At 74.2% G+C, this 228562-nt stretch carries 198 protein-coding genes and 8 tRNA genes (1 of these 206 cut by a window edge); 111 read left to right on the top strand and 95 right to left on the bottom strand.

The genetic code is table 11. The features are described 5' to 3' along the window. The 3 genes from ACFQBR_RS11990 to ACFQBR_RS11980 all read right to left on the bottom strand — a co-directional run. Positions 1-1363, bottom strand: partial view of a CHAT domain-containing protein gene (locus ACFQBR_RS11990; protein ID WP_378553242.1) — the 5' portion only. It extends 746 nt beyond the left edge of the window; only the first 1363 of its 2109 coding nucleotides appear in the window; it begins with the start codon at positions 1361-1363; its stop codon lies off the left edge, out of view. A gap of 299 nt (positions 1364-1662) precedes the next feature. Beyond that, positions 1663-2097, bottom strand: coding sequence for a hypothetical protein (locus ACFQBR_RS11985; RefSeq protein WP_267948687.1), 435 nt, complete (start codon positions 2095-2097; stop codon positions 1663-1665). Further along, a complete protein-coding gene (locus ACFQBR_RS11980; protein ID WP_344183185.1) occupies positions 2094-2705 on the bottom strand; it encodes an RNA polymerase sigma factor in 612 nt (203 codons plus the stop codon). The genes ACFQBR_RS11985 and ACFQBR_RS11980 overlap by 4 nt, the downstream gene beginning before the upstream one ends. Before the next feature lie 478 nt (positions 2706-3183). Between ACFQBR_RS11980 and ACFQBR_RS11975 the strand changes: the two genes are divergently transcribed. After that, the gene (locus ACFQBR_RS11975) at positions 3184-3678 is read left to right on the top strand and encodes a DUF3145 domain-containing protein (protein WP_267948689.1); all 495 of its coding nucleotides are present in this window, start codon (positions 3184-3186) and stop codon (positions 3676-3678) included. 94 nt (positions 3679-3772) lie between these two features. On the opposite strand, the gene ACFQBR_RS11970 is transcribed toward ACFQBR_RS11975, so the two are convergent. The 4 genes from ACFQBR_RS11970 to ACFQBR_RS11955 form a co-directional block, all read right to left on the bottom strand. Next, complete coding sequence (locus ACFQBR_RS11970) at positions 3773-4243, bottom strand: DUF1707 SHOCT-like domain-containing protein (protein ID WP_344183183.1); 471 nt, start codon at positions 4241-4243, stop codon at positions 3773-3775. Between the two features lie 114 nt (positions 4244-4357). Continuing rightward, positions 4358-5164: an inositol monophosphatase family protein gene (locus ACFQBR_RS11965; protein ID WP_344183181.1), complete on the bottom strand. Its 807-nt coding sequence runs from the start codon at positions 5162-5164 to the stop codon at positions 4358-4360. Then, the gene (locus tag ACFQBR_RS11960) at positions 5161-6270 is read right to left on the bottom strand and encodes an ATP-grasp domain-containing protein (protein WP_344183179.1); all 1110 of its coding nucleotides are present in this window, start codon (positions 6268-6270) and stop codon (positions 5161-5163) included. The genes ACFQBR_RS11965 and ACFQBR_RS11960 overlap by 4 nt, the downstream gene beginning before the upstream one ends. A 224-nt stretch (positions 6271-6494) precedes the next feature. Beyond that, positions 6495-7025: a YbhB/YbcL family Raf kinase inhibitor-like protein gene (locus tag ACFQBR_RS11955; protein WP_267948693.1), complete on the bottom strand. Its 531-nt coding sequence runs from the start codon at positions 7023-7025 to the stop codon at positions 6495-6497. A 284-nt stretch (positions 7026-7309) separates the two neighbouring features. Here ACFQBR_RS11955 and ACFQBR_RS11950 point away from each other — a divergent pair, with 284 nt between their 5' ends. After that, positions 7310-8275 (top strand): LLM class F420-dependent oxidoreductase, encoded by a 966-nt coding sequence (locus tag ACFQBR_RS11950; protein ID WP_344183177.1) that lies wholly within the window; start codon positions 7310-7312, stop codon positions 8273-8275. A gap of 25 nt (positions 8276-8300) precedes the next feature. Here the strand turns inward: ACFQBR_RS11950 and ACFQBR_RS11945 are convergent, their stop codons facing one another. Then, the gene (locus ACFQBR_RS11945) at positions 8301-9524 is read right to left on the bottom strand and encodes a PucR family transcriptional regulator (protein WP_344183175.1); all 1224 of its coding nucleotides are present in this window, start codon (positions 9522-9524) and stop codon (positions 8301-8303) included. 450 nt (positions 9525-9974) lie between these two features. Here ACFQBR_RS11945 and ACFQBR_RS11940 point away from each other — a divergent pair, with 450 nt between their 5' ends. Further along, positions 9975-10475: a hypothetical protein gene (locus ACFQBR_RS11940; RefSeq protein ID WP_344183173.1), complete on the top strand. Its 501-nt coding sequence runs from the start codon at positions 9975-9977 to the stop codon at positions 10473-10475. A gap of 186 nt (positions 10476-10661) precedes the next feature. On the opposite strand, the gene ACFQBR_RS11935 is transcribed toward ACFQBR_RS11940, so the two are convergent. Together ACFQBR_RS11935 and ACFQBR_RS11930 are read right to left on the bottom strand one after the other, a co-directional pair. Then, positions 10662-11678: an SRPBCC family protein gene (locus tag ACFQBR_RS11935; RefSeq protein WP_378553233.1), complete on the bottom strand. Its 1017-nt coding sequence runs from the start codon at positions 11676-11678 to the stop codon at positions 10662-10664. Between the two features lie 205 nt (positions 11679-11883). After that, complete coding sequence (locus ACFQBR_RS11930) at positions 11884-12588, bottom strand: IclR family transcriptional regulator (protein WP_267948698.1); 705 nt, start codon at positions 12586-12588, stop codon at positions 11884-11886. 118 nt (positions 12589-12706) lie between these two features. On the opposite strand from ACFQBR_RS11930, the gene ACFQBR_RS11925 reads away from it, so the two are divergent. The 6 genes from ACFQBR_RS11925 (at position 12707) to ACFQBR_RS11900 (ending at position 18268) form a co-directional block, all read left to right on the top strand. Further along, on the top strand, positions 12707-13120 hold the full coding sequence (locus ACFQBR_RS11925) for a nuclear transport factor 2 family protein (RefSeq protein WP_344183168.1): 414 nt from the start codon (positions 12707-12709) through the stop codon (positions 13118-13120). Positions 13121-13177: 57 nt separating this feature from the next. Beyond that, on the top strand, positions 13178-14011 hold the full coding sequence (locus ACFQBR_RS11920; RefSeq protein WP_267948700.1) for an SDR family NAD(P)-dependent oxidoreductase: 834 nt from the start codon (positions 13178-13180) through the stop codon (positions 14009-14011). Further along, positions 14004-15434, top strand: coding sequence for an FAD-dependent oxidoreductase (locus tag ACFQBR_RS11915; RefSeq protein ID WP_344183166.1), 1431 nt, complete (start codon positions 14004-14006; stop codon positions 15432-15434). Before ACFQBR_RS11920 ends, ACFQBR_RS11915 begins: the two co-directional genes overlap by 8 nt. A gap of 90 nt (positions 15435-15524) precedes the next feature. Then, positions 15525-16850, top strand: coding sequence for an MFS transporter (locus tag ACFQBR_RS11910; RefSeq protein ID WP_344183164.1), 1326 nt, complete (start codon positions 15525-15527; stop codon positions 16848-16850). Between the two features lie 29 nt (positions 16851-16879). After that, positions 16880-17674, top strand: a complete 795-nt coding sequence (locus ACFQBR_RS11905; RefSeq protein ID WP_344183162.1) for an SDR family NAD(P)-dependent oxidoreductase — start codon at positions 16880-16882, stop codon at positions 17672-17674. A gap of 183 nt (positions 17675-17857) precedes the next feature. Then, positions 17858-18268, top strand: coding sequence for a spore-associated protein A (locus ACFQBR_RS11900; protein ID WP_344183160.1), 411 nt, complete (start codon positions 17858-17860; stop codon positions 18266-18268). 69 nt (positions 18269-18337) lie between these two features. Here ACFQBR_RS11900 and ACFQBR_RS11895 read toward each other — a convergent pair whose 3' ends face one another. Continuing rightward, on the bottom strand, positions 18338-19549 hold the full coding sequence (locus ACFQBR_RS11895) for an FAD-dependent monooxygenase (RefSeq protein WP_344183158.1): 1212 nt from the start codon (positions 19547-19549) through the stop codon (positions 18338-18340). Between the two features lie 478 nt (positions 19550-20027). Between ACFQBR_RS11895 and ACFQBR_RS11890 the strand changes: the two genes are divergently transcribed. The 16 genes from ACFQBR_RS11890 (at position 20028) to ACFQBR_RS11815 (ending at position 37353) form a co-directional block, all read left to right on the top strand. Next, positions 20028-20336: a hypothetical protein gene (locus tag ACFQBR_RS11890; RefSeq protein WP_344183156.1), complete on the top strand. Its 309-nt coding sequence runs from the start codon at positions 20028-20030 to the stop codon at positions 20334-20336. Positions 20337-20568: 232 nt separating this feature from the next. After that, complete coding sequence (locus tag ACFQBR_RS11885) at positions 20569-21585, top strand: Gfo/Idh/MocA family oxidoreductase (RefSeq protein ID WP_267948706.1); 1017 nt, start codon at positions 20569-20571, stop codon at positions 21583-21585. Then, a complete protein-coding gene (locus ACFQBR_RS11880; protein WP_344183154.1) occupies positions 21569-22447 on the top strand; it encodes a sugar phosphate isomerase/epimerase family protein in 879 nt (292 codons plus the stop codon). Before ACFQBR_RS11885 ends, ACFQBR_RS11880 begins: the two co-directional genes overlap by 17 nt. Then, a complete protein-coding gene (locus ACFQBR_RS11875; RefSeq protein ID WP_344183152.1) occupies positions 22444-23724 on the top strand; it encodes a M20/M25/M40 family metallo-hydrolase in 1281 nt (426 codons plus the stop codon). The genes ACFQBR_RS11880 and ACFQBR_RS11875 overlap by 4 nt, the downstream gene beginning before the upstream one ends. 44 nt (positions 23725-23768) lie before the next feature. After that, positions 23769-24857, top strand: a complete 1089-nt coding sequence (locus ACFQBR_RS11870) for an Ldh family oxidoreductase (RefSeq protein ID WP_344183150.1) — start codon at positions 23769-23771, stop codon at positions 24855-24857. Beyond that, entirely contained in the window at positions 24854-25777 is a 924-nt protein-coding gene (locus ACFQBR_RS11865) for a Gfo/Idh/MocA family protein (protein ID WP_344183148.1), read from the top strand. The genes ACFQBR_RS11870 and ACFQBR_RS11865 overlap by 4 nt, the downstream gene beginning before the upstream one ends. Then, entirely contained in the window at positions 25774-26244 is a 471-nt protein-coding gene (locus ACFQBR_RS11860) for a DUF6917 domain-containing protein (RefSeq protein ID WP_344183146.1), read from the top strand. The genes ACFQBR_RS11865 and ACFQBR_RS11860 overlap by 4 nt, the downstream gene beginning before the upstream one ends. Before the next feature lie 159 nt (positions 26245-26403). Continuing rightward, on the top strand, positions 26404-26934 hold the full coding sequence (locus ACFQBR_RS11855) for an EF-hand domain-containing protein (protein WP_344183145.1): 531 nt from the start codon (positions 26404-26406) through the stop codon (positions 26932-26934). 88 nt (positions 26935-27022) lie between these two features. After that, positions 27023-28228 carry a DegT/DnrJ/EryC1/StrS family aminotransferase gene (locus tag ACFQBR_RS11850; RefSeq protein WP_344183143.1) on the top strand — a complete coding sequence of 402 codons (1206 nt, stop codon included), beginning with the start codon at positions 27023-27025 and terminating at the stop codon, positions 28226-28228. Beyond that, positions 28225-29370 carry a DegT/DnrJ/EryC1/StrS family aminotransferase gene (locus ACFQBR_RS11845; RefSeq protein WP_267948714.1) on the top strand — a complete coding sequence of 382 codons (1146 nt, stop codon included), beginning with the start codon at positions 28225-28227 and terminating at the stop codon, positions 29368-29370. Before ACFQBR_RS11850 ends, ACFQBR_RS11845 begins: the two co-directional genes overlap by 4 nt. Then, positions 29367-30350 (top strand): UbiA family prenyltransferase, encoded by a 984-nt coding sequence (locus tag ACFQBR_RS11840; RefSeq protein ID WP_344183141.1) that lies wholly within the window; start codon positions 29367-29369, stop codon positions 30348-30350. Before ACFQBR_RS11845 ends, ACFQBR_RS11840 begins: the two co-directional genes overlap by 4 nt. Further along, positions 30347-31696, top strand: a complete 1350-nt coding sequence (locus ACFQBR_RS11835) for a protoporphyrinogen/coproporphyrinogen oxidase (protein ID WP_344183139.1) — start codon at positions 30347-30349, stop codon at positions 31694-31696. Before ACFQBR_RS11840 ends, ACFQBR_RS11835 begins: the two co-directional genes overlap by 4 nt. Beyond that, positions 31693-33300, top strand: coding sequence for a class I adenylate-forming enzyme family protein (locus ACFQBR_RS11830; protein ID WP_344183137.1), 1608 nt, complete (start codon positions 31693-31695; stop codon positions 33298-33300). The genes ACFQBR_RS11835 and ACFQBR_RS11830 overlap by 4 nt, the downstream gene beginning before the upstream one ends. Next, positions 33297-34940: a CoA transferase gene (locus ACFQBR_RS11825; RefSeq protein WP_378553217.1), complete on the top strand. Its 1644-nt coding sequence runs from the start codon at positions 33297-33299 to the stop codon at positions 34938-34940. The genes ACFQBR_RS11830 and ACFQBR_RS11825 overlap by 4 nt, the downstream gene beginning before the upstream one ends. Further along, a complete protein-coding gene (locus ACFQBR_RS11820; protein ID WP_344183133.1) occupies positions 34937-36553 on the top strand; it encodes a class I adenylate-forming enzyme family protein in 1617 nt (538 codons plus the stop codon). Before ACFQBR_RS11825 ends, ACFQBR_RS11820 begins: the two co-directional genes overlap by 4 nt. Continuing rightward, positions 36550-37353 (top strand): methyltransferase domain-containing protein, encoded by an 804-nt coding sequence (locus ACFQBR_RS11815; protein ID WP_267948720.1) that lies wholly within the window; start codon positions 36550-36552, stop codon positions 37351-37353. Before ACFQBR_RS11820 ends, ACFQBR_RS11815 begins: the two co-directional genes overlap by 4 nt. A 120-nt stretch (positions 37354-37473) precedes the next feature. Here ACFQBR_RS11815 and ACFQBR_RS11810 read toward each other — a convergent pair whose 3' ends face one another. The 9 genes from ACFQBR_RS11810 to ACFQBR_RS11770 form a co-directional block, all read right to left on the bottom strand. After that, positions 37474-39408 carry an IucA/IucC family protein gene (locus tag ACFQBR_RS11810; RefSeq protein ID WP_344184345.1) on the bottom strand — a complete coding sequence of 645 codons (1935 nt, stop codon included), beginning with the start codon at positions 39406-39408 and terminating at the stop codon, positions 37474-37476. After that, on the bottom strand, positions 39405-40025 hold the full coding sequence (locus ACFQBR_RS11805; protein ID WP_344184346.1) for a GNAT family N-acetyltransferase: 621 nt from the start codon (positions 40023-40025) through the stop codon (positions 39405-39407). The genes ACFQBR_RS11810 and ACFQBR_RS11805 overlap by 4 nt, the downstream gene beginning before the upstream one ends. Beyond that, positions 40022-41470 carry a lysine N(6)-hydroxylase/L-ornithine N(5)-oxygenase family protein gene (locus ACFQBR_RS11800; RefSeq protein WP_344184347.1) on the bottom strand — a complete coding sequence of 483 codons (1449 nt, stop codon included), beginning with the start codon at positions 41468-41470 and terminating at the stop codon, positions 40022-40024. The genes ACFQBR_RS11805 and ACFQBR_RS11800 overlap by 4 nt, the downstream gene beginning before the upstream one ends. Continuing rightward, a complete protein-coding gene (locus tag ACFQBR_RS11795) occupies positions 41467-43110 on the bottom strand; it encodes a pyridoxal phosphate-dependent decarboxylase family protein (RefSeq protein ID WP_344184348.1) in 1644 nt (547 codons plus the stop codon). The genes ACFQBR_RS11800 and ACFQBR_RS11795 overlap by 4 nt, the downstream gene beginning before the upstream one ends. A 592-nt stretch (positions 43111-43702) precedes the next feature. Continuing rightward, positions 43703-44146, bottom strand: coding sequence for a GNAT family N-acetyltransferase (locus ACFQBR_RS11790; RefSeq protein WP_267948725.1), 444 nt, complete (start codon positions 44144-44146; stop codon positions 43703-43705). 363 nt (positions 44147-44509) lie between these two features. Continuing rightward, positions 44510-45037 (bottom strand): lytic polysaccharide monooxygenase auxiliary activity family 9 protein, encoded by a 528-nt coding sequence (locus ACFQBR_RS11785; RefSeq protein WP_267948726.1) that lies wholly within the window; start codon positions 45035-45037, stop codon positions 44510-44512. Between the two features lie 675 nt (positions 45038-45712). Next, positions 45713-45789 (bottom strand) — tRNA-Val (locus tag ACFQBR_RS11780). 15 nt (positions 45790-45804) lie between these two features. Beyond that, positions 45805-45875, bottom strand: a tRNA-Cys gene (locus tag ACFQBR_RS11775). 41 nt (positions 45876-45916) lie between these two features. After that, positions 45917-45989 (bottom strand) — tRNA-Gly (locus ACFQBR_RS11770). 246 nt (positions 45990-46235) lie between these two features. Here ACFQBR_RS11770 and ACFQBR_RS11765 point away from each other — a divergent pair. Further along, positions 46236-47492 (top strand): molybdopterin molybdotransferase MoeA, encoded by a 1257-nt coding sequence (locus ACFQBR_RS11765; protein WP_344184349.1) that lies wholly within the window; start codon positions 46236-46238, stop codon positions 47490-47492. A 208-nt stretch (positions 47493-47700) separates the two neighbouring features. Here ACFQBR_RS11765 and ACFQBR_RS11760 read toward each other — a convergent pair whose 3' ends face one another. Continuing rightward, complete coding sequence (locus ACFQBR_RS11760; protein WP_344184350.1) at positions 47701-49434, bottom strand: MFS transporter; 1734 nt, start codon at positions 49432-49434, stop codon at positions 47701-47703. 180 nt (positions 49435-49614) lie between these two features. Here ACFQBR_RS11760 and ACFQBR_RS11755 point away from each other — a divergent pair, with 180 nt between their 5' ends. After that, the gene (locus ACFQBR_RS11755) at positions 49615-50166 is read left to right on the top strand and encodes a TetR/AcrR family transcriptional regulator (RefSeq protein WP_330156561.1); all 552 of its coding nucleotides are present in this window, start codon (positions 49615-49617) and stop codon (positions 50164-50166) included. Between the two features lie 70 nt (positions 50167-50236). Here ACFQBR_RS11755 and ACFQBR_RS11750 read toward each other — a convergent pair whose 3' ends face one another. Beyond that, positions 50237-50734, bottom strand: coding sequence for a GNAT family N-acetyltransferase (locus ACFQBR_RS11750; RefSeq protein ID WP_344184351.1), 498 nt, complete (start codon positions 50732-50734; stop codon positions 50237-50239). Between the two features lie 359 nt (positions 50735-51093). Between ACFQBR_RS11750 and manA the strand changes: the two genes are divergently transcribed. Both manA and ACFQBR_RS11740 read left to right on the top strand, forming a co-directional pair. After that, entirely contained in the window at positions 51094-52278 is a 1185-nt protein-coding gene (manA, locus tag ACFQBR_RS11745; protein ID WP_344184352.1) for a mannose-6-phosphate isomerase, class I, read from the top strand. 120 nt (positions 52279-52398) lie between these two features. After that, positions 52399-52773: an FKBP-type peptidyl-prolyl cis-trans isomerase gene (locus ACFQBR_RS11740; RefSeq protein WP_267948732.1), complete on the top strand. Its 375-nt coding sequence runs from the start codon at positions 52399-52401 to the stop codon at positions 52771-52773. Positions 52774-52866: 93 nt separating this feature from the next. On the opposite strand, the gene ACFQBR_RS11735 is transcribed toward ACFQBR_RS11740, so the two are convergent. Then, the gene (locus ACFQBR_RS11735; RefSeq protein ID WP_344184353.1) at positions 52867-54042 is read right to left on the bottom strand and encodes an acyl-CoA dehydrogenase family protein; all 1176 of its coding nucleotides are present in this window, start codon (positions 54040-54042) and stop codon (positions 52867-52869) included. 254 nt (positions 54043-54296) lie between these two features. Between ACFQBR_RS11735 and ACFQBR_RS11730 the strand changes: the two genes are divergently transcribed. Further along, complete coding sequence (locus ACFQBR_RS11730; protein WP_344184354.1) at positions 54297-54938, top strand: TetR/AcrR family transcriptional regulator; 642 nt, start codon at positions 54297-54299, stop codon at positions 54936-54938. An 80-nt stretch (positions 54939-55018) separates the two neighbouring features. On the opposite strand, the gene ACFQBR_RS11725 is transcribed toward ACFQBR_RS11730, so the two are convergent. Both ACFQBR_RS11725 and ACFQBR_RS11720 read right to left on the bottom strand, forming a co-directional pair. Further along, on the bottom strand, positions 55019-56689 hold the full coding sequence (locus tag ACFQBR_RS11725) for a hypothetical protein (RefSeq protein WP_344184355.1): 1671 nt from the start codon (positions 56687-56689) through the stop codon (positions 55019-55021). Then, on the bottom strand, positions 56674-57447 hold the full coding sequence (locus ACFQBR_RS11720; protein WP_344184356.1) for an ABC transporter ATP-binding protein: 774 nt from the start codon (positions 57445-57447) through the stop codon (positions 56674-56676). The genes ACFQBR_RS11725 and ACFQBR_RS11720 overlap by 16 nt, the downstream gene beginning before the upstream one ends. 150 nt (positions 57448-57597) lie before the next feature. On the opposite strand from ACFQBR_RS11720, the gene ACFQBR_RS11715 reads away from it, so the two are divergent. After that, entirely contained in the window at positions 57598-58899 is a 1302-nt protein-coding gene (locus tag ACFQBR_RS11715) for a sensor histidine kinase (RefSeq protein WP_344184357.1), read from the top strand. Then, entirely contained in the window at positions 58899-59606 is a 708-nt protein-coding gene (locus ACFQBR_RS11710; RefSeq protein ID WP_344184358.1) for a response regulator transcription factor, read from the top strand. Before ACFQBR_RS11715 ends, ACFQBR_RS11710 begins: the two co-directional genes overlap by 1 nt. A gap of 307 nt (positions 59607-59913) precedes the next feature. Here the strand turns inward: ACFQBR_RS11710 and ACFQBR_RS11705 are convergent, their stop codons facing one another. Next, the gene (locus ACFQBR_RS11705) at positions 59914-60501 is read right to left on the bottom strand and encodes a TetR/AcrR family transcriptional regulator (RefSeq protein ID WP_344185479.1); all 588 of its coding nucleotides are present in this window, start codon (positions 60499-60501) and stop codon (positions 59914-59916) included. Between the two features lie 120 nt (positions 60502-60621). Between ACFQBR_RS11705 and ACFQBR_RS11700 the strand changes: the two genes are divergently transcribed. From ACFQBR_RS11700 to ACFQBR_RS11690, 3 genes are all read left to right on the top strand, one after another. After that, the gene (locus ACFQBR_RS11700) at positions 60622-62115 is read left to right on the top strand and encodes an FAD-dependent monooxygenase (RefSeq protein WP_344185477.1); all 1494 of its coding nucleotides are present in this window, start codon (positions 60622-60624) and stop codon (positions 62113-62115) included. Between the two features lie 587 nt (positions 62116-62702). Continuing rightward, positions 62703-63149 carry a carboxymuconolactone decarboxylase family protein gene (locus tag ACFQBR_RS11695; protein WP_267948740.1) on the top strand — a complete coding sequence of 149 codons (447 nt, stop codon included), beginning with the start codon at positions 62703-62705 and terminating at the stop codon, positions 63147-63149. Between the two features lie 268 nt (positions 63150-63417). After that, a complete protein-coding gene (locus tag ACFQBR_RS11690; protein ID WP_344185476.1) occupies positions 63418-65238 on the top strand; it encodes an AMP-dependent synthetase/ligase in 1821 nt (606 codons plus the stop codon). A gap of 202 nt (positions 65239-65440) precedes the next feature. Here ACFQBR_RS11690 and ACFQBR_RS11685 read toward each other — a convergent pair whose 3' ends face one another. After that, positions 65441-65950 carry a DUF7144 family membrane protein gene (locus ACFQBR_RS11685; protein WP_344185475.1) on the bottom strand — a complete coding sequence of 170 codons (510 nt, stop codon included), beginning with the start codon at positions 65948-65950 and terminating at the stop codon, positions 65441-65443. Between the two features lie 256 nt (positions 65951-66206). Between ACFQBR_RS11685 and ACFQBR_RS11680 the strand changes: the two genes are divergently transcribed. From ACFQBR_RS11680 to ACFQBR_RS11660, 5 genes are all read left to right on the top strand, one after another. Beyond that, the gene (locus ACFQBR_RS11680) at positions 66207-66740 is read left to right on the top strand and encodes an ArsR/SmtB family transcription factor (protein WP_344185480.1); all 534 of its coding nucleotides are present in this window, start codon (positions 66207-66209) and stop codon (positions 66738-66740) included. Between the two features lie 56 nt (positions 66741-66796). Next, positions 66797-67828, top strand: coding sequence for a serine hydrolase domain-containing protein (locus ACFQBR_RS11675; RefSeq protein ID WP_344185473.1), 1032 nt, complete (start codon positions 66797-66799; stop codon positions 67826-67828). Further along, a complete protein-coding gene (locus tag ACFQBR_RS11670; protein ID WP_344185472.1) occupies positions 67825-68202 on the top strand; it encodes a hypothetical protein in 378 nt (125 codons plus the stop codon). The genes ACFQBR_RS11675 and ACFQBR_RS11670 overlap by 4 nt, the downstream gene beginning before the upstream one ends. A gap of 122 nt (positions 68203-68324) precedes the next feature. Beyond that, complete coding sequence (locus ACFQBR_RS11665) at positions 68325-68906, top strand: PadR family transcriptional regulator (protein ID WP_344185471.1); 582 nt, start codon at positions 68325-68327, stop codon at positions 68904-68906. 109 nt (positions 68907-69015) lie between these two features. After that, positions 69016-70008: an alpha/beta fold hydrolase gene (locus ACFQBR_RS11660; protein ID WP_344185470.1), complete on the top strand. Its 993-nt coding sequence runs from the start codon at positions 69016-69018 to the stop codon at positions 70006-70008. 110 nt (positions 70009-70118) lie between these two features. On the opposite strand, the gene ACFQBR_RS11655 is transcribed toward ACFQBR_RS11660, so the two are convergent. The 13 genes from ACFQBR_RS11655 to ACFQBR_RS11595 form a co-directional block, all read right to left on the bottom strand. Further along, positions 70119-70964, bottom strand: coding sequence for an NAD-dependent protein deacetylase (locus ACFQBR_RS11655; protein WP_352983435.1), 846 nt, complete (start codon positions 70962-70964; stop codon positions 70119-70121). Between the two features lie 186 nt (positions 70965-71150). Then, entirely contained in the window at positions 71151-74525 is a 3375-nt protein-coding gene (locus tag ACFQBR_RS11650) for a pyruvate carboxylase (protein WP_267948748.1), read from the bottom strand. 202 nt (positions 74526-74727) lie between these two features. Further along, positions 74728-75090 (bottom strand): UBP-type zinc finger domain-containing protein, encoded by a 363-nt coding sequence (locus ACFQBR_RS11645; protein ID WP_344186289.1) that lies wholly within the window; start codon positions 75088-75090, stop codon positions 74728-74730. A gap of 10 nt (positions 75091-75100) precedes the next feature. Then, positions 75101-76804 carry an ABC-F family ATP-binding cassette domain-containing protein gene (locus ACFQBR_RS11640; protein WP_344186288.1) on the bottom strand — a complete coding sequence of 568 codons (1704 nt, stop codon included), beginning with the start codon at positions 76802-76804 and terminating at the stop codon, positions 75101-75103. Positions 76805-77175: 371 nt separating this feature from the next. Continuing rightward, complete coding sequence (locus ACFQBR_RS11635) at positions 77176-77346, bottom strand: hypothetical protein (RefSeq protein ID WP_267948751.1); 171 nt, start codon at positions 77344-77346, stop codon at positions 77176-77178. Between the two features lie 176 nt (positions 77347-77522). Next, positions 77523-77927 carry a twin-arginine translocase TatA/TatE family subunit gene (locus ACFQBR_RS11630; protein ID WP_352983430.1) on the bottom strand — a complete coding sequence of 135 codons (405 nt, stop codon included), beginning with the start codon at positions 77925-77927 and terminating at the stop codon, positions 77523-77525. 54 nt (positions 77928-77981) lie between these two features. Beyond that, positions 77982-78695, bottom strand: a complete 714-nt coding sequence (locus tag ACFQBR_RS11625; RefSeq protein ID WP_344186286.1) for a response regulator — start codon at positions 78693-78695, stop codon at positions 77982-77984. Between the two features lie 342 nt (positions 78696-79037). Continuing rightward, a complete protein-coding gene (locus tag ACFQBR_RS11620; RefSeq protein WP_344186942.1) occupies positions 79038-79562 on the bottom strand; it encodes a nuclear transport factor 2 family protein in 525 nt (174 codons plus the stop codon). Continuing rightward, entirely contained in the window at positions 79559-80302 is a 744-nt protein-coding gene (locus tag ACFQBR_RS11615; RefSeq protein WP_267948754.1) for an SDR family oxidoreductase, read from the bottom strand. The genes ACFQBR_RS11620 and ACFQBR_RS11615 overlap by 4 nt, the downstream gene beginning before the upstream one ends. 358 nt (positions 80303-80660) lie before the next feature. Further along, a complete protein-coding gene (locus ACFQBR_RS11610; protein WP_344184916.1) occupies positions 80661-81113 on the bottom strand; it encodes a thioesterase family protein in 453 nt (150 codons plus the stop codon). After that, a complete protein-coding gene (locus ACFQBR_RS11605) occupies positions 81110-82099 on the bottom strand; it encodes a 3-hydroxyacyl-CoA dehydrogenase NAD-binding domain-containing protein (RefSeq protein ID WP_344184917.1) in 990 nt (329 codons plus the stop codon). The genes ACFQBR_RS11610 and ACFQBR_RS11605 overlap by 4 nt, the downstream gene beginning before the upstream one ends. 52 nt (positions 82100-82151) lie before the next feature. Continuing rightward, positions 82152-83051, bottom strand: coding sequence for a beta-keto acid cleavage family enzyme (locus ACFQBR_RS11600; protein WP_267948757.1), 900 nt, complete (start codon positions 83049-83051; stop codon positions 82152-82154). A 115-nt stretch (positions 83052-83166) separates the two neighbouring features. Beyond that, complete coding sequence (locus ACFQBR_RS11595; RefSeq protein WP_344184918.1) at positions 83167-84051, bottom strand: TetR/AcrR family transcriptional regulator; 885 nt, start codon at positions 84049-84051, stop codon at positions 83167-83169. A gap of 235 nt (positions 84052-84286) precedes the next feature. On the opposite strand from ACFQBR_RS11595, the gene ACFQBR_RS11590 reads away from it, so the two are divergent. Next, positions 84287-85864, top strand: coding sequence for a BCCT family transporter (locus ACFQBR_RS11590; RefSeq protein WP_344184919.1), 1578 nt, complete (start codon positions 84287-84289; stop codon positions 85862-85864). A gap of 288 nt (positions 85865-86152) precedes the next feature. Here ACFQBR_RS11590 and ACFQBR_RS11585 read toward each other — a convergent pair. The 5 genes from ACFQBR_RS11585 to ACFQBR_RS11565 all read right to left on the bottom strand — a co-directional run bounded on the left by ACFQBR_RS11585 (position 86153) and on the right by ACFQBR_RS11565 (position 87199). After that, a tRNA-Val gene (locus ACFQBR_RS11585) sits at positions 86153-86226 on the bottom strand. Positions 86227-86256: 30 nt separating this feature from the next. Next, positions 86257-86328, bottom strand: a tRNA-Cys gene (locus tag ACFQBR_RS11580). 48 nt (positions 86329-86376) lie between these two features. After that, a tRNA-Gly gene (locus tag ACFQBR_RS11575) sits at positions 86377-86449 on the bottom strand. Positions 86450-86522: 73 nt separating this feature from the next. Then, positions 86523-86595 (bottom strand) — tRNA-Gly (locus tag ACFQBR_RS11570). A gap of 172 nt (positions 86596-86767) precedes the next feature. Beyond that, complete coding sequence (locus ACFQBR_RS11565; protein WP_267948760.1) at positions 86768-87199, bottom strand: roadblock/LC7 domain-containing protein; 432 nt, start codon at positions 87197-87199, stop codon at positions 86768-86770. A gap of 381 nt (positions 87200-87580) precedes the next feature. Here ACFQBR_RS11565 and ACFQBR_RS11560 point away from each other — a divergent pair, with 381 nt between their 5' ends. Then, positions 87581-88423 (top strand): aminotransferase class IV, encoded by an 843-nt coding sequence (locus tag ACFQBR_RS11560; RefSeq protein ID WP_344184920.1) that lies wholly within the window; start codon positions 87581-87583, stop codon positions 88421-88423. A gap of 135 nt (positions 88424-88558) precedes the next feature. Here ACFQBR_RS11560 and ACFQBR_RS11555 read toward each other — a convergent pair whose 3' ends face one another. Continuing rightward, the gene (locus tag ACFQBR_RS11555) at positions 88559-88981 is read right to left on the bottom strand and encodes an SsgA family sporulation/cell division regulator (protein ID WP_267948762.1); all 423 of its coding nucleotides are present in this window, start codon (positions 88979-88981) and stop codon (positions 88559-88561) included. A gap of 475 nt (positions 88982-89456) precedes the next feature. On the opposite strand from ACFQBR_RS11555, the gene ACFQBR_RS11550 reads away from it, so the two are divergent. Beyond that, a tRNA-Val gene (locus tag ACFQBR_RS11550) sits at positions 89457-89530 on the top strand. Between the two features lie 107 nt (positions 89531-89637). On the opposite strand, the gene ACFQBR_RS11545 is transcribed toward ACFQBR_RS11550, so the two are convergent. Further along, positions 89638-89946: a PGPGW domain-containing protein gene (locus tag ACFQBR_RS11545; RefSeq protein WP_344184921.1), complete on the bottom strand. Its 309-nt coding sequence runs from the start codon at positions 89944-89946 to the stop codon at positions 89638-89640. A gap of 580 nt (positions 89947-90526) precedes the next feature. On the opposite strand from ACFQBR_RS11545, the gene thrS reads away from it, so the two are divergent. Then, complete coding sequence (gene thrS / locus ACFQBR_RS11540) at positions 90527-92500, top strand: threonine--tRNA ligase (protein ID WP_267948764.1); 1974 nt, start codon at positions 90527-90529, stop codon at positions 92498-92500. Between the two features lie 117 nt (positions 92501-92617). Here the strand turns inward: thrS and ACFQBR_RS11535 are convergent, their stop codons facing one another. After that, a complete protein-coding gene (locus ACFQBR_RS11535; protein ID WP_267948765.1) occupies positions 92618-92779 on the bottom strand; it encodes a hypothetical protein in 162 nt (53 codons plus the stop codon). Positions 92780-92882: 103 nt separating this feature from the next. After that, entirely contained in the window at positions 92883-93524 is a 642-nt protein-coding gene (locus tag ACFQBR_RS11530; RefSeq protein ID WP_267948766.1) for a type III secretion system chaperone family protein, read from the bottom strand. Positions 93525-94294: 770 nt separating this feature from the next. Between ACFQBR_RS11530 and ACFQBR_RS11525 the strand changes: the two genes are divergently transcribed. Beyond that, positions 94295-99781 carry an ATP-binding protein gene (locus ACFQBR_RS11525; RefSeq protein ID WP_378553188.1) on the top strand — a complete coding sequence of 1829 codons (5487 nt, stop codon included), beginning with the start codon at positions 94295-94297 and terminating at the stop codon, positions 99779-99781. Positions 99782-99844: 63 nt separating this feature from the next. Here the strand turns inward: ACFQBR_RS11525 and fxlM are convergent, their stop codons facing one another. Both fxlM and ACFQBR_RS11515 read right to left on the bottom strand, forming a co-directional pair. Continuing rightward, complete coding sequence (gene fxlM, locus ACFQBR_RS11520; RefSeq protein ID WP_344185395.1) at positions 99845-101110, bottom strand: methyltransferase, FxLD system; 1266 nt, start codon at positions 101108-101110, stop codon at positions 99845-99847. 108 nt (positions 101111-101218) lie between these two features. Then, positions 101219-102031, bottom strand: a complete 813-nt coding sequence (locus tag ACFQBR_RS11515; RefSeq protein ID WP_378553184.1) for an AfsR/SARP family transcriptional regulator — start codon at positions 102029-102031, stop codon at positions 101219-101221. Between the two features lie 327 nt (positions 102032-102358). Here ACFQBR_RS11515 and ACFQBR_RS11510 point away from each other — a divergent pair, with 327 nt between their 5' ends. The 5 genes from ACFQBR_RS11510 (at position 102359) to ACFQBR_RS11490 (ending at position 106082) form a co-directional block, all read left to right on the top strand. Further along, positions 102359-102562 (top strand): hypothetical protein, encoded by a 204-nt coding sequence (locus ACFQBR_RS11510; protein ID WP_267948770.1) that lies wholly within the window; start codon positions 102359-102361, stop codon positions 102560-102562. Between the two features lie 84 nt (positions 102563-102646). Beyond that, positions 102647-103201, top strand: a complete 555-nt coding sequence (locus ACFQBR_RS11505) for a TlpA family protein disulfide reductase (RefSeq protein WP_344185397.1) — start codon at positions 102647-102649, stop codon at positions 103199-103201. Between the two features lie 3 nt (positions 103202-103204). Beyond that, entirely contained in the window at positions 103205-105079 is a 1875-nt protein-coding gene (locus ACFQBR_RS11500) for an ABC transporter ATP-binding protein (RefSeq protein ID WP_378553180.1), read from the top strand. Further along, the gene (locus ACFQBR_RS11495; protein WP_267948773.1) at positions 105073-105528 is read left to right on the top strand and encodes a S26 family signal peptidase; all 456 of its coding nucleotides are present in this window, start codon (positions 105073-105075) and stop codon (positions 105526-105528) included. Before ACFQBR_RS11500 ends, ACFQBR_RS11495 begins: the two co-directional genes overlap by 7 nt. Before the next feature lie 5 nt (positions 105529-105533). Then, positions 105534-106082, top strand: a complete 549-nt coding sequence (locus tag ACFQBR_RS11490) for a MauE/DoxX family redox-associated membrane protein (RefSeq protein WP_378553178.1) — start codon at positions 105534-105536, stop codon at positions 106080-106082. 44 nt (positions 106083-106126) lie between these two features. On the opposite strand, the gene ACFQBR_RS11485 is transcribed toward ACFQBR_RS11490, so the two are convergent. The 3 genes from ACFQBR_RS11485 to ACFQBR_RS11475 are packed head-to-tail and all read right to left on the bottom strand — an operon-like array spanning position 106127 to position 111025. Next, positions 106127-107284 (bottom strand): acyl-CoA dehydrogenase family protein, encoded by a 1158-nt coding sequence (locus tag ACFQBR_RS11485; RefSeq protein ID WP_267948775.1) that lies wholly within the window; start codon positions 107282-107284, stop codon positions 106127-106129. Then, positions 107281-109407 (bottom strand): acetyl/propionyl/methylcrotonyl-CoA carboxylase subunit alpha, encoded by a 2127-nt coding sequence (locus ACFQBR_RS11480; RefSeq protein WP_344186638.1) that lies wholly within the window; start codon positions 109405-109407, stop codon positions 107281-107283. Before ACFQBR_RS11480 ends, ACFQBR_RS11485 begins: the two co-directional genes overlap by 4 nt. A gap of 7 nt (positions 109408-109414) precedes the next feature. Next, entirely contained in the window at positions 109415-111025 is a 1611-nt protein-coding gene (locus ACFQBR_RS11475; protein WP_267950294.1) for a carboxyl transferase domain-containing protein, read from the bottom strand. 146 nt (positions 111026-111171) lie between these two features. Between ACFQBR_RS11475 and ACFQBR_RS11470 the strand changes: the two genes are divergently transcribed. The 4 genes from ACFQBR_RS11470 to ACFQBR_RS11455 all read left to right on the top strand — a co-directional run bounded on the left by ACFQBR_RS11470 (position 111172) and on the right by ACFQBR_RS11455 (position 113553). Then, complete coding sequence (locus ACFQBR_RS11470) at positions 111172-111762, top strand: SACE_7040 family transcriptional regulator (protein ID WP_330156607.1); 591 nt, start codon at positions 111172-111174, stop codon at positions 111760-111762. A 191-nt stretch (positions 111763-111953) separates the two neighbouring features. Beyond that, positions 111954-112553 carry a sulfite oxidase-like oxidoreductase gene (locus ACFQBR_RS11465; RefSeq protein WP_267948778.1) on the top strand — a complete coding sequence of 200 codons (600 nt, stop codon included), beginning with the start codon at positions 111954-111956 and terminating at the stop codon, positions 112551-112553. Continuing rightward, complete coding sequence (locus tag ACFQBR_RS11460) at positions 112553-113287, top strand: FAD-binding oxidoreductase (RefSeq protein ID WP_344179857.1); 735 nt, start codon at positions 112553-112555, stop codon at positions 113285-113287. Before ACFQBR_RS11465 ends, ACFQBR_RS11460 begins: the two co-directional genes overlap by 1 nt. Further along, positions 113284-113553, top strand: a complete 270-nt coding sequence (locus ACFQBR_RS11455) for a DUF6510 family protein (RefSeq protein ID WP_267948780.1) — start codon at positions 113284-113286, stop codon at positions 113551-113553. Before ACFQBR_RS11460 ends, ACFQBR_RS11455 begins: the two co-directional genes overlap by 4 nt. Before the next feature lie 179 nt (positions 113554-113732). Here the strand turns inward: ACFQBR_RS11455 and ACFQBR_RS11450 are convergent, their stop codons facing one another. Next, positions 113733-114320 (bottom strand): hypothetical protein, encoded by a 588-nt coding sequence (locus tag ACFQBR_RS11450; RefSeq protein WP_378553169.1) that lies wholly within the window; start codon positions 114318-114320, stop codon positions 113733-113735. Positions 114321-114621: 301 nt separating this feature from the next. Between ACFQBR_RS11450 and ACFQBR_RS11445 the strand changes: the two genes are divergently transcribed. Continuing rightward, positions 114622-115998 carry an NAD(P)/FAD-dependent oxidoreductase gene (locus ACFQBR_RS11445; protein ID WP_267948782.1) on the top strand — a complete coding sequence of 459 codons (1377 nt, stop codon included), beginning with the start codon at positions 114622-114624 and terminating at the stop codon, positions 115996-115998. A 113-nt stretch (positions 115999-116111) separates the two neighbouring features. Here the strand turns inward: ACFQBR_RS11445 and ACFQBR_RS11440 are convergent, their stop codons facing one another. Continuing rightward, complete coding sequence (locus tag ACFQBR_RS11440; protein ID WP_267948783.1) at positions 116112-116402, bottom strand: metal-sensitive transcriptional regulator; 291 nt, start codon at positions 116400-116402, stop codon at positions 116112-116114. A gap of 254 nt (positions 116403-116656) precedes the next feature. Between ACFQBR_RS11440 and ACFQBR_RS11435 the strand changes: the two genes are divergently transcribed. From ACFQBR_RS11435 to ACFQBR_RS11420, 4 genes are all read left to right on the top strand, one after another. Continuing rightward, positions 116657-116902, top strand: a complete 246-nt coding sequence (locus ACFQBR_RS11435) for a DUF2630 family protein (RefSeq protein WP_267948784.1) — start codon at positions 116657-116659, stop codon at positions 116900-116902. A 129-nt stretch (positions 116903-117031) separates the two neighbouring features. After that, positions 117032-117682, top strand: a complete 651-nt coding sequence (locus tag ACFQBR_RS11430) for a DUF4126 domain-containing protein (protein ID WP_267948785.1) — start codon at positions 117032-117034, stop codon at positions 117680-117682. Between the two features lie 53 nt (positions 117683-117735). Then, positions 117736-118410 (top strand): HAD family hydrolase, encoded by a 675-nt coding sequence (locus ACFQBR_RS11425; RefSeq protein WP_344179853.1) that lies wholly within the window; start codon positions 117736-117738, stop codon positions 118408-118410. Positions 118411-118647: 237 nt separating this feature from the next. Continuing rightward, positions 118648-120642: an acetoacetate--CoA ligase gene (locus ACFQBR_RS11420; RefSeq protein ID WP_344179851.1), complete on the top strand. Its 1995-nt coding sequence runs from the start codon at positions 118648-118650 to the stop codon at positions 120640-120642. Positions 120643-120753: 111 nt separating this feature from the next. On the opposite strand, the gene ACFQBR_RS11415 is transcribed toward ACFQBR_RS11420, so the two are convergent. Beyond that, positions 120754-121689 (bottom strand): alpha/beta fold hydrolase, encoded by a 936-nt coding sequence (locus ACFQBR_RS11415; RefSeq protein WP_344179849.1) that lies wholly within the window; start codon positions 121687-121689, stop codon positions 120754-120756. Positions 121690-121835: 146 nt separating this feature from the next. Between ACFQBR_RS11415 and ACFQBR_RS11410 the strand changes: the two genes are divergently transcribed. Together ACFQBR_RS11410 and ACFQBR_RS11405 are read left to right on the top strand one after the other, a co-directional pair. Further along, a complete protein-coding gene (locus tag ACFQBR_RS11410; RefSeq protein ID WP_344179847.1) occupies positions 121836-122153 on the top strand; it encodes an ArsR/SmtB family transcription factor in 318 nt (105 codons plus the stop codon). Between the two features lie 108 nt (positions 122154-122261). Continuing rightward, positions 122262-123533 carry a heparan-alpha-glucosaminide N-acetyltransferase domain-containing protein gene (locus ACFQBR_RS11405; protein WP_267948790.1) on the top strand — a complete coding sequence of 424 codons (1272 nt, stop codon included), beginning with the start codon at positions 122262-122264 and terminating at the stop codon, positions 123531-123533. Here the strand turns inward: ACFQBR_RS11405 and ACFQBR_RS11400 are convergent. Together ACFQBR_RS11400 and ACFQBR_RS11395 are read right to left on the bottom strand one after the other, a co-directional pair. Next, entirely contained in the window at positions 123508-124197 is a 690-nt protein-coding gene (locus ACFQBR_RS11400) for a hypothetical protein (RefSeq protein WP_344179845.1), read from the bottom strand. The two genes, ACFQBR_RS11405 and ACFQBR_RS11400, sit on opposite strands and share 26 nt — an antisense overlap. A 34-nt stretch (positions 124198-124231) precedes the next feature. Next, the gene (locus tag ACFQBR_RS11395; protein WP_344179843.1) at positions 124232-124912 is read right to left on the bottom strand and encodes a GNAT family N-acetyltransferase; all 681 of its coding nucleotides are present in this window, start codon (positions 124910-124912) and stop codon (positions 124232-124234) included. 416 nt (positions 124913-125328) lie between these two features. On the opposite strand from ACFQBR_RS11395, the gene deoC reads away from it, so the two are divergent. The 5 genes from deoC to ACFQBR_RS11370 all read left to right on the top strand — a co-directional run bounded on the left by deoC (position 125329) and on the right by ACFQBR_RS11370 (position 131326). Beyond that, positions 125329-126276 carry a deoxyribose-phosphate aldolase gene (gene deoC / locus ACFQBR_RS11390; protein ID WP_267948792.1) on the top strand — a complete coding sequence of 316 codons (948 nt, stop codon included), beginning with the start codon at positions 125329-125331 and terminating at the stop codon, positions 126274-126276. 4 nt (positions 126277-126280) lie between these two features. After that, the gene (locus ACFQBR_RS11385) at positions 126281-127711 is read left to right on the top strand and encodes an aldehyde dehydrogenase family protein (protein ID WP_267948793.1); all 1431 of its coding nucleotides are present in this window, start codon (positions 126281-126283) and stop codon (positions 127709-127711) included. Next, on the top strand, positions 127704-128672 hold the full coding sequence (locus ACFQBR_RS11380) for an aldehyde dehydrogenase family protein (protein WP_378553156.1): 969 nt from the start codon (positions 127704-127706) through the stop codon (positions 128670-128672). Before ACFQBR_RS11385 ends, ACFQBR_RS11380 begins: the two co-directional genes overlap by 8 nt. Before the next feature lie 163 nt (positions 128673-128835). Further along, on the top strand, positions 128836-129633 hold the full coding sequence (locus ACFQBR_RS11375; RefSeq protein WP_267948795.1) for a purine-nucleoside phosphorylase: 798 nt from the start codon (positions 128836-128838) through the stop codon (positions 129631-129633). 13 nt (positions 129634-129646) lie between these two features. Next, positions 129647-131326 carry a phospho-sugar mutase gene (locus tag ACFQBR_RS11370; RefSeq protein WP_344179837.1) on the top strand — a complete coding sequence of 560 codons (1680 nt, stop codon included), beginning with the start codon at positions 129647-129649 and terminating at the stop codon, positions 131324-131326. A gap of 6 nt (positions 131327-131332) precedes the next feature. Here ACFQBR_RS11370 and ACFQBR_RS11365 read toward each other — a convergent pair whose 3' ends face one another. Continuing rightward, positions 131333-131824: an Lrp/AsnC family transcriptional regulator gene (locus ACFQBR_RS11365; RefSeq protein WP_267948797.1), complete on the bottom strand. Its 492-nt coding sequence runs from the start codon at positions 131822-131824 to the stop codon at positions 131333-131335. 924 nt (positions 131825-132748) lie between these two features. Between ACFQBR_RS11365 and ACFQBR_RS11360 the strand changes: the two genes are divergently transcribed. From ACFQBR_RS11360 to ACFQBR_RS11315, 10 genes are all read left to right on the top strand, one after another. Continuing rightward, positions 132749-133705: a thiamine pyrophosphate-dependent dehydrogenase E1 component subunit alpha gene (locus ACFQBR_RS11360; RefSeq protein ID WP_344179876.1), complete on the top strand. Its 957-nt coding sequence runs from the start codon at positions 132749-132751 to the stop codon at positions 133703-133705. Beyond that, complete coding sequence (locus tag ACFQBR_RS11355; RefSeq protein WP_267948799.1) at positions 133702-134730, top strand: alpha-ketoacid dehydrogenase subunit beta; 1029 nt, start codon at positions 133702-133704, stop codon at positions 134728-134730. Before ACFQBR_RS11360 ends, ACFQBR_RS11355 begins: the two co-directional genes overlap by 4 nt. A gap of 7 nt (positions 134731-134737) precedes the next feature. After that, complete coding sequence (locus tag ACFQBR_RS11350; protein ID WP_267948800.1) at positions 134738-135082, top strand: biotin/lipoyl-containing protein; 345 nt, start codon at positions 134738-134740, stop codon at positions 135080-135082. Between the two features lie 148 nt (positions 135083-135230). Next, the gene (locus ACFQBR_RS11345) at positions 135231-135962 is read left to right on the top strand and encodes an alpha/beta fold hydrolase (protein WP_344179835.1); all 732 of its coding nucleotides are present in this window, start codon (positions 135231-135233) and stop codon (positions 135960-135962) included. A 318-nt stretch (positions 135963-136280) separates the two neighbouring features. Then, positions 136281-137336, top strand: coding sequence for a BMP family lipoprotein (locus tag ACFQBR_RS11340; RefSeq protein WP_267948802.1), 1056 nt, complete (start codon positions 136281-136283; stop codon positions 137334-137336). 244 nt (positions 137337-137580) lie between these two features. Beyond that, the gene (locus ACFQBR_RS11335; RefSeq protein ID WP_344179833.1) at positions 137581-139188 is read left to right on the top strand and encodes an ABC transporter ATP-binding protein; all 1608 of its coding nucleotides are present in this window, start codon (positions 137581-137583) and stop codon (positions 139186-139188) included. Beyond that, the gene (locus ACFQBR_RS11330; protein WP_344179832.1) at positions 139185-140768 is read left to right on the top strand and encodes an ABC transporter permease; all 1584 of its coding nucleotides are present in this window, start codon (positions 139185-139187) and stop codon (positions 140766-140768) included. Before ACFQBR_RS11335 ends, ACFQBR_RS11330 begins: the two co-directional genes overlap by 4 nt. Then, positions 140765-142024 carry an ABC transporter permease gene (locus tag ACFQBR_RS11325; protein WP_267948805.1) on the top strand — a complete coding sequence of 420 codons (1260 nt, stop codon included), beginning with the start codon at positions 140765-140767 and terminating at the stop codon, positions 142022-142024. Before ACFQBR_RS11330 ends, ACFQBR_RS11325 begins: the two co-directional genes overlap by 4 nt. Beyond that, positions 142003-142443 carry a cytidine deaminase gene (locus ACFQBR_RS11320; protein ID WP_378553147.1) on the top strand — a complete coding sequence of 147 codons (441 nt, stop codon included), beginning with the start codon at positions 142003-142005 and terminating at the stop codon, positions 142441-142443. The genes ACFQBR_RS11325 and ACFQBR_RS11320 overlap by 22 nt, the downstream gene beginning before the upstream one ends. A gap of 94 nt (positions 142444-142537) precedes the next feature. Further along, positions 142538-143827: a thymidine phosphorylase gene (locus tag ACFQBR_RS11315; protein ID WP_344179825.1), complete on the top strand. Its 1290-nt coding sequence runs from the start codon at positions 142538-142540 to the stop codon at positions 143825-143827. Positions 143828-143964: 137 nt separating this feature from the next. On the opposite strand, the gene ACFQBR_RS11310 is transcribed toward ACFQBR_RS11315, so the two are convergent. The 4 genes from ACFQBR_RS11310 to ACFQBR_RS11295 all read right to left on the bottom strand — a co-directional run bounded on the left by ACFQBR_RS11310 (position 143965) and on the right by ACFQBR_RS11295 (position 147365). Then, positions 143965-145332 carry an MFS transporter gene (locus ACFQBR_RS11310; protein ID WP_344179874.1) on the bottom strand — a complete coding sequence of 456 codons (1368 nt, stop codon included), beginning with the start codon at positions 145330-145332 and terminating at the stop codon, positions 143965-143967. Between the two features lie 142 nt (positions 145333-145474). Continuing rightward, a complete protein-coding gene (locus ACFQBR_RS11305; RefSeq protein ID WP_267948809.1) occupies positions 145475-145924 on the bottom strand; it encodes an Rrf2 family transcriptional regulator in 450 nt (149 codons plus the stop codon). A gap of 184 nt (positions 145925-146108) precedes the next feature. Further along, on the bottom strand, positions 146109-146690 hold the full coding sequence (locus tag ACFQBR_RS11300; protein WP_344179822.1) for a hypothetical protein: 582 nt from the start codon (positions 146688-146690) through the stop codon (positions 146109-146111). A gap of 198 nt (positions 146691-146888) precedes the next feature. Further along, positions 146889-147365, bottom strand: coding sequence for a hypothetical protein (locus ACFQBR_RS11295; RefSeq protein WP_267948811.1), 477 nt, complete (start codon positions 147363-147365; stop codon positions 146889-146891). A 149-nt stretch (positions 147366-147514) separates the two neighbouring features. Here ACFQBR_RS11295 and ACFQBR_RS11290 point away from each other — a divergent pair, with 149 nt between their 5' ends. The 6 genes from ACFQBR_RS11290 (at position 147515) to ACFQBR_RS11265 (ending at position 155609) form a co-directional block, all read left to right on the top strand. Further along, the gene (locus ACFQBR_RS11290; protein ID WP_344179818.1) at positions 147515-149251 is read left to right on the top strand and encodes an acyclic terpene utilization AtuA family protein; all 1737 of its coding nucleotides are present in this window, start codon (positions 147515-147517) and stop codon (positions 149249-149251) included. Positions 149252-149318: 67 nt separating this feature from the next. Continuing rightward, complete coding sequence (locus ACFQBR_RS11285; RefSeq protein ID WP_267948813.1) at positions 149319-150917, top strand: acyl-CoA carboxylase subunit beta; 1599 nt, start codon at positions 149319-149321, stop codon at positions 150915-150917. A 10-nt stretch (positions 150918-150927) separates the two neighbouring features. Then, positions 150928-153018 (top strand): acetyl/propionyl/methylcrotonyl-CoA carboxylase subunit alpha, encoded by a 2091-nt coding sequence (locus tag ACFQBR_RS11280; RefSeq protein WP_344179814.1) that lies wholly within the window; start codon positions 150928-150930, stop codon positions 153016-153018. Continuing rightward, a complete protein-coding gene (locus ACFQBR_RS11275) occupies positions 153015-154187 on the top strand; it encodes an acyl-CoA dehydrogenase family protein (protein WP_344179812.1) in 1173 nt (390 codons plus the stop codon). The genes ACFQBR_RS11280 and ACFQBR_RS11275 overlap by 4 nt, the downstream gene beginning before the upstream one ends. 113 nt (positions 154188-154300) lie before the next feature. Beyond that, positions 154301-154915 carry a TetR/AcrR family transcriptional regulator gene (locus tag ACFQBR_RS11270; RefSeq protein ID WP_344179810.1) on the top strand — a complete coding sequence of 205 codons (615 nt, stop codon included), beginning with the start codon at positions 154301-154303 and terminating at the stop codon, positions 154913-154915. A gap of 130 nt (positions 154916-155045) precedes the next feature. After that, a complete protein-coding gene (locus ACFQBR_RS11265) occupies positions 155046-155609 on the top strand; it encodes a hypothetical protein (protein ID WP_344179808.1) in 564 nt (187 codons plus the stop codon). A gap of 184 nt (positions 155610-155793) precedes the next feature. On the opposite strand, the gene ACFQBR_RS11260 is transcribed toward ACFQBR_RS11265, so the two are convergent. Together ACFQBR_RS11260 and ACFQBR_RS11255 are read right to left on the bottom strand one after the other, a co-directional pair. Then, entirely contained in the window at positions 155794-157119 is a 1326-nt protein-coding gene (locus ACFQBR_RS11260) for a GH1 family beta-glucosidase (protein ID WP_344179805.1), read from the bottom strand. A 71-nt stretch (positions 157120-157190) separates the two neighbouring features. After that, positions 157191-158480: an MFS transporter gene (locus ACFQBR_RS11255; RefSeq protein WP_344179803.1), complete on the bottom strand. Its 1290-nt coding sequence runs from the start codon at positions 158478-158480 to the stop codon at positions 157191-157193. A 179-nt stretch (positions 158481-158659) separates the two neighbouring features. Here ACFQBR_RS11255 and ACFQBR_RS11250 point away from each other — a divergent pair, with 179 nt between their 5' ends. From ACFQBR_RS11250 to ACFQBR_RS11240, 3 genes are all read left to right on the top strand, one after another. Continuing rightward, positions 158660-159451 carry a VOC family protein gene (locus tag ACFQBR_RS11250; RefSeq protein ID WP_344179800.1) on the top strand — a complete coding sequence of 264 codons (792 nt, stop codon included), beginning with the start codon at positions 158660-158662 and terminating at the stop codon, positions 159449-159451. A gap of 156 nt (positions 159452-159607) precedes the next feature. Continuing rightward, the gene (locus ACFQBR_RS11245; protein WP_344179797.1) at positions 159608-160627 is read left to right on the top strand and encodes an ATP-binding cassette domain-containing protein; all 1020 of its coding nucleotides are present in this window, start codon (positions 159608-159610) and stop codon (positions 160625-160627) included. Beyond that, positions 160624-161472, top strand: a complete 849-nt coding sequence (locus ACFQBR_RS11240; RefSeq protein ID WP_344179795.1) for an ABC transporter permease — start codon at positions 160624-160626, stop codon at positions 161470-161472. The genes ACFQBR_RS11245 and ACFQBR_RS11240 overlap by 4 nt, the downstream gene beginning before the upstream one ends. Before the next feature lie 89 nt (positions 161473-161561). Here the strand turns inward: ACFQBR_RS11240 and ACFQBR_RS11235 are convergent, their stop codons facing one another. The 7 genes from ACFQBR_RS11235 to map all read right to left on the bottom strand — a co-directional run bounded on the left by ACFQBR_RS11235 (position 161562) and on the right by map (position 169451). Continuing rightward, a complete protein-coding gene (locus ACFQBR_RS11235; RefSeq protein WP_344179793.1) occupies positions 161562-162200 on the bottom strand; it encodes a PadR family transcriptional regulator in 639 nt (212 codons plus the stop codon). A 160-nt stretch (positions 162201-162360) separates the two neighbouring features. Further along, entirely contained in the window at positions 162361-164331 is a 1971-nt protein-coding gene (locus ACFQBR_RS11230; protein ID WP_267948825.1) for an acyl-CoA dehydrogenase family protein, read from the bottom strand. A gap of 120 nt (positions 164332-164451) precedes the next feature. Further along, the gene (locus tag ACFQBR_RS11225) at positions 164452-164742 is read right to left on the bottom strand and encodes a helix-turn-helix domain-containing protein (RefSeq protein WP_267948826.1); all 291 of its coding nucleotides are present in this window, start codon (positions 164740-164742) and stop codon (positions 164452-164454) included. A gap of 155 nt (positions 164743-164897) precedes the next feature. After that, complete coding sequence (locus tag ACFQBR_RS11220; protein ID WP_344179872.1) at positions 164898-165827, bottom strand: S66 peptidase family protein; 930 nt, start codon at positions 165825-165827, stop codon at positions 164898-164900. 273 nt (positions 165828-166100) lie between these two features. Next, positions 166101-167486 carry a M20/M25/M40 family metallo-hydrolase gene (locus tag ACFQBR_RS11215; protein ID WP_344179870.1) on the bottom strand — a complete coding sequence of 462 codons (1386 nt, stop codon included), beginning with the start codon at positions 167484-167486 and terminating at the stop codon, positions 166101-166103. Positions 167487-167562: 76 nt separating this feature from the next. Next, positions 167563-168396, bottom strand: a complete 834-nt coding sequence (locus tag ACFQBR_RS11210; protein WP_344179790.1) for a M55 family metallopeptidase — start codon at positions 168394-168396, stop codon at positions 167563-167565. Between the two features lie 203 nt (positions 168397-168599). Continuing rightward, entirely contained in the window at positions 168600-169451 is an 852-nt protein-coding gene (gene map / locus ACFQBR_RS11205; RefSeq protein ID WP_344179787.1) for a type I methionyl aminopeptidase, read from the bottom strand. 124 nt (positions 169452-169575) lie between these two features. Here map and ACFQBR_RS11200 point away from each other — a divergent pair, with 124 nt between their 5' ends. Beyond that, positions 169576-169773, top strand: a complete 198-nt coding sequence (locus tag ACFQBR_RS11200; protein WP_344179785.1) for a hypothetical protein — start codon at positions 169576-169578, stop codon at positions 169771-169773. A 45-nt stretch (positions 169774-169818) separates the two neighbouring features. After that, positions 169819-170514, top strand: coding sequence for an NADPH-dependent F420 reductase (gene npdG / locus ACFQBR_RS11195; protein WP_344179782.1), 696 nt, complete (start codon positions 169819-169821; stop codon positions 170512-170514). Positions 170515-170577: 63 nt separating this feature from the next. On the opposite strand, the gene ACFQBR_RS11190 is transcribed toward npdG, so the two are convergent. The 3 genes from ACFQBR_RS11190 to panB all read right to left on the bottom strand — a co-directional run bounded on the left by ACFQBR_RS11190 (position 170578) and on the right by panB (position 173761). Continuing rightward, positions 170578-171618, bottom strand: a complete 1041-nt coding sequence (locus ACFQBR_RS11190) for an LLM class F420-dependent oxidoreductase (RefSeq protein ID WP_267948831.1) — start codon at positions 171616-171618, stop codon at positions 170578-170580. Between the two features lie 188 nt (positions 171619-171806). After that, positions 171807-172688, bottom strand: coding sequence for a sulfurtransferase (locus ACFQBR_RS11185; RefSeq protein ID WP_344179779.1), 882 nt, complete (start codon positions 172686-172688; stop codon positions 171807-171809). A gap of 218 nt (positions 172689-172906) precedes the next feature. Further along, the gene (gene panB, locus ACFQBR_RS11180) at positions 172907-173761 is read right to left on the bottom strand and encodes a 3-methyl-2-oxobutanoate hydroxymethyltransferase (protein WP_267948833.1); all 855 of its coding nucleotides are present in this window, start codon (positions 173759-173761) and stop codon (positions 172907-172909) included. A 411-nt stretch (positions 173762-174172) separates the two neighbouring features. On the opposite strand from panB, the gene ACFQBR_RS11175 reads away from it, so the two are divergent. The 4 genes from ACFQBR_RS11175 (at position 174173) to ACFQBR_RS11160 (ending at position 181095) form a co-directional block, all read left to right on the top strand. Further along, on the top strand, positions 174173-175759 hold the full coding sequence (locus ACFQBR_RS11175; protein ID WP_344179776.1) for an MFS transporter: 1587 nt from the start codon (positions 174173-174175) through the stop codon (positions 175757-175759). A gap of 100 nt (positions 175760-175859) precedes the next feature. Then, positions 175860-176315, top strand: coding sequence for an RrF2 family transcriptional regulator (locus ACFQBR_RS11170; RefSeq protein ID WP_267948835.1), 456 nt, complete (start codon positions 175860-175862; stop codon positions 176313-176315). 481 nt (positions 176316-176796) lie between these two features. After that, positions 176797-177969 (top strand): globin domain-containing protein, encoded by a 1173-nt coding sequence (locus tag ACFQBR_RS11165; RefSeq protein ID WP_344179774.1) that lies wholly within the window; start codon positions 176797-176799, stop codon positions 177967-177969. A 117-nt stretch (positions 177970-178086) separates the two neighbouring features. Continuing rightward, positions 178087-181095, top strand: coding sequence for a helix-turn-helix transcriptional regulator (locus tag ACFQBR_RS11160; RefSeq protein WP_378553126.1), 3009 nt, complete (start codon positions 178087-178089; stop codon positions 181093-181095). Between the two features lie 230 nt (positions 181096-181325). Here ACFQBR_RS11160 and ACFQBR_RS11155 read toward each other — a convergent pair whose 3' ends face one another. From ACFQBR_RS11155 to ACFQBR_RS11145, 3 genes are all read right to left on the bottom strand, one after another. Next, positions 181326-182687, bottom strand: a complete 1362-nt coding sequence (locus ACFQBR_RS11155) for a glutamine synthetase family protein (protein WP_267948838.1) — start codon at positions 182685-182687, stop codon at positions 181326-181328. Positions 182688-182991: 304 nt separating this feature from the next. Then, on the bottom strand, positions 182992-186009 hold the full coding sequence (locus ACFQBR_RS11150) for a helix-turn-helix transcriptional regulator (protein WP_344186015.1): 3018 nt from the start codon (positions 186007-186009) through the stop codon (positions 182992-182994). Positions 186010-186221: 212 nt separating this feature from the next. Next, on the bottom strand, positions 186222-186401 hold the full coding sequence (locus ACFQBR_RS11145) for a hypothetical protein (protein ID WP_267948840.1): 180 nt from the start codon (positions 186399-186401) through the stop codon (positions 186222-186224). 264 nt (positions 186402-186665) lie between these two features. On the opposite strand from ACFQBR_RS11145, the gene ACFQBR_RS11140 reads away from it, so the two are divergent. The 3 genes from ACFQBR_RS11140 (at position 186666) to ACFQBR_RS11130 (ending at position 189956) form a co-directional block, all read left to right on the top strand. Continuing rightward, positions 186666-187319 (top strand): hypothetical protein, encoded by a 654-nt coding sequence (locus ACFQBR_RS11140; RefSeq protein WP_344186014.1) that lies wholly within the window; start codon positions 186666-186668, stop codon positions 187317-187319. 88 nt (positions 187320-187407) lie between these two features. Then, positions 187408-187746 carry a hypothetical protein gene (locus ACFQBR_RS11135; RefSeq protein ID WP_344186013.1) on the top strand — a complete coding sequence of 113 codons (339 nt, stop codon included), beginning with the start codon at positions 187408-187410 and terminating at the stop codon, positions 187744-187746. 413 nt (positions 187747-188159) lie between these two features. After that, positions 188160-189956: a carbohydrate-binding module family 20 domain-containing protein gene (locus ACFQBR_RS11130; RefSeq protein ID WP_344186012.1), complete on the top strand. Its 1797-nt coding sequence runs from the start codon at positions 188160-188162 to the stop codon at positions 189954-189956. A 172-nt stretch (positions 189957-190128) separates the two neighbouring features. Here the strand turns inward: ACFQBR_RS11130 and ACFQBR_RS11125 are convergent, their stop codons facing one another. Continuing rightward, complete coding sequence (locus tag ACFQBR_RS11125) at positions 190129-190743, bottom strand: M15 family metallopeptidase (protein WP_344184191.1); 615 nt, start codon at positions 190741-190743, stop codon at positions 190129-190131. Between the two features lie 168 nt (positions 190744-190911). Between ACFQBR_RS11125 and ACFQBR_RS11120 the strand changes: the two genes are divergently transcribed. Then, the gene (locus tag ACFQBR_RS11120) at positions 190912-191586 is read left to right on the top strand and encodes a response regulator transcription factor (RefSeq protein WP_344184192.1); all 675 of its coding nucleotides are present in this window, start codon (positions 190912-190914) and stop codon (positions 191584-191586) included. Beyond that, a complete protein-coding gene (locus ACFQBR_RS11115) occupies positions 191583-192722 on the top strand; it encodes a sensor histidine kinase (protein WP_344184193.1) in 1140 nt (379 codons plus the stop codon). The genes ACFQBR_RS11120 and ACFQBR_RS11115 overlap by 4 nt, the downstream gene beginning before the upstream one ends. Before the next feature lie 145 nt (positions 192723-192867). Here the strand turns inward: ACFQBR_RS11115 and ACFQBR_RS11110 are convergent, their stop codons facing one another. Together ACFQBR_RS11110 and glnA are read right to left on the bottom strand one after the other, a co-directional pair. Then, positions 192868-195918, bottom strand: a complete 3051-nt coding sequence (locus ACFQBR_RS11110) for a bifunctional [glutamine synthetase] adenylyltransferase/[glutamine synthetase]-adenylyl-L-tyrosine phosphorylase (RefSeq protein WP_344184197.1) — start codon at positions 195916-195918, stop codon at positions 192868-192870. A 597-nt stretch (positions 195919-196515) separates the two neighbouring features. Next, positions 196516-197940, bottom strand: coding sequence for a type I glutamate--ammonia ligase (gene glnA / locus ACFQBR_RS11105; protein WP_267948847.1), 1425 nt, complete (start codon positions 197938-197940; stop codon positions 196516-196518). Positions 197941-198270: 330 nt separating this feature from the next. Here glnA and ACFQBR_RS11100 point away from each other — a divergent pair, with 330 nt between their 5' ends. From ACFQBR_RS11100 to ACFQBR_RS11090, 3 genes are all read left to right on the top strand, one after another. Continuing rightward, positions 198271-198753, top strand: coding sequence for an RDD family protein (locus ACFQBR_RS11100; protein WP_267948848.1), 483 nt, complete (start codon positions 198271-198273; stop codon positions 198751-198753). Positions 198754-198923: 170 nt separating this feature from the next. Then, positions 198924-200357 carry an LCP family protein gene (locus ACFQBR_RS11095; RefSeq protein ID WP_344184194.1) on the top strand — a complete coding sequence of 478 codons (1434 nt, stop codon included), beginning with the start codon at positions 198924-198926 and terminating at the stop codon, positions 200355-200357. Between the two features lie 188 nt (positions 200358-200545). Next, a complete protein-coding gene (locus ACFQBR_RS11090; RefSeq protein ID WP_344184195.1) occupies positions 200546-201928 on the top strand; it encodes an LCP family protein in 1383 nt (460 codons plus the stop codon). A gap of 709 nt (positions 201929-202637) precedes the next feature. On the opposite strand, the gene ACFQBR_RS11085 is transcribed toward ACFQBR_RS11090, so the two are convergent. From ACFQBR_RS11085 to ACFQBR_RS11070, 4 genes are all read right to left on the bottom strand, one after another. After that, on the bottom strand, positions 202638-203363 hold the full coding sequence (locus ACFQBR_RS11085; protein WP_267948851.1) for a DUF4191 domain-containing protein: 726 nt from the start codon (positions 203361-203363) through the stop codon (positions 202638-202640). A gap of 214 nt (positions 203364-203577) precedes the next feature. Beyond that, positions 203578-204531 carry a lipoyl synthase gene (lipA, locus tag ACFQBR_RS11080; RefSeq protein ID WP_267948852.1) on the bottom strand — a complete coding sequence of 318 codons (954 nt, stop codon included), beginning with the start codon at positions 204529-204531 and terminating at the stop codon, positions 203578-203580. A gap of 96 nt (positions 204532-204627) precedes the next feature. Continuing rightward, positions 204628-205329 (bottom strand): lipoyl(octanoyl) transferase LipB, encoded by a 702-nt coding sequence (lipB, locus tag ACFQBR_RS11075; RefSeq protein WP_267948853.1) that lies wholly within the window; start codon positions 205327-205329, stop codon positions 204628-204630. A 9-nt stretch (positions 205330-205338) separates the two neighbouring features. After that, the gene (locus ACFQBR_RS11070; protein ID WP_267948854.1) at positions 205339-206271 is read right to left on the bottom strand and encodes a TIGR01777 family oxidoreductase; all 933 of its coding nucleotides are present in this window, start codon (positions 206269-206271) and stop codon (positions 205339-205341) included. Between the two features lie 589 nt (positions 206272-206860). Here ACFQBR_RS11070 and ACFQBR_RS11065 point away from each other — a divergent pair. After that, a complete protein-coding gene (locus ACFQBR_RS11065) occupies positions 206861-208084 on the top strand; it encodes an FUSC family protein (RefSeq protein ID WP_378553112.1) in 1224 nt (407 codons plus the stop codon). A gap of 135 nt (positions 208085-208219) precedes the next feature. Then, a complete protein-coding gene (locus ACFQBR_RS11060) occupies positions 208220-209269 on the top strand; it encodes a glucose 1-dehydrogenase (RefSeq protein WP_344184199.1) in 1050 nt (349 codons plus the stop codon). Positions 209270-209500: 231 nt separating this feature from the next. Here ACFQBR_RS11060 and ACFQBR_RS11055 read toward each other — a convergent pair whose 3' ends face one another. From ACFQBR_RS11055 to ACFQBR_RS11030, 6 genes are all read right to left on the bottom strand, one after another. Beyond that, complete coding sequence (locus ACFQBR_RS11055; protein ID WP_267948855.1) at positions 209501-210067, bottom strand: NADPH-dependent FMN reductase; 567 nt, start codon at positions 210065-210067, stop codon at positions 209501-209503. A gap of 209 nt (positions 210068-210276) precedes the next feature. Continuing rightward, positions 210277-212067 (bottom strand): 2-oxoglutarate dehydrogenase, E2 component, dihydrolipoamide succinyltransferase, encoded by a 1791-nt coding sequence (sucB, locus tag ACFQBR_RS11050; RefSeq protein ID WP_378553108.1) that lies wholly within the window; start codon positions 212065-212067, stop codon positions 210277-210279. Positions 212068-212171: 104 nt separating this feature from the next. Further along, a complete protein-coding gene (lpdA, locus tag ACFQBR_RS11045) occupies positions 212172-213548 on the bottom strand; it encodes a dihydrolipoyl dehydrogenase (protein WP_267948857.1) in 1377 nt (458 codons plus the stop codon). A 142-nt stretch (positions 213549-213690) separates the two neighbouring features. Then, complete coding sequence (locus ACFQBR_RS11040; RefSeq protein ID WP_344184196.1) at positions 213691-215208, bottom strand: leucyl aminopeptidase; 1518 nt, start codon at positions 215206-215208, stop codon at positions 213691-213693. 306 nt (positions 215209-215514) lie between these two features. Beyond that, a complete protein-coding gene (locus ACFQBR_RS11035) occupies positions 215515-216273 on the bottom strand; it encodes an adenosylcobinamide-GDP ribazoletransferase (RefSeq protein WP_378553322.1) in 759 nt (252 codons plus the stop codon). 71 nt (positions 216274-216344) lie between these two features. Beyond that, positions 216345-217340: a bifunctional adenosylcobinamide kinase/adenosylcobinamide-phosphate guanylyltransferase gene (locus ACFQBR_RS11030; protein ID WP_344185230.1), complete on the bottom strand. Its 996-nt coding sequence runs from the start codon at positions 217338-217340 to the stop codon at positions 216345-216347. 206 nt (positions 217341-217546) lie between these two features. On the opposite strand from ACFQBR_RS11030, the gene ACFQBR_RS11025 reads away from it, so the two are divergent. Then, positions 217547-217753 (top strand): hypothetical protein, encoded by a 207-nt coding sequence (locus ACFQBR_RS11025; RefSeq protein ID WP_267948859.1) that lies wholly within the window; start codon positions 217547-217549, stop codon positions 217751-217753. A 145-nt stretch (positions 217754-217898) separates the two neighbouring features. Here the strand turns inward: ACFQBR_RS11025 and ACFQBR_RS11020 are convergent, their stop codons facing one another. Both ACFQBR_RS11020 and ACFQBR_RS11015 read right to left on the bottom strand, forming a co-directional pair. Next, on the bottom strand, positions 217899-218906 hold the full coding sequence (locus ACFQBR_RS11020; RefSeq protein WP_344185228.1) for an aldo/keto reductase family protein: 1008 nt from the start codon (positions 218904-218906) through the stop codon (positions 217899-217901). A gap of 144 nt (positions 218907-219050) precedes the next feature. Then, the gene (locus ACFQBR_RS11015) at positions 219051-219725 is read right to left on the bottom strand and encodes a DUF3043 domain-containing protein (protein ID WP_267948861.1); all 675 of its coding nucleotides are present in this window, start codon (positions 219723-219725) and stop codon (positions 219051-219053) included. A 96-nt stretch (positions 219726-219821) separates the two neighbouring features. Between ACFQBR_RS11015 and ACFQBR_RS11010 the strand changes: the two genes are divergently transcribed. The 7 genes from ACFQBR_RS11010 to rpsD all read left to right on the top strand — a co-directional run bounded on the left by ACFQBR_RS11010 (position 219822) and on the right by rpsD (position 225599). Continuing rightward, positions 219822-220589 carry a PspA/IM30 family protein gene (locus tag ACFQBR_RS11010; protein ID WP_267948862.1) on the top strand — a complete coding sequence of 256 codons (768 nt, stop codon included), beginning with the start codon at positions 219822-219824 and terminating at the stop codon, positions 220587-220589. Beyond that, on the top strand, positions 220586-220864 hold the full coding sequence (gene pspAA / locus ACFQBR_RS11005; protein WP_267948863.1) for a PspA-associated protein PspAA: 279 nt from the start codon (positions 220586-220588) through the stop codon (positions 220862-220864). Before ACFQBR_RS11010 ends, pspAA begins: the two co-directional genes overlap by 4 nt. 346 nt (positions 220865-221210) lie before the next feature. Then, on the top strand, positions 221211-222134 hold the full coding sequence (htpX, locus tag ACFQBR_RS11000) for a zinc metalloprotease HtpX (RefSeq protein ID WP_267948864.1): 924 nt from the start codon (positions 221211-221213) through the stop codon (positions 222132-222134). 44 nt (positions 222135-222178) lie between these two features. Continuing rightward, positions 222179-222778, top strand: coding sequence for a PspA-associated protein PspAB (gene pspAB, locus ACFQBR_RS10995; protein ID WP_330161713.1), 600 nt, complete (start codon positions 222179-222181; stop codon positions 222776-222778). Between the two features lie 292 nt (positions 222779-223070). Next, complete coding sequence (locus tag ACFQBR_RS10990; protein ID WP_267948866.1) at positions 223071-223418, top strand: HesB/IscA family protein; 348 nt, start codon at positions 223071-223073, stop codon at positions 223416-223418. 233 nt (positions 223419-223651) lie between these two features. Next, on the top strand, positions 223652-224623 hold the full coding sequence (locus tag ACFQBR_RS10985) for a carbohydrate kinase family protein (RefSeq protein ID WP_267948867.1): 972 nt from the start codon (positions 223652-223654) through the stop codon (positions 224621-224623). Between the two features lie 364 nt (positions 224624-224987). After that, complete coding sequence (gene rpsD / locus ACFQBR_RS10980; protein ID WP_267948868.1) at positions 224988-225599, top strand: 30S ribosomal protein S4; 612 nt, start codon at positions 224988-224990, stop codon at positions 225597-225599. Between the two features lie 176 nt (positions 225600-225775). On the opposite strand, the gene ACFQBR_RS10975 is transcribed toward rpsD, so the two are convergent. Further along, positions 225776-226024: a sulfurtransferase TusA family protein gene (locus tag ACFQBR_RS10975; RefSeq protein ID WP_267948869.1), complete on the bottom strand. Its 249-nt coding sequence runs from the start codon at positions 226022-226024 to the stop codon at positions 225776-225778. A gap of 373 nt (positions 226025-226397) precedes the next feature. Here ACFQBR_RS10975 and ctaC point away from each other — a divergent pair, with 373 nt between their 5' ends. Then, on the top strand, positions 226398-227384 hold the full coding sequence (gene ctaC / locus ACFQBR_RS10970) for an aa3-type cytochrome oxidase subunit II (RefSeq protein ID WP_459558896.1): 987 nt from the start codon (positions 226398-226400) through the stop codon (positions 227382-227384). Then, positions 227384-228562, top strand: a 1179-nt coding sequence (locus tag ACFQBR_RS10965; protein WP_378553097.1) for a cbb3-type cytochrome c oxidase subunit I, incomplete at its 3' end; no start/stop codon positions are given. The genes ctaC and ACFQBR_RS10965, both read left to right, overlap by 1 nt.

The raw sequence follows: 228562 nt of genomic DNA, 5'->3' as shown, positions 1-228562 counted from the left end.
GGCGGCCGGGGACGAGGAGCGGGTGGACGAACCGGGAGAGGGCCCGCGCCACCCGGGGGAGCGGGCCCAGGACGCGTGCGTGTACGCGCCCGGCCACCGCGACGAGCACCACCGCGTCCCCCGCGGCCCTGGTGTACCGCAGGAACGCCCTGTCCCCGAGCCGCTCCAGGAGGGGGCCGGTGACGGGGCGCGGGCGGTCGGCGCGCTCCGGGGAGCCCGGATGCGGTGCGGGGGCGGTACGGGGCGGTCGGCTCCGCCGCCGGTTCCCGGCCTGCCGGGGGAACGGGGCGTCGCCGGGCTCTCCCGCGGCCCGGGCCGCGTGGTGGGCCCGCCAGCGTTCCGACTCCCAGAGGCGGGCCGCCGCGTCCGCGTCCCGGTCGTGGACCAGTGCCTCGCGGTACCCGTCCGCCAGCGCGGCCGTCCCGGGGGCGTGCGCCAGGGGACCGGGCACGCGCGGCACGGCCCAGGTGCGGGCCAGCTCAGCCCATTCCACGGCGGCGGACGCGTCCCCGGCGGCCAGGGCGCTCTCCAGCCCCGCCCGCACGACGTGCGGGTCCTCGACCGGCCCGTCCGACCGGGGCGCGGCAGGCCCGCCCGCCCGGGCCGGCGACGCCGGCGCCCCGTGCCGGGCGGTCGGCGCGCCCCGCGCGGTGACGGCCAGCGGGACCCTCGCCGCCAGGGCGTTCTCGGCCCGCTCGACGGGTGACAGCGGGCGGTGGCGGGCCTCGCGCAGGGCCCTGTGCTCCAGGCGGGCAGCCAGCCGGTGCCAGAGCGATCCCCTGCCGAAACCGCGGCGGACGCGGCGGGCCAGCTCCGCCGCGCGGCGGTGGTCGCCCCGCAGGAGCCACAGCTTGGCCTCCACCAACAGCGTGCTCGCCGATGACGACCCCCCGCCCGCCCAGGGGCCGTCCGCGAGGACCTCCGCGGCCTCCTCCACCAGCCCCTCGGCCAGCAGCGCCTCCGCGAGGTCCACGTGCAGGGCCTCCCTCCGGGAGGAGGGCAGGTGCGGGGCGAGCGCGTGGAACGCCGCGATGGCCGCGGAGGCGTCGCCCCGGTAGAGGCTGAGGCAGCCCAGGTTCTGGCCGGCCACCATGCCCAGCAGGGGCAGCCCCCGCTCCTCGGCGAGGGAGAGGGCTTCGCGCAACTGGTCCTCGGCCCGGTCGAAGCGGCCGCACAGGATCTGCGCCAGGCCCAGGTTGACGAGGAGCCCGGGAACCACCTGGGCCGCCTCGGACACGGGATGGCCGTCCAGGCGCAGGCGGGTGTCGGTGAGGAGGTCCACGGTCTCCTCGAACCTGCCGTCCTGGGCGAGCCGGACCCCGTGGGTGACCCGGGAGAGGAGGGAGCCTCCGGAGCGCGACACGCGGTCGCCGGGCCGGAGCGAGGGAGGGGAGGCGGAGGGGGACGTCGGTGGACCGAGGGACACGACCGGCTGCCTTTCGCCGAGGGGCGGGCCGGAACCAGTGATAGCAGGGTCGGAGTCCGCGGGGGAACGGTGTCCGCGCCGCTGTGGACGAACCGGGGGGAGCGAAAACGGACGAAGCGGTGCGGGTGCGGACGAAGGGGAGCGGGTTCGCGCGCGTCCCCAATCCGGGTTCGGAGCGTCCTGTTCCGGGTGGTCGGCTCCGGTCCGTCGTCACGGTGGTCGGCCCCGGCCCGTCGTCACACGGTGAACCAGGCGGTGACCACCGGAGGGCGCCCCGTCCTGAGCAGGGACAGGCTGATCGGCCCCCGTGGCAGCCCGTCCAGGGAGAACCGGCCGTCCTCGCCCACCGTCGGGCTGGCGGTGGCTCCGGGTCGGCGCACGCGCAGGACGGCGTGCTCGAAGTCCCCGGTGACGAGTCCGGACAGCGAGCGCGTGCGCCCGTGCGCCCGGACCTGGAGGTCCACGGCCACGCCCCCGTGCTCGAACCGCAGCGCGGCGGTCACGGCGCCGTCCTCCGAGCGTGCCGCCTCGGTGGCCGGGACCGTGTCCGCGCGGGTCCGTGCCAGGTCCGCCGCGTCGTCCGAGCGGTCGAAGGCCGCCAGGGCGGCGGCCCTCCCGTCCTCCGCGTGCGGGGGCCGGGAGGCGGGGCCTGTGTCGGGACGGTTCCTCACGTGGGTTCCTCCAGGAGGCGGCGGAGTCTGCGGAACACGCGGCGCCGCTGGTTCGAGGCAGCCCGGGGGTTCGCGGGGCCGTCGCCCCCCTCCGGGCGCGCGGTCCGGCCGGCGGGGCCGGGCGGGTCGGCGAGGTAGGCGAGGGCGGCGCGCCGCTCGGCCGGGTCGGTGAGGCTGCGGATCGCGCGGTGGAGCTCCTCGTCGCGCTCCCCGCGCAGGTACTCCGTCTCGGGGTCCGGCGCCCCGGCGAGCGGGAGGGCCGCCAGGTCGTGGGGGTCCACGGCGCGGTCGAGGGACCCGGTGCGCCGCTGGCGGGCGCAGGTCCGGTGGGCGACCCGGCGCAGCCAGGCGCGGAGCCGCCCGGGGTGGCGCAGGCGGGGCAGGTGCTGGTTGAGGGTGAGCCACACCGTCTGCACGGCGTCCTCGCGGTCGGGGCCGGAGAGCCGGTAGGAGCGGGCGATGGCGTTCACCACCGGCAGGTGGCGGTCCACGATCCCCTCCCAGGCGAGGTGGTCGCCGCGCAGCGCGCGCCGCACCAGGTCGGCGTCCTCCGCCGACCCGTCCGGGGGCTCGCCCGAGGCGTCCCGCGGGGACCGGTCGGCCGTCACGTGCGGGGGACCGGCGCCGTGGGCGGGAGGGGGCCGTCCTCCTCCGGTACGGGCGGCGGGCCCGTCGGCGGGGGCGGGGCCGGTGGGCGCGCGGTCCGGGGGGAGGGGGCCGGGGCCGGGCGGTTCGGCGCGGGCGGGAGCGGGGCCGGTTCTGGCCGAAACCGACAACAGGAGGGGGGCTTCCTCCCCCGAAGGGGTCGAAAGTACGGTTTGAGGAGATGCCTGGGTGCCACGGATGTCCTCGTGCGACTGGTCTGACAAACCCGCCCCCACTATGATCGGACTCCCTGCTCGTCCGTGGCCCACGCTAATCCCTGGGGTCGCGGTCCGGGAGGGGAACGCTGGAAAATACCAGCTGGTGAGCTGGTTCTCAGGGTGCCCTTGGGGCACAATGGGGCAAAAGTATTCAGGCGGGTATGCAACCTTCTCGTGGTACGAGGGCGTCGGGGAAGCGCACTCGTTCGTATCAGGAGGTTCGGTGTCCGCACGTGGCGTCTTGTACGTCCACTCCGCGCCGGCGGCGCTGTGCCCACATGTCGAGTGGGCGGTCGCGGGCGTCGTTGGAGTACCCGTGAAACTCGACTGGGTCGCCCAACCGGCGGCCCCCGGCAACCACCGGGCCGAGCTCAACTGGCAGGGGAAGCCGGGGACCGCGGGCGCGGTGGCCTCGGCGCTGAACGAATGGCAGCGCCTGCGCTTCGAGGTGACCGAGGAGGGGTCGCCCGGGTGCGACGGCGTGCGCTACAGCTACACGCCGTCGCTCGGAATGTTCACCGCCGTCACCAGTGCCGCCGGCGAGGTCCTCGTGCCCGAGGGACGGCTGCGCCACGCCATGGAGCGTGCCGCCGCCGACGGGACCGACCTCGCGGCCGAGATCGAACTGCTCACCGGGCGCTCGTGGGACGAGGAGCTGGAGCCGTTCCGCTACGCGGGCGACGGCGCGCCCGTCCGCTGGCTCCACGCCGTGGGCTGACCCGGGACCGGGCCCGCCGCGCCGCGCGCGCCGGGGCGGGTGCGGGCCCGTGCCCCCTCCGCGTCCCGGCGCGCGCCCGGACGCCGGAGCGGTCTCAGGGGGGTTCCTCCCCGCCGGGCCAGATGACCGAGGCCAGCAGGACGGCGGCCCAGATCCCCAGGGGCACCAGCGGCCAGTAGGGCACGAGTTCGCCGCCCATCAGGCTGACCGTCCCCCACACGCCGGTGAGGGTGACCGCCACCCCCGTCCACCAGCGCCACTCGTCCCCCCACTCCCGCCGGGGCAGGGAGAGGACGGACAGGTCGCCCCCCGAGGGCGCCTCGCGGAACCGGGGATCGCGGCGCGGAGTCGCGCGGGGCGTCCCCGGACCGGGGTCGGGGAGGTCCTCCGTCAGCGGCCGCAGGTCGCCGACGAGCACCGCGGTGAGGGCCAGGCCCACCCGGCGGTCGTACTCCTCGTGGTCCAGGCGGCCCTCGACGAACGCGACGGTGAGGCGGTCGACCGCCTGGTCGCGCTCGGCGTCCGAGGCGCGTATCCGGTTCGGCGGCAGAGTTCGGCCTTCCACTTCCCACCCCCAGAGGCGCGAGTTGGTGACCACACGATACGCGCCACGACCGGCGGGGAAAAGGGATCCGCGCCACTCGTTGAGACGCCTTGCGGGGTCCTGTCGAACCGCAGGTCAGGAGGCCAGCCAGCGGGCGACGGCGCGGCAGGTGGAGGGGTCCGCGCCGCCGACCAGGCCGGTGTGCTCGTAGGGCCCCCGGTACCCGAAGGGGGAGCCGTCCAGACGGGTGACCAGACCGCCCACCTCCTCCAGGACGAGCGCGGGCGCGGCCACGTCCCAGTCGCGCACCGGCACGTCCTTGACGAACAGGTGCGCCGATCCGTCGGCGATCAGGCACAGCTTCAGGGAGATGCTCCCGCTCTCCAGGTACCCGCCGTAGCCGAAGTGCTCCCGGACCCGGCGGGCGATCCCCCGGGGCTCGGGGGTGTTGTCGGTGAGCACGCCCCGCCCGGGCGGGGCGGCTTCGAGCGGGGGGAGGGAGCGCCCGTCGCGGCGCGCGCCCTGCCCGCGCACGGCGGTGTACAGGGTCTCCGACTCCGGTGCGAACACCGCGGCGACCTCCGGCCGGCCCCCGATCACCAGCGCGGCCTGGGTGACGTACCCGGGGAACCCGTGCGCGTAGCTCGCCGTCCCGTCGACCGGGTCGATCAGCCAGTACCGGGACGGCCGCTCCCGGCGCAGCGACGCGGGGTCCTCCTCGCTGACCACGGGGATGCGGCCGTCGATCGCGGCCAGGCGCTCCGACAGCGCCCGGTGGGCCAGGGCGTCGGCCCCGGCCTTGAACTGGTCCCCGTCCCAGGTCCCGCCGCGCGCGGCCGGGTCGGAGCGCCAGGCGCGGAGCCGGTCGCCGACCGCCACGACCGCCTCGGCCATCGCCTCCGACAGGGGGTGGGAGGGGCTCGGGTACGGACCGGGGGTCATCGCGCACGCGCCGGGGCGACGGGGACGGCGGCCGGAGCCGGCCCCCCGGGCGGCTCCGGCGGTGCGGTGGTCCCCCGCGGTCCGGGGGCGCGCGTGCCCGCCTGGGCGGGGGAGAGGCCGTGCGAGGCGAAGCCGGCCTCGCTGATGAACTCGTCCGTCCACCGCCGCACCATCGCCACGCCCTCACACCATTCGTCGGTGAGCCTGGGGCCGCCGGAGACGGCCTGCCGGAGCAGCCCGGCGATCTCGTCCACCCCGGCGGCCGCGGTCAGCGCCGCCGTCGAGGAGAAGCGCGGGTTGATCTCGAAGACCCTCGGGCGGCCCGCCCCGTCCAGGGCCAGCTGCACGTTGAAGGGTCCGTCGGCGCGCATCGCGGCCTGGACGGCCCGGCAGGTCCGGGCCACCTCGTGGTGGCGCCGCGTCACCGCGTACCTGGTGACCCCCTGCTTGAGGAGGACCTCCTTGGGCACGACGGCCTGGACGGCGCCGTCGCGCCACACCACCACCGAGACCGTGTACTCCGGTCCGGTGATCCGCTCCTGCACGATGAGCTCGTCGGCCGCGTAGCCGCTCTCGGCCACGGCCCGTGCCACGTCGCGGACCGACTCGACGACCGTCACCCCGCGGCTGCCGCGCCCTCTGCGCGGTTTGACGACGAGGCCGTCCGGGGCGGCGGGCTCCGGCGCGCAGGGCCGCTCCGAGGCGAGCCAGGTGCGGGGGGTCCCGATGCCGGCGCGCTCCAGCTCCCGCATGAGGACGTACTTGTCCAGGCAGGCGGCGACGAACTCCGGCCGGGGCAGGAGCACGGACAGGCCGTCCCCGGAGAGCTCGCCGGCCCGGATCAGCTCCTCGTCCACGAGCGGGACGATCGCGACGGCCCCCTCCTCGGCGCACAGGGCCCTCATCCGCGGCAGGAACGCCTCGCTGTCCCCGGGCGGGACCAGGTGGCCGCGGTCGGCGAGGTACAGGCCGGGAGCGGCGGGGTCGATGTCGGTGGCCACCACACGGAACCCCTGCTCCCGCAGGTGGAGGATGGTGCCGGGGGTGGGAGCGGACCCCGCTGTCGTGACGACGACGGTCGGTCTGCTCGGCGTCTGCTGTGGCACCGGTTGCACCCTTCCAAGCGTGTTCGGGAGGCGGGCCGGGGGACAGCCCGAGCCTAGACCGCGAGGCGCCGGGAAGCCCGTGATTGGCCGAATCCGGTTGCCGGGACAACCGGACGGGCGGGTTGCGCGTGTATCAGGAGCCCCCGGGAGGAAAGGGCCGGGGGCGGTCGGCGCCGTGTCGCGCCGACCGCCCCCTCGGGTTCACGCGGGATCCGTCCGCGGACCTACTCCTGCTCGTACACCGGTGTGACGAGGGCGCGGCCGATCGCGTGCGAGAACAGGTTGAAGCCGAGGAAGGCCGGGCTCGCCGACCCGTCCACGTCGAGGCGGGGGACGTCCACCGCGTGCACCGCGAAGAAGTAGCGGTGCGGTCCGTGCCCCGCGGGCGGAGCGGCGCCCACGTAGCGGTGGCCGCCGGCGTCGTTGCGCAGGGTGACGGCTCCCTCGGGGAGTCCGGAACCGTCACCGGCGCCCGTCGCCAGTTCCGTGACCCCGACGGGGATGTTCGCCACGGCCCAGTGCCAGAAGCCGCTGGCGGTGGGCGCGTCGGGGTCGAAGCAGGTGACGGCGAAGCTCCGCGTCCCCTCGGGGAAGCCGCTCCAGGCCAGGTGCGGCGAGGCGTCCTCGCCTCCGGCGCCCATGATCCCGCTGACCTGGGCGGTGGGCAGGGTCTGCCCGTCGGCGACGTCGTCGCTGGTCACGGTGAACGGCGCGACCTGGGGCAGGAAGTCGTAGGGGGAGGGTGGCGTGGCCACGGAAGGGGCCTCCTTCGTTCGTCTGGGTCGGCTGCCTCCGCCCTCTGGGCGGGCCCGGAGGGCGGATCCTACGAACATACGCCCCGGCGGCCGTGCCCGCTGCGGGCCGCGGCCCCGTGTCGGCCGGCCCCGGAAGGGGGAGCCCGCCGGGGCGGGGGCCGCGCGGCCCGCCCCCGCGGATGGCGGGGAGGGGGCGCAGACAACAAACCGACCGGGCGGTACGGTGCTTGTCGACACGGGGGAACGCACCCGAGCCGGTCCCCGGACACCGACAGGGAGTCGCCATGACCACTCGCTGGGGCATCACCATCCCGCTGGAGGGCGTCCCGCTGCCCGACCAGCGCGCCGTCGTCGAGCAGATGCCGGACCTGGGGTACACCGACGTGTGGTCGGCCGAGGCCGCCGGCACCGACGCGTTCACCCCGCTGGCCCTGGCCAGCGTCTGGGCGCCCGCGCTGCGCCTCGGCACGGCGATCGTGCCCGCCTACACGCGCGGCCCCGCCACCCTCGCGATGAGCGCGGCGACCATGGCCGCGGCGGCGCCGGGCAGGTTCGCCCTGGGGATCGGCACCTCCTCCAACGTGATCGTGGAACGCTGGAACTCCATCCCGTTCGACGAGCCGTACAAGAAGGTGCGCGACACCGTGCGGTTCCTGCGGACCGCGCTCACCGGCCGGAAGGTCACGGCCGACTACGACACGTTCAGCGTCCGGGGCTTCACCCTCGGCGCGGTTCCCGAGCAGGCCCCGCCGCTGCTGGTGGCGGCCCTGCGGCCGGGCATGCTCAGGCTCGCGGGCCGCGAGGGCGACGGCGCCGTCGTCAACTGGCTCTCGGCCGAGGACGTGCGCACGGTCGCCCCGTACGTCCGCGGGGCCGGGGAGGACAAGGAGATCGTGGCCAGGATCTTCGTCGCCCCCGACACCGACCCGGACACCGCCCGCGGGATCGGCAGGCGGGCCGTGGCCGCCTACCTCAACGTCCCCGTGTACCGGGCCTTCCACGAGTGGCTGGGACGCGAGGAGCTGAACCCGATGTGGAGCAAGTGGGACGAGGGGGACCGCAAGGGAGCCCTGGCCGCGATCCCCGACCCGGTGGTGGACGAGCTGATCGTGCACGGTCCCGCCGAGTACTGCCGCGAGCGCGTGCGGGCCTACGCGGACAACGGTGTGACGACCCCGGTGCTCGCCCCGATCGGGCAGGCGTCCGCGGACCCGGCGGCCCTCGTGCGGGCCCTGGCCCCCGGGGACTGACCGGAGCGCCCGGGCGGCGGGGGCTCTACCCGCCGCCCTCCGCCAGGGGGCCGAGCAGGCCACGCGCCCGCAGCACCAGCTCCAGCTCGAAGCGCTCGGCCGGGTCGCGCAGCCGCTCGCCGAACAGCTCCTCCAGCCGGCGCATCCGGTAGCGCACCGTCTGGGGGTGGATGCGCAGCCGGTCCGCCGCCTCGTTGGCGTTCAGCCCCGACTCCAGCCAGGCCAGCAGGGTGTCGGCCATACGCTCGCGCTGCGGCGCGCGGAGCCCCGCCAGCGGGGCCAGCCGGGTCCGCGCCATCTCGCCGACCAGCGCCGGGTCGCGCGTCAGCAGCAGGGCGGGGAGGTGGTCGCTCCACCGCAGCACGCCCCCGCCGCTGACGAGCCCGGTCCTCACCAGCTCGGCGAGGTCGCGGGCACGCGCCAGCGACACGGGCACCCGGTCCAGGGGGACGCTCGGACCGAGCACCGCGTCGGCCCCGCGCAGCGAGCGCTCCAGCGACCGCAGCCTGCCGGGCCCCTCCGGATCGGGCACCAGCGCGCACGGCTCCGCCCGGTCCAGGTCGGCCAGCACGTCCGGGGGCAGGGCGGCCGTCCGGCCGGCCGGGCCGTCCTGGAGCAGCAGGGCCACGGCCACCCGCCCGGGGGCCCGCCACCGGGCGGCCCCGGCCAGCGCCGACACCGCCCGCGCGTCGTACTCCGTGCCCGTCTCGGCCAGCAGCGCCTCCAGCAGGCGGACCCTGCGCCGGTGCAGGGCGTCCGCGCCGGCGCCGCGCACCCGGGCGTGCCCCTCGGCGGCGGCGCCCGAGACCTCCTCCTGGAACACGAAGATCGCCTCGCCCACCACGCCCATGTGCTCGCGGGTGAGGGCGTCCGCGGCGGCGAGCCTCCGCCACGCCACGGCGGCCGCCGCGCGCATCCCCGTGTGCAGGCACTCCAGGGTGCGCCCGTGCCGTGCCTCGGCGGCGCCCAGCGCCCGGAACTCCGAGGCCAGCGCGTCCGCGAGCACGGGGGAGGGGCCGCCGACCTCCACCCGGTCCAGGAAGCCGTGCACACCGGCCGCGAGCGCCCGGCGCAGCCTCTCGGCGTCGGCGGGCCCCAGGGGGGCCGAGTGCTCACGCGACCTGCGCCGGAGGTCCTCCAGGGCCTCCTCGACGAGGGAGGGGACCTGTGCGCGCAGCCGCGCGCCGAGTTCCGGCGGGATCCGCGAGAACGGTTCCGTCCCGCGGCCCTCCCGCAGTGGATGGGTCATGTCACCTCCGGCGCGGACGCGCGGCGGAGCCGCCCGTGGCACGCCCGCGCGTGCTCTGTGCGCCAGAAAGTACGGGTCTCGGCGGGACCCGACGCGGTGACGGGTACCACACGGTTCCATATCACCAGAGCCCGGACGCGCGGACAACCCCGCCCCCGCGGGGGCGGGCGCCGCCGGAGGCCGGCGGCGCCCGGTCCGGGGCCTTCCCCGTCCGCCCTCCGGGGCCCGTCCGCGTCGCGCGCCCTCCGCGCGTCCGCCCGGGGCGCGGAGCGCCGGGGGACCCGGACGGGCCCGTCGGCGGTGCGCCTTCGCGGGGGCGGGCGGGGCGGGAGGACCGCGCCCTGCCCGGATGGCGCCGGGAACCCGGCGGTGCGCACCGGTGGTCACCGGACGGGTGGATGCGGTAACAATGGTGCGGACGCCCCGCCCGCCCCCTTCGGAAGGCCCCCCATGCGACGGCTGCTGCCCGCCCTGCCCCTGGCCCTGCTCCTCGCCGTGACGGCCTGCGCGGGAGGGGAGGAGCAGGAGGAGGCCGCCGGGCAGACGGAGGAGACGGACGCGGGGGCGGGAGGGGACGCGGCGCCGGACGCCGACACCGAGGCCGACGCCCTGCGCGCTGCCGGGGGGTTCGTCGCCTCGCTCCAGGCCGTCGACGGCGAGGCGGGCTGCGCCCTGATCGACCCCGCCGCCCGGAACGTGCTGGTCGAGGCGCACGGGGGCGCCGACTGCGCCGAGGCCTTCCCCGCCTACGCCGAGTCCCTCCCGGACGCGGAGGGGGCCGAGGTCGGGGACGCCGTGATGGGGACCGACCTGGACGGGGACACCCCGATCGCCACGGTCACCCTGGTCTTCCCGGGGGAGGACGACCCCGGAGTCCTGGAGATGCGCCAGGACTCCGACGACCAGTGGCTGGCCACCCGGCTGCCCGGCACGGCCCTGGGCGGAGCCTGAGGAACGGTCCCGGGGGACGCGGGGCGCGGCCGGGCGCGGTGACCGTCCCGGGCCGCGGGGTCCCGCCCCGCCCCGGCCCGCCGCCGAAGGTCCGCCGGGCGCTCCCGGGAGCGGGGTTCCCGGACGGGCAGCAGGCCCGGACGGCCCCACCGCGGAACGGGGAGCCGGGGCCGCGGAGGCGCGGGCTCAGGTGAAGAGGACGTAGCCCAGGATCATCCCGCCCGCCACGACCACCACGGCCAGGAGCGGCCAGAGCCGGTCGGCGACGGCCCCCGCGGCGGAGGCCGCCGGGGCCGAGGGGGAGATATCCGCATGGTCGGGGAACTTCTGCGCACCGGTCACATCGCCTGTGATACCAGACACGATGGGTTCCGCGGAGTCCTCCCCGGCCCCGGAGGCAGCGGGGCGGGGGGCGGAGTTCCCGTGTTCTTCCTGGTCGGAGCGCTGTTCCTCCCCAGCGGAGGGCTCGGGGTTTTTTGTCGCTCTTTTTCTGGCCGCGTCCGGAAAGGCGTGGTCCGCCCGAAAGGTCTCCCGTGTTCCGGCAGCCCCGCCGGCCGCGCCCGTCCCGGCGTCCTCCCTGCTCCGGCCGGCCTCCGGCGGCTCCTCCGGTCCGGCGCCGAGGGGTTCCGGGGCCCCCTCCGGCCCGGCCGCCTCCGTGTTCCCGGGTCCGGCCGCCCCGCGGGGCACACCGGGAGCGGCGTCCTGCGGTGCGTCGGGGACGGCCGGAGGGGCCGCCTCCGTGCTCCCGGGCCCGGCGGGGGCGAAGCCGTACTTCTCCTCCAGGGCCGCGGCGAAGCGCGCCGCCAGTGAGGCCGACACGGCGCTGACCGTGCCGGCGTCCAGTTCGGCGAACCGGCCGGTGAGGACCAGGTCGGTGTCGACGCCGACGACCGTCCTCCCGGCCTCGGCCCGCAGCCGCGCGGTCACCGTCGCCGAGGCGCCTCCCGCGCCCCGGCTGGCCCGCCCGGACGCCTCGACCACCGCACGGCGCGCCCCCTCGTCCAGCTCCGTGAAACGGGCGGTGCCGGAGTAGGCGGCCACGAGCGGGCCGACCTTCACCCGCACCGCACCGGAGTACAGGGGGCCGTCGACGCCGGTCAGTCTCACGCCGGGCACGCACGGGGCCACCGCCTCCACGTCGGTGAGCAGGCGCCACACGCGCCCGACCGGCGCGTTCACGGTGAACTCGGTGCTGATCCTCACGGGGCGGTCTCCACTCGGGCCCTGGGGGAGGGGTGGGCCCCGGCGGGCCGTGCCCGGGGTCCGTCGACAGGCCGGCGGACCCGTCCTCCGGAATCCGCCGACGCCGCCAGCGTACGCACCGCGCGGAGCCGGGGCGATCCGTCCGGGGCACGGGGGCGGACCCCTCCGCCGCGGCCGGCCCTCCGCACCGCCCCGGGGCCGGGGGTCAGGGCAGGTGCAGCATGCCGGCGATCAGCCGGGCCGCGTCGACCACGGCCTCGCCGAAGGGCGCCGGGTCGTCCAGTTCGAGCACCGAGATCCCGATGCTCGCCACGGGGGCGCCGCGGGGGCCGACCACCGGGGCGGAGACCCCCGTGACGGCGTTGGTCACCTCCGCGTGGGAGACCGCGTAGCCGCGGCGGCGCGCCAGGGAGACCTCCTCCCGCTCCCCCGGGCGCGGGGGCATGGCCGACAGCAGGGCCAGTCCGGCGGAGCCCTTGCCGAGGGGGTCGACCCGGCCGGTGCGGAAGGCGATGTGCGCCCTGGCGTGCCGCGGTTCGACGACCATGAGAGCGCGCGCCTCGTCCTCGCCCTCGGGCACCACCAGGTGCGCGGTGGCGCCCTGCGCCTCCGCGAGGTCGGCCAGGACCGGCCTCGCGACCTCCCGGAGGTCGACCTCGACGGACTCGGCCAGGGCGACCAGTCCGGGGCCGAGCGTGATCCGCTTGAAGGAGTCGCGCTTGCACAGCCGGTGCTCCTCCAGGGTGCGCACCAGCCGGTGGGCGACCGTGCGGTGCACACCGATCCCCTCGGCGACCTCGGTCACCGACAGCCCGTGCGGGCTGCGGCTGAGCAGTTCGAGCACCTCGATCCCGTTGTGCAGGGTCTTGGACGTCCGTGGGTCCGGCTGTGGGGCCGGTGTGGTGGGCATCGGGCTCCTCTCGCAGGGCGAACATACACCCCCGCCTCTTGACGTCGGTGACGTGGGACACATACGTTGACTTTTAATTGCACGCCTAGTGCGATTATCGCACGCCTTGGAGGGGTTCATGGACGGCACGCAGGTCACCGGCATCCACCAGCTCTACGCGCGCCAGTCCCACCTGATCGACTCCGGGAACGCCGGGGGGTGGGCGGACACCTTCACCCCCGACGGCGAGTTCCACTCCCCGACCTATCCGGCCCCCGTCGTGGGCCGGACGCCGCTCCGCGACTTCGCCCGGGACTTCGCCCGCGACGCCCGGGCCGGGGGAGAGGTGCGCCGCCACGTGGTCACCAACGTGTACGTGGAGTCCCTGGAGGCGGAGGAGGCACGGGTCAGCGCCTACCTCCAGGTCATGGCGACGCGTGTGGCCGGCGGCACCCGGGTGCTGCGCCTCACCGCGCTCCACGACCGGCTCGTCCGGCACGGGGACGACTGGCGCGTCGCGCGCCGCGACGTCCGGCGCGACGACACCGCCTGACCTGCCCCGGCCCCTCCCGCCGAGAGACCCCCGCACATCCACCGAAAGGCACATCCCATGACCCAGCACGAGGGCACCGGTCCCGCACGCGTCGTCGACCGACCCATGGAGGCCGTCCACCCCGAGATGGCCGGGCGCACCGCCGTCGTCACCGGCGCGGCGCGCGGCATGGGCCGCGCCTTCACGGCGGCGCTGGCCGCCCGGGGGGTCGACGTCGTCGGCGCGGACCTCGACGACGCCGGGATGGAGCGGACCGCCGACGAGATCAACCGCGAGCTGGCCGGGAGGCCGGGCGGCGTCCGGCCGGGGCGGGTCGCCGCCCACCGCGTCGACGTCGCCGACCCGGCCCAGCAGGACGAGCTCGCCCTCGCCGCCGTCCGGGGGACCGGCTCCCTCGACTACTGGGTCAACAACGCCGGGGTCTTCCCGTACGCCCTGGTCGGGGACATCTCCGCGGACCAGGTCTCCGCCGTCCTCGACGTCAACGTCAAGGGAGTCCTGCACGGGGCCCAGGCGGCCGCCCGCCACATGGGGCCGGGCGGCGCCATCGTGAACATGTCCTCGGTCTCCGCGGTACGGGTGCGCCGGGGCCGCGCGGCCTACTGCGCCTCCAAGGCCGCCGTCGCCCACCTGACGGAGTCGCTCGCCGTCGAACTCGGGGACCGGGGCATCCGCGTCAACGCCATCGCCCCCGGGTTCATCGACACCGAGATGACCCGCTGGCTCCAGGACGACCCCGAGGCGCTCGCCGCCGCCCTCGACGACGTCCCCCTGCACCGGGTCGGCTCCCCGGAGGAGGTCGTCGGCGTCCTGCTGTTCCTGCTCTCCGACAGCAGCCGCTACGTGACCGGGCACAGCATCGCCGTGGACGGGGGATCGCGCCATGTCTGAGCCGGCCACCGGGGAGGGGGAGACCGTCGACGTCGTTGTCGTCGGAGGCGGAGGGGCCGGGCTCGCCGCGGCGGCCACCGCGGCGGAGGCCGGTGCGGGCGTGCTGCTGTTCGAGGCCGAGACCGAACTCGGCGGGTCGACCCAGCTCTCCGCCGGGCTGTTCACCGCCGCCGGCACGAGCGTCCAGCGCGGCGCGGGAGTGGAGGACACCGCCGAGCGGTTCTACCAGCACTACATGGACCTGAACCAGTGGATGCTGGAACCGGGGCTCGTCCGCGCCTTCTGCGAGAACGCGGGGCCCACCCTGGAATGGCTCATCGGACTGGGCGTGGAGATCCCCGCGCGGATCTCCACGAACGCGCACATGCCCGGCCTGTGCCGGGCCGGCGTCGAGGACGTCCGGCGCGGCCACGTCCCCAGGGACCAGGGCCTCGGCCTGGTCCAGGTGCTGGCGGCCGCCTGCCGCCGGCACGGTGTCGAGACCGTGCTCAACACCCGGGTCGAACGGCTCCTGGCGGAGGACGGCCGGGTGGTCGGCGTCGTCGCCGACGGCGTCGAGGTCCGCGCGGGAGCGGTCGTGGTCACGACCGGGGGGCTCACCCGGGACCCCGGGCTCCTCCGGGAGTACTACCCCGCGGCGCTGGAGGCGGGCGAGCACGCGTTCGTCGTCGCCGCCCCGGGGAGCCGCGGCGACCACATCCGCTTCGCGGACGGGGTCGGGGCCTCGGTCACCGGGGCGGGCCGGGGGCTGCGCCTGCCCACCGCCTACTTCCAGCGGTACCACCACTGGCAGTCCGGGTTCCCGCCCGTCTCGCGGGTGTACGTCAACAGGGCCGGGCGGCGGTTCATGGACGAGGACGCGTCCTACGCGGTCTCCACCGGCGTCATCGACGCCCAGGACGGCCCCGTCTGGTGCGTCTTCGACGACAGGGCCAGGGCCTCCCTGCCCTCCGGCTACGCGGACTGGACGCCGGAGCGCGTCACCGAGGAGGCCGACGCGGGCAGGACGCTGCGGGCCGACACCCTGGAGGGGCTCGCCGGACTGATGGGGGTGCCGCCCGGAGCCCTGCGCGCCACCGTGGACGCCTGGAACACCCAGCTCCCGCACGGGGAGGACGAGCGCTTCCTGCGCCACCTCAGCCTGCGGGACAAGGGCCAGGGGGACCCCGACCCCATCGGGGAGGGGCCCTTCCACGCGGCACTCCTCCTCCCGACCGAACTCGTCTGCACGCACGCCGGGATGGAGATCGACCCCCGGGCGGCCGTGCGCGACCGCGAGGGCCGCGCCATCCCCGGGCTCTTCGCCGCGGGGGAGGCCGGGGCCGGAGTCCTCGGACTGCGCTACGTCGGCGGCGGCAACGCCGTCGCCAACGCGATCACCATGGGCCGCATCGCCGGCCGCGGGGCGGCGGCCCGGGGCTGACCCCCGCGCCGCACCCCCCTTCTTCCCCCCTGAACCACCAGGACCGGGCGGCCCGCACGCCCCCGGTCCGACCCTGCCCGAGGAGGCAGCATGCCACTGGACCACAGGTCCGCGGACGGACCGGGCACGACGCACGCCGACGGGGGCTTCCAGTCCCGGGTGAAGGTCATCCGGGCGGCCGTCATCGGCACCGTCGTCGAGTACTACGACTTCGGCATCTACGGGTACATGGCCACCTTCGTGGCGATGCTCTTCTTCGTCTCGGAGGATCCGACGGCGGCGCTCCTGGGCACGTTCGCCGCCTTCGCCGTCGCGTTCTTCATGCGCGTGCCCGGCGGCATCCTCTTCGGACACATCGGGGACAGGTACGGGCGCAAGAGGGCCCTGTCGTGGACCATCCTCCTGATGGTGGCGGCCACCGCCGTCATCGGGCTGCTGCCCACCTACGTCACGCTGGGCGTGTGGGCGACCGCCCTGCTGGTCCTGTGCCGCTGCGTGCAGGGGTTCGCGGCGGGCGGCGAGCTGGGCGGCGCCAACGCGTTCGTCGCGGAGTCGGCCCCCACCCGCTGGCGGGCCACCCAGACCTCGCTGGTCAACTCCGGGACCTACCTCGGATCGCTGTTCGCCGCGCTGGTGGCGCTCGCGGCCACCTCGCTGTTCACCGAGCAGCAGATGCTGGACTGGGCGTGGCGGATCCCGTTCCTGCTCAGCCTCCCCATCGGCGTGATCGGCCTGTACATCCGCAGCCACCTCGACGACACCCCGCAGTTCAAGGAGCTGGCCGACCAGGGCGAGACGAAGAAGGTACCGGTCAAGACCCTGCTGGTGACCAACTGGCGGTCGGTGCTGAAGATCATCGGCCTGGGCGCGGTCATCACCGGCGGGTACTACATCGTCTCGGTGTACGCGGCCACCTACCTCCAGACCACGGCCGGCCACTCGTCGCGGCTGGCCTTCGCCTCCACCGCGGTGGCGATGGTGGTCGGCGCGGCCACGCTCCCGCTCTCCGGCTACCTGGCCGACACGATCGGCCGGAAGAAGGTCATCCTCATCGGGAGCGTCGGCGCGACGCTCCTCGGGTTCCCGATGTTCATGATGATGGCCGCCGGCCCCGCCTGGGCCGCGGTCGTCGGGCAGTCGGTCCTGTTCGTCTGCGTCTCGGTCGTCAACGGGGCCTCGTTCGTCACCTACGCGGAGATGCTCAGCGCCTCCACCCGCTACAGCGGGATCGCGCTCGGCAACAACGTGACCAACACGGTCCTCGGCGGCACCGCGCCGTTCGTGGCGACCTGGCTGATCGGCGCGACCGGCCAACCGCTGGCGCCCGCGGCCTACTTCGTCCTGACCGCCCTGATCACCCTGGTGACGGTCTTCTTCGTCGCCGAGACACGCGGCACCGAGCTGCGCGTCGACTGAGTACGGGGCACACCGAGGAAGGAGCTGACATGAAGCACGGACTGGCCGGACGGACCGTCCTGGTGACCGGTGCGGCCGGGGGCATGGGAAGGGCGGAGGCCCTGGCGCTGGGCGCCGAGGGGGCGCGCGTCTGGGTGGCCGACCTCGCGGAGGAGGGAGGGGAGGAGGTCGCGGCCCGCATCCGCGCGGAGGGGGGCTCGGCGCGGTCCGCGCGCCTGGACGTCCGCGACCCCGCGGGCTGGCGGGAGCTGCGCGACCGGATCGGCCGGGAGGACGGGCGGCTCGACGGCCTCGTCAACAACGCCGGGGTCAGCCACCGCTTCGGGATCGAGGACACCGCCGACGAGGACTGGCGGCGGGTGGTCGACATCAACCTGTCCGGCGTGTTCTACGGGATGAAGTACACGGCTCCGCTGCTGCGGGGATCCGGTTCGGCCTCGGTGGTCAACGTGTCCTCCGTCGCGGGCATGACCGGCTACTTCGCGGCCGGCTACGGCGCGAGCAAGTGGGGCGTGCGCGGGCTGAGCAAGGTCGGCGCCCTGGAGTTCGCCGGGGCGGGGGTGCGGGTGAACTCCCTGCACCCCGGCCTGGTGGACACGCCGCTGCTCCGCTCCGGGTCGGACGACTTCGTCGACGAGAGCCTGCGCTCGGTGCCCGCCGGGCGGGTCGCCGGCGCGGACGAGATCGCCGAGGTCGTGCTCTTCCTGCTGTCCGACGCGTCCCGCTACGTCACGGGCGCGGAGATGGTCGTGGACGGCGGCCTCACCTCCGGGGGCCTCTACCACCGGATCACCGGCGCCCTGCGGGAGGGCGGGGCGCGCTGACCGCACACCGCTCCGGCCCCGCCCGCCCCGGCCGTCCGCGCGGGGCCGCCGGTCCTCCGGCACGGCCCGGCCGCGCCCGCCGGACGGAGGACCGGACGCAAGCGGATGAGAAGGGGAACGGAAGCCGTCCCGGAGACGATGTCCCCCGCGCCGGACCCGGCGCGAAAGATGCGGGGAAGTGACATGGACAAGCTCCGGAAAACCATCGCCACGAGCGTGCTCTGCGCGGCCGTCGCCGCGGGTTCGCTCCTCTCGGCCGCCCCGGCCGCGGCCGCCGCCTACAACGGCGCCTGCGGCAGCGGGTACGCCGTGGTCAACAGGATCGAGTTCCCGGACAACCGGGGGACCGCGTTCCTGACCTACAACAGTTCCAACGGCTACAACTGCGTGGTGACCGTGCGCACGAACCCCGGCGCCGCCACCCACATGGAGGCCATGGTCCGCAGGACGGGGGAGAGCGCCTGGGTGCGCGACTCCGGGAACTACACCACCTACGCCGGGCCGGTCTACCGCAGCGGAGCGGGGTACTGCATGAACTGGGGCGGCACGATCGGCAACGCCACGATCACCCTGCCCGCCACCAACTGCGGCTGACCCGCGCCCGGCCCGGACCGGCGGGGCGCACCGCGCCGGTCCGGGCCGGGCGGGTCCCCCGGGGTCCGGTCAGGGGGAGAGGATGCGCGCGTAGCGGTCGGCGGGGAAGCCGTCGCCCACGTACTCGTAGCCGGACCGTGCGCCGTACTGGGCCATGAGGCGGCTGCCCAGCAGCAGGGCGGCATCGGCCCGCTCGCGCAGCCACACCTCCCCCCTGCTGCCCTCCGGCGCGTAGTCCCTGGTGAGGGCGGACCCCAGGCTCTGCGCCTCCCGCACCGTCCCGCGCATGGACGCCTCGTACGAGAAGTAGGCGCGCTCGTGGTCGCCCTCGGCGAAGACCAGCTCCCCGGCCAGCGCCGTCGCGCCCATCAGGGCCAGGGCCGTCCCCTGGCCCGCCATCGGGTCCGCCGCGTGGGCCGCGTCGCCCACCAGGACGGTCCGGCCCCTGCTCCACACGTCCAGCCTGACCTGGGTCGACGGCGCGAGGCGCACGTCCGCCCCGCGCATGGCCCGCAGCAGGCCGGGGACCTCCCAGCCGTCCTCCCCGTAGACCTCCTCCAGGAAGCGGTACCTCGCCTCCATGTCCATCTCGGCCGGAGCGGCCGGGGTCCTGTTGCGCATCAGGAACTCCACCTCCAGCCGGTCGTTGCCGGGGAACGTCGTGACGACGCACCCCCGGTAGGGCCACACGCGGCACATCATCACGTCGCCGACGCCGAGGTGGTTGTCGATCTCGAAGGCGGCGAGGTTGGCGTCCAGGTGCTCGACCTGTCCGTCGGCGTCGGAGCCGAACACCAGCCGGCGGACGGGGGAGTCCGGGCCGTCGGCGCCCACCACCAGGTCGAAGCGGCGCCCGGGCGCGTGCGCGAAGCCGACGTCCACGCCGTCGGCGTCCTCGTCCAGGGAGGTGACGGAGTCGCCGAAGAGGTACTCGACGCCCTCGCCCGCGCGGTCGCGCAGGAGGCGGGACAGGTTCCCGCTCCTGATCGCGACCGCGCCCACGTGCCCCTGCGGCAGCACGATCGGCCGTTCGCGCCCGCTGATGTAGGAGTGCACGTCGGGGAGGGGCCCGCCCTCGGCCCGGACCCTCTCGCCCACGCCCATCCGGTCCAGCACGCCCATCCCCTGCGGGGACACCTCGACGAGGTGGCCGCCCGCGGCCGGCTCCGGCGCGCGTTCGACGACCGTCGGCGCGAACCCGTGCCGGGCCAGCCAGTGGGCGAGCACGGGACCGGCCGCCCCGCCGCCCGCGATGAGCACGTTCCTGTTCCTGATCGGCACTCGAATCCTCCGGGTCGGGGGCGAGGGCGGGGGACCCGTCCGCCTCGCCCGCTGCGTGTGGGAGCCGTCCACGGGCCGTGGAGCTCCACAGAGGAACCGTACCGTCCGGACGGTGCACACCGCCGGGAGCGGAGGGCGCCGCGGGGGCCGGGAGGCCTGCGCCCCTCCGGGCGGGGCACACGTGCCGGGCGGCCGCCGGCCGGGACTTCCGCGAGCTCCGAGGGCCCCGGTCCCGCAGGGTCGGAGAAGGCGCCGGATCGGGTCCGTTTCGTCATCATAAGATTGTATTTATTGATTTTATGTATCCGCGTCGTGATGCTTCTATCCACGGTCGTCCGGTGGGCCGAAAATGCCTTTCGGCATTCCGGTTGTGCCGGGCGAGGGTTTCGGAGAAGATCGTTCCGGCGAACCTCCGCGTCCTCCCCGGGCGAGGAGGCCGCCTCCGTGAAACGCACATGAAATCAGAAAGGATGGTGGAATGAAGTTTTCGTCCACCGTGGCCGCGGCGCTCCTGGGCAGTGTCCTCCTGGGTGCCTCTCCCGCACATGCGGCGACCGGTGAGGTCGTGGTCTTCACGACCGAGTTCGAGGATCTCGTGCGCTACTCCGACCCCGCCTCGGGAAGCTGCGTGCGCCTCCCCGGGACGGCCCACGTCCTGGTCAACCTGACCGACGCGGACGTGCGCCTCCACGCCGGGACGCGGTGCCTGGGGCCCGGGGTGACCGTGGCCCCCGACCGGGGCTGGCACGCCCCGCCCAGCGGCCTGTTCAGCTTCTCCGTGGCCTGACCCGCGGAGACCGGACAAAGCGGCAAAATTAAGCATTTCCAATACGCCTGCTTTGTCTGCTTGTTTCCCCCGATTAAGGAGTAGTCGGGGGTAGGGTTTGGGACGCGGGTGGAGGTTTCGCGTTTTGACGCTTTTTCCGTGGTGCTCCACGCTGGGTCTCCGTTCGATGGTTCCGCCCGTCCGGAAGGGCGCGGAACGAGGATGACGGCGAACGGAAAGGCGCGCACCCTCCATGCTGCACACCCTCATCGTCGGCCTGGGCAGATCGGGAAGAGGGCTGCACCTGCCGTCGCTCGCCAAGGCGCGGGCGGCGGCCCCCTCCCTCTTCGCCCCGGGCCCGGTGATGGGCCACGACCCCCTGTGTCCCGGGGCGGACGGGCTCCTGGCGGTCGCCTCCCCCGAGGAAGCGGCGCGCCGCCGCCCGCCGCGGGACACCGTGGTCCACCTGTGCACCCCGCCCCACCTGCGCGCGGAGCCGCTGGAAACCCTGGCCCGCCTGGGCTACCGCAGCATCATCGTGGAGAAGCCGCTGGCCCTGGACCTCGTCGAACTGGCCGCGATCGCGCGGCTGCGCCGCCGCTGGGACCTCGACCTCGCCGTCTCCACCCCCTGGTCGGCCAGCGCGTTGAGCAGGCGGCTGTCGGCGGCCCGGCGCTCCGGCGCCTTCGGGGCGCTGCGCGCGATCACGGTGCTCCAGCACAAGCCCCGGTTCACCAGGTCCCTGGGGTCGCCGGGGCACCCCACCGCCTTCGACATCGAGGTCCCCCACGCCCTCGCCGTGGTCGTGGCGCTCGCGGGAGGCGCCGACGTCGCCGCGGCCGGACTGGAGGACATGGTCGTCGACGGGACGCGCCTGCCGGGCCTGGGCGGCGCCCGCCTGGACCTCGTGCACCACACCGGCGTGCTCACCCGGATCGAGTCCGACCTGACCTCCCCGCTGCGCGAGCGGCGCATCGTGCTGGAGTTCGACGAGGTCGTCCTGACCGGCCACTACCCGTGCAGCGAGGCCGACCACACCGCCCAGCTGTCGGTGGCGGTGCCGGGGCGGGCCCCCACCCGCTCGGCCTTCCACGACGACGCCTTCACCGCGTTCCTGCGCGCCTGCTACACCCGCTACTCCCGGCCCCGGCGCGCCAGGGGGGACCTGCCCGTCCACGTGGAGGCCGTCCGCCTGCTGTCCGAGGCGAAGAACCTCTGCTCCTCCCGCACCGACGACCCCCGGGAGGCCGACAGTGCCGTCCGCGTCTGAGACACCCCGCCTGGCGGGGATCGGCGACGAGGCCGCCCCCGGGCTGCCCGGCCAGATCGCCGCCGTGCGCGCGCTCGGCTGGAACCTGCTGGAGCTGCGCACCCTGGACGGCGTGCCGGTCGCCGAGACGGACGACGCCGCCTTCGCGCGGGCCGCGGAGCGCATCCGCGCGGCCGGGGTGGAGGTGGTCGCCGTCGCCGCCAAGATCGGCGACTGGTCCCGGCCGGCCACCGGGGACTTCGCCGTCGACCTGGCCGAGCTGGACGTGCTCGCCCGGCGCTGCGCGGTCCTGGGCACGCGCACGGTGCGGATCATGTCCTTCCCCTCCGGGGGCCTGGCCGAGCCCGGGTGGGGGCGCGTGGTCCGCACACGGATGCGCGTGCTGGCCGACCGCGCCGAGGACGCCGGCCTGGTCCTGGCGCACGAGAACTGCGCCGGATGGGCGGGGGAGGACGCCGCCCGCGTCCTGGACCTGCTGGCCCACGTCGACAGCCCGGCGCTGCGGGTGCTGTTCGACACCGGCAACGGCGTCGCCCACGGCTACGACGCCGCCGCGATGCTGCGCCCGCTCGTGGAGTACGTGGCCCACGTCCACGTCAAGGACGCCGTCGACGCCCCCGGAGGGGACACCGCCTACGTGCTGCCCGGCCGGGGGCGGGCCGGGGTGGACGAGTGCCTGCGTATCCTGGCCGGCCACGGCTACCGGGGCGCACTGTCCATCGAACCCCACCTGCACCTGCGCCCCCACCTCCGGGGAACCGGCGGCGACCCCGGCCGGGGGGACGCGGCCGGGTTCGTCGAGTACGGGCGGGCCCTGGAGGAGACGGTGCGCCGGGTCTGGCGCGCGGAGGCGGTCCGATGACGCTCACCGGTGACGAGCGCTCCCTGCTGATGCGGCTGCTGGCCACCCCCACGGCCGGCCCCCTGGAAACCGGGGCCGCGGGCCCGGCGCCCCGGTTGTGGGAGGCCCAGCGCGACTACGCCCGCGCCGCCGGGCGGCTCGGGTTCCGGGTGGTCCGCCACGCCCCCGCCGACCCCGCCGACCTGGAGGCGCCCGGCGTGCCCGAGACGGTGCGCGAGGCCGCCGCCGACCCCGGGTTCCTCGCCTGTCAACCCAGCCTGGTCCTGAGGCTCGGCCCCGACGCCGTGCCGCGCGAGCGCACGGTCATGTTCAACGTGCACATGGACACCGTCGCGGGCGGCCCCGCCGCCTCCTTCGACGGCGAGGTCTTCCGCGGCCGCGGCGCCGTCGACGCCAAGGGGCCCGCGGTGGCGCTCCTGGCCGGGGTGCGCACCGCCCTGGAGCGCTCGCCGGCCCTGGGCCGCGACACCGCCGTCCTCGTCCAGGCGGTCGCGGGGGAGGAGGGCGGGGCCATGGGCGTCCTGGGCACCCGCCCCCTGGTCGGACTGGGTCACACCGGCCGCGTCAACGTGTTCTGCGAACCCACGTCCGGACGGTTCCTCACCCGCTCCACGGCCTCGATGACCGCCCGTGTCTCGGTGCGCGGCGACGACGCCGTGGACGACCGGCCCCACAGCGGGCACAACGCCTCGGTGCTGCTGGGGTTCCTCGCCCAGCGCATGGGCCGCGCCCTGGACGCCCACGCCCGGAACGGCGCGGTGTGCGTGGCCGGGCTGCACACGGGCACACTGCACAACCGCGTGTACGGCTCCGGCGACCTGCTCCTCAACCTGTCCTACGCCGACGCCCGCGCCGGCAGGACCCTGGAGGAGGCGGTGCGGGGCGCCTTCGACACCGCGCTGGCGGAGTTCGGCTCCGCCTTCGCCGACACCGCCCTCTTCGCCAGGACCGCGGCCGACGCGCGCCGCCTCACCCGCCTGGACTGGCCCAAGCGCGGCCTGCCGGTCCTGGACGACCGCGACCGGTGGGGGCACGACCTGCTGCGCCGGGCAGGGGTGCCCGCCTGGCCGGCCGGCGAACCCGCCTTCACCTGCGACGCCATCTGGATGGCGGACGTCCCGGACACCTGCACCGTCGTGCTGGGACCGGGCGACCTGGACGCCGACGGCGCGCACGGCGACGACGAGCGCGTCCGCCTCCGCGACCTCGACGGGTACGCCGACACGGTGGCCCGTCTCCTGACCGCCTTCACCGACGACACCGACGGAGGATCGTGACCACCCTCTCCCCAGAGTCACCGCCGGCACAGGAACGGGCGACCGTGACGGTCGACCACGACGCGCTGCTCGCCTTCCTCACGGAGGTCTTCGCCGGCCGGGGCCTGCCCCGCGGCCGGGCCGCGGAGGCGGCGCGCGCCCTGTGCCACGGGGACCTCACCGGAATGGACTCCCACGGGGTCGCCAACCTGGCCGGGCTCTATCTCCCCCTGCTCGACGAGGGGAGGGCGGACCCCGGCGCGGAGCCCCGCGTGCTGGCCGACCTCGGCGCCGCCGTGCTGCTCGACGCCCGGCGCTCCCTCGGCCTGTGGGCCGCGTCGGAGGCGATGGACCTCGCCGCGCGGCGGGCCGGGGAGCACGGGGTGGGCCTGGTGTCGGTACGCGGGGCCACGCACCTGGGCTGCGCCGGCTACCACGCACTGCGCGCCGTCGAACGCGGCATGATCGGCGTGGTCGCGAGCAACTGCGGCCGCCAGCGCATCGCGCGGCCGCCGGGCGGGGCCGTGGCCCTGTTGGGGACCAACCCCCTCAGCGCCGCGGCCCCGGCCGGTGCGCATCCGCCGTTCCTGCTGGACATGAGCACCACGGCGGCGCCCACCGGCCGGGTCCGGCAGGCCGCCCGCGAGGGCCGGCGGCTGCCGGAGGGGGTGCTGTGCGACGACCACGGCGCCCCCGTCACCGACCCGGCGGCGTTCGACGCCGGGCGTGCGCACCTGATGTGGCTGGGCGGCGAGGCGGGGCGGTTCAAGGGCTTCGGCCTCGGCCTGCTGGTGGAGGTGCTGTCCGCGGTGGTCTCCGGCGCCGGGCGGGGCCCGGACCCCGACGCCCTGGCCGGGGACGGCGGGCCCTCCGGCCGGGACGACGACATCGGCTTCCTGATGCTGGCGATCGCCCCCGACGCGCTGCGCGAGGGGGCGCCGGCCGACGCCGAGGAGCTGTTCGGCGTGGTGACGGCGTGCCCTCCGGCCGCCCCCGGCGACCCGGTGCGCTACCCCGGCTGGCACGAGCACCGCACGGCGCGGGAGCGCCGCGCCACGGGGGTGCCGCTGGCCGCCGGCCTGTACGCCGAACTGGCGGACGTGGCCGCGCGGGCGGGGATCCCGGCGCCGGCGCTCGCGGGGGAGGGACGATGAGGGGGCCCCTGCGCGTGGGAGTGGTCGGCCTGGGGGTCATCTCCCGGTTCCACCTGGCGGCGCTGTCGTCCTCCGCCGACTGGGAGCTCGCGGCCGTGTGCGACCTGAACCCGTCGAGGGTCGCGGACCCGCCGCCGGGGGCGGCGGGCTACACCGACCACACGCGGATGCTGGCGGAGGCGGACCTGGCCGCGGTCGTGGTCACAGCCCCCAACGACGCGCACGCCCGGATCTGCGCCGACGCCCTCGCGGCCGGTGTCGCGGTGTGCGCGGAGAAGCCGCTCGCCCTGGACCTCGCGGAGGGGGAGGCCCTGGCCGCCCTGTCCCGGGACCGGGGGGTGCCGTTGACCACGGCCTTCCACCGCCGGTACAACTCCGGGTTCGCCGCGCTGCGTCACCGGATCGGGGAGCGCGCGGTGGCGGAGGTGACCGTGCGCTACCTGGAGCGGATCGAGGAGCACGCCGGGGAGGACACCTGGTACCTGGATCCGGGCCGCTGCGGCGGCGGGTGCGTGGCCGACAACGGACCCAACGCCTTCGACCTGGTGGAGACCCTGCTGGGCCGGGCCGAGGTGACCGGGGCCCGGGTGGAGTACGACGACGCGGGGGTGGACCGGAGGGCGGACGTCGCCCTGCGCGCGGGGGGAGCCCGCGCCCGGGTGCTGCTGGACTGGTCCCATCCGGGGGAGTGCAAGGACGTGGTGGTGAGAACGGCGGACGGGCAGGTGTGGGCGGCCGACCTGCTGGCCGGCCGCCCCGCCTTCAAGGAGTCCCTCTGGCACGAGTACGAGGGCATCGCCGCCGACTTCGCGCGCCGGGTGCGCGAAGGGCGGACCGACGACGGCGCGGGGGTGTCGGCGCTGCGCCTGGTCGGCGAGGCCTACCGCGCGGCGGAGCTCGGGGAGAGGGCCGCCCGGTGAATCCGCACGAGGACGGCGCCAAGCGCAACGTGGCCGCCACCCTGCTCAAGGTCCTGGTCCACCGCAGGACCGAGCGCGGCATGCGGCTGGAACCGTTCGCGAGCCGGTGCGTGCGCGCGGGAGAGGTCCACGAGCTGGTCGCCACCGACCACACCGACACCGCCGAGGGCGCCCGGATCGACCGCGTGGGGTTCCTGGGGTTCGCCGAGATCACCGCCGCCGGCGTCGTGGACCGGGGCGACGAGGTGTGGATCGGTCCGCGCCGGGTGGGCGTGGTGCTGGGGTTCGACGCCTGCCACACGCCGAACCACTACAACGTGCTCATCCACGCGGACCCGGCCCCCACGGGGCGCGAGCTGGCGCTGCGACCGGAGGAGCCGGTGGTGTTCCGGCAGGGGAGCCCCCGGACCGTGGCCGAGCTCTTCCGGACACCGTCCGCGGAAAATGTCGAAGAATGTCCGAAATAAATTTCACGCAGCATCGATGATTTTCCCGGATTGGCTTTTCCGGGGTCCCGGGCTCGGTAATATTCGAGTCGGGGGAAGGCGATTCTCGAATCGCATTCGAGTCCCCTTCTCCTTGTTATTCATTTTGTTGTTCCCAACTATTCTCTTGAAGGAGAACGGATGACGACCGCCGTCAAGGCCAACGACCGCCTCGAAGAGCGCTTCCGCCTGTGGGACCACAACGGCAACGGCGTGATCGAGCGCGCGGACTTCGAGCAGGAGGTCGAGGGCATCCTCAGCCGCTTCGGCGTCGAGGCCTCGGCCCCCGGCGCGGAGGGCCTCCGTGGCGCCTACCTCGGCCTGTTCGACCGCCTGGCGCGGTCCGCGGGCACCGAGCGGATGAGCAAGGAGGACTTCGTCCGGGCCGCCGAGAGCGAGATCGTCAGCAAGGGCGACGCCGGCTTCTCGGAGGTCCTCCAGCCGACCATCCAGGCGATCATGACCATCGCCGACACCGACGGCGACGGCCGGATCAGCCCGACCGAGCTGGAGCGGTGGTTCGACGCCATCGGCCTGAGCACCGCCCAGGCCGCCGACGCCTTCGGTGAGATCGACACCGACAACGACGGCGTCCTCACCGTCACCGAGCTGGTCGCCGCGGTGCGCGACTACCACCTCGGCAAGAACGACATCCCCCTCCTGGGCGTCTGACCCCCCTCGGGTCCCGTCCCCCTTCCGGCCCGGCCGCGCCACGGCGCGGCCGGGCTCCGGTCCCTCCCCCACACGCAGAACGGAAGAAATGAAGTCGGCACTCTCCTCCCCCGCCGCGGGCGAACGCGGCGGGGGTCGTTCGCGCATTCCCTTCTTCGACCAGTCGGACACCTTCCGAAGACTGTGGCCGGAGATCGAGGAGAACTGTGTCCGCGTCATGGACGACGGTAAGTTCTCGCACGGCTCCATGGTGGCTGAATTCGAGCGGGAAATGGAGCGCTACACCGGCGCCCGGCACGTCGTCGGCGTCAATTCGGGGACCGACGCGCTCGTCATTCTCCTGCGCGCCGCAGGACTGCGCCCCGGCGACGAGGTGATCGTCCCCGCCTACACGTTCGTCGCCACCGCCACCGCCGTCGTGCACGCCGGCGGCGTCCCCGTCTTCGCCGACATCGAGGCGCACGGGTACGGGCTCTCCCCCGACGCGGTCGCGGACGCCGTCACCCCGCGCACCCGCATGGTCATGCCGGTCCACCTCTTCGACCGGCTCGCCGACATGGAGGGCATCGGCCGGGTCGCCCGCGCCCACGGGCTGACCGTGGTGGAGGACAGCGCGGAGGCCGTCGGCATGCGCCTCCACGGCAAGCACGCGGGACTGCTCGGCGCCGGCGGCGTCCTCTCCTTCTTCCCCGCCAAGACCCTGGGGGCCGTCGGCGACGCCGGGGCCCTGCTCACCGACGACGACGCCGTCGCCGAAACCGCGCGGATGCTGCGCCACCACGGCCGGTCCGGGCGCACCCTGGCCGAGTTCCCCGGCATCTCCAACCCGACGGTCGTCGTCGGCGGCAACAGCAAGATGGACGACATCCAGGCCGCCGTCCTGCTGGCCAAGCTCACCCGCCTGGACGCCGACATCCGGCGCCGCGCCGAACTGTCGCGCCGCTACGACGGGCGGTTGCGCGGCCTGCCCGGGGTACGGACCGTCCCCGGCGACGCCGCGGCCCGGCCCGGCGAGGAGCGCGCGGTGTACGTCCACCTCGTCGAGGTGGACGACCGCGACGGCCTCGTCGCCCACCTGGACGCCGCCGGTGTCGGCACCGAGGTCTACTACCCCCGCCCGCTGCACCTGCAGCCGTGCTTCGCCCACCTGGGCCACCGGCCGGGCGACCTGCCCCGGGCCGAGGAGGTGTGCCGGTCGGCCGTCGCGCTGCCGCTGTACGCCGACCTGTCCGAGGAGCGGGTCGACCGGGTCTGCGACGAGATCGAGCGCTTCCTCGCCGGGAGGACCCGATGACCGCGGCCACCGGGCGGACCGTCCCGTTCTTCGCCCCCGACCTCTTCGACACCGAGCGCGAGGCGCTCCTCGCGGCCCTGTACGAGGTCGGCACGGACCCCGAGCAGAAGTTCATCCTCGGGCGCCGCACCGCGCGGTTCGAGGAGGCCCTGCGCGACTCCCTGGGCGCCGGCGACGTCGTGGCCTGCTCCAGCGGGACCTCGGCGCTGACCCTCGTCCTGGCCGCCATGGACATCGGGCCCGGCGACGAGGTGGTCGTCCCGGCCTTCGGCTGCGCCCCCCTGGCGAGCACCGTCCTGTCGTGCGGCGCGACCCCGGTCTTCGCCGACGTCGACCCCGTGACGCTGACCATGGACCCCGACCACGCCGAGCAGCTCCTCACCGCCAGGACCCGGGCCCTCATGCCCGCCCACATGTTCTCCGTCATGGCCGACATGCCCCGCCTGCGCGATCTGGCCTCCCGTGCGGGGGTGCGGCTCGTCGAGGACGCGGCGCTGGCCCAGGGCGGCACGCTCCGGGGCCGCCCCGCCGGCCTGTGGGGCGACGCCGGGGTGTACTCCTTCGTCCAGGTCAAGGTCTTCGGCATGCCCGGCGAGGGCGGCGTGGTCCTGTCCGCCGACGCCGGACTCGCCGACCGGGTGCGGATGCTGCGCAACCACGGCCAGGACGGCCGCCACCGGTTCCTGCACCACCGCATCGGCCACAACAGCCGGTTCGACGAGGTGATGGCCGCCTTCCAGCTGCACCGCCTGGCGGGGCTGGAGGAGCGCGTGGCCCGCCGGAACGCCATCTGCTCGTACTACTCCGAGCACCTGGCCGACCTGCGCGAGGACGGGGTCGCGGCGCCCCCCGCGGGCGGGGACGGCCGCTTCCCCTACGTCTACACGCTCCTGTGCGAGGACCGCGACGGGCTGCGGGACCACCTGGCCGCCGAAGGGATCGACACCCACGTCTACTACCCCCGCGCCCTGCCCGAGCAGCCCGCCTTCGCCCCCCACGCCCGCCCCGGCGGGCAGTGGCCCCGGGCCCGGGACGCGGCGCGCCGCAACATCTCCCTGCCCCTGTACCCGCACCTGACCGACGAACGCGTCGAGCACGTGGTCACCGCCGTGCGCGCGTTCGCCCACGGGAGGAAACCATGACCGACCGCACGACCGCGCCCGCCGCGCCGCCCGCCGCGCCGCCCGCCGCGCCCCGGCCCACCCCGGGCGCCTACGCCAGGCTCGCCAAACTCGACATCGTCGACTACTACATCGGCCTGCCGCTGGTGTTCGCCATGACGCTGCCCCTGCTGGGGGCGCGCGCCGAGACCCTCGGGTTCCTCCTGCTCGTCCTGGTGGCCGAGGTGGCGGTGGTGGCCGCCATGGTCTCCTTCGACGACGTCACCGGCTACCGTGACGGCTCGGACGCCGCCAACTACGGCTCCGACGCCGCGCGGCGCCGACTCGCCCGCAAACCCCTGGTCCACGGGACCCTCACCGAGCCCCAGGCGCTCCGCTTCGGGCGGGCGGCGACCGCCGCGAGCGTCGTCCTGTGGACCCTGGTGGTCGCGCTGGCCCCGCACCGGCCCCTGTGGGCCGTCGTCGGGGCGGCCCTGTGCCTGGTCGCGTCGGTCCAGTACTCCTGGGGGCTGAAGCTCAGCTACCGGGGCTTCCAGGAGATCTTCCTCTGCGGCCTGGGGGTGGGCTGGGTCCTGGTCCCCTACGGCCTGCTCGTCGGGCACGTCGACGGCTTCGTGATCGTCCAGGCGCTGGTGTTCGGCGGCGGCCCGATGATCTTCGGCCTGTACTCCAACACCAACGACGCCGCGGGCGACCGGGCCGCGGGCCGCGTCACCGTCGCCGCGAGGGTGTCCCCGCGCGCCAACACGGCCTTCATCGTCGCGCTCACCGCGACGGAGACCCTGCTGGTCACCGGGTCCCACCTGCTCGGGATCGCCCCCTGGTGGTTCACCGTCGCCCTGCTGCCCGTCATCGCCCTGCGGGTCGCCCAGCTCTACACCGGTTTCGTCCTCGGCGACATCCTGCGGGCGCGCCGCACGGCCATCCACACGCACCGGGCCGCGGTCGTGCTCCTCATCGGGGCCAACCTGCTCGCCCCGTTCCTGCCGGACGCCCTGTGAGCGCGCCGCTCGACGCGGCGGTGGTGGGCGCGGGGCCCGCAGGGCTCGCCACCGCGCACCTGCTGGCCGCCGCCGGACACACGGTGCGGGTCCTGGAGGCCGCCGACGCCGTGGGGGGCAGGACGCGCACACTGCGCTCCGACGGCTACCTCGTCGACACCGGCGCCGAGATGATCCCCTCGGCCGACGCCTACCCGGCGACCTGGCGGCTCGTGCGCGCCACCGGCCTGGACTCCGACCCGGAGGCGGTCCCCCTGGTGCGCGACGCCCTCGCGGTCTGGTGGAACGGGCGCGCCCGCCCCCACGCCGGACGCCCCCTGGGGCTGCTCACCGGCATGGGACTGTCCGGAAGGGCCCGTCTCGACCTCGCGCGCCTGTTGCGGCGCCTGGACCGCGCCGGGCTGGACCCCGACCGCCCCGAGAGGGCGGCGCTGGGGGAGGAGACCGTCGCCGACCTCCTGCGGAGGTACCACCCGCAGGTGCGCGACCGCCTCCTGGGTCCGCTCGCCGCGGGGTTCTTCGGCTGGCCGCCGGAACGGGCCGCCGCCGCGCCCTTCGCCGCCCACCTGGCCGCCTCCGGCAGCACCGCCACCTGGCGCACCTACCGGGACGGGATGGACACGCTGCCCCGGGCGCTGGCGGCCCGGCTGGACGTGCGCACCGGCCACCCGGTGACCGGTGTCTCGCACGCCCCCGGCGGGGTGCGCCTGGACTCCCCGAGGGGAGCGGTGACCGCGCGCGCCGTCGTCCTGGCCGTGCCCGCCCCCGTCGCCCTGCGCCTCCACCCCGGGGCGCCCCCGGCCGAGCGGGAGTACCTGGAGGCCTGCGGATACGCGCCCATGCTCCGGGTGTCCCTGCTGCTGGACGCCCCGACGGCCCCGCGCGGGGCGCGCCGCGGTTTCGCCGTCCTGGTGCCCGACGACCCCGTGCTCGCCGTGGTCACCGCGGACCACGCCAAGCACCCCGGCCGGGCGCCCAGGGGACGCGGCCTGGTGTCCCTGGTCGCCTCCCCGCAGGCGGCGCGCGACCTCATCGACGCACCCGACGACGAGGTGGGCGCGCGCCTCACCGCACGCGCCGAGCGCCTCATGCCCGGGGTGGGGAAGCGCGTGAGGAGGACCATCGTGCACCGCTTCCGGCACGGCCTGCCCCTGCCCGAACCACGGGCGCTGGCCGCCCGCCCCGCCTTCGCCGACCGGCCCCTGGCCCCCGTCGACTACGCCGGCGACTGGACCGCCCTGCGCCCGTGCAGCGAGGGGGCGGTCGCCTCGGCCTTCACGGCCGCCGAACGCACGTCGGCCCTGCTCACCACCTCCCGCGAACCGATCACGACCGAGGCGCCATGACACTCCTGAGCAAACCCCTCCACCTGGGCACCCTCTTCGACGACCTGGCGGCGCGCGGCTCCACCACCGCCGTGCGGCTGAGCAGGCCCCTGGACATCGCCCCCGAGGCGGGCACCGAACTCGACGTGCCGGCCGCCGCCGACCTGGTGCGCCGGGTCTCCGGCTGGTTCGCCGAGGCGGGGGTGCGGCCGGGCGACCGCGTCGCCATCGCCAAGCGCAACCACTGGGACTACGTGCTCCTGGCCTGCGCCGCCGCACGCCTGGGCGCCGTCCCCGCGTCGCTGTCGGCCCACCTGTCCCCCGAGACCCTGGGAATCCTCCTCCGCAGGCTGGAACCGGCGCTCCTGGTCACCGACACCGCACTGCTGGAGGCCGCCCGCGGGGCGGGGCACGACCCCTCCGCCCACGCCGCGCGCACCCTGGTGGTGGGGGGCCGCGCCGAGCGGGCCCTGTGCACGGACGACGTGCGGGGGGGCTCCGCGCCGCCGCCGCGCCGTCCGCACCTGGACGCACCGCTCGCCGTCATGCACACCTCCGGCACCACCGGGGTCCCGAAACTGGCCGTGCACTCCACACGCACCATCCTGCGCAGGCTGGCGGGCTTCGAGTCGCACCGGTGGCCGGTGCTGGGCAGCCGGCGCGACGACACGGTCGCCTCCTCCTTCTCCTACGCCCACGGACGTGCCCTGGCCTGGACGGCCGGGGTGCTGTGGATGTTCCCGGCGGCGGTCTCGCTGATCACCTCGCCCGACTGGGACGAGGCCGGTCCCGCGCTGCGCCGCCACCGGCCCACCACCCTGGAGGCCCAGCCCTCCACCCTGGTGCGCTGGCAGCGGCACGTCGACGGGAAGGGCGACGAGTTCGGGCGCGTGCGGTTGTTCGTCAGCACCTTCGACGCCGTGCACCCGTCCACCGTCCGCACCTTCCTCAACGCCAGCCGCCGGCGGGCGCCGGTGTGGATGCAGGGGTGGGGCCAGAGCGAGACGGGTCCGCTGACCTTCCGCTTCCTCACCCGCCGGTCGCTGGCCCGCAGGCAGTGGGTCGACCCCACCACCCGCAACCTGGGGCGGCCCGTCCCCGGTCGGACCCGGCTGCGCGCCGTCGACACGAGGACGCTGCGCCCCCTCCCGGCGGGCGAGCCCGGCCTGCTGTTCTGCCGCACCGACGCGCTGTGCCTCGGCTACGTCGGGGAGGAGGGGCGCTGGCGCTCCAAGCTCGTCGGCCAGTGGTGGAGCACCGGGGACATCGGCTCCGTCGACCGCACCGGCGCGGTCCGCCTGGTGGACCGGGAGGTGGACTCCCTGTCCGACGGCGGCTGCCTGGAGATCGAGGACGTCGTCGACGAACGGCTCCCCCAGGCGCTGGACTGCGTCGTGCTGGGGGTCGCCGACGGCCCGCCCGTGCCGGTCGTGGCCACGGAGGACGGCACCCTCGCCCCGGGGGTCTGGAAGGAGGCCGTCGTCGACCTGCCGACGATGGCCGAACCGGTGGTCCTCACCTGGGGCGACCTGCCGCGCACCGGTACCGGCAAGGTCCGCCGGGGCGCGCTGCGGGAGAGCCTCGGCCTGGGCCCCGACGCCCCCGGGAAGGGGAGGTGGACGTGACCGCGACGGCGATCGCCGCTCCTCCGCTGGCGGGGACCGCGGTCCTGGCCTCGGGCGACGCGGTACCGGTGCGCGTCGCGGCGGCACGCCTGCGGGCACTGGGGTGCGAGGTCGTGCGGGGACCCGCCGCGGCGAGCGCCCCCGCGGGCCGGATCGACCTGCTCACCGGTCCGGGAGGCGGCCGGGCCGGGTGCGACCTGGTGTGGTCGGCGTCCCCGGAGCCGTTGGCCGACGAGCGCGACGTCCAGGCCGCGTGCGGCCTGGCGCACCTGCACGGCCTCGCCGGGGGAGGACCGCGCTTCCTGCCCGTCGACCACGCGTCGGTGTGCGCCGGGGTGCTCGCGGCGCAGGCGGTGGCGGCGGCGGTGCTCTGCGCGCTGCGCGGGGGACCGGCGCTGCGGGCGTCGGTCTCCGTGGCCGGTGCGGCGCTCCTCGCGGTCGCCCCGTACGTCGCCGACGCCACCGCCGCGCGGGGGGCGCCGCCCGCCCCGGCGGAGGGCGAACCGCCGCCCTTCCGCTCCGCCGACGGTGTCCGGTTCGAGATCGAGACCCTCGACCCCGAGGCGTGGCTCCGGTTCTGGGAGGCCCTGGGCGCGCCCGCGCGGGCGGTCGCCACCGGATGGGCGCCCTTCCAGCGCAGGTTCGCCACCGCCGTGTGCCCGCTGCCCGCCGCGCTGTCCGCGACCCTCGCGGCGCTGCCGCTCGCCGTCGTCCGCGACACCGGCCGGGAGTGCGGGGTGGGCGTGGTCCCGCTGCGCCCCCTGTCCGAGGTCGCCGGGGAGGGCCCCGCCTCGCCGTGGCGGCTCCGCGGCGCCGGCGGGGAGCCCGGTCCGGGCCTGCCGCCGTGGCAGGCCTCCGGGACGGGGCCGCTGGCAGGGCTGCGGGTGGTCGAGGCCACCAACCGGGTCCAGGGGCCCCTGGCGGGTCTGCTGCTGACCCTCCTCGGCGCCGACACCGTGCGCGTCGAGCCGCCGGGCGGCGACCCCATGCGCGGTGTCCCGCCCCTGGCCGGAGGCCTCTCCGCCCGCTTCGCCGCCCTCAACCGGGGCAAGGACGCGGTCCGGCTGGACCTCAAGACCCCCGGTGGCCGCCGCGCGGCCGCCGACCTGGCGGCCTCCGGCCACGTCCTGCTCTACAACTGGCCGCCGGGCCGGGCCGAGCGGTTCGGGCTGGGGGCGGACGACCTCTCCGCCCGCGCCCCGGGGCTGGTCCACGTCCACGCCGACGGGTGGGCCGGCGAGGACCCCGGACCGGGGATCCCGGCCACCGACTTCCTGGTCCAGGCCGACGGCGGGATCGCGGACCTGGTGTCCGTCGGCGGAGCGCCCGCCGCCCCCTCCCTGGTCACCCTCACGGATGTGCTCGGCGGCATCATCGCGGCCGAGGCGGCCCTGGCCGGCCTGCTGCTGCGCGCCCGCACCGGGACCGGTGCGGTGGCGAGGACGGGGCTGGTCGACGCCGCGCGCCTGCTCCGGTGGGCCGGGCGCGGCACCGCCCACCTGCCCCGCCCCGGCACGCCGCCGGTGGCAGGCCCGGCCGAGGCGGCCGACGCCTTCCCGGGGGCCTTCACGACGGTCGGCGGGGCCTCCCTCCCGCGCGCCCCGTGGACGTTCGCCCCCCTGGACGGGGAGGACCTGTGACGGCCTGGACCTCTGGGGCGGGGCTGGTCCTGGCGGACCTCGTCCCCGCGGAGGAGCGCGCCCGGTGGGTCGCGGAGGGCCTGTGCCCCGGCCGGGACCTGTACTCCCTGTTCCTCGACCGGGTGCGGGAGGACCCCGCGCGCGAGGCGGTCGTGGACGGCCTCGGAAGCGTGGACCGCGCCGGGCTCGCGGCCAGGGCCGGACGGGCCGCCGCGGCCCTGGCCGCCAGGGGGTGCGGCGAGCGCGACGTCGTCGCGGTCCTGCTGCCCGACGGCAGGGACGCGATCGCGGTCGAACTCGCCGTCGCCGCGCTCGGGGCGGTCGCCCTGCCGGTCCCGTACGGGCGCTCCCGCACCGACGTGCTCTCCCTGCTGGCACGCTCCCGCGCCGCGCTCCTGGTCACCGCCCCCGCCCGCGCGGACGACGCGCCGGACACACCGGTCTGGTGCGCGGACGCCGGGACGCTGGACCCCGGCGGCCCCCTCGCGGGGGCCAGGGCGCCCGAGCCGGCGCGCCCCGACGCCGAATCGCCCGCGCGCATCCTCGTCTCCTCGGGATCCGAGGGCGAGCCGACCATGGTCGCCTACTCGCACAACGCCATGGCCGGGGGGAGGGGCAACTACGCGCGGGCCGTGCTGGGCGCCGGGCCCGTCCGCGCCCTCATCCCGGTGCCGCTGGCCTCCTCCTTCGGCTCGCTGGGCATCGTGTCCCTGGTCCGGCTCGGGGCCACCCTCGTCGTTCCGGGGCGGTTCGACCCCGTGGCCGTGCTGCGCTCGGTCGAACGGGACCGCCCCACCCACCTGATCGGCGTGCCCACCATGCTCAGGCGCACCGCGCTGGTCGGGGAGGCGGCCGACACCGGGTCGCTGCGGGCACTCGTGGCCAGCGGCGCGCCCCTGCACCGGGAGGTGCGCGACCTGTGCGAACGCCGCTTCGGCCGACCGGTCGTGAACGTCTACGGCTCCACCGACGGGGTCAACTGCCACACCGCGCACGACCCCGGGGCGTGGGAGCCGGGCATGGCCGGGCGCCCCGACCCGGCCGTCGCCGCGATCCGGGTGTGCGACCCCCGGGGACGGCCGCTGCCGCCGGGGGAGGTCGGCGAGATCCGGGCACGGGGACCGATGACGCCCCTGTGCCACGTCGCGGACCCCGCACTCGACGCCGAGCGGCGCGACCCCGGCGGATGGGTCCGCACCGGTGACGCGGGCCGCCTGGACGGCGACGGGACGCTGTGGGTCGTGGACCGCCTGCGCCGCACGGTGATCCGGGGCGGCGTCACCCTCTTCCCCGCCGAGGTGGAGCGCGCCCTGGCCGCCCACCCCGCCCTGGGCGAGGCGCAGTGCGTCCCGGTACCCGACCCCGACCTGGGCGAGCGCATGTGCGCCTGCGTCTGCCCCCTGCCGGGGGTGGACCCGCCCACGGGCGGCGAACTGCTCGCCCACCTGCGCGACGGGCACGGCGTGGACGTCCGCGCCCTGCCCGAGCACGTGCTGTTCCTCCCCGCGCTGCCGCTCGGCCCGACCGGGAAGGTGTGCACGTCCACCCTGGCCCGGATCGCGGCCGACGCGGTCCGCGACCGACCGACCGTACTCCCAGGAGGCCCACGATGACGGACACAGCCACCGCCGGACCCGGCTACGTCTTCGACAACCACAACGAGAACGCCGGTGACCAGCACCGGTTCCTGGCCGCCGCCTACGACCCGCTGACCACCGGAAGACTGGCGGAGACCGGGGTCGGACCCGGGTGGCGCTGCCTGGAGGTGGGTGCGGGCGGAGGCGGCGTCGCCCGCTGGCTGGCGGGGCGCGTCGCGCCCGGCGGCGGGGTGGTCGCCACCGACGTCAAACCCGACCACATCGCCCCGGCCGAGGGGCTGGAGGTGTGGAAGCACGACATCACCCGGGACCCCCTGCCGGAGGCGGCCTTCGACCTCGTCCACTCGCGGCTGGTGCTCCTGCACCTGCCCGAGCGGATCGAGGTCCTGAACCGCCTCGTGCGCGCGCTCAAGCCGGGCGGGGTGCTGCAGCTGGACGAGTTCGACATCACCTACGGGCCGTCGCTGCTCATGCCCGACGCCGGGGCCCGCGAGCTGTACGAGGAGTTCCTGGAGGCGAAGATCCGGCTGATGACCCGGGCCGGGGCCGACCCGGCCTGGGGGAGGAACGCCGCCGAGGCGATGCGCGGCGCCGGGCTGGTCGGCGTCGACCCCCGGCCGCACGTGGAACTGTGGGACGCCGGCTCCCCGGGGGTCCGCCTGATCCGCCACCACACCCTGCACCTGCGCGACGCGTTCGTGCGCGAGGGGATGACGGACGAGCGGCTGGCACGGGTGCGGGACCTGCTGGACGACCCGTCGTTCCGGGCCTGCTCCTGCGTGGTCTACTCCGTGCGGGGCCGCCGCCCCGCATGACCCGGGCCGCGGCGGCGGACGGCGCCGTCCGCCGCCGCGGGCCGCCCCTCCGCGCCCCGGGGCACCGGGCGCGGAAGGGCGGACACTGCTGTCCGGCGGGCGGCGCCCGCCGGACACGCCCTACCGGGGGTCCCGTCCCGGGCGGTGGGCGGCGATCGGGTTCTCCAGCGTTCCGACCAGCTGGAGGGCCCCCGCGGGGTCGTCCAGGTTCACCATCTGGCGGTTGTCGCGGAGCTGGAGCCGGTTCAGGCAGGAGAGCGCGAAACGGTCCGCGAACACGTCGTAGCGCTCGAAGCGCTCGGACAGGTGCGGGACCGACGCCTGGTAGTCGGCGACGCACTCCGCCACCGTCCGCCAGAAGTCCTCCTCCGCCAGGGTGCCCTCGTCGGCGAGGATGCCGTTGAGGAACCGCAGGAAGCAGTCGAAGACGTCGGTGAAGAGCGACAGCAGCCGCTTGTCCTCGGGGACCTCGGCGCGGATGCGCTCCACCGCCTCGGGCAGCTCCGCGTCCGCGTCCATCACCACGATCTCCTCGGCGATGTCCTTCATCAGCACCCGCTGGGGGACCCCGTCGCGCAGGATCAGGATCACGTTCTCCCCGTGGGGCATGAACACCAGGTCGTGCCCGTAGAACGCGTGCAGCAGCGGGACCAGGTAGGCGTCCAGGTAGCGGCGCAGCCACACGGCCGGGGCCAGGCCCGACTCGGCGATGAGCGCCCCGGCGAGGGAGCCGCCGTCCGCGTCGGTGTGCAGCAGCGACGCCATCGTCGCGAGCCGCTCCCCCCGGCCGAGCCTCGGCACCGGGCTCTCACGCCACAGTCCGGCGATCATCTTCAGGTACGGCGAGCCCTTGGCGGCGGCCCGCGCGTAGTGCGAGGTCCGGTAGCCCACCGCGGCGCGCTCGCGCAGCACCCCGACCCCGGTCGCGCGCAGCACCGGGTCCTGCCCGACCAGGTCGGCCAGCCAGTCGTTGATCGCCGGGGTGGCCTCCATGTACTCCGCCGACAGCCCGCGCAGGAACCCCATGTTCAGCACGGACAGGGCCGTCTTGACGTAGTGCCTCTCCGGTTCGGAGGCGTTGAAGAAGGTGCGGATGGACTGCTGGGCCCGGTACTCGTCCGGCCCGTACCCCAGGCACACCAGGTCGCGGCGGGCCAGGTCGGCGGCGAAGGTCACCGAGAGCCGGTTCCACCACTGCCACGGGTGGACCGGCACCAGGTGGTAGTCGTCCGGGTCCAGGCCCAGGCCGGCCAGCTCGGCGTGGAAGGCGGCCAGGACGCGGTCGCCGAGCTCCGAGCGCAGGAAGGAGCCGGGGTCGGTGTCGGCGGAGTGGGAGAAGGTGGTGCGCGAGCGCCGCGCGGCCACCCACACCAGGCGCACCGGGGCCGCGGCCTCGGGGGCGTAGGCCAGGTACTCGTCGGACCCGAAGCCCAGGCGCCCGTTGTTGGCGACGAAGCACGGGTGGCCCTCGGTCATCCCCGCCTCGATCGCCTGGAAACCGGAGCGCGCCAGCCCCGCGGCGTCCGGCTGCGCGCCCGCCATGCGGAAGGCGCTGCTCGCCAGGGTGCTGGTGATCTCCTCCAGGTAGACCGGCAGGACCTCCTTCCCCAGACCGAGGGTGTCGCGCAGGTCCAGCACGAGCTCCAGCGCGTCCGGGGTGTCCGTCGCCTCCGGGGAGCCGTCGCCGCCGGGGGCGCGGCGGACGATGCTGTCGGCGTCGATCCGCCAGTGGTCCAGGGCCATGACACGCGCCGTGAACCGGTACTCGGCCCCGCTGTCGCAGCGGACGGTGTACGCGCCGTCGGCGCCGCGTTCGGGGGTGAGCAGCCGTTCGTGGGAGAACTCGGCCAGGGCCTTGCGGACGAGCAGCCGGTTGGCGCGCTCCCACAGGTCCGGGGACAGGTGGGCGACGCCCTCGCGGGGGTCGGTCGGGGCCCCGTCCGGCCGAGGGGCCCGCCGTTCCCGGGCGGCGTCCGCGGGGCCGACGGGGTCCGCTGCGCGGACGCCCGGGGAGGGCTCCCCCGTGAAGGTCCCACCGGGGTGGCTGACGGTCATCTGTCGACTCCTCTCGTGGGCGCGGCCGCCGCCAGGGCGGAGCGGAACCGGTCGCGGGTACAGGTGCTCAGGTAGGCGTCCTTGCCGCTCTCCCGGAGGGAGACGGTGGACTCGACCCGGAAGCCCACCGCCTCGTTGAGCGCGTGGACGGGTCGGTTGCGCACGTCCGGCTCGACGACGACGCGCTCGGCCCCCGGGGCCGCGAAGGCCAGCTCCATGACCGTCGTGATGACGGCGCGGGTGAACCCGTGGACCGGGGTGTCGGCGGGCGCCACCAGGAAGTGCATCCCGATGTCGCCCGGCAGCACCTCGTAGTGGTGGGCCAGTTCGCTGTCCGCGGGCGAGTAGAGCTCCGCGAGGAAGACGGGCCGGCCCTTCCACACGCCGATGTAGGCCTGCTCGTGGTCGGAGGCGTGCACGGCCCGGAACTGGCGGGCCACGTCCTCCTCGTCGGCCTCGGTCATCAGCCAGAAGCGGGCCCGGGGCTCGGTCAGCCACCCGTGCAGGAGCGGTGTGTCGGCGTCCGGGTCGACGGGGCGGACAACGAACCGGCCCAGCTCGGGGTCGTCCCTGGTCAGCCCGGCCGGGAAACGGGCGGCAGGCGCGGGGCGGCTCATCGGTCGACCACCTCCAGCTCGGTGTCCGGCCCCGCGGGAGCGGAGCCCCCGTCCCGGGCCCCGGGGTCCCGCGGCGCGGGCGCGCCGAACTCCTGGAAGGCGATGGAGCGCTCCACGGCGTAGGGCTCGCGGCCCAGCATCGCGCGGAGGATGTAGGAGTTGCGGTAGGCGCCCATCCCCAGGTCGGGGGAGACGAACCCGTGGGTGTGCAGCTCGGCGTTCTGCACGAACACCGCCCCGGGCGGGGCCTGCGCGCCCGGCCCCTCCGCGTCCCCGCCGGGGCCGTGGGCGTTCGCGTCCACCCGGTAGTCGCGGCGCACCCGGAAGCGCCCGGCCGCGTCCCAGGCCAGCCGGTCGGAGACGGGCCCCAGGAAGTCCGGCCGCCGGTACCGGTAGCCCGTGGCCAGGACCAGCCCCTGCGTGTCCAGGGTGAAGTCGCGTCCCTGGTCGGTGTTGCGCAGCTCCAGGCGGTAGCCGTCCAGCTCCGCCACCCGGGAGGCCCCGGTGACCTCGGTGCCGGTCAGCAGGCGCACGGGGGGCGGGCCGAGCCTGCTCTTGACGTAGAGCAGGTCGTAGATCGCGTTGATCACCTCGGTGTCGATGCCCTTGTACAGGTTCTTCTGGGAGCTCACCAGGCGGTCGCGGGTGGCGTCCGGGAGGGAGTGGAAGTGGTCGGCGTACTCCGGGGAGGTCATCTCCAGGGTGAGCTTGGTGTACTCCAGCGGGAAGAAGCGCGGCGAGCGCGTGACCCAGTTGAGCTGGTAGCCGTGCCTGTCCACGTCCTGGAGCAGGTCGTGGAAGATCTCGGCGGCGCTCTGGCCGCTGCCGACCACCGTGATGCTCCGCTTGGACCGGAGGCCCTCCCCGGCGTGCAGGTAGTCCGAGCTGTGCACGGCGTCCCCGTCCAGGCCCCGGCAGGACTCGGGGACGTAGGGCGGGGTCCCGGTGCCGAGCACCAGGCGGCGCGCGCGGTGCAGGCCGGGCGCCCCGGTCGCGGTGTCGGTGCTGTGCAGCAGGTAGAGGGACCGCTCGGGGTCGTACTCGACGGCGTCGACCCGCTGGCCGAAGCGGACCGCGTCGCCCAGCTTGCGGGACGCCCAGCGGCAGTAGTCGTTGTACTCCGCGCGGAGGGGGTAGAAGCGCTCGCGGATGTAGAACGGGTACAGCCGCCCGGACTCCTTGAGGTAGTTGAGGAAGGAGTACGGCGAGGTGGGGTCGGCCAGGGTGACCAGGTCCGACATGAACGGGGTCTGCAGTTCGGCGTCCTCCAGCAGCATGCCGCTGTGCCAGTCGAACTCCGGCTTCTGGTCGAGGAAGAGGCCGTCCAGCTCGGCGATGGGCGCGCTCAGGCAGGCCAGGCCGAGGTTGAAGGGGCCGAGGCCGATCGCGGCGAAGTCGTGGACGCGGTCTGCGCCGTGTGCGCCGGGGCTGTGGTCGCCTGTCAACGGGTCCTCCCGGAGGTGTGCGCGGGGTCGTGCGGTGCGCCGGCCGGCGCGGTGGACGGTGCGCCGCCGGTTCTGGCCACCGCGCCGTGCTCGGCGGCGTAGTGCCGGGCGTGTCCCGCGAGCAGGTCCAGGACCTCGGCGACGTCCTCCCGCGTGCTCCGGGGGTTGAGCAGGGTGAGCTTCAGGTACGGGCGGCCGTCGACCGTGGTGCGGGCGGCGACGGCGCGGCCCGAGGCCAGCAGGGCCTCCCGCGCGTACCGGTTGGCGCCGTCGGCGGTCTCCTCGTCGACCCCGGGCAGGGCGCACCGGAACACCAGGGTGCTCAGTGCGGGCCGTGTGACCACGGTGAACCGGGGATCGGCGTCGAGCAGCGACCACCCGGCGGCGGCCAGGTCCAGGACGCTGTCGAAGAGCGCGCCCACGCCCTCGGCGCCCATCGTGCGCAGGGTCAGCCAGAGCTTGAGCGCGTCGAAGCGGCGCGTGGTCTGGAGGCTCTTGTCCACCTGGTTGGGGGCCAGGACCGGGGTGCTGCCGTCGGAGCGGGAGTTGAGGTAGTCGGCGTGGTAGGTGACGTGGCGCAGGGACCGACCCTCGCGCACCACCACTGCGCTGGAGCTGACCGGCTGGAAGAAGGACTTGTGGAAGTCCACGGTCACCGAGTCGGCGCGCTCGACGCCGCTCAGCAGGTGCCGGTGGCGCGAGACCAGCAGTCCGCAGCCGTAGGCCGCGTCGACGTGCATCCACAGTCCGTGTCGGGAGCACAGGTCGGCGATCCGGGGGAGGGGGTCGATGCTGCCGAAGTCGGTGGTCCCGGCCGTGGCGACCACCGCGACGGGGATCAGGTCCTCCCGCAGGCAGCGGCGCAGCTCGGCCGCCAGGGCGTCCGGGCGCATGCGGCGCCGGTCGTCGCAGGCCACGGTGATCACGGACTCGTAGCCCAGTCCGAGGAGCGCGGCCGACTTGGCGACGCTGAAGTGCCCGGCCTCGGACGTCAGCACGCGCATCCGCGGCAGGAGCTCGGAGAGGCGGCCCCCGTGGCGCTCGTGGGCCTCGTCGCGGGCCATGAGCAGGGCCTGGAGGTTGGACTGGCTGCCGCCGCTGGTGAAGACCCCGTCGGCGTCCTCGCCGAAGCCGATGCGCCCGGCGGTCCAGTCGATCAGCCGCTGCTCGATGAGGGTTCCGCCGGCGCTCTGGTCCCAGGTGTCGAGGGAGGAGTTCACGGCGGACAGGACGGTCTCGCCCAGCAGGGCGGGCAGGACCACGGGGCAGTTCAGGTGGCCCATGTAGCGGGGGTGGTGGAAGTAGACGGCGTCGTCGAGGTAGAGGTGCTCGAGCTCGTCCAGGGCGGCTGCAGGGTCGTCGAGCGGGCGGTCCAGGTCGACCTTGTCCATTCCGGGGCGGAGGTCCTCGGCGGTGGCCCCCGTGAACGGCCGGTCCACCCGGGCGATCCGGGCGGCGACCCGGTCCACGGCGGAACCGGCGAGGACGCGGTAGCGCTCGGCGCTGTGGGCGTCGAAGAGGTGGGCCCGGTGGTCGGTCCCCTGGACGGGCGGGGTATCGGGGGCGTCGTCGGCCCCGGCGTCCGTGGAGCCGCGTCCCCCGGTCGGCGGGTCCTGAACGGACCTCGCGAGGAAGTTCATGGGTCGTCCTCCTGAAGGCGGGCATGCCAAAGGCATCCGTTGGCCGGATGTGGGCATGAGGGGGTGAACTGCGTCGATGCGGTGCAGGGATGCGAAATCCAAGCAAGGGGAGCCTAACCTAACCAAAAGGGGCTCGCACTGTGACCATCCCTACATGCCGAGATGGTTTAACTACGGAGAGTTGCCATCGAGGGCGGCGTTCAGGGGGTTTTCGTCAGCTTTTGTAGCGGTTAGTTCGTTTCTCTGACGCGCGATGATCACAGGTGGCGGCCAACAACGGCCCGGGGCGACGGCCCTCGGCGCAAGACCCGGCGGGGGCGTGCCACCGGGGACGGATCCGCCCGCAGGGCGGGGAGGGCGCACGGCTCCGGCCGGGGGCCGAGGGGGCGCTCCCGGAAGGAGCGCTCCTGCGCTCCCGGGCCCGCGGAGGGGAGTCCTCCGCGCCGCGGGGTCTCCGGCCGGTCGGGGACAGGCCCCGGGGAGAGGCCCCGCGGCGTGCACGCCGGGTGACGGCCGGGGCGCCTGTCGGCCCGGCGTCCGCCCCGGTTCCACCGGCGGCGGGCGGTCCTCCCGCGGGAAGGCGCCCGCGGCGCTACCGCTCCGGCCCGACCCGCCGTTCGAGGTACATGACGGTGGTGTTCTCCGAGAACCCGCTGCCGCGCATGAGGGCGAGGGAGGCCGTGTTGCCCGTCTCCACGTCGGTGAGGATACGGGACGCCCCGAGGGCCTCCAGCCCCGCGCAGCACTCACGGACCAGGCGTCCGGCGATCCCGTGGCCCCGGAGGCCGGGGTCCACGGCGATCCACTCCATGTAGCCCCAGTCGTCGCGGTGCTCGAAGCCCATCGAGCCGAGGACGAACCCGACGACCCGCGTGCCGCTCAGCGCCACCCGGCAGGAGGAGCGGGGGCTGTCCAGGTGGCCGGCGGCCGCCGTGAGCGACCAGGAGGTGTACGGCAGGGCGCTCGTCTCGTACACCCGGTGTCCCAGGTCGAGGACCGCGGGAAGGTGCTCCACCGCCATGGGTCCGATGTCCACCCCGGATCCCCGGGGGTCCGGCGCCGGCGCGCCCTCCTGCTGTTCCACTGGCCTTCCACCCTCCGCCGTCGGACACGGGCGCGTCCCACGCGGTCGCGGTGCGCCCGGGGCTTCGCGGCCGGGGCAGGAGCGCCCCTCGCCGCGGGGACACCGCAGGTGGTCCCGCCCCCGCAGATTATGCCGGACTCCGGAGCCCCGGACGGGGACGCGCACCGTGCCGGGGCGCGGTGCCGCCCCGGCACGGTGCGGGGAAAGGGGAGGACGCTACCCGGGAGGCCCCGGGCCGGCGGCCGAGGAGCGCGGCCGGCACGGGCGTCGGCGCGTCCTGCCGTCGGGGCCCGTCGCCGGACGGGCCCCTGCGGATCAGCGGATGTTGATGTCGGTGCAGGCGTAGAAGGCGTTGCCGGTGTCGGCGATGTTCCAGCGGGCCAGGAGCTTGTGCCGCCCGTTGTACCCGGACAGGTCGACGTTGTGGCTCACCGTCGACCCGGGGCGGGCGCCGTTGTCGTTGAACACGGCGATCCTCTGGTTCCCGATGAAGTACTCCCAGGTGCTGGTGGCGTGCGACACCGTCAGGGTCCAGGTGAAGGTCTGGGAACGGCCCACGTCGGTGACCCGCCAGCCGCGGCTGTCGTCGTTGAGCTCGGAGAACCGCCCGACGCCGCCGTCGCAGCGCATCAGGCCCTTGGGGCCTTCGACGCTCTGCGGCTCCCACTGGATGGAGCCGCACTGCACGATGCCCGCGGCGCACTGGGCCTGGCGGCTCATGGGGTTGGAGACGTAGCCGTGCGCGGACGCGACGCCGGCGGGCATGAGGGTGAAGAAGAGGGCGGTTGCGGCCGCCACGGCGGTCGCGGCGCGGAGTCGGCGGGGGGACGAGCGGGGCTTCATGCGCGGAGCCTTTCCTCGATGACCAGGGAGCGGAGGACCCGGGTCGGGGGGTGAGGCGAAGGTAGGTGGATCGTGACCCTCGGTCAAGGGCCGAGGTGGTCGCGGCGCCGGGCCGTCCCCGTACCGGGCGGGGTACCACCCGGGGGCGGCGGGGTCCCGGCCCGGTCGGCCGGCCTCCGGCGCGTTCCCGGTGATCAGCGAGGGGATCGGTCTCCGGCGGCGCCGGTCCGGTCACGTCGGGAGTGGACCACTCCCGCCATGACCACCGGACCACGGCGGGGGCTACATTCTCCTTACCCCGGGGTCAACGGCCGTTTCCCGGGACCCGGTCCCGGCCCTCCCGCGGCCCCGCGACGACGCGGCGGTGCACCGCGCGGTCCCGGTGCGCACAGAACCGGTCCACCGGGCAACGCGGTGGGCCGGCTCATCGTCTCGGAAGGTTGGGGGAGGTCTCACGTGGTTGTGCCGTGTTGTGCGGCGAAGTCGTAGACGTCGCCTGCGCGGTAGTAGCGCCATCCGTTGGTGGGGTCGGGGAACCAGTCCACGATGCCTTCCAGGCGCCCGGTGCGTGACCCGGCGGAAACCCTCGGGAAGGCGCTCTCCCGGACACCTCCCGGCGCGGCGGCCCCGGGGAACGCCGAAGGCCAGAGCCGAAGCTCTGGCCTAGGGTGATGCTGGTGGGCGATACAGGACTCGAACCTGTGACCTCTACCGTGTCGAGGTAGCGCTCTAACCAACTGAGCTAATCGCCCGCGTGAAGCGGTGTGAGGTGGAGACGGGATTCGAACCCGTGTAGACGGCTTTGCAGGCCGCTGCCTCGCCTCTCGGCCACTCCACCGAGTCACACGGAAGCGCCTGGGCGCCTTCGCGTCTCCTCCGAGCGGACGACGGGATTCGAACCCGCGACCCTCACCTTGGCAAGGTGATGCTCTACCAGCTGAGCCACGTCCGCTTGCTGCCTGGCCGGTGTCCGCGTCCTCCGCGGCCCCGCCGTGCTGCTGATAAGAACTTTAGCGGAAAGTCGTCAGACGGCAAATCGACGCAGGGAGGACCGGGTCCGCCACCGGCTCCGGCTCCGGCGCCGACCCGTGCGGGGCGGCTCCGGGACCCCCGCGCGGAACGGCCGGAGCGGTGGCTCCCGCCCCAGGGCGCCCGGGTGGACAATGGGGGCGCGCTGGTGCGACGACCGGGAGGCGGCATGGGCAGGAACGGCGACATCCGCGGCGACGCCCACCGGGGCGGGGCCCCGGGCACACACGGGACGTCCGAGGACGGGCGGACGCACGGAACACACGCGGACCACGGGTCCCACCTCTCGTGGGCCCGTGCGCGCGCGGAGGCCGTGGCGCTGGGCGGGCTGCGGGGCGCGGAGCCGCGCGAGACCCCGCTGGAGCGGTCGCTGGGCGGGGTCCTCGGCGCGGACGTGCGGGCCCTGGTGGGACTGCCCGCCTTCGACGCCTCCGCCATGGACGGCTTCGCGGTGGCGGGGCCGGGTCCCTGGCGGCTGGTCGGCAGGCGGCTCGCGGGCGCCCCCGCGGACGGCGCCGGCCTGCGTCCCGGTGAGGCGGTCGAGATCGCCACGGGGGCGAGGGTCCCCAAGGGCTCCGAGAGCGTCCTGCCGTACGAGCGATCGGTGGTCCGCGGCGGTGTGGTGGAGGGCCGGGTGGAGCGCGGCCGCCACGTGCGGTGGGCGGGCGAGGAGACCGCGCCCGGTGAGACCGTTCTCACGAGGGGGACGGTGATCGGACCCGCGGCGCTCGGGCTGGCCGCGAGCCTGGGGCACGCGACCCTGCCCGTGGCGCGCCCGAGGGTGGCGGCCCTCGTGACGGGGGACGAGGTCGCCACGGAGGGCCTGCCCGGGGACGGGAGGGTGCGCGACGCCATCGGGCCGCTGCTGCCGGGGGTCGTCGACTGGGCCGGGGGCGCTCTCGTGTCCGTGCGCCACCTCGGCGACGACCGGTCGGCGCTCAGGGAGGCGGCGCAGGGCGCCGACGCCGACGTCGTCGCCGTGTGCGGCTCGTCCTCCCGGGGCCCGGCCGACCACTTCCGCGCGGTCCTGGACGACCTCGGGGCCACCGTCGTGGTGGACGGGGTCGCCTGCCGCCCCGGCCACCCGCAGCTGCTGGCGTACACGGACGGCGCCGTCTTCGTGGGGCTGCCCGGAAACCCGGGGGCGGCGCTGGTCGCCGCGGTGACGCTGCTCGCGCCCCTGCTGCGGGCCATGGCGGGTGCGGCCGAACCCCGGGGGAGCCTGCCCGCGGCCGTCCTGGACGGCGGGGTCGAGTCCCACCCGGTGGACACCAGGCTGGTCGCCGTGCGCCTGGTCGGCGGCCGGGCCGTGCCCGTCGGCCACGACCGCCCCGGCAGCCTCCGGGGCGCGGCCCTGGCCGACGCCTACGCGGTGGTGCCCCCGGCCTGGGACGGCACCGAGGTGGAACTGGTCGGCCTCCCCTGAGGCGGAGGCGTCCGGCCGTCGCCGACACGGGCCCCTGCCCGTCGGCGCCCGACACGCGCGTGGCCCCGGAGGGCATCCTCCGGGGCCACGGGGTCCCACTTCTCCCACCGGCCGTCCGGTGGTCCGTCCGGGGACGGCGGTGCCGGCGGGAGCCCGGCTCCATCGGCCGCCGGACCGCCGCGGGCCGGGGCGGTCCCGCCGCGCCCCGCTACCGCGCGCCCCGGTCCGGGGCGCCTGCCGCGGACCCCGCGGCCGACGTGCTCCCGTCCGGACCGGCCCCGTCCGGGGCGTCCGCGAGGACCTCGGTACCGGCGGGGCCCACCGCGACCGCGTCCGCGCCGCCCCCGTCCTCCGGGGCGGAGGACGGGGCCTCGACGGTCGGGTTGCCCACTCCCCGCAGCAGCACCCAGACCTGGGTGGCGGCGGCCAGGACGATCACCACGGCGATGACGCTGGTCAGGTGCATCCCGTCGGTGAACGCGGACCGGGCCGCGCCCATGAGGGCGTCGCCGGCGCCGCCGCCCAGGTCGGCGGCGGCGTTCGCGGCGCCGCCCAGGGTCTCCCTGGCCGCGTCGACGGCCTCCGCCGGAACGCCCTCCACACCGGTCAGCTGCGACCGGTAGGAGGCGGTCAGCACGCTGCCCAGCACGGCGACGCCCAGGGCCGCCCCGAGTTCGTAGGCGGTCTCGGAGATCGCCGAGGCCGCGCCCGCGCGCTGGGGCGGGGCCGCGGACATGATCGCGCCGTTGGTCAGCGTCTCGGCGAAGCCCGCGCCGGTGGAGATGAGCGAGAAGCCGAGCGCCACGGTCACCACGCCCGTGGTCACGCCGCTCTCCGGGGCCAGGACCAGGACGGCGAACCCGGACGCGGTCGTCAGCAGGGACCCGCCGATCACCGCGGCCAGGCTCAGGTGCCGCGACAGGCGTACCGCCACCAGGCCCGCGAGGACCGACAGGACGAGACCGGGGACCAGCACGAGGCCGGCCCGCATGGGCGAGATGCCGAGGACCAGCTGGAGGTACTGCGTCAGGAAGAACAGCGACGACACCAGCGAGAACACGATCATCAGGTTCGTGGCGACGGCCACGCTGAACACGCGGTAGCGGAACAGGCCCACGTCGATGAGCGGGTCGCGGAGCTGCCGCTGGCGGCGCACGAACAGGTAGCCCAGGCCGAGGCCGACGGCCAGGGAGGCGATCGGCACGACGCCGAACCCCTCGGTGGCCAGCTTCTTGATCCCGTACACGGCGGGCAGCATCGCGGCCATGGACAGGACCGCGCTCAGGAGGTCCAGCCGCCCCGCCTCCGGGTTGCGCGACTCGCGGACCAGCAGCGGCACCAGGACCAGGATCAGCACCATGACGGGCAGGTTGATCAGGAAGACCGAACCCCAGGAGAAGTGCTCCAGGAGCCAGCCGCCCAGGATCGGGCCGAGCGCCGCGCCGCCGGAGAACCCGGAGGCCCAGATGGCGATGGCGAGCAGCCGCTGGCGCGCGTCGAGGAAGATGTTGCGCAGCAGGGACAGCGTGGACGGCATCAGCGAGGCGCCCGCCAGGCCGAGCAGGGCGCGGGCGAGGACCAGGGTCTGCGCCGTGGGCGAGAACGCGGCGATCAGCGAGGCGGCGCCGAACGCCGCCGAGCCGATCATGAGCAGGCGCCTGCGGCCGATCCGGTCGCCGAGCGAGCCCATGGTGATGAGCAGGCCGGCCAGGACGAAGCCGTACACGTCGACGATCCACAGCAGCTGGCCCGCGGTGGGCCGCAGATCCTCGCTCAGCGCGGGGACGGCGAATCCGAGCACGGTCGAGTCGACCGAGATCAGGATCACGGGCAGGACCAGGACGGCGAGGGCGGCCCACTCCCGCGGCCCGGCGAGGGCCGGGGTCGCTCGGTCGCGTCCGTGCGCGTCGGTGGGGCCGTTCCCGGCCTTGGCGGAGCTCATCTTTCCTCGTTACGTGTTGCTGGTTGCGCGGCACCCCGACCGGGGGCGCGGTGGAGGCCCGACGGGAGGCAGCGGACTCCGGGTCGGGAGGGGCGGGAAGTCTGGTCGACCGCGGGCACGCCGCAGGACTCTTCAACCGTCCAGACGGTACAGTACCGTCCGGACGGTACAGTGTCAATCGTGAACGCATCGAACACCCGCGACCGAATTCTCGACTCCCTCCAGGACATCCTCATCGGCGAGGGTTATTCCGGGGTGACCCTGGAGGCCGTCGCCCGCGCCGCCTCGGTGTCCAAGGGAGGGCTCCTCTACCACTTCCCGTCGAAGGCGGCGATGCTCACCGGGCTGATCGAGCGCCTGAGCGCGCTGGCGGAGGAGGAGTTCCGCGAGGCCAGGGAGGGCCCCGAGGGCGTGGTCCGCGTGTTCCTGCGCACGTCGCTGCCGCAGAGCCCCGAGGAGCGCGAGCTGTACTGGGCCGTCATCGCCGCCCTGCGCGGCCGGGAGGACATGCCGGAGGAGGCCACCCGCAGGGTGCAGTACCTGTTCTCGCACTGGGGGGAACTGCTGCACGACGAGCTCACCGACCCCGTCCTGGCCGAGATCATCCTGCGCGCCGGGGACGGGCTGTACATGGCGGCGATCGCCGGCCTGCCGCAGCCCGAACCCGCGCTCACCCAGGAGATGATCGACCGCCTGGTCGAGGCCTCGGACAAGGTCCGCCGCCCCAGGTGAGGGGAGGCGCGGGCCCGGACCGCGGGGTCCCCGGCGCGCTCCGCCGGGCAGGCCCGGGGCGCGCGCCGGCTCAGGGCCGGAGCTGGAGGACCTGCACCTCCCTGGCGCCCACGGGGACCCGCACGGTCGGGGTGAAGCCCTGGCCCTCGTAGTACCGGATGAGCGCTCCGTCGCCGCCGGACCAGCAGTCCACGCGCACCAGGCCGACGCCCCGGTCGAGGGCCCGCCTCCGGGCGAAGGCGAGCAGCTCGCCGCCGACGCCGGCCCCGGTGTGCTCCCGGGAGACCAGCAGGAGGCGCACGTAGAGTTCGGGCTCCCCGGCCGGCGGCGCGTACGCGGGGGCCTCCTCGCGGACGGTCAGGACCCCGGCCGGGGAGCCCTCCGCCTCGGCCACCCACATCCCGTCGGAGACCAGGTCCTCGACGAGCCGCACCCGGTCGGGGTCTCGCGACCACGGTGTGTCGCCCCACTGCCCCGACCGTCCGCGCGCGGCCAGCCACGCGACGGTGCGGTCGAACATCTCCAGCACCGCCGGTAGGTCGGCCGGGCCTCCCTGCCGTAGCCTCATGTGTCCGCCTCACGCTTCGGGGAACGATCACGACCGGGACACGATAGCGGTCCGGTGCGACGACGGCTGCGCGGGGAAGGGGTTCCAGGACCCCGGTCCGGGTGTCGCCGCGGGCTCCGGGAGGTGACAATGTGGTGCTGTTCACGTGTCCGGGATCGTGGTTTACTTCCCAGTAACTTCGTAGCCGCCGCCGGGCCCCGCAGCAGTCGGGTGCCTGCCCACCCCGCGAGGTGAAGTGTGCACTACCTCTACGAGTGGGGCGTGCCGTGTCGACCGGGACGGCCCCCTTCGCGAGACTGTTGCCACCTCGCCGGAGCGTCCACGGGGTGAGAACACGCAGACGGGAAAGCGGGGGGCGGATGCACAGGCTCACCAACCAGGTACGACCGTACGCCTGGGGAGCGCGCACGGCCATCCCGCGCCTGCTGGGCGCCGACCCCGACGGCACGCCCCAGGCCGAGCTCTGGCTGGGCGCCCACCACGGCGCGCCCAGCACCGCCCACTGCGAGGACGGGCCCAGGCCCCTGCCCCGCCTGATCGCCGACGACCCGCGCCGGGTGCTGGGGCACGGGACCGCCGAGCGGTTCGGCGCACGGCTGCCCTTCCTCCTCAAGTTCCTGGCCGCCGAGGCGCCCCTCTCCCTCCAGGTGCACCCCGACGCCACCCGCGCCCGGGCCGGGTTCGACGCCGAGGAGCGCGCGGGCATCCCCCTCGACGCCCCCCACCGCAACTACCGCGACCCCCACCACAAACCCGAGCTCCTGCTCGCCCTGGAGCCGTTCGAGGCGCTGTGCGGCTTCCGCGAGCCCGCGGCCACCGGCGCCGAGCTGCGCGGGCTCACGTGCGAGCTGGCCGTGCTGCTGCGCGCGGACCTGGCGGTGCCCGACACCCACGCGGCCCTGCGCGCGGCCCTCACACGCCTGCTCACCCTCCCCGACGGCAGCAGGGAGCGCCTGCTCGACGAGTTCGTCGCCGAGTGGTCCGCGTCCGGCCCCCGGGGGGCCCACGGCGACATCGTCGCCGACCTCGCCGTCCGCTACCCGGGCGATCCGGGCGCGGTCGCGTCGCTCCTGCTCAACAGGGTCACACTGGGGCCGGGGCAGGCCCTGTTCCTGCCCGCCGGCAACCTGCACGCCTACCTCCAGGGGACGGCGGTCGAGGTGATGGCCAGCTCGGACAACGTGCTGCGCGCGGGGCTGACCGCCAAGCACGTGGACGCCCCCGAACTCCTGGACGTGGTGGACTTCTCGGTGCTGCCGATCCCCTACGCGCGGCCCGGCCTGCTGGAGGGGAGGCGGGAGTTCCGCCCGGCCGCCCCCGAGTTCGCGCTGCACGAGATCGGGCCGGGCCGCGTCGCGGCCCACCTGCCGGGGGAGGGGCCCACGGTGGTGCTGGCCCTGCACGGGCGGGTGGAACTGGTCGCGGAGGTCGGCCAGGGCCTGACCCTGGAACGCGGGGAGTCGGTGTTCGTGCAGGCGGACAGCGGGCCGATCAAGGTCGAGGGGCACGGGCACGTCGTCGCGGCCACGGTCGGCTCCCAGTGACGGAGCGGTCCGCCGCCCGCGCCGGACGGGGGCGCCGCCCCGGCCCGGCGCGCGGGGAGGTGTCCGCGCGCCGATACCCTTGGCCTCTCTGTTCCCACTGATCACACGAGGGGTACCACCATGGCGCTCGAGCGTCCGGAGATCGACTTCATCGAGGGCCCGCCGCCCGCCGACCTGGAGATCACCGACATCAAGGTCGGCGAAGGCGCGCAGGCCGGCCACGGCAGCACCGTCGACGTCCACTACGTGGGCGTCGCCTTCTCCAGCGGCGAGGAGTTCGACGCCAGCTGGAACCGCGGAGAACCGCTGAGCTTCCGTCTCGGGGCCGGCCAGGTCATCTCCGGCTGGGACCAGGGTGTCCTGGGCATGCGCGTGGGAGGCCGGCGCAAGCTGGTCATCCCCCCGCACCTGGCCTACGGCGACCGCGGCGCCGGCGGCGCCATCAAGCCGGGCGAGACCCTGATCTTCGTCTGCGACCTCGTCGGCGTCCGCTGACCCGACCGGCGCCGGGGGCCGGTCCCCCGGACACGCGGAGCGCGGAGGGGCCCGTGCCGCGCCCACGGGCGCGGCACGGGCCCCTCCGTCCGCCTAGCCCAGGGTTGCGCCCACCTTGATGTGGCCCCTGAGCAGGTCGCGGGCGATCGTGCGGCGCTGGATCTCGTCGGTCCCCTCGAAGATGCGCAGCAGCCGGACGTCGCGGTAGAAGCGCTCGATCGGCAGTTCGCGGGTGTAGCCCATGCCGCCGTGGATCTGCATGACCCGGTCGACGATCTCGTTGGCCTTCACCCCGCCGAAGAGCTTGGCGATGGACTGCGCGTGGCGCGAGTCCCGCCCCACCGACACCTGCCAGGCGGCGTGCAGGACGAGCAGGCGCAGGGCCTCGATCTCGGTCTGGGAGTCGGCGATCATCCACTGGATGGCCTGGCGGTCGGCGATGGGCGCCCCGAACGTCTCGCGGGTCCGGGAGTACTCGATCGCCATGTCCAGCAGGCGCTCGCACCCGCCGAGCGCGCGGGCGGGCAGCAGGTAGCGGCCCTTGCCGATCCACTTCATGGCCAGGGAGAACCCGTGCCCCTCCTCGCCCAGGATGTTCTCGTGGGGCACGCGCACGTCCTGGAAGACCAGGGAGGCGGGGCGGCGCTCGCCCATGGTGTCGATGGGCTCGGAGGTCCAGCCCGCGTCGCGGTCGACGAGGAAGCAGGTCACGCCCCCGTCGGCGCCCTTCTCCGGGTCGGTGACCGCGAAGACCATGGCGAAGTCGGCCTCGTTGCCGCCGGTGATGAAGGTCTTCTCGCCGTTGATCACCCACTCGTCGCCGTCGCGGACCGCGCGGGTGCGGATGGCCTTGGCGTCGGAGCCCGCGCCGGGCTCGGTGATGGCGAAGCAGGAGCGGCGCTCGCCGGCGATCGTGGGCAGGAGGTAGCGCTCCTTCTGCTCCTCGTTGGCGTGGTACAGGATGTTGTCGGCCTCGCCGCCGAACTTGAAGGTCAGGAAGGTTCTGCCCAGTTCGATCTCGATGATCGCCGCGGTGACCGGGTCCAGGCCCATGCCGCCGTACCCGGTCGGCGTCTCCACGCCCCAGAAGTCGGACTTGCGGGCCAGCTCGCGCAGGCGGGTGCGCTCCTCGGAGTTCAGGCCGGGCGGGTGGCCCTCGCGCTCCCGGCGCAGCACCTCGTTCTCCAGCGGCATCAGCTCCCGCTCGACGAAGGTCCGCACCCAGTCGCGTACGGCGCGCTGTTCTTCGCTCAACGAGAAATCGATCACGGCCTGCTCCCCAGTAACCTAACAGTGTTCGGTTATTTGAGGGTACGGTGTGTCCGGCCGTGCGTGCAAGAGGTCGCGGCATCGGGGTTCCCACGCGTTCCGGCCGCGGACCGGAGGTGACCGGCTGCCCGCGGCAGCGCCCCGCCGGCGCCGCGGGGACCCGGCGCCGGACGTGCGCCGCGTACTGACGTGCGATGATCGGGCCGGGCGCCGGACGGACCGGGCGCCTCCCACAGCGGAGAGAGGGATCCCCCGTGGCCCGACCCAGGACGCCGATCCTGAGCAGACCAGCCATCCGACTGGCCGCGCTCACGCTCATCGACCGCGACGGTCTCGACGGGCTGTCGATGCGCAAGCTGGCCCAGGAGCTCGACGTGCAGGCCGCCTCCCTCTACAGCCACTACCGGACCAAGGAGGAGCTGCTCACCGAGGTCGCGGACGAGGTCACCGCCCACATCGACGTCTCGGGGTTCGACGGCGGCGACTGGCGCGAGGGCCTCACCGTCTGGGCGCGCTCCTACCGCGACGCCCTCGCCGAGCATCCCCACCTGCTCCCGGTCGTGTCCGCGGGCCCCGGCCGCCGGGAGGAGGCGCTGCGGCGCGCCGACGCCGTGCACGGCGGGCTCGTCGGCGCGGGCTGGCCGCCCCGCTACGCCACGATGATCGGCGCCTCCACGAAGTACCTCGTCGTGGGGGCCGCGACCAACTCCTTCGCCCGGGGGTTCGACGACGACGTGCGCGTCTACCGGGACCGCTACCCCAACCTGTCACAGGCCCACCGGCTCGCCGAGCACGCCGCGGAGATCGACGACGCGAGCTTCGAGCTGGCCCTGTCGGCCTTCCTGGACGGGCTCACCGACGTCTTCGCCAGGGTGCGGGTCACACCCCACGACTGACCGCGCACGCGGGAAGGCGCGGCGCGGTCCCCGTCCAGGACCGCGCCGCGCCGGCTGGCCGGGTCCCCGGACCCGCGGGCTCAGGAGCCGGTCGGCCTCGTCTCGGCGTTGCCCTCGATGGCGGTGCGCTCCAGCCGGTCCAGCAGGGAGCCGTTCGCCGGCACGGTCCGCAGGGCGACCTCCTTGCCGTACCTGATCCGGGCGAACGCCTCCGGGAGCCGCGCCTCCAACCGCCGGTACGCGACCCGGCCGAGCCACCACGCCGCGAGCGCCCCGTTGAGCACGCCCACCGGCGCCGCCGCCCACGGGAGGCCGGCCAGGCCGAGGAACACGGCGGCGAGCACGGCGGGCGCCGACAGCAGCGGCAGGGCCACCAGCGCGATCCACACCTGCACCTGGTTGTCGCCCGAGTCGTTGGCGTCCACCCTCAGCTGCGGGTCCACCCCGGGGGAGAGCGCCACCACCGACAGCAGGAGCGCGAGCCCGCTCCCCACGCCGAAGAACACCGCCATACCGGTGACCACGTACGGCCACGCCCAGGGCGATCCCGTCGCCACGACGAACACCGCGCTCAGCAGGGTCGCGCCCGGCACGATCAGCAGCAGGATCGCCACCTGGCGGCCGCGCACGTCCGCCCGCACCGTGTCCCGGCCCTGGCCGACCACCGACAGCCACAGCGCGGTCCCGTCGTGCCCGTACATGTTCGAGGTGGCCAGCGCCATGATGAAGGCCGCGATCACCCCGGCGAACGGCGCGAAGAAGGAGAACGTGCCGCTGGACCAGGTCAGCAGGCCGATGAACAGCGCCGCCCACAGCGACGCGCGCAGTTCCAGGCCGCGCCACGGGTCGCGCCACCACTGGCGCAGCTCCTTGCCGACCACCGCGCCCAGGGGGGTGTCCGGCAGCAGGGGGAACCGGGGCCCGCGGGACGTCGGCGGACGCGCGCCCAGGGGCCGGCCCCGGCGCCGCACGCCGCGCGCCCCGATCCGGGGGGCCAGCAGTACGGCGGTCACCGCGACCAGCGCCCCGGTGAGCAGCGCCAGCGCGCCGATCCAGGCGGAGGCCGCCCCCCAGGACCCCGCGGCCGCGGCCTGGACGGCGAGCACCGGCCAGGAGGTCGGCAGGGCGGAGAGCACCGCGCCGACCGCGCCCTCGCCCAGACCGTTCTCGCTCAGGCCCAGGGTCGCGGTGAACGCGGGCTGGACCGCCATCCACCCGAAGAAGAGCCCGGCGAGGATCAGGCCCCACTGCACCGACGCGATCTCCATCCCCAGCCGCGAGTGCATCGCCGCGCCCAGGGCGCGGAACACCAGCCTGGACAGCGAGACCACGAACACCCACAGCAGCAGGATCCCCGGGACCGCCACCAGCAGGGCCGCCGGGTCCACCGCCAGCGCGTGCCAGGACAGGGCGGCCAGCGCCACCAGGGTCAGGGCGGGGCCGATGTCGAAGAACATGGTCAGCAGCAGGATCGCGCCCAGCCGGCGCCGGTCCAGGGGCAGCAGCGCGAAGTACTGCGAGCGCAGGACCCCCGTGCCGTTGGCGACGGTCGGACCGAGCATCCAGGCCGCGGCCCACACCGCGAACACCAGGGACAGCAGGTCCGCCCGCACGGCGTCCGAACCGGCCGCCAGGGCGAAGTACCAGGTGATGCCGAGACCGAGGACCGCGAGGGCGGTCCCGAACAGGCGCATCCCCGTGGGGGAGTGGCGCAGCAGGGTGAACTTCAGCCGGATCAGGAGGACAGCCACGCCAGTTCCCCCTCCCCGACCTCGCGGGCGCCCACCAGGCGGACGAAGGTGTCCTCCAGGGTGGCGTCCGCCCCCCGCACGTCCGCCAGGGACCCGTCGGCCAGCACCCGGCCCCGGGCGATGACGGCCACCCGGTCGGTCAGCTGCTCCACCAGCGCCATCACGTGGCTGGAGACCACCACCGTGCCGCCGCCGTCGGTGAACCGCCGCAGGATCGCCGTGAGCACCCTCGCCGACACAGGGTCCACCGCCTCGTACGGCTCGTCGAGCACGAGGACCTTCGGGGCGTGCAGCAGGGCGGTGGCCAGGCCGATCTTCTTGCGCATGCCGGTCGAGTACTCCGCGACCAGGACCGAGTCCGCCTCGGCCCCGTCCAGCTCCAGCACGCGCAGCAGCTCCTCGCTCCGGGCCCGGACCACCCCCCGTTCGAGCCCCCGCAACCGCCCCCAGTGGTCGAGGAGCTCGCCGCCGGTCAGGCGCTCCGGCAGGGCCAGGCCGTCCGGCAGCACCCCCAGCAGGCGCTTGGCGGAGACCGGGTCCCCCCACACGTCCGTGCCCAGCACCCGCGCGGTCCCGCTGTCCGGGCGGAGCAGCCCCACCGCCATGGACAGCGACGTGGTCTTGCCGGCCCCGTTGGGGCCGACCAGTCCGAGCATCGCCCCGCGCGGGACGGACAGGGACACCCCGTCGGCCGCCCTGGTCTCGTTGAAGGTCTTGGTCAGCCCGTCCAGTTCCAGCGCGGGCACGTTATCGCTCATCCCCCCATGCTCAGGCTGCGGGGACCCGGGCGCATCGTCCGAGTGGTCACGGCCGATCGGCCGATCGGCCGCCCGTGGGGCGGTCCTCGGACGGAGGCGGGCGGGGCGGCGGCGGTTCTAGGCTGGTGGCGACGAGAGGGAGGGCGGCCAGTGCGCACCACGCCGGCGGCGACCGGGGGGAAGGACGGGGAGGGGGCGGTGCCCGGGGCCGCGGGGACGCCCGGGGGCTCCCGCCGGCGGTGGCGGGACGCGGTCGTGGACGCCCTCCTGTTCGCCACCGCCTTCCTGTGGTGGCTGAACGTCTCCGTCGGCTACTTCGCCGGGCACCTCATCGGCCTGTCGCACTACGTGCCGGAGTGGCTCTTCGTGCCCGACGCGGTCGCCGGGGCGGTCGGCTGCCTGGTGCTCCTCCTGCGCCGCAGGCGCCCCCTCGCCGTGGCCCTGGTCCTGTGCGTCCTGGCGGCCTTCTCCAACTCGGTCACCGCCGCCCTGGTCGTCGGCCTCGTCGGCCTCGCGATCCGCCGCCCCTGGCAGCAGGCGGCGTGGGTGGTGGCGCTCACCATGCTCCTGGGCCTGCCCTGGCTCGTCACCGTGCCGCCCGGCCGGGTCGAGAGCGTCCTCTCCGTCGCGCTCGCGGCCTCCCTCGTCACGGGCAGCGTCGGCTGGGGCGTCGCCGTCCGCGCCCGCCGCCAGCTGGTGGAGCGCCTGCGGGCCGACGTCCGGCGCGAACGCGCGGACCGGGAGCGGCGGCTGGAGGACGCCCGCTCCGAGGAGCGGCGCCGTATCGCCAGGGAGATGCACGACGTGGTCGCGCACCGCATGTCCCTGCTGTCGGTGCACGCCGGAGCCCTCGCCTACAGGACCGAACGGGCCGAGGCGGGCGCCGCCGCGCCGCTGGAGGCCGCGGAGCTCGGCGCCGCGGTCCGGGTCATCCGGGACAACGCGCACCGCGCCCTGGAGGAGCTCAGCGGGGTCCTGGAGGTCCTGCGCTCCACGGACACCCTGCCGGGCGGGGCGGACGACCACGCCGGCACCGCCGCTCCCGCGGCGGGGCTCGCCGACGCCGGGCGGCTGGTCGGGGAGGCGGTCGCCGCGGGGCAGCGGGTGGGGTGGGAGCTCGACGCCCCGGCCGGGGCCGAGCCGGGGGGTCAGGTGGCGCGCACCGTCTACCGGGTGGTGCAGGAGGGGCTGACCAACACGCGCAAGCACGCCCCGGGGGCCAGGGTGGCCGTGCGGGTGGCCGGCGGCCCGGGGCGGGGCGTGGAGGTGTCGGTGACCAGCGCGCTGCCGGTCGGGGTGGTCTCCGGCGAGATCCCGGGCGCGGGCGCGGGCCTGACGGGGCTGGCCGAGCGGGTCGCGCTGGAGGGCGGCGAGCTGTTCCACGGGGCGCAGGGCGGGGTGTTCCGCCTGTCCGCGACCCTGCCGTGGCCGGAACCCCCGGAGGTGCCATAGTGGTGGCCGTGCCTACCGACCCCGTACGCGTACTCCTCGTCGACGACGACCCCCTGGTGCGCGCGGGGCTGCGGATCATGCTCTCCGGCGACGACCGCATCGAGGTCGTGGGCGGGGCGGGCGACGGCTCCGAGGTCGCCGCGGCCGTCGCCGAGCACCGCCCCGACGTGGTGCTGATGGACGTGCGCATGCCCGGCGTGGACGGGATCACCGCCACCGAGGGCCTGCGCGGCGGAGCATCGGGCGGGGAAGGCGCACGGCCCCAGGTCATCGTCCTGACCACGTTCGACGCCGACGCCACGGTGGTGCGGGCCCTGCGGGCGGGCGCCGCCGGATACCTGCTCAAGCACACAGAACCCGAGCGCATCGTGGAGTCGGTGCTCCGCGCCGCGGCCGGCGAGCCCGTGCTCTCGCCGGGCGTGGCCCGCGCGCTGATGGATCGGGCGGCCGGGGAGGACCCGGCCGAGCGCTCCGAGGCGCCCACCCGCAGGGAGCGGGCACGGCGGAGGCTGGAGCTGCTCACCGAACGGGAGCGGGAGGTCGCCGAGGCCGTGACCGCGGGACTGTCCAACGCGGAGATCGCGGAACGCCTGTACATGTCCATGGGGACGGTGAAGTCCCACGTGTCCAGCGCGCTCGCGAAGCTGGACCTGACCGGCCGCGTGCAGCTGGCCCTGCTCACCCACGACGCGCGGTCGGAGGACTGACCGGCGCGCGCCGGGCACGGCGGGGCGGGCAGGCCCCGGGGCCCCCTGTTCCCAGCAAACCGCACGCCGCCCCGGGGCGCCGGACGGTTCCCGGGCCTGTGGACGGCGCGTCGACGCCGCGGGGGCGGGCGTGCCCGCCCCCGGCCCCGGTCGCCGCCCCCGCTCGCGTCGGCCGCGGGCATCGCTACGCGGCCCCGCCGTCGTCGGTCGCCCTCGCGGCCCCCTGTCGGCGGCCCCGGGCGTGCCCCGGCGCGGAACGCCCGTCCGTCCCGCCCCGGGGCCCTGCCGCCCGCGGGGTCGGCCGGGCTCAGTCCCGGGCGGCCGCGACCAGGGCCCGCGCGAGGCGGTCCGCCTCGCCGCCCTCGGGGAAGGGGGTGCCGGTGGCCAGACGGACCAGGACCGCCCCGGACAGCAGGTCGGCGACCAGCGGGGCGCGGTCGGGGTCGGAGACCTCCCCGCGTGCGGCGGCGCGGGCGAGGACCTCCCGGACCAGGGTCGTCCGCTGCTCCAGGAGCGAGCGCAGGACCGCGGAGCCCTCCCCGTCCCGGAGGGCGTCGGAGAGCGCGTGCCGGGCCAGGGCCTGGAGCGGAGTCCCGCCGAACACCCCCTGGACGACGCCGACCGCTGCGGTGAGGTCGCCCTCCAGCGACCCGGTGTCGGGCACCTCCATCCGGTCGGCGCCGACCTGTCCGGCGACGGCCGCCACCAGGTCCCGCTTGGTCGGGTAGCGCCGGAACACACTCGTGCGCCCGACCCCCGCCCGCGCCGCCACCTCGTCGAAGGTCAGCCCGAACCCGCGCTCCACCAGCAGTTCCAGCGCCGCGGCGCGGATCGCCTCGTCCACGGCCGGATCGGGACGGCGGCCGCCCCTGGCCCCATTTCCCGCGGTGCCCATGATGCTTCCTCCCGGGCCTTGACAGCAGTAGAGGTACTCGTAGTATCGGTACTCGGAGTTCCGGTACCCAGAGTACCGGAAGAGGCGTACCAGCCGCCGCGCCCCCCGAGGAGCACAGCCATGAGCGTCACCATCGTCGGAGCGGGGCCCACCGGCCTCATGCTCGCCGGAGACCTGGCCGAGGCCGGGATCGACGTCCGGGTCCTGGAGAAGCGCGCCCGGGAGACCGGCCCGACCCGCGGGTTCGCCGTCCACGCCCGCGCCCTCGAACTGCTCGACGTGCGGGGGCTCGCCGACACCCTCGTCGCCCAGGGCTTCCCCGTCCCCGAGGTGCGCGTCGCCTTCGGCGACGGCCGCGGCCTCACCCTCGACATGCGCCACCCCGAGAGCCGCTTCCCGTTCGTCCTCGTGGTCCGGCAGGGCCGTACCGAGGCCCTCCTCCGGCAGCGGGCCGAACGGCTCGGCGTGCCCGTGGTCCGGGGCGCCGAGGTCACCGGGCTCGCCCAGGACGGGGACGGCGTCGACCTCACCGTCCGCACCGCCGACGGCGAGCGCACCGAACGGGCCGACCGCGTCGTCGGAACGGACGGCGCGCACAGCACCGTCCGGGAACTCCTGGGGGTGCGGTTCAGCGGCCACGGCTACGACACGCGCATCCTGCTCGCCGACGTCCGGCTCAGGCGGGAACTGCCGCCGGCGGTCAACCCGTTCGTCGGACCCGACGGCGTCGCCCTCCTCCCGCCCTACGGCGACGGCTGGTACCGCGCCACCGTCTGGGACCGCGCCCGCCAGGACGCCCCGCCGGGCGGACCGGTCGACGCGGAGGAGGTCGCCGAGTCCCTCCGGAGACTCTCCGGCGGTGTCCTGGACGTCGCGGAGGTGCGCTGGTCGGCGCGCCTCCTCAGCGAACGCCGACAGGCGAGGGACTACCGCGTCGGCAGGGTCCTGCTCGCCGGGGACGCCGCGCACGTCCACTCGCCCATGGGCGCCATGGGCACGAGCACCGGCCTCCAGGACGCGGCCAACCTCTCCTGGAAGCTCGCGGCCGTCGAGAAGGGGTGGGCCCCCGCCTGGCTCCTCGACTCCTACGAGGCCGAGCGCCACCGGGCCGGCCGCGCCACCCTCCGCCTCAGCGACATGATCCTGCGCGCGGCCGTCGCCCCGGCGCCCGTGCGCGCGGTGCGCTCCCGGGTGGTTCCGGCGCTGGCCGGCGTCCACGCGTTCGCGGACAGGGTCCGCCTGCGGCTCGCGGGGCTCGGCCACTCCTACGAGCTCCCCGACGGCCTCACCGTCTCCGACACCACGGGCACGCGCGTGGACGACCTGCCGCTCACCGTCGGGGACCGGCCCGCGCGGCTGTACGAGCTGATGGACGGCGTCCGCTTCACCCTGCTCGACGCCTCCCCCGACGGCGCCGCGGCCGAGGCGGCCCTGCCCTGGGCGGACCGGGTCCGGATCCTGCGGGTCCGGGGCGACCTGCCCGGCGGGGCGCAGGTCCTCCTGGTGCGCCCCGACGGCTACGCCGCGTGGGACGACGCGCACCCCGACGCGGAGGAGGAGCGGACCGTGCTCCGGCAGTGGGCCGGAGCGGAGGCGGGCGGGCCGCGGCCCTGAGTCGGCGGCCGGACCCGGGCCGGCGGACGCCGGAACGCGACGCCCCGGCCCGCCACCGGGCCGGTCGTCGCCACCGCGTACGCCCACCGGAGCGGTTCCGGCCCCCTGCCCCGGCCAGGGGCGCCGACACCGCCGCCGACACCGCCGCCGACACCGCCGCCGACAGGCCGTAGCGGGCCGCGAACGCGCACGGCGACGGCCGCGTGCCCTTCGACCCCGGCAGGGCCGTCCCGGAGAACGACCCGGGTGCGCCCGCCGTCGCCGCGGCGGACAGCGGGGCCCGGCCACGGGCCGCTCCGGACCGCCGGGGCCGGGGAGGCCGCGTCGCCCGGAGAATTCGTCGGTACGGCCTCACTTCCCGGGCGCCTGTGAACGCCAAGAAAAGTAGCGACTCCGGCCACGAAAGGAGGAACCGTAAAAAGGCGACCTCCGATATCAGAGGACATTTTTCCCGCCAAGGGCGAACAGGGGCAGAAAACGGTCCGGGGCCGCTCCGCCGCCGGGGGCGTTGGTAGCTTTGACCCCAGTGCACCCGTGACGCCCCGCCCCGTCCGGGGAGGGGCGACCGACGAGGAAGGCGGTCCCCCGTGGCCAGGACGCGTGTGATCTGGGCGAAGAAGCTCCCGGAGGTCTACAGCAAGCTGGACGAGATCGACAAGGTCATCGCCGGCCACCTGGAGGGAAGCCTCCTGGAGCTGGTGAAGCTGCGCTCCTCGGTGATCAACGGCTGCTCCTTCTGCGTCGACCTGCACACCCGGGTCGCCCTCAAGCAGGGGGAGACCCAGCGGCGGCTGTTCCTCGTCTCCGCCTGGTACGAGGCGGGGGCCGTCTTCACCGACGCGGAGCGGGCCGCCCTCGCGCTCACCGACGAGATGACCCGCCTGGGCGAGCACGGGGTGTCCGACGAGACCTACGACGCCGCCGCCGAGCACTTCGACGACCAGCAGCTGGCCGCGCTCATGTCCGCGATCGCGATGATCAACCTGTACAACCGGCTCGCGGTCACCAGCCACCTGCACCCGCCCGCGAACTGACCGGGCGGAGGGCACGGGCCGAGGGCCCCGGCCGCGCGGTCCGGGCCCTTCCGCGGAAGGGCCCGGACCGCGCCCGCACCCCCTCTCGCTCCGCTTCCACCTGCGCATTTCCCGCACTCCCGGCCGTGTCGCCCGGGACGGAACGGCCTTTTCGTCCGCGCTGTTATCGGAAAAACAAAGGGCGAAGGAGAATATCCGCGCGGCAGGGGAAATGATAAAGTCCGGCGTGTTTCAGGTCACAGTGCCAGGACGACCGCCAGGAGCACGCATGCCCCCCACTGTCCCCACCGACCGAACCCTTCCGAGCCTGCTCGCGCGCACCGCGGCCGAGCACCCCGAAGCGCCCGCGCTGTCCTGGCGCGGAACCGGAACCGGAGCCCCGGCCGGATCCCCCGGGTGGTCCACGCTCACCTGGTCCCAGGTCCGCGACCGGGTCGGCGAGCTCACCGAGGGCTTCGCCGCCCACGGCGTCGAACCCGGCGACCACGTCCTGCTGATGATGGGCAACCGGCCGGAGCACTGGCTCTGCGACCTCGCCGTGGTCCACGCGGGCGCCGTCCCCACCTCCGTCTACAACACCGCCGCGCCGGAACAGGTGGCCCACATCGTCCGGCACAGCCGGGCCCGGCTCGCGGTGGTCGAGAGCGCCGCGACCGCGGCCGCCTGGGAGCACCTGGTCGCCGACCCCGACACGCCCCTGGCGACCCTGGTCGTGGTCGAGGGGGCCGACACCGGGCGCGGCCACACCCCCTACGGGGACCTGCTCGGAGCCCCGGCCGGCGCCGCGTTCGGCCGGTGGCGGGACCTGGCCCCCGACGACCTGCTCACAGTCCTCTACACGTCGGGGACGACCGGGGACCCGAAGGGCGTGGCGATCACCCACAGCGGCATGCTCGCCAACGCCGCCGCCCTGGACGCGGTCGTGGACCTGCCGGAGTTCCCCGACCACATCTGCTACCTCCCGCTGGCCCACATCGCCGAGCGGGTCCTCGGCATCTACCTCCCGGTGCTGCGCGCCTCCCACGTGTGGATGTGCCCGGACCCGGGGGATGTGGTGGGCGTCCTCCGGGAGGTGCGCCCGCCCCAGTTCTTCGGCGTCCCGCGGGTGTGGGAGAAGCTGGCGTCGGCCCTGCGGGCGGGGATCGCCCGACTGCCGGCGGAGGGGCGCGCCGCGGTGGAGGCGGCGATGGCCGTCGCCACCGAGCACGCGGAGGTGCGGGAGCGGGGCGGTCGGGTGCCCGCCGAACTCCAGGAGCGCTTCGACGAGGCCAGGGCACAGGTCTTCCGGCCCCTGCTGGCCGGGGTCGGCCTGGACCGGGTCGCCTGGGCGTCGAGCGCGTCGGCGCCCATGCCGATGGACGTCGTGCGGTTCTGGGCGGGCCTGGGGATCCTGGTCATGGACGCCTGGGGGCTGACCGAGTCCGTGGGCGTGGCCACGGCCAACGCCCCCTCCTCGGGGTTCCGGCCGGGTTCGGTGGGCCGCCCCATCGACAGTGTGGAGCTGCGCCTCGCCGACGACGGCGAGATCCTGCTGCGGGGGGAGTCGGTGTTCGGCGGCTACCTGGGGCCGGACGGGCGGATCCTGCCCGCCGCCGACGCCGACGGGTGGTTCGCCACCGGCGACGTGGGGCGCCTGGACGAGGACGGCTACCTGTGGATCACCGACCGCAAGAAGGAGCTGATCGTCACCTCCAACGGCAAGAACATCTCGCCGGCCCTCGTGGAGAACACGCTGAAGGAGCACCCGCTGATCGGCCAGGCGTACGCCCACGGCGACCGGCGGCCCTACCTCGTGGCGCTGCTCGTGCTGGACCGCGAGACGGCTCCGGTGTGGGCCGAGGCGCGGGGCATCGACACCGGCGGGGACTGGGAGGCGCTGGCCGCCCACCCGGAGGTGGCGGCGGAGCTGGGGCGCGCGGTCGAGGCGGCCAACAGGCGGCTCAACCGGGCCGAGCAGGTCAAGGCCCACCGGTCGCTCGCCGAGGAGTGGGGGCCGGACACCGGTGAGCTGACGCCGTCGCTCAAGCTCCGGCGGCGGGTCGTCCGGGAGAGGTACGGTGACGCGCTGGCGGCGCTGTACGGGGACTGAGCCGGCGGGCGCGCCCCGGGCCGCGCGCCCTCCCGGGGCGGGGGACGGGGGCCGCCGGCCCGAGGCCGACTGCTCCGAGGGCGGCCGAGGGGGACCGCTCCCCGGGGGTCGCGCCCGGGAGCGTGTGCCCGCCTCCTCCGGCAGCGGGCGCGGACGCGCGGAACCGCCCCCGTCCGCGGAACGGGAGCGGTCGCGGCCGAGGTCAGGAGCCCTGGCCCGTGGTCTGCTGCCCGCCGGTGCGCTGCTCCGGCGAACGCGTCGGGCGCGGCGCCTCGTGGGACGCCCGGTAGCCGCTGCGGTAGACGGCCTCGTCGGACTGCGCGGACGCGTCCCCCGCCCGGGTCGGCCAGCCCGCGGTCAGCCCGTAGATCACCAGGATGTCCACGGCGATGGCCACCATCGACCACAGGGGCATGGCCACCACGAAGGCCAGCTGCGCGAGGGCGTTCAGGGAGGCGAGGACGATGCCGAACACCCGCGCCCAGGTGCGGCCGGACAGCACGGCGACGCCTGCGGCGACCATGACAACGCCCCACAGCCCGAGCAGGACGCCCCAGGACCCGTACTCGAGGAAGAGCATGTCCGTGCCCGTGGCGATGTAGAAGTCGGGGGAGAACAGCGCCACCATCCCCTGGATGATGTTGACCGCCCCTATGACGATCAAGAGTGTGGCGACGAAGAACTGCCAGCCGTTGGCTGCCTCTGTCCGCATGTCGGCTCCTCACCGGCCGCCCGGGCGCCCGGGGTGGTGCCGGTCCGGGCAGGGGCGGCCCCTCGGGTGTCCCTGGCGTGTGCGCGGGTCGCGCGCCGCCCCTCCATGATCAGCCCCTGCCGGTCATCGGTATCTCACTGTTCGTACCCGATAGGGCAAATCTCCCGTGTCGCCGAGGGGTGGGGCCGGACGCGTTCCGTACGGGGGTAAGATGGTTTTTACGTAGTTACGGAATTTCGAATTACCTGGGGGCGTGGTGGACCGAACGACCGAGCAGCGTCTGGCCGACCTGGAGGCCCGGGTCGCCGAACTGGAGGGCCGGGCCGAGGCGGCGCCCGCGCCGCCCGGGGGAGGCGGGGGCGCGGAAGGAGCGCCCGGGGGAGCGTTCTTCGCCCTGGAGGCGCTCCGGGGGCACGCCGCGGGGCGGGGGGCCGTGGTCTTCGCCGGCATCGTCCGGGACGGGGACGGCGAGGACGCGATCGAGTGGCAGCAGGGCCTGCCCGTGGACCGGCTGGCCGGGGCCGACTGGTCCCGCGCGGCCGCCGTCCTCGACGCCCTGGGCCACCCCGTCCGGCTCCACCTGCTGCACGCGGTCTGGGAGGGCACGGGGACCGTGGCCGGCCTGGCCGAGCTCTCCGGATTCGGCACCACCGGCCAGATCTACCACCACGTCAACCTGCTCGTGGCGGCCGGGTGGCTCACCACCGTCCGGCGCGGGCACTACATCGTCCCCCCGGAGCGGGTCGTCCCCCTGCTGGCCGTCCTCACCGCCGCGGGCGGTGCCTCCTGAACGCCGCGGGAGGGGGCGCGGCCGGGCGCGGGCCCGGCGTCGCGGCCGCCTGCGCCGTGGCCGTCCTGGTCCTGCTGCTCGGATTCGCCGCGCGCCCGCAGGTCCCGTCCCTGTCGGACCGGGAGGCGGGGGACCCCGGCCTGCTCGACCGGGCCCGCCCCCTGCTGGCCGCGGACGCGCGCGAGCGCGCCAGCGTCGTGGTGGTCGACGGAGACCGGACCCGCGTCGCCCACTTCGGCGCCGACGGCGGCACCGTCTACGAGATCGGCTCGGTGACCAAGGGCATGACCGCCCTTCTCCTGGCCGACGCCGTGGAGAGGGGCGAGGTCGCCGAGGACACCGAACTCGGCGCGATCCTCGACCTGGGGGACGCGCCCGCCGCGTCGGTCACCCTCGCGGAGCTGGCGAGCCACCGCTCCGGCCTGCCCCGCCTCCCCACGGGCCTCGCCGAGAGCGTCGGCACGGCCGTCGCGGCCTACCGGGGGAGCGATCCCTACCGGGCCGACCGGGCCGCGCTCGTCGCCCAGGTCGCCGCGGCCGGGACGGAGGGCCGCGGCGAGGTCGCCTACTCCAACATGGGTGCGGCCGTCCTCGGCCAGGCCGTGGCCGAGGCCGCGGGGACCGACTACCGCACCCTGCTGCGGGAGCGGCTCCTCGAGCCGGTGGGCATGGACGCGACCACGCTGCCCGTCACCCCGGACGGCCTCCCCGAGGACGCGTCCGTCGGACACGGAGCCCGGGGGCGCACCGCCGATCCGTGGACCTCCCACGCCTACGCCCCGATGGGCGGTGTGCGGTCCACCCCCGGGGACATGGAGCTCCTGGCCCGCGCCCTGCTGGAGGGGGCCGCCCCCGGCGCCGACGCCATGGAACCGCGCTGGGACGCGGGGGACGGCGGCGAGGTCGGCCTCGGCTGGTGGATCGACGACCACGACGGAACCGCGGTGACCTGGCACAACGGAGGCACCGGCGGGTTCTCCTCGATGTTCGCCCTGGACCGGGAGGGAGGCCGGGCGGTCGTCGTCCTGGCCGATTCCTCCCTGCCGGTGGACGACATCGGCATCACCCTGCTCCTGGAGGACGCGTGACCGCCTGGCTCCCCGTGGTCGTCGGTGTCGCCCTCGTCGCCTGGCTCGCGCTGGACGCCGCACTGATCGCGCTCCGCGGCTGGCGCGGCAGGGGCCGCCTCCGCTTCGCGGACCGCTGGGACGCCCTGTCCCGTGCGCTCCACCTCGCCGCGACGGCCCTCCTGCTCCTCGTCTTCGTGCAGTGGGGCCACCTGCCCGGGGCCCTGTGGTGGCTGGTGGTCCTCCCGGTGGCGGCGGCGCTGTCCGGCGCGGCGCTCCGCTGGCCGGAGCTGCCCCGGCACGGCGAGGACGGGGCGGCCGGCACGCGCAGGGCCTCCGCGGCCGGCGGCGCGGTCCTCCTCGTGCTCGGGCTCGCCCTCGTGGTGCTCGTGTGAGCCGGGGCGTGAGCGCCGGACCGCGGTGTGGACAGGCCGGTCCACGACCTGCCGGGGCCGCCCGCGCAGGACAACGAGTTGTCTACACGCGTCGTTGACCATCGAAGGGCTATGCTGCCCGGATGGCACTGCGCAACGCTGTGATGGCCGCGCTGCTGGACGGCGCGGCGTCCGGATACGACCTGGCGAAGAACTTCGACGCCTCCGTGGCCAACTTCTGGATGGCCACCCCCCAGCAGCTCTACCGCGAGCTGGACCGGATGGAGGCGGACGGGCTGATCGACGCCGTCGTCGTCCGCCAGGAGAGGCGCCCCGACAAGCGGGTCTTCTCCCTGACCGCCGCCGGGTACCGGGCACTGCGCGAGTACACGGAGCGCAGTCCCCGCCCCGCCGCGATGCGCGACGAACTCCTCGTCCAGCTCCAAGCGGTGGACGCGGGCGACGCGGACGCCGTCCGCGCCTCCGTCGCCGAGCGGGTCGCGTGGGCGCGCGGCAAGCTGGCCCGCTACGAACGCCTGCGCCTGCGACTCCTCGACGGGCGCACCGAGGACGAGCACGTCGCCCGCGCCGAGCGGATCGGCCCCTACCTCACCCTCCTGGGCGGGATCTCCCTGGAGGAGGAGAACATCCGCTGGGGGGAGAGGGTGCTGGCCCTCCTCGACCGCCGGGCCGCCGCCGTGGACGGGAGCCCCGCCACGGGCTGACCCCGCGGCCCACGGCACCGCCTCCCGCCCCCCTCAGGGGGCCGGGAAGGCCTGCTGCGCCTGGGATAGCGTGTCCAGCACTGTTGCCCACGGCACCGAGGAGCACACGATGAACGTCGAACACAGGGACATCGAGGTCAACGGGATACGGCTGCACGTCGCCGAGCAGGGGAGCGGCCCGCTCGTGCTGCTCCTGCACGGCTTCCCCGAGACCTGGTACTCCTGGCGCCACCAGTTCGACCCGCTCGTCGGGGCCGGGTACCGGGTGGTCGCCCCCGACCAGCGCGGCTACGCCCGCAGCGACCGGCCCGAGGACGTCGCCGCCTACACGCTGCCGCACCTGGTCGGCGACGTCGTCGGCCTGATCGCCGCGCTCGGCGAGAAGGAGGCCGTCCTCGTCGGACACGACTGGGGCGCCCCCGTGGCCTGGGCCACCGCCATGATGCGGCCCGACCTCGTCCGCGGCGTCGCGGGACTGAGCGTCCCGCCGTTCCCGCCCGCGATGATGCCCACGCCCTCGGCCAACCGCCACATGTACGGGGAGGGCTTCTACCAGGTCTACTTCCAGGAGCCCGGGCGCGCCGACGCCGAACTGGCCGCCGATATCGCCTCGTTCATGCGCCGCATCCTGGTCGGCGCCTCCGGCGACAACCCCGAGACGGACGAGCCCCGCCTGTGGATGGCCCCGGAGGGCGGGACGCTCCTGGACGCCCTGCCGCCGGCGGACGAGCTGCCCTCCTGGCTCACCGAGGAGGACGTGGCGGTCTTCGCCCGCGACCACGCGGCGCACGGGGCCCGGGCCTTCACCGGCGGGCTCGACTGGTACCGCAACACCGAGCGCAACCAGGAGCTCATGGCCCCCTTCCAGGGGCGCGGCATCGACGTCCCCGCGCTCTACATGGTGGGGGACATGGACCTGGTGACCGTCATGCGGGGGATCCCGGAGCTGCGGGAGGTCCTGCCCCTGATCGCCCCCCGGCTGCACGCGGACGTCACCCTGCCCGGCTGCGGCCACTGGACGCAGCAGGAGCGGCCGGACGAGGTCAACGCGGCCCTCCTGGACTTCCTCGCCCACGTCGAGGCGGAGGGCGGGTCGGAGTAGCCGGCGCCCTCCCGGCCCGAAGGAGCGGCCGGGGCGGCGAGGGCGCGGCGCCCGGCGGCTCCGGGGCGGCACGCCACGGCGGCGGGCGCCGTCCCGGCCCCGGGGGCGGGTCAGGCGGTGTAGGCGCCGGCGAGGGAGCGCAGGACCTGGGAGCAGCCCGCGTCCACCGTGAGCGCGGCCACGCCGTCCGCACGGGTCTCCCCCCTGTTCAGGATCACCACCGGCTTGCCCTGCTCGACGGCGCGCTTGACGTACCTGCGCCCCGAGAAGACCGTCAGCGACGAACCCGCCACCAGCAGGGCCGACGCGTCGTCCACGAGTCGGTAGCCCTCCATCACACGCGGCTTGGGCACGTTCTCGCCGAAGTACACGATGTCCGGCTTGAGCATGCCCCCGCAGGCCCCGCAGTCGGCCACCCGGAACCCCTCGGTGGACGCGAGCACCGCGTCCGCGTCCGGCGCCACCTCGACGTCGGCGACGCCGTCCGCGAAGCCGGGGTTCAGGGCCGAGAGGCGCTCGGCCAGGCTCGCCCGGCTGACGACCTCGGAGCAGCCCAGGCAGACCACCCGGTCGTAGCGGCCGTGCAGGTCGACCACCCTCCGGCTGCCCGCCGCCTCGTGCAGGGTGTCCACGTTCTGCGTGATGACGGCGGACACCGCGCCCGCCGCCTCCAGGTCGGCCAGCGCCCGGTGCCCGTCGTTGGGCCGGGTGCGGTGCACGTGGCGCCAGCCGACGTGGTTGCGGGCCCAGTAGTGGCGGCGGAACGCGGCGTCGCCGACGAACTGCTGGTACGTCATCGGCTTGCGCGGCGGGGAACCGGGGCCACGGTAGTCGGGGATCCCGGAGTCCGTGGAGACACCCGCCCCGGTCAGCGCGACCACCGGGCCCGGGCCCAGGACCTCGCGCATCCGGGCCGCCGCGACCCCGGGGTCGACGGAATCGAGTGTTGTCGTCACGCTTCGAGGGTACGCGGCCGGCCGGAGCGGACCCCGACCGGCCGACCGGCTCCGGCCGCCCGCGCGTCCCCCGCGGGCGCCGTACCGAACCCCTTCGCCCCGGTCCGGGCGGCGGGGACCCGTGCGGCCTCGGAGGCCCCCGGCCCCCGGCGCCGGGCCGCCGTGCGGGCGGCCCGGCGGACGGTGTCAGGCGAGGCAGACCAGCAGGTCGCCGCCCTCCACCCGGGCCACGGTGTCGATCGCCAGACGGGACACGGTCCCCGCCTTCGGCGCGGTGATCGAGGCCTCCATCTTCATCGCCTCGATGGTGGCCACCGTCGCACCGGCCTCGACCTCGTCGCCCTCGGCGACGGCCAGCGTGACCACGCCCGCGAAGGGAGCGGCGACGTGCCCCGCGTCGGACCTGTTCGCCTTCTCCGCCGTGCGCACCTTCGACGCCAGCGCCCGGTCCCGGATCTGGAGCGGCCGCAACTGGTCGTTGAGGGTCGCCATCACCGTGCGCACCCCGCGCTCGTCGGCCTCGCCCAGGGCCTCCAGCTCGATCAGGAGCCGCACGCCCGGTGACAGGTCGACCGAGTGCTCCTCCCCGGCGCGCAGGCCGTAGAAGAAGTCCGCGCTGGACAGCACGCTGGTGTCGCCGTAGGCGTCGCGGTGCTCCTCGAACTCCCTGGTCGGGCCGGGGAACAGCAGCCGGTTGAGCGTCGCCCGGGTGTTCTCGGCCAGACCGGCCCTGTCCTCCTCGGTCAGCTCCGCCACGGGGCGCGCCTCCGCGCGGCCGGCCAGGGCCCGCGTGCGGAAGGGCTCGGGCCAGCCGCCGGGCGGGACGCCCAGCTCACCGCGCAGGAACCCGACCACCGAGTCCGGCACGTCGAACCTGCCCGGATCGGCCTCGAAGTCGGCCGGGTCCACCCCGGCGCCGACCAGGTGCAGGGCCAGGTCGCCCACCACCTTGGAGGAGGGCGTGACCTTCACGAGGTGGCCGAGCATCCGGTCGGCGGCGGCGTACATCGCCTCCACGTCCTCGAAGTGGTCGCCCAGCCCCAGCGCGACCGCCTGGGTGCGCAGGTTGGACAGCTGGCCGCCCGGGATCTCGTGGTGGTAGACCCGCCCCGTCGGCGAGGTCAGCCCGGCCTCGAAGGGCGCGTAGACCCGGCGCACGGCCTCCCAGTACGGCTCCATCTCGTTGACCGCGTCCAGGCTCAGGCCGGTGGCGCGCCCGGTGTGGTCGAAGGCGGCCACGACGGCCGACAGCGACGGCTGCGAGGTCGTGCCCGCCATCGACGACACGGCCCCGTCCACGGCGTCCGCGCCCGCGTCGACCGCCGCGAGGTAGGTGGCCAGCTGGCCGCCCGTCGTGTCGTGCGTGTGGACGTGCACCGGCAGCTCGAACTCACGGCGCAGGGCCGAGACCAGCCGCGCCGCGGCCGGGGCGCGCAGCAGCCCGGCCATGTCCTTGACCGCGATCACGTGCGCGCCCGCGGCGACGATCCGCTCGGCGAGCCTCAGGTAGTAGTCCAGCGTGTACAGCTTCTCCGAGGGGTCGGACAGGTCGGAGGTGTAGCACAGCGCCACCTCCGCGACCCCGGTGCCGGTCGCGCGTACCGCCTCGATGGCCGGGCGCATCTGCTCGACGTCGTTGAGGGCGTCGAAGATGCGGAAGATGTCCACGCCCGTGGCGGCGGCCTCCCTGACGAAGGCGTCGGTCACCTCGGTCGGGTAGGGGGTGTAGCCCACGGTGTTGCGCCCGCGCAGCAGCATCTGGAGGCAGATGTTGGGCACGGCCTCGCGGAGCGCGGCCAGCCGCTCCCAGGGGTCCTCGGCCAGGAAGCGCAGGGCCACGTCGTAGGTGGCGCCGCCCCAGGCCTCCAGGGACAGCAGTTCGGGCATGGTGTGCGCGACCGCGGGCGCCACCGCGAGCAGGTCCCTGGTGCGGACCCGGGTGGCCAGCAGGGACTGGTGGGCGTCTCGGAACGTCGTGTCGGTGACCCCCAGGCGCGGCGAGTCGCGCAGCCAGCGCGAGAACCCCTCCGGTCCCAGCTCGGCCAGGCGCTGGCGCGTCCCCGGGGGCGGGGAGCCGGCGGGCAGCGCCGGCAGCTTCGTGGCCGGGTCCACCAGGTGCGGGCGCTCCCCGTGCGGCTTGTTCACGGTCACGTCGGCCAGGTAGGTGAGCAGCCGGGTGCCGCGGTCGGCGGAGGGCCGGGCGGTCAGCAGCTGCGGCCGCTCCTCGATGAAGGAGGTGGTGGCCCTCCCGGCCTGGAAGTCGGGGTCCTCCAGCACCGCCTGGAGGAAGGGGATGTTGGTGGCGATGCCGCGGATGCGGAACTCGGCCACGGCCCTCCTGGCCCGGCTCACCGCCGTGGCCAGGTCTCGGCCGCGGCAGGTCAGCTTGACCAGCAGGGAGTCGAAGTGGGGGCTGATCTCGGTTCCCGCGGCCGAGGTGCCGCCGTCCAGGCGGATGCCCGAGCCGCCGGGGGAGCGGTAGGCGCTGATGATGCCCGTGTCGGGGCGGAAGCCGTTGGCCGGGTCCTCGGTGGTGATGCGGCACTGGAGCGCGGCGCCGCGCAGGTAGACGGTCTCCTGGGCGATGCCGAGGTCGTCCAGGGTCTCGCCGGAGGCGATCCTCAGCTGGGCCTGGACCAGGTCGACGTCGGTAACCTCCTCCGTCACCGTGTGCTCGACCTGGATGCGCGGGTTCATCTCGATGAAGACGTGGCTGCCGTCCTCGCCGACCAGGAACTCGACCGTGCCCGCGTTGCGGTAGCCGATCTCCCGGGCGAAGCGCACGGCGTCGGCGCAGATGCGGTCCCGCAGGCCGGGGTCGAGGTTGGGCGCGGGGGCGAGCTCGATGACCTTCTGGTGGCGCCGCTGGAGCGAGCAGTCGCGCTCGTAGAGGTGGACGACGCCGCCGCTGCCGTCGGCGAGGATCTGCACCTCGATGTGGCGGGGGTTCACCACGGCCCTCTCCAGGAACACCGTGGCGTCCCCGAACGCGGTGGTGGCCTCGCGCATCGCGGCCTCGACCGACTCGCGCAGCCGCCCGGCGTCCGGGACGCGGCGCATGCCGCGCCCGCCGCCGCCCGCGACGGCCTTGACGAACAGCGGGAAGCCGATCCCCTCGGCGGCGGCCACGAGTTCGTCCACGTCGGAGGACGGTTCGCTGGACTCCAGGACGGGGACGCCCGCGGCCCTCGCCGCGGCCACGGCGCTCGCCTTGTTGCCGGTCAGGTCCAGTACGTCGGCGGGGGGACCGACGAAGGTGATCCCGGCCCTCTCGCAGGAGCGGGCGAGCTCGGGGTTCTCGGACAGGAAGCCGTAGCCGGGGTAGACGGCGTCCGCCCCGGCCTCACGGGCGGCGCGGACGATCTCGTCCACGGAGAGGTAGGCGCGGACCGGGTGGCCGGGCTCGCCGATCTGGTAGGCCTCGTCGGCCTTGAGCCGGTGGAGCGAGTTGCGGTCCTCGTGGGGGAAGACGGCGACGGTGCGGGCGCCGAGTTCGTATCCGGCGCGGAGGGCGCGGATGGCGATCTCGCCCCGGTTGGCCACGAGCACTTTGCGGAACATGCCGGGTTCCTCCTGATCTTTCAGGTGTGATGCCGGGGCGCATGGTCCGGCGCCGTTGCCGGGGCCCACGGGAGGGTGGATCACGGGCACCCTAGCCACACGGCGGGGCCCGGCCGCCACCTGGGGTGCGCCCTTCGCGGGGCCGGCGGGCCACCCAGCCGGCGCCCGCCGGTGCGGCGGCCGGGGCCCGCCCGCCCCGGCCTCAGGGGTTGACGCGCTCCGTCCAGTCGGGCGGGACCCGCCCCTCCGGTCCGGGAACGGGCTGGTCCGACGGGTGGCTGCTCGGCGGGGCCAGCTCCGGGCCGATCGCCATCTGCTGCCCCCGGAAGTCGAAGAACCAGTCCTCGCCCGGCTCGAAGCTCTGGATGATCGGGTGCCCGGTGCCCTCGTGGTGGCGCGTGGCGTGCCGCCCGGGCGAGGAGTCGCAGCAGCCGACGTGCCCGCAGGCGGCGCACCGGCGCAGGTGCACCCACCACCCCCCGCCCTCGAGGCACTCCTGGCAGCCGGTCCCGCTCGGCGGGACGGACGGGTCGATCTCGGGAACAGCGCTCTCTCCGTTGCTCATGGCGACCACGCTACTCACCGGAGCCCGGATCCGAACGCGACCCGCTGACCGGCCGGGTCCGCTCCTCCGCGGCCAGTGCCCCGCGCACCCCCTCGGCGGTGGTCTCCCGCAGCTCCTCGTCCAGGAGCAGCCAGCGGGTGATGCCGATCGACTCCAGGAACGGCAGGTTGTGGCTGGCGACCACGAGCGCGCCCTCGTAGGATTCGAGCGCTCCCGAGAGCTGCCGCACGCTGGCCATGTCGAGGTTGTTGGTCGGCTCGTCCAGCATGACCAGCTGCGGGGCGGGCGCGGCGAGCATCGTCGCGGCGAGGGCGGCGCGGAAGCGCTCCCCTCCCGAGAGGGTGCCCGCGGGCTGCTCGGCGCGCTTGCCCTTGAACAGGAACCGCGCGAGCTGGGACCGGATGTGCTGGTCGGTGACCCCCGGCGCCAGGCGCGACACGTTCTCCACCACGCTCAGCTCCTCGTCGAGCACGTCCAGGCGCTGCGGCAGGAACCGCAGGGGCACGAACGCCTCGGCCTCGCCGGAGGAGGGCTCCAGCAGGCCGGAGAGCGTGCGCAGCAGCGTGGTCTTCCCCGCCCCGTTGCGTCCGATCAGCGCGACGCGCTCGGGGCCGCGCAGCTCCAGGTCCCCCTCCCGCAGGCTCCCGTACGGCAGGGACAGCCCCCGTGCCCGCAGGACCACGCGGCTCCCGGGCACGGCGGTGTGCGGGAGGTCCACCCTGATCTCCGCGTCGTCGCGGACCGCGTCCGCCGCCTCCTCCCGCCGCTCGCGCGCCTCGTCGAGGCGCTCCTCGTGCACGCCGCGCAGCTTGCCCGCGGACTCCTGCGCGGACCTCTTGAGACCTCCCGCGATGATCTTGGGGATGCCGCCCCGGTCGTCCAGGCGCTTGCTGTTGCGCTGGCGGCGGGCCAGTTTCATCCGGGTCTCCTCCAGCTCGCGCTTCTGCCTGCGCACGTCCGCGTCGGCGGCCCGCAGGGTCCGCTCCGCCGCCTCCTGCTGGGTGGCCAGCGCCTCCTCGTACGCGGAAAGGTTGCCCCCGTACCAGGTGACCGAGCCCGCCCGCAGCTCGGCGACGCGGTCCACGCGCTCCAGCAGCTCCCGGTCGTGGCTCACCACGACCAGCACCCCGGAGCGCCAGTCGTCGACGGCCTCGTACAGCCTGCGGCGGGCGAACACGTCGAGGTTGTTGGTGGGCTCGTCCAGGAGGAGGATGTCGGGGCGCTCCAGCAGCAGGGCGGCCAGGCGCAGCAGGACGGTCTCCCCGCCGGACATCTGCCCCACGGTGCGGTCCAGCTCGACGTGTCCCAGGCCGAGCGAGCCCAGGGTGGCCAGGGTCCGCTCCTCGACGTCCCAGTCGTCGCCGACCGCGTCGAAGTGCGCCTCGTCCGCGTCCCCGGCCTCGATGGCGTGCAGGGCGGCGCGCCGCTCGGCGATGCCGAGGGCCTGGTCGACGCGCAGCGACGTGTCCAGGGTGATGTCCTGCGGAAGGTAGGCCAGGCTGCCGCCGGCGGACACCGAGCCCCCGGCCGGACTCAGCCGGCCGGCGAGCAGCCGCAGCAGGGTGGACTTGCCGGCGCCGTTGGCCCCGACGAGGCCGGTGCGGCCCCGGCCGACGGAGAGTGAGAGCCCGTCGAAGACGGGTGTGCCGTCCGCCCAACGGAAGGAGAGGGCGGAGCAGGTCAGGGAGACGCCGGTGGCAGGCGTACTCGGCATGGTGTTCCTCGCGGTCGCAAGCGCTGTGAAGGGGTGGCTTCGTGGGCGAGCACCACGCGGCGGCCGCGTCTGAGGAGACGGGAGGTGTCCCGGGAGCATCGGGGACGTCCTGCGCCGAGGTCGCAAGCACGCGGGGTCACGGACGGCGTGGAAGCCAGTCGGGGTGTGACCGGTGTACGGGCCGGGCCGTACCGCGTGGTGATCGCGAACCTCAGATGCGCAACGTCCACCTCTGTCGTCGACAACAGGACGTGGGCCACTTTAGGGGATGGACCGCCCCGGAGTAAACCGTGTTTCCCCGTGGCGTGTGCGCGGGTCCGGCGGACACCGGGGCGGGGCCGCCGGACCGGTGGCCCGGCGGCCCGGCGGGGTCACCGGCGGCGGCGCCCCCAGCCGGAGCCGTAGCCCGCCACGTGCAGTGCGAGGCACAGCAGGCCGGCGAGGGCGAGGGTTCTCGTGGTGACGAGGTCCTGGATGCCCGTCCCGAGGAGTTCGAGGAGCAGGGCGAGTCCGAACAGGACCGCGGCGGCTGTGGCGAACACGGGGCCTCCGAGGGATGGTGGGTGTGTTCCCGGGCGCTACCCGTCTACCCGCGTGCCGAGGCGGCAACCACGGGCGCGGAGCCGCTGCCGACGCGGGTGCGCCGTGCCGTCGCGGTTGCGCGCCGCCCCCGGCCCCCCGGCCCCGCGGTCCGCGCGGAGCCGGGGGCGGCCGCGGATCAGCGGTCGGTGGCGGGCCGCTCCTGCGGGGACTCCTCCCCGTCCTCGGGGCGGTGCGCCGGCCCCTCCAGGGAGGCCCGGGGGACAGGCCGCGCCTGGTGGTACGGGTGCTGACCGGGGTCGTGCGGCTCGGGCCGGTCGTACCCCGGGGAGGGGGTGTGGGGAGGGACGTGCCCGGTCCGCTCCGCCGACGGCTGCCCCTGCTCGTGTCCGGCCCGGGGGTCGGGCGGAGCCGCCGCCTCCCCGTCGGGGCGGTCGTCCTCGTCGCTGAGCCCCTTGGCCTCGGCCTTGAGGATCCGCGCGCTGCGCCCGAGCGACCGCGCCAGCGCGGGCAGCCTGCTCGCGCCGAACAGCAGCAGCGCGATCACCAGCAGGATCATGATCTCGCGTGCGCCGATACCCATGTCGTCGTTCCTTTCCTCGTGGGGATCACGTGCCCGGGGCGGGCGGCCCCGGGTTCACCGCCGGTCCCTGCCGGGCGGTTCGCCCGGCAGGAAGCGGAACCCCGACCCCGTCTCGGTGACGAAGTAGCGTGGCCGTCGCGGATCCGGTTCCAGCCGCCTCCTGATGTGGGACATGAACACGCGCAGGTAGTGGTGTTCGGTACCGTACCCGGGCCCCCACACCTCACGCAGCAGCCTGTCCCGCGCGACCAGGGTGCCGGGCTCGGCCGCCAGCACCTCGACGATGCGCCACTGCCGGGGCGTCAGGGGCACGGGCCGCCCCTGCCGGGTGACGCGCTCGGCCCGGAAGTCGATGGTGAAGTCCGCGGTGACGAGCGGGGGAGGGGGCGGGTGCGGCGCCGCCCGCCGCCGCATGACCGAGCGCAGGCGGGCGAAGAGCTCGCCCATGGAGAAGGGCTTGGTGACGTAGTCGTCCGCGCCCGCGTCCAGTGCCTCCACCTTGGTCGCGGGCGCGTCGTCGCCCGACACCACCAGGACGGGGGCCTCGCTCCACACACGCAGGCTCCGCAGGACGCCCAACCCGCCCAGAGACGGCAGGCACAGGTCGAGGAGGACCGCGTCGGGGCGGTGTTCAGCGGCCAGGGCCAGCGCCTGCTCCCCGGTCGCCGCGTAGAGGGGCGTGTACCCCCGCGCGCGGAGGTTCATGCCGAGCGTCCTCCGGACGGTGAGGTCGTCGTCGACCACCAGGACCCCTGGGATCCGCTCCATCCTCCCCCTTCCGTTCCGGGTCCCCGCCGCCGGGGCCGGGCCCGCGTCCGGCGGTCCCCGCCGGAGCCGAGGGGGAGGGGCCGGCGCCCGGCGCGTCCGGCGCGTCCGGTCCGCCGGAACCATCGAAGGGGATCCCGGGGGCGCGGGGGCGGGTCCTAACGGTTTCCATGCGGGTCCGGGCCGGGATCCTGACGCCTTCCTGACGTTCGCGGGCTCGGGGGCGCTGCGGCCCGCGCCGCCGGGGCACGGTCATGGCAGTGCGCCGGCCCCGCGCCGGGGGCGCCGCCCCGGGCCGGATCCGGGGCGGGGCCGGGGCGGCCCGGCCCCGACCCGCGGGCGCGTTCAGGACAGTCCGCCCACCGGGTCCTCCCCGGCCCGCCACCACACCCCGAGCCGCTGCCGCGCCACCAGCCACCCCGCGTCCGTCCGCACGAAGTCCCAGTCGTAGGGCCCGCCCATCTGGAACGGCCCGCCCGGGTCCGGCTCTTCGCCGACCGCCACGAACCACATGTAGCCGATCCCCGTCGCCCGGTCGCCCGCCACCTCGAACGCCGTGTTCAGCAGGTGGTGCTGCATGTGCGCGTACGGCTCCTCCGCGTCCCGCACCGTGCGCAGGATCTCCTCCCGGCCGCGCACCGCCTCCCACGGTCCGAACTCCAGGACCGCGTCCTCCGCCCAGCAGGCGATCCAGGCGTCCCAGTCCCGCGCGTCGAGGGCGCGCCAGCCCCGCACCAGCAGCTCGCGCAGGGACTCCTCGACCGCGAGGTCCTCCAGGGCGCGCAGGCGGTCCTCTAGGAGGCCGAGGCGCCTCACCAGACCGGACACGTCCGCGGGACCGGTCCGCCCGTCGTCCCGCGCCGGGCTCACTGCGCGCTCCCGACCGGGCGCAGCACGATCTCGTTGACGTCGACGCCGGGTGCGGCGGACACCGCGTAGGCGATGGCGTCCGCGACCGCCGCCGCGGGCAGGGCCACCGCGCGGTAGGTCCGCATCGCCTCCCGGGCCTCGGGGTCGGTGATGCCGTCGGCCAGCTCGGACTCGGTCACACCGGGCGAGACGAGCGTGACCCGCACCGCCCCACCGGACTCCTGGCGCAGCCCCTCCGTCAGGGCCCGCACGGCGAACTTGCTCGCGCAGTAGACGGCCGCGGTCGGGGACACCTCGTACGCGCCCACGGACGCCACGTTCACCACGTGCCCGGAGCCCTGCGCCCGCATCACCGGCAGCGCGGCGCCGATGCCGTGCAGCACGCCCCGCACGTTCACGTCGACCATCCGCTCCCACTCGTCGGTGAGGCCGGCCGACAGCGGGGAGAGCGGCATCACCCCGGCATTGTTGACGAGGACGTCGACCCGGCCGAAGGCGTCCCGCGCCGCGGCGACGAAGGCGTCCACCGAGCCCGCGTCGGTCACGTCGAGGCGCCGGCACGCGGCGGTCGCGCCGCCCTCCGCCAGCTCGTCCACCAGGCGGGTGAGGCGGTCGGTGCGCCGGGCGCCCAGGAAGACGCGGTGGCCGTCGGCCGCGAGGCGCCGCGCGGTCGCCTCGCCGATGCCGCTGCTCGCGCCGGTGATCAGAACACTCTTGGGGACAGGCGTGGCGTCGTTCATACGGGTGTGCCCTCTCTCGGGGGTCGGTCGGATACGGGCGCCGACCCGGCCTCGCGGCCGGGGCGGCGCCGTCGTGATCCACCGTCCACCGTTCGGGCGGGCCCGGCCAGGACGTGCTCCGCCCGGACCGGGCGGTCCTGGGTGCGGCACACCCCGGCACGGGCCGTCCTCCCGCGCTCGCGGGCAGCGTTCCCCGCCCCGACCCGTTCCGGCCGGTACGTTCGGGCGCAGCCCGCCCCGGGAGAGCGCTACCCGCCGACGGCCCGGGCCCCGGCCGGGAGGCGCCGGACCGCCCCGCGACGCCCCTGCCGACGGCCGCTCCCGCGGGAGCGGCCGTCGGCCGCGGGCCGGGGGAGCGCTACCCGCCGACGGCGCGGCCCGCGTAGTCGGGGGCCGGCTCGGCGAGGGCCGCGAGGCCCGCCGCGACGTCCTCGGGGAAGGGCACCGCCCGGCCCCGGCCCCGGTCGACGTGGAGCGCCATGAGCTCCTCGGTCGCCGCCAGCTCGCCGCCGACCCGCATCTCGTGGCAGAGCCGCGCCTTCTTGGCGGCGGGGCCGCCCGGGCCCGGTCCCACCACCCGGGTGCGGATCTCGACCTCGGCGTCGGCGGCGACCTCCTGCAGGTACCGCACGTGCGCCTCGACCGTGTACAGCGAACAGCCGGTCCGCTCCCGGTAGGCGGCGTCCAGGCCGACCCGGTCCATCAGCGCGTCCGTCGCGAACCCGAAGAGCAGGACGTAGTAGGCCTCGCTGAGGTGGCCGTTGTAGTCGATCCACTCGGGACGGAGCCGCCGGACGAGGGTCGCGCTCACGCCTGACCCCCCGCCCGCTCGGCGGCCTCCTCGCGTTCGACCTCCTCGAGTGCCCGGGCCACCGCGATCAGGCGGCGGTCGCGCTGGGCGATCAGCTCGGCGGTGGAGCGCCCGGCCACGACCTCGTCGGTGCCCGCCACCATGCGGTCCCGCAGCTCGGCGGTGAGCTCGGGCGCCTCCAGACGGGTCCACGGGGACTTCAGGGACGGGCCGAAGTGGTCGAGCATGTGCGCCATGCCGCCCTCTCCCCCGGCGAGGTGGAAGGTCAGGCAGGGGCCGAAGAAGGCCCAGCGCAGCCCGGGGCCGCTGGTCATCGCCAGGTCGATCTGCTCCACGGTCGCCTCTCCCTCGGCGACCATGTGCAGGGCCTCGCGCCAGGCCGCCTCCTGGATCCGGTTGCCGATGAACCCCGGGAGCTCCTGCTCCATGGTGATCACCGACTTGCCCGCGGCGCGGTAGAAGTCCGAGGCCCAGTCGACGGCCCACCGCTCGCTCCGTGCACCGCCGACGACCTCGACCAGGGGGACGAGGTAGGGCGGGTTGAACGGGTGGCCGACCACGAGCCGTCCCGGCGTCCGCGCCCCCACCTGCATCTCGCTCATGCTGTAGCCGGAGGTGGACGAGGCGATGACCACGCCCTCGGGGGTGGCGGCGTCGATCTCGGCCAGCAGGCCGATCTTCAGGTCGAGGCGCTCCGGCGCGCTCTCCTGGACGAAGTCCGCCTCGGAGACGGCGTCGGCCAGCGTGTCGGCGACCCGCAGGTTCGCCGTGGAGGCCCCCTCAGCCAGACCCAGGCTCTCCAGGGCGGGCCAGGCCGAGGCGACCAGCCCGCGCAGCCTGCTTTCGGCGTCCGGGGCGGGGTCCCAGGCGACCACCCGGTAGCCGCGGCCCAGGAAGTGGGCGACCCAGCCGCCCCCGATGACACCCGCTCCGACGCAGGCGACCGTGCGCACGGCCCCGGGGGCGGTTCTCGCGTTCTCCGTCATCGTGCTCCTCATGTGGTGGCGTTGTGCGGTGGCGTTCGTCGTCGGACGCGGGTCAGGCCGCGCCGCGGAGTCCGAGCATGGCGCGGGTCTCGTCCGGTGTGGCCACCCGGGCGCCGAGCTGCTCGATGATGCCGACGGCCTTCTCGGTGAGCTGGCCGTTGGTGGCCTTCACCCCGCGGCTGAGGTAGAGGTTGTCCTCCAGGCCCACCCGGGCGTGCCCGCCGAGCAGCACCGACTGCGCCACCCACGGCATCTGCTTGCGGCCGATGGAGAAGCTCGCCCACTGCGCGCCCTCCGGGAGCATGTTCACCATCGACAGGAGGACGCCCGGGTCCGAAGGCGCGCCGTAGGGGATGCCGGTGCACAGCTGGAACATCGTCGGGTCGTCGATCAGGCCCTCCGCGTGCATGGTCCTGGCGAACCACAGCTGGCCGGTGTCGAAGATCTCCAGCTCCGGACGGACCCCGAGCTCCTGGATGCGCCTGGCGCCCGCGCGCAGCATGTCCGGGGTGGAGATGTAGACATGACTGCCGTCGCCGAAGTTCAGGCTGCCGCAGTCCAGGGTGCAGATGTCGGGCAGCAGCTCCTCCACGTGCGGCAGGCGGTCCAGCCCGTTGACGAGGTCGGTGCCCTCCTCGAACCGGAGGGGGTCCTCCTGGCCGATCACCAGGTCGCCGCCCATCCCCGCGGTGAGGTTGATGACGATGTCGGTGCCGGTCTGGCGGATGCGGTCGACGACCTCCCGGTAGAGGGCGCCGTCCCGCGAGGGGGCGCCCGTCTCGGGGTCGCGGACGTGGATGTGCACCGCGCTGGCGCCGGCCCCGGCGGCCTCGACCGCGGCGGCGGCGATCTGCGCGGGCGTCACGGGGACGTGCTCGCTCCGGCCGACGGTGTCCCCCGCGCCGGTGAGGGCGCAGGTCAGGATGGGCTTGTGGTTCATGGTGTCGCTCACGGCGGTGCTCCGTCTCTCTGAGTGCGGTTTCTCGGGCTCGGACCGGGCGGGCCGTCGGGCGCCGGAAGGGGCGCGGTCGGGCCGTGCGGTCCGCAGGGGCGGGGCACCGGAGGGCTCAGTGCCCCAGGACGTCGCGGTCGATGACCGACCGCAGGGTGTCGCGCATGTGGTCGACGGATCGCCCGGGCATCCCGGTCATGACCTGGATCCCCAGGCCGTCGATGAGGGCGGTGAGGCGCCGGGTCATCTCCTCGACGTCGAAATCACCGAAGACCCCGCTCTCCTGCCCCTCCCGGAGGGTGCGGGCGATGGTCTCGTGCCAGCGCCGGTAGGAGGCGGCGTGCAGCTCCCGCATCTCGGGGTTCAGCGCCGCGGCCGTCCAGACCTGGAGCCAGATCGACCACTCCAGCCGCAGCCGGTCCGAACCGGGGAGCTGGAGCTCGATGAGCCGGAGAAGGCGCTCGTACGGGTCGCCGACGGTGTGCAGCCCCGCGACCTGGCGGTCGAACGCCTGCTTCACCGAGTGGCGCAGCGCCTCCACGAGGAGGTGTTCCAGGGTGGGGAAGTGGTAGTGGACGGTGGCGCTGGAGGTCCCGCAGGCCCGGGCCACCTGGGCGACGCGGACCGAGTGGTACCCGTGCTCGGCGATGAGTGTCCAGGCGGCCTCGATGATCTGGAGCTTGCGGTTGTGCTCCCGGGCGGCCCCCGGGTGGTCGGCCAGGCTCGCGGGCGGCGGCCTCACCGCCGACGAGTCGCGCGGCGCCGCGGAGACGGTCTCGGCGTCGTCCCGGCCGTTGAGCAGCCAGTTGACCGTCACCCCTGTCTCGTCGGCGATGCCCGCCAGCTCCAGGGCGGTGAAACGCCGGGTGCCGGTCAGGGACTTGGAGAGTTTGGTGGGGTCGATGCCGAGTCTGGCCGCGAACTGCCGCTGGGAGAGGCCGGATCGGCGGATCGCCTCGCGGGCCCTGCCGCGCACGTCGTCGGCCACGTTGTCGCTCACGGGGGAGAACGTAACAGCGATGTAGCGATTTTCGCAACGCGTGCATGGTTGCCACTTCGTTGTAGAAGCTCCGGCTTGACAGCGACGAACCCATGAAGCTCTTACTGCCATGCGCTTTCCGCGATCCGACGGCGGTCGGAGGGCGAGGTGAAGTGCAACGATGCGATAACCGACTGGTTGATTAGTCAAACGCAACACAGTAGTAACTGGATGGTCCGCGCCCTCGACCACGGAGGTGACCCGAGTCATCCGATGGAACATCGACAACAAAGTCTTCTGGCCCGCGCTGATCATGGTGCTCGGCTTCAGCGCGCCGTTCGTGATCGCGCCGAGGACGGGTGAACGCCTGCTCGGCGCCGTCCTGTCCCGGCTCCAGTCCGACCTGGGCTGGGCCTACATGTGGTTCGTCGCCGGGCTCGCGGTACTGCTCGTCTGGCTGGTCCTCAGCAGGTACGGCCGCATCAGGATGGGCGACCCCGACGACCGCCCCGAGTTCTCCACCCCCACCTGGCTCGCGATGATCTTCACCGCCGCGATCGGCGGCGGCCTCATGTACTGGGGGATCATCGAGTGGGCGCACTACCACGGGGCTCCCCCGTACCAGCTCGAACCGCACAGCACCGAGGCCGCCGAGTGGTCGGCGACCTACCCCCTCTTCCACTGGGGCCCCACCGCCTGGGCGGTCTTCTGCGTCCCCACCCTCGCCCTCGCCTACGCCTACCACGTACGCAGGGTCCGCCGCCTGCGCCTGAGCGAGGCGTGCCGCGGCGTGCTCGGCGACCGCGTCGACGGCTGGCCGGGGCGGGTGATCGACGTCTTCTTCATCCTCGGGATGATCGGCGCGGCGGGGACCTCGCTGGCCCTGGCCGTGCCCACCGTCGCGGAGGGCGCCTCCCGCATGCTGGGGGTCGAGCCGGGCGCCACGCTCAACACCGTCGTCATCGGCCTGTGGACCCTGCTGTTCGCCGGGAGCGTCGCCCTGGGCCTGCACCGCGGTCTGAAGCGCCTCGCCAACCTCAACCTCTACCTGGCCGCCGCTCTGGGCGCCCTGGTCCTGGCGGTGGGCCCGACGGTCTTCGTCATCGACACCTTCACCAACAGCGTCGGCCTGCTCGCCCAGAACATCGTGCGGATGAGCACCTACACCGACCCCGTCGGCGGATCGGGCTTCGAGGAGGTCTGGACCGTCTTCTACTGGGGCTGGTGGATCTCCTACGGGCCCTTCGTCGGCATGTTCTGCGCCAAGATCTCCAAGGGCCGCACCGTCAGGCAGATCATCGTCGGCATGTGCGGCTTCGGAAGCCTGGGCTGCTGGCTGTCGTTCGCGCTGCTCGGCAACTCCAGCATGGCGTTCGAGCTGCGGGGGGAGGCCCCCGTCGTCGAAACGCTGGAGACCGAGGGCGCGGTGTCCGCCATCTTCGCCACGCTGGAGGCGTTCCCGCTCAGCTGGGCCGTCACCCCGCTGTTCCTGCTGCTGTTGCTGGTCTTCCTGGCCACGACCCTGGACTCGGCGTCCTACACCATGGGAGCGGCCACCTCCCGCGACCTGCCGAACGAGGTCGAGCCCTCGCGGCCCAACCGCGTGCTCTGGGCCCTCGTCCTCGCGGCTGTGTCGGTCTCGGTGATGTCCGCGGGCGGAACCGACGCGTTGCAGACCCTGTCGGTCGTGACCGCCTTCCCGCTGATCGTCGTCCTGAGCCTGGTCGCCGCCTCCCTCGTGCGCTGGCTCCGGGAGCACGACCGCGACCGCTCCGGGGCCTCCGGCCCCGTCCGGGACGGCGAACCGGGGCCCGGGGACCGCACCGGCGCCTGAGCGCCGGCGCGCACCGCTCCCGCCCCGGCACGCGGTACCGGCGGGCCCCCGCCGTCCGCGCCCCCGTGCCGGGGACGGCATGCGTCCCCCGTGTCCCCGGCAGGGCCTGTCCCGGTCGGGCCTCCTGCGCGTGGTCCCCGCCTCTCGAGGGGAGGGGGACCGCGTCGTCGGCTCCGGCGCCCTCCGGGCGGACCGGCCCCGGAGACGGCCTCCCGGAAAGCTTCCGGGAGTACGGGCCCCGGAAACGCCGAAAGCCAGAGCCGAAGCTCTGGCCTTGGGTGATGCCGGTGGGCGATACAGGACTCGAACCTGTGACCTCTACCGTGTCGAGGTAGCGCTCTAACCAACTGAGCTAATCGCCCTCATCGGGGGATGAGGTACTGCGCACTGCGAGGCGGAGACGGGAATCGAACCCGTGTGCAGGGATTTGCAGTCCCTTGCCTCAACCACTCGGCCACTCCGCCAGGAAACGACATGGGGAACGTCGAGTGACACCCATGCGGGCCTCTCCGAGCGGACGACGGGATTCGAACCCGCGACCCTCACCTTGGCAAGGTGATGCTCTACCAGCTGAGCCACGTCCGCATGTGTGCCGGGCTGACGACCCGGCACCGGTACCGCTCCACCATCCGGAAATGGTGGAGCCGAACCGTTCGCGAGCGGACGACGGGATTCGAACCCGCGACCCTCACCTTGGCAAGGTGATGCTCTACCAGCTGAGCCACGTCCGCGCGGCGAGTGGTGGCGACCCCCGAGGTCTCCCTCGTGCGTGCCCCTCGCTGCGTTAAGAACTCTAGCGGATTCCCGGCCAAGCGCGAAATCGGATTCGGCGGGGCGCACGAGGGAACGCGCCCGCGCCCTGCCGTGGCAGGCCCTGCGGACGACCTGCCGCGGCGGCAGGAGTCAGTTCTCCACGTGTGCGGGCGTGGAGGGCATGTCGGGGCGGGGAGGCGCGGACAGGTACTGGCCGACCCGTTCGATGACCTTGTTCATCTCGTAGGCGATCAGGCCCACGTCGCTGTCGGAGTCGGACATCAGCGCCATGCACGCGCCCTCGCCCGCCGCGGCGACGAAGAGGAAGGCGCGGTCCATCTCGATGATGCTCTGGCGGATGTCGCCGGCGGAGAACTGCTTGCTCGCACCGCCCGCGAGGCTGTGCAGCCCCGAGGCGATGGCCGACAGGTGCTCGGCGGCGGGGCGGTCCAGGCCGCTGGAGGTGGCCATGAGGAGTCCGTCGGTGGACAGGACGATGGCGTGCTGTGTTCCGGAGGCGCGCGTGAGGAGGTCGTCCAGCAGCCAGCTGAGTTCTCCGCGGGCGGTGCTCGGTGGGGTCATGTCTCTCTTTGCTCTGTCGGTTGTCGGGGCGTGACGGGACACGCGCACCGGGGGTGCGGCAGGATCGGCCGGGAGGGAGAGTTCTGATCAGCTGCGACCGGTCCCGCATAAGCGTTGCCCAGATGATAGTCATTCGTAACTTATCTGTCCGGCCGACACGGTGGGTACCGGGTGGGCCGCGCTCCGAACCGAGGCGTGTGACCAGTCGCGATGGGCGGGTTCGGGCGGGTCCGTGACCGGACCGGAGGCCGGTGCCGGTCACTTCCCTTGCCAACCCGGAGGGGCGGCGGGTAGGGAGGTCCCGGGGCTCGGGGGCCTCCGAGGTGGGAGTATCGGGAAGACACCGGCCCGACCTGGGCACTTGAGAACTTGGGGGTTGGAATGAGGGTGTGGATCGCGGGTGCCGGGTACGGCCGCGGCGCCGTCGTCGACGAGAGCGAGGCGCGCATCCCCGCGCTCGACCACGGGATCACCGTGGGGGACGGGGTGTTCGAGACGGTCCGGTCCCGGAACGGTCGCCCGTTCGCGCTCACCCGCCACCTGCGGAGGCTGGCCCGCTCCGCCGCCGGCCTGGGGATGGCCGAGCCGGACCTGGAGCTGATCGCCGACGGCGTCGGCCTGGCCGTGGCCGCCAACCCCGAGCTGACCGACGCCCGTGTGCGCATCACCGTGACCGACGGAGCGGGGCCGCTGGGCTCGGACCGCTCGCCGGGCGAGCAGACCGTCATCGTGGCGCTGGGCCCCTTCCCGGGGATCCCGCCGCACACGGACGTGGCGCTGGCCCCCTGGCCGCGCAACGAGTTCGGCGCCCTGGCGGGCCTCAAGACCACCTCCTACGCGGACAACGTGCGGGCCCTGGCCCACGCCAAGGAGAGGGGCGCGAGCGAGGCGGTCTTCCGCAACGTGAGCGGGAACCTCTGCGAGGGCACCGGCAGCAACGTCTTCGTGGTGCTCGACGGGGTCCTGGTCACCCCGCCCCTGTCGGCGGGGCCGCTGGCGGGCATCACCCGGGAGCTGGTCCTGGAGTGGTTCGGCGGGGAGGAGGCCGACGTGCCCATGGAGCGCCTGCCGGACGTCTCCGAGGCGTTCCTGACCTCCACCGGGCGCGACGTCCAGCCGATCCTGCACATCGACGGCAGGCAGGTCTCTCCCGGGGCCGGCCCGGTGACGGCCAAGGCCATGGCGGTGTTCGCGGAGCGCTCCGCCGCCGACCTCGACCCGTGACGGGCGGCGGGCCGGACCGGGGGCGGTGCGGCGGGCCCTGCGCCCCCTGAGGCGGGGCTCCGGCACGACGGAGGGGCGGCGCTCCGTGCGCCGCCCCTCCGTCGTGTCAGGGGTCCCTGGGTTCCGTACGGGGCCTCAGGAGTGGAGGTGCTGCTGGATCTCCTCGTCGAGGTCCACGAACTGGGCCTCCTGGCCCGCGGGCACGATCTCGTAGGTCCTGTGCAGGAACTCCGCCAGCGGGGAGACCTGGGTGTCGAACTCCGCCTGGCCGAAGGGCGAGGAGAGCGCGATGCTCACGCTGCGCTCGCCGCTCTCGTCCTTGGAGGGCCACACGCGCACGTCGCCCTCGCCCACGGGGCGCACGATGCCGACGGTGAGGAGTTCGCGCGCGAAGATCCACTCGACGGGGTTGTCCTCGCCGGTGTGGAACGCGACCCGGATCGCGTAGGGGTCGTCCGAGCTGTAGTCCAGCCGCGCGACCAGCGGAACCGAGGTGCGTTCGGGAACCACGAGCCGCAGGCCCAGCTCGGCGGTGGCAGTGGTGTCGCTACTGTTCATGTTCGCCAAACCTTTTCTCGTCCGGCCCTGCTCGTTGCGGCGCGGGTCGGTTGCCGTCTCACCCGCTCCAACGCGGCTTCCCGCGGAACATGACGTGAGTACGGAGACTTTCTTGGTCGGATGGGACCGGAGGTCTCGCTGCCCGCCCAGCGGGCCCAGCTCGCCGCAACGCGGCTCCACGATCCTTCGTCACTGTAATGACCAGGAGAAACCAAAGATTTCCCCATGTCGGGTGGTCCGCGTCACGCGGAGGTAATGTCGCGGCGGTACTCGACGGGGCCACGGGGGCGGGAACTCCTTCTCAGGGCGGGAATCACCACCGACAGAAGACACTCCCACGAACCCGCCGGTAGTAACGTGTGACCTCTGTCACAGGTTGGTGGGTCCGCCGGGCGGGCCGTGTGCGTCGAGCACCCCCGAACATGCGCTAAAGTTTTTCTTGTCCGGCCGAGAGGGCGGGCAGCGCAGCAGTTCAGGGCGATTAGCTCAGTTGGCTAGAGCGCGTCGTTCACACCGACGAGGTCACTGGTTCGAGTCCAGTATCGCCCACAGCTGGGGAGGGCCGGATCCGCGTGAAGCGGATCCGGCCCTCCCTCTTTTCGTCGTGTCCGTATCACGGGCGGGGCAAGGGCCCGCGCCCGGCGGCGGACCCACGTCTATTCGTGCGGCGGGGTGCAGGGCAGCGCGCGCCGCCGCCTCCGGTCCCGCCGCTCCCGGAACCGGCGGAAGGCCTCGTCCCTGAGGCGCATCCCCAGCTGCTCGGCGCGAAGGAACCACACGCGCGCGGGGCGTACGAGCCTCTGGGCCCACCGGAACTCGGTGCTGAAGATGACCAGCCCCAGGATGACCGACGCCAGCCCCGGGCCGGGGATCACCATCATCAGGAGCCCGGCGAGGACCACCAGCGTGCCGACCGTGCCGACGAGGATGCGCCAGGGCAGGTGCAGCGCCGGGTGGGTGTGCATACGTCTGCGGAAGAGGCGGAGCCTGGCCCGCAGCCGTCGCCACCGCCTCGCGTGGGCACGGCGGGAGGGGGATGTCTCCGGGGCCGGTGGGCCGGTCGGTGGGCTCGGTGACATGCGCTCACAGTATTCGGTCGCAGAGACTGGGTGTATTCGGGTCCGCGGTGGCCGGTGGTCGGATGTCTGCTGATTCTCACCGATCTCGAACCCCGGATCAATGGTCTTTGGTATGGCTGTGGACAGCTTCCTGAAAGGTGACGTTCTTTGACAGAACGTCTTCCCGGGGGGAGAGGATTCCCTTCTGTCACCGTTCCCCCGGGATGTGGTGGCACCGGGCGGCCTGGGCGGACACGGCCGAATTCCCCGACCGAATCACCGGGGGCGGAGCCGCTCCGGGGTGCGCCTCCGGGGCCGCGCGGCGGCCCGGGAAGAGGGCGCGCGGGCCCCGGGCGCACGCCGTCGGACCTGTGGACGGCCGGGGCGGAGCCACCCCGGAGCCGATAGCATCGGGGGGAAAACGCCTGGCCGCCCCACGGGGCGGTCGGTACGCGTTAGACCGCGATCCACGTCCTTAGGAGTCACCGTGTCCGCCGCGCCTGAGCTGCACATCACCCTCGCCGGAACCCCGCGTGCGGTGGCGGCCACCACTACGGCGGGGCAGGCACTGGAGGCCGACGGCAGGACCGTCGTCGCGGCGCTCGTCAACGGCGAGCCGCGCGACCTGGACCGGGAGCTGCACGAGGGCGACGTCGTCGAGCCGATCGCGATCGACTCCGACGAGGGCCGGGCGATCCTGCGCCACTCCACCGCGCACATCCTCGCGCAGGCGGTCCAGGAGCTCTTCCCGGAGGCCCGGCTGGGCATCGGCCCGCCCGTCGAGAACGGCTTCTACTACGACTTCGACGTCGCCGAGCCGTTCACCCCCGCCGATCTCAAGGGCATCGAGAAGAAGATGCAGCAGATCATCAAGCAGGGGCAGCGCTTCGACCGCCGCGTCGTCACCGAGGAGGGCGCGCGGGCCGAGCTGGCCACCGAGCCCTACAAGCTGGAGCTGATCGGCCTCAAGGGCGGCGCCACGGAGGCCGCCGAGGGCGCCGGGGTCGAGGTGGGGGCCGGCGAGCTCACCATCTACGACAACGTCCACCCGCGCACCGGCGAGCAGTGCTGGAAGGACCTGTGCCGCGGGCCGCACCTGCCCACCACCAGGGCCGTCCCCGCGTTCAAGCTCATGCGCACCGCCGCCGCCTACTGGCGCGGCAAGGAGACCAACCCGCAGCTCCAGCGCGTCTACGGCACCGCCTGGGAGACCAAGGAAGCCCTCAAGGACTACCTGACCTTCCTGGAGGAGGCCGAGAAGCGGGACCACCGCAAGCTCGGCGCGGAGCTGGACCTGTTCTCCATCCCGGACGAGATCGGCTCCGGCCTCGCCGTCTTCCACCCCCGGGGCGGCATCATCCGCCGGGTGATGGAGGACTACTCGCGCAAGCGGCACGAGGAGAGCGGCTACGAGTTCGTCTACTCCCCGCACGCCACCAAGAGCACCCTGTTCGAGAAGTCGGGGCACCTGGACTGGTACGCGGACGGCATGTACCCCCCCATGAAGCTCGACGGCGGCCAGGACTACTACCTGAAGCCGATGAACTGCCCGATGCACAACCTGATCTTCGACGCGCGCGGGCGCTCCTACCGGGAGCTGCCGCTGCGCCTGTTCGAGTTCGGCACCGTGTACCGGTACGAGAAGTCGGGCGTGGTGCACGGCCTGACCCGGGCCCGGGGCTTCACCCAGGACGACGCCCACATCTACTGCACCGAGGAGCAGATGGCGGACGAGCTCGACTCGCTGCTGACCTTCGTGCTGGAGCTGCTGCGCGACTACGGCCTGGACGACTTCTACCTGGAGCTGTCCACCAAGGACCCGGAGAAGTACATCGGGGACGACGCGGTCTGGGACACGGCCACCGCCACCCTGCGCGAGGCCGCCGAGAAGCAGGGGCTCGAACTGGTCATGGACCCGGGGGGCGCCGCCTTCTACGGCCCCAAGATCTCGGTCCAGGCCAAGGACGCCATCGGCCGCACCTGGCAGATGTCCACGATCCAGCTGGACTTCAACCTGCCCGAGCGCTTCGACCTGGAGTACACCGCCCCGGACGGCTCCCGCCGGCGGCCGGTGATGATCCACCGCGCCCTGTTCGGCTCCATCGAGCGGTTCTTCGCCGTCCTGCTGGAGCACTACGCGGGCGCCTTCCCCGCCTGGCTGGCCCCGGTGCAGGCGGTGGGCATCCCCATCGCGGACGAGCACGTGCCCTACCTCCAGGAGGTCGCGGCCAAGCTGCGCGCCGAGGGCATCCGCGTCGAGGTGGACGCCGGGGACGACCGCATGCAGAAGAAGATCCGCAACGCCCAGAAGCAGAAGGTGCCCTTCATGCTGCTGGCCGGAGACGAGGACATCAGCAAGGGCGCGGTGTCCTTCCGCTTCCGGGACGGCTCGCAGAACAACGGCGTGCCGGTCGACGAGGCCGTGGCCGAGATCGTCGCCGCCGTCCGCGAGCGCCGGTAGGGCGCCGCCGCGCCGCCGGGGAGAGGACCCGGACGGCGCCGGACGCGCACGGCAGAGCGCCCACCCGGTCCTCCGGGTGGGCGCTTCCCCGTTCCGCCCGTCGCCGCGGCGACGGGGTCAGCGCTGCTCTCGCGGCGCCGTGGACTCGTCGTCGTCGCGGAAGAGGTCCGCGCGGGAGATGCGCGCGGTCGCGTTGGGGTCCGGGGCGTTCTGCTCCTCCTCGTCGTCGCGGAAGAGGTCCGCGCGCGAGATGCGGTGCGTCGAGTTGGGGTCGCTCATGAGGGTTGCTACTCCTAATTGCTTCGGGGCACAGCGGATCTTATCCGTCTCCTGCGGGGGAGTCCGCCTGCTCAGGTTCGGGTGCAGGGAGCCGTGACCCCGGTCAGGGGCCCGCGGGGTGCCGCTTCCACGCCTCCGCGGGGATGCGCTCCACCATGTCGATCAGGTAGTCGGCGGCGGTGAGGGACCGGTCGGGGTCCAGGCGCATGGCGGCCCAGGTGAGGACGTAGTCGCCGCTGAAGCGTACCGGCAGCGACCGCGACCGCGGATCCGAGAGCAGCCACGCGGTCATGGCGCGGTCGAGGACGGCCCGGGCGAACCCGGTGTCGCCGACGGCGTGGAAGGCCCTGTCGAAGGCGTCGTCGGACGGCGTGAGGCGGTCCCTGCGGCGGATCTCCAGCTCGGCGTTGGGGCCGGGGGTGCGGACCGCGACGATCCGGTAGGCCTGGCGGCCCCCGGCCGCGCCGTGCCTCGGCTTGTGGGTGTGCTCGAAGATGACGACCGGGTGCCGGCCGCGGCGCCCGGAGAGGACGTGCTGGACGCGCGGGTGGGGGCCGTTGGTGGAACGCGGCAGGACCGCTTCGCCCAGCGGGGCCGGCTGGTGCTCGGCGTAGGTCCACCCGTGCTCGCGGGCCCAGACGCGGAGCTCCGCGACGCGTTCCTTGCGAAAGTGCGCGGCGACCGCGATCGCGCCGGCCGACACCACGACGACGACCAGAGCGATCACAGGCAGGGCGCCTTCCATCCGGTGTCTCCTCCGGCTGGGGAACGTGGGGCGGCCGAGGACCCGAGGGGCCCGCTGTGGCGGGCCGGGCCTTCCGGGCCCGGAAAGCAAGGGACCCGCTCTGGCCGTACGGGTCCATTCTGTGCTCATTGCTGTTACTTGTCACCCCTTGGTGTTGTTCCCCGGTGACCCGCGGAGTTCACGTACCCGTGGAGCTGTCCCCATACCCTCCCGAAACATGCGGAGCACCGCCGAAAGTACATGCGAGACCCCGGCCGCGACCTGCGCGAAAGCCCGCGGCCGCCGCGTCCGCGGACATTCCCGGGACCCGGCCGGCGCGCTTTCTCCGAATTCGACAGAACTGCCGGTGATTCAATAGGCACTCAGGGTGAGAATTGTCCGGAACCGGTCACGGGGCCCGTCCGTGAAGCGCGGCCCGAAACGCCGTTCCCCGGGGAGCGGCACGGTCCGCCGGACGCCGCGGCGGGTCCCCGGCGGTCGCGCCGCGGGGCGCCGGAGCCGCCCTCCCGGCCCGCGCGCCCCCGCGCGACACTCCCGCCGTGCCGTCGCGGACACGCGCCCGTTTTGTGGCACACCTCGCATGGAGCCGGGGCCGTGCAGGGGGACCACGGGCACTTTTTGTGGGGTTCCCACAACACAGCAGATCCGCCATGGGCGATTCGGGACATTGCTGTACCCGGTGGCGATCGAGCAAGGTATAGATAGGTGGAGGCGACGCTCCGGGCTTTGGAGGTCGCCTTCTGTGCGTGGGTACTTGGGAGGCTCAACCGGTGTTCAGTCGTGTCGCCATCGTCAACCGTGGAGAGGCCGCGATGCGCCTCATCCACGCAGTTCGGGATCTTTCCGCGGAGATCGGGACGCGGATCGAGACGGTCGCCCTCTACACCGACGCCGACCGCAACGCGACCTTCGTCCGCGAGGCGGACATCGCCCACTCGCTGGGCCCGGCCTCGGCGCGCCCCTACCTCGACCACGCCGTCCTGGAGCGGGCCCTGGTCGAGACCGGGGCCGACGCCGCCTGGGTCGGCTGGGGCTTCGTCGCCGAGGACCCGGCCTTCGCGGAGCTGTGCGAGAAGATCGGCGTCACCTTCGTCGGGCCGAGCGCGGAGGCGATGCGCAGGCTCGGTGACAAGATCGGCGCCAAGCTCATCGCCGAGGAGGTCGGCGTCCCCGTCGCCCCCTGGAGCCGCGGCGAGGTCGCGACACTGGAGGACGCCCTGCGCGCCGGCGACGAGATCGGCTACCCGCTGATGCTCAAGGCGACCGCGGGCGGCGGCGGGCGGGGCATCCGCATGGTCGCCTCGGGCGAGGACCTGGCCGAGGCCTACGAGCGCACCAGCCAGGAGGCGCTGCGCGCCTTCGGCTCCGGCGTCGTCTTCCTGGAGCGCCTGGTCACCGGCGCCCGGCACGTCGAGGTCCAGGTCATCGCCGACGGCCAGGGCACCGCGTGGGCGCTGGGCGTCCGCGACTGCTCGGTGCAGCGGCGCAACCAGAAGGTCATCGAGGAGTCCGCCTCCCCCGTCCTGGGCCCGGAGCAGACCGCGGAGCTCAAGGCCTCCGCCGAACGCCTCGCCGTGGCCGTCGGCTACCGGGGCGCCTGCACCGTGGAGTTCCTCTACCACCCGGGCGAGAAGCTGTTCGCGTTCCTGGAGGTCAACACCCGGCTCCAGGTCGAGCACCCGATCACCGAGATCACCACCGGCACCGACCTGGTCCGGCTGCAGCTGCAGGTGGCGAGCGGGGAGCGGCTGGACGGCGTCCAGCCCGCAGAGACCGGACACGCCGTCGAGGCCCGCCTCAACGCCGAGGACCCCGACCGCGACTTCGCCCCCGCCCCCGGCCGCATCGCCCGCCTGATCCTGCCCGCCGGGCCCGGCATCCGCGTCGACACCGGTGTCAGCGAGGGCGACACCATCCCGGCCGACTTCGACTCGATGATCGCGAAGATCATCGCCTACGGCCGCGACCGCGAGCAGGCGCTGGCCCGCCTGCGCCGCGCGATGGCCGAGACCACCGTCATCATCGACGGCGGCGCGACCAACAAGGGCTTCGTCGTCGACCTGCTCGACCAGCCCGAGGTGATCGACGCCAGCGCCGACACCGGCTGGATCGACAGGGTGCGCGCCGAGGGCCGCCTGACCAGCCACCGGCACGCCGCCGTCGCCCTGGCGGCCGCCGCGATCGAGGCCTACCAGGACGAGGAGGACGTCAGCCGCCGGCGGCTGCTGTCCAGCGCCCACGGCGGCCGTCCGCAGGTGCAGCACGAGAGCGGCCGCCCGCTGGACCTCAAGCTCCGCGGGGTGGGCTACCGCGTCGCCGTCGCCCGTGTCGGCCAGAGGCGCTTCCGCGTCGGGGTCTCCGGCGGCGGCGACGTGCACCCGGCGGACGTCGAGGTCGAGCGCTTCGACGAGCACAGCGGCCGCATCGTCGTCAACGGCCGCCGCTTCCGGCTGGTGACGGCCACCCACGGGCCGATCCACCTGGTGGAGGTCGACGGGGTCACCCACCGGATCAGCCGCGACGAGGGCGGCGTCGTGCGCTCGCCCGCGCCCGCGCTGGTCGTGTCGACGCCCTTGGCCGTCGGTGACGAGGTCGAGCAAGGCGCGCCCATCCTGGTGCTGGAGAGCATGAAGATGGAGACGGTGCTGCGCGCACCGTTCCGCGCCCGGGTGCGCGAGTGCCCGGTGGCGGTGGGCAGCCAGGTCGAGTCCGGCGCCCCGCTGATGCGCCTGGAGCCCCTCGCGGACGAGGGCGCGGAGGACGGCGCCGCGGCCACCGCCGAGACCGCCGAGATCGAGCTCCCCGCGGAGCCCGAGGCGGTGTCCGCGGCCGAGCGGGTCGAGCGCGGACTCCAGGACCTGCGCAGCCTGCTGCTCGGCTTCGACGTGGACCCCCACGACCGCCGGCGCGTGTTGTCGGACTACCTGGCCGCGCGGGCCGAGCTGGGCGGGCGGCCGGTCGAGGGCGAGCTGGACCTGATCACGGTGTTCGCCGACCTGTCCGAGCTGAGCCGCAACAAGCCGGCCGGTGACACCGAGACCGAGCCGCGCAGCCCCGTGCACAGCCCGCGCGAGTTCTTCCACAGCTACCTCCAGAGCCTGGACGTCGAGCGGGCCGGGCTCCCCGAGAGCTTCCGGACCAAGCTCCGCACGGTCCTCGCCCACTACGGCATCACCGACCTCGACCGCACGCCCGAGCTGGAGGCCGCGGTCTTCCGGATCTGCCTGGCGCTCCACCGGATGCCGACCGACGTCGCGGTCGTGTCGGAGCTGCTGCGCCGGTGGCTGGCCGGGCCACTGCCCCTGGAGGCGCTGGGCGAGCGGGCCGGACGCGCCCTGGAACACCTCGTCGAGGCCACGCAGGTGCGCTTCCCCGCGGTGTCCGACCTCGCCCGCGGAGTGGTGTTCCGCTGGTTCGCCCAGCCGCTGCTGCGCCGCAACCGCGCCGAGGTCTACGCCTCCGTGCGCGACGGGCTGCGCTACCTGGACCGCAACCCGGACGCGCCGGACCGCGCGGAGCGGATCCAGACCATGGTGGCCAGCGCCGAACCGCTGGTCAGGCTGATCGGCCAGCGGATCGGGCGGCCCGGCCGCGACCACGCGCCGCTGCTGGAGGTCCTGACCCGCCGCTACTACGGCAACCGGGGGCTGTCCGACGTCGCGGTTCGGGAGGCCGCGGGCTGCCGGTTCGTCACCGCCGACCACACCGGCCACGACGGGGCGACGCGCCTGGTGACCACCGCGGTCGACATCGCCTCCCTGCCCGACGCCGTCGGGGCGGTCGGCGGCTTCGCCGCCGACGCCGCCGGGCGCGGCCTGGTGGCCGACCTCTACGTCACGTGGGACGGCCAGCCGGACGCCGACGAGATGGCGGTGCGGCTCGGACGGACCCTCGCCGAGCACCCGCTCCCCGAGGGCGTCCGCCGGATCACCACCACCGTCGCGGGCACCAGCGGCGCGGTGATGCACCACCACTTCACCTTCCGGCCCGGCGACGACGGCCTCACCGAGGACCGGCTGATCCGCGGGCTGCACCCGCAGATCGCCCGCCGCCTCCAGCTGCAGCGGCTGCGCGAGTTCGACCTCACGCGCCTGCCGTCGGCCGACGAGGAGATCTACCTCTTCAAGGCCGTGGCGCGCGGCAACCCGGCCGACGAGCGCCTCATCGCGATGGGGCAGGTCCGCGACCTGACGCCGCTGCGCGACGCCGACGGCCGCCTCGTCGCACTGCCCGTGGTGGAGGACACGATCGCGGGCTGCCTGGACGCGATCCGCAACATCCGGGCGCAGGGGCCGCAGAACCGGCGCTTCGACACCAACCGGATCATGATGTACGTCTGGCCGGCGACCGAGCTGACCCCCGAGGAGCTCGACACGCTGGTCCAGCGCATCCTGCCCACCACGGAGGGGGCCGGACTGGAGGAGGTCCAGTTCGTCGCCCGCCAGCGCACCGCCGAGGGCGAGTTGACCGAGGTCGCCGTGCGGATCACCCTCGACCCGGGCCACGGCGCGCGCATGCACGTCGACAAGCCCTCGACCGAACCGGTGCCGCCGCTGGACGACTACCGCCAGAAGGTGCTGCGCGCGGCCCGCCGCGGCACCACCTACCCGTACGAGCTGACCGGCCTGCTCGCCGGCCCGGAGGGCCGCTTCGTCGAGCACGACCTCGACGAGCACGGCGTTCTCGCGCCGGTGGACCGGCCCAGGGGAGGGAACACCGCGGCGATCGTCGCGGGCGTCGTCACGACGCCCACCGCGCGGCACCCCGAGGGCGTCACCCGCGTCGTGCTGCTCGGTGACCCCACCAAGGCGCTGGGCGCGCTGTCGGAGCCGGAGTGCAGGCGGGTCATCGCCGCGATCGACCTGGCCGAGCGGATGCGGGTACCCCTGGAGTGGTTCGCGCTCTCCGCGGGCGCGCGCATCTCGATGTCCTCGGGAACCGAGAACATGGACTGGGTCGCGGCCGCCCTGAAGCGGATCGTCACCTACACCCAGGACGGCGGCGAGATCAACATCGTGGTCGCGGGCATCAACGTCGGCGCGCAGCCGTACTGGAACGCCGAGGCGACGATGCTCATGCACACCAAGGGCATCCTCGTGATGACGCCGGACTCGGCGATGGTGCTCACCGGCAAGCAGTCGCTGGACTTCTCCGGCGGCGTGTCGGCCGAGGACAACTTCGGCATCGGCGGCTACGACCGCGTGATGGGGCCGAACGGCCAGGCCCAGTACTGGGCGCCCAACCTGCCGGCCGCCCGGGACGTGCTGATGGCGCACTACGACCACACCTACGTGGTCCCGGGAGAGGGAGCGCCGCGCAAGGCGGACACGGTCGACCCGGTCGACCGCGACGTCTCGGACTTCCCGCACGAGATCGACGGCAGCGACTTCACCACGGTCGGCCAGATCTTCTCCGTCGAGCACAACCCGGACCGCAAGAAGCCGTTCGACATCCGCACGGTGATGCGCGCCCTCTCCGACCAGGACCACCTGGCGCTGGAGCGCTGGGCGGGGATGGCCGACGCCGACACGTCGGCGGTCCAGGACGTGCACATCGGCGGCTGGCCGGTCTGCCTGATCGGTATCGAGTCGCGGTCGGTGGCACGGCGCGGCTTCCCGCCCACCGACGGGCCGGACACCTACACCGCGGGCACGCTGTTCCCGCGGTCGTCGAAGAAGACCGCGCGGGCGATCAACGCGGCCTCCGGCAACCGGCCGCTGGTCGTGCTGGCCAACCTGTCCGGGTTCGACGGTTCCCCGGAGTCGATGCGCAACCTCCAGCTGGAGTACGGCGCCGAGATCGGCCGGGCGATCGTGAACTTCGACGGGCCCATCGTGTTCTGCGTGATCTCCCGCTACCACGGCGGCGCGTTCGTGGTGTTCTCCAAGGCGCTCAACCCGAACATGACGGTGCTGGCCCTGGAGGGCTCCTACGCCTCCGTGCTCGGCGGCGCCCCCGCGGCGGCCGTGGTGTTCTCCGGCGAGGTGAACAAGCGGACGGCGAACGACCCGAGGGTGACGGAGCTGCACGCCCGGGTCTCGGCGGCCGACGCCGCCGAGCGGGCGGCGCTGAGCGCCCGTCTGGCCGAGGTGCAGTCCGCGGTCCGGGCGGAGAAGGTCGGTGAGGTCGCCGCGGAGTTCGACGCGGTGCACAGCATCCAGCGCGCCGTCGAGGTCGGCTCGGTGGACGCGATCATCAGCGCCGCCGAACTGCGGCCGAGGATCATCGAGGCCATCGAGCACGGCATGAAGCGCTGACGTGCCGAGGGACCGGCCGTGCGGGGGCACGGCCGGTCCCGGCGTTCCCGGGGCCGGGAGGGCTCAGGGCCAGGTGACGACCACCCGGGTGTGGCGCTTGTCGATGACGAACCCGTCCGGGAGCGCCCGGTCGGGGGTGCCGGTCGGGTGGACGGTGAGGACCGGGCCCGGACCGGACCGGTGGTCGCGGTCCCAGTCCCGCATCCGTCCCGCGAGCCGGGCCGCGAGGTCCCCGGCACGGCGCCCGTGCGCGTGGACGACGAACTCCGAACGCCCCGTCCCGGCGCCCGCGTGCCCGGGCGCGCCCAGGTAGGCGAAACCGCCGTCCTCCGCCAGTGCGGGAGTGCCCGTGGTCCAGGCGGGACGGACCAGGCCGCGGGCGACGGCCTGCGGCGTGGCGGTGAGCAGGCAGAAGCCCGGAAGGGCGGTGGCCAGCCACAGGTCCGGTCCGGTGAAGGGGTCGGCGGGGCCGGGTACGACCCCCGAGCGCAGGTCCACCCGCGGGGAGGCCGCCGCGTCCGCCAGGGCCGCCGCGTCGGGAGCCGGCCCGTCCTCGACGAGCAGGCCCACCTCGTCGCCGTGCAGCGGCACGCGGAGCACGGCGCTCTCGCCCGCCCCCTGCATCGGCACGAACCCGCACGGTTCATCGGACCGGCTCACGAGGTGGCCGCCGTCCGGTTCCAGGGCGAGGGAGCGGGTGAGGCCGCGCAGGCGGAGCGGCGCGACGATCCGGCCGCCCCGGGCCAGCTGTCCGGGCCACGCGGGCGGGATGTCCCAGGTCCCGACGGTGACGACGATCCGGTCGAAGGGCGCGCGGTCGGGGAGGCCGAACTCGCCGTCCGCGAGGACGACGTCCACCCGGCCGTGGCCCGCCCCGTCCAGAGCGGAGCGGGCCCGGGCGGTGACGCCGGGGTCGATGTCGACGGTGGTGACCGAGCCCGCGGGGCCGACCAGTTCGCTGAGCAGGGCGGCGTTGTAGCCGCCCGAGCCGATCTCCAGGACGCGGTGGCCCGGTTCGACCCGGAGCTGGTCGAGCATCGTGGCGACCATGGCCGGCTGGGAGACCGAGCTCGTGGGGAGCCCCGCGGAGTCCGTCCTGGTGACGACGGGGATGTCGGCGTAGGCCCGATCCAGGGACCGGCCGGGGAGGAAGAGGTGGCGGGGCACCGTCCGCAGGGCGGCCTCGACCCGGGGCGACAGGGGGCGGCCGAGCCGCGCGCTCCGGGCCGCGATCTGGTCCACCAGGGCCTCGCGCAGGCGTTCGGGGGTGTTCGCGTCGTCGTCCACCGGGTCCTCCTCCGCGGCCGGGGCGAGGGGCTGGACTCCCATGATGGCACCTCCTCCGCGACCGGCCCCGGACCTCCAGGGCACGGGCGGCCGGGCACGGCGTCGGCCGGGGAGGCGCCGGGGGGCCGCCCCGCGGTGACGGGCCGGGCGTCAGATCACGGGCGCGTCGACCTGTGCCCGCGGGGCGGGGCGACGGTGCGCGGGCCGCGGGGGGAGGCCGGCGGGGGAGGACAGCGCCGGGTCGCGGGCGAGGATCTGGCCGTGCAGCCGTTCCAGCTCGGGGCTCGGGTCCACCCCCAGCTCCTCCACCAGACGGGCGCGCATGGTCCGGTACGCGGCGAGCGCCTCGGCGCAGCGGCCGTCGCGGTACAGGGCCGTCATCTGGAGGCCCCAGAGGCGTTCGTGCAGCGGGTGGGAGCCGATCACCGGGTACAGCCGCGCGAGGACCTCGGTGTGCCGCCCCTGGGAGAGGTGGATGTCCATGAGGGTCTCGAAGCAGGTGAGCCGCTGTTCGTCCAGGTGCGTGTGGGTGAGCGCCAGGTCGCCGTCGAGCGGCGTGTCCTGGAGGGTGGCGCCGCGCCACAGGCCGAGCGCCTCCTCCAGGGTCCGCGCGGCCTCGGCCGGCCGCCCCTCCTCGAGCGTGCGCAGCCCCCGCCGCAGCATGGCGGCGAAGACGGCGGAGTCCAGCTCGTGCTCCCCGACCCGGATGCGGTAGCCCTCCCCGCTGGTCTCGATGCGGTCGATCCGCTGCCGCAGCTGCGAGACGTAGGTCTTGAGGTTGCCCCGGGCGGAACGGGGCGGATCTTCGCCCCAGACGTTGTTGATCAACTGCACGCAGGGGACCGCCGTATTCGCGCGCACGAGGAGGGCGGCGAGGAGTTGCCGGTGCTTTTTGCGGTTGATCGGTATGGAATTACCGGAATCGTCCATGACTTCGAGCGGACCGAGCAATCTGAAGTCCATGAGTATCTCTGATCGTCGTCGTTCCGGCGCGCCGCCATGAAACAGGACTGTCGGCCGTAGTGCCGATTCTTCTCACGTTCTGACCCGCCCGGTGGTGCGCAAACAGGCCATGTCCGATGGTGTGCGAAGAGTAACACGGGGTCACGATCGGCAGTCGTGAATGGCCGGTCCCGGCCGTCCGGGCCTCGAATCCTACGGCATTCGGCCTGTCCGTAAAAGAGCTCCGCGGGCCGGGTGGAGAAATGAATCCGGAGTGAACCCCCGGTGTACCCGCCGGTGGTTGTCTGTCGATTGCCATCCAGGCGCACACCGAGAAAGGAACCGAACATGGTCAGCATGATCGCGTCGCTGGGCGATCGAATACTCCGGTCGGTCGTTCCGCAGGTCAGGGTCGAGGCGGCCGCCTGCGGTCCGTGGAGGGACTCGCACTGCAACCGCTGCGGCTTCTTCTGGACCAACAAGGTCCAGTACCAGAAGCGCACGTGCGGCAGCGAGACCCAGGTGCGCGAGCTGGACTGCGGCACCTGCTAGTCGGGCCGCCCCGTCCGGGGCGCCGACCCGGTGGCGGGGCCCCGCTCCGCCACCCCCGTCCGGTGCGCAACGAGGAGGTACGTCGTGGTCTTCGTGGTCGTCGCAGTGGCCCTGGTCGGCGCACTGGGGATCCTGAACCTGTTGTTGGCGATCGGGGTGGTGCGCAGGCTGCGGGAGCACACCGCACTGCTGGAGGGGCGTCCGGGGGCGGCCGACGACGACCTCCCCGCGTCGGCGGCCCCCGTCGGGACCCGGGTCGGCGCGTTCCGGGCACGCTCCACCCTGGGCTCCGAACTCGTCTTCGAGGAGACGGCCGTCCCCCTCCTGGTGGCCGTCCTGTCCCCCGACTGCTCCCCGTGCCGTGAACGCCTGCCCCTCGTCCTCGACCACGCCGCCCGGTATCCGGGCGAGCGGGTCCTCGCCGTGGTGATCGAGGAGGGCGGGCTCGAGGCCGAGATGGTCGCCCTGCTGGAGCCGGCCGTGCCGGTGGTGGTCGAACCCTGGGACGGTGGGCTGCCCCGCCTCCTCGACGTCCGGGGGACCCCCTGCTTCGTGACGGTGGTCGGGGGCGTGGTGGCGGCCACCAGCGTCTTCGCGCCCCGGCCCGGCGGCGTGGCCCTCGGCCCGGCGGCCGGGTGAGCGATGGAGGACACGCACGGGCGGCACGGGAACGGCCGGCGCCAGGTCGCCGCGGGCCTCCCCCCCGCGGTCCGGCTCGTGTGGGGTGCGGGCCGCTGGTGGGCGCTCGGCCTGACGGCGCTGGCCGTGACGGCGGGCGCGGTACCGGTCGCCAACGCCTGGCTCATGCGCACGGTGCTCAACGACCTCGCCGTGGGCGCGGCGCCGGCGGCCGTCCTCGCCGCGGCCGCCGCGCTGGCGGTCCTCGGAATCGCGACGGCCGTGACCACGGCGCTGCAGGTGTACGCCGAGGACGAGCTGGGCCGCAGGGTCGGCCTCCACGCGGACGACCGCCTGTTCACGGCCGTCAACCGGCTCCCCGGCCTCGGACGGTTCGAGGACCCGGCCTTCCTCGACCGCCTGCGGCTGGCGGCCGACAACGGCGGGCAGACCCCGGTGCAGGTCCTCCAGGCCGCTCTCGGCCTGGTCGCCGGGCTCGTGACGGTCCTCGGCTTCGTCGGCTCCCTCGTGGTGATCCACCCGGTGCTGGCCGGGGTCGTCCTCCTCGGGACCCTGCCCGCGCTGTGGGGGCAGCTCGGGCTGTCGCGCAGACGGGCCGCCATGATCTGGAGGCTGGGCCCGGTCGAGCGCAGGGAGCTGTTCTACCGCGACCTGATGTCGAGCGCCGAGGCCGCGAAGGAGATCCGCCTCTTCGGGCTCGGCGACATGCTCCGCGGGCGCATGCTGACCGAACGGCGCAGGGCCAACGACGAGAACCGGCGCATGGACCGGCGCGACATGTCCGTCCAGGTCGCCGCCGGACTCCTGTCCGCCCTGATCTCCGGCGGGGGGCTGGTGTGGGTGGTCCTCCGGGCGGACGCCGGCTCGGGGGCCGTGGGGGACGTGGCGCTGTACATCGCCGCGGTCGGCGCGGTGCAGCAGGGGATGGCGGGCATGATCTCGCTCCTGGCCCAGGCCCACCAGCGCCTGCTCCTGTTCACCCACTACCGCGACGTCGTCGCGGTCGAACCGGACCTGGCCGCCGGGACGGGCGGGGTCGGCCCGCTGACCGGCCGTATCGAGCTGCGCGACGTGTGGTTCCGCTACACCCCCGACCAGCCCTGGGTCCTGCGGGGCGTGGACCTGGACATCCCGGCGGGGACGGCCCTGGGCCTGGTGGGGCTCAACGGGTCGGGCAAGAGCACCCTCGTCAAGCTGCTGTGCCGGTTCTACGACCCCGACCGCGGCACCATCGCCTGGGACGGGACCGACATCCGCGACGTCGACCCCGCTGTCCTGCGCGAGCGGATCGGCGCCGTGTTCCAGGACTACATGACCTATGACATGACCGCCGCCGAGAACATCGGGCTGGGCGACCGGTCCCGGGCCGGGGACCGTGCGGCGATCGAGGCCGCGGCCCGCCGAGCGGGAGTCCACGACGCGGTCGCCGCCCTCCCCCACGGGTACGACACGCTCATCACCCGGATCTTCTACCAGGGGGACGGGAGCGAGCAGGGGGTCGACCTCTCCGGCGGGCAGCAGCAGCGGATCGCGATCGCCCGCGCCCTGCTCCGCGAGGAGCGGGACCTGCTCATCCTCGACGAGCCCAGCGCCGGGCTGGACGCGGAGGCCGAGTACGAACTGCACACGCGGCTCAGGGAGCAGCGCCGGGGCCGCACCAGCCTCCTGGTCTCCCACCGGCTCGGCGCCCTGCGCGACGCGGACCGCATCGTCGTGCTCGACGGCGGGACGATCGCCGAGTCGGGGACGCACGGGGAGCTGATGGCGGCGGACGGCGTGTACGCCCGGCTGTTCTCGATCCAGGCCGAGGGGTACCGCCGGGACGAGGGCGATCGTGAGGACGAGAGGCGTCGCCGGGACGAGGAGGCCCCGTGCTGACCGCGATCGGCGCGGCGGTCGCGCTCGCCCTCCCGGCCGCTGCGCTGGGGGCGCTCCTGTGGGTCCGCGCCAGGGTCTTCGTCGCGGTGGTGTCGGGGGAGAGCATGCTTCCCACGCTCCGCCACGGGGACCGGATGCTCTCCGCGCGTACGCACAGGGGCACGGTGATCGCCCCGCGCCAACTCGTGGTCCTGAGCGATCCGCAGACCCCGGTGATCCGTGACGAGCGCAACCGGCGCAGGCCCAACTACCTGGTCAAACGGGTGGCGGCGGTGGCCGGTGACCCGCTGCCCCGAGGCGTCGCCGGCGACGAGGGGGGCGGGACCGTGCCGGAGGGCTTCGTGGTGGTCCTGGGCGACAACCGCGACAGCAGTCTCGACTCGCGCGGGTTCGGACCGGTCCCGGTGAGCCGTGTCGTCGGAACCGTACTGCGCCGGTTGGAGGGATGACGCCGATGCCGTGGGACCACCTGCTGCCCGGCGCGGCGGCCCTGCTCGCGACGGTCTTCGCCGTCTCGGCGTTCGGCAAGGCCCGGGACCCCCGCGGCTTCGCCGCGTCGCTGGAACCGCTGCGACCGGTCCCCGCAGGAGTGCTGCCCCTCGCGACGTGGTCCGTCCCCGCGGCGGAGGCCGCCGTGGTCGCGGCCTTCGGGGGCTGGGCGTTGGGGGCCGAACAGCTGGGCCGGGTCGCCTTCGCAGGCTCGTTCGCCCTGCTGTGCGTGTTCACGGTGGTGATCGTGTCGTCCCTTCGGCGCGGGCCGTCGGCGCGCTGCCACTGCTTCGGGAGGCCGGGGGCGGTCTACGCGCCGCGCCACGTGGCGCGCAACGCCGTGCTGGGCGCCGTCGCCGCGGCGGGGGCGCTGGCCCCGGGCCCGGCGGCGGCGCCCGAGCCGGCCGGTGTGCTGCTGGCCGTTCTGGCGGGGGGCGTCGCCGGGGTCCTCGTCGTCGTCATGGACGACATTGTGGACCTGTTCGCCCCGGCAGCCCGGCCGCGCCGCGGGTAGCGGCCGGCCGGGCGCCCGGGCGTCGCACCGGCACCGCTTCCGGTCTAGGCGGGGAGCCCCAGCTCACGGGCGATGAGCATCTTCTGCACCTCGCTCGTTCCCTCGCCGACCTCCAGGATCTTCGCGTCGCGGTAGAACCGGCCCACCGGGTAGTCGTTCATGAACCCGTAGCCGCCGAACACCTGCGTGGCGTCGCGGGCGTTGTCCATGGCCGCGTTGGAGGCCAGCAGCTTCGCGATCGCCGCCTCCTTCTTGAAGGGCTCGCCCGCCAGCATGCGCGACGCCGCGTCGTAGTACGCCAGCCGCGCCCCGTGCACGCGCGACTCCATCTCGGCGATCTTGAACTGGATCGCCTGGTAGTGCCCGATCGGGTGGCCGAAGGCGTGCCGCTCGTGGGCGTAGCGCACGCTCTCGTCCACGCACCCCTGCGCCAGGCCGACGGAGAGCGCGGCGATGGCGATGCGGCCCTCGTCCAGGATCCGCAGGAACTGCGCGTACCCGCGTCCGCGCTCGCCCACCAGGTTGGCCTCGGGCACCCGGCAGTCCTCGAAGACCAGCTCGTTGGTGTCGGAGGCGTTCCACCCGACCTTGGAGTACTTCTGGCCCACGGAGAAGCCCGGCGTGCCCTTCGGCACCAGGATCGAGGAGATCTCCGGCCGCCCGTCCTCCCGCCGGCCCGTGACGGCGGTGACGGTGACGAGGGAGGTGATGTCCGTGCCCGAGTTCGTGATGAACGACTTGGTCCCGTTGATCACCCACTCGCCGCCCTCCAGCCGCGCGGTGGTCCGGGTCGCCCCGGCGTCGGAGCCGCCGCCCGGCTCGGTCAGCCCGAAGGCGCCGAGGGCCTCACCGGAGGTGAGCCGGGGCAGGTGCGCCTTCCTCTGCTCGTCGGTGCCGAACCGGTAGATCGGCATGGCGCCCAGCGACACCCCCGCCTCCAGGGTGATGGCCACCGACGAGTCCACCCGGGCGAGCTCCTCCAGGGCCAGGCACAGGGCGAAGTAGTCGCCGCCCATCCCCCCGTGCTCCTCCGGGAACGGCAGCCCGAACAGGCCCATCCGGCCCATCTTGGCGACGATCTCGTACGGGAACGCGCCCCGCTCGTAGAAGTCGCCGATCACCGGGGCGACCTCGGTCCGGGCGAACTCCTCCACGGCGGCCCGAAGGTCGGCGTGCTCGGTCGACAGCTCGTGACGGCTCATGGCGTGTGCTCCTCGCGGGTGGCGGGGGTGGGAACGGACGGGTCCGGCGGGGCGTCGGCGGGCTCGGCCCGGACGGGTTCGACGGTGACCAGGGGCGCGTCCATGGGTACGGACGCGCCCGGCCGCACCGCCACGCCGGTGACGGTGCCGTCGAAGGGGGAGGGGACGGAGTGCTCCATCTTCATGGCCTCCACGACGGCGAGCGTGGTCCCGGCGAGGACCGCCTGGCCCACCTTTACGGGGACGGCGAGCACCGTCCCCGGCATGGGGCTGCGCACGGTGCCGTCGACCGCCGCGTCGTCGTCGCGCAGCGCCGCCGCCACCGGCTCCTCGTGCAGGGTCCACGCGGTGCCCCCGGCGCCCAGCCACCGGTGCCCGGTGGCGGGGTCGTCGGCGCGCGCGTAGGTGCGGGTGCGCCCCGCGTGGGTGACGGTCAGGCGGGACCCGTCCGCGGAGCGGCGTGCCGTCGCGGCGACGGGCGCGCCGTCGTCCACCCGCACCAGGTAGGCGCCGGGGGCCCCGGCCGCGCCGTCGCGCCGGACCCGGACGACCGCGGAGTCGTGCCGGGGCGCGCGCAGGCGCCAGGGGGTCCACGCCGGGCCGCCCATCCGCCACCCGTCGGGGGTGGCGAACCGGTCCGCCGAGGGGCCCGCCCCTCCGGGTTCCAGGTCGAGCTGGTGGTCCAGGGCCGCCGCCGCGTACACGTGCTCGGGAAGCGCCCCGGACGCGGGCTCCGGCGGATCCGTCTCGATCAGGTCGGTGCTCAGGTCGCCCGCCGCCACACGCGGGTGGCGCAGCAGCCTGCGCAGGAACGCGGTGTTGGTGACGCACCCCAGCAGCACGTACGCGCCCAGGGCGGCGTCCATCCGGCGCAGCGCCTCGGCCCGGTCCGGGCCCCAGGTGATGACCTTGGCGAGCATCGGGTCGAACGCGGAGGTCACCTCGCCCCCCGCCGCGACACCGGAGTCCACCCGGGCGCCGGAGGGCTCGGACAGTGCCAGGACGGGGCCGCCGGTGGGCAGGAACCCCCGGTCGGCGTCCTCGGCGTAGATCCGCGACTCCACAGCGTGCCCCTGCCAGGACACGTCTTCCTGGCCGAAGGGGAGCGGGTCGCCCAGGGCGATCCGGACCTGGAGCTCGACCAGGTCGATGCCGCGCCCGCCGCGGATCGCGACGACCTCCTCGGTGACGGGGTGCTCCACCTGGAGCCGGGTGTTCATCTCCAGGAACGAGAACGAGAGCTCCGGCTCCCCGTCGCCCCCGGACACCTCGGCGATGAACTCGACCGTCCCCGCGCCCGTGTAGCCGCACGAGCGCGCGGCGGCCACGGCCGCCCCGCCCATGGCCTCCCGCTGGGCGGCGGTGAGCAGGGGGGACGGGGCCTCCTCCACCACCTTCTGGTGGCGGCGCTGGAGGCTGCACTCGCGCTCGCCCAGGTGGACGACGTTGCCGTGGCCGTCGGCGAGGACCTGCACCTCGATGTGCCGGGGCCGCCGGACCAGGCGCTCCACCAGCAGGGTGGAGTCGCCGAACGACGCGAGGGCCTCCCGCCGGGCGGCCGCGGCGGCGGCCACCAGGTCGTCGGGGGCGTGGACGGCCCGCATGCCCTTGCCGCCGCCGCCCGCGGACGGCTTGAGGAGCAGGGGGTACCCGGTCTCCGCGGCGGCGTGCAGCAGCGCGTCGTCGTCCAGCGGCTGTCCGGGCTTCTCGGCGAACCCGCCCAGGACCGGCACGCCCGCGGCGGCCACCGTGTCCTTGGCGCGGATCTTGTCGCCCATCGCCTCGATCGCCGAGGCGGGAGGTCCGACGAAGACCAGGCCCGCCCCGGCGCAGGCCCGGGCGAACCCGGCGTTCTCCGACAGGAAGCCGTAGCCGGGGTGCACCATGGAGGCGCCCGACTCCAGGGCCGCCGCGACGATCGCGCCGGAGTCCAGGTAGCCGTCCACGCGCAGGGCGAGGTCGGCTGCGAGCGTGTGGGGTGCGCCGGCGTCGGCGTCGGTGTGCACGGCCACCGAGCCGATCCCCATGCGCTTCAGGGTGCGGATGATCCGCAGGGCGATCTCGCCCCGGTTGGCGACCAGCACGGTCGCGGGGGAGTGGGACGTTCGTGGCGTCGTGGTCAAGGGTTCCTCACATCCGGAAGACGCCGTAGCCCACCGGGTCCAGTGGCGCGTGGCGGGCGGCGGACAGGGCCATGGCGAGCACGTCGCGGGTGTCGGCGGGGTCGATGACGCCGTCGTCCCACAGGCGGGCGGTGGAGTAGTACGGGCTGCCCTGTTCCTCGTACCGGTCGCGGATGGGCGCCTTGAAGGCCTCCTCGTCCTCCGCGGACCACGCCTCGCCGCGCCCCTCCAGCTGGTCGCGGCGGACCGTGGACAGCACCGAGGCGGCCTGTTCCCCGCCCATCACCGAGATGCGGGCGTTGGGCCACATCCACAGGAACCGGGGGGAGTACGCCCGGCCGCACATGCTGTAGTTGCCCGCGCCGAACGACCCGCCGATGACGACGGTGAACTTGGGGACGCGGGCGCAGGCCACGGCGGTGACCATCTTCGCCCCGTGCTTGGCGATGCCGCCCGCCTCGTAGTCGCGGCCCACCATGAACCCGGAGATGTTCTGGAGGAAGACGAGGGGGACGCCGCGCCGGTCGCACAGCTCGATGAAGTGGGCGCCCTTGAGCGCGGACTCGGCGAAGAGGATGCCGTTGTTGGCGATGATCCCGACCGGGTGGCCGTGGAGGTGGGCGAACCCCGTGACCAGGGTCGTCCCGTACTCGGCCTTGAACTCGGTGAACTCGCTGCCGTCCACGATCCGGCCGATCACCTCCCGCACGTCGTACGGGGTGCGGGTGTCGGCGGGGACCACCCCGTAGAGCTCGTCCGGGTCCAGCGCGGGCGGCCGCGGCCCGCGCGTCTCCCACGCGGGCGGGCCGGGCGGAGCGAGGGTGTCGGCGATGCGCCGCACGATGGTGAGCGCGTGGGCGTCGTCGTCGGCCAGGTGGTCGGTGACCCCCGACACCCGCGAGTGCAGGTCGCCGCCGCCCAGCTCCTCGGCGGTCACGACCTCGCCCGTGGCGGCCTTCACCAGCGGGGGGCCGCCCAGGAAGACGGTCCCCTGGTCGCGGACGATGACCGCCTCGTCGCTCATCGCCGGGACGTAGGCGCCGCCCGCCGTGCACGAGCCCAGCACCGCCGCGATCTGCGGGATGCCCAGCTTCGACATGGTGGCCTGGTTGTAGAAGATCCGCCCGAAGTGCTCGCGGTCGGGGAAGACGTCGTCCTGCATCGGCAGGAACGCGCCGCCCGAGTCGGCGAGGTAGACGCAGGGGAGGCGGTTGTGCAGCGCCACCTCCTGGGCGCGCAGGTGCTTCTTGACGGTCATCGGGTAGTAGCTGCCGCCCTTGACCGTGGCGTCGTTGGCGACCACGACCACCGGTCGGCCCATGACCCGGCCCACGCCGGCGATCATCCCGGCGCCGGGCGCGTCCCGGCCGTCCTCGCCGTAGAGCCCGTCGGCGGCCAGCGGGGAGATCTCCAGGAAGGGGGAGCCGGGGTCGAGGAGGAGGTCGACGCGGTCGCGCGGCAGGAGCTTGCCGCGCCCGACGTGCCGTGCCCGGATCTTCTCCGGGCCGCCCGGCGCGGCGGCGGCGATCCGCTCGCGCAGCTCCAGGGCGAGGGCGCGGTTCGCCGCGTCGTTGGCGGCGAACGCGGGCCCGGCGGTGTCCACCGCCGAGCCGAGCACTGGTGCCCTGCTCATGGTGTCCTCTCGTGGAGGGATGTTAATGCTCACTAACAACCGTGATGTTAGTAACTACTAACATGGGTGTCCAGGGCCCGGGAGGCGCGAGTCACCCCGGAGCCACCCGCGGGCGAGGAGGGGCGGAGCGGATGGGGCCGAGACCGACGGGCGAGCGCCGGACGGCGATCCTGGGCGCGGCGGCGGGGCTCTTCGCCGAACGCGGCTACCGGGGGGTGTCCATCGACGACCTCGGCCGCGCCGTCGGCACCACCGGCCCTGCCCTGTACCGGCACTTCCCCGGCAAACAGGCACTCCTCGGCGAGGTGCTGGTCGACATCAGCGACCGCCTGGCGAGGCAGGGCAGGGAGCTGGTGGCGGAGGCGGCGAGTGCGGACGGCGCCCTGGAGGCGCTGCTGCGCGGACACATCGCGTTCGCCCTGGACGAGCCCTCCCTGATCACCGTGCACGACCGGGAGCTGGGCAACCTCACCGAGCCCGACCGGCGGCGCGTGCGCCGCCTCCAGCGCGGTTACGTCGAGGAGTGGGTGGGCGTGCTCGCCGAACTCCGGCCCGGGGCGTCCCCGACCGTGCTCCGCGCCGCCGTGCACGCCGTGTTCGGCCTGCTCAACTCCACCCCCCACAGCAGGGGCGAGCTGCCCCGGCCGCACATGGCCGAGCTGCTGCTCTCCATGGGCCGCGCCGCCCTCACCTCCCCCGACGCCGCGCCTCCGGCCGTGTAGCGCGGGGCCGGCACCCCGCCGTGCCCGCGGTCCCCCCGGTCCGCGGTCCCCGTTCCCGCGCTCCCCCGCACCGCCGCCGTGGCCCGCCGACCCCGGACGGGGTACGAGGGTGCCCGGATTTGGGGGAGGCGATGCCGTGGGGTGACCCCGGCCGGGGTAGACCCGACGGACACCGATCCGGGGAGGCGGACATGAACGTGGTGACCAGGGGCTTTCGCGGGCGCGGGGGCCAGGACCCCGCGCGGGTTCCCCCGGGGCAGTACGAGACGCACGACTTCCCCGTGCTGTCCGCCGGACCCACGCCCCGGGTGGACACCGGGGAGTGGACCTTCTCGGTCGAGGCGGAGACGGGGCGGACGCGGGTGTGGACCTGGGAGGAGTTCCGGGCCCTGCCCCAGGAGCGGCCCCGCGTCGACATCCACTGCGTCACCCGCTGGTCGAAGCTGGACACCGACTGGGAGGGCGTCAGCCTCGACGTCCTGCTGGAGGACGTGGAGACCACCGCCGAGTACGCCCTCGCGTCCAGCTACGGCGGCTACACCACGAACCTCCCGCTCCAGGACCTCACCGACGGACAGGCGTGGATCGTGCACACCTTCGACGGAGAGCCGCTCGCCCCCGAGCACGGGGGACCGGCCCGGCTGATCGTGCCGCACCTGTACTTCTGGAAGTCGGCCAAGTGGGTGCGCGGGATCAGCCTGCTCCATCAGGACGAGCCCGGGTTCTGGGAGCAGGCCGGGTACCACGACTACGGCGACCCGTGGCGCGAGCAGCGCTACCGGGGCGACTGATGGTCGCGTGGCGGCCCGCGACCCTGGCGGCCGACCGCTGGGAGACCGACAGCGCCCGGACGCTGGTGCTCGACGTGCCCGGCTGGCCCGGCCACCGTGCGGGCCAGCACGTGGACGTCCGGCTGACCGCCGAGGACGGCTACACCGCCCAGCGCGGCTACTCGGTGGCCTCGGCCGACGAGGGGGAGCGGATCGAGCTCACCGTGCAGCGGGTGGAGGGCGGGGAGGTCTCCTCCTACCTCGTGGACGTGTTCGCGCCGGGGGACGCGGTGGAGGTGCGCGGCCCGCTGGGCGGCTGGTTCGTGTGGGACGCCGCGTCCCCGGACCCGGTGGTCCTGGTGGGCGGCGGCTCCGGGGTGGTGCCCCTGATGGCGATGGTGCGTGAGCGGCGCAGGGTGGGGAGCCGGGCGCTCTTCCGGGTCCTGTACTCGGTGCGCACGCCGGAGGACCGGTACTACCGGGGGGAGCTGGGCGCCCACCGGCCCGGGGACGGGGGAGTGGACCTGTTCGTCGCCTACACGCGCCGGGCCCCGGAGGCCTCGCCCCGCGGACCCGGGCGCCTGGGCGCGGCCGAGCTGAACACCCACGGGTTCCCGGCCGAGTTCGCCCCGGTGTGCTTCGTGTGCGGGCCGACCGGTTTCGTGGAGACGGCCTCCGACGCCCTCGTGGCCCTGGGGCACGACCCGAGACGGGTCCGGACCGAGCGGTTCGGATCCGGTGGAGGTGCCAGATGACCGAACCGGAGCACGTCGACGCCAACGCCCTGGCGGGCCCGCTGTCGGAGATCCTGTCCGTGGACCTGACCGCCGCCGAGCGGCGGTGCTCGGTGTGCGGGGCGTGCGGGGTGTTCGCGGAGCTGCACGTGACGGTGGACGGCCCGGGACTGGTGGCGAGCTGCCCGGTGTGCCGGACCCTGGTCCTGCGGCTGGTGCGCACCCCCGACAGCGTCTGGGTGGACCTGGGCGGGACGGGGGTCGTGCGGGTGCGCCTGGAGACGTGAGGCGGGGGCCTGCGGCGGTCGGCGGCGACCGCCGGACGGGCCCCGGCTCCGGGGCGGTGAGGGGGCGCCGGTCCCGGGTGGGCGGAACGGGCGGGGACGGGCGGCCGGCCTGCCGCCCGTCCCCGCCCCCCACGGGAGTGCGCCGGGACTCCCCGCGGAGGGGTCTCCCGGCGGCGCGCCTACGGCCGCGCGCCGATCGCGTCGGCGGGCTTCGCCGGGGCCTGCGCCGGGGCGTCCGCGTCGGCGGGCGCCTCCTCCGCGGTGGCCTCGGACGGGGCTTCGACCACACCGGCCGGGGCCTGCGCCGGGGCGTCCGCGTCGGCGGGCGCGTCCTCCTGCGGCCTCACGGGGCCGGTCGCCCCGCCGGGAGCGCCGTCCTCGGCGGCGGACCCGGGCGCCTGCTGTCCGGGTGCTTCCTGGCCCGGGGCCCCCTGTCCGGGCGCCTGCTGTGCCGGAGCCTCCTGGGCCGGCGCCTCCTGTGCCGGGCTCCCCTGGTTCGGCCCGGCGGGACCGGTCGGCCCCTGCGCGCCCTCGGGGGCCTCCTCCGCGGGAACGTCCGCCGGAACGGGGTCGGCGTCCTTCCCGGGGTCGGAGGCGTTGCCGTCGATCCAGTCCACGAGGGCCTGGACGGTGACGGCCTCGAAGGTCCCGTGGGGAGACCACTCCCCGGGGCCCTCCGCCGAGGCGGCGAGGGCGGCGCCCGCGCCGAGCACGGTCAGTCCTCCGGCCAGGGCGGTGGTGGCGGCGATCCTGGTGAACGCACGCATGCTTTTTCACTGCTCCTTCCAGGTCAGGCGGCGACACGCTTCGTGATCGTGTCGTTACATACAGTCACCAGTGTTCCGGATCGCAGGTCATCCCGGGGTTTCGCGGGGATGAAGGACGCGTATGCCTTTCCCGTCCCGGGCCAAGAGGCGACAAAGTCCCAGGGACCCCCGGCGGGAAACGTCCCGGATCGCCTCCTCCGGTCGTACATTTGGCCGCGGTGATAGTGGGTACGCCTGCGTCCAACGTCCCCCAGACACGCCATGACGTCCCGTACCACGACACGGAGAAGGAGCGGTGTATATGTCTCGGCCTCGGATCGTGGTGGTCGGCGCAGGTTTCGGTGGACTCCACACCCTGCGTCACCTCGAACGCCGTATCCCGGCGGGGGCGGCCGACATCGCCCTCGTCGCCCCGCACGACTACATGCTCTACAGCCCGCTGCTGCCCCAGGTCGCCTCAGGGCTGCTCACACCCCAGTCGGTCGCCATGTCCGTGCACCGGCTCACCAGGGAGACCAGGCTCGTCCCGGGACACGCCGTCGGCGTGGACACCCGTGACCGCGTCGTCCTCGTCCGCCGGCCCACCGGTGAGCTCGCGCCCCTCCGCTACGACCGGCTGGTGCTCGCGCCGGGGGGACTCACCCGGGCCTTCGACATCCCCGGGCTCACCGAGCACGCCTACGGCGCCAAGACCCTGGCGGAGGCCGTGCTCCTGCGCGACCACGTCCTCGCCCAGCTGGAACTGGCCAACGACACCCGCGACCCCGCCGAGCGGGAGGAGCGCTGCCGCTTCGTCGTGGTCGGCGGGGGCTACACCGGTGTCGAGACCGCCGCTTCCCTGATGCGGCTCTGCCAGGAGGCGGCCAAGCGCTACCCGGAGCTGCGCTCGGTGATCCGCTGGCACCTCGTCGACATCGCGCCCAAGGTGCTGCCCGAGCTCGGCGACCGGCTGGGCCGCAAGGCGCTCGACCTGCTGCGCTCCCTGGGGATCGAGGTCAAGCTCAAGGTGTCCGTGCGCGAGGTGAGCGCCGACAAGGTGGTCCTCACCGACGGCCGGGCCCTGCCCTGCCGGACACTGATCTGGACGGCGGGCGTCTCGCCCAGCCCGCTCATGGAGACCCTGGACAGGCCCACCCAGCGGGGCCGCCTGGAGGTGGACGCCGACCTGCGCGTGCCCGGGGTCCCGGAGGTGTTCGCCATCGGTGACGCCGCGGCGGTCCCCAACCTCGCCCAGGACGGCGGCGCCTACTGCCCGCCGACCGCGCAGTACGCCACACGCCAGGCCGCCACCGCCGCGGAGAACGTCGTCGCCTCCCTGCTGGGGCGTCCGCTGCGCGATTTCCGGCACAAGGACATGGGACTGGTGGTGGACCTGAGCGGCAGGGACGCGCTCGCGCGGGTCCTCAAGTTCGACCTGACCGGCCTCCCCGCGCTGGGCGTCACCCGCGGCTACCACATGATGGCGGTGCCGTCCCCGACCGCCCGGGCCCGCATCCTGGCCAACTGGGGGATCCGGGCGTTCACCGGCGGAGAGGTGTCGCGGCTGGGCTTCGCCGACGACGGCCGCCCCTCGTCGTTCGTCGCCAACGAGGCGGTCGACTACCTGGACGCCGCGACCTCGGGCAAGGAGGGGGCGCGCCTGCTGGAGAACGAGCGGGAGCGCTACGGAGAGGACTGAGGCCGCGCGGGCCGGCGGCGTGCGCCGGGCCCCGGGCGGGGCCCGGCCGTCGGGGCTCCGGCGGCCGCCCGGGCCGTGTCCGGCCGCGTCGCGGGGGAGTCCGGGGGAGCCCCCTAGGAGCGGACGAGGCGGGCGATGGCCTCGGACGCCTCGCGGACCTTCTCGTCGGCCTCCTCGCCGCCGTTGGCGACGGCGTGGGCCACGCAGTGCTTGAGGTGCTCGTCGAGGATGGCGAGGGAGAAGGACCGCAGCGCCTTGTTCACGGCCGACGTCTGGGTCAGGATGTCGATGCAGTACTGGTCGTCCTCGACCATGCGCTGGAGTCCGCGGATCTGTCCCTCGATCCGGCGCAGCCGGTTGATGTGACTCTGCTTGTCGTTGCTGTAACCGTGGGTCGCAGCCATGGTCCCGCTTCCGTGTTGTTCCTGCCCAGATGCCATTACCATACCCCCTACAGGTATCCAACCGCGGGGGTGTGGAACGCATTCCGCCGTCCCGGCCCCGTGCGCGTGGTGGTCAATGCGGCCGTAGTAGGAGTTTCCCAGACGAACGAGGGTCGATCGCCTCGCCGTCCCGGGCCGTAAACGTCCGGTCTGATCTGGGCAAGCCCGGGGCCGGGGGCCTTGCCCCCGCCACCGGCCGAGCCGACGATGGCCGTATGAGCGAAAGCGCCGAGAACGACATCATGGCCACCATCCGGGGACTGATGGACGAGGAGCACGCGCTCCGCTCCGCCCCCGGGGGACTGGAGCCGGAGGAACGCGGCCGCATGGAGGAGGTGGAGGCCGCGCTGGACCAGTGCTGGGACCTGCTCCGGCAGCGGCGGGCCCGCAGCGAGTTCGGCCAGGACCCCGACGAGGCGCGGGTCCGCCCCGCCTCCGAGGTCGAGAACTACCGCCAGTAGCCCCGGCGGTTCCAGCCACCCCGAGGCGAAACTTCATGTGCCCCGTGAGCGTCACACGGTGACACCGGCGCCGGGACGGGGGCCGTGCGCGCACGGCCCCCGTCCCCCCTGGAGCACAGAAGGAAGAGCATGTTCGCCACTCTCACCGGGTTGGGCCTGGCCTCCGCGGCGGGGCTCAACGCCTACATCCCCCTCCTCGCGGTCGGCCTGCTCGCCCGCTTCACCGACCTCGTCCCGCTCGGCGACGCCTGGCTGTGGCTCGAACACCCCGTCACCCTCGTGACCCTCGGCGTGCTGCTGGTCGTGGAGTTCGCCGCCGACAAGTTCCCCGCCGTCGACAGCGTCAACGACGTCATCCAGACCGTGGTGCGGCCCACCTCGGGAGGCATCGTCTTCGGCGCGGGGGCCTCGACGGTCGAGCTGTCCGAGATCACCGGCGCCGCCTCCGGCGCCGTGGCGGAGGACGGGACCGGGGTCTCCTGGATCCCGGTGATCGCCGGCGTGGTGGTCGCCCTGCTCTTCCACGTCGCCAAGGCGATGGCGCGGGTCGTGACCAACGGCGTCTCGCTCGGCTGCTCGGCCCCCCTCGTCTCCCTCCTGGAGGACTTCGTCAGCCTGGTCACCTCGCTGCTCGCGATCCTGGTGCCGCTGCTCGTCCTCGTCCTCTTCCCCGTGATGGTCGTCGGCGGCGCCCTGCTGGTCCGGCGCGTGCGCCGGACCCGGGCGGAGCGGCGCGCGGCCCGCGTCCCGGAGGCCCCGGACCCCGGTCACCCGAGGTGAGGTGGCCGAAAACGCATTCACGAACCGGGGCGAGGGGCCGTAAAGTGCTGCCGATGACTGAAACGACCTTCGACCGAACCGGTATCACCCACATCGTCTGGGACTGGAACGGCACCCTCCTGGACGACAACCACGCCAACCTCGCTGCGGTGAACGCCGTCTGCGCGCGGTTCGGCCGCGAGCCCGTGGAGATGGACTACTGGCGCTCCGTCTTCCGGCGGCCCCTCATCCCGTGCTACGAGGACCTCCTCGGCCGACCCTTCGCCGACGGCGAGTGGGAGCACGCGGAGCGGCTCTACGACAGCAGCTACCTGGAGCACCTGCACACCTGCGAGCTGAGCGAGGGCGTCCCGGACGTGCTGCACCGGTGGTCCGGCGGCGGCGGCACGCAGTCCCTGCTCTCCATGGCCTCGCACGAGCACCTGGTGCCCCTGGTCACCGAGCGCGGGCTCACCTCCCACTTCACGCGGGTCGACGGCCGCAGGTTCGCCACCGAGCACGACTCCAAGGCCGAACACCTGGTGCGCCACCTCGACCGCCAGGGCATCGACCCGGCCGGCGTCGTGCTGATCGGCGACATCGACGACGACGCGCGCGCCGCCCGCGAGGCGGGCGCCAGGTCCGTCCTGGTCGCCAGCGGGCTGATGGCGCGCGAGCGGCTGGAGGCCACGGGCTCCCCCGTGGTCGACTCCCCGGTGGCCGCCGTCGCGGCTCTGCTCGCCGCCTGACCCGCCGCGGCCGCAGACGTCCCGTGACCGGATCCCACGGGAGCGCGCGGCCCCTCGCGGGAGCCCGTCCCGACCGCGTTCCGGGCCGGGCCCGGCGGCGGCCGCCGCGCCGGTGACCTGCACCTACCACACGCCCCGGTCCTCCCTGCCGCGAGGCCGGGGCGTGGCGGCGGTGGTGGGGTGTTGTTAGATGGGTCTCACAGCAACACACAGCCACGCGATTGGGAAGGCGGGCCAATGACGGAGAGCAGAGTGCCCCGTGTGCTCTGGGAGCCCGACGAGGCGCGGACCGAGTCCTCGAACATCGTCGCGTTCGCCCGGTGGGCCTCGGAGAACAAGGGGGTCCGTGCGTTCGGCGGGGAGGCGGGCTCCCCGGCCGCGTCCTTCGACTACGACTCCCTCTGGCACTGGTCGGTCACCGACGTCGACGGCTTCTGGGAAGCGGTCTGGGAGTACTACGGAGTCCGGTCCGAGACCCCCTACGAGCGGGTGCTGGCCGAACGCGCCATGCCCGGCGCCTCGTGGTTCCCGGGGGCGACCCTCAACTACGCCCGACACGTCTTCGAGGGCCGCGACGACGCCCGCGTCGCCATCCGGCACGCCACCGAGCTGCGCGGACTCGGCGAGTGGACCTGGGGCGAACTCCGCCGGCGCACCGCCGCCATCGCCGCCGGGCTGCGCGGACTGGGGGTCGGCCCGGGCGACCGCGTGGCCGCGTACCTGCCCAACCTCCCCGAGACGGTCGCCGCGTTCTACGCCGTCGCCTCCCTCGGCGCAGTGTGGTCCTCCTGCTCGCCGGACTTCGGGGTCCGCAGCGTCATCGACCGCTTCGCGCAGATCGAGCCGAAGGTCCTCCTCGCCGTCGACGGCTACCGCTACGGCGGCAAGGACTTCGACCGGCGCCCCGTGGTCGACGAGCTGCGCGCCGCACTGCCCACCGCCGAGCACACCGTCCTCCTCGACCACCTCGCCCCCGGCGCCCCCCTCGACGGCACCATGCCCTGGGGGCAGTTGGAGGAGTCCGGCGCCGGGGCCGAACTGGAGTTCACCCCGGTCCCCTTCGACCACCCCCTCTGGGTGCTCTACTCCTCCGGGACCACCGGGCTGCCCAAGGCCATCGTGCACGGACACGGCGGCATCCTCCTGGAGCAGCTCAAGAACCTCCACCTCCACCTGGACGCCCGCGAGGACGACCGGGTCTTCTGGTTCACCACCACCGGCTGGATGATGTGGAACTTCCTGGTCAGCGTCCTGCTGACCCCGGCCTCCATCGTCCTGTACGACGGCAGCCCGGCGGCGCCCGACATGGGCGCGCTCTGGGACCTGGCCGCCGAAGCCGGGGTGACCGTCTTCGGCACCAGCGCGGGCTTCCTGGCCTCCTCGATGAAGGAGGGCGTCCACCCCCGCGAGGGGCGCGACCTCTCCCGCCTCAAGGCCATCGGCTCCACCGGCTCACCCCTCAGCCCCGAGGCGTTCTCCTGGGTCTACGACGAGTTCGGCGCAGACCTCTGGCTGTTCTCGACCTCCGGCGGCACCGACGTGTGCAGCTGCCTGGTCGGCGGGACGCCCACGCTGCCGGTCTACGAGGGCGAGATCCAGTCCCGGGCGCTCGGCATGGCGGTCGCCTCCTGGGACCCCGAGGGCAGGGAGCTCACCGGCGAGGTGGGCGAGCTCGTCGTCACGCAGCCCGCGCCGTCCATGCCCGTCTTCTTCTGGGGGGACGAGGACGGCGAACGCCTCCGCGACAGCTACTTCTCCGTCTACCCGGGGGTCTGGCGGCACGGCGACTGGATCGAGATCACCGACCGCGGCACGGCGATCATCTACGGCCGCTCGGACTCCACCATCAACCGCGGCGGCGTCCGCATGGGCACCAGCGAGATCTACCGCGCCGTCCTCGCCCTCGACGACGTCGTGGACGCCCTCGTGGTGGACGTGCCCCAGGAGGACGGCTCCTCCAGGATCGAGCTGTTCACCGTCCTGCGCGAGGGGGCCGACCTGGAGGGCGACCTGCCCGGGGAGATCGCCCGGCGCATCCGCACCGACTGCTCGCCCCGCCACGTGCCCGACCGCGTGCGCGCCATCGCGGCCGTGCCCCGGACCCTGTCCGGGAAGGTGCTGGAGGTCCCGGTCAAGCGCATCCTCATGGGCGAGGACCCCGAGAAGGTCGCCAGCCGCGACTCCCTGGCCAACCCGGAGGCCCTGGACCGCTTCAGCGAACTGAAGGGCTGACCCGGGCCCTCCGCCCGCGCGGCCGGCCTGCCGGGGCGGATCACGCGGAACACGCGCGAGGGGCCGGGCCCGCCTCCGTGGCGGAGCCCGGCCCCTCGCGCCGGGGCGGGGTCAGCGCAGGAAGGACTCCAGCGCGTCGACCACGGCCTCCGGCTGCTCCTCGGGCAGGTAGTGCCCGCAGTCGGCGATCTCGGCCACCCGGACGTCGGCGCCCTTGGAGGGCATCAGGTCCCTCAGGTAGGCGTAGTTGCTCTCGTCGCCGCCCAGGGCGAGGAGCGGCGCCTCCACCTTCCCGTAGTCCCTCTCGTGCTCGATGTCGGTGTTGAAGGCGCGGTACCACGCGTTGCCGGAGCGGATGGCGTCCGCCGTGGAGTAGGCGCGGCCGTAGACCTGCCGGGAGCGTTCGTCGATCGAGGCGGGGTCCTTGGCCGAGCGGTCGAAGAGCCAGTCGGAGAGCAGGCGGTAGCGGCCCTCCAGCAACGCCTCCGGCAGGCCCTGCACCTGGTTGAGGGCGAACCACCACAGGTAGGAGCCGGACACGCCCGTCCGGTCGGGGTCGACGTACTGGTGCGGTCCGGGCAGGAGGGTGAAGGAGGACCAGTCCCCGTCCGGGTGGGGGACGTCCAGGAGGCAGATCCGGCCGGTCGACTCCGGGAAGAGGGCGGCGTGGGCGTAGGCGACCATCGCGCCGATGTCGTGTCCCGCGATGCTGACGCGGGTCAGCCCGAGGTGTTCGGCGAGGGCGTGGACGTCGCGCGCCATGGTCCTCTTGTCGTAGCCCCCCTCGGGCTTGGAGGAGGATCCCATGCCGCGCAGGTCCACGGCGATCACCCGGCGGCGGCGCGCCAGCGCGGGCATCACCTTGTTCCACTGCCACCAGGTCTGCGGCCACCCGCCCAGCAGGATCAGGGGATCCCCGTCCCCGTCCCCGTCCCCGCCGGAGACGTAGTGCAGCCGGACGCCGTCGACGTCGGCGTGGCGGCTGGAGAAGCCGCCGTCGAGCGAGTGTGCGAGCGCGGTGTCGCTCAGGGGGTCGACCGTGGTCATGTGGGGGTCCTCTGTCCGGGGGCTGCGGCCGTCCTTTTGTACGAAAAAACCGTACAAACGAACTGTACGGAATCCTCGTACGGATGTGCGTCGGCTGTCAAGGCCCTCGGGCCGCTGTTCGTACGGCATTCCCGTACAGTGGTCGCATGGCAGGACTCCACCACCCCGACGCCGCCGACATCGAGCTCGTCGACGTGCTCGCCGCCCTGGGCCACCCCGTCCGGATGGAGGTCGCCCGCACACTCGCCGACGGCGAGGAGCGGTTCTGCGGCGAGGTCGTCCCCGAGATCCCGAAGTCGAGCATGACCCACCACCTGCGTGTGCTCCGGGAGAGCGGGGTCATCCGCCAGCGGCCCGACGGGCGCAGGCTCTACCTCGCCCTGCGCTGCGCTGACATCGACGGGCGCTTCCCCGGCCTGCTCGACATCCTCCTCGCCGCGTCCCCTCCGCGGTCGTCGCCGTGACCGCTCCCCGGTCCGGCGGAACGGCATTCCGCGCGTGGCCGTCTGTGGCCACGCGGTGGCGGCGCCGCGCATTGTTGCGGGGGACAGAACGGGCATAGCCTGACGGGCGTGGCACAGAACCAGTCTGACGACACCTCCACGGCCCCCGCCGGACCGCCCTCGCCGAAGGCGCGGATCGACGGCATCGACGCGGCCCGCGCCCTCGCCGTCTTCGGGATGTTCGTCGTCCACCTCGGGGTGGCCTCGATGGGTTTCCTGTCGCCCGAGAACTACGCGTGGGACCTGCACGGCATCGTGCGGGGCAACTCCTCGGCGCTCTTCGCCCTCCTCGCCGGGGTCTCCCTGGCGTTCATGACCGGACGCACCGTCCCCGCCGCCGGGGAACCGCTGCGCCGGGCCATCGCGCGCATCCTCACCCGGGCCGTCCTCATCGGGCTCCTCGGCGCGGTCCTGGACGTCATGGCGGTGCCGATCGCGATCATCCTCACCTACTACGCCGGGTTCTTCCTGCTGGCGCTGCCGCTGGTGAAGCTGCGCCCGGGCGCGCTGTGGGCGGTGGCGGGCGCCCTGGCCGCCGTCGGACCGTTCCTGTCGTTCGCGCTGCGCGAGGCCTTCTTCCCCCCGCAGCTGCGGAGCGGCTCGGTGCCGACGCTCACGGAGTTCTTCCTGACCGGCTACTACCCGGCGGTCACCTTCATGGTCTTCGTGGTCGCGGGCATGGCCGTCGGACGGCTCGACCTCACCGCCACCGCCGTCAGGGTGCGCCTGGCGGTCACGGGCGCGGCGCTGTCCGTGTTCGCCTACGGGGGGTCGTGGCTGGCACTCGGCCCCCTGGGCGGGCTGGACCGGCTCGTCGCGGCCAGCGGCCCGGAGCTCACCGGCCTGACACCGGAGGCCGCCGCCGATCCGGCGGTGGCGGAGCAGGTGCGGTACGCGGTCACCGACCACGCCGAGTCGATCTCGGGGCAGGTCCCGACCGACACCTGGTGGTGGCTGGCGGTCAACACGCCGCACACCGGCACCACCTTCGAGATCGCCGAGGCGGTCGGCCAGGGCCTCCTCGTGCTCGTGGCCTGCCTGTTCCTGTGCGACCGGTTCCGGATCGCCATGTACCCGCTGACCTCGGTCGGCCGGATGCCGCTCACCGTCTACAGCGGGCACATCCTCGTCCTGGCGGTGGTCATCGGGGCCGCCGGATCCGCGTGGGCCTCCCCGTGGCTGCTGGAGTGGTTCGTCCTCGGGGCCCTCCTGTTCGCCACCCTCTGGAGGCTGCTCGTCGGCAGGGGGCCGGCCGAACTCCTCCTCGGCGAGGCGGCGAACGGGGCCGTCTCCCTCGTCGACGAGCGAAGACGGACTAGCGGAGGCCGTCCCGGCGGGTGATGTTCGCGGAGGTGCGGTCCCGGTGGGCGAGGGAGTCGCTGCTGGTGCGGGAGTTCTGCCGGATGAGCCGCCGGGCGTCGTCGGCCGCGGAGCGCGCCGCCGACCGGCTCGCCACGGGCCGCTGGGACACCTCGGCGTCCTCGGGCAGGCCGATGTCCACCGGCAGCCCCGCGCGGCTGATCACCCGGAGCTGGGCGCCCTCCTGCGACTGCGAGGGGCGGATGTCCCCGTCGGGGGTGCGCCACGCCCTCATGCGCTCGCGGAGCCAGTCGGTGCCCTGCCGCTCCGGACCGAGGGGCCAGGGCGCCCCGTCGGGGCGGTGGCCCAGGGCGTGCAGCACGTCGGAGACGGTCCACCCGGCGGAGAAGAAGCGCGCCGTCTCCTCGCGCAGGAACCGGAAGTCCACGCGGCGCAGCGACGGGTCCTCCCTGCGCAGGGTCTCGCAGGCGTCGTGGACGTCCCGGGGCGTGTGCCGGGGGCGGTGCATCGGGTCGGCCTCGGGCTTGCGCAGCAGCGCGTCGTCGACCGTCACGATCACCTCGCCGCGCCGGTTGTCCCAGATGCTCACGTCGTCGCGTGCCCACCTCTGGGACTCGACGAGGGCAGCCGCCATCCTGCGCAGGTCGACGCGGTCGTCGTCGGTGCTGATCCGGAACTCCGCCATGGGGCAAGCGTACGCCGACCCCGGCGGCCGCGTGTCAGGACCCGCCCCCGGCGGCGAGCGGCCGGACCATCACCAGCTGTATGCCGTCCGGCTCGGTGAAGAGGCGCCGGCCCGTGAAGGAGAACCCGGCGGCCCCGTACACCCGCGCGGCCCGCCGGTTGGCCTCGTCGACGCACAGCACCAGTTCGGAGGCGTCCGGCGCGACCTCCGCCGCGAGCCGGTCCAGCAGCGGGGCCGAGCACGAGGCCCGTCCCACCCCCTTCCCCTCCCAGTCCGGGGCGACGTGGAAGGCGCGCAGCAGAACCGCGTGCGCGGGATCCGGCACCAGGTCGCGCGCGTGCACCGCCCGGTCCAGGACGCCGAAACCCGCGCACGAGGCACGCGCCCCGGCCGCGTCCCGCACCGGTCCGGGCCCCGCCACGACCGCGAAGGGGGTGCGTGCCGGGTCGGCGTCGGCGAGGGGGAGCGTGGCCGCGGGCGCCCTCACGTACCCGCGCCGTCCGGGCAGCGGACGGTGCTCCAGCACGGCCGCCCTGAGCAGGGCGGACTCGGAGGTTCCCCGGTCCAGGCGCACCAGGCGCAGCTCCGGGGGGCCGGACCGCCGGGCGCCGGCCGTGCCCGGCCGGCCTGCGGCGCCGTCCCCGTCCCCCGTGCGGCCGGCGGCGTCCTCGCCCGTGCGCGGACCGGTCCGCCCCGTCGTGTTCGCTGGTGCCACCGCTCGCTCCTGTCGACTCGGCCGGGCCCTTCCGGAGCCCGGCGGGGGTCCGGTCCGCGCCAGTCTCGCACCCGGTCCGGGCGGCGTGGAGGAGTACCCCGGTCTAGACCGCGCGAGCCCCCGATGCCGGTGAGGTCCCGGCCCGAGTGTCCGTTTTCAGGGATTTTCCCACCCGGGTTGGAGGAAACCACCACTCGGCTCACCGGTCCTGGTTGGAGGCTTCTCCAACCTTCGGCAATGCCCTCAGGGCGGATACTGACGGCCGCTCCGCCCGGGGTTATGGTGACTGCCTGAGTGCCCGGCCCCGGGGGCGACCCCGGCCGGACGCCCGGGGAACGGGCCTTCGCGCACGCTTCCCCGAACCGCTTCCGCCGACCTCGGCGGGCGGACCGGCCAGCAACCCGATCGAGCAGTAGGTGCCCGTGCCCCACACCGCATTCGCGCCCGAGGCGACGACCAACCGCGCCCTCAGGGCGTTCCTGCACGGACTTCCGGGCGTGGACGAGGTCGGCGCGCGGTCCCGGGCCCAGGACCTGGCGACCCGGTCGATCAAGACCACCGCCAAGGCCAGGGCCGTCGACCTGGCCATCAGCATGGTCGACCTGACCACCCTGGAGGGGGCCGACACCGTCGGCAAGGTCCGGGCCCTGTGCGCCAAGGCCGCCAACCCCGACCCCTCGGACCGCACCGTGCCGCGCGTCGGCGCCGTGTGCGTCTATCCGGACATGGTCGCCACCGCCGTCGCGGCGCTGGGCGGCACCGGGATCGGGGTGGCCTCGGTGGCCACCGCCTTCCCGTCCGGCCGGGCCCCGATGGAGGTCAAGCTCGCCGACACCCGCCGCGCCGTCGCCGACGGCGCGAGCGAGATCGACATGGTCATCGACCGGGGGGCGTTCCTGTCCGGCGACTACCTCAAGGTCTTCGAGGAGATCGCCGCCGTCAAGGAGGCCTGCGGCGCCGCGCACCTCAAGGTCATCCTGGAGACCGGCGAACTCGTCACCTACGACAACGTCCGGCGCGCCTCGCACCTGGCGATCCGGGCCGGGGCCGACTTCGTCAAGACCTCCACCGGCAAGGTGTCCCCGGCCGCGACGCCGCCGGTCACCCTGGTGATGCTGGAGGCCGTCCGCGACCACCACGCCGACACCGGGCGGCGCGTGGGCGTCAAACCCGCCGGGGGCATCCGCACCACCAAGGACGCCGTCCGCAACCTGGTCATGGTCAACGAGGTCGCCGGCCCCGACTGGCTGACCCCCGACCTGTTCCGGATCGGCGCCTCCAGCCTCCTCAACGACCTGCTCATGCAGCGCACCAGGCTGACCACCGGCACCTACCCGGGCCCCGACTACTACACGCTGGACTAGAGCCGTGATCTTCGAGTACGCGCCCGCACCGGAGTCCCGCTCCGTCGTCGCCCTGCGCGAGACCTACGACCTGTTCGTCGACGGAGGGTTCTCCCCCGCCGAGGGCGGGGAGTACCTCACCACCCTCAACCCCGCCGACGAGACCCCGCTCGCGCGGGTCGCCGTCGCCGGGCCCGCCGACGTCGACCGCGCCGTCGCCGCCGCCCGCCGCGCCCAGGAGACCGTGTGGGGCCGGATGAGCGGTGCCGAACGCGGCAAGTACCTGTTCCGCATCGCCCGCATCGTCCAGGAGCGCTCGCGCGAACTGGCCGTGCTGGAGTCGCTGGACAACGGCAAGCCCATCAAGGAGACCCGCGACGTCGACGTGCCGCTGGTCGCCGCGCACTTCTTCTACTACGCCGGGTGGGCCGACAAGCTCGCGCACGCGGGCCTCGGCCCGGACCCGAAGCCGCTCGGCGTCGCCGCGCAGGTCATCCCGTGGAACTTCCCGCTGCTCATGCTCGCGTGGAAGGTGGCACCCGCCCTGGCCACCGGCAACACCGTGGTCCTCAAGCCGGCCGAGACCACCCCGCTCACCGCGATGGTCTTCGCCCAGATCTGCCAGGAGGCCGAGCTGCCCCCGGGCGTGGTCAACATCCTGACCGGCGCGGGCGAGACCGGGCAGGCCCTGGTCGAGCACCCCGGCGCCGACAAGGTGGCCTTCACCGGCTCCACCGGGGTGGGGCGCCGGATCGCCCGCTCCGTCGCGGGCACCGGCAAGCGCCTCACCCTCGAACTGGGCGGCAAGGGCGCCAACATCGTCTACGACGACGCGGCGATCGACCAGGCCGTCGAGGGCGTCGTCTCGGGCATCTTCTTCAACCAGGGCCACGTGTGCTGCGCGGGCTCCCGGCTGCTGGTCCAGGAGTCGGTCGCCGAGGAGTTCCTCCCGCTGCTCAAGGCGCGGATCTCCAAGCTGCGCCTGGGCGACCCCCTGGACAAGAACACCGACATCGGGGCGATCAACTCCGCCGCCCAGCTGGAGCGGATCCGCGAGATCACCGACACCGGGGAGGCCGAGGGCGCCGAGCGCTGGTCGCCCGCCTGCGACCTGCCGGAGAACGGCTACTGGTTCGCCCCCACGGTCCTGACCGGCGTCAGCCAGGCCCACCGGGTCGCCCGCGAGGAGATCTTCGGGCCCGTCCTGTCCGTCCTGACCTTCCGCACCCCCGAGGAGGCGGTGGAGAAGGCCAACAACACCCCCTACGGCCTCTCCGCGGGCGTGTGGACCGAGAAGGGCTCCCGCATGCTGTGGACCGCCGAGCGCCTGCGCGCGGGCGTGGTCTGGTCCAACACGTTCAACAAGTTCGACCCCACCAGCCCCTTCGGCGGCTACAAGGAGTCGGGATACGGCCGCGAGGGCGGACGGCACGGATTGGAGGCCTACCTTGGCTGAGCGGCGAAGCACCGGGAAGGCCGGCAGGGGCGCGGCCGAGGCCGCCGAGGGCCGGGGAGGGAGCGCGGCCCCCGCGTCCGGCGTGCCCGCGCGCCTCGCGGTCCGCAAGACCTACAAGCTCTACGTGGGCGGGGCCTTCCCCCGCTCGGAGTCGGGCAGGAGCTACCCCGTGACCTCCTCGAGCGGCGAACACCTGGCCAACGCCTCCCTCGCGTCGCGCAAGGACGCGCGCGACGCCGTCACCGCGGCCCGCAAGGCCTTCGGGGGCTGGTCGTCGCGCACCGCCTACAACCGGGGCCAGGTCCTGTACCGGGTCGCGGAGGTCCTGGAGGGCCGGCGGGAGCAGTTCGCCGCCCAGGCGGCGGCCGCGCAGGGGTTGTCCCGCGCGGACGCCGACCGGGTGGTCTCCGCCGCCGTCGACCGGTGGGTGTACTACGCGGGCTGGACCGACAAGTTCGCCCAGGTGCTCGGCGGCGCCAACCCCGTGGCGGGCCCCTTCTACAACCACTCGGCCCCCGAGCCGACCGGCGTGGTGGCCGTGTTCGCGCCCCAGGACGCGCCGCTGCTCGGCCTGACCTCCGTGATCGCGCCGGTCGTCGCCACCGGCAACACGGCGGTGGTGGTCGCGTCCGAGAGCGCGCCCCTGGCCGCCGTCGACCTGGCCGAGGTGCTCGCCACCTCCGACCTCCCCGGCGGGGTGGTCAACCTGCTGACCGGCAGGGTGGGCGAGATCGGACCGCACCTGGCCTCCCACGCCGACGTCAACGCCCTGGACCTCGCCGGCTCCGGGGACCTGGCGGTCGAGTTCGAGCGGGCGGCGGCGACCACCCTCACCCGGGTGCTGCGGCCCCGGCCCGCGCCCGGCGGGGGTGAGGACGCCTGGCTCGACCCCGACCCGGGCACCTCGCGCATGACCCCCTTCCTGGAGACCAAGACGGTGTGGCACCCCGTCGGGGTGTAGAGAAGGGGGACCGGCGCCCCGGAGCGGGCGCCGGTCCGCGCGCGGAGGAGCGGCGGCGCCCGCGGACGGGCCGGGCCGCCCCCGACCGGTCATGTCCCGCCCCCCGCGCACCGGGGCGACACCCCGCGCCGCCGGCGCGGCACGAACGAACGGAGAGCACCCAGTGACTCGCACACCCCAGGCCGCCGCAGAGGACGCCGCCGCGGAGCTGCGCTCGCGCACTGGCGTCGACGAGTACGACGTCGCCCTGGTCATGGGATCGGGGTGGGCGCCCGCCGCCGACCTGCTCGGCGACTCGGGGCACGAGCTGGCCGCCTCCGACCTGCCGGGCTTCCGGCCCCCCGCGGTGGAGGGGCACAGCGGCACGATCCGCAGCATCCGCGACGGCGGCCGCAGCGTGCTCGCCTTCCTGGGCCGCACCCACCTGTACGAGGGCCACGGCACGGACGCGGTCGTGCACGGCGTGCGCACGGCCGTGGCCGCCGGGGCCCGGACCGTCGTCCTGACCAACGCCGCGGGCGGCATCAACCCCGCCTACGCGGTGGGCTCCCCGGTGCTGATCGCCGACCACCTCAACATGACCGCGAGGTCGCCGCTCACCGGCGCCACCTTCGTGGACCTCACCGAGACCTACACCCCCGCCCTGCGCGAGCTGGCCCGCAGGGTGGACCCGGACCTGCCCGAGGGCGTCTACGCGGCCATGCCCGGCCCGCACTTCGAGACCCCCGCCGAGATCCGCATGCTCCGCGCCATGGGAGCCGACCTGGTCGGCATGTCCACCGTCCTGGAGGCCATCGCCGCCCGCGAGGCGGGCGCCCAGGTCCTCGGCCTGTCGCTCGTCACCAACATCGCAGCCGGGCTGGAGGGCGCCAACCTCGACCACGAGGACGTGCTCGCCACGGGCCGGGAGTCCGCGGGAACCGTCGGCCGCCTGCTCGCCGACATCGTCGCCGGGCTCTGAGGGAACGGGACCGATGACCGCCGACACCGCCGCCCTCGCCCGGGAGTGGCTCGCCCAGGACCCCGACCCCGCCACCCGCGAGGAGCTGCGGGGGCTGCTGGAGCGCGCCGGCAGGGGCGAGGCCGCCGCCCTGGCCGGTCTCGCCGACCGCTTCGGCGCACGCCTGGAGTTCGGGACCGCCGGCCTGCGCGGAGCCCTGGGAGCGGGCCCCAACAGGATGAACCGCGTGGTGGTGATGCGGGCCGCGGCCGGCATCGCCGCCTGGCTGCGGGGCAGGGGCGGCGCCGGGGCCCACGTGGTCGTCGGCTACGACGCCCGGCACCGGTCGGCGGACTTCGCCCGCGACAGCGCCGCCGTGCTCACCGGGGCCGGGCACCGGGTGTCCCTGATGCCCGGGCCGCTGCCCACCCCCGTGCTGGCGTTCGCCGTCCGGGACCTGGGGGCGGACGCCGGGATCATGGTGACCGCGAGCCACAACCCGCCGCAGGACAACGGCTACAAGGTGTACGCCGGCGGGACGGGGGACGACGCGGGGGCCCAGATCGTCTCCCCGGTGGACACCGAGATCTCCGCCGCCATCGACGCCGCGGGACCGGTCGGCGACCTCCCCCTGGGGGAGGGGTGGACGGTGCTGGGGGAGGAGGCCGTGGACCGCTACCTGGCGGCGGTCACCGCGCTCGTCCCCCGGCGCGAGCGCGCGCTGGCCACCACCTACACCGCCATGCACGGGGTGGGCGGCAGGGTGCTCCTCGCCGCGATGGAGCGGGCCGGGTTCGCCCGCCCGTCCGTGGTCCGGGAGCAGTTCGACCCGGACCCCGACTTCCCGACCGTGGAGTTCCCCAACCCCGAGGAACCCGGTGCGATGGACCTGGCGACGGCGGCCGGCGCCGCCGACGGCGCCGACCTGGTCATCGCCAACGACCCGGACGCCGACCGGCTCGCGCTCGCCGTCCCCGGGCACGGCCTGCTCACCGGCAACGAGGTCGGGGGGCTGCTCGCCGAGTACGTGCTGGACCACACCTCCGGGCCGGACCGCGTGGTGGCCACCTCGATCGTCTCGTCCAGCCTGCTGGGCAAGATCGCCGCCGACCGCGGTGTGCACTACGAGGAGACGCTGACGGGCTTCAAGTGGCTGGCCCGCGCGGGGGGTCCCGGGCAGCGGCGGGTCTTCGCCTTCGAGGAGGCCCTCGGCTACTGCGTGGGAGGGGACGGGGGCCGCCCGGTCGCCGACAAGGACGGGGTGGGAGCGGCCCTGGTGGCGGCGGCGCTCGCGGACGACGCGAAGAGGGACGGCAGGTCCCTGGTCGACCTGCTCGACGACCAGGCCCGCCGGTACGGACTGCACCTGAGCGACCAGCTCTCGGTGCGGGTGGACGACCTGTCGGTCATCTCCGCGGCGATGCGGCGGCTGCGCGCCGAACCGCCCACCGCGTTCGGCCCCCTCGCGGTCGCGGGGGTCGACGACTTCGCCGGCGGACACGCGGGACTGCCGCCGACGGACGCACTGCGCTTCCGGCTGGAGGGCGGGGCGTGGGGACGCGTGACGTTGCGTCCCTCGGGGACCGAGCCCAAGCTGAAGGCGTACGCCGAGGTGGTGCTGGAGGTGGGGGACGACGTCGCGGCCATCCGCGCGCGTGGCTCGGACATGCTCGCCGAGCTGATGGCCTCGGTCGCCGGGGCGGTCAGGGGATGAGGGGCCTCACTCGCCGTCCGAGGGTTCCACGACCGGCCGGTGCACGACCTCGTCGATGACGGTGAGCGTCTGGGTGGACGTCACACCGGGAAGCGACTGCAGACGGGTCAGGATGAGGTCGCGCAGCTGGTTGGTGTTGGCCACGCGGACGAGGAGGACGATGTCCGCCGAGCCGACCACGTACCAGCAGTACTCGATCTCGGGGTACGAGGACAGGATCTCCCGGTTGGCCCGCCAGTCCGGCTGGCTGCCCGAGATGAGGACGAGCGCGGTGACGCCGAGCCCCATCTTGGAGTGGTCGGTCACCACGGAGTACCCGCGGATGACGCCCTCGTCGGTGAGCCGCTTGATGCGGTTGTAGGCCGTGGCTCGGGAGACGTTGGCCAGGGCGGCGATCTCGGTGATGCCTGTTCGCGCGTCCTTGGCGAGGGCGCTCAGGATCGTCTGGTCGGTCGTGTCCGGCCGCCGGCCGTTCCTGCGCTGGTCGCCCATGGCCATGTGGGTCTCCTCGTGTGCTCTTGTTCTCAGGATGGAGCCCCTTCCCTCTTCGTGGACCGGGGCTAACGAACTACCAGGTAAACGTTGTTTGCGTCCATCGGAGTCTCAGTCGGCGAGATGGGGTCCGGATGGGTGTCCGGCCGGTCACCGGGAGGTGGCGTACCGGGAGGGCGGGGGCGGGGGAACCGTCTCGGGAGATCCGGAGTGCGGGGCGCGTGTCGGCGGGGAGTCCGACTGTACCCATGGTTGACGCGGACGGCGGGCGGCGGGTTTCCCCGACCGGCGGGTAACCGCGCCGGCGTGTCCGGGCGGTGACGGAACTTCTTGCTCGGCGGCCGTTTCCGGCCTCATGTGTCGTGTCGTGGGGGGCGTTCCCTGGCTCGGTGGTCGGGCTGATCCGAACGTACGCGCTCGGCGTCGAACACGCACCCCTGGTAGTCAACCGCGATGGTTCCGTGATGATAGGCCCTACCTCCGACGGAACCGAGGGGTTTTCGGGTGATGCCCCGGTGTTCGTGAGGGTTGGTGACAGTAAGCGCTGTATAGGTCACCGTGTCGTTTTCGCAGGTGAATCAGGTCCTATGTTAGACATTCAAGAACGTGATGGCGGTCTTCGTTCTCTTTTGTTTCAACTATTCCTGGATATCTAGCGCAAGTGTCGAGTTGTCCGGAGAATCGCCGTAGAGGACAGACACCACCCGGTCCGGACGCGCCACCACGCGCGGCGGGCCACGTTGGGAGCCGCTCGACATGCCCGCCCGCCGCTCACCATCGCCCCGGGGACCGCTCCGGGGGAAGCACGGGGACACCCCCCTCGACGGAGGCCCCGTGCGCCCGGTCCCGCCCGGCCACGCATCGGCCGCACCCGAACACATCAGCGTGGACCACCTCCGGCCGGACCTCACCCGCGCCCTGTACCAGGCCATGCGGACGGCGCGCGACCTCGACGCCGAGGCGGTCGCCCTCCAGCGCCAGGGCGTGTTCCCCGCCTACGTGTCCGTGCGGGGACAGGAGGCCGCCCAGGTCGCGAGCGCCACGGCGCTCGACCCCGAGCGCGACTTCGTCTTCCCGACCTACCGCGAGATGGCCTCCGCGCTGGCCTACGGCGTGGACATGGTCGGCTACATGGCGAGCCACCGCGCCCTGTGGCACGGCGGCCTCTACGACGTCATGGCCTCCCGGTTCGGCGCGGTCAACGCCGTGGTCGGCGGGCCCGTCCCCCACGCCGTCGGCTGGGCCGTGGGGGAGCGGCTGCGCGGCGGCGACGGGGTGGCCCTCTCCTACTTCGGCGACGGCGCCAGCTCCGAGGGCGACGTCCACGAGGCGATGAACTTCGCCGGGGTCTTCGGGGCGCCGGTCGTGTTCTTCTGCCAGAACAACCGGTGGGCGCTGTCGGTGCCCAACGAGCGCCAGGTCGCCGGCGGATCCGTCGCCGCGCGGGCCGAGGGCTACGGCATGCCCGGGGCCGTCGTCGACGGCAACGACGCGGGGGCCGTGTACGAGGCCACCGCCGAGGCGGTCGCCCGCGCCCGCTCCGGCGGGGGGCCGACGCTCATCGAGGCGCTCACCTACCGGGTGGAGCCGCACTCGACCTCCGACGACCCCGGCCGCTACCGGGAGGACACCGAGGCGGAGCACTGGCGGGTGCACCGCGACCCCGTCGCCCTGCTGCGCGCGGCCGTCCTCGCGGCCGGGCACGCCGACGAGGCCGACCTGGCCGAGGCCGACGCCGAGGCCGCCGGGCGCGCGGAGGAGATCCGCGACGGCGTGGCCGGGGCCCCGGAGCCCCACGGCTCCGAGCTCTTCACCCACGTCTTCCGGGAGACCACCGAGGAGCTGACCCGTCAGCACCGCACCTGGCAGGAAGAGGTCGAGCTGTGACCGAGCTGATCGAACGGGCCGGGGCCGGCCCCGACGCCGCCGGGGCCCCGCCCGTCGAGCTGTCCATGCAGCAGGCCGTCAACCGCGCCCTGCGCACCCTGCTCGCCGAGGACCCGGACGTCCTGGTCTTCGGCGAGGACGTCGGAGCCCTCGGCGGGGTCTTCCGCGTCACCGACGGGCTCCAGCGGGAGTTCGGCGACAAGCGTGTCTTCGACACCCCCCTGGCCGAGTCCGCGATCATGGGGATGGCGGTGGGACTGGCGATGAACGGCTGGAGGCCCGTGCCCGAGCTCCAGTTCGACGGCTTCGCCTATCCGGCGATCGACCAGATCGTGAACCAGGTGGCGCGCATGAACTACCGGACGCGGGGATCGGCGCCGATGCCGATCACGCTCCGGCTGCCCTCCTTCGGCGGCATCCAGGCGCCCGAGCACCACGGGGAGAGCCTGGAGGCGCTCTTCGCGCACACCCCCGGGCTCAAGGTCGTCGCGCCCTCCGACCCGGCCGAGGCCTACACCCTGCTCCTCCAGTCGGTGCGCTCCGACGACCCCGTCGTCTTCATGGAGCCCAAGGCCCGCTACTGGGACCGCAGGCCCGTCCGGTTGCGCGAGCCCAGCGACCCCATCGGCACCAGCCGTGTGGTGCGCGAGGGCAGCCACGCCACCCTCGTCGCCTGGGGCGCCATGGTGCACAAGTGCCTCCAGGTGGCCGAACTGGCCGCCGAGGACGGGGTGGACCTGGAGGTCCTGGACCTGCGCTGGCTCAAGCCCGTCGACACCGCGGGGCTCGCCGCCTCGGTGTCGCGCACCGGGCGCGCCGTGGTCGTGCACGAGGCGCCGCTGACCGCCGGGCTCGGGGCGGAGGTCGCCGCGCTCGTCACCGAGAACTGCTTCCGCGACCTGTCCGGGCCCGTCCAGCGCGTCACCGGGTTCGACGTGCCCTACCCGGCCGGGCCCCTGGAGGGCCAGTACCTGCCGACCATCGACCGCATCCTGCTCGCGGTCCAACGGACCCTGGAGTACTAGACAGACCATGGCAGAAGAGAGCATCACCTTCACCCTCCCCGACCTGGGAGAGGGGCTCGTCGAGGCGACGGTCCTGGAGTGGCAGGTCGCCGTCGGCGACGTCGTGGCGCGCAACGCCCCCCTCGTGGAGGTGGAGACGACCAAGTCGGCCGTCGTCATCCCCTCGCCCCAGGCGGGCCGGATCGCCGAACTGCACGCGGCGGAGGACCAGGTGGTCCCGGTCGGCGACCCCCTGGTGACCTTCGCGGTGGAGGCGGCCGACGAGGCGCCCCGGGCGGGCATCGTCGGCCGGGTCCCCCCGGAGGAGGCCCGGCCCGCCCGCCGGGTGCGCCTGAAGCCCCCGACGGCCTGACCCGCTGCCGCCGTGCCGGCCGGACCGCCGGTGCCGTTGGGAGGTCCGCACGAACGGCGGCGCCCCCAGGGGGAGCCGTTCATAGGAATATCCGACAGGGCCTCGGGCGGCCCGGCAAGTTCTTCAGAATTTAATGGAGTGGGGATTCATGTCCGCAAAACTCACCGGCGACGTGACAATGCGCTATGTGGATTTGGCTCCGCGTGCCCCGGCGGATGCGGTGCCGGTTCTTCTGCTGCACGGTTTCGGCACCGATTTCGACATGAATTGGCGTGCCACCGGGTGGACCCGGGCGCTGGAGTCCGCAGGGCTACGGGTGATCGGTCCGGATCTGCGCGGCCACGGTTCCAGCGACAAACCCGTGGAGGAGGCTTTCTACCTGCCCGAACACTTTGTCGCGGATCTCGTTTCCCTGCTCGACGAGTTGGGCGTGGAGAGGGTCGACGTGGTGGGCTACTCGATGGGTTCCCGCCTGGGGTGGGAACTGGCGCTGACCATGCGGGAACGGGTGAGGCGTGTGGCCCTGGGCGGTTTCGGACCCGTTAACGCCTTCGCCGGGACCGACCTGTCCGAGCCCGGTTCCGGCGACTCCCCGTTCGACCGCGTCTACCGCGCGGTCGCGGCCCTCCCCGGCAACGACACCGCGGCGCTCGCGGCGTGCGCGCGCGGTCAGGCCTCCCGCCCCTTCAGCGCCGACCCGCTGCTGAACGGCGTTCCGCTCCTGCTCGTCTCGGGGGAGCGGGACGCCGTCGCCGAGGGCGCCGCCGGGCTCGCCGGGCGCTGCGGCGGCGTGCACGTGGAGGTTCCCGGGCGCGACCACGGCAACGCCGTGTCCTCCCGCGCCTTCCGGCAGGCGGTCGTGGACTTCCTCCTCGCCTGAGGCGGCGCATACCGGTCTAGACCGGCCTGTCCCCACGTGCTGGTGTGACAACGGGTGAACACCGTGGAGCAATGCGTAGTAATGCCCGCGGGGTCCGGGGAACGGGAGGTCAAAACCCGGAACACAAACCCGGCCGACCGCTTCCGGCGAGTGTTCGGTAACTTCCGGGTAAGACCCCGTTTCACTACGCTCTCGCCTTCATAACAACTCCGCCTGTTGGTTAGGTGTACTTTCGGCCACCGGATATTGTCCGACCGCAGAACTCAGTTCGGTCGTACGGAATGTGGGCCGCTGAGAGGGCGAAGGGGAGAGTTACCAGTGAAGCGCAGCAACGCAGTCAAGTTCGCCGCGGTGGCGGCGGCGGGTGTGCTGGCCCTCACCGCGTGCGACAGTGCAGCGGAGGAGGCCGACGGTTCCGGCGACGGCGGCGAGGGGGACTCGGCCGACGTGCGCGTCGGCCTGGCCTACGACGTCGGCGGCCGCGGCGACCGCTCGTTCAACGACTCCGCCTACCGCGGCCTCGAGCAGGCCGCCGAGGAGCTCGGCGTCGAGACCCAGGACTTCGAGCCCTCCGACGGAGAGGCCGACTCCGCCAAGGAGGAGCGCCTGGCGACCATGGCCGACGAGGGCTACGACCTGGTCATCGCCGTCGGGTTCGCCTACGACGGGGCCGTCCGAGCCGTCGCGCCCGAGTACCCGGACGTGCACTTCGCCATCGTGGACTCCGAGATCGAGGACGTCGACAACGTCACCAGCCTGGTCTTCGCCGAGGAGCAGGCCTCCTTCCTGGCCGGCGCCGCCGCCGCTCTGACCTCCGAGGAGGACCACGTCGGCTTCGTGGGCGGCGTCGAGACCCCGCTGATCCACAAGTTCGAGGCCGGCTACGTCGCGGGCGCCGAGCACGTCACCGAGGACATCACCGTCGAGGTCGACTACCTCAGCCAGCCGCCGGACTTCAGCGGCTTCAGCGACCCGGCCAAGGGGCGCGAGCTGGCCCAGGCCCAGTACGACCGCGGCGCGGACGTGATCTACCACGCCGCCGGCGCCTCCGGCAACGGCGTCCTGGAGTCCGCGGTGGAGAACGACTTCACCTTCATCGGCGTGGACAGCGACCAGTACGAGAACGCCGAGGACAACCAGAAGCCGTACGTGCTCACCTCCGCGATCAAGCAGGTGGACGTCGCCGTGTTCGAGCTCATCAACAGCACGGTGGAGGGCACCCCCGAGGGCGGCATCCAGCGCTTCGAGCTGGCCGACGGCGGTGTGGACTACACGACCTCCAACGAGGAGGCGATCAGCCCCATCCAGGAGGAGCTGGACGCGATCAAGCAGCAGATCATCGACGGCGAGATCGAGGTCCCGACCGCGCCGTAGGCCGCGCCCTCCGGGCGTGTCCCGCGGATACCGCCGCTCGCGTAGCAGGATGGGTGTCCGGGGGCCGCGCCCCGCGCGGAGCCGCCGCGGGCGGGGCCCGCGGCGGCCGCATCCAAGGGCGGTACCGGACAGGGGGAGTCCCCCGGTCCCGGTGCCGCCCCGGTTGCCGTTCCGCGACGGTGGCGCCCGCCGGGAGCCCCCGGCCCGGCGGTCCGCGCCACGCCGCACGTTCACGAGGAGACAGATGAGCAGCACGCCACCGGGCAACGGGGCCCTGGCGCCCCCCGCCGTTGAGCTGCGCGGGATCACCAAGCGTTTTCCCGGGGTCGTGGCCAACCACGACATCGACATCACCGTGGCCCCGGGCACCGTGCACGCCATCGTCGGCGAGAACGGTGCCGGGAAGTCCACGCTGATGAAGACCCTGTACGGCATGCACCGGCCGGACGAGGGACAGATCTACGTCAGGGGCGCGGAGGTGCGGCTCAACTCGCCCTCCGACGCCATCAGGCACGGCATCGGCATGGTGCACCAGCACTTCATGCTCGCCGACAACCTGACCGTGCTGGAGAACGTGGTGCTCGGCGCCGAACGCCGTTTCGGCATCGGCAACCGCGCCCGCGCGCACATCCGGGAGCTCTCCTCCCAGTACGGGCTCGGGGTCGACCCCGACCGGCTCATGGAGGACCTGGGCGTCGGGGAGCGCCAGCGGGTGGAGATCCTCAAGGTGCTCTACCGGGGCGCCCGGACGATCATCCTCGACGAGCCCACCGCGGTCCTGGTCCCGCAGGAGGTCGACGAGCTGTTCGACAACCTGCGCGAGCTCAAGCGCGAGGGCCTCACCGTCATCTTCATCTCGCACAAGCTGGACGAGGTGCTCTCCGTCGCCGACGAGATCACCGTGATCCGGCGGGGAACCACCGTGGCCACGGCCGACCCGGGCACCACCACCGCCCGGGAACTGGCCACGCTGATGGTGGGCGGCGAGCTCCCCGTCCCCGAGCTGCGCGAGTCGACCGTCACCGACAACGTCGTCCTGTCCCTGGACGGGGTCACCGTCACCTCCGCCGACGGCCGAGCCGTCGTCGACGGCGTCACCGCGGACATCCGCGAGGGCGAGATCGTCGGCATCGCCGGCGTCGAGGGCAACGGCCAGTCGGAGCTGATCGAGGCCATCATGGGCATGCGCCCGCTGACCTCGGGGACGGTCTCCCTGGGCACGGACGACATCACGTCCTGGTCCACGCTGCGCATCCGCGAGGCGGGGGTCGGCTACATCCCCGAGGACCGGCACCGGCACGGCGTGCTGCTGGAGTCCCCCCTGTGGGAGAACCGGATCCTCGGCCACCAGACCAAGGCGCCCAGCGTGCGCGGCCCCTGGATCGACAGGGCCGGGGCGCGCGCCGACTCCGAGCGCATCGTCGCCGAGTACGACGTGCGCACCCCCAACATCGACGTGATCGCCGACGCCCTGTCCGGCGGCAACCAGCAGAAGTTCATCATCGGCCGGGAGATGAGCGGCTCCCCGCGCTTCCTGGTGGCCGCCCACCCCACCCGCGGTGTGGACGTCGGCGCCCAGGCCGCCATCTGGGAGCAGCTGCGCGACGCCCGCGCGGCCGGCCTGGCGGTGCTGCTGGTCTCCGCCGACCTGGACGAGCTGATCGGCATGTCCGACACCCTGCACGTGATCCTGCGCGGCCGCCTGGTCGCGCAGGCCGACCCGACCACCGTCACACCCGAACAGCTGGGCTCCGCCATGACCGGGGCCGGGCTGGGCGGGGGCGACGCGAGCACAGAAGGTGACAGCGGTGCTGACGGTGCCGACCGAAACGGGAACGAGGGCGGATCATGAGTAGGATTCCCCGCCCCGACAGGACCCTGCCCGCCCCGGCCGCGGCGGCCGTCGCCGTCGTCCTCGGCGTCGGGGTCACCGCCGCCCTCGATCTCGCGCTGCTGTGGTGGGCGGCGCTGATCATCGGCGTCGCGGCGGCCTTCGCCTTCGTGGCCTGGTCCGGACCGCTGGTCCCGGACGAGCGCAGGGCCGGGGCCGACGGCACGAAGGAGCAGGGCACCACGCTCCACACGACCCTGGTCGTGCCGACCGCGCTGGTGCTGGCGGTGGTCTCCGGGCTGCTGTCCGCCTGGTTCCTGGACCTGTCCCTGATCGAGCCGGTCGCCGCCGCCCTGGGCGCGCTCGTCGGCTCGGCCGTGGCGTTCACGCTGTTCCACCGGCTGTCCGCCATGCTCGCGCTGTCCTTCGCCGCGGTCCTCGCCGCCGGGGTCATCGCGATCGGCGTCACGGCCGCCGTCCTCTTCTTCAGCGGCATCTCGCCGCTGCCCACCTTCGCGCGGATGATCGAGTACGGCACCAGGCCCAACAGCCTGGTCAAGATCATCAACGACGGCACCACCTACTACCTGGCCGCCGTGGCCGTGGCGATCGGCTTCAAGATGAAGCTGTTCAACATCGGCGTCGACGGGCAGTACCGGCTCGCGGCCCTGCTCGCGGCCGCCGTCGGCGGCTACGTGGTCCTGCCCCCGGTGCTCAGCCAGATCGTCGTCATCGCCACGGCCGTCGCCGTCGGCGGCGCGTGGGCGGGCATCGCGGGGTACCTCAAGGTGGCCCGGGGCGTCTCCGAGGTGATCTCCACGATCATGCTCAACGCCATCGCCACCGGCATCACCGCCTACCTGCTCAGCACCGACCGCCTCGCGGTGGAGATCAGCACCAACAACATCGGCACCCCGCCGATGCCCGAGTCGTCGTGGGTGCCCGGCATCCCGGCGGGCTTCCTCGGCTCCGAGCAGGAGATCTTCGGCTTCGTCCTCCTCGCGGTCGCCGTGGGCATCGGCTACTGGGTGATGCTCAACCGCACCCGCTTCGGGTTCGAGCTGCGGGCCACCGGCCAGTCGCAGTCGGCCGCCGAGGCCAGCGGCGTCAACGTCAAGAAGATGGTGTTCCTGTCCATGCTCTTCTCGGGCATGGTCGCCGGGCTGGTCGGCCTGCCCCAGCTGCTGGGCAGCTCGCACTACTACGCCCTGGACTTCCCGACCGGCATCGGCTTCATCGGCATCGCCATCGCGCTGCTGGGCCGCAACCACCCGGTCGGCATCGTCTTCGCCGCCCTCTTCTGGTCGTTCCTGAACCAGGCGGCGGGCATCCTGCCCTTCGACGGGATCCCCCAGGAGATCGCGGTCATCTCCCAGGCCACCATCGTGCTCACCGTCGTCGTGGTCTACGAGGTCGTGCACCGCTGGGGCCGCCGCTACCAGCAGCAGCAGATCGGCAACCAGCTCGGCGCCACCGCCGAGTCCACCACTGAACCCGCGCAGGCCGTGCCCTCCGGCACGGCGTCCGAGGACGGGTCCGCCGACGGCGGGGGCGACACGGCCCCCGGCTCCGACGGCAAGCGCGACGGGGAGGCCCAGTGAGCCAGGAACTCAACGTGATGGAACCGGTCAAGGCGCCGCCCAGGCCGGGAGGCTGGTCGCGCTGGCGCTTCCTCACCCTGTTCGGCGCGGTGCTGGTGTCCCTGGCGGGGCTGCGCGTCATCACCGGCCAGGACATGCTCACCGACGCGGGCACCATCCGCACCACCATCACCTTCGCGGTGCCCATCGGCCTGGCGGCCCTGGGCGGCCTGTGGGCCGAGCGGGCGGGCGTCATCAACATCGGCCTCGAAGGCATGATGATCCTGGGCACCTGGTTCGGGGCCTACTTCGCCTGGTCGACCGACAACCCGTGGATGGGCCTGCTGGCCGGTGTCCTGGCCGGCATGGCCGGGGGGCTGCTGCACGCCGTGGCGACGGTCACCTTCGCGGTCGACCACATCGTGTCCGGCGTGGCCATCAACATCCTCATGCTCGGCGCGATGCGCTACCTGTCGATCCTGGTCTACTCCGACGTGCCCGGCGCGGGGGCCGCCCAGTCGCCGACCACGCCGCCGTTCCCGGTGTGGAACCTCCCGTTCGTCGCCGACGCGCTCGCGCCCGTGGCGGGTAGCGGGATCTTCGTGGTCAGCGACCTGGCGTCGCTGGTGATCGGCCTGACCACCCGCATGTCGGCCCTGACGTTCATCGCGATCATGATGATCCCGGTGACCTACCTCGTGCTGTGGCGAACCACCTTCGGCCTGCGGCTGCGCTCGGTGGGCGAGAACCCCGACGCCGCCGAGTCCCTCGGCGTGCCGGTGTACAGCCTCAAGTACGTCGCCGTGGTCATCTCCGGCGGGCTCGCCGGCATGGGCGGGGTGTTCCTGGCCATCGTGGCGTCGCAGATCTACCAGGAGGGGCAGACCGGCGGCCGCGGCTACATCGGCCTGGCCGCCATGATCTTCGGCAACTGGCGCCCGGGAGGCCTCGCCATGGGCGCCGGCCTGTTCGGCTACACCGACGCCCTCCAGATCCGCGGCGGCGGTGCGGCGATCCACGCCCTGCTGCTGCTCCTGGCGGTGGCGCTGCTCGCGGTGGCGGTCTGGCAGGTGCGCAAGGACCGCAAGGGCCTGGCGGTCGCCGCCGTGCTCACCGGCGTCCTGCTGCTGGTCTGGTACCTCTCGACCGACTCCCTGCCGCGGGAGCTGGCCACCTACAGCCCGCACATCGCGACGCTCCTGGTGCTCTCGCTGGCCTCCCAGAGGCTCCGGCCCCCCGCCGGGGTCGGCAAGCAGTGGAGGGCGAGCCGGTCATGAGCCACACACCGACGGCCGGCCCGCCCGGCGCGGACACGGTGGACTGGGAGGCGCTGCGGGCCGCCGCACGCGAGGCGATGTCGCACGCCTACGCGCCCTACTCGAACTACCCGGTGGGAGCGGCGGCCCTGGTCGACGACGGCCGGGTGGTCAGCGGCTGCAACGTGGAGAACGCGTCGTACGGCGTCGGCCTGTGCGCCGAGTGCGGGCTCGTCAGCGCCCTGCACGCCTCCGGGGGAGGGCGCCTGACGGCGTTCGCCTGCGTGGACGGGCGGGGCGGCGTCCTCATGCCGTGCGGCCGCTGCCGGCAGCTCCTGTTCGAGCACGGCGGGCCGCACCTGCTCGTGGACACCCCGGAGGGGATCCTGTCCATGGACCGGATCCTGCCGCAGGCCTTCGGTCCGGACAACCTCGCATAGCCGGTGCCCGCCGTCTCCCCGGTCCCCGCCCGCCCGGCGGCGGCCGGGGAGACCTGTGTGCCGCCGAAGTTCCCGCCAGGTGAAAGGAACAGACATGGACGTCATCGAGATCATCCGGGCCAAGCGCGACGGGGGGGAGCTCACCCCCGGGCAGATCGACTGGGTGATCGACGCCTACACGCGGGGGGCGGTGGCCGAGGAGCAGATGTCGGCGCTGGCCATGGCGGTCTTCCTGCGCGGGATGAACCGTGCCGAGGTGGGCCGGTGGACCGAGGCGATGCTCGCGTCCGGGGACCGGCTGGACTTCTCCGGCCTGGACCGGCCCACCACCGACAAGCACTCCACCGGCGGTGTCGGCGACAAGATCACCCTGCCGCTCACCCCGACCGTCGCCGCGTGCGGGGCCGCCGTGCCGCAGCTGTCCGGGCGCGGGCTCGGCCACACCGGCGGCACGCTGGACAAGCTGGAGTCGATCCCCGGGTGGCGCGCGTCGCTGACCGCGGAGGAGATGCGCGGCGTGCTGGAGGCCACGGGCGGCGTGATCTGCGCCGCGGGGACCGGCCTGGCCCCCGCGGACCGCAAGCTGTACGCGCTGCGCGACGTCACCGGGACGGTCGAGTCGATCCCGCTCATCGCCGCCTCCATCATGAGCAAGAAGCTCGCCGAGGGCACCGGGGCGCTCGTCCTCGACGTCAAGGTGGGATCGGGCGCGTTCATGAAGGACGCCGGGTCCGCCCGCGAGCTGGCCCGCACCATGGTGGACATCGGCAACGACCACGGGGTCCGCACCGTGGCGCTGCTCACCGACATGGAGGCGCCGCTGGGGCGCCAGGTCGGCAACGCCCTGGAGGTCGCCGAGGCGGTGGAGGTGCTCTCCGGCGGCGGCCCCGCCGACGTCGTGGAGCTGACCGTGGCCCTGGCCCGGGAGATGCTGGCCGCGGCAGGCCTCACGCCCGGCGGGAACGGTGTCAAGGACCCGGCCGAGGCCCTGCGGGACGGGAGCGCGCTGGCGTCGTGGAAGCGGCTGATCCGGGCCCAGGGGGGCGACCCGGACGCACCCCTGCCGGTGGCCGCCGAGCGGCGCACGGTGCTCGCCCCGGCGTCGGGCACCGTCACCCGGCTGGACGCCTACCAGGTGGGGCTGGCGGCGTGGCGGCTGGGCGCGGGTCGGGCGCGCAAGGAGGACTCGGTCTCCTTCGGGGCCGGGGTGACGCTGCACGCCAAGCCGGGGGAGCGGGTGCAGGCGGGGGAGCCCCTGTTCACCCTGCACGCGGACGAGGAGGCGCGGTTCGAGCGGGCGGCGCAGGCCCTGGAGGGCGCGTTCGGGATCGACCAGGACGGGCGCCACGAGGCCGCCCCGCTGGTCATCGACCGCATCGCCTGAGCCCGGACCCCTCGCGGCCCGGGACCGGCCGCGGGGCGGCCGCCGGTCGGGTGGCCGCCCCGCGACCGGTCGGCCGGGGAACCGTGCGGCTCCCGGCGAGCGGCCCCGCCGTCCCCGCGGTTTCCGGGGGCCGCCGGTCAGGTCCGTACGGGGTCCGCCGTCGGCCCGGTGGGGCGCCGGGCCAGGCCGAGCGCGGACGCCGCTCCGAGGACGGCCACCAGGGTCACCGCCAGGAAGGCGTCCGAGTACGCGGGGGCCGCGAGGGTGTGGAGCGGGTTGACGGCGTCGTGCCCGCCCGCCTGGCGGGCCGCGACCAGGGCGCCGATCAGCGCCGGTCCCGTACCGGCCCCCAGGAACTGGGCGCCCTGGAGGACACCCATGCCGACACCCACCCGGTCGGGGGGAAGGGCGCCGGCCGCGCTGTCCGTGACGAGGGTGGCCACGAAGGCGAAGCCCGCGCCCACGCCCACCACGCCGAGCGCGGCGGCGGCGGGCGACGCCCCGTGGACGGAGAGGTGGAACGTCGAGGCGCCCATCAGAGCCAGGCCCCCGACCACCCACCACCGCGCCGCCGCGGACCCGGCGACCCGGCCCGCCAGCGGGGACAGGACCGCCAGCGCGACCCCGCCCGGGATCATCACGAGGCTTCCCGCTCCGGGACCGAGACCGTTCACGCCGACGACGAGCAGGGGGACGAACACGAGGACGGTCATGTTCACGAACATGGCCAGGAACACGGTGGCCACGGCCGACACGTAGACCCGGTCGGCGAACAGCGCCGGCGGGACGAACGGCTGCTCGGAGCGGACGGTGCGCCATGCGAACAGCGCGGCCGCGGTGGCGGAGGCCAGGACGCTCCCGTACGACGACGGCGAGTCGAAGCCGCTCTCCTGCCCCCGGGTCACCCCGAACAGGACGAGACCGGCCGCCAGACCGAGGAGGACGCCGCCGAGCAGGTCGAAGGGCCGCGCGTCCCCGGGGGCGTCGTCGGGCAGCACCCGTGAGGCGGCGGCCAGCAGCAGCGCGCCCGCCATGGTGATCCAGAAGAGCGCGGGCCACCCGAGGAGTTCACCGATTCCGCCCCCGATGGACGGGCCGAGGGCGGCGCCCGCGCCTCCCGCGGCGGAGACGAACCCGATCCCCGTGCCTCTCCTGCCGGGCGGGAGGACCCGGGTGACGGCGATGACGGACAGGACCGGGACCGCGGCGGCGCCCGCCCCCATCACCAGCCGTCCGAGGACGAGGAGTGGCAGCGTCGGTGCGAGGGCGCAGACCAGGCTGCCCGCCGCGTAGACCAGCAGGGCCCCGCGGAACAAGCTCCGGAGGCCGACGCGGTCGGAGACGCGGCCGTAGACGGGGATGCCGACCGAGAAGACCAGGAGGAAGCCGGTGACGACCCAGGCGAGCTGTGCTTCCGAGGCTGCGAACTGCTCTCCCATGAGGGGCAGGACGAGCCCGACCATGTCGCTGGCGACGACCATGAGGAGCATGGCCGCGACGAGCACCGCCAAGAGCGCGGACGTCGAGGGGGCGGGGGCGCGGAGGCCGGCGTCGGTCTCATGTGTTCACCTTGACTCTCACTTACTGCAACTAATTTGGTGGCAGTTTTGGGCGAAAAAAAGGCGGAAGGTCTCCCTTCCGCCCGGTTTAGGAGCGCGGTGCGCCGAGGGTGCGCTCGCGCTCGAGGACCTGGGCGAGCATGTCGGCGACGGTCGTGCGGCCGAGTCGGTCCCGCAGGGCCTGCTCCGCCTGTGCGAATTCCACTTCGAGCAGGGACTGGATGTGCCTGCCGATGACGCACCCCGCGCTCGGGGGGTGGGAGTGCAGGGGGAGGAGGGGACCGTCCGCGACCGCCGCGTGGGCGTCGTAGAGGCTGATGTCCTCCGCCGGGCGCGCGAGGCGCCAGCCGCCTCCCCGCCCCTCGGTGGACCACGCCAGCGAGGCGTCGCGCAGGCGCCCGAGGATGCGCCTGACGACCACGGGGTTGCTCTCCAGGCTCTCGGCGATGTCGGCGGAGGACCGCGGCAGTTCGTCCCCCCGTCGGGCCAGGTAGGTCAGCGCGTGGATCGCGACCGCGCTCCGGCTGTTGACGCTCACGTCCGCCCCTTTCCCGTCGAGCCGCTAACGGACACCAAGCTAGTTGCAGTTTCTGGGTGCGTCAATCACGGAGGGGTCGGAGCCGTACGGGAAACGACACAGGAGCGGGCCCCGGGGACGCGCGGCCGTTCGGCGACCGCTCGCCCGGGACCCGCTCCGGGGTGTTCCGCGCCCGGGCCCGCGGTCACTCCATCACGGGCGGCATCATCGGGGCCGCCTCGGGGATGAGCAGGTAGGACACGGCGGCGACGGCCACGAACAGGAGTCCGGTGATCAGCGCGGCCGCGGACACCCAGCGCCCCCACGGCCGGGTCCTCGCGTCGGCGAGCACCAGCGCGAGCGCGGACACCACCACGGTGAGCAGCGCCACGGCGCCGCCGAGCACGATCTGCGTGCGGATCTGCGTGATCTGGTCCGCGCCGATGGGCTGGCCGCCGACGAGGAGCATGCTGGTGAGGATCTCCAGCAGCTGGCCGGAGAACAGGGTCACGGCGAGGAGCACGAGTCCGACGATGCCGAAGGTCTCCGTCGAGAACACGCCGGAGGCCGCCGGTGCGTGCGGCGCCGCGGTCACCGCGGCGGCCTCGGCCTCGGCCTCCCTCGTGTCGGCGGCCTCGCCGGTCGGTGGGCCGGAGTCGGACGGGTGGGCCGCCCCGGAGTCGGGCACTTCCGGCGCGACCCCGGGCTCGAACGTCGGCTTCGGGGCCTCGTTCGGGGTGAGGGGGTTGCGGTCGGGGCTGTCGTTGTCTCCTGGTGCGGTACTCACGCGGCCAACGTACCCGCTGGTCACCGTAAGAGGGGCCTAAGGGAGGTCCGGTCGTGTCGTGCCCGGGGAGCCGCGGCCGGTCCGGACCACCCGGGGCAGCGGTTCCCCGTCGGCGGCGGGGCGGGCCCGCCCCGGGCGGGGACCGTGCCGGGCGGGGACCGTGCCGGACGCCCGCCTGTCGGCGGCGCGGCCGGGGGCTCAGGACCCGGAGGGCAGGCCGGCGAAGGTCAGCACGGAGACGATCAGCATCAGGCTGCCCACGACGACGGTGGCGGCCGCGCACCAGCGGCTCCACGCCCGGGTGGCGGCGCCGCCGCGGAACAGGGCCACGGCCGCGGCGAGCACGGACAGGGCGCTCAGGCCGCCCGCGACGGCGACCTCGGCCGAGAGCACGGCCGCCTGCTGGGCGCTGTGCGACGGGGCCGCGCCGCTGAGGAAGAACCAGCTGAAGAGCTCGAACAGCCGGGTGTGCACGGTGGTGAGGGCGAACAGCAGCAGGCCGATGACGCTGAAGGTCTCGGCGGCGAAGAGCCCGCCCGGGGTGGGGGGCGGGCCGACCGGGGTTCCTTCGAGGAAGGCGTTGCCCGCCCCGGTGTCGCCCGCGGCCCTCGTTTCCTCGGCCGCCGCGCCGGGGGTCTCGTCGGTGGGGTTCGTGTCTTCAGGGGAGGTACTCACCGCGCCAAACTACCCCGCGCGCGTGCCCGCTCCCCCGGTCTGCAACCCACCCTCCGTGGCCGGTTCCGGCCACGGCGTGACACACGGCCCCCCGGAAGAACAATCACCCACGCTTGTTTTTCGGTGTGTCCGGTGTCACCCTCGTGTCCATGACCGCTACGTCCCCCCTGTGGGTCGCGAACGCCTCCGGTTTCTACGGGGACCGCTTCGCCGCCGTCCACGAGATGCTCACGGGCGGCCCGGTGGACGTCCTCACCGGCGACTACCTGGCCGAACTCACCATGGCCATCCTCGGCCGAGACCAGCTCGCCGACCCGGGGCGCGGCTACGCCAGGACCTTCCTCGGCCAGATGCGGGACTGCCTGACCCTGATCACGGAACGCCGCGTCAGGGTGGTCACCAACGCCGGCGGCCTCAACCCCCGGGGCCTGGCCGACAGGCTCACCGAGCTCGCCGACGGGCTCGGCCTCGCCCCCCGCATCGCCTGCGTCACGGGCGACGACCTCCTCCACCGGGCGGAGGAGCTCGACCTCGGCAGCCCCCTGACCGCCAACGCCTACCTGGGCGCCTTCGGGATCGCCGCCTGCCTGGACGCCGGGGCCGACATCGTCGTCACCGGACGGGTCACCGACGCCTCCCTGACCGTCGGGCCCGCCGTCTCCCACTTCGGGTGGACCCCGGACGACCTCGACGCGCTCGCCGGGGCCACGGTCGCCGGGCACGTCATCGAGTGCGGGGCCCAGGCCACCGGCGGCAACTACGCCCACGCGGCCGCCCTCCTCCGCGAGGGGCACGACCTGGACCGCCCCGGCTTCCCGATCGCCGAGATCGGCGCCGACGGCAGCGCGGTCGTCACCAAGCACCCCGGCACCGGGGGAGCGGTCACCACCGGGACCGTCACCGCCCAGCTCGTCTACGAGATCGCGGGCGCCCGCTATCCCGGGCCCGACGTCACCACGCGCCTGGACACCGTCCGGCTCACCCGGGAGGGCCCCGACCGGGTCCGGATCAGCGGCACGCGCGGCGAGCGACCGCCCGCCGAGCTCAAGGTGGGGCTGACCGGCCTCACCGGGTTCCGCAACGACGTCGAGTTCCTGATCACCGGGCTGGACGCCGAGGACAAGGCGGCGCTCGCCGAACGGCAGATGCGCGCCGCGCTCGCCCACCGCCGCCCCGAGGACCTGCGCTTCGAGTTCGTTCCCGCCGAGGACCCGCACGGGCCCACCCAGGACGCCGCCACCGCGCGGCTGCGGGTGACCGCGCGCGACCACGACGCGTCCAGGGTCGGCAGGGCCTTCGGGGCGGCCGCCGTCGAGCTGGCCCTGGCCGGGTACGCCGGTTTCCACCTCACCTCGCCGCCGCGCGACGCGCGCCCGGACGGCGTCGCCGCCACGCACGCGCTCGTGCCCGCCGACGAGGTGGAGCACACCGCCATCCTCCCCGACGGGGCCCGGGTGTCCGTCGCCCCCGCCCCCCGGACCCGGCGGCCGGCCGAGGTCCCCGAACCCCCGCTCCCCCCGCCCCTCCCGGAGGGGACGCTGCGCGAGGCGCCGCTCGGCCTGGTCGTGGGGGCGCGCAGCGGGGACAAGGGCGCCGACGCCAACCTCGGCGTGTGGGCGGCCGACGACGACGCCTGGCGCTGGCTCGCCCACACCCTCACCGTCCCCCTGCTGCGCGAGCTGCTGCCCGAGACCGCCGGCCTCGTGGTCACCCGCCACCTGCTGCCCAACCTGCGCGCGGCCAACTTCTGGATCGAGGGCATGCTCGCCCCCGGCAGCGCCCGGCGCGAGGGCCCGGACCCGCAGGCCAAGGGGCTGGGGGAGTGGCTGCGGGCGCGCAGGACCCTGATCCCCGAGAAGCTCCTCCCGGAGGTGGCACGGCAGTGAACGCCCCGACCCCCGCCCTCCCCGGGCCCCGCCGAGCGCACCGGCCCCCGCCGGGGACGGAGCGGCCGTGAGCGTCCTGGGAACCCGGCTCGACCCCGCCTCGCCCGCGTTCGCCGAGGCCCGCGAGGCCATGCTCGCCAAGCTCGCCGAGATCGGCGCCGAACACGCCAGGGCCCTGGCCGGAGGCGGGGAGAAGTACGTCGAACGCCACCGCTCCCGGGGCAAGCTGCTGCCCCGGGAGCGGATCGAACTCCTCCTGGACGAGGGCAGCCCCTTCCTGGAGCTGTCCCCCCTGGCCGCCTGGGGGAGCGACTTCCACGTCGGCGCGAGTGTCGTCACCGGTGTCGGGGTGGTCTCCGGCGTCGAGTGCGTCGTCGTCGCCAACGACCCCACCGTCCGCGGCGGCTCCAGCAACCCGTGGACGCTGCGGAAGTCGGCGCGGGCCGCCGAGATCGCCGAGCAGAACCGCATGCCGATGATCAGCCTGGTCGAGTCCGGCGGCGCCGACCTGCCCACGCAGAAGGAGATCTTCGTCCCGGGCGGACGGACCTTCCGCGACCTGACGCGCCTCTCCGCGGCCGGGATCCCCACCGTCGCCCTGGTGTTCGGCAACTCCACCGCGGGCGGCGCCTACGTCCCCGGCATGAGCGACCACGTGGTCATGGTCCGCGACCGCGCCAAGGTGTTCCTCGGCGGGCCGCCGCTCGTCAAGGCGGCCACCGGCGAGGACAGCGACGACGAGTCCCTGGGCGGAGCCCGCATGCACGCCGAGGTCTCCGGACTCGCCGACCACCTCGCCGAGGACGAGCACGACGCCCTGCGCCTCGGACGGAGGATCGTCGCCCGGCTCAACCACCGCAAACAGGGGCCCGCCCCGCGAGGGGCCGCCGCGGAGCCCCTCCACCCCGCAGAGGACCTGCTCGGCGTCATGCCGCCCGACCTCAAGGTGCCGGTCGATCCGCGCGAGGTCCTCGCCCGGATCGTGGACGGCTCGGAGTTCGACGAGTTCAAGCCCGCCTACGGCAGCGGGCTCGTCACAGGCTGGGCCGAGCTGCACGGCTACCCCGTCGGCGTCCTCGCCAACGACAACGGCGTGCTCTTCAGCGCCGAGGCGCACAAGGCCACCCAGTTCATCCAGCTGGCCAACCGCGCCGACACCCCGCTCGTGTTCCTGCACAACACCACCGGCTACATGGTCGGCCGGGAGTACGAGCAGGGCGGCATCATCAAGCACGGCTCCATGATGATCAACGCCGTCTCCAACAGCACCGTGCCCCACTTCTCGGTGCTCATCGGCGCCTCCTACGGCGCGGGCCACTACGGGATGTGCGGCAGGGCCTACGACCCCCGGTTCCTGTTCGCCTGGCCCAGCGCGCGCTCCGCCGTCATGGGGCCCAGGCAGCTCGCCGAGGTCCTGTCCACCGTCGCCCGCCGGTCCGCGGCCGCGCGGGGGCGCCCCTACGACGAGGAGCGGGACGCCGCCGTCCGCGAGATGGTCGAGAACCAGATCGAGGCCGAGTCGCTCCCCCTGTTCCTCTCCGGCCGGGTCTACGACGACGGGGTCATCGACCCCCGGGACACGCGCACCGTCCTGGGCCTGTGCCTGTCCCACGCCCACAACGCGCCCGTGCGCGGCACCGACCGCTTCGGCGTCTTCCGGATGTGAGCCACAGACCATGAACCACACCCCGCCCCGCCCCGTCACCCGCCTCCTCGTCGCCAACCGCGGCGAGATCGCCCGCCGGGTCTTCCGCACCTGCCGCACCATGGGCATCGGGACCGTCGCGGTCCACGCACCCGGGGAGGAGGGCGCCGCGCACGTGTCCGAGGCGGACACGGCGGTGCGCCTGCCGGTCCCCGGCGGCGGGAGCCCCGTCGACGCCTACCTCGACCCGCACGCCCTGGTCCGCGCCGCGCGCTCCGCGGGGGCGGACGCCGTTCACCCCGGCTACGGGTTCCTGTCCGAGAACCCAGGGTTCGCGCGCGCCGTCACCGGGGCCGGGCTCACCTGGGTGGGGCCCTCCGCCGACGCGGTCGAGCGCATGGGAGCCAAGACCCTCGCCAAGCGGATCGCCCGCGAGGCGGGGGTGCCCGTCGCCGACGCCCTCGACCCGGGGGACGTGCGCCCCGAACACCTGCCCGTCCTGGTCAAGGCCGTCTCCGGGGGCGGCGGACGCGGTATGCGGGTCGTCCACGACCTCGCCGACCTCCCGGCCGAGGCCGCCGCCGCCCGGGCGGAGGCCGCGTCGGCGTTCGGCGACCCGGCCGTGTTCTGCGAGCCCTACGTCCGCCGCGGGCGCCACGTCGAGGTCCAGGTCCTCGCCGACTCCCACGGCGCCGTCTGGGCGCTGGGGGAGCGCGACTGCTCCGTCCAGCGCCGGCACCAGAAGGTCGTCGAGGAGACGCCGGCCCCCGGCCTCCCCGATGGCCTGCGCGAACGGCTGCACGAGGCGGCGCGGGCCCTGGCCCGCGCCATCGGCTACACCGGGGCCGGGACCGCCGAGTTCCTCGTCCCCGTCGGCGGCGGCGCCCTCGGCGACCCCGTCTTCCTGGAGATGAACACCCGCCTCCAGGTCGAACACCCCGTCACCGAGTGCGTCACCGGGCTGGACCTGGTCGAGTGGCAGATCCGGATCGCCGAGGGCGGGGCCCTGCCCGGGGGCGGCCCGCCCGCGCCGCGCGGCCACGCCGTCGAGGCGCGGCTGTACGCCGAGGACCCCCGCGAAGGCTGGCGGCCCCGCACCGGGACCCTGCGGGCCTTCGACGTGCCCGACGCGACCGCCCGGTTCGCGAACCCGGACGGGCACGGTGTGCGCCTGGACAGCGGGGTCGAGCCGGGCGACACCGTCGGCGCCGACTTCGACCCCCTGCTCGCCAAGGTCGTCGCCCACGGACACGACCGCCGTGACGCGGTCCGCCGCCTGGCCTCCGCCCTGGCCGGTGCCCGCGTCCACGGGGTGGGGACCAACCGCGACCTGCTCGTCCGGGTGCTCCGCCACCCCGCGTTCGGGGCCGCCGACGAGCACCCGGACGGGCTCCACACCGGCTACCTCGGCGCCGACCGGCTCACGGCGCTCGCCCAGCCCCTCGCCGACCCGGCCGCCGAACGCCTCGCGGCGCTCGCCGCGTCCCTGGCCGCCGCCGAGGCGGCCCGCTCCCCCCGGGCCGCACCGGGAGGCGTCGGCGGCGCCGCCCCGGCCCCGGGGCCCGGCAGCCCCCTCCCCGCGGGGATCCCCGCCAACTGGCGCAACCTCCCCTCCCGGGCCCACACCCGGGTCCACACCGCCGGGGGCGGCGGAGGCCGCCGGATCACCACCGCCTACCGGACCGTCCGGGGCGCCTACGAGCCCGAGCAGCCCGGCGTGCGCGTCCTCTCCGCGGCCCCCGGCCTCGTCGTCCTGGAGGCCGGCGGCCTGCGCCGCGCCCTCACCGTCCACACCTACGGGGGCGACCCCGACGTCCACGTCGAGTCCTCGCTCGGTTCCGTCACCCTCACCCCCGTCGACCCCCTCCCCGAACCCGAGGCCGCGGTCGACCCCGGCGCCCTGCCCGCGCCGATGCCCGGCACCGTCGTCGCCGTGGACGTCCGCGAGGGGGACCGGGTCGCCGAGGGGCAGACCCTGCTGCGCATCGAGGCCATGAAGATGGAGCACCGCATCACAGCACCCGCCGCCGGTGCCGTCCGGGAGATCCCGGTCGCGGCGGGCCAGAGGGTCCCCGCAGGGGCGCCCCTCGCCGTACTCGACTACGAAGGGCCCCACCCGTGACCGGTGCCATGACCTTCAACGAACCCGCCGAACGCGTCGAGCTGCGCGCAGTCGTGGCCGACTTCGCCGCCGGATACGGGTCCGGCTACTACAGGGCCAGGGCCGGGGAGGGCGAGTACCTCACCGAGCTGTGGCGCGAGGCCGGAGAACTCGGCTACCTGGGCGTCAACATCCCCGAGGAGTACGGGGGCGGAGGGGGCGGCATCGGCGACCTCGCCGCCGTCCTGGAGGAGCTGAGCGCAGCCGGGTGCCCCACCCTCATGATGGTGGTCTCCCCGGCGATCTGCGGCACCGTCCTGGCCCGCTTCGGCACCCCCGACCAGCGGCGCCGGTGGCTCCCGGGCCTGGCCACGGGCAGGACCATCATGGCCTTCGCCATCACCGAGCCCGACGCGGGGTCCAACTCCCACCGCATCACCACCACCGCCCGCCGCGACGGCGACGGGTGGGTGCTCTCCGGCCGCAAGACCTTCATCTCCGGCGTGGACGTCGCCGACGCCGTCCTCGTGGTCGCCCGGATCCGGGACGAGGGCTCCGGCACCCTGTCGGCCGCCCTCTTCGCCGTCCCCACCGGCTCCCCCGGGTTCGAGGCCAGGCGGATCGAGATGGACCTGGTCAGCCCCGACCACCAGTTCCAGCTGTTCATGGACGACGTGCGCCTGCCGGGCGACGCCCTGGTCGGAGACCCCGAGGCCGGGCTCCTCCAGCTGTTCGCCGGCCTCAACCCCGAACGCATCATGGCCGCGTCCCTGGCCGCCGGGAGCGCGCGGCACGCCCTCGACAAGGCCGTCGCCTACGCCAAGGAGCGCACCGTGTGGGGGGACAGGCCCATCGGCGCCCACCAGGGGCTCGCGCATCCCCTCGCCCAGGTCAAGATCGAACTGGAGCAGGCACGCCTGATGACCCAGCACGCGGCGCTCCGCTACGATTCCGGCGACGACGCGGGGGCGGGCGAGGCGGCCAACATGGCCAAGTACGCCGCCGCCGAGGCGTGCGTGCGCGCGGTCGACCAGGCCGTGCAGACCCTCGGCGGCAACGGGCTGGCGAGCGAGTACGGGCTGGGGTCGGCGATTGCCGCCGCCCGCCTGGCGCGCATCGCCCCGGTCAGCCGGGAGATGGTCCTCAACTACGTGGCCCAGCAGTCCCTCGGCCTGCCCAAGTCGTACTGAACGGCGGCCGGCGGACCGTCGGCGCTTCCCCGCGCCCGGTCCGGCGGCCGGACGCGGGATCCCGTCCGCCGCACCGGCCCGGGAACCGCCCAGCGCAGCGAGGGGACGCGACCGTGGACACCGGAGCCGGCCGCGAGCCGAGGCAGGAACGCAGCCGGGCCACCCGGGCCCGGCTGCTCGACGCCGCCGTGGCCTGCCTGGCCGAGCGGGGCGCGGCCGGGGCCACCGTGGGCGCGGTCGCCGAACGCGCGGGCGTGTCCAGGGGGGCAGCCCAGCACCACTTCCCCACCCGGGAGGACCTGTTCCTCGCGGCCCTGCGGTACATGCTCGACAACCGCGGGGAGGAGCTCAGGCGCGGCGCCGCCGCCGTGCCCGAGGGGCCGGGGCGCACCGAGGCAGTCGTGCAGATGGTCGTGGACGCGTTCAGCGGAGTGGACTTCCAGGCCGCCCTCCAGCTGTGGGCCGCGGCCGCCAGCGACCCCGTCCTGCGCGAGCGCATCCTCCCCATGGAGGAGCAGATGGGCCGCGAGGTCCACCGGGCCGCCGTGGACCTGCTGGGCGCCGACGAGTCGGCGCCCGGGGTCCGTGAGACGGTCCAGGCCACCCTCGACCTGGCCCGCGGACTCGGGCTCGCCAACCTCCTCGCCGACGACGGCCCGCGCCGCCGCCGGATCGTGCGCCGGTGGGCGCGCGTGCTCGACGCGGAGCTGCGCGGCGCGCCGGACTGAATCCGCTTCCGGCCCGGCACGGAGGGAGATTATGATCGAACCCCGTCGGGCACGGCCCCGACAGGACGAGAGAGCCCCGGCCGGCCGCCCCCGGCAGCCGGGCCCCCGACAGGACAAGGCGGTGTGACTGGTGAGCGCGGATCCGGGCAGAGACCTCCCCGGCCTGGCCAGGCGGGCCGCGGACGCGTTCGCGGAGAGCGCCGCACGGCGCAGGGACCGCGATTCCCTGGTGGACACCGCCTTCGCGGCGCTCTTCGACCTGTACCGCGCGACGTCGCGGTCCGAGCGGCAGTCCCCGGCGGGACGCCGCTTCAACGCCACCCTGGCCGGACTGCTGGTGAGCGGCAACAACCCCGACCGGCTCAGCCTGTACGTGGTGCGCAGCCAGACGGCGGCCGAGAACGGCCGCCACGAGGGGTACCGCCCGGCCTGCTGGCGCCGGTCCATGCTCCAGCTGCTCGGCGACGAGTTCGTGCCCTGGCAGGAGTTCCTCCGACCCGTGGACCTGGACGCCATCCCGCGCATCGACGAGGCCCTCGCCGGGGTGGCGGGGAGCGCGAGCCCGGTCAGCGAGGAGGAGGTGCCCGACTGGGTGCCCGAGACGCACTGGTGGTGGTGGGAGCCCGCGCGCCTGCGCGGCGAGGAGGCCCCGGACCGCGTGGACAGCGGCACGCTCGACGCCGTCAGGGACTGACCCCGCCGCCCGCCCCCTTCCGCCGCATCCCCCGGAGCAGCACGGCCGAGGCCTCCTTCCCCTGGTCCACCCTGGGGGCCGTGTCCTCCGGGCCCTGCCGGTGGCCCTGTTCACGGCCCTCTTCCAGTGGCCCGTCCGCTTCTTCCTGTTCGACGAGACCTGGAAACAGGCGGCCCGGGGGCGCTCAGGCGCCGGTACGCGAGGCGATGAGGTCCCGGTACCAGGCGAAGGAGTCCTTCGGCGTGCGGACCTGCGTCGCGTGGTCCACGTGCACGAGCCCGAAGCGCTGGTGGTAGCCCTCGGCCCACTCGAAGTTGTCCGTGAGCGTCCACGCGAAGTACCCGCGCACGTCGACGCCGCGCCCGCGCGCCGCCTCGACCGCACCCACGTGCCCCTCCAGGTAGGCGATCCGCTCGGGGTCCGCCACCCGCCCGTCGGGGGCGACGGCGTCGGCGTAGGAGGCCCCGTTCTCGGTGACGTAGAGGGGCGGCAGCGCGTCGCCGTAGCGCTCCACCAGCAGGTCGAGCGTGCGCCCGAGCCCCTCGGGCACCACCGGCCAGCCGAACGCCGTCGTCGGCGCCCCGGGGACCTCGCCGAAGTCGAACGGCAGGCCCGACCCCGGACCGGGCGCGGTCACCACGCTCGGGTTGTAGTAGTTGACGCCGATCCCGTCCACGCTGCCCAGGACCAGTTCCATGTCCCCGTCGCGCACCCCGGGGACCTCCTTCGCCCCGAACGCCGACAGGTCCGGGTGGGCGCCGGTCAGCACCGGGTCGGTGAACAGCCGGTTGTGCAGGGCGTCGTAGGCGTCGGCGGCGTCGGCGTCGGTCGCGGACCCGGTGGCGGGCGCGACGGGGGAGTAGTTGTTGGTGAGCAGGGCCTCCAGCCCGCGCGAGCGCAGCTCCCGGGCGGCGAGCCCGTGCGCGAGCAGCAGGTGGTGGGCCACGCCCAGGACGTCGGACACGTCCAGGGTCAGGCCGGGGGCGTGCACGCCGAACGCGTGCCCGTAGGCCATGTGCACCACGGGTTCGTTGAGGGTGATCCACCGCCCCACGCGGTCGCCGAGGCGGTCGGCGGCGACCGCCGCGTACTCGGCGAAGGCGTACGCGGTGTCGCGCGACCCCCACCCTCCCCCGTCCTCCAGCGCCTGCGGCAGGTCCCAGTGGAACAGGGTCGGCACCGGTGTGATGCCCCGGGCCAGCAGGGCGTCCACGAGCCGGTCGTAGAAGTCCAGCCCGGTCCGGTTCACGGCTCCGCGCCCCTGCGGCGCCACCCGGGGCCAGGCGATCGAGAACCGGTAGGCGTTCACGCCCAGCCGGTCCAGCAGGTCCACGTCCTCCTCCCAGCGGCGGTAGTGGTCGCAGGCCGCGGCGGGGCTGTGGCCGTCGCGGATCGCGCCGGGCCTCTGGGCGAAGGTGTCCCAGACGGACGCGGCGCGCCCGTCCTCGGCCAGGGCACCCTCGATCTGGAAGGCGGAGGAGGCCACCCCCCACAGGAACGGTGACGACATGGACGGACCTGCCTTTCGTGCGTACGCGGTTGCGACGGGGTTCACGGGGTTCACGGGGATCGAGGGGGAGGTCAGGCGACCCCCCTGATCCGCCAGACCAGTACGGCGCCCAACAGCGTGAGCAGACCGCACACGGTGTACAGGACCGGGTATCCGCCCAGGTGGACGACGATCGGCCCGGCGACGGCGGGGGCGAGCACCTGCGGACCGGCACTGGCGATGTTGACGATCCCCAGGTCCTTGGCCCGGCCCCCTGCCGTCGGCAGGACCTCGGTGACCAGCGCGTTGTCCACGGACAGGTAGATGCCGAAGCCCACGCCCAGCACCACCGCGCACGCCAGGCTCATCGGCCAGGTCGGGTACGCGGCGAGCAGGAACGCGGGGACCGCCGATACGACGCCGGACAGGCACACCGGTCCCCGGCGACGGCCGATCCGGTCCGAGACCAGCCCGGCGAGCACGGTCGTGGACACGACCGCCGCCGTGTAGACGAGGATCAGCACCAGCAGGCCGTCCGCCGCCGACGAGCCGGGGAACAACTCTTCGTAGCCCACGCCGTCGCGCAGGAAGTACAGCAGGTAGAGGGTGAACATGGCGTTGCCCGTCTGCATGAGGAAACGGGTCAGCCACGCCCAGCCGAAGTCGGGGTACCGGCGAGGGGACACCCGGAAGCCGCGCCAGAACTCGTGCCAGGGCGGACGCGCCTCCCGGGGCAGTGGCGGATCGGGGGCCAGCAGCGCGAACGGCAGCGCGCACACGAGGGTCAGCGCGCCGATCAGGGCGTAGCCGGGGGCGGGCCCGGTGACCACCACGGTCACCAGGAGCACCGCCACCACCACACCCGCCGACTGGGGGATGCCGATCCATCCGGACACCGCGCCGCGCTGGCGGACCGGTACGCGGTCCGGGACGGCCGCGAGCAGGGTCGCGTTCAGGCAGGACAGCGCGGCCTGGACGAACGACCAGCCCAGCAGGACGCCCAGCACGCCGTCCTGCCGCCCCAGGACCACCAGGCCCAGGGCGCCGAGGGCGGCCCCGGCCAGGATCCAGGGGCGGCGGCGTCCGAACCTGCCGGTGGTGCGGTCCGACAGCGCCCCGACAAGAGGGGTGCCGAGCGTCGAGCAGGCGGCGCCGATCCCGGTCACCCAGGCCAGCGTGGTCTCCTTGCTGTCGGGGGCGATCATCCCGACCTGCTCGGGAAGCAGGACCTGGAGCGGGCCGAAGAAGGCCATCCACATGCCCAGGTTGGCCAGGCTGATCCCGGCCACCCACAGGCGGCGGACGGGCCGGACGGGTTCGGCCAGTGCGGCCGGGACCGGCTGACGGGACGCGGGGGAGGGCTGCGCGGGGGGAGTGCGCACGTGTGACCTACCTAACGTGAATTCGTCTCATGTTAGGCAGGGATCGCTGGGGGCGGAAGGCCCAGGGCCGCGCACATCGGCGCGGTCCGGCGTCGTCGCCATGTAGTCAAGTTTGACCAGTGGCGCGGGAGGGGGCTAGCCTCGATCAGTAGTCAAACTTGATTAATGGAGGGGGTTCCATGGTCGTGCGAGACCCGGTGGCGACACCCGGGGAGCCGGAGGGGCGGATGCGGCCCGACGAGACGACGGTGCCCGTGCTGCCCTGTGTCTCGGCGGAGGAGACCCTGGCGTTCTACCGGGCCCTCGGCTTCGAGGTCACCCACGAGCAGACGAGGCCGTACCTGTACCTGGCGTTCCGGTGGAGCGGGTTCGACCTGCACTTCGGCAGGGCGCCGGAGGGGTTGGACCCGGCCCTGGAGAACAGCGGCGGCTGCCTGGTGATGGTCGACGAGGTCGCGCCCTACCACGCCGAGCTCACGCGGGCGATGCGCGCCGCCTACGGGAAGGTCCTCGCCAGGGGACTGCCCCGCATCACCCGCCACCGGCCCGGGGCGAGCCGCTTCACCTTGATGGACCCCTCGGGGAACTCGATCATCTTCATCCGGCGGGACGAGCCGGCGGAACCGGAGTACGGCGGGTCCGCCTCCCTGGAGGGGCTGGCCAGGGCGCTCGACCAGGTGCGGATCCTCCGGGAGTTCAAGAACGACGACCGAGCCGCCTACCGCAGGGCGAACTCGGCGCTGCGCCGCCACGGCGACGGGGCTCCCGCCGCGGACCGGGCGCTGGCGTACGCGACCCTGGTCGAGCTCTCCGTCGCGCTGGGCGACGAGGCGCAGGCGCGGGAGTGGCGGGCGATGCTCGCCGGGGTCGAGCTCACCGACGAGGAGCGCGAGCGGGTCGGGGCGGAGCTGGGCAACGCCGAGGCCCTCCGGGCCTGGCTGGGCGAGGACGGCGGCGCCGACCGGGTCTAGGACCTGCCGCGCGGCAGCGGGGCGGGGCGCCCGCGGGGTTCGGAGGCACGCGCGCGGAGGTCGGAGGCTCCCGTGCCCCGGGTGCGTGCGGACTTCGTCGCGCGTGACCGGGCACGCGCACAACCAACTAGTCAAATTTGATCAATAGGAGGGTCCGTGACGGAACACGTACCAGCGGTCCGAACCGAGGGCCTGCGCAGGACCTACGGAGACAAGAGGGCCCTCGACGGGCTCGACATGACCGTGCCGCGCGGCACGGTGCACGGGGTGCTCGGACCCAACGGGTCCGGGAAGACCACGCTCGTCCGCACCCTGGCCACCCTGTTGCGGGTGGAGCGGGGCCGCGCCGAGGTGGCGGGGATCGACGTCGGCGCCCGGCCCCGGGAGGTGCGGAAGCGCATCGGCCTCCTCGGACAGCACGCGGCGGTCGACGAGGAGCTGTCCGGCCGCCAGAACCTGGAGATGTTCGGCCGCCTCCACCGCCTGGGCCGGCCCCGCGCCGCGGCTCGGGCCGACGCCCTCCTGGAGCGGTTCGGGCTGGAGGAGACCGGACACAAGGCCGTCGGCGCCTACAGCGGCGGGATGCGGCGCCGCCTGGACCTGGCAGCCTCGCTCATCGTCGACCCGGAGGTCCTCTTCCTGGACGAGCCCACCACCGGCCTGGACCCGCGGGGACGCACCGAGGTGTGGAACGCGGTCCGTTCACTGGTCGGAGGCGGCACGACCGTGCTGCTCACCACCCAGTACCTGGAGGAGGCCGACCAGCTCGCCGACCGCATCTCCGTGCTCGACAGGGGCCGGGTGATCGCGGAGGGCACCGCCGACACGCTCAAGGCCATGGTGGGCGGGGACCGCGTCGACGTCGTCCTGCGCGACCGGGCCGGACTGCCCGGGGCCGCCGCCGTCCTGGCAGAGGTCGCCGTGGCCGGGACCGTCGAGGCGGACGAGGACGCGCGCAGGGTCAGTGCGCCGGTCGCCGACCGGATGGCCGCCCTCACCCACGTGGTCCGGGCGCTCCACGACCGCGGGATCGAGGCGGAGGACCTCACCGTCCGCCGCCCCACCCTGGACGAGGTGTTCATGCACCTCACCGGCGGTCCCGCCGACCGGGTCGACCGGGCGGGCGGAGCGCCGCACGCCGACCGGTCCGGCCACGACGGGAAGGTGTCCGCATGAGCTCCGCGACGTCGTCCGCCGTGCCCCCGGCCCCCTCCCGGGCGCCGGGCCCCGCCTCCGCGTTCGGCTGGTGGCTGGCCGACTCCTGGACCATGACCCGGCGCGAGCTCGCCCGCTGGGCGCGCCGGCCGGTCGGGGTCGCGATCGGACTGGCCTTCCCGGTGATGATGCTGGTCATGTTCGCGCTCTTCCTCGGCGGCAGCATGACGGTCGCGGGGGGAGGCGACTACGGCGAGTTCCTCGTCCCGGGCATGTTCGTGCTCACCATGGCCTTCGGGCTGGAGGGCACGATGACCGCGATCACCCAGGACCTCCAGAAGGGGGTGGTCGACCGCTTCCGGTCCATGCCGATGGCGCCGACCGCGCTCCTGGTGGGCCGCAGCGTCGCGGACATGCTGGAGTCCGTGGTCGGACTGGCCGTCATGGTCGGCGCCGGACTCCTGATCGGCTGGCGCTGGCACGGCTCGCTCGCCGCCGCCCTGGGCGGGGTGGGGCTGCTGCTCCTGCTGCGCTTCGCGATGCTGTGGTGCGGGATCTGGCTCGGGATGATCGTCGGCAGGCCGGGGCTGGTGATGGCCGTGCAGATCCTGGTCTGGCCGGTGGCGTTCACCTCCAGCGCCTTCGCCTCGCCGGAGTCGATGCCCGGGTGGCTCGGCGCGCTCGCGGAGTGGAACCCCATGTCGGCCACCGCCACCGCCGTGCGCGAACTGTTCGGCAACCCCGGCGCCGCAGGGACGTCCTGGCCCGCGGAGAACGCCCTGCTCCTGGCGGTGCTGTGGCCCGCAGCGCTGCTCGCGGTCGCGTTCCCGCTCGCCGCGGCCCGCTTCCGCGGACTGGGCGGCTGAGGACCCCGGTCCCGGCTCCCGCCCTCCGGTCCGCACGGTGTGCGGGCCGGAGGGCGGGCGTGCGCAACGACCGGCGGGCGGGTTCCGCCCTACGGGGCCCCGGGACGGTGCTCCTCGCCGCCCAGGTGGGCGGGGTCGTCGGCGAGGACCCCCGCGTAGGGCTCGCCGCTCTCGCCGGCGAAGACGTACGCACCCCTCTCGATCCGCCCGATCAACCCGCGCGTCCACGCGGCGTCCGACTCCGCGGAGTGCGCCCACAGGCCCATGACCTCGCCGATGTGCCCCATCTGCTCGGGCCCCTCCTCCGGCGGGTAGTACTCGGTCACGCTCCCGCGCCACCCCTCCAGGCCCCGCACCCGCTCCCGCAGGAGGTCCAGGGCCTCCTGCCGGGGCAGGTCCACGACGAAGCCGAGACCGGCCGACAGGACGTCCTGCCTCGCCCGGTGGGACGACACCGCCGCGCGCAGCAGGGCGAAGTACTCCTCGTCGCCCCGCTCCGTGACCTCGTACTCGGTCCGGGGCGGACCGCCCGCGGTGGAGGGGGCCGTCTCGTGGGCGATCAGCAGCCCCTGCCCCGCCATCTGCTTGAGGGCGTGGTAGATCGACCCGGGCTTGGCGGTGGACCACTCGTGCGCGCCCCAGAACTCCAGGTCGTTGCGCACCTGGTAGCCGTGCGCCCGCCCGTGGAGCCGGACCGCCCCGAGGACCAGCAACCGGATGGCCGACATCCACACCCCTCATCTCACCAGCGCGTTCTGCGCCATTCAACTCTGACCGGCATATCCTCCGCGCGCCGTCGCCCCGCGGATCCCACCGACCCCCGCCCCCGCGCCTCCCCGTGCCCGGACGGGGCCCGGCACGGGGGAGGGGCGGCAGCGGGACGGCGGATCAGCCGCGCCGGGGCTGCGGGTCGCCCTGGCGGGCGTGCTCGGAGCCCAGCGCGATCGGAGCGGCCAGCCACTCGTCGCGCAACCCGAACCCGTCGGCGAGCCGGACCGCGTACGGCCGCAGGCCCCGGCACAGGTCGTTCACCGCCTGGGTGACCGCCTTGGCCCGCGCGGTGGAGAGGCGCTCGTGCTCCAGGAACCAGGCGCGGTCCTCCTCCACGACCGACAGCACGTACAGGTCGCACAGCCGGTTGAGGAGCTTGGCGGTCGCCTTGTCGCCGCAGCGGTCGATCCCCGCCACGAACGCCTCCAGGACCACCCGGTCCATGTGCGCGCGGCCCGCGGCGAGCACGTGGTCCTGTGCCCGGTTGAACACCTCGAAGGCGTCGCTGCCGTCCTTGCGCGCCCGGCGCAGGCGCCCGGCCAGGCCCTCGACGACGTGCTTCTCCCGGTCCTCCAGGAGCTCCAGCTGCCAGCCCCGGTTGTAGAGGCTGGCCTCCTCGCCGCGCCCCGGCGCGGCGTCGATCAGGCGGTCGATCAGCGGGAGCGCGGCGGTGCGCTCGATGACCGTCTCGAACACCTTGCCCGCCATGAACCGGGCCAGGCCCAGCTGGTCCAGGTCGCCGAACGAGTCCTGGAAGTTGGTCAGCAGGCCCTTGGTGAGCTGCTGCAGCAGGACGGTGTTGTCGCCCTCGAACGTGGTGAAGATGTCGGAGTCGGCCTTGAGCTGCGGGATGCGGTTCTCGGAGAGGTACCCGGCGCCCCCGCACGCCTCCCGGCACGTCTGGATGGTCGCCGTGGCGTGCCAGGTGGCCACCGCCTTGAGCCCCGCCGCCCGCGACTCCAGCTCGCGCTGGGCGTGGTCGTCGCCCTCCGCCGACCGCGACAGCTCGTGCAGCCGGGTGACCAGCTCCTCCTGCGCGAAGTGCAGGGCGTAGGTGCGGGCCAGCGCCGGCAGCAGTTTGCGCTGCTGCGCCAGGTAGTCGAGGACGCGCACCTCCTGCTCCGGCTCGCCGTCCACGCCCGGGCGGGTGAACTGGCGGCGGGTGTCGGAGTAGCGCAGGGCGATGGCCAGCGCGGCCTTGGCCGCGCTGCCCGCGCCGCCGGCCACGCTGATCCGGCCCCGGATGAGCGTGCCGAGCATGGTGAAGAAGCGCCGGTTCTTGCTCTCGATGGGGCTGGAGTAGGTGCCGTCGGGGGCCACGTCCCCGTACCGGTTGAGCAGGTTGGTGCGCGGCACCCTCACCCGGTCGAACCACAGGCGGCCGTTGTCCACGCCGTTGAGCCCGGCCTTGGGCCCGCAGTCCTCGATGCGCACCCCCGGCGCGGGCCGTCCCTCGCCGTCCCGGATCGGGACCATCAGGGCGTGCACGCCCTGTTCCTCGCCGTCGACCTCCAACTGGGCGAACACCACCGCCATGCGGCCGTCGCGGGCCGCGTTGCCGATGTAGTCCTTGCGCGCCGACTCGTCCGGGGTGTGGACGACGAACTCCTCGGCGGCCGGGTCGTAGACCGCCCGGGTGCGCAGGTGCTGGACGTCCGACCCGTGGCCGGTCTCGGTCATGGCGAAGCACCCCGGAAGCTCCACCGACATCACGCCGGGCAGGTACTCGGCGTGGTGGCGGTCGGTGCCCAGGGCGCGGATCGCACCGCCGAAGAGCCCCCACTGCACGCCCATCTTCACCATCAGGGACAGGTCGGCGACCAGCATCTCGAAGCCGACGACGGAGGCGCCGACGTCGTCGCTGCCGCCCACGGACTCGGGAAAGCCGTACGCGGGAAGGTCCGTCTTGGCCAGGGCCTTGAGCTGGGCGAGCGTGCGGGCCCGGTGGTCCTCCACGGACAGGCCGTGGACGGGGGCGAACAGATCCCCGCGGACGGTGTCGCGGACGTGTTCGCGGACGCGGGCCCAGCGGCCGTCCAGAAGGCCGCGGAGTTCGGCCTCGTCCAGTCTCAGCGCCTGTTCTGTCATGGTCTCCCCCTGGTGGTCCTCGTTGACGCGGCCCGCGCGCCCGCCGCCGCCGCGGTCCGGGGGCGGCACGGCAGCGCGCGGGTCACGGGCCTGTGTCCAAGGTACGGGGACCGGCCGGGGTCAGACGGCCAGGGAGGCGGGTTCGGGCACGGGTCCCGCGACGGGCACGGCGGAGTGCACCCGGCGCAGGAGGTCGTCGAGGGAGAGGCCGAGGGCGGCGGCGATGGAGCCGACGGTGAAGAACGCCGGGGTGGGGATGCGCCCGCCCTCGATCTTGCGCAGCGTCTCGACCGAGATCCCGGCCTGGCGTGCGACGTCCACCATCGTGCGCTCGGCGCGGGCCTGCCGGAGCAGCCCGCCGAGGAGGCGGCCGCGCTCGATCTGGTCTGCGGTCAGCGGTTCACGAACCATGCGACGAGTCTAACGCCCCCGCGCCAGGGTTCTATAGCAATACCGGTATAGTTATTCGACGGTGTGGCCGGTGCGCGGCCGGCGCGCCCGCACACCGCCGTCACACCGCCGGGAGGACGCCGCGGCGGGGTGCGCCGCACCGGCTGCCCCGCGTGTCACGCCAGGCCGGGCACGTCCAGCTCCAGACTGCCGGCCCCGGTGTCGAGCACCGCGGGTACGCCGAGCGGGACGGTCAGCTGGGCCGCGCAGTGGCCGAACTCCAGACCCCACAGCACCGGGACCCCCAGGGGCTCCAGGCGCTCCCGCATCAGGTCGGCGATCACCCCCGGGTCCGGCGGGCAGTCGGTCCACGTGCCCAGCGCGACCCCGGCCACCCCGTCCATCCACCCGGTGCGCAGGAGGTGGGTGAGCATCCGGTCGAGCCGGGCCACGTCCTCGCCGACGTCCTCCAGGACCAGGATCCCCCCGGAGGCCGACAGGCGGCTGTGCGGTGTCGCCAGGCCGTCGTTGAGCAGGCTGAGGTTCCCGCCGAACGTCACGCCCCGGGCCCGCCCCGGCACCAGCGCGTGCGCGCCCGGCGAGGTCAGCACGGTGCGGCGCTCGGGGCGGAACAGGGTCGTGCGCAGCTCGTCCTGGGCCACCGCGTCGCCCACGAAGTACTTGGTGCCCACCACCGGCCCGTGCACCGTCGCCACGCCCAGCTCGACGGCGAACGCCTCGTGCAGCGCCGTGATGTCGCTGAACCCGACCAGCGCCTTGGGCGCGGCACGCCTCATGGCGTCGAAGTCCAGCAGGTCCAGCGTCCGGTGCGCCCCGTCGCCGCCGCGCACGCAGAGCACCGCGTCCACGTCCGGGTCGCACCAGGCCTCCTGGAGGTCGGCGGCCCGGGTCGCGTCCTCCCCGGCGAGGTAGGGGAGCTGCGGGTGCCGGTCGCGCACGTGCGGGGCGTGCCCCACCTCCAGGCCCCAGCCGCGCAGCACCTCCGTGGCCGCGTCCAGCTGCGCCGCGGGGACGGGGCTGCACGGTGCGACCAGGCGCACCCGGCCGCCCTCGCGCAGGCGCGGCGGCCGTACCAGCTCCCGCACCCCCCGGCGCTCCCCGGACGGCGCCCCCGAGACCCGGCCGCCCGGATCCGGACGCCCCTCCACCACGGTGCCGAACCCGTCCAGCTCCTCGCCCACCCCGGTCACTTCGCCCACGTCCCACCCTCCGTCGTCCGTGTTCCCACCGCACCGCGCACGGGCACGGCACGCACCCGCCCGTCCCGTCGTCCGGGCCGGGCGCCCGGCCGGCCCTCTCCGCCGGACCCGGTCCCCCCAGCATGTCCGGCGCGCGCGCTCCGCGTCGCGACGGCTCGCTCAGGCGCGCAGGAACGTGTCCAGCGCGCGCACCCCGAACCGCAGCCCGTCCACCGGGACGCGCTCGTCCACCCCGTGCAGCAGCTTGGTGTAGTCGAGCCCGGCGGGCTGCGCCAGGGGGGAGAAGCCGTAGCAGTCGATGCCCAGCCGGGAGAACACCTTGGCGTCCGTGCCGCCGGCCAGGCACACCGGCACCACGTGGGCGCCGGGGTCGTGGGCCAGCAGCGCGGAGCGCAGGGCCCCGAACACCGGCGAGTCCACGGGCGCGTCCACCGGGGGCGAACCGTGGGCGTACTCCCAGGACACGCGGTCGCCGGTGAGCTCGCTCATGGTGACCGCGAACTGGTCCTCGGCCCCCGGCAGGACCCTCCCGTCCACGGCGGCGGTGGCCTCCCCGGGCACCACGTTGACCTTGTACCCGGCCGAGAGCATGGTGGGGGCCGCGCTGTTGCGCGTGGTCGGGCCGATGAGCCCCCCGGCCACGCCCAACCGGGAGACCAGCGCGTCCAGGGCCTCGGCGGTGTCGGTGTCGCCGGGGGTCCTGTCCACCCCCAGCGCCGACGCGATCGCGTCGATCGACGCCCGGGTGACCGGTGTCAGGTGCAGCGGCCACTCGTGCCGGTCGATGCGGGCGATCGCCTCCGCCAGCGCGCCGACCGCGTTGTCGCGGGGCGGGCGGGAGCCGTGGCCCGCGGTCCCCTTGGCCCGCAGGGTCAGCCAGGCGCTGCCGCGCTCGGCCGCTCCCACGGGGTAGAGGCGGACGGGGCGCCCGTCCGCGTCGCGGGCGTGGACGGTCTCCCCGCCGCCCTCGCCGATCCCCGCGGAGCAGCCCTCGAACAGGCCGGGGTGCTCGCGCACCAGGTGGTCGGCGCCGTAGGCGGCGCTGTCCTCCTCGTCGGCGACGAACGCCAGCACGATGTCGCGGCGGGGCCGCAGCCCGTGCCGGGCCCAGTGGCGTACGACGGCGGTGACCATGGCGATCGTGTTCTTCATGTCCACCGCGCCGCGTCCCCAGAGGGCGGGCACGCCCGTGACCGGGCAGTCGGCGACCTCCCCGGAGAAGGGCGGGACGGTCCAGTCGGAGGCCTCGGCGGGCACGACGTCCAGGTGGCCGTGGACCAGCAGGGCGGGTGCGCCGGGGTCGGTGCCCGGGACGCGGGCGACCACGTTGGAGCGCCGGGGGGCGGCTTCCAGGAGGACCGGGTCCAGTCCCGCGTCCGCCAGGGCCTCGGCGGTGAACTCGGCGGAGGCGCGTTCGTCGCCGTCGCCGCCGCCGCGGTTGGTGGAGTCGCGGCGGATGAGCTCGCGGGCCAGGTGGAGGGCGTCGTCGCCGGCCGCGGCGAGAGCGTCGGTGCTGTCTGGGGAGGGTGTGACGGGGTGGCCCACGGGCGCGGCCTCGCTCTCGGTGCGGTGGTGCGGACAGGGGACGACCGCGTACCCGGCGGCGGTCCCCGCCACAGTTCTACCCGTAGTGGGCTTCCATCGCATTCGATATCAGCGTGGTCACCGCCTTGAAGCACCGGATCATCTCGTAGGCGTCGGGCGAGGTGTACCGGACACGCCGGACCCCGGTGCGGGTGACGCCCGGCACGATGGCGGCGGCCTGGGCGAGATGCGCGGAGTCCACCTCGACCTCGACGGCCCTGGGGGAGGGGGCGGCCGGCTCCACCCGCCCGGCCAGCAGCATGGCGCCGCGGGCCCCCGCCCTGATGTCCCGCGCGGTCCGCGCGGGCGGACGGCAGCGGGCGGCGTACCGGCTGACGTGGTCCTTGACCGCGACCGTGCGCGCGAACGGAGCGTAGGAGGCGGCGTCCTCGCAGGCGCGGTCGTCCCCCGTCACGAGGATGACGGGGGTGCCGTACTCGGCGACGACGGCGGCGTTGAGGCGGCCCTCGCCGGCCGGTTCGCCGTCCAGCCACACACCGGTCACCGCGTTGGGCAGGTAGGTGTGGGCGAGCACGCCCTCGTCGCCGGCGCCGCAGTGGTACCCGAGGAAGACCACGCCGTCGCAGTCCCCCGACTGCACGCCCTCGACCATCGAGAGCTCCTTGTGGCGCCCGGTGATCATGGTGGCCTCGCCGTTCAGCTCCTCCAGCAGGAGGTTGCGCATGGTGGAGTGCGCCTCGTTGACGAGCACCTCGGTCGCGCCGCCCTCGAACAGCCCCTCCACCGCGGCGTTCACGTCGCTGGTGAACATGGACCTGCAGCGCTGCCACTGCTCGGTGCCGGGTTCGACGTCGGCGGGCCAGGTGACGCCGGTGGCGCCCTCCATGTCGGCGGAGATGAGAATCTTCACCCGGACGACACTACGCCCCGGCCCGGCGGGAGATCCACAGGCGCGGGGTCACCCTTGCGACACGGGGCCGGGCCCCGCGGCGTCCGACGCACGGGGCACCGAGGCGCGGGCCGCGCGCCGGACGGGGCCGGCGCACCGGGGCACGCCGCGGGAGGACGAACGGGCCCCGGAGCGGCGCTCCGGGGCCCGTGGACGCCGCGCGCCTACGGCAGGGTGAGGATCTCCGTGCCGGTCTCGGTGACCACCAGGGTGTGCTCGAACTGGGCGGTCCACCTGCGGTCGGCGGTGACGGCGGTCCAGCCGTCGTCCCACATGTCGTACTCCACGCCGCCGAGCGTGATCATCGGCTCGATCGTGAAGGTCATCCCCGGCACCATCACGGTGTCCGCGCGCGGGTCGTCGTAGTGCGGGACCACCAGGCCCGAGTGGAACTCGGGTCCCACGCCGTGGCCGGTGAAGTCGCGGACCACGCCGTAGCCGAACCGCTTGGCGTACGACTCGATGACGCGGCCGATCACGTTGATCCGGCGGCCCGGCCGGCACGCCTTGACGGCGCGCATGGTCGCCTCCCTGGTCCGCTCGACCAGGAGCCGGTTCTCCTCCGACACGTTCCCCGCGAGGAAGGTGGCGTTGGTGTCGCCGTGCACGCCGTCCTTGTACGCGGTGATGTCGATGTTGACGATGTCCCCGTCGGCCACCTCGGTGTCGTCCGGGATGCCGTGGCAGATCACCTCGTTGAGGGACGAGCACAGCGACTTCGGGTAGCCCTTGTACCCGAGCGTGCTGGGATAGGCCCCGTGGTCCAGCAGGAACTCGTGGCCGACCCGGTCCAGCTCGTCCGTGGTCACCCCCGGCCGGACGTGCCTGCCGACCTCCTCCAGGGCCTGCGCCGCGATCCTGCCCGCCACCCGCATCCGCTCGATCGTCTCGGGCGTCTGCACGTCGCCCAGAACGCCCTCCACCGGGTACTTCTGACCGACGTACTCCGGGCGGACGATGGAGGGGGGAACCGAACGTTGGGGCGAGATGCGCCCAGGCACCAGCGGAGTAGTCATGGAGACTGATTGTAGTTCGTGGGCGTGCCCGCCCGGCGTCGGCGAGGCGCCGGCCGGTGGTGTGAGGAGCACCCCACTCCGGGTAGACCCGCGACGAGGACCGACCGACAGGAGGCGGACGCGAGTGAACGACGTACAGGACGACGGCTGGTGGTACTGCCTGACCCACAACAGGGTCGAGCACGGCGCCGGATGCCCGAACCGGGAGAGGATGGGCCCGTACCCCGACGAGGCCACGGCGGCCCGGGCGCTGTCGATCGCGGCCGACCGCAACGAGGAGTGGGACGCCCAGGACGAGCGCGAGGCGGACGGCGGTTCGTGAAGGGTCCGCGGGCCAGGGCGGCAGCGGCTCTGACAGGATCGGGCCATGACTGAAGAGAGCACGCCCGAGAGCGCTGACACCGCCGGGCAGACCATCGCGGTCCTGGGCGGGACCGGCGACCAGGGGCGCGGCCTGGCACGCCGGTTCGCGCTGGCGGGCCACACCGTCGTCATCGGGTCCCGCAGCGCGGAGCGGGCGCAGAAGGCCGCGCGAGAGCTGGTGGAGGCGGAGTCCGCGCGGATCGACGTCCGCGGCCTGGACAACGACGCCGCCGCGGCGGCGGGCGACATCGTCATCGTCGCCGTGCCGTGGGACGGGCACAGGGAGTTGCTGGAGGGCCTGGTCGAACCCCTCGCGGGCAAGATCGTGGTCGACTGCGTCAACCCGCTCGGGTTCGACGAGAGGGGCCCGTACGCGCTCGACGTCGCCGAGGGCAGCGCGGCCGAGCAGGCGGCCCGGATCCTGGAGGGGAGCCGGGTCACGGCCGCCTTCCACCACGTGTCGGCGGTGGTGCTGCTCGACCCCGGGGTCGAGCAGGTGGACCTCGACGTCCTGGTGCTGGGCGAGGACCGCGCCGCCACCGACGAGGTGCGCGCCCTGGCCGGGCGGATCCCCGGCGTGCGCGGGGTCTTCGGCGGGCGTCTGCGCAACGCTCACCAGGTCGAGGCGCTCACCGCCAACCTGATCGCGGTCAACCGCCGGTACAAGACCCACGCGGGCCTGCGTATCACCGGTCTGTGAACCCCGTGCGCGCGTCGGGGCCGCGGGGAGGCGCTCCCCGCGGCCCCGGCCCGGGGCGGCGGCTCAGGAGAGCCAGTCCTTGACCTTCCCGACCAGGGCGGCCGGGTCGCCGCCGACGGGGGTGACGTTGAGCTGGGTGACGCCCGCGGCGCGGAAGGCCTCCACGCGCTCGCGCACGTAGGACTCGGGGCCGACCAGGTTGGTCAGCTCCACGAACTCCTCGGGCACGGCCGCGGCGGCCTCGTCCTTCCTGCCGTCCAGGTACAGGTCCTGGATCCGCTCGGCCGCCTCCTCGTAGCCGTAGCGGCGGGCGACCGTGTTGTAGAAGTTCTTCCCCTTGGCGCCCATGCCGCCGACGTACAGCGCGATCATGGGGCGCACGAGGTCGAGCAGCTTCCGGGTGTCCTCGTCCTCGCCGATGGCGAGCAGGCCCCCGGCGGTGATCTCCAGCCCGCCCAGGGAGGGGTCCCGCTTCGCCCGCCCCTCGGCCAGGGCCTCGCCCCACACCAGGTCGGCCTTCTCGGGGATGAACAGGTGGGGGAGCCAGCCGTCGGCGATCTCGGCGGTCATCGCCACGTTCTTCACGCCCAGCGAGGCCACGTGGACGGGGATGTCCGGGCGCCGGGGGTGGTTGATGATCTTGAGGGGCTTGCCCAGCCCGGTGCCCTTCTCCGGCGGCAGCGGGATCTGGAAGACGGAGCCGTCGTGGGTGAGGCGGTCCTCGCGCGCCCAGACCCTGCGGCAGATCTCGATGGTCTCGCGGGTGCGGGCGAGGGGCCTGGTGTAGGGGACGCCGTGGAAGCCCTCGACGACCTGCGGTCCGCTGGCCCCCAGGCCGAGGACGGCCCGTCCGCCGGAGAGGTCGTCGAGCCCGGCGGCGGTCATCGCGATGAGGGTGGGAGTGCGGGTGTACATCGGCAGGATGGCCGAACCGATCGCCACGGTCTCGGTGCGGGCGGCGATGTACCCCATCAGGGTGGGGCTGTCGAACCCGTAGGCCTCGGCGACCCACACGGTGTCGAGCCCGGCCCTCTCCAGCTCGACCACCCGGTCGACGGAGGCCTTGGGGTCACCCGCGTACTGGAGCGGCATCGAGATGCGCATGTGTGTCCTCCCGGGAGGGCCGGACCCCGGCCCGTGTGGGTGCTGGGTACGGGAGCAACTCTACTGCCGAGTACCGTTCGGCCTGTGGTCCGGCCCACACCCCTGCGACCCCTCCGGGGAGGCGCCCCGGACGCCCCGGGACGGCCCCGGCCGCCGCCGGCCGGGGCCCCGGCCGGCGGCGGGGGCGGTCAGCGGGGGGAGTCGCCGGTGACCAGCGGCAGGGACGGGTCGGCGGCCCACGCGGTCATCGAGCCGTCGTAGACGGCGACGTCCTCGCGGCCGACGAGCGCGAGCGCGTGCGCGACCCCCGTGGCCGCGATGCCCCCGCCGCAGTACGTGACCGGGGTGACCCCGGGGTCGAGGAGGCCCGCGCCGTCGAAGAGGGCGCGCAGCTCCTCCACCGGCCTGAGCCTGCCGGTCTCCGGGTCGAGGACCTCGCCGACCGGCAGGTTGACGCTGCCGGGGATGTGGCCGTCGCGCGCGTAGGTGTGCTTGTCGCCCCTGTAGGTCTCCGGGTCGAGCACGTTGACCAGCACCGTCCTCCGGTCGTCGACGGCCGCGGCCACCTCCTCGGTGGAGCGCAGCAGCTCGGGGCGCCGCTCGGCCTGGAAGGCCATGGGGACCGGGGTGGGGGTGGGCTCGTCCGTGACCGGCAGGCCGGCGGCCTTCCAGGCGCGCAGCCCGCCGTCGAGGACCACCGCGCCGTCGAAGCCCTCCAGGCGCAGCTGCCACCAGAGGCGGGTCGCCCAGAACCCGGTGCTCCGGTCGTAGACCACGACCGTGCGGCCGGGCCCGATCCCCAGTGCGCCCGCGCTGACCGCGAACTTCTCCGAGGGCGGCACGGTCCACGGCGCGGGGGCCCCGGTGTCCGCGAAGTCGGTGGTCAGGTCGGCGAAGAGGGCGCCCGGGATGTGCTCGGCCTCGAAGCCCGGCCGGCCCGACTCCACCGTGTAGGGGCCCTCGTCGGGAACGGACAGGAGGGTGGTGGAGTCGACGACGACGAGGCCCTTGTCGTCCAGGTGGTCGGAGAGCCACTCCACGCTGACGGTGGGTGCGGTGCGTTCTGTCATGGTGCGTACCCCTGTATCCGAGAAGTCCGTTCAGGAACGCATGGTATCCGGCGGGTGGCGAAAGCCCTGGTGGCGGTGGTCACCGGGGCCGCGCCGGCCGCGCGGATCACCGCCGCGCCCCGTACGGGGGACCGCCGGCCGGGGCGCACGCACCCCGGCCGGCGGCCGTCGTCCCGCCGCCGGCGCCCCTACCGGGACGCCGGTCCTGCGCTCCCCGCTCAGCTCGCGTAGGAGTGGCGCTCCTCCGGGAAGGCCCCGCTGACGACCTCGTCCGCGTAGGCCGAGGCCGCGTCGCGCAGCGTCTCGTGCAGGTTGGCGTAGGTCTTGACGAACTTCGCCACCTTCGGGCTCAGCCCGGCCATGTCCTGCCACACCAGCACCTGGGCGTCGGTGGACGGACCCGCGCCGATGCCGACGGTCGGGATGGAGAGCTGCTCGGTGACCTGCGCGGCCACCTCGGCGGGCACGCACTCCAGGACGACCGCGAACGCCCCCGAGCGCTCCATCTCCTTGGCGTCCTTGAGCAGCCCGGCGGCGGCCTCGCCGCGGCCCTGGACCCTGTACCCGCCCAGCGTGTTGACCGACTGCGGGGTCAGGCCCAGGTGCGCCATCACCGGGATCCCGGCGGACACCAGCAGTTCCACCTGGGGTGCGACCGCGCGGCCGCCCTCCAGCTTCACCGCCTGGGCCCGCCCCTCCTTCATGAACCGCGACGCCGACTCCAGCGCCTGCTGGGGGGAGGACTGGTAGGAGCCGAACGGCAGGTCGGCGACCACCAGTGCCCGCCGGGTCGAACGGGACACGGCGGCGGTCAGGGGGACCAGTTCGTCCACGGTGACCGGGACGGTCGTGTCGTAGCCGTAGACGACGTTCGCGGCCGAGTCGCCGACGAGCAGCACCGGGATCCCGGCCTCGTCGAAGACCCGGGCGGTGAGGGCGTCGTAGGCGGTCAGCATGGGCCAGCGCTCGCCGCGGACCTTGGCGGAGGCCAGGTCGCGGACGGTGACGCGGCGGCTGGTGACGCCGCCGTACAGGGAGTTGCCCGCGGGCGGGGTGTTGGCTGTGATGGTCATGGCGTGTTCTTCCTCCGTCGTCTCGAAGCACCTCGGCGGGTGTCCCCGGACATGTGGACGAATGATGGTCCGCGCTCGCGCGCGTGAGGGCCGTGGGGCCCCGGTGCGGCCCTCGTGGAGGGGGCCGGGCGGTGCGGCGCCGGTGTCCCGGAGGGCTTCCGACCGCCGTGGCCGACGGTGCGGAACCGGTTCCTGCCGCCACACGGAAGCATCATCGCATGCCTGCGACACGCGTCTCCTCGCGGGATACAACCGGATTGCGCCGCCTGCTCATTCCCTGTACCTCTTGTTGCGGAAGGGCCTGCGGGGGTGAGCCGTCATACCGGTTGCGCCACCGGGCGGGACACCGTCGGCCGCGACGGGTGCCACGGCCCGAACCGCCCATCGGGGTCCCGGCAGCGGAGGTGGCGCGTGGACGCACAGACGGCATACCGGCGAAGATGGGGCGGGCTGGCGGTCCTGGTCATCTGCCTCCTGGTGATCGTCGCGGACAACACGATCCTCAACGTGGCGCTGCGCGTGCTCTCCGACCCGGAGGCGGGTCTGGGGGCCAGCCAGTCGCAGCTGGCCTGGGCGATCAACTCCTACACGCTGGTCTTCGCGGGGCTGCTCTTCGCCTTCGGCGTGATCGGCGACCGCGTGGGGCGGCGCCGCATGATCGTGGCCGGCCTCACCGTCTTCGGGGCGGCGTCGGCCCTGTCGGCCTACTCGCAGAGCCCCGAGCAGCTCATCCTCGCCCGTGCCGCCATGGGGCTCGGCGCGTCGATGGTGACGCCGCAGACCCTGTCGGTCATCACGAACGTGTTCCCGCCCGAGCAGCGCGGACGCGCCATCGGGATCTGGGCGGGCTCGGTCGGACTCGCGATGGCGATCGGCCCCTCGGCGGGCGGACTGCTCCTGGAGAACTTCTGGTGGGGATCGATCTTCCTGATCAACGTGCCCTTCGTCGTTCTCGGACTGGCACTGGTGTTCTTCCTGATCCCGGAGTCGAGGGACGCGGACCCGGGGCGGCCCGACGTCCTCGGCGTGCTGCTGTCCATCCCCGGCCTGGTGCTCCTGATCTACGGCATCATCACCGCGGGGGAACGGGCCTCGCTCGCGGACTGGGACGTGTGGGGCGCGCTGGCCGGAGGCGTGGCCGTGCTCGCGCTGTTCCTGGTGCACGAGTCCCGGACCGAGGACCCGTCCCTGGACGTGCGCTTCTTCCGCGACCCCCGGTTCAGCGTCTCCATCGCCACCATCATGGTGATGTTCTTCAGCATGTCGGGGATCATCTTCTTCCTGAGCTTCTACTGGCAGAGCGTCCGGGAGTTCTCGCCCTTCGCCGCGGGCCTGCTGGTGCTGCCCGCGGCCGTGGGGCAGATGGTCATGGCGCCGCTCAGCCCGACCCTGGTGCGCCGGGCGGGGCCGCGCGTGGTCGCCGCCTGCGGGGTGCTCGGGGTGTGCTCGAGCTTCGTCTTCTTCACGCAGCTGGAACCGGACACGCCGCTCCCGCTGATCATCGGCTTCTTCCTCCTCCAGTCGGGGTCGATGGCGGTCGTGCTGACACCCGCCACGGACGCGATCATGTCGTCGGTCCCGCCGGGCAAGGCCGGGGCGGCCTCCGCCGTGCAGAACACGGTCCGCCAGGTCGCGACCGCGATGGGGGTCGCGATCCTGGGGGCGGTCATCTCCTTCCGCTACCGGGCGGGGATCACCGGGAGCCTCGACCGGTTCGCGCAGGAGGAGGGCGGCGACCGGCCGGACCCCGGTGAGCTGCGCGCGGCGGGGGAGTCGATCGAGGGCACCCTGGCGCTCGCCCGCGGCGCGGGCGAGGCCGGCCGTGCGCTGGTCGGCCCCGCCAAGGAGGCGTTCATGACGGGGCTGCACACCGCCGCGACGATCTCCCTGTGCTTCGGCCTGGTCGGACTGGTGGTGGTCCTGGTCTGGATGCCCCGCGAGGCCGGCCGCCACCAGGAGGCGGACGCCCCGCGGGGCGGGGACGCCGGGGCGAGCTGAGGACGGCGCCGGGAGGGGACCCCGCACACCCGGCCCGTGCCGGCGGGGCCGGGGACGCCGGCCGACGCGCGGGGCGGGGCCGGTCGCCTACGTTGGGGGCATGCGCCTGACCGCCTTCACCGACGTCTCCCTGCGACTGGTCATGCGGCTCGCGGTGGCGGGGGACGGCGAGCTCCTCACCACGAGGACCGCCGCCGGCATGCTCGCCGTGCCGTACACGCACATGGCCAAGGCCGTGGCCCGCCTGTCCGGCATGGGGATCGTGGAGACGCGGCGCGGCCGCAACGGCGGGCTGCGCCTGACGGAGGAGGGGCGGCGGACCCCGGTCGGGTCGATCGTGCGCGCCCTGGAGGGCGGGGGAGACCTCGCCGGCTGCGAGGACGACCCGCCCTGCCCCCTGCGCGCGGCCTGCCGCCTGCGCGGCGCCCTGCGCGACGCGCGCGAGGCGTTCTACTCCTCCCTCGACGCCGTCACCGTGGAGGCGCTGGTGGCGCCGCCGACCCGGGACGCGCTCTCCCTGCTGCGCCCGGAACAGGCGGCCGGGCCCTCCGCCTGACCCCGGCCCGGGCGGGCCGCGTGCGCTCCCGCGCGCCCGGGGCGGGCCGGCCGTCCACAGCCCCTGGCGGAGGCCGCCCGTCCGCGGTTGCATGGATACAGGGGGTGCTCCGGCCCCGCCCGCACCGTGCTGCCCTCCCGCCACCGGCCCCGCTCCCCGCCGGTCCCGGCTCCCGTGCCGCGTGTGGCGAAGGTCTCCGCGCGGGCGCCCCCGGTACGCCGCCGGGACCGGGACGCGACCTCCGCCCCCGGCCGGAGGGGTCCGAGGTCCCGGCAGGCACGGCCGCACGGCCCTGGCGCCGGGGCCCCTCGTGCCGCTCCCGCCCCCTCGCGCCTGCGGCGACGCGCCCTCCCGGGCCGCGGCGGGGCCCCGGAGGAGGACCCCCGGGGCAGGTCCTCCGCGACCGGATTTAATGTGCATTTCAGATACCAATTATCTGATCCGGGAGGGTTCCACGCCTCCCGGCGAAGGAGGACGGCACATGCTCTCCACCGAGTCCGCGGCCACGGTCCGGGCCACCATCCCCGTCGTCGCCCGGTCGCTGGACACCATCACGGCCCGGTTCTACGAGACGATGCTCGGGGACCGCCCCGAACTCCTCGACGGCATGTTCAACCGGGGCAACCAGGCCTCCGGCGAGCAGCGCCGGGCCCTGGCCGGGTCGATCGCCGCCTTCGCCACCGCGCTCCTCGACCACCCGGACGAACGCCCCGACGCCCTCCTCTCCCGCATCGCCCACAAGCACGTCTCCCTCGGGGTCACCGAGGACCAGTACGCGGTCGTGCACAAGTACCTCTTCGGCGCCATCGCCCACACCCTCGGCGACGCCGCCACCCCGGAGGTCGTCTCCGCCTGGGACGAGGTGTACTGGCTCATGGCCGGGGCGCTCATCGCCCTGGAGGCCCGCCTGTACGCCGCGGCCGGGTGCGCCGGACGCGACGTCTGGCGCCCCTGGCGGGTGGCCGAGCGCCGCGAGCAGACGCCCGACACCGTCTCCCTCACCCTCGAACCCGGCTTCGGCGACCCGGTCCCCGACTTCCTGCCCGGCCAGTACGTCAGCGTCCGGGTGCGCATGCCCGACGGCGTGCACCAGGCCCGCCAGTACTCCCTGAGCGGCTGGGACGGCAGGCGCCGCCGGATCACCGTCAAGCGGCTGCGCGCCGGCGAGACCCCCGCAGGGGAGGTCTCCACCCTGCTGCACGACACCGCCGGCGCCGGCGACACCCTCATGGTGTCCGCCCCCGCGGGCGACGTCGCCCTGTCCGGGGGCGACCACCCCCTCCTGCTGGTCTCCGCCGGGATCGGCTGCACCCCGATGGTCGCCATGCTCCACCGGCTCGCCGAACAGCACAGCACCCGCCGGGTCCTCGTCCTGCACGCCGACCGCGGGCCCGCGGATCACGCGCACCGCGACGAGACCGCCGCGCTGGTCGGCGAGCTCCCCGGGGCGAGCCTCCGGACCTGGTACGGGAGCGGCGGCGACGGGCGCATGGACCTGTCCGGGGTCGGGGTCCCCGAAGGCGCCGAGGCCTACCTGTGCGGGCCCCTGCCGTTCATGCGCGACGTGCGCGCGCAGCTGCTCCGCGCCGGGGTGCCCGCACGCCGGGTCCGCTACGAGGTCTTCGGCCCCGACCTGTGGCCGGGCGCGGCCTGACCTCCGGGAGGGCGGCCCCGGTTCCGGCGCCGCCCTCCCGGGCGCGGCGCCGGGCGGCCGTCGGCCCGGAGGCGCCGCCACTGGGCGACCCACCGCGAAACCGACATACTGAACGGCATGCAGTCCCACGGCCCCTCCCCCGTCCTCGTCGGACGCGACCGCCTGCTCGCCCGCCTCGCCGGGGACGGGCGCCACGCCCGGACACACGGCGCCCGTGCGACGCTCGTGTGCGGCGAGGCCGGGGTCGGCAAGTCCCGGCTCATCGAGGAGTACCTGGCACGCGCGGACGCGGGCCGCACAGCGGTCGGCGGCTGCCTCGAACTCGGCGCCGACGGCGTCCCGTTCGCCCCCTTCACCACTCTGCTGCGCCACCTCGCCCGGGAGGAGGGCGCGCCGCCCTCCGCCGCCCACAGCCGGGAACTGGCCCGGCTCCTCCCCGAACTCGGCCGGGCTCCCGAGGGGGCGGACGACGGCCGCGCCCGCCTCTTCGAGTCCGTCCTGACCTTCCTGGAGGAGCGCTCCCGCCCGGGCGGACTCCTGGTCGTCGTGGAGGACCTGCACTGGGCGGACGCCTCCACGCGCGACCTGCTCGTGTTCCTCCTGCGCAACCTCGGCGACGTCCCCGTCCACCTGCTGGTCAGCGTGCGCACCGACGACATCCACCGCACCCACCCCCTGCGCGGGCTCCTCCCCGAACTCGAGCGCCTGCCCCGCGTCGGCCGACTCGACGTCGGCCCGCTCGACCGCGACGCGGTCGCCGCCCAGGCGTCCGCGCTCCGCGGCGGGGCACTCGACCCCGCCGCCCTCGACCTCCTCCTCGAGCGCACCGGCGGCAACCCCCTGTTCGTGGAGTCGTTCCTCCACAGCCAGGACCCCACCGGAGGACCCATCCCGGAGGGACCCCGCGGCCTCCTCCTCGCCACCGTCGAACGCCTGCCCGACACCACCCGGCGCGTCCTCGGCCTGGCCGCCACCGCGGGGGACCGGGTCGACCACCCCCTCCTGGCCGCCGTCGCCCTCAGGTCCGGGCTCACCGAGGAGCAGCTCGACGACGCACTGCGCCGCGCCGCCGACGCCCGGGTGCTGCGCGCCACCGACGACGGCTACGCCTTCCGGCACGCCCTCCTCGCGGAGGCCGTCCACACGGACCTGCTGCCCGGCGAGCGCGTCCGGGCCCACCGCCGCTACGCCGAGGCCCTCGCGCAGGGGGTGCCGGGCATGTCCGCCGCCGACACCGCCGTCCAGCTCGCCCACCACGCCCACGCCGCCCGTGACCAGCCCCTCGCCCTGACCGCCGCCTGGCGGGCCGCCGACCACGCGTCGAGCGCCGCCGCCCACCCCGAGCACCTGGCCCTGCTCGAACGCGTCCTGGAACTGTGGGACCTGGTCCCCGACGCCGCCTCCAGGGTCGGGAAGCCGCGCGGCGAGGTGCTGCGCCGTGCCTCCCGCGCCTCCCTGGACGCCGGGCACCCGCGCCGCGCCGTCGACCACGCCACCGACGGGCTGCGCGAACTGGGCGTCACCGGGTACCACGAGCCGGGCGGTCCGCCGCCCGGGAACGCGGAGCTGATCGCCGGGCTCCGGCACGCCCGGGCCCACGCGCTCAAGGAGATGGGCAGGGACGGCGCGCTCGAGGACCTCGCGGACGCCATCGTCGTCCTGCCCCACGGCCATCCGCTCGCCGCCGCGGTCGGCTCGACCCTGGCCGCCACCCTGATGATGCGCAACCACCACGCGCAGGCCAGGCGCAGCGCGCTCCGCGGACTGGAACAGGCCCGCGCCGCCGGCGACCGCTACAGCGAGGCGGACCTCCTCGTCACCCTCGGCACCCTGTCCTCCACGGAGGAGCACGAGGCCGGGCTGCGGATGCTGGCCGACGGCATCTCCCTCGCCCGGGAGTCGGGCTTCGCCGAAGTGGAACTGCGCGGCCTGAACAACCTGGGCGGCGCGTTCCAGCGGATCGGCAGGGGGGAGGAGCACGGCCGGGTCGTCGAGGAGGGGCTGCGCCGCTGCGCGGAACTCGGCGTGGCCCGGACGCAGAGCGACCCCTTCCACCTGGGGATCGCGGTCAGGCTCGCCCACCAGGGCCGTTTCGCGGAGGCCGAGGAGCGGCTGGCGATGATCACCGGCGACACCGTGTTCATGGCGCGGGCCCGCACCCTCCGGATGAACCTCGCCCACCACCGGTGGGACCTGCGCGGGGTCCGGGAGGCGATGGAGGACTTCCGGAGGCTTCTGCCCGAGCACAGCAGCTCGCCCTCCGAGTACCTTCCCCTCCGCTTCACGGACATGCAGGTGGCGGCGGAGGAGGGGCGCTACGGCGAGGCCTTCGACCTGGCCACGGCCCAGCTCGGCCGCGGCGAGGACCACCCCTCCCCCTTCTCCGACGAGCTGTACGTGCTCGGCCTGTCCCCGGTGGGCGACACCGTCGACCTCCTGCGCGGGGAACCGGGCCGGGAGGGGGAGGTCCGCGTCCTCGCCTCAGGGCTCCGGGAGGTCTTCGACGGGTTCCCGCACGGCACCCGGCACCCCGGGCTCCTCCTGTTGCGCCACCAGGTCATGGCCCAGATCGGTGAGGACCCCGGGGAGGCGCTGGCCGAGGCGGAGGCCGCGGTCTCCCTGGCCGGTGACCGGGAGGACGTGCTCACCGAGGGGCGCATCCGGCTGGTCGCCGCACGGGCCGCCCTGCGGGCCGGCGACCGGGGACGGGCGGGCGCCCACCTCGCCGTCGCCGGGCGCCTCGCCCGCCGGTACGGGCTGTGGCTGTTCGCGCGCCAGGCGCAGCGGCTGTTCCTGCGCCACGGGCTGCCCGACCCCGGGCGGCCCGCCGCGGTCGGGGCCGCCCCGGTCCCCCCGGCCCTCACCGACGGGTCGCCCCCCGGCGGGGGAGCGGGGGCGTCCGCCACCGCCGCCCCTCGCGGGGGCGGGCGGCCCGCCGGTCTCACGCCGCGTGAGGCGGAGGTGCTGGCCGAGGTCGCCAAGGGGCGCACGAACCGGGAGATCGGCGAGGCGCTGTTCATCTCGGCGAAGACGGTGAGCGTGCACGTGACGAACATGATGGCCAAGCTGGGGGTGTCCAACCGCAACGCGGCGGCGGTGCGCGCCCGCGAACTCGGCCTGGGGTGACCCGGCGCCGGGCAGGGCCCGCCCCGGCGTCCCACGGGTCCGGGTCCGCCGGGGCGCGCGCGGGCACCCGCCGGTCGGCGTCGTCCACGGGGCGGGCGTCGGCGTGGGTGGCGCGGGGCGCCGAGGGCCTTCCGGTCCGGTGGCGGATGTCGCCGTCCACACCGGTGCCGGAGGCCCTCTTCGCCTGTGACGGGAGGGGCGGGTGTCACCGACCTCCGTGGTCGTTGCACCTAGAGCGTCGGCAGGTACCGCTGGAGCTCGTACGGCGTGACCTGCCGCCGGTAGGAGTTCCACTCGGCCTTCTTGTTGCGCAGGAAGAAGTCGAACACGTGCTCGCCCAGGGTCTCGGCGACCAGTTCGCTGTTCTCCATGATCCGCAGCGCCTCGTCCAGGCTCTGGGGCAGCGGCCGGATGCCCAGCGCGCGGCGCTCGGCGTCGGTCAGCGCCCAGACGTCGTCCTCCGCGCCCGGGGGCAGCTCGTAGCCCTCCTCGATGCCCTTCAGCCCGGCGGCCAGGATGACGGCGTAGGCCAGGTAGGGGTTGCAGGAGGTGTCCAGCGAGCGGATCTCGATCCGGCTGGAGTTCGACTTGCCGGGCTTGTACATGGGCACGCGCACCAGGGCCGAGCGGTTGTTGTGGCCCCAGCAGATGTACGCCGGGGCCTCGCCGCCCATCCCGGCGGAGGCCGCGGGGTCGTCCCACAGGCGCTTGTAGGAGTTGACCCACTGGTTGGTGACCGCGGTGATCTCGTCGGCGTGGCGCAGCAGGCCCGCTATGAACCCGCGGCCCACCTTGGACAGCTGGAAGTCCGCCCCGGGCTCGTAGAAGGCGTTGCGGTCGCCCTCGAACAGCGACAGGTGGGTGTGCATGCCCGAACCCGGGTACTCGGTGAACGGCTTGGGCATGAACGTCGCGTAGACGCCCTGCTCCAGCGCCACCTCCTTCATCACGAGCCGGAAGGTCATGATGTTGTCGGCCGTGGTCAGCGCGTCCGCGTACCGCAGGTCGATCTCCTGCTGCCCGGGACCGCCCTCGTGGTGGCTGAACTCCACGGAGATGCCCATGGCCTCCAGCATGTTGATGGCGTTGCGCCGGAAGTCGTGCGCGCTGTTGTGCGGGGTGTGGTCGAAGTAGCCGCCCGAGTCGTTCGGCTCGGGGAACTCGCCCATCTCGGGCATCTTCTTCAGCAGGTAGAACTCGATCTCGGGGTGCGTGTAGAACGTGAACCCCAGGTCGGAGGCCTTGCCGAGCTGTCTCTTGAGCACGTGGCGCGGGTCCGCCGGCGACGGGGAGCCGTCCGGCATCAGGATGTCGCAGTACATCCGCGCGGTGCCGTGGGGCTCGTTGCGCCAGGGCAGGACCTGGAACGTGGACGGGTCGGGCTGGGCCAGCATGTCGGCCTCGTAGACGCGGGCGAACCCCTCGATCGCCGAGCCGTCGAAGCCGATGCCCTCGGAGAAGGCGGCCTCCAGTTCGGCGGGGGAGATCGCCACGGACTTGAGGTACCCGAGCACGTCGGTGAACCACAGCCTCACGAACCGGATGTCGCGCTCCTCCAACGTGCGGAGCACGAATTCCTGCTGTCGATTCACGATCAACCTTCCTCGCTGCCGGTCGGTCCGGCGCCGGTCCGCTGCCTGCGGAGCCGGGCCGGGCACGGTGTCCCAGGGCCAGTGTGCCGTGCGGATATTTCCGGGGTATTTCCGCACACGCCAACCAGCCTGCCCGGACAGCCCCCCGCACACGCATTATGACCTGTGGCGGGGGACCGGGGGCCAACGACGCACGCGCCCTTCGCCACACCGGCCCCCGCGCGCGGACCGGCCCGGCGGACGCGGGCCCGCGCAGCCCCGCGGGACGCGGCCGGGACCGGTCCGGCCGCCGCCGGGGACGGCGTCAGCCCAGGCCGAGTTCGCGCAGCCGTGCCCCGGCGGCGGTGCGGTTGGGCACGCCCAGCTTGGCCAGGATGTTGGACACGTGCACGCTCGCGGTCTTGGCCGAGATGAACAGCTCACCGGCGATCTGCGCGTTCGTGCCGCCCGCCGCCAGCAGCCGCGCCACCTCGCTCTCCCGCGCGGTCAGACCCGACGGGGCGGCGGGCGGGGCGCCGCCGTCCCCCAGCGCGACCCCCATCCTCCGCGCCAGGTCCGCGGAGGCGTTGGCCAGCGGCACCGCGCCGCAGGCCTCGGCCGCCCCGTGCGCCCCACGCACCAGGCACGCCGCCCGCGGGCGGTCCCCGGCCGCCACCGCCGCCCCGGCCGCGCGCAGCCGCGCCGCGGCCAGGTGCAGCCGCATCGGCGTGGCCTCCCACGCCGCCACCGCGGACGACCACCGCTCCAGGACCTCCCCGGGCTCCGCGCCGTCCGCCTCCCCGAGACGGGCCCGCACGGACTCCCGGTAGGCCTCCTGGGCGGTTCCGTGGGACGGCATCGACGACACCACCCCGGCCACCAGGGCGCCCACCCGGCGAGCCAGCGCGACCGTCTCCGCCGGGCGGCCGGTCGCGGAGCCCGGACCGGGGGCGGTGGCCCGGCGCACGGCCTCGGACATCACGTCCGCCAGCGGCCACGTGTACCCGTGCGCCGCCTCCAGCGCCATCCGGTCCAGCGCGCTCTCCGACAGGGAGAGCGCCGCGCCGACGGAGCCCTCGACCAGGTCGGTCTCCAGCTGCGCCAGCACGGCCAGCTGCACGATGTTCATCCGGGAGCCGGTCAGCGCCCGCTCCCGCTCCGCAGCCGACGCCGCCCGGCGGGCCGCGGCCAGGTCCCCCTGCGCCGCCGCGGCCCGCGCCAGCACCGCGTCGATGTAGGTGTGGTGCGTGTTCGCGGAGCTGTTGCGCAGGATCGGCTCGACGATCCTCCTGGCCTCGGCCAGGTTGCCCAGCTCGAAGTGGATCTCGGCCCGGTTCTGGTGGTTGAACGTCTTGTGGACCGAGGCCCAGCCCATCGCCTCGTGGCGGGCCAGGGACTCCTCCAGGACCGCCAGCCCCTCCGTGTGGTGGCCCAGCTCCCGGAGGAAGTGCGCGAGGTTGCCCGCTCCGCGCGCCTCCAGGGAGGGGTCCGAGGTCGCCGCGCCGTGGCGGATGCCCGCCTCGATGAGCGGGCGCCCCCGTTCCAGGTCCCCCGCCTGCATGTGGAGGCCGCCCAGGGTGATGCGCGCGTCGGCCGCCGCGCGCATGTCGCAGGACCGGGACGGGTCGGCCAGGGCGAGGGCCTTCTCGGCCAGGCCCCGGGAGGTCCACCCGGCCCGCTCCAGCTCGCGCAGGCGCACCCGGTCGGGACCCTCCTCCCGGTCGATCCTGTGGAGCGCGGTCTCCCGGGCGAGGATGGACAGCAGCAGGGCGTACCCGGGCATGTGGGGCGGATGGAGCTCCAGGGCCCGGGTCAGGTCCGCGATGCCCCCGCCGCGGGCCTCCTGGGAGCGCGCCATGCCCCGGCGGCGCAGCAGCTGCGCCCGCACGGCCCGTGCCGCGTCGCCGTCGCCGTCCTCGGGCAGGGAGGCCAGGGCCTCGTCGGCGAGTTCGACGGCGCGCCGGTGGCGTCCCGCCTCCACCGCGGCGCCGGCGGCCAGGCCGACCACCTCCGCCCAGCTCCTGCCCTGCACCCGCTCGCGGGCGTCCGGGACCCGGTCCCACAGGGCCAAAACGCGTTCGAGCATGGCCAGCTCCTCGCCGTAGGCGAGGGTGTCGCCGGCGCGCACCGCCGCCCACCAGGACGCCTGGAGGGCGCTGGGCAGCTCCTGGGCGGCGTTGTAGTGGTGCGCCTGCTCGGCGGCGCGGCGGTCGGACGGGACGGAGTCGGGGTACTCGTCGATGAGCTGGGCGAAGCGCATGTGCAGCCGGGCGTGGGGGCCGGGGAGGATCTCCTCGTGCACGGCGTCGCGCAGGAGGGCGTGCCGGAACCGGTAGCCGGTCCGGTCCGCGCGCAGCACGTTGGAGTCGACCAGGGTGTGCAGGGCGGCCTCCAGCTCCCGCTCGGGGAGTCCGGCCGCGTGGTGGAGCATCTCGTGCTCGACGAGGCCCGACACGGCGCCGACCGAGGCCACCCGCAGGACCGACAGGGCGGTGGCGTCCAAGCGGTGGAGCGGTTCCAGGAGCAGGTCGCGGAACTGGTCGGGCACCTCCGGCCCCTCGCCGGACCGGTCGACCGCCGCCGAGGCCAGCGCCTCGACGAACAGGGGCACCCCCTCGGTCCGCCGGTACAGCTCGTCCGTCTCGTGGGGCGTGAGTGCGGAGCCCCGTATCGCGGCGGCCTGGGCCCCGACCTCGGCGCGGCTGAGCGGCCCCAGCCGCAGCGGCTCGACGCCCGGCGCGCGCTGGAGTTCGGGGAGGAGGCGGCGGAGGGGGTGGCTGCGGTGGAGGTCGTCGCTGCGGTAGGTGGCGATGATCTGGACGCCGGGGAGGTCGAGGTTGCGGACCAGGAAGACGAGGAGGTCGCGGGTGGCGTGGTCCGACCAGTGCAGGTCCTCCAGGACGACGGTGACCCCGCCGCCCTCCGCCGCGCGGTCGAGCAGGCGCAGGACCTGCTCGAAGAGGATGCCGCGGTTCTCCGGGCGCTGGACCGGCACGTCGCCCAGCTCGGGGAGGAGGCGGGCGAACTCGCCGAGGCCCCCGGGCGCCGCGGCCTCGAAGGCGGCCCGTCCGCGTTCGCGCAGCAGCTGGCGCAGGACCGCCGTGAAGGGCGCGTAGGACAGTCCGTCCACGCCGAGCTGGAGGCAGCCGCCCGTGAACACCGTCCCCGGGGGGAGGGCCGAGACGAACTCGCCGACCAGGCGGCTCTTGCCGACGCCCGCGTCGCCGCCGACCAGGACCATGCCCGACGCCTCGCCGTGGCAGCGCGCGGCGTGGTCGCGGAGGAGCCGGAGCTCGGGCTCACGGCCGACGAAGACGGTACTGATATCGGCAAGTAGTGGCATATCGCCCATTATGTCGAGCGCAGGTGACTCTTCCAGGGGTTTTCGCCAGGGCGGGACCACCGGCGCCGTCCGCCCGGGGGACCCGACCCGCGTTCCGGAGCCGGCGGGCCCCGCGCCGCCGTGCGGGACCGGCCGGGAAAGGGCGGCGGCCCCGGGAGGACCCGGGGCCGCAGGGGCGGGAGCGGTGGCCGGCGGGTCCGGGGACCCCACGGTCAGGCCGCCCGGCCGTAGCGCCGGCGGGCGCGGAGGAGGCCGCCCCGGCGGCGCTCCTCCCGGCGCCGGGCGCGCAGCTCGGCCCGGGCGCTCAGCGCGGCGCGGACGTCGGCCATCTCGCGGACGCGCTGCTCCGTCATCATCCGGGCGTTGGCAGCGAGCAGTTCACTGTGGAACATCGTGTGTCCTCTCCCCGTCGGCGCGGACCCCGTGTCCCGCCGTCCTGGTGTCCACGATCGTCCTAAGAGCCGCTCCGGGGCATCGGGAGGATGCCCCGTCCCGCGGCCGGGTTCCGCCCGGGCGCACCCGGAACGGGCTAAGACGCCCCTTCCGACCCGGGACGGGAAGGAGACCGCCCGCCCGGGGCGTGTCACCGCACGCGTTCCGATGGTCACCCGTAGTTGTCTAGTGCTGTCGGATCGCGAACACACAGGAGGCACGGGATGGCTCGGCTCGTTCGGGGAAGCAGTCGGAGCACGGTGTCCGGATGGGGAGGCGCGTTCGCGGCGGGGCTGGTGGCGGTCGGCCTGGCCGCCGCGCCCGCGTCCGCGTCCGCGGAGGAGAACCCCCGGGGGCTGCCCGGGTCGGCCCCCGGGGAGGAGGGGCGGATGCCCCTGGTGGGGCTGTCGGTGGTGGTGGGCGACGAGCCGGCCAACCCGGGCGAGGAGGTCACCCTGCGCACGACCGTGGCCAACAGCGACGGCGACCCGGTCCGGGGCGCGCTGCTCGCCCAGCACTTCCCGGAGGAGCTGGAGGTCCTGGAGGTCGACGGCGGGGGGTCGGCCGACCAGGGCATCGTGAACTGGCGGGTGGAGGTCCCGGCTGGGGAGGAGGCCGTGTACACGGTGCGGGCCCGGGTGGCGGAGGGGGCCGTGCCCGACAAGAGGGTGATGAGCACGGCCTGCCTGCTGCTCGACCGCGACGCGGACCCGGCCGCGTGCGCGAGCAACACGGTGGTCGTCACCGAGGTGACGGCGATGTCCCGGGTCTCGGAGTACGTCGGCCGGGAGTGGCTGCTCAGGTCGGTGGGGGCGGCCCTGGTGGTGGGGCTGGCCTGGCTGATGTGGCGGCGGAGGGGGGTTCTGCGCAGGGGGTGAGCCGAGGGGGAGGCCGGGCGCCGGTTTTGTTACGTCGGTGTGTCATCAAACCGGAGTCTAAAACTACGGATCGTAGTAGTGTATGGCCATGGACATCCTCTACTCCGCGCTCGTCTTCCTCCACATGCTCGGCCTGGCCGGCATCATCGCGGGCTTCCTCATGCAGCTCATGACCGACAACGCCAAGGCGCCCAAGGTCCTGCTGCACAGCTCGCTGCTCCAGTTCGTCACCGGACTGCTCCTCGTGGGGGTCGCCGAGATGGCCGACCTCTCCGAGCTGGACCACGTCAAGATCGCCGTCAAGCTGGTCGTCGCCCTCGCCGTCGTGGTCCTGGGCGTCCTGAACCTGCGCAAGCCCGCCAGGAACCTCGCGATCATCGCGGGCGTGCTCGCCGTCGTCAACATCGGCGTGGCCGTCTTCTGGTAGCGCCTCCCCGCGCAGAACCTCCGGGGGCGGCTCCCGCAGGCCGTCCGGGGGGAGAGCCGGTGGCGGTACGGATCCCGCGATCCGCACCGCCACCGGTTTTTTGTGCGTGTCTTTCGGTAACCTTGCAGAATTTTTCTGTCGTCGTCCGCACGCGGACGGTGCCGCATCCGTCCAGCTCACGGTGCGGGGCCGGGTGGCGGCGACAGTGGTCGCCGCACGTCATCGGCCTTGTCATCGCACGTCAGTGCGGAGATCATCGCTCTGGGTAAGGGGAGGGGTTCGGTCGAAACCAGCTGTTCACAAGGGCGGGTTGTTCTGTTAGCTTCGTCACTCCCATGCAAGAACTTGCAAATACTGCAAGGGCATGGCGGCAGGGCTCGACGGCCCCGCCGCGCACCCCCCAAGGAGCGCACATGAGTACACGAGGCCCCGGCTCAGCAGCCGCGGCGGTCCTGCTGGGAGCCGGCCTGCTGGCCGCCCCCGGCCCGATCGACCCCCCGCCGGCCCAGGCCGCGTCCGCCCCCGCCGCGGAGGCGGACAGCGGTGAGACCGTCGTCCACCTGTTCCAGTGGAGCTGGGACGCCGTCGCCGCCGAGTGCGAGGACTTCCTCGGACCGAACGGCTTCGGCGCCGTCCAGGTCTCCCCGCCCCAGGAGCACGTCGTCATCCCCTTCGCCGAGGGAGGGAACCACCCCTGGTGGCAGGACTACCAGCCCACCTCCTACAGCATCGGCAACACCCGCCGCGGCACCGCCGAGGAGTTCGCCGCGATGGTCTCCACCTGCCGCGACAGCGGCGTGAGGATCTACGCCGACGCGATCGTCAACCACATGACCGGTGACGGGTCCGGGACCGGCAGCAACGGGACGCGGTGGGCCAAGTACGACCACCCCGACCTGTTCGGCGACGGCTCCGCCGCCTTCGGGGACGGCGACTTCAGCCCCTGCCGCGAGGACATCGCGGACTGGGGGAACAAGGAGGAGATCCAGAACTGCCAGCTCCTGGGCCTGGCCGACCTCGACACGGGCAGCCCCCACGTCCGGGCCCAGATCACCCGCTACCTCAACGGACTGGTCGGCCTCGGCGTGGCCGGCTTCCGGGTGGACGCCTCCAAGCACGTCCCCGAGGAGGACATCGGCGCGATCTTCGGCGGTCTGGACGAGGTCCCCGGGTTCGGCGGGCGGCCGCGCGTCTACCACGAGGTCTACGGCGACGCCACGATCCCCTACACCGCCTACACGCCCTACGGCCAGGTCACCAACTTCGACTACAAACGCGACGTGTCCCGGAGGTTCGCCGGGGGCGACATCGCCGGGCTGACCGCGATGCCCGAGTACGGGGGGCTCTCCTCCGACCAGGCCGTCGTGTTCATCGACAACCACGACACCCAGCGCTACGAGCCCACGCTCACCCACAAGGACGGCGACCGCTACCACCTCGCCACGGCCTTCATGCTCGCCCACCCCTACGGCACCCCCGTGGTGATGTCGAGCTACGCCTTCGGCGACAACGAGACCGAGGGGCCGCCCAGCGTCGGGACGGTGGAGGGCAACCCCGCCGGATGGATCACCGAGGACGCCGACTGCGCCTCCGCCGACTGGGTCTGCGAGCACCGCGACGGCACCGTCGCCGGCATGGCGGCCTTCCGCAGCGCGGTCGGCGACGCCCCGCTGGCCGAGAGGGCGCGGGACGGCTCGTCCCGGGTGGCCTTCGACCGGGGCGGCAGCGGATTCGCCGCCTTCAACGCCTCCGGCCAGGCCTGGGACCTGAACGCCGCGACCGGCCTGCCCGACGGGACCTACGACAACGCCGCGGGCGAGGGCTCCGTCACCGTCGCCGGCGGCCGCGTCACCGCACGGGTGCCCGCGGACGGCGCCGTGGCCCTCCACGTCGGCGGGGAGTGCGACGACCCCGACGGCTGCGGCGGCACCGACCCGGGAGAACCCGGCGGGACCCTCACCGCGACGGTCGACACCCGGCCGGGCCAGGTGGTGCGCGTCGTCGGCGAGACCCCCGGACTCGGCTCGTGGAACCCCGCTGACGGGGTCGCCCTGGCGGACGGGGGCGACGGCACCTGGTCCGGAGCCGTCGCGCTGGAGGCCGACACCGAGTGGAAGCTCGTCAAGGTCGACGGCGGGGGCCGGGTGGAGTGGGAGCCCGGTGGGAACCGGGTCGGCCCCGCCACCGACGTCACGTGGGGAACGCGCTGACCCCTCCGCCCGAGCCCGGGCACCGGCCCGCTCCCGGGGCCCTTTCCGCACCGCCGGGCGGCGTCCCGCGGGACCCGCCCGGCGACACCCGGCAGGCGCTCCCGCGCCTGCCGGCCGCGCCCCCGTGCCGCCCCCGCCGGCACGGGGGCGCACCCCGGAAGGGCCCGGGCGGTCAACCGGCCGAGGCGTCCGCCCGCGGGGCCGGACAGGCGCCCCCGGGCCCGGCCGCGAGCTCGAAGTGCCACATCTCGTTGGCGTAGGTCCGGCAGAGCCCGTGGGCGTCTCCGAACCGGCCCATCCAGTCGGCGGCGTCCGTCCGGCCGATGTCGACCGCGTCACCGCTCACGTGGGAGGAGGACTCCGCGGAGGCGACCCACCGCGCGGCCTCCTCCTCGCTCCCGTAGACCGTGACCGCCGCGTCCAGCAGGAACCGCTGGTAGCGCTCGCTGCGCCATCCGCTGGTGACGACCACGTCCACCCCGTCCTCCCGGGCCTCGGCCGCGGCGGCGCGCACGGCCTCCAGCAGTTCCGGGTCCATCCGCTCCAGCAGGGGCAGGCCCTCCGCGAACGGGGACACGCCCTCCCCCTCGGCCAGGTAGCCGTCGTCCTCGTCCAGCGGCGTGAACCCGGTGACGGGCGCCGTCGCCGTCAGCGGCGGCCCCCCGTCCCCCGCCGGCCCGGGGGACAGGCCCCACAGGGCCACCAGGGCCACGGCGAACAGGGCTGACGTGACCGCGACGGCGGCCGGGCGGCCGGTGGCGTGCGGCCCCGGCGGAACTCGGACCACGGGATCCCTCCCCTCTCCGCCGGACGGGCCCGCCCGGCGCTCCGCACCAGACCAGCAGGGGGGATGTTGCGGGGACGTCGGGTGATCCGCCTACGTTTTCGCAACACGCCGCCGCCTAGACTCGGGCGTCCGTCCGCGGGCGCGGACCGCCGAGGAGGAGGGGACCGCATGCGCGTGCTGATCGTCGAGGACGAGGCCTTCATGGCCGAGGCGCTCCAGGCGGGCCTGCGCCACGAGGCGATCGCCGCCGACACGGTGTTCGACGGGGACGAGGCACTGGAGCGCGTGGCCGTCAACGACTACGACGTCGTGGTCCTCGACCGCGACATCCCGGGCACGCACGGGGACGACGTGTGCGCGACCGTGGTCAGGGACCACCCCGGCACCAGGGTGCTCATGCTGACGGCCGCGACACGGCTCAGGGACAAGGTGGACGGGTTCGCGCTCGGCGCCGACGACTACCTCACCAAGCCCTTCGCGCTGGAGGAGCTCGTCGTGCGCCTGCGGGCGCTCGCCCGGCGCCCGCGGACCGCGATCCCGCCCGTGCTGGAGTTCGGGGACCTGCGCCTGGACCCCTACCGGAAGGAGGCCTACCGGAACGGCCGCTACCTGCGGCTCGCGCGCAAGCAGTTCGCCGTCCTGGAGCTCCTCATGCGCGCGGACGGAGGGGTGGTGAGCGCGGAGACCCTGCTGGAGAAGGTGTGGGACGAGAACGCCGACCCGTTCACGAGCGCCCCCAGGGTCACGGTCTCGACCCTGCGCCGGGCCCTCGGCGAACCGGACCCCGTCGTCACCGTCCCCGGGGCCGGCTACCGCCTCGGCGCCCCCGGCGGCAAGGCGTGAGCGCCGCCCGCCCGCGGCCGACGAAGCCCCTGGTCAGCGCGCGGTTCCGTCTGGCCCTGAGCTACGCGGCCTTCCTCGTCGCCGCCGGAGCCGTCCTCCTGGCGGGCGTCTACGTGGTCCTGCGGTACGTCCCGAACTACCCCCTGACCGCCGCCAACCCGTCCGAGGCCCACCTGCCCATCGCGTCGAGGTCGAAGATCCTCACCGTCCTCGTCCACCTGTCCGGCGCGCTCCTCGCGGCCCTGGCCCTGATCGGGATCACCGGGGGGTGGTTCCTGGCCGGGTGGGTGCTGCGCCCCCTCCAGCGCATCGACGAGGCCGTCCGGCTCGCCGCCGAGGGGCGCCTCGACCACCGGATCCGCCTCACGGGGATCAACGACGAGTTCCGGCGGCTCGCCGACGCCTTCGACCGCATGCTCGACCGGCTCGACGACGCGTTCGCCACGCAGGAGCGCTTCGCCGCCAACGCCTCCCACGAACTGCGGACGCCCCTGGCCGTCACGGGGACGCTCCTCGACGTGGCGCGGCAGAACCCGGACGGGCAGGACTACCCCGCCCTGGTCGAACGGCTCAGCATCACCAACGCCAGGGCGGTGGGCCTCACCGAGGCGCTGCTGCGGCTGGCCGACGCCAACGCCGTCACCGCCGCGGCCGCACCGCTCGACCTCGCCGGGACGGTCCGCGCGGCCGTCCGCGAGGCCGGTGACGAGGCGCGGCGGTGCGGCGTGACCTGGGACCTGCGCCTGGAGGCCGCACCTGTGCTCGGCGACGGGGCCCTCCTCGCGCAGTTGGCCGCGAACCTCGTCCAGAACGCCGTCCGCCACAACACCGCGCCCGGGACCGCCCTGGCCGCCACCGGCCACGACCCCCGCCGGGGGCTCACCACGCTCCGGATCGAGAACACCGGACCCGGGTACACGACCGGGACCGCGGCGCGGCTGCGCGAGCCGTTCCTGCGGGGCGAGGGGCGCACCCGCCGGCGGGACGGGCGCGGCCCCGGGGCGGGGGGAGGCTACGGCCTGGGACTCGCCCTCGTCGCCCGGGTCGTCGACGTCCACGGCGGCACCCTGGACACCGCCCCCCGCGAGGGGGGAGGGCTCGTCGTCACGGTCACCCTCCCCGCGCACCCGGTGTGACGCGCCCGCGCAGGAGCGGCCGCACACCCGGCGGGCTCCGCCGCGGCGCCGTCGCCCGCCCGCCGTGCCCCCGACCGGCCTCGCACCGGGGCCGGGCCCGGCGGGGCGGCCCCGTACTCCACGGGCTCCGCCTCCGTCCGGCCCGCTAGTCGTCGTAGAAGACGCGCTCCATCACCGCGCGCGCCCGCCGGGTGGCGCGCAGGTAGGCCTCCGTCAACTGCTCGGCCGGCCCCTCCCACACCCCCTCCTCGTCCTCGGCGCTGCGGCACCCCATCGCGCCCGCGACCGCGGCGCGCACCCGCAGGTCGGAGGGCAGCGAGTCACCGCCCCGGCCCCGCACCAGCATCACCATGCCCCGCACGCGCGAGGCCAGCCTCCACGCCTGCTCCAGCACCGCGCCGTCGTCCGCCGCGAGGAGCCCGTGGGCCACGGCCGTGTCCAGGGCCTCCAGGGTCCCCGTCGTCCGCAGACCCGGGTACTCGTGGGCGTGGCGCAGCTGCGTCAGCTGCGCCACCCACTCCACGTCCGACAGCCCGCCCCGGCCCAGCTTCGTGTGCAGGGTGGGGTCCGCCCCCCGCGGCAGGCGCTCGGCCTCCATCCGCGCCTTGAGCTTGCGGATCTCCAGCACCGCCGACGGGTCGACACCGCCCTCGGGGTAGCGGACCGGGTCGATCAGCTCCGTGAACGCCCTGCGCAGCTCGGGGTCCCCGGCGATCGGCCTGGCCCGCAGCAGCGCCTGGCTCTCCCACACCTGGGACCAGCGGCCGTAGTACGCCGCGTACGACTCCAGCGTGCGCACCACGGGCCCGCTCCGGCCCTCCGGCCGCAGGTCCGTGTCCACCTTCAGGGGCGGTTCGGCGGCGGGCATCTCCAGCAGCCGCGCCAGCTCGCGCACGATCGCCAGCGCCTGCTTCGTCGCTGCCCCCGTGTCGACGCCCGGCAGGGGGTCGTGCACGTACATCACGTCCGCGTCGCTGGCGTAGGTCAGCTCGCCGCCGCCGAACCGGCCCATCGCCACCACGCACACCCGGGTCAGCGGCTCGTCCCCGGACGCCGCGACGACCCGGTTCTGCGCCAGCCGCAGCGCGGCCTCGATCGTCACCGCGGCGATGTCGGTCAGCGCCGAGCCCACCTCCCGGACCGACGACACCTCCAACAGGTCGGCGGCGGCCGTGCGCAGCAGCTCGCGGCGGCGCAGCGCCCGCACCGCCGCCACCGACTCCTCGGCCGTGTCGTACCGGCGCTGCGCCGCCTCGGCCTCGGCCTCGAGCACCTTCGGGCCGCGCCGCACCAGGTCCTGGTCGTCGGCCAGCATCGCCACCGCGTCCGGGGCCCGCAGCAGCAGCTCCGTCACGTAGCGGCTCGTCCCCAGCAGCCACGCCATGCGCTCGGCCACCCGCACGTCGTCGCGCAGCAGCCGCAGGTACCACGGGGTGGTGCCCAGCGCGTCGCTCACCTGGCGGAAACCGAACAGGCCCGCGTCGGGGTCGGGGGAGTCGGAGAACCAGCCCAGCATCACCGGGAGCAGCGTCCGCTGGATCGACGCCCGCCTGGACACCCCCGACGTCAGCGACTCCAGGTGGCGCAGGGCCCCGCCGGGATCGGCGAACCCCAGCGCCTCCAGGCGGATCTTGGCGTGCTCCGGCGACAGCCGCGCCTCCTCGCCCGGCAGCTGGGCCACCGCGTTGAGGAGGGGGCGGTAGAACAGCTTCTCGTGCAGGCGCCGCACCTCCGACGTCACCCGGCGGCGCGCCTCGGTCAGCTCCCTGACCGGGTTCGCGGTGAACCCCAGCGCCCGCCCCAGGCGGCGCAGGTGCTCGGGGCCGTCCTGGCTCCCGGGGTCCGGCATCAGGTGCGTGCGCCGCAGCCGCTCCAGCTGCAGCAGGTGCTCCAGCCGCCGCAGGAAGCGGTAGGCCTCCGACAGCCCGGCCGCGTCGCGCCGCCCCACGTACCCGGACTCCGACAGGGCCTCCAGGGCCTCCAGGGTGTTGCCCGAGCGCAGCCGGTCGTCGGTGCGGCCGTGCACCAGCTGGAGCAGCTGGACGGAGAACTCGATGTCGCGGAGCCCGCCCGGGCCCAGCTTCAGCTCCCGCTCGGCCTCGCCGGCGGGGATGTGCGCCACCACGCGGCGGCGCATCGCCTGCACGTCCTCCACGAAGTCCTGGCGGCCGGTCGCCTCCCAGACCAGGGGCAGGATCGCCTCCGTGTACGCCCGGCCCAGCCCGGCGTCACCGGCGATCGGCCGGGCCTTGAGCAGCGCCTGGAACTCCCACGTCTTGGCCCAGCGCTCGTAGTACGACAGGTGCCCCGAGACCGAGCGCACCAGCGGCCCGTTCCTGCCCTCCGGCCGCAGGGCGGGGTCCACCTCCCAGAGGGCGCCCTCGGCGTCGGTCTCGGACGGGATGCGCATCATCGCCGTGGCCAGGCGCGTGGCCGCGCGCATGGCGGCCTGCTCGTCCACCGGCGCCCCGGGGTCCGCGGGCCCGGCGGGTTCGGCCACGAACACGACGTCCACGTCGCTGACGTAGTTCAGCTCGCGGCCGCCGCACTTGCCCATGCCGATCACCGCCAGACGGCACAGCGCGGCGTCCTCGGGCTGCTCGGCCCGGGCCACGGCCAGGGAGGCGTCCAGCATGGACGCGGCCAGGTCGGCCAGCTCCGCGGCGGCCTCGTCGACCGTGCACAGACCCGTCAGGTCGCGTCCGGCCAGCCGCAGCAGGCGCCTGCGGTACGCCACCCGCAGGGTGTGCCGGAGGGTCTCGGACGTCCCGTCCCCGACCACGGCCGGGTCGGCGGCCGGCGCCGCGCTGTGGGGGTCGGCCCCCACGGTGTGCAGCAGGCCCCGGCGCAGTTCGTCCGGCTCGGGGGAGCGGGCGGCGTCCGCGCCCCGCAGCTCCCGCCAGTCGCCCGGGTGGCGCACCAGGTGGTCGGTCAGCGCGGGGCTGGTGCCCAGGACCTTGCTCAGCCGCGCCCGGAGGTCGGACTCCTCGCGCAGCACGTCCAGGACCTCGGCCGGGTCCGGGTCGGACTCCAGGACCCGGATCAGCCCCAGCAGGGCCTGGTCGGGGTCGGGGGCGGCCGCGAGGGCGTCGATGACGGCGGTGTCGGCCCGGGCGTCCAGGCCCGCCTCCGTCATCAGCCGCAGGGCCCGGGTGCTGTCGCTGAAGCCACGCCTGGCGAGCGCGCCTGCTGTCATGGTGTTGTTTCCGTCCCTTGCCACGCGTCAACCGTAGCCGGACGGCCCGCGGGCACACCGTACGGCTCTGCTTGCGGTCGTTCGGTCCGGGGCCGCCGCGCCGCCCCTGTGGGCGCGGGGAGGCCCCGGAACCGGGTCGGGGCCGGCATCCGGGCGGATGCCGGCCCCGGGGAGGAGGGTGTCGGGCGCTCGGCTCCGGGGGGTCGTGTCCACGGCGCGCGTCCGTGCGCCGCGGGGCCGGGGCCCCCGGAACCGTGGCGGCGGGGGCTGCCGGGACAGGGCGTCATCTGTCGGTAACACGCCTCGTTTCGGTCCCCTGCGCACGGTGTATCCGGCCGGGGCCCCTGGTGGTGGAAGTATCCCGGTTCGTACCCGCAACCCACCGGACGCCAGGGGCCCGCCGCCTCCGGGGGAGAACCGCGGGCCCGCCGTACGCGGCGCCGACGCCCTCGCGGAGGGAGCGGGAGGGGCCGCCGGCGGCGTGCGCGACGCCGTCGGCGGCCCCCGGGACCCCGGCCCCGCGTCGGCCGGGAACGCGTCCGGCGTGCGCCTTCCGTGGATCGCTCCTGCGGAAGGCGCACGCCGGGGCGTCACCGCCTAGATGTCGTAGTAGAGCTCGAACTCGCGCGGGTGCGGGCGCAGGCGCAGGGAGTCGATCTCCTCGGTGCGCTTGAAGTCCACGTAGGTCTCGATGAGGTCCTTGGTGAACACGCCGCCCTCGAGCAGGAACTCGTGGTCGGCCTCCAGCGCCAGCAGGGCGTCGTCGAGCGAGGCCGGGACGGTCTTGATGGCCGAGGCCTCCGCCGGGGGCAGCTCGTAGAGGTCCTTGTCGACCGGCTCCGGCGGCTCGATCTTGTTCTTGATGCCGTCGATCCCGGCCATCAGCATGGCGGAGAAGGCCAGGTACGGGTTGGCCGACGGGTCCGGCACGCGGAACTCGATGCGCTTGGCCTTCGGGTTGGAGCCCGTGAGCGGCAGGCGGATGCAGGCGGAGCGGTTGCGCTGGCTGTAGACGAGGTTGATGGGGGCCTCGTAGCCGGGCACCAGGCGGTGGTAGGAGTTCACCGTCGGGTTGGTGAAGGCGAGCAGGGCGTCGGCGTGCTTGAGCAGGCCGCCGATGTAGTAGCGCGCGGTGTCGGAGAGCTGGCCGTAGCCCGACTCGTCGAAGAAGAGCGGCTCGCCGTCCTTCCACAGGCTCTGGTGGCAGTGCATGCCGGAGCCGTTGTCGCCGAACAGCGGCTTGGGCATGAACGTGGCCGTCTTGCCCGCCTCGTTGGCGACGTTCTTGACGATGTACTTGTACAGCTGCACCTTGTCGGCCTGCTGGAGCAGCGTGCCGAACCTGATGCCGATCTCGGCCTGGCCGGCGGTGCCGACCTCGTGGTGCTGGAGCTCGACGTCGATGCCCGCGTCGATCAGCGTCTGCACCATGTCGGAGCGCAGGTCGCTGTAGTGGTCGACCGGCTCGACCGGGAAGTAGCCGCCCTTGTACCGGGGACGGTAGCCGCGGTTGCCGCCCTCGATCGCGGAGCCCGTGTTCCAGGCGCCCTCGATGGAGTCGATCTCGTAGTAGCCGGTGTTGGAGCGCGTCTCGAACTTGACGTCGTCGAAGATGTAGAACTCGGCCTCGGGGCCGAAGAAGGCGGTGTCCGCGACCCCGGAGCCCTTGAGGTAGGCCTCGGCCTTGCGGGCGACGTTGCGCGGGTCCCGGCTGTAGGACTCCAGCGTCAGCGGGTCGTGGACGAAGAACGTCATGTTCAGCGTCTTGTGCTTGCGGAACGGGTCCAGGACGCCGGTGCTCAGGTCGGGCAGCAGCAGCATGTCGGACTCGTGGATGGCCTGGAAGCCGCGGATCGAGGACCCGTCGAACATCTGGCCGTCGGTGAACGTCGAGGCGTCGACGTTCGAGGTCGGGAGGGTGACGTGGTTGACGCCCCCGAACAGGTCCGTGAATCGGACATCGAGGAACTTGACGTCCTCGTCCCGGATGTAGGCGAGCACCTCGTCGACGCTGCTGAACAAAACGAACCTCCGTGCAGGTGTCTGAGACGATGGGACCGGAGCCCGCTCCATCGCGGACACGTCGGATCACGCGCCGTCTCCCGGCTTCGTCAACGAAGCTAGGAGCGCGTGATTTCCGTGCCATGTCTCTATTGTTTCCTGCATGTTACGGAGCCAGGCGTTTTCGCAGACCAACCAGCCTGACCCGGTGATTCCACCGCTCGGGGTGCGAAATCGGGACACGCGGAACGGGCGGTTGTGGTCCGGGCCACGCGTGTCCGTCGTCCTGCTCACGCCCCGTCCCGCCGTCCCGCGGACCGGCCCCTCCACCGGGTGGATACCGTGGATGCCATGAGCGACGAGAGCCGGGGCGGCGCCGCCGGGGCCATCCACGAGGACGACTTCCAGTACCGGGGGAACCGCCTCGGCCTGCCGGAGGAGGGGTCCGGTTCCGTCCCCGGCGTCATCAGGCGCCTCGTCGGCCTCGCCCTGGACTGGTGCCTGGCCCTCATGATCGCCTGGGGCCTCTACCGCCTGGGCGTCGTCGGAGCGGGCGCCGCCTCCCAGGAGGAGGTCGTCCCGATGCTCAGCAACACCGCCCTGGTGGTCTTCGCCGTGGTGAGCATCCTCCTCCTCACCCTCTTCGGCACCACCGTCGGGCGCCGACTCGTCGGCGTCGGCATCACCGCCACCGGTGAGCGCTCCTGGCCGTGGTTCGTGTCGATGACCGTGCGCACGGTCCTGCTGTGCCTGGTCATCCCGGCCGTGATCTACGACCGGGACACCCGCGGGCTGCACGACCGCGCCGCGGGTACGGTGGCGACGCGTTACTGAGTCCTCACTGAGCGGAACCGACCCCACTGGACAGCCGGAACGGCTGTACGGACAGGGCTTCCGCTGCTGTTAGCATCCGTTCATCGCTTTCCCCGGGGACGGTCGCGACCCTCACGGTGTCCTGCCCCCGCACCTCCCCCCACGTCTCATCGCACCCTCCGAAGGTTCGCATGGCTGGAAGACGCTCCACTCCCCGCCCCTCGGGCGCGCTCGGTGCCGTGCGGATGTCCGCAGGACAGTGGGTCGCCTGCGCCGCCACCGCCCTCGCCGTCGTCGTCAGCCTGGGAGGCTACGGCTGGTACCAGGGCATCGTCGGCAACATCACCACCACGCAGGTGGACACGACGTGGGACCGCCCCACCAGCGTCGAGGGCGTGATGAACCTGCTCATCATCGGCTCCGACGTCCGCTCGGGGGAGAACGCCGACTACGGCGAGGCGGAGGGCGAGCGGCCCGACACGATGCTCATCGCCAGCATCAACGTCGACAACGGGGCGGCCACCCTCGTGAACCTGCCCCGCGACCTGGTCGTCGACCTGCCCGCGTGCGAGGCGGTCGAGGGGTACGAGGGGATGTCGCCGCACAGCGGCATGATCAACTCCGCGATGACCTTCGGCGGTATCGGCTGCCAGTGGCAGGCCGTCGAGAACGCGACCGACGTGCACCTCGACCACTTCGTCATGATGGACTTCACCGGGTTCAAGGACATGGTCGACGCCATCGGCGGCGTAGAGATGTGCATCCCCGAGCCCGTGGACGACCCCAAGGCCCACCTGGTCCTGGACGCCGGGCTCCAGACCCTGGACGGCGAGGACTCTCTCGGGTTCGTGCGCTCCCGCTACGCGCAGGGCGACGGCGGCGACCTGTCCCGCATCGACCGCCAGCAGGAGTTCATGGGCGCGATGCTGCGCCAGGTGCTCAGCAGCGAGGTCATGACCAGCCCGGTCACCATCACCAACTTCCTCGGCGCCGTCACCGACTCGGTCACCACCGACGACGAGCTCACCGTCGACACCATGACCGACCTCGCCATCTCCATGCGCGAGGTCGACCTCCAGCGCATCCAGTTCGTGACGGTCCCCAACGGCCAGCACCCCGCCGACCCCAACCGCCTGGTCATGAGCGACGAGGCCCCCGCCCTGTTCGAGGCGATCAACGCCGGCGCCGACCTGGCGGGCGGCGGGGAGGACGGCGGCGGGGAGTCCGAGGGGGAGTCGGAGGGGGAGGCCGAGCAGGGCCCGGCCCCCGAGGACGTCTCCGTGGAGATCCTCAACAACGCGGGCGTCGACGGCCTCGCCCTGGAGGTGCAGGCGGTCCTCGCCGGAGAGGGCTACACGGTCACCGGCACGGGCAACCCGGTCGCCCGGTTCCCCGAGGCCACGACGGTCTACCACGCCCCCGGCGAGGAGGCCGCGGCCGAGATGCTGGCCGGGTCCATGGAGTCCGCGGTCACCGAGGAGGCCGAGGGCCTCGCGCAGACGCTGGAGCTGGTCCTGGCCCCCGACTGGGCCGGGTTCGCCGACGGGTCCTCCTCCGCGCCGGAGGTCTCGGTCACCGACGACCTCGGCGGCATCACCGCGGAGGAGACGGAGAGCGCCTGCTGATCCGGACCTCCGAGCCGGATACGATCTGACACGGTGCGTACCCTTCCGGTACCATCCGGCCGTTACGTCCGCGTCGCCCCGCGCCCTCCGCGCGGTGCTCTCCTCCGAGCGGACCCGCCCTTGTCCCATACCGGATCGCAGGTGCCCTCTTGGCTCCCAGAAACGTGTCTTCGGCCCTCGCCGCGAGGATGAGTCTCGGTCAGTGGGTCGCGTGCGGGGTGACCGGAGTGCTCATAGCGACGAGCCTGACCGCCTACGCGGGGTACCGGGACGCCCTCAGCATCGCCACCGAGGAGATCAACACCGACGCCTGGGGGGACCGCCCCAGCCAGGTGGACGGCATCCACAACATCCTCCTGCTCGGCACCGACGAGCGCGCGGGGGAGGACGCCTCCTACAACGAGCTCAACGGCATCCGGCCCGACGTGCTGGTCGTGGTGAGCATCGACGTGGACCGGGGCGGGGTGACCATGGTCAACATGCCGCGCGACCTCATCATCGAGATGCCCGACTGCGCGCCCAACGGCGAGGCGCCGGGGGTGACCGCCGGGACGGTGGACCAGCTCAACCACGCCATGACCTACGGCGGCATGGACTGCCAGGGCAACACCGTGGAGACGCTCACCGGCATCCACCTCGACCACATGGTGATGGTCGACTTCGCCGGGTTCCAGAACATCGTCGACTCCGTCGGCGGCATCGAGATGTGCGTCCCCGAACCGATCGACGACCCCAAGGCCCACCTGCGGCTGGACGCCGGGATGCAGACCCTGAACGGCGAGCAGGCCCTCGGCCTGGCGCGGTCCCGGGACAGCACCGAGCAGGGCAGCGACCTGAACAGGATCGAGAACCAGCAGCGGATGATCGGCGCGATCCTGCGCGAGGTCACCGGCGGCGACATCCTGAGCAGCCCGACCACCCTCTACGACTTCATCGGCTCGGTCACCGACAGCATGGTGACCGACGACGGCCTGACCACCGACAAGATGGCCGAACTGGCCATCGCCATGCGCCAGGTGGACCTCGGGCGGATGAACATGGTGACGGTCCCGGTCGTCGACGCCCCCAGCGACCCGAACAAGGTCGCGTTCCAGCAGCCCGCCGCCGACGAGCTCTTCGCCTCGGTGGCCTCCGGCGAGGTGCTGGAGGAGGAAGAGGAGGAGGCCGCCCCGGAGGAGGAGGCGGAGGAGGAGGCCCCCGTCGAGCCGGGGGACGTCTCCGTCCGGGTCCTCAACGGCACGGGCGTCGACGGGCTGGGGAGCCAGGTCGAGCAGCGCCTCCTGGAGGGCGGCTTCGTCGTCACCGGGACGGGCAACCCCGGGGCGCGGCAGCCGACCGCCACCACGGTCTACCACGGCCCCGGCCAGGCCGCGCACGCCGAGGAGCTCGCCTCGGTGCTCTCCGCCGCCCAGATCGAGGAGGTCCCCGACCTCGGGACGGAGCTGGAGCTGGTGATGGGCGCCGACGACTGGGGCCCCATCACCTTCGGGGGCGACGGCGGGGGCGGCAGCGGCGCCCTCGCTGAGCTGGAGGGCACCTCGGCCGCCGACGACACGGTCTCCTGCGAGTAGGCCCCGGAACGGCGGCGCTGCCGCGTCGAGGGCCCCGTCGGCGCCTGTCCGGTGCCGACGGGGCCTCGTCGTGTTCCGGGCCGGTCCGGGAGGGCGGTTCGCGTCGCCGGGGACGAGCCCCGTCCGAGGCGGTGCGCAACGGGCCCCTCCGGACCGCCGCCCCGGGCCCGGACGGGTTCGACGTCGGGTCGGACCCGATCGGTGAGGGCGGCGTCTGCCTCGTCCGCCTCTTCACCGGCTTCCTCACGGCCGCGTCGGCGGAGGTCCTCCGCAAGGGCGCCGGGACGTCGGGGGACCGGTCCGACGCCCCCGAGGAGGACGACGGCGTCCGCGTGCGCCTGGACGAGCTTTCGGCCCGACGCGGTACGACCCTCACCGGGCCCGCCGAACGAGTCGGTGGCAACGGCGTCGACCCGTCCGTGCCCGAGAACCACCGGGAGGGGGCGATCCGCTTCCCCGCCCGTGCCGCCCTGGGCCGGTGGCCCGCCTGTCGGGAGGGGGCCTGCCCGGCCACGGGCCGGGGCCTTGCGGGCGCCTCCGCCGTGCGGCGGGACGCCGCGGCCGTCGCCGGGGCCGGCCTGCCGGGAGGTGACCTGCGGGCCGCGCCGGGGCGGGCGGGAAGCGGCACGGCCGCGCACGCGAACGGGGGCCGCCGCACCTGTCGGTGCGACGGCCCCCGTCCCGTGTCCGTGAGAGGCCGACCGGGTCGCTACCCGCCCATCTGGCCCCGCATGCCCCGGGGCATCTTCGCGCCCTTGGGCATCGGGCCCTTGGGCATCTGCATCTTGGCGGGCAGGGCCTTGAGGCGGTAGTTCAGCTCGGCGGCCCCGGACTTGTCCAGGTTGCGCGGGAGCCTGACCAGCGTGCGCTGGAGCTTGGAGATCGGCACCAGACCCTCGCCGTTGCCGACCTTGAAGTCGTAGATGGGCGTGTCGTGCGCGACCCGCGCGACCCGCTTCTTCTCTCCGGCGATCAGCGGCTTGAGCCGGCCCGGGTCGCCCTCGCCGACCAGGATCACGCCCGGCCGTCCCACCACGCGGTGGACGACGTCCATCTGCTTGTTGGCGGCCACACCCGGCTCGACCACCCAGTTGCCGCGCATGTTGTCCAGGATCGCCATACCCGCGCCCAGGCGCCCGTCCAGCATCTTGTACTGGACGCGCTGCGCGGAGCGCGTGAAGATGATGAAACCGGTCAGGAAGGCGACCGGCAGGCCCGTCAGCGGCCACAGGATCCAGGAGCCGGTCCAGATGCCGATGCCGACGAAGACCGCGAGGACGACCACCGCGACACCGACCGCCAGCGGGATGCTGCGGGGACTCTGCTGGTGGACGACCTTGGCGACCATGCCGATCTGCTTGAGCCGACCGGGCTGCTTCTCGGCCCCGCCCTTGGCGGGGGTCGTGGTCTCTGAACCCTTGGGCTTTTTCGCCATCGTGCTCTCAGGCAGCGCGCCGACGCGGTGTCGGCGGGGACGGGGTCCCTGGGCTGCCTTGCCTCCTCTTCGCGGTCGACCTGGGTGCTGCGCCTCACGGCGCCGGCCAGCTGGGCGCCTCTCGCCACCAGGATATGTGGAGGTGCCCCTACATGAGGAACGGTGGCCCGTGGGCCACCGTTCCAGCTTGGTCACGACTCGGGCGAAACGCCCATCAGACGCCGCCCGCCAGGGCGGCGTTCTCGGCGTCGCGCTTCTCGCGGGCCTGCTTGTAGAGGCGGCCTGCGCGGTAGGACGAGCGCACCAGCGGCCCCGACATGACGCCGGCGAAGCCGATCTCCTCGGCCTCCTGGCCCAGTTCCACGAACTCCTCGGGCTTCACCCACCGGTCGATCGGGTGGTGCAGCTTGGAGGGGCGCAGGTACTGGGTGATGGTGAGCAGGTCGCAGCCGGCCTCGTGCAGGTCGCGCATCGCCTCGCTGATCTCCTCACGGGTCTCGCCCATGCCCAGGATCAGGTTCGACTTGGTGACGAGGTCGTCCGCGCGCGCCTCGGTGATGACCCGGAGGGAGCGCTCGTAGCGGAAGCCCGGACGGATGCGCTTGAAGATCCGGGGCACCGTCTCGACGTTGTGCGCCAGCACCTCGGGCCGCGAGCCGAAGACCTCGGCCAGCTGGTCGGGGTCGGCGTTGAAGTCGGGGATGAGCAGCTCGACGCCGGTGTCCGGGTTGAGCTCGTGGATCTTGCGGACCGTCTCGGCGTACAGCCAGGCGCCGCCGTCCTCGAGGTCGTCACGGGCCACACCGGTGATGGTGGCGTAGCGCAGCTCCATCTTCTTCACGGAGTTGGCGACCTTGGTCGGCTCCATCCGGTCCAGGGCGCTGGGCTTGCCCGTGGCGATCTGGCAGAAGTCGCAGCGCCGCGTGCACTGGTCGCCGCCGATGAGGAACGTCGCCTCCCGGTCCTCCCAGCACTCGTAGATGTTGGGGCACCCGGCCTCCTGGCACACCGTGTGCAGGCCCTCGCTCTTGACCAGGGACTGGAGCTCGGTGTATTCGGGCCCCATGTGCGCCTTGATCTTGATCCACGGCGGCTTCTTCTCGATGGGGGTCTCGCTGTTGCGCGCCTCCACGCGCAGCAACCTGCGGCCCTCAGGAGCGATGGTCAACGTGAACCCGTTCCCTTCTGTGCCCCGTGACGGGACCCTCTCGCCCTTCGTGGGGGCGGCTGCGTCCCGGTGGGGACTGGCTCATGGTGTGGTGTGTCATCCACGGGCGGTGGCGCCGAGCAGCTCGGCGCCGTCGGCGTGGCTGTACCCCTCCGCGCCGAGGACGTCCGCCAGGTGCCGTTCCATCCGGGGCCTCACGTCGGCCACGGTCACCTCACGCCCGAGTTCGGCGGAGAGCGAGGTCACCCCGGCGTCGGTGATTCCGCACGGGACGATCCGGTCGAACCACGACATGTCATTGTTGCAGTTCAGTGCGAGTCCGTGCATACCGACCCCGCGGGCGATCCGGCACCCGATGGCGGCGACCTTGCGCTCGATCAGGCCGCGCCCGGGGTCGGCATCGAGCCACACCCCGGTCCGCCCCTCCACCCGCCTGCCGGTCAGGCCGTACTCCGCGACGGAGCGGATGACGGCCTCCTCCAGCATGCGCACGTAGGCGATCACGTCCACGGGGTCCGGCATGCGCACGATGGGGTACACCGTCAGCTGGCCGGGGCCGTGCCAGGTGATCTTGCCGCCCCGGTCGATGTCCACGACGGGGGCGCCGGGATCAGTGATGGGACGATCCCACCTCCCGGTGCGCTTTCCCGCGGTGTACACGGGCTCGTGTTCCAGGAACAGGACGGTGTCGGCCACCTCATCGGCGACGCGGCCCTCGTGGAGCCGCTTCTGGAGATCCCAGCCCTGGTGGTACGGGACGGGAGCGTCGCCCAGCCATGCGTAAACGAGATCACTCACACAACCACCTTACGCCCCGGCGCGGTGCGCCGGTCGGGCCAGGATGTCGGATAGCGCACTGTCGATGGTGGGCAGCAGGAAGGAATAGCCGGCCCGCTCCAGGCGTTCGGGCGCGGCCCTCAGGTCGATCAGGGAGGTCTCCTCCGCGAAGTCGCCCAGGGTCGCGCGCAGCGCCGTCGCGGGGACCGGGATGACCGTGGGGCGCCGCAGGACCTCCCCCAGGGCCTGGGTGAACGCGGCGTTGCTCACCGGCTCCGGCGAGCACATGTTCACCGGCCCCGTCACCTCCGGGTGCTCCAGCAGGAACCGGATCGCCCCCACCTGGTCGCGCAGCGCGATCCAGCTCATGTACTGCGCCCCCGACCCCAGGCGTCCGCCCAGGCCGGCCCGGTAGAGCGGCAGCAGCGTGCGCAGCAGGCCCCCCGAGCGGTCGAGCACCACCGCCGTGCGCATGTACGCCACGGACAGGCCCGCCTCGAGGGCCGGGGCCGCCGCCTCCTCCCAGGCCTGGCACGTCCGGGCCAGGAAACCCGCGCCCGGAGGGCTCTCCTCGGTGGCCACCCCGCCCCCGGTGTCCCCGTAGTAGTGCATCCCCGACGCCGTCAGCAGCCGCGGGGGAGGGGAGGGCATCCCCGCCAGCGCCCGGGCCAGGGTGCGGGTGCCGCGGACCCGGCTGCGCCGGATGACCGTGCGCCGGTGCCTGGTCCACACGGTGGGGCCGACCGGGGCCCCGGCCAGGTGCACGACGGCGTCGGCCTCGTGCAGGGCCACGGTGTCGACGCGCCCCTGCTCGGGGCGCCACTCCGCCTCCTCCACGTTCGGAGGGGTGCCGCCACGCGGAAGGCGCCGGACCAGGCGCACCACCGTGTGTCCGTCGTCGAGCAGGGACGCGGCCAGCGCCCCGCCGATGAGCCCGGAGGCCCCAGTGATAGCCACTCTCATGCCCAGGGTCTACCCGGAGGATCCCGGACCTCCCGCGGAAGAGGGGGCGGAAGGCCCCGCGGGGCCTCCCAGAAGTTTTCTCGGGCTTTTTCTGCGAAAACGCTGCGGGGAGACCCTCCGCTCTTCTACTTTGAAGGTGGAGCAGGGAACTCCGCGTCATTGCGGAGTCACTGTGGGCGACACGCTGTCGGGCTGGCTGTCGTGGCGCCCGTCCACAGACCTTTGATGATGGGGATCATCAGGGGATGGTGATTGGTGGGGTAGAAAGACGGGGCGGCGCCACAGGCGCCGCCCCGTCCGCCTTTCCCGCCCTCCTCGCGCAGGATTCCTCCGCGCGGCCCCGGAGCCCGCCCGCACACCTGCTCGGCACGCCGAGGGTAAGGACTGGGCCATGCCCGCCCCCCTGCGGTGTGTCCGCTCCCGTCGCGGGCCCTCGCGGCGGAGCATGGACGCAGTGCCCGTTCGCGCCCAGGGCGTCCAGGACAGGAAGGCGTCGCCATGCTCCACGTCCGTGCCGCCGGGACCCGCCCCCGCGGCGGACCGGTCCCGGATCCCACGACCCCGCCGGCCCCCGGCCCCTGAGGCGGCCGTGAGGAGGACTCCCTCGCCGCTGCGCGCCGGCCGGCGCCGACTGGCGGTCGCGGCCGAGGACGCCCGGGAACGCGTGACCGTCCACTTCTGGTCGGTGGTCCAGGCCGTCGTGGCCGCGGTGGTGGCGTGGACCGTGGCCGGCGGCCTCGTCCAGGACCACGACCCCTTCTTCGCGCCGATCGCGGCGGTCATCGCGCTCAACACCTCGGGCGGGGAGCGGGGCGCCAACGCGGTCCGGCTGCTCACGGGCGTGGTGTTCGGCATCATCTCCGGCGAGGTCGCGATCGCCCTCACCGGGGGCGGCGGCTACGGCGCGCTCGCACTGGGCGTCGGCCTGGCGATGACGGCCGCCCTGGCGATCGGCGTCCAGCGGATCGTGATCGGCCAGGCGGCGGCCAGCGCGATCCTCACCGTGGTCTTCGCCGTGAACTTCGGGGGAGGGCACGCGGGGCTGGGCCGGCTCACCGACGCGCTCATCGGGGCCGGGGTGGCGCTCGTGTTCAGCCAGCTGCTGTTCCCCGCCAGGCTGGTCGCCATCCTGCGCCGGATCGAGGCGGACGCGCTGACCGAGATGGCCCACATGCTCGACGTCTCCGGCCGCGCGCTGCGGCGGGACGACGAATCCTCCAGCCAGGAGATGGTCACGTGGCTGGGAGACCTGAGCAGGCCGATGGCGGAGCTCAGCCGCGCCAGGGAGAACAGCCGCCACACGGTCCGCCTCTCCACCATCCGGTGGGGCGACCCGGCGCCGGTCCTCGCCGAGGACGAGGTGATCGACCGCCTCATCCTGCTCGGGGAGAGCTGCCTGTTCCTCGCGAGGACCACCGCGGCCATGAGCGAGGACGAGCGCCACGAGCTCGCGCCCGTCGTCAGCCGCATGGCCTCGGCGCTGTACACGCTCGCCGACGACCTCAGCAGCCGCCGGGCGCGCCAGGAGGCGGTGGAGGGGGCCCTCCGGTCCGCCCGGAGGTTCGACGCGCAGGACACGGGCGGCGACCCCGTGACCACCGCCACGCACCTGGCGGTCGAGATGGTCGCCACCGACATCATGGTGTTCGCCGGGATCAGGTTCGAGGAGGCCGAGGAGGCGTTGCGGGAGGACGAGGCCGACCTGGAGGTCCCGCACCCCCCGGGGGTCCCGTGGCTGCCGTGGCTGCCGTGGCGTCCGCCCGTGGACAGGTACCGGCACCGCTGGTACTCGTGGCGCCGGCGGCGCCGCTGACCTCCCGGGCGAAGCCTCCACCGTGGCAATAACGCGGACATGAGTCCCCCAACCCGGCTTTCCGGCCGCGGGGCGGGGGCAGTACCCGAGGGCGGGCGCGTGCCGCGCCGTACGCACGACGACAGCGGGGGACTCATGCGGGCTCTGATGGTGACGCCGATGACGGCCGGGTCGGTGACGGTGGACGAGGTCGACCCGCCGGTGCCGGAGGAGGGGGAACTCCTCGTCGACGGCGTGGCGCTGGGAATCTGCGGGACCGACAAGGAGATCGTCGACGGCGAGTACGGCACCGCCCCGCCCGGCCACGACCGCCTCGTCCTGGGGCACGAGTCCCTCGGCCGGGTGCGCGAGGCGCCGCCCGGGTCCGGATTCGCCCCGGGCGACCTGGTGGTCGGCATCGTCCGCAGGCCCGACCCCGTCCCCTGCGGGCCGTGCGCGCACGGGGAGTTCGACATGTGCCGCAACGGCGGGTTCACGGAGCGCGGCATCAAGGAGATCCACGGCTACGGCTCGGAGCAGTGGACCGTCCCGGCCGACTACGCGGTCCGGCTCGACCCGGCGCTGGAGGAGGTCGGCGTCCTGATGGAGCCGACCACGATCGTGGCGAAGGCGTGGGAGCACGTGGAGAGCATCGGACGGCGGGCCTGGTTCGAGCCGCGCACCGCGCTCGTCACCGGCGCCGGGCCCATCGGACTCCTGGCGGCCCTGATCGGGGTCCGGCGCGGCCTCGACGTGCACGTCCTCGACAGGGTCGGGAGCGGCCCCAAGCCGGACCTGGTCGCCGCGCTGGGGGCGACCTACCACACGGGGGGCGTCGCGGAGATCGCCCGGGAGTTCGCGCTCGACGTGATCATCGAGACCACCGGCGCGGAAGCCCTCGTCCTCGACACGGCGGTCCACAACGCCGCCGACGGGATCGTCTGCTACGTCGGCCTCAGCGCCGGCCGCGCCCGCGTCGAGGTGAGCCCCGGCCGCCTGAGCCGGAGGCTGGTCCTGGACAACGACGTGCTCTTCGGCTCGGTCAACGCGAACCGCCGCCACTACGAGCTGGCGGCGCGGCACCTGGCCGCGGCCGACCGGGACTGGCTGCGGGGGCTCATCACCCGCCGGCTCCCGCTCGACCTGGCCCCCCGGGTGTTCGCGGAGCCCGCCGGCGACCAGGTGAAGGTGGTCATCGACCTCTGACCCCGCGCCGGGGCGGGCGCGGACCCGCCCCTCGTCCGCGATCTCGTACTCGTGGCGGGGCTCGGCGCCTCGGGGTCACGTGGTGGCGGCGACGGGGAGCTAGTCGAGCCCCTCGGCCGGGGCGGCCCGCCCCGGGGACCGCCGGGGGCGGCCGTCGAGCCCGGCGGCCACCCCGTCCCACCCTGTCCTGCGACCACTCACGGCGTACGGGCAGCGCTTCCGGCCGGCCCGCTAGCCGGGGTAGGGGCGGCGCTCGCGGGCCTCGCGCAGGGCCTGCGCCCACCAGGCCAGCTGGCCCAGCATCCGCTCCACGGCCGCCTCCGCGCCGGACATGTCCACGGCGGGCTCGCCGTCGTCGCCGAACATCGACTGCGCGTTGTGCAGGCTGACGGTGTCCCGGATGGTCGCGGTGTGCAGCTCCGAGAAGACCGAGCGCAGCTGCTCGATCGCCCGCAGGCCGCCGGACATCCCGCCGTAGGAGACGAACCCCACGGCCTTGGCGAACCACTCCCGGCGCGCGGAGTCGATCGCGCTCTTGAGCCCGCCGGGGTAGCCGTGGTTGTACTCCGGTGTGACGACCACGAACCCGTCGGCGGCGTCGACGACCTCCGCCGCATGAGGCGCCATCGGGCCGCCGTGGCCGTCCTCGGGGCCGATGCCGTCCACGTCCAGGAAATCGAACCGCAGGCGGGGGTCGGGGTGCTTCGCCGTGCGCTCCACGAACCACCGCGAGACGGCGGGGCCGGTGCGGCCCCTGCTGTTGCCAGCGAGGATGACCGCGATCCGAAGGTTTTCCATGTGGTCCTCGTCGTCTTCGTGCCTGACGGCCCTGGGCACGCGGGGACCGGCGGCCCCACGGGGATTCGGGCGGAACGGCGTCCGTTCTCTTCCGGGTGACGGGACAACGTTAGGACCTGAACCGCGATTCAGGTCAAATCAGGCGCGCTGGAAACGGAACCGGGCCGGGCGCCGAAGACGGCGCCCGGCCCGGCCGGAACACGCGGATCCTAGGAGAGGCCGAGCTCGCGCTCGAAGTCGCCCTCCTCCAGCCGCTCCCTCACGGTCTGGAGGAAGCGTCCGGCGTCGGCGCTGTCGATCAGGCGGTGGTCGTGGGCCAGCGACAGGTAGACCATCGAGCGCACCGCGATCACCTCGCCGCCCATGGCCGGGTCCTCGACCACGACGGGGCGCTTGACGATCGCGCCGGTGCCGAGGATGGCCACCTGCGGCTGGTTGATGATCGGCGTGCCGAACAGGGCGCCGGTGCACCCGGTCTCGGCGATGGTGAACGTGCCGCCGCCCAGCTCGTCCGGGCCGAGCCTGCCGGTGTGGGCACGCTCGCTCAGGTCGGTGATCGTGCGGGCGAGCCCGTCCAGGTTCAGCTTGCCCGCGTCCTTCACGACCGGGGCGAGCAGACCGCGCTCGGTGTCCACCGAGACGGCGAGGTTCTCGACGTCGTGGTAGGTCACCTCCTGCTTGTCACCGTCGATGACCGCGTTGAGCTTGGGGTGGGTCCTGAGGGCCTCGACCGCGGCCAGGCCGAAGAACGCGAAGAAGTCCGGGGCGGCCCCGTCCCGCTTGGCGACCTGCTCGCGCAGGCGGGCGATCTTGGTGACGTCCACCTCGATGACCTGCGTGGCCGTCGCGGAGACGTGCAGCGACTCCACCATGTGGTCCGCGATGGACTGGCGCAGGCGGGTCAGCTTCTCGGTCCGGCCGCGCAGGGAGGTGTCGGCGGCGACCTTGCGGGGAGCCGAGGAGGGCGCCGCGGGGGCGGTGGCGCGCGCGGCGGCGGCCTCCTGCTCCTCCGCCGCCTTGAGCACGTCCTGCTTGCGGATGCGGCCGCCCACGCCCGTGCCGCTCACCCGGCCCAGGTCCACGCGGTGCTCGGACGCGAGCTTGCGCACCAGCGGCGTCACGTACGCCTCGGTGACGGCGTCGGTGCCGGAGGCCCGGCCGGTGCCGCTGAGGGTCTCGATGTCCACGGAGGGGCCGTCGTCCGCCGAGTCCGCGCGCGCGGCGGGGGCCGGCTCGGGCTCCGGCTTCGCTTCGGCCTTCGGCTCCGGGGCGGGCTCGGGCTTCGCTTCGGCCTTCGGCTCCGGCGTGGGCTCGGCCTGAGGGGGCGCGGGCGCCTCGGAGGCGGAGGGCGCCTCGCCCCCGGTGCCGCCGATGACGGCGATCTCGGCGCCGATCTCCACGGTCTCGTCCTCGTCCACCAGGATCTTGGTGAGTACACCGGCGACCGGGGACGGGATCTCGGTGTCCACCTTGTCGGTGGAGACCTCGAGGAGCGGCTCGTCCACCTCGACGGTGTCGCCCACGCTCTTGAGCCACTGGGTGACGGTCCCCTCGGTGACGCTCTCACCCAGGGCGGGCATGGTCACCGACGTGGTGGGTCCGTCGGAGGACGGGGCGGACGCGGCGGGGGACGCGGCCGGCTCGGGCTCGGCGGCGGCCTCGGGCTCCGGGGCGGCCTCCGGCTCGGGCTCGGGCTCCGGCTCCGCCTCGGGCCGGGCGGTCTCGGCGGCGGGCGCGGACCCGGCCTCGTCGGTGCTCTCGCCTTCGCCGCCGATGACGGCGATCTCGGCGCCGATCTCCACGGTCTCGTCCTCGTCCACCAGGATCTTGGTGAGTACACCGGCGACCGGGGACGGGATCTCGGTGTCCACCTTGTCGGTGGAGACCTCAAGGAGCGGCTCGTCTACCTCGACGGTGTCGCCCACGTTCTTGAGCCACTGGGTGACGGTCCCCTCGGTGACGCTCTCACCCAGGGCGGGCATGGAAACGGAAGTCGGCATGGGTTCCTCGTTGGATCTGGGCGCGGTCTCTGCCCAACCCCTTGACTGGGCAGCGCGGATGTGTGCGGGGGCGGGCCGTGTGGGCCCGCCCCCGGGTGGTGCGGTCAGTCGTGGACGTGCAGCGGCTTGCCGGCCAGGGCCAGATGCGCCTCGCCCAGCGCCTCGGACTGGCTCGGGTGCGGGTGGATGAGCTGGGCCACCTCGGAGGGCAGCGCCTCCCAGTTGTAGATGAGCTGACCCTCGGCGATCAGCTCGCCGACGCGGCTGCCGACCATGTGGACGCCCAGCACCGGCCCGTCCTTCTCGGCGATGACCTTGATCGCGCCGGAGGTCTGGAGGATCTGGCTCTTGCCGTTGCCCGCCAGGTTGTAGTTCATCTCCACGATGTCGTGGCCGCGCTCCTTGGCCACCGCGGAGGTGAGGCCCACCGAGGCGACCTCGGGCTCACAGTACGTGACCCGGGGCACACCGTCGTAGTCGATCGCGGGCGGGTTCTGCCCGGCGATGTGCTCGGCGACGAAGATGCCCTCGGCGAAGCCGACGTGGGCGAGCTGGAGGGTGGGGATGAGGTCGCCCACGGCGTAGACGCCGCCGACGCCGGTGTGCAGGTTCTCGTCGACCTGGACGAAGCCGCGCTCCAGGGTGATCCCCTGCTCCTCGTAGCCCAGGCCCTCCGAGACGGGGCCGCGGCCGATGGCGACCAGCAGCACCTCGGCGTCGAGGGTCTTGCCGCCCTTGAGGGTGACCGTCACGCCGGAGTCGGTGGTCTTGACCGACTCGAACGGGGTGCCGAGCTCGTACTTGATCTTGCGCTTGCGGAAGGCGCGCTCCAGCAGCTTGGAGCTCGACTCCTCCTCGACCGGCACCAGGTGCGGCAAGGCCTCGACGATGGTGACGTCGGCGCCGTAGGAACGCCACACGCTGGCGAACTCCACGCCGATCACGCCGCCGCCCAGGACGATGACGGACTCGGGGACCCGGCCCAGGTCGAGGGCCTGGTCGCTGGTCATGACCTTCTCGCCGTCGATCTCCAGGCCCAGGGTCTTGGGCTTGGAGCCGGTGGCCAGGACGATGTTGCGGCCCTTGTACACCGTGTCGCCGACGGTCACCTCGTCCTTGCCGGTGAGCTTGCCCTCGCCCTCGACGACGGTGATCTTGCGGGACTTGACGAGGCCGGTCAGGCCCTTGAAGAGGCCGCCGATCACCTTGTCCTTGTACTTGTGCACGGCCTCGATGTCGATGCCCTCGAAGCTGGCCTTCACGCCGAAGGCCTCGCTCTCCTTGGCGGAGTCGGCGACCTCGGCGGAGTGCAGGAGGGCCTTGGTGGGGATGCAGCCGCGGTGCAGGCACGTGCCGCCGAGCTTGTCCTTCTCGATCAGGACGACGCTCATGTCCAGCTCGGCGGCGCGGAGCGCTGCCGCGTAGCCGCCGCTGCCGCCGCCAAGGACGACGAGGTCGAAGGTGCCGCCGTTCTCACTCACGGGAACGAACTCCTAGTTGTGGTGGCTGGTGTGGGTGGTGGATCCGCGGGTGGCGCCCACAGAGGGGGGAGGGTGTCGGCGACCGCGGTGGCCGCGCGCGGGCGGTGTCCCGGCTCACCGGGACCGGACCCGCACACGGTGACTACTCGGCGTACTCCTCGGCGATGCGGACCAGGGTGCGGGTTCCCGCGCCGGTGCCGCCCTTCGGGGTGTGGCCGTGCGGACCGCCCTGGTTGAAGGACGGGCCCGCGATGTCGAGGTGCGCCCACTTGACGCCCTCGCCGATGAACTCCTGGAGGAAGACGCCCGCCGAGAGCATGCCGCCCCAGCGCTCGCCCGCCACGTTCGCGATGTCGGCGACCGCGGAGTCGAGCCCCGCCCGCAGCTCGGAGGGGAGCGGCATCGGCCAGGAGGCCTCGCCCTCCGCCCCGGCCGCGGCGACGACCGCCTCGCGCACGTCGTCGTCGTTGGCCATGACCGCGAACACCCGGGTGCCGAGCGCGACCAGCTGCGCGCCGGTCAGCGTGGCGATGTCCACGACCAGGTCGGGCTGGTCCTCCTGGGCCCGGACCAGGGCGTCCGCCATGACCAGGCGGCCCTCGGCGTCGGTGTTGAGGACCTCGACGGTCTTGCCGCCGTAGATGCTCAGCACGTCGGAGGGGCGCTGGGCGGTGCCGCTGGGCATGTTCTCCGCCACGGCCAGGTAGCCGACGACGTTGACCTTCAGGCCCAGGGTGGAGATGGCGCGCATGGCGGCGAGCACGGAGGCGGCGCCGGCCATGTCGGACTTCATCCAGTCCATCGAGCCCGCGGGCTTGAGGGAGAGGCCGCCCGAGTCGAAGGTGATGCCCTTGCCGACGAAGGCGACGGTCCTGGTCGCCTCCGGGTGGCTGTGGGCGAGGCGGACCAGGCGGGGCGGGTTGGACGAGCCCTGGCCGACGCCGGTCAGGCCGCCGTAGCCGCCCTCGGACAGGGCCCGCTCGTCCAGGACCTCGATCTGGAGGCCGGCCTGCTGGGCGATCTCCTGGGCGGCGGCGGCCAGGTCCTCGGGGACCAGGTCGGCCGGGGCGGTGTTGACCAGGTCGCGCGTGAAGTTGACGGCCTCGGCCATGACCGCGGCGCGCTCGACGGCCGCGTCCGCGCCCGGCGCGGAGCTGGCCAGGACCAGGGAGCCGGCGGCGCGGCCCTCGGCCTGCTCGCGGGCCTCGTCACCGGTGCGGTACCGGTCGAAGACGTAGGTTCCGAGCTGGGCTCCGAGGGCGACGGCCCCGGCCTCGGCGGCGCTCCCGGCGGGCAGGGCCAGGACCACGCGGCCGGTGCCCCCGGGGCGCGAGGCGAGCGACCGCAGGGCGGCGCCCGCGGCGCGGGACAGGACGTCGGGGTCGACGGGGCCCTCGGCGGGCGCCGGGCCGAGACCGACCGCGACGACGACCGGGGCCCTGACGGCTCCGAGGGAGGCAATGGTGTGCACCTCCTCGGGTGCGCCGCTCGCTCCCAGGAGCGACAGGGTCGGGGCGAGGCCGCCAGAGAAGGCGGCGTCGACGTCATGCGCGCCCGACGCGGGTTCCGGAGCGTCGCCTCCGGAGTGGTAGCCGACGACAACCGCGTCGGCGTCGAGCGAACTGGGGGACTCCGTGTTTACTGCCAACGACGTGCTCACACCCCCGATGCTAGTCGCCTCCCGCGCCGGGCGGGGACGCGGCACCCCGGCTCCCCAGGGGGTCTGACGCCGCGCTCCGCGCGACCGGGGGCGGGGGGTGTTCCCGGGGGCGGCCCCGGCCCGCCCGCGCGGGGAGGGGGCCCCTGGTCGCCCACCGGGGGCGTCGCACGCCCGCTCCCGGGGGCCCGCGCCTGCCCGTGCCGGAGGACCGTGAAACTCCGTGTGAAAAAATGTGACGATGGCGACATCCCGCCACCGGAGGCGACCGCACGGCCGTGAACCCCCTGGTGGGAACCGTGCCCGGCCTCACACCCACGCGGTCGCCGCGGCCGCCGCCACCAGCGCCGCGGTCGAGGCCGTCTCCACCAGGGCGCCCAGGACGTCGCCGGTGATCCCGCCGAGGCGCCGCACCGCCCGGCGCAGCAGCGCCCCGGCGGCGACCAGGCCCGCCGCCGCCGCGAGGGCGTGGGCCGCGGCCAGGGCAGGCGCCTGCGCCGCCCCCGTGAGGCAGAGGGCGGCGACGAACGCCACGGCCGCCGCCGCACGCGGCCCGCGCACCGTCCCCGCCACGAAGGCCCCCAGGCCCTCGGGCCGCGCCGGCGGCACCCGGGGGACGCACGCCAGCGTCGCCGCCAGCCGTCCCGTCGCGCCCGCGACGGCGGCCCCGGACAGGGCGGCCCAGGGCGAGGCCGCCACCAGCTGTCCCAGCGCCAGGGCCTGTGCCGCCGTCGCCACCACGACCGACACCACGCCGAACGGTCCGATGTCGGACCGCCGCATCACCTCCAGCGCCCCCTCCGCCGGCCTGCCGCTCCCCAGCCCGTCCGCCAGGTCGGCCAGCCCGTCCAGGTGCAGCCCCCGCGTCGCGAGCGCGCCCAGGCCCACGGCGAGCACCGCCGCCAGGGAGGGGGCCAGGCCGGCCCAGGCGCCGGCCGCCGCGACCGCGCCGGAGAGGAGGCCCAGGGCCGCGCCGACCACGGGCGCCCACGCCATCGCCCAGCCGGCGGTCGCCCGGTCCACCCGCCCCGCCTGCACGGGGAAGGCGGTGAACGTGCCCAGGGCCATCCGGGCCCCCGCGAGCACGTCGGCCGCGGCCGGGCCCGCGGAGGGGGGACCGCCCTCCGTCGGCCCGCCCGTCAAGGCAGTTCCAGGACGCGGCCGGCCGTCACGAGGACCACGTCCTCGGACTCTGCTCCCACCCACTGGTTCAGCCGGCCGAGGTGGTCGCGGAAGAGCCGCCCGGAACGGGTCGCGGGCACCACCCCCGACCCCGCCTCGTTGGTGACGGCCACGACGTAGGCCCGGGTCCCGCGCCAGGCCTCCAGCAGGTCCCGGACCGCCGCCTCCACCCGCTCCTCGGCGTCGGGGGGCGGCGCCTCGTCCCACAGCCCCGCCCCGTCCATCACCCGGGTCAGCCAGGTGCCGAGGCAGTCGACCAGGACCGCTCCCCCCGCCCGCCGGAGCAGCGGGGCCAGGTCGGCGGTCTGCTCGGTCCGCCACCACCAGGGGCGGCGGCGCACGTGCCTGTCCACCCGGTCGGCCCACTCGGGGTCCTCGGACGGGTCCGGCTCCGGCCCGGTCGCCGCGTACAGCACCCTCGGCTCCGCGAGCAGGCGCAGCTCCGCCTCCGTCGACTTCCCCGAGCGGGCGCCGCCGGTGACCAGGGTCCGGTGCGGCCCCTGCGGGCGCGGCTCCGGCCACACGGACGGCGGGCACGACATGACCTGGCCGTCTCCGGGGGCCAGGGCGCCCCACAGCCGCGCGCGCCGGGCGAACTCCTGCGGCGAGGGGATCCGGTGGTCGCCGCCCACGGCCACGACGGCGGTGGTCACCCCGATCACCCCCGAGCGCCGGAGCTCGCCGATGACCTCCGGGCGCCGCGCGGCGTCCACGACGACCATGTCCACCTGCTGTTCGGGCCGTGCCGAGGAGTAGCCGGAGAGCCCCTCCGCCCGTGCCTCCACCGGGGGGCCGCCGGGCAGCGGGCCCGGGCCCGACCGGGCGTAGAGCAGCCTGCCGCCGTCGGCGGCCTCGACCAGGCAGCCGTCCGGCGTCGCGGACACGGTGTATCCCGGGGGCACGGGGCCGACCGCGCCCGCCTCGCGGACGCGGAAGCGGTCGTCGACGGTCACCCGCACGGGCAGGCGGCGTTCGGCCAGGGCCTTGTTGCAGGAGGAGCAGGTGCACTGCGGTGCGGGCCAGCCCGCGGGACCCGCCGTCCCCTGAAATCGGATACGCACCGGAAAAGTAAACAGCATGCCGGACCGCGCCTTGGTTAAGCTCGGCACAGGATCACGGTGACCACCACCGCGGCCTGCGTGACGAAGGGCGGTCGAACATGGCGTGGACCTGGCGGTACTTCGAGGCCGACGGCGCCGACCCTCTGGCGGAGGACCTGCCGTCCGAGTCGTTCACCTCGCGTGGCGACGCGGAGAGCTGGCTGGGGGAGAACTGGCAGGAGCTCGCCGAGGGGGGCGTCGGCCGCGTCGCCCTCCTGGAGGACGACCGGGAGGTCTACGCGATGGCCCTGGAGCCCGTCGAGTAGGGCCCGGCGCCTGCCGCCCCCCGCGGGCGCGACGGGCGGAGCCCCGGAGCGCGGGCCCGGGACGTGGTCGTGCGGCGTACCCGTCCACAGCCCGGGCCCGTGACCGGACGACAGCCCGGTCACGGGCCCGGGGCCGGACGCCGGGCTAGATGCCGTGGACGTCCTCGGGGCTCTTCGTCAGCGCGGGGTCGCGCTGGATGCTGTCGCCGAGGACCTCGTCGATCCGCTCCAGCAGGTCCGCGTCGAGCCGGACCCCCGCGGCCTTCACGTTGCCCTCGACCTGCTCGGGGCGTGAGGCGCCGATGATCGCCGACGACACGTTCGGGTTCTGGAGGACCCAGGCCAGGGACAGCTGCGCCAGGGTCAGGCCCGCCTCGGCCGCCAACGGCTCCAGCCGCTGGACCCGCTCCAGCAGGACCTGGTCGCCGACCTTGTCGGCGATGGCCTGCTTGATCTTGGGATCGGTCGCGCGCGAGCCCTCCGGCAGGTCCTGGCCCGGCTTGTACTTGCCGCTCAGGACGCCTCCCGCCAGGGGCGACCACACGATCTGGCCGATGCCCTCGCGCTCGCAGACCGGGACGACCTCGGACTCCACGACCCGCCACACCATGTTGTACTGCGGCTGGCTGGAGACGATCCGGTCGAAGCCCATCTCGTCGGCGATCCTCAGCGCCTGCTCGATCTCGTCCGCGCGCCACTCCGAGACGCCGATGTAGAGGACCTTGCCCTGGCGGACCAGGTCCTCGAACGCCCGCATCGTCTCCTCCAGGGGGGTGGAGTAGTCGAACCGGTGCGCCTGGTACAGGTCCAGGTAGTCGGTCCCGAGGCGGCGCAGGGAGTCCTCGGCGCCGCGGAGGACGTGCTTGCGGGAGAGGCCGCGGTCGTTCCTGCCGTCGCCCATGGGCCAGTAGACCTTGGAGAAGATCTCGAGGCCGTCCCGGCGCTCGCCCTTCAGCGCCCGGCCGAGCACCTCCTCGGCCTTGCCCCTGGCGTACACGTCCGCGGTGTCGAACGTGGTGATGCCCGCGTCCAGGGCCGCGCGGACACAGGCCGCGGCCGTGTCCTCCTCCACCTGGGAGCCGTGGGTGAGCCAGTTCCCGTAGGCGATCTCGCTGACCATGAGACCGCTGTTGCCTAGATGCCGAAAGTCCATGGGCAGCACTCTAGTGGGGGATCGTGCCGATTTGTCAGGAATGTAACGGCATGACTGGGACCGCTCCCGAGCCGGGGAGGAGTGAAGGGCCGGTGCGGACACCGGCCCTACTCACGTGGCGCGGGGGCGGGGAGGCGCGGGGAGTCAGCGCGCGCCGCGGGGCGTCGGGTCCTCGCCGACCTTGATCCGCGGCTTGGGCAGGCGCAGGCGGCGGAACTGCAGCTGGCGCATGGCCGCGTACATCCCGATGCCCCGGATGGCGGTGTCGTCGGGGAAGTACTCCAGGGCGCGCTTCTTGACGGCGCGGCCCACCAGGACGCCCTCGGCGATGATCGTCACCATCATCAGCGGCCAGGCCACGTAGGCCACGCCGACCTGGAAGAGCGGGTTGTTGATGAACAGCAGGGCGATGATGACGATCGAGAACGGCAGGAAGAACTCGCTGGCGCTGCGTCGCGAGTCGATGTAGTCGCGGGCGAACGCGCGGGCCTCGCCCAGGTCCTGCTGGCGGTAGTAGCGGGCCTCGTCCTTGGGCACGCCCTTGAGGCCGCCGGAACTCCGGACGGTCTGGCCGCGTTGACGGTCGAGACGGTCCCGGTAGGCGCGGTAGGCCTCCTTACGGCTCTCGGGGGCCTTCACCGGCTTGCGGGGGATCGTCTCGGATTCCCTGCGCTTTGGGGTGGGGACACCCTTCTTGGGGGTGTATCCCTTAGGTTGGGTGGCCTCAGTGGCCTCGGGGCTGGCGGATTCGGAAGAGTGCGAATCCGTGGCTGCGGAAGCGGAGCGACGTCGGAACACACCCACAGGGTAGCCGGTCATAGCTTTATGGCGACCGCGGGCCAGACCGCGTAGGGTTGGGCAAAGCGCCCGCTGGGAACAGCCGATGTACGCACCGAGAAGGGGACGGCCACGCCGATGAGCGTGTTTCAGCGACTTTCGATGATCTTCAAATCCAAGGCCAACAAGGCCTTGGACTCGGTCGAGGACCCCAGGGAAACCCTCGACTACTCGTACCAGAAACAGCTCGAACTCCTGCAGAAGGTCCGTCGTGGGGTGGCGGACGTCGCGACCTCCCGCAAGCGGGTCGAGCTCCAGATCCAGCAGCTGGAGCAGCAGTCCGGCAAGCTGGAGAACCAGGGCCGGGCGGCCCTGACCCAGGGCCGCGAGGACCTCGCCCGCGAGGCCCTCACCCGCCGCTCCGGCCTGGCCACGCAGATCGAGGGCCTGCGCGAGCAGCACGCCAACCTCCAGGGCGAGGAGCAGAAGCTCACGCTGGCGGCCCAGCGCCTCCAGGCCAAGGTGGACGCCTTCCGCACGCGCAAGGAGACCATCAAGGCGACGTACACCGCCGCCCAGGCCCAGACGCAGATCAGCGAGGCCTTCTCCGGCATCTCCGAGGAGATGGGCGACGTCGGCATGGCGGTCCAGCGTGCCGAGGACAAGACCGCCGAGATGCAGGCCCGCGCCGGCGCCGTCGACGAACTGCTCGCCTCCGGCGCGCTCGACGACGTCACCGGCACCGCCAAGGACGACATCCAGAGCGAGCTCGACCGGATGGCCAGCACCACCGGCGTCGAGGCCGAGCTGGAGCGCATGAAGATGGAGCTCGGCGGCGGCAGCTCCACCCCTCAGATCGAGGGCGGGAACGGCGCCGGCAGCACCGGGAACCGGGAGGGCTCGTGATCGTCCGCATCATGGGTGAGGGCCAGGTCGACCTGACCGAGGCCGACCTGCAACTGCTCAACTCCTTCGACTCCGCGCTGGAGTCGGCGATCGAGTCGGGTGACGAGGAGACGTTCCGCCAGGCCCTGCACGACCTTCTCGCGAAGGTCCGGGAGGACGGCAGGCCGCTGCCCCCCGACGCCCTGGAGCCGTCCGAGTTCATCCTTCCGCACGCCGACGCCAGCATGGAAGAGGTGCGGCAGATGCTCCAGGACGACGGGCTCATCCCCGGCTAGGACCGGTCCTCTCCGTCCGCGCACACCGCATCCGTCCAGGTGTGCGCCGGACAGGGGCAGCGGGATCCGACAGGCCCGGCCACGGCCGGTCGGAACCGCGCTCGGTGCCTGCGCGCGCGTGTTTTCGCCGAGGCCGCCGTGACACCGTCACGGCGGCCTCGGCGTGTGCGGGGGCCGGTGTGCGACGGAACACCCCGAGCTCGACCGCCCCGGTGGAACCCGGCGCCCCCGCGTCCCCGTTGACCGGAGAGGGGGACGCACCGTGGGGGACACGCTGTACACCGCTTTGACCCCTTTCTCACCTGTGCGAACTACACTCCGAGACAGTCGGGGAGAGGAGTGCGGCATGGCTGGTTCCAAGTTCAGGCCGGACCGCGGGCTCACCACCCGGATGGTGACGACCATGGGCCTCCTGGCCCTGGTGTACGCGGCCTTCGTGGTCGGACTGGTCCTGGTGGGGCTCAACGTGTGGCTCGTGGTCCTCCTCGTCGCCGGGTTCGCGCTCTTCAGCTACTTCGCCTCCGACAAGATCGCCATGTTCTCCATGGGTGCCAAGGAGGTCACGCCCCAGCAGGCGCCCGAGCTGCACGCCGTGGTCGACCGGCTGTGCGCCATGGCCGACATGGCCAAGCCCAGGGTCGGGGTCGCCGACACCGACGTCCCCAACGCCTTCGCCACCGGCCACAACGAGAAGAGCGCGGTCATCTGCGTGACGACCGGCCTCATGCGCCGCCTGGAGGGCCCCGAGCTGGAGGCGGTCGTCGCCCACGAGCTGTCCCACATCGCCCACCGCGACGTCATGGTCATGACCGTCGCCGGGTTCCTCGGCATCGTCGCGGGCTTCCTCACCCAGGCGGGCCTGCGCTTCGCCATGTTCGCCGGGGCGAGCCGCGGCAACAACAACAACGGGCCGGCGCCCGCGGTGGTCGCCCTCCTGGTCGTCCTGGTCAGCGCCGTCGCCTGGGCGCTCAGCTTCCTGCTCACACGGGCGCTGTCCCGGTACCGGGAGCTCTCGGCCGACCGGGCCGCCGCCTACCTGACCGGGCGCCCCTCCGTGCTGGGGAGCGCCCTCACCAAGATCACCGGCGACATGGCGCGGATCCCGAGCCGCGACCTGCGCCAGGTGGAGCCGTTCAACGCGTTCTTCTTCGCCCCCGCGCTCTCCCGCAAGGGGTTCAGCTTCAGCCGGCTGGTCGCGACCCACCCCCCGGTCGACCAGCGCCTGTCCCAGCTCTCCGAGATCTCCCGGCAGCTCGGACAGGGCCGCTGAGCGGGGTCGCGGCGGGCGCCACCCGACCGACGAGGGAGCACACGATGAGTTTCTGGCGGGCCCTGCTGGGCCGCTCCAAGCCGACCGCACCCGACCTCGACGCCCTCTTCGGCCTGCCCTCGGCTGCCGTCACCCTGCGGGCCGCGGCCGGGTTCCGGCCCACCGGCGCGGGGTCCGTCGCCTTCCGCGCCACCGAGGGCGCGGCCTTCGCCGACCTGGAACGCGACATCACCGCGCTGCTCGACGCCGGCGACGGGCCGCCGGTCGACCAGGTCACCGACGACTACGGCTACACGTGGCTGGTCGTCCGCTCGCACGACCCGGCGGGAGCGGAGGGGGAGGTCACCGACCCCGACATCACCGGCCTGGTCACCGACCTGCACGCCGTCAACTCCACCCTGGAGGCCAACGGGTACGGACCCTCGCTCCTGTGCTCCCTCGTCGGGTTCACGGACGGGACGCGCTCCCTGGGCCTCGTGTACCTGTACAAGCGCGGGACCTTCTACCCCTTCGCGCCCACCGGCGACGGCCGGCACAGGGACAACGCCCTCGAACTCCAGCTCGAGGCCGCCGTCGGCGACGACCTGCCCCTGGAGCGGGACCGCTCGCGCTGGTTCCCGGTCTACGGCGCGCCGGGACTGTGACCCGGGACGCCGTCTCCCGGCGGCACGGACCGCGCCGGGAGATGGCGTCCCGGGGCCGGACAAATTACCCTGGGAGGACGAGCACACCCGTGCTTCGCCGGAACCTCCCCCACGCCAGGGGGCACTGGGGAACGGTGGCAGGGAGAACACAGCGGCGGCACGGCGGAATGCCGGACCGGCCCCGGGCGTTGGGACCCGTTGAAGAGGACAGGACCCGCCGCGGCGGGCCGGTCCCCCAAGCGACCAGGGGTCGCCAGGCAGCCGCAACCCCTTTTCAGAGGAGCTTTACAACATGACGGTTCAGAGCGAGGTCACCGAGGGGATCAACCTCACCGACGAGGCGTCCGGCAAGGTCAGGGCGCTTCTGGAGCAGGAGGGCCGGGACGACCTCCGTCTCCGTGTGGCCGTCCAGCCCGGTGGTTGCTCGGGGCTGCGTTACCAGCTCTACTTCGACGAGCGCGACCTGGACGGGGACGTGGTCACCGACTTCGGCGGCGTCGAGGTCGTCACCGACCGGATGAGCTCCCCCTACCTCGTCGGCGCCACGATCGACTTCGTGGACACCATCGAGAAGCAGGGGTTCACGATCGACAACCCCAACGCCACGGGTTCCTGCGCCTGCGGCGACTCCTTCAACTAGGGGGTACGCCCCCGCCGCCGGCCGCGGCGGGCGGCGGGGCACCGGGGGAGGGCGGACATCCGCCCTCCCCCTCGTCGTTTCCGCAGCCCCGCGCGGGGAATCCCGATGACGGAACCCCGTCCGGGAGCGGCACTCGGTACCCTGGGTCGGTCCGAAACGGGCACGTCCTCGGCCTGCCCGCACCCGTCCGGTCGCCCCGACCGGACGCCTCCCACCCAAGGAGCCTTCGTCCCGTGCGTATCGCGGTTGCCGGATCCATCGCCACCGACCACCTCATGTCCTTCGAGGGCCGGTTCGCGGAACAGATCATCCCCGACCAGATCCAGCAGTTGTCACTCTCCTTCCTGATCGACGAGCTGGACGTCCGTCGCGGAGGCGTCGCGGCCAACATCTGCTTCGGCATGGGCGGCTTCGGCCTCGCCCCCGTCCTCGTCGGCGCGGCGGGGGCCGACTTCGAGGACTACCGCGCCTGGCTGGACCGCCACGGGGTGGACACGTCCGCCGTGTACATCTCCGAGCTGCGGCACACCGCCCGCTTCATCTGCACCACGGACCGCGACCAGAACCAGATCGCCTCGTTCTACGCGGGCGCCATGGCCGAGGCGCGCAACATCGAGCTCCAGGCGGTCGCGGAGCGGGTCGGCGGGCTCGACCTCGTCCTCATCGGCGCCGACGACCCGCTCGCCATGGTCCGCCACAGCGAGGAGTGCCGCACGCGCGGCATCCCCTTCGCGGCGGACCCCTCCCAGCAGCTGGCCCGGATGGAGGGCCCCGAGGTCCGCACCCTCATCGAGGGGGCGACCTTCCTGTTCGGCAACGAGTACGAGAAGGCCCTCGCGGAGCAGAAGACCGGCTGGTCCGACGCGGACGTCCTGAGCCGGGTCGGCACCCGCGTCACCACCCTCGGGGCCAAGGGCGCCCGCATCGACCGGGAGGGCGAGCCGGCCCTGCACGTCCCCGCGGCCTCGGTCGACAACCTCGTCGACCCCACCGGCATGGGGGACGCCTTCCGCGCGGGCTTCCTGGCCGCCCACTCCTGGGGTCTGTCCCTGGAGCGGGCCGCCCAGGTCGGCAACGCCACCGCCGTGCACTGCCTGGAGGCGGACGGTCCGCAGGAGTACACCATGACCGGCGCCTCCCTGCTGGAGCGCGTGGAGAAGTCGTACGGCGCCGCGGCCGCCGCCGAGGTCCGGCCGTTCGTCTGACCGGGGGGTCCCGGGCGCCGTCCCCCGCCCGCGCGGGTCGGGGCGGTGCCCGGGAACCCGTAGAGTAGATAGTCGCGACCCGCACGACCCGATCCGATCCCGGACCGGGCCGCGCCCCGAACGGTCGGCCGTGCGCCCCAGGGCGCCCCGGCCGCCCGCACGGGGAGCCCCGTGCCCGCCGGTGCGCTGAAACGCGTACCGGTTACCTAGCCCAAGCCGTCCGCGCAGGGTCGCCGCGACGGTGGGGAACCCACCCCGGACCCCCGTGCCACGGCACGCGGTCGGGGCTCGGGCGCCGTGAGCGCCTCCCAGATCTAGGCAAGCCTTACCTGGGATTCCCTGATTCACCCTGAAAGGACATTGCATGCGCTACACCGGACCGAAGGTGCGGTTGTCCCGGCGCGCCGGCACCCCGCTGACCCGTAAGGCGGTCAGCTACTTCGAGAAGCGTCCGTACCCGCCCGGTGAGCACGGTCGCCGTGTCCGCCGCAACAGCAGCGACTTCGCCGTCCGTCAGGCGGAGAAGCAGAAGGTGCGCTGGTACTACGACCTGACCGAGAAGCAGCTGGTCAGGATCTACGAGAACGCGAAGAAGCGCTCCGGCCGCACCGGTGAGGAGATGCTCGCCGAGCTGGAGATGCGTCTGGCCACGGTCGTGCTGCGCGCCGGTCTGGCCGCGTCGATCTACGCCGCCCGCCAGTTCATCAACCACGGCCACGTCACCGTGGACGGCAAGAAGGTCGACATCCCGTCGTACCAGGTCAAGCCGGGCCAGATCATCGAGGTTCGGGAGAAGTCCCGCAACATGGTGCCGTTCGTCGAGGCCGCCGAGGGCGTCCACGCGGACGACAAGATCGCCGGCTTCCTCGCGGTGAGCCACAAGGACCTGCGCATCGCGGTCATCGACCGCCCCAAGCGCGAGCAGATCCCGGTGCCCTTCGACGAGCAGCTCGTCGTCGAGTTCTACGCCCGCTAGTCGCGAACCCCGCGCCCTGCGCGCGTCCCCAGGGACGCACCGGGGACCGGAGAGGCCGCGCGGACCCCGTCCGCGCGGCCTCGTCGTGTGCGGGCGCCCTCCCGCGCCGCTCCCGGGAAACGCCGGGCGGCGAATCGTTATCGCAACGGGATGGCGGGACGTGCGCCGGAGCCGGTTCAGTACATCCGGCGGATGTGAAACGCGCTACCCCGACCCAGGGGCTCCTCCGCGAGGAACTCGTGCATCTTCATGCGGCACCACGCGGGGATGTCGGCCCGCGCGGCCGGGTCGTCCGCGGTGACCGCGATGACCGACCCGATGGGCACTTCTCCCAGTCTGGCGGCCAGCATGATGATCGGGACGGGGCACTTGCGGCCCACCGCCTCGACCGTGACCAGCGGGGCCTGCGGCGGATACCCGGGCACGGAACACCCCCTGCGCGTCGTCGTCCTGTCCCCACCATCTTGACCCGCCCGGCCCCGTAAGGCGAACCCGGTTAAGGGCGTCGTAAACCCAGCGATACGCTCGCCTTGGTCTTTCCTCGCGAAGCTTCCGGAACCGCCGCCCACGAGCGGCGGGGTCGCCCGCGGGGAGGAGGGCCCGGGGGGACGCCGGGCCGCGCTCCGTAGCCAGCCGGGAGGGTATCCTCCGCGGGCGAACGGGCCCGGCTCCACGTACCGCCGCGCGTTCCGCGCAGGGGCGTCTGGCAACACGCTGACCAGGTAAGCCCATGAACGGCACGCCGGGCGGTTCGCGATAATGTTTCCCCTTGACAAGCTTTGGACACTTAGGCCGCCCGTGGAGGATCCACGGGCTTCACCGCTGGGAAGGCAATCCGTGAGTCCGACCCGCCAAGAAAATCGGCGCCCCAATCCGCGCCGATGGGCACCACGCGGCGCCGCGCTCGCCGTGCTGGGGCTGGCCGCGACCGGCTGCGCGTCGAACGATCTCACTCGTTTGGGCATGCCGGAGCCGATCACCGACCAAGCCGAGCGTGTTCTCTCGCTCTGGCAGGGCTCCTGGGTGGCGGCTTTCGCGGTCGGCATTCTCGTGTGGGGGCTGATCATCTGGTCAGTCATCTTCCACCGCAAGCGCTCTGAGCAGTTGCCGCCGCAGGTGCGGTACAACATGCCCATCGAAGCGCTCTACACCGTCCTGCCGATCGTCGTCATCTCCGTGCTCTTCTTCTTCACCGCGCGGGACCAGGCGATCATCCTGGACACCGACGAGCCGGCCGACGTGAACATCGAGGTCGTGGCCTTCCAATGGGCCTGGCAGTTCAACTACCTCGACGACACCAAGGAGAACGGCGGCGAGGTGCTCTTCTCCGAGACGGGCATCCCCAACCCGGACGGCACCGCCGACCCCTCGACGCAGACCACCCTGGTGCTTCCCGAGGGCGCGACCGTCCACTTCGACCTCCACTCGCCCGACGTCATCCACTCGTTCTGGATCCCCGAGTTCGGCTTCAAGATGGACGTCGTCCCCGGACGGGACAACGCGTTCCAGGCGAGCCTCACCGAGGACAGCGCGGGCCAGTACATCGGCCGCTGCGCGGAGCTGTGCGGGGTCGACCACACCCGCATGCTCTTCAACGTCGAGGTCCTTCCCCAGGACGAGTACGACGCCTGGGCCGCCGAGCAGGAGCAGGCGGCCGTGACCGCCGAGAACGAGGCCGCCGAGGCCGTGGATTCCGAAGCGGACTCCGCCGACGGCTCGGGCGCCGAGGGATCGGATGCCGAGGGCACCGGTGCGGGCGCGGACGACGCCGAGGAGAACGAGTAATGACCACGACGGCAACACCGGCCCGCACCGACGGCAAGGCGCCGTCGAGCGCGGGCTCGATCATCGTCAACTGGCTGACGTCGACCGACCACAAGGTCATCGGGTACATGTACCTGATCACCTCGTTCGCGTTCTTCCTCTTCGGCGGTGTCCTGGCGCTCCTCATGCGCGCCGAGCTGTTCTCACCGGGCATGCAGGTCATGTCCAACGAGCAGTTCAACCAGCTGTTCACGATGCACGGCACGATCATGCTGCTGATGTTCGCGACCCCGCTCTTCGTCGGGTTCTCCAACATCCTCATGCCGCTGCAGATCGGCGCCCCGGACGTGGCCTTCCCCCGGATCAACCTGTTCGGGTACTACCTGTACCTGTTCGGCAGCCTCATCGCCGTGGGCGGGTTCCTCACCCCGGGCGGCGCGGCCAGCTTCGGCTGGTTCGCGTACACGCCGCTGTCCGACGCGGTCCGCTCGCCGGGCCTGGGCGGCGACCTGTGGATCCTGGGCCTGGCCGTCTCCGGTCTGGGCACCATCCTCGGCGCGGTCAACTTCATCACCACCGGCCTGTGCATGCGCGCGCCCGGCATGACGATGTTCCGCATGCCGATCTTCACCTGGAACACGCTGCTCACCAGCGTCCTGGTGCTCATCGCGTTCCCGGTCCTGACCGCCGCCCTGATCGCCCTGGGCGCCGACCGCATGATCGGCACACACGTCTTCAACGCCGAGCACGGCGGCGCCATCCTGTGGCAGCACCTGTTCTGGTTCTTCGGGCATCCCGAGGTGTACATCATCGCCCTGCCGTTCTTCGGCATCGCGACGGAGATCCTGCCGGTGTTCAGCCGCAAGCCGATCTTCGGCTACAAGAGCCTGGTGGCCGCCACCATCGCCATCGCGGGCCTGTCCGTCACCGTGTGGGCGCACCACATGTTCCCCACGGGCGCGGTCCTGCTGCCGTTCTTCTCCTTCATGACGTTCCTCATCGCGGTCCCGACCGGCGTGAAGTTCTTCAACTGGATCGGCACGATGTGGCGGGGGCAGCTGTCCTTCGAGACGCCGATGCTGTTCACGATCGGCTTCCTGGTCACCTTCCTCTTCGGCGGCCTGACCGGCGTGCTCCTGGCCTCCCCGCCGATCGACTTCCACGTCACCGACTCCTACTTCGTGGTGGCCCACTTCCAC

Source organism: Nocardiopsis tropica (genome assembly GCF_042660575.1).
In the GTDB taxonomy this organism is placed as follows: Bacteria; Actinomycetota; Actinomycetes; order Streptosporangiales; family Streptosporangiaceae; genus Nocardiopsis; species Nocardiopsis tropica.
The sequence above is the reverse complement of the archived record's forward strand: the minus strand, read 5'-3'. Positions and strand labels throughout refer to the sequence as shown.

Excerpts from the sequence above, each read along its gene's own strand:
- ACFQBR_RS11965 (WP_344183181.1), bottom strand. The coding sequence starts at position 5,164 with ATGACCCCCGGTCCGTACCCGAGCCCCTCCCACCCCCTGTCGGAGGCG.
- ACFQBR_RS11950 (WP_344183177.1), top strand. The coding sequence starts at position 7,310 with ATGACCACTCGCTGGGGCATCACCATCCCGCTGGAGGGCGTCCCGCTG.
- ACFQBR_RS11945 (WP_344183175.1), bottom strand. The coding sequence starts at position 9,524 with ATGACCCATCCACTGCGGGAGGGCCGCGGGACGGAACCGTTCTCGCGG.
- ACFQBR_RS11940 (WP_344183173.1), top strand. The coding sequence starts at position 9,975 with ATGCGACGGCTGCTGCCCGCCCTGCCCCTGGCCCTGCTCCTCGCCGTG.
- ACFQBR_RS11930 (WP_267948698.1), bottom strand. The coding sequence starts at position 12,588 with ATGCCCACCACACCGGCCCCACAGCCGGACCCACGGACGTCCAAGACC.
- ACFQBR_RS11925 (WP_344183168.1), top strand. The coding sequence starts at position 12,707 with ATGGACGGCACGCAGGTCACCGGCATCCACCAGCTCTACGCGCGCCAG.
- ACFQBR_RS11920 (WP_267948700.1), top strand. The coding sequence starts at position 13,178 with ATGACCCAGCACGAGGGCACCGGTCCCGCACGCGTCGTCGACCGACCC.
- ACFQBR_RS11915 (WP_344183166.1), top strand. The coding sequence starts at position 14,004 with ATGTCTGAGCCGGCCACCGGGGAGGGGGAGACCGTCGACGTCGTTGTC.
- ACFQBR_RS11910 (WP_344183164.1), top strand. The coding sequence starts at position 15,525 with ATGCCACTGGACCACAGGTCCGCGGACGGACCGGGCACGACGCACGCC.
- ACFQBR_RS11905 (WP_344183162.1), top strand. The coding sequence starts at position 16,880 with ATGAAGCACGGACTGGCCGGACGGACCGTCCTGGTGACCGGTGCGGCC.
- ACFQBR_RS11900 (WP_344183160.1), top strand. The coding sequence starts at position 17,858 with ATGGACAAGCTCCGGAAAACCATCGCCACGAGCGTGCTCTGCGCGGCC.
- ACFQBR_RS11890 (WP_344183156.1), top strand. The coding sequence starts at position 20,028 with ATGAAGTTTTCGTCCACCGTGGCCGCGGCGCTCCTGGGCAGTGTCCTC.
- ACFQBR_RS11885 (WP_267948706.1), top strand. The coding sequence starts at position 20,569 with ATGCTGCACACCCTCATCGTCGGCCTGGGCAGATCGGGAAGAGGGCTG.
- ACFQBR_RS11875 (WP_344183152.1), top strand. The coding sequence starts at position 22,444 with ATGACGCTCACCGGTGACGAGCGCTCCCTGCTGATGCGGCTGCTGGCC.
- ACFQBR_RS11865 (WP_344183148.1), top strand. The coding sequence starts at position 24,854 with ATGAGGGGGCCCCTGCGCGTGGGAGTGGTCGGCCTGGGGGTCATCTCC.
- ACFQBR_RS11855 (WP_344183145.1), top strand. The coding sequence starts at position 26,404 with ATGACGACCGCCGTCAAGGCCAACGACCGCCTCGAAGAGCGCTTCCGC.
- ACFQBR_RS11850 (WP_344183143.1), top strand. The coding sequence starts at position 27,023 with ATGAAGTCGGCACTCTCCTCCCCCGCCGCGGGCGAACGCGGCGGGGGT.
- ACFQBR_RS11845 (WP_267948714.1), top strand. The coding sequence starts at position 28,225 with ATGACCGCGGCCACCGGGCGGACCGTCCCGTTCTTCGCCCCCGACCTC.
- ACFQBR_RS11840 (WP_344183141.1), top strand. The coding sequence starts at position 29,367 with ATGACCGACCGCACGACCGCGCCCGCCGCGCCGCCCGCCGCGCCGCCC.
- ACFQBR_RS11830 (WP_344183137.1), top strand. The coding sequence starts at position 31,693 with ATGACACTCCTGAGCAAACCCCTCCACCTGGGCACCCTCTTCGACGAC.
- ACFQBR_RS11815 (WP_267948720.1), top strand. The coding sequence starts at position 36,550 with ATGACGGACACAGCCACCGCCGGACCCGGCTACGTCTTCGACAACCAC.
- ACFQBR_RS11810 (WP_344184345.1), bottom strand. The coding sequence starts at position 39,408 with ATGACCGTCAGCCACCCCGGTGGGACCTTCACGGGGGAGCCCTCCCCG.
- ACFQBR_RS11805 (WP_344184346.1), bottom strand. The coding sequence starts at position 40,025 with ATGAGCCGCCCCGCGCCTGCCGCCCGTTTCCCGGCCGGGCTGACCAGG.
- ACFQBR_RS11795 (WP_344184348.1), bottom strand. The coding sequence starts at position 43,110 with ATGAACTTCCTCGCGAGGTCCGTTCAGGACCCGCCGACCGGGGGACGC.
- ACFQBR_RS11785 (WP_267948726.1), bottom strand. The coding sequence starts at position 45,037 with ATGAAGCCCCGCTCGTCCCCCCGCCGACTCCGCGCCGCGACCGCCGTG.
- ACFQBR_RS11765 (WP_344184349.1), top strand. The coding sequence starts at position 46,236 with ATGGGCAGGAACGGCGACATCCGCGGCGACGCCCACCGGGGCGGGGCC.
- ACFQBR_RS11760 (WP_344184350.1), bottom strand. The coding sequence starts at position 49,434 with ATGAGCTCCGCCAAGGCCGGGAACGGCCCCACCGACGCGCACGGACGC.
- ACFQBR_RS11750 (WP_344184351.1), bottom strand. The coding sequence starts at position 50,734 with ATGAGGCTACGGCAGGGAGGCCCGGCCGACCTACCGGCGGTGCTGGAG.
- manA (WP_344184352.1), top strand. The coding sequence starts at position 51,094 with ATGCACAGGCTCACCAACCAGGTACGACCGTACGCCTGGGGAGCGCGC.
- ACFQBR_RS11740 (WP_267948732.1), top strand. The coding sequence starts at position 52,399 with ATGGCGCTCGAGCGTCCGGAGATCGACTTCATCGAGGGCCCGCCGCCC.
- ACFQBR_RS11720 (WP_344184356.1), bottom strand. The coding sequence starts at position 57,447 with ATGAGCGATAACGTGCCCGCGCTGGAACTGGACGGGCTGACCAAGACC.
- ACFQBR_RS11705 (WP_344185479.1), bottom strand. The coding sequence starts at position 60,501 with ATGGGCACCGCGGGAAATGGGGCCAGGGGCGGCCGCCGTCCCGATCCG.
- ACFQBR_RS11700 (WP_344185477.1), top strand. The coding sequence starts at position 60,622 with ATGAGCGTCACCATCGTCGGAGCGGGGCCCACCGGCCTCATGCTCGCC.
- ACFQBR_RS11690 (WP_344185476.1), top strand. The coding sequence starts at position 63,418 with ATGCCCCCCACTGTCCCCACCGACCGAACCCTTCCGAGCCTGCTCGCG.
- ACFQBR_RS11685 (WP_344185475.1), bottom strand. The coding sequence starts at position 65,950 with ATGCGGACAGAGGCAGCCAACGGCTGGCAGTTCTTCGTCGCCACACTC.
- ACFQBR_RS11665 (WP_344185471.1), top strand. The coding sequence starts at position 68,325 with ATGGCACTGCGCAACGCTGTGATGGCCGCGCTGCTGGACGGCGCGGCG.
- ACFQBR_RS11660 (WP_344185470.1), top strand. The coding sequence starts at position 69,016 with ATGAACGTCGAACACAGGGACATCGAGGTCAACGGGATACGGCTGCAC.
- ACFQBR_RS11650 (WP_267948748.1), bottom strand. The coding sequence starts at position 74,525 with ATGTTCCGCAAAGTGCTCGTGGCCAACCGGGGCGAGATCGCCATCCGC.
- ACFQBR_RS11645 (WP_344186289.1), bottom strand. The coding sequence starts at position 75,090 with ATGAGCAACGGAGAGAGCGCTGTTCCCGAGATCGACCCGTCCGTCCCG.
- ACFQBR_RS11640 (WP_344186288.1), bottom strand. The coding sequence starts at position 76,804 with ATGCCGAGTACGCCTGCCACCGGCGTCTCCCTGACCTGCTCCGCCCTC.
- ACFQBR_RS11630 (WP_352983430.1), bottom strand. The coding sequence starts at position 77,927 with ATGGGTATCGGCGCACGCGAGATCATGATCCTGCTGGTGATCGCGCTG.
- ACFQBR_RS11625 (WP_344186286.1), bottom strand. The coding sequence starts at position 78,695 with ATGGAGCGGATCCCAGGGGTCCTGGTGGTCGACGACGACCTCACCGTC.
- ACFQBR_RS11615 (WP_267948754.1), bottom strand. The coding sequence starts at position 80,302 with ATGAACGACGCCACGCCTGTCCCCAAGAGTGTTCTGATCACCGGCGCG.
- ACFQBR_RS11605 (WP_344184917.1), bottom strand. The coding sequence starts at position 82,099 with ATGACGGAGAACGCGAGAACCGCCCCCGGGGCCGTGCGCACGGTCGCC.
- ACFQBR_RS11565 (WP_267948760.1), bottom strand. The coding sequence starts at position 87,199 with ATGACCCCACCGAGCACCGCCCGCGGAGAACTCAGCTGGCTGCTGGAC.
- ACFQBR_RS11560 (WP_344184920.1), top strand. The coding sequence starts at position 87,581 with ATGAGGGTGTGGATCGCGGGTGCCGGGTACGGCCGCGGCGCCGTCGTC.
- ACFQBR_RS11555 (WP_267948762.1), bottom strand. The coding sequence starts at position 88,981 with ATGAACAGTAGCGACACCACTGCCACCGCCGAGCTGGGCCTGCGGCTC.
- ACFQBR_RS11545 (WP_344184921.1), bottom strand. The coding sequence starts at position 89,946 with ATGCACACCCACCCGGCGCTGCACCTGCCCTGGCGCATCCTCGTCGGC.
- ACFQBR_RS11535 (WP_267948765.1), bottom strand. The coding sequence starts at position 92,779 with ATGAGCGACCCCAACTCGACGCACCGCATCTCGCGCGCGGACCTCTTC.
- ACFQBR_RS11530 (WP_267948766.1), bottom strand. The coding sequence starts at position 93,524 with ATGGAAGGCGCCCTGCCTGTGATCGCTCTGGTCGTCGTCGTGGTGTCG.
- fxlM (WP_344185395.1), bottom strand. The coding sequence starts at position 101,110 with ATGGGAGTCCAGCCCCTCGCCCCGGCCGCGGAGGAGGACCCGGTGGAC.
- ACFQBR_RS11515 (WP_378553184.1), bottom strand. The coding sequence starts at position 102,031 with ATGGACTTCAGATTGCTCGGTCCGCTCGAAGTCATGGACGATTCCGGT.
- ACFQBR_RS11510 (WP_267948770.1), top strand. The coding sequence starts at position 102,359 with ATGGTCAGCATGATCGCGTCGCTGGGCGATCGAATACTCCGGTCGGTC.
- ACFQBR_RS11500 (WP_378553180.1), top strand. The coding sequence starts at position 103,205 with ATGGAGGACACGCACGGGCGGCACGGGAACGGCCGGCGCCAGGTCGCC.
- ACFQBR_RS11490 (WP_378553178.1), top strand. The coding sequence starts at position 105,534 with ATGCCGTGGGACCACCTGCTGCCCGGCGCGGCGGCCCTGCTCGCGACG.
- ACFQBR_RS11485 (WP_267948775.1), bottom strand. The coding sequence starts at position 107,284 with ATGAGCCGTCACGAGCTGTCGACCGAGCACGCCGACCTTCGGGCCGCC.
- ACFQBR_RS11470 (WP_330156607.1), top strand. The coding sequence starts at position 111,172 with ATGGGGCCGAGACCGACGGGCGAGCGCCGGACGGCGATCCTGGGCGCG.
- ACFQBR_RS11465 (WP_267948778.1), top strand. The coding sequence starts at position 111,954 with ATGAACGTGGTGACCAGGGGCTTTCGCGGGCGCGGGGGCCAGGACCCC.
- ACFQBR_RS11460 (WP_344179857.1), top strand. The coding sequence starts at position 112,553 with ATGGTCGCGTGGCGGCCCGCGACCCTGGCGGCCGACCGCTGGGAGACC.
- ACFQBR_RS11455 (WP_267948780.1), top strand. The coding sequence starts at position 113,284 with ATGACCGAACCGGAGCACGTCGACGCCAACGCCCTGGCGGGCCCGCTG.
- ACFQBR_RS11450 (WP_378553169.1), bottom strand. The coding sequence starts at position 114,320 with ATGCGTGCGTTCACCAGGATCGCCGCCACCACCGCCCTGGCCGGAGGA.
- ACFQBR_RS11445 (WP_267948782.1), top strand. The coding sequence starts at position 114,622 with ATGTCTCGGCCTCGGATCGTGGTGGTCGGCGCAGGTTTCGGTGGACTC.
- ACFQBR_RS11440 (WP_267948783.1), bottom strand. The coding sequence starts at position 116,402 with ATGGCTGCGACCCACGGTTACAGCAACGACAAGCAGAGTCACATCAAC.
- ACFQBR_RS11435 (WP_267948784.1), top strand. The coding sequence starts at position 116,657 with ATGAGCGAAAGCGCCGAGAACGACATCATGGCCACCATCCGGGGACTG.
- ACFQBR_RS11430 (WP_267948785.1), top strand. The coding sequence starts at position 117,032 with ATGTTCGCCACTCTCACCGGGTTGGGCCTGGCCTCCGCGGCGGGGCTC.
- ACFQBR_RS11425 (WP_344179853.1), top strand. The coding sequence starts at position 117,736 with ATGACTGAAACGACCTTCGACCGAACCGGTATCACCCACATCGTCTGG.
- ACFQBR_RS11420 (WP_344179851.1), top strand. The coding sequence starts at position 118,648 with ATGACGGAGAGCAGAGTGCCCCGTGTGCTCTGGGAGCCCGACGAGGCG.
- ACFQBR_RS11415 (WP_344179849.1), bottom strand. The coding sequence starts at position 121,689 with ATGACCACGGTCGACCCCCTGAGCGACACCGCGCTCGCACACTCGCTC.
- ACFQBR_RS11410 (WP_344179847.1), top strand. The coding sequence starts at position 121,836 with ATGGCAGGACTCCACCACCCCGACGCCGCCGACATCGAGCTCGTCGAC.
- ACFQBR_RS11400 (WP_344179845.1), bottom strand. The coding sequence starts at position 124,197 with ATGGCGGAGTTCCGGATCAGCACCGACGACGACCGCGTCGACCTGCGC.
- ACFQBR_RS11370 (WP_344179837.1), top strand. The coding sequence starts at position 129,647 with ATGACCGCCGACACCGCCGCCCTCGCCCGGGAGTGGCTCGCCCAGGAC.
- ACFQBR_RS11365 (WP_267948797.1), bottom strand. The coding sequence starts at position 131,824 with ATGGCCATGGGCGACCAGCGCAGGAACGGCCGGCGGCCGGACACGACC.
- ACFQBR_RS11360 (WP_344179876.1), top strand. The coding sequence starts at position 132,749 with ATGCGGACGGCGCGCGACCTCGACGCCGAGGCGGTCGCCCTCCAGCGC.
- ACFQBR_RS11350 (WP_267948800.1), top strand. The coding sequence starts at position 134,738 with ATGGCAGAAGAGAGCATCACCTTCACCCTCCCCGACCTGGGAGAGGGG.
- ACFQBR_RS11345 (WP_344179835.1), top strand. The coding sequence starts at position 135,231 with ATGTCCGCAAAACTCACCGGCGACGTGACAATGCGCTATGTGGATTTG.
- ACFQBR_RS11335 (WP_344179833.1), top strand. The coding sequence starts at position 137,581 with ATGAGCAGCACGCCACCGGGCAACGGGGCCCTGGCGCCCCCCGCCGTT.
- ACFQBR_RS11330 (WP_344179832.1), top strand. The coding sequence starts at position 139,185 with ATGAGTAGGATTCCCCGCCCCGACAGGACCCTGCCCGCCCCGGCCGCG.
- ACFQBR_RS11315 (WP_344179825.1), top strand. The coding sequence starts at position 142,538 with ATGGACGTCATCGAGATCATCCGGGCCAAGCGCGACGGGGGGGAGCTC.
- ACFQBR_RS11290 (WP_344179818.1), top strand. The coding sequence starts at position 147,515 with ATGACCGCTACGTCCCCCCTGTGGGTCGCGAACGCCTCCGGTTTCTAC.
- ACFQBR_RS11280 (WP_344179814.1), top strand. The coding sequence starts at position 150,928 with ATGAACCACACCCCGCCCCGCCCCGTCACCCGCCTCCTCGTCGCCAAC.
- ACFQBR_RS11260 (WP_344179805.1), bottom strand. The coding sequence starts at position 157,119 with ATGTCGTCACCGTTCCTGTGGGGGGTGGCCTCCTCCGCCTTCCAGATC.
- ACFQBR_RS11250 (WP_344179800.1), top strand. The coding sequence starts at position 158,660 with ATGGTCGTGCGAGACCCGGTGGCGACACCCGGGGAGCCGGAGGGGCGG.
- ACFQBR_RS11240 (WP_344179795.1), top strand. The coding sequence starts at position 160,624 with ATGAGCTCCGCGACGTCGTCCGCCGTGCCCCCGGCCCCCTCCCGGGCG.
- ACFQBR_RS11235 (WP_344179793.1), bottom strand. The coding sequence starts at position 162,200 with ATGTCGGCCATCCGGTTGCTGGTCCTCGGGGCGGTCCGGCTCCACGGG.
- ACFQBR_RS11230 (WP_267948825.1), bottom strand. The coding sequence starts at position 164,331 with ATGACAGAACAGGCGCTGAGACTGGACGAGGCCGAACTCCGCGGCCTT.
- ACFQBR_RS11225 (WP_267948826.1), bottom strand. The coding sequence starts at position 164,742 with ATGGTTCGTGAACCGCTGACCGCAGACCAGATCGAGCGCGGCCGCCTC.
- map (WP_344179787.1), bottom strand. The coding sequence starts at position 169,451 with ATGACTACTCCGCTGGTGCCTGGGCGCATCTCGCCCCAACGTTCGGTT.
- npdG (WP_344179782.1), top strand. The coding sequence starts at position 169,819 with ATGACTGAAGAGAGCACGCCCGAGAGCGCTGACACCGCCGGGCAGACC.
- ACFQBR_RS11190 (WP_267948831.1), bottom strand. The coding sequence starts at position 171,618 with ATGCGCATCTCGATGCCGCTCCAGTACGCGGGTGACCCCAAGGCCTCC.
- ACFQBR_RS11185 (WP_344179779.1), bottom strand. The coding sequence starts at position 172,688 with ATGACAGAACGCACCGCACCCACCGTCAGCGTGGAGTGGCTCTCCGAC.
- panB (WP_267948833.1), bottom strand. The coding sequence starts at position 173,761 with ATGACCATCACAGCCAACACCCCGCCCGCGGGCAACTCCCTGTACGGC.
- ACFQBR_RS11170 (WP_267948835.1), top strand. The coding sequence starts at position 175,860 with ATGCGCCTGACCGCCTTCACCGACGTCTCCCTGCGACTGGTCATGCGG.
- ACFQBR_RS11165 (WP_344179774.1), top strand. The coding sequence starts at position 176,797 with ATGCTCTCCACCGAGTCCGCGGCCACGGTCCGGGCCACCATCCCCGTC.
- ACFQBR_RS11160 (WP_378553126.1), top strand. The coding sequence starts at position 178,087 with ATGCAGTCCCACGGCCCCTCCCCCGTCCTCGTCGGACGCGACCGCCTG.
- ACFQBR_RS11150 (WP_344186015.1), bottom strand. The coding sequence starts at position 186,009 with ATGCCACTACTTGCCGATATCAGTACCGTCTTCGTCGGCCGTGAGCCC.
- ACFQBR_RS11145 (WP_267948840.1), bottom strand. The coding sequence starts at position 186,401 with ATGTTCCACAGTGAACTGCTCGCTGCCAACGCCCGGATGATGACGGAG.
- ACFQBR_RS11140 (WP_344186014.1), top strand. The coding sequence starts at position 186,666 with ATGGCTCGGCTCGTTCGGGGAAGCAGTCGGAGCACGGTGTCCGGATGG.
- ACFQBR_RS11135 (WP_344186013.1), top strand. The coding sequence starts at position 187,408 with ATGGACATCCTCTACTCCGCGCTCGTCTTCCTCCACATGCTCGGCCTG.
- ACFQBR_RS11130 (WP_344186012.1), top strand. The coding sequence starts at position 188,160 with ATGAGTACACGAGGCCCCGGCTCAGCAGCCGCGGCGGTCCTGCTGGGA.
- ACFQBR_RS11120 (WP_344184192.1), top strand. The coding sequence starts at position 190,912 with ATGCGCGTGCTGATCGTCGAGGACGAGGCCTTCATGGCCGAGGCGCTC.
- ACFQBR_RS11110 (WP_344184197.1), bottom strand. The coding sequence starts at position 195,918 with ATGACAGCAGGCGCGCTCGCCAGGCGTGGCTTCAGCGACAGCACCCGG.
- ACFQBR_RS11100 (WP_267948848.1), top strand. The coding sequence starts at position 198,271 with ATGAGCGACGAGAGCCGGGGCGGCGCCGCCGGGGCCATCCACGAGGAC.
- ACFQBR_RS11095 (WP_344184194.1), top strand. The coding sequence starts at position 198,924 with ATGGCTGGAAGACGCTCCACTCCCCGCCCCTCGGGCGCGCTCGGTGCC.
- ACFQBR_RS11090 (WP_344184195.1), top strand. The coding sequence starts at position 200,546 with ATGAGTCTCGGTCAGTGGGTCGCGTGCGGGGTGACCGGAGTGCTCATA.
- ACFQBR_RS11085 (WP_267948851.1), bottom strand. The coding sequence starts at position 203,363 with ATGGCGAAAAAGCCCAAGGGTTCAGAGACCACGACCCCCGCCAAGGGC.
- ACFQBR_RS11070 (WP_267948854.1), bottom strand. The coding sequence starts at position 206,271 with ATGAGAGTGGCTATCACTGGGGCCTCCGGGCTCATCGGCGGGGCGCTG.
- ACFQBR_RS11060 (WP_344184199.1), top strand. The coding sequence starts at position 208,220 with ATGCGGGCTCTGATGGTGACGCCGATGACGGCCGGGTCGGTGACGGTG.
- ACFQBR_RS11055 (WP_267948855.1), bottom strand. The coding sequence starts at position 210,067 with ATGGAAAACCTTCGGATCGCGGTCATCCTCGCTGGCAACAGCAGGGGC.
- sucB (WP_378553108.1), bottom strand. The coding sequence starts at position 212,067 with ATGCCGACTTCCGTTTCCATGCCCGCCCTGGGTGAGAGCGTCACCGAG.
- ACFQBR_RS11035 (WP_378553322.1), bottom strand. The coding sequence starts at position 216,273 with ATGGCCCTGGGCACGTTCACCGCCTTCCCCGTGCAGGCGGGGCGGGTG.
- ACFQBR_RS11025 (WP_267948859.1), top strand. The coding sequence starts at position 217,547 with ATGGCGTGGACCTGGCGGTACTTCGAGGCCGACGGCGCCGACCCTCTG.
- ACFQBR_RS11020 (WP_344185228.1), bottom strand. The coding sequence starts at position 218,906 with ATGGACTTTCGGCATCTAGGCAACAGCGGTCTCATGGTCAGCGAGATC.
- ACFQBR_RS11015 (WP_267948861.1), bottom strand. The coding sequence starts at position 219,725 with ATGACCGGCTACCCTGTGGGTGTGTTCCGACGTCGCTCCGCTTCCGCA.
- ACFQBR_RS11010 (WP_267948862.1), top strand. The coding sequence starts at position 219,822 with ATGAGCGTGTTTCAGCGACTTTCGATGATCTTCAAATCCAAGGCCAAC.
- htpX (WP_267948864.1), top strand. The coding sequence starts at position 221,211 with ATGGCTGGTTCCAAGTTCAGGCCGGACCGCGGGCTCACCACCCGGATG.
- pspAB (WP_330161713.1), top strand. The coding sequence starts at position 222,179 with ATGAGTTTCTGGCGGGCCCTGCTGGGCCGCTCCAAGCCGACCGCACCC.
- ACFQBR_RS10990 (WP_267948866.1), top strand. The coding sequence starts at position 223,071 with ATGACGGTTCAGAGCGAGGTCACCGAGGGGATCAACCTCACCGACGAG.
- rpsD (WP_267948868.1), top strand. The coding sequence starts at position 224,988 with ATGCGCTACACCGGACCGAAGGTGCGGTTGTCCCGGCGCGCCGGCACC.